Source organism: Chryseobacterium sp. PvR013 (assembly GCF_017833095.1).
In the GTDB taxonomy this organism is placed as follows: Bacteria; Bacteroidota; Bacteroidia; order Flavobacteriales; family Weeksellaceae; genus Chryseobacterium; species Chryseobacterium culicis_A.
The window spans coordinates 692,056-922,741 of record NZ_JAFIBT010000001.1 but is presented as its reverse complement, the minus strand read 5'-3'; the positions used below and the strand labels follow the sequence as shown (position 1 = coordinate 922,741).

The window sequence follows — 230,686 nt, the reverse complement described above, 5'->3', positions numbered from 1 at the left end:
ATTCTTTTCTGGTTCCGCTAACAAGGCAGCAAATGGCAAGCCTTACAGGTCTTTGTGTGGAAACTGCTATAAGGACTATCAAACATATGGAAAGAGATAAAATTGTAAGAATTGAAAATCGTAAAATTTTGTATTAACTTAGGCATATTATTTGTAATTTTTTTCATTGAAAAACCTAGTAAAATATGAAAACAATAAGCTGCATGAATATTGATGAAAGCCTTCTGTACTCTTTTGGTGCAGAAAACAGGGATTATAAAAAACGGGAGTCGGTTTTTAGAGAAGAGGATCATGCGCTTTATTATTTTCAGATCAGCGAAGGAAAAGTAAAACTGAATAATTATAATGAAAACGGAAAAGAATTCATTCATAATATTCTTGGCAAAAAACAAAGCTTTGGAGAAGCCATGCTTTTCCTTAATCAGAATTATCCAATCAATGCCATATGTCTTGAGGATTCGCGGATTATAAGACTTCCCAAAAATAATTTCTTTGAAATGATCACGCAGAATCCTGATCTTTCTCTCGAAATGAATGCCTGCCTCTCCCAGGAAATTTTTTATAAATTGAAAATGATGCAGAGTCTGGCATCGCAAAACCCTATGCAGAGGCTGAAAGGCTTACTTGATTATCTTAAAAGCTATCACGATGAAGACTGTCATCAGTGTTACCATATTGCATTTACGCGGCAGCAGATTGCCAATCTTACGGGTCTGCGTGTAGAAACAGTGATCAGAAACTTAAAAAAGATGGAAAAAGAAGGAATGCTTTCTTTAAAAGATCGAAAAATTTTATATTAATATTCATTTTGATGACTCAGATCATAAAATAGTGAGTTATTCTGTCGTACATTTGACATTCATTCTTTCCATATAATTCTTAAGACCTTAGTAAAAGGCACGCAAAAAGCACTTTGCTTTTGTTATCGTTTAAAATTACCGATACCTAACTGTTGCCGTCTAATACTAGCTACGGGCTGTAATACGTATCACTAATATTAATATAAAAAAATCAGTTATGAACACTAGAAATTCAGGAAACTACGGACAATAAAGTCTCATTATTTGGAGTGAGACGTAATTCATAATTCTTTTTCCAGGATTGTTTCTTTAATCAAGTAAAAAGAGGTAATCCTTTAATAACAAACACCATTCACACCATGCCCAATAAAATATTAGAAACTAATAGTGCAGTTCCTGCCACCAAAAAAGGAACGGCAGATAAAGAAACAGTCAACAAGGATGAAATGAAAAATTCACCGCTTCATAAGTTCTTTGTAAGTGCCCTAAAGGATATTTATTTTGCTGAAAATGCCATTCTGGACGCATTGGAAAAAATGCAGGAAGCTGCTACTGCAGAGGAATTGAAAGATGCTTTTGAAGACCATCATCTTCAGACCCTAAAACATGTTGAACGACTGGAAAAAGTATTCCAGCTCATTGATGAAAAGCCTGAAAAGAAAGAATGTAAGGCTATCAAAGGGATTATTGAAGAAGGGGAAGAAGTTATCAAAGCTACAGAAGACGGTACTGCAACAAGAGATGTAGCATTAATTATTGCCGCACAGAAAGTAGAACATTACGAAATTGCCACTTATGGCGGATTGGCTCAGCTAGCTATAACCATGGGACATGATAAAGCTGCGGATCTTCTTGAAAGAACCCTTCAGGAAGAAGAAGACACTGATTCTTATCTTACAGATATTGCAGAAACATCCATCAACTTTGATGCAGAACAAGAAGACTAAACTATACAATAAGCCATGTAGCTTTATGGCTTATTTAATCATGAAATCAAAATATATGGACTGTCAGAAAATTATAAAAACACTGAGACACAAAGATTTTGTAAAAGTGTCCCATACAGGAAAGTGCTTCGAGGACGGAGCCGCAATTTATGCAAAAGAGATCAGAGAAAATATCTTCCTGCTATTTATCATTCTGAAAGATATTGATATTGAAAATATACAGGCGTTAATTGCTCATTTCGACTGTTTCGGCAGTATCGGATTAAAAGAACCGGAACAGATCATGTTTTATTTATCCATAAAAGATAAAAATGACCTTCATTATTTTGAACAATATTTGAAAGTTTCCAATAACTAATACCATTTTTTGACTATGACATTTGAAAACGACACTTTGCAACATTCCGAATTGAATAACAAAAATAATGCAATAGAAAATGAGTCATTATTTCCGTCTATTATGAATTCTTACGGAGTAACAGCTTTTCTGATTAAGTCTTTAGAAAAGATTAAAAACAATGCTACCTGTGAAGTTCTGAAAGGAGTTATAGATACTTATCTCGAAGAATATATCCTCAATATCCAGGAGTTTCATTCTAACAACACAACGAAAACTACAGATATGGATGCTGAAATAAGATTTGAATCACCTGCATTTACCTTGTATGCTAAAACAGCTTATTATAAAGTCCTGAAGGAGGAAGAATATATCAACAGGCTTCTTGAAATTCTGGGAAATAAGACAGAGTAATTTCTGCGCCCCATTATTTAACTGCTTTTGAAAGAAAATACACCAACTACAAAAAGATTATGAATATGAACACCAACGAACACAACAAGAAAGCAGAACAACTGGATGTACACAGTACTTCTAACGAAAATGAAAAACTGACTACCAATCAGGGTTTAAAGATCAATAACAATCAGGATTCTTTAAAAGCCGGAGAGCGTGGCCCTTCATTGCTGGAAGATTTTATTCTGAGAGAAAAGATTACCCATTTTGATCATGAAAGAATTCCTGAAAGGGTAGTTCATGCACGGGGATCCGGTGCTCATGGCGTTTTCAAACTTAACAAAAGTCTTGCAGCATACACCAAAGCAAAATTTTTAACAGAACTGGGAAAAGAAACTCCGGTATTTGTAAGATTCTCAACCGTTGCAGGAAGTAAAGGAAGTACCGATCTTGCGAGAGATGCCCGTGGATTTGCTGTGAAATTTTATACAGAAGAAGGAAATTATGATCTTGTAGCCAATAATATTCCTGTATTTTTTATTCAGGATGCCATCAAATTTCCGGATCTGATACATGCTGTAAAGCCGGAACCGGATAATGAAATTCCGCAGGCCGCATCTGCTCATGATACATTTTGGGATTTTATTTCACTGATGCCCGAAAGTATGCATATGATTATGTGGGTAATGAGTGACAGAGCCATCCCGAGAAGTTTGAGAATGATGGAAGGATTTGGGGTACATTCTTTCAAATTTATCAATGAAGAAGGAAAAGTTCATTTTGTAAAATTCCATTTCAAACCCAGATTAGGAGTTCATTCCGTAGCCTGGAATGAAGCACAGATGATTTCCGGAGTAGATTCTGATTTTCATAAAAGAGACCTTTGGGAAGCTATTGAAAATGGGGATTATCCAGAATGGGATTTCGGAGTACAGTTGATTCCTGAAGAAGATGAACACAAATTTGATTTTGACCTTCTTGACCCTACAAAACTGGTTCCCGAAGAAGAAGTTCCGGTAGAGATTGTAGGAACTTTGACATTAAACAGAAATCCGGATAATTTCTTTGCAGAAACTGAGCAGGTTGCCTTTCACCCGGGACATATCATTCCAGGGATTGATTTCACCAATGATCCGTTGCTGCAGGGAAGATTATTTTCCTATACCGATACTCAACTCTCAAGACTGGGATCTCCCAATTTCCATGAAATACCAATCAACAGATCCATCAACACCGTTCATAACAACCAAAGAGATGGTCATATGAGACAGCAGATCGTTAAAGGAAAAAGCAGCTATGAGCCCAATTCCATAGGTGGCGGATGTCCTTTTCAGGCCATGATGTCTGAAGGCGGCTTTACCTCTCAGCAGGAAAGGGTTTCCGGAGAGAAAATAAGAGAAAGAAGTAAAAGTTTTGTAGATCATTATTCACAGGCTAAACTATTTTACAACAGTCAGTCAACACCGGAGAAGACGCACCTTCAAAATGCATTGATTTTTGAATTGTCAAAAGTCACCCGTCCTGAGATCAGAGAAAGACTGGTAGGTCAGCTTGCCTATATTGATACAGATCTTGCCGGAAAAGTAGCAGAAAAGTTAGGAGTGGAAGTTAAAAAACTGGAATGGCCCAATCAAAGTCTGCCAGCGGATAGTAATATCATAGACCTTCAAAGCGAAGAAAAAGAGCCTCGTACAAAAACTTCTGATGCTTTAAGCATGAAGAATACCATTAAAAATACCATTAAAACCCGGAAAATAGGTTTTATTCTGGCGAATGGCGCCGATGGCAAAATCGTCAATGATCTTAAAACAAAACTCGAAGCAGAAGGTGCCAGAGTAGAACTGATTGCAACAAGTGTAGCTCCTGTAAAATTGAATGACGGTTCAGAACTGACTCCCAAACATTCTCTTAACAGTACGGTAAGTGTCTGTTTTGATGCTCTTGTCATCTGTCCGGGAGAAGATTCCGTAAAAGAACTGATGATGGCTGAAAACAAACATCTGGTTCTGCATTTTATCAATGAAGCATATAAACACTGTAAAGCAATTTACTTTGGAAAGGATACAGAGGTACTTTATCATAATTCCAATGTATCAGCGAAACAGCATGAGGATCCTGCAATCATTACATGGGAGGACGGAGATCCAACAGATAAATTCATCAAGGCTATTGCTCAGCACAGAGTCTGGGATCTTGAAAAGGAGAGAAACGCATAATCATAAAACACCCTTCACACCCATCATTTTAAATATTTTAATATGAAAGCAAAGCTGCTGTCTATTCATTCAGCAGCTTTTTATAGCCTTTTTTTAACCTCACAAAAAATATTATTATGGATTTTCAAAAAAATCTTCTTGAATATATAAGCCAATCCCTGATGACCATCGATGAGAGCATTTCTATTGCAGAAAGTGTTACTTCAGGATGTTTGCAGCTGGCTTTCTCACAGATGCCTAATGCTTCTATGTTCTACAAAGGAGGAATGACAACCTATTCTTTGTCAGAAAAAGTAAAATTACTAAAAGTGGACAGACAGGAAGCCGAAGAATGTGATTGCGTATCCGAAAATATTGCCGAAACAATGGCATTAAATGTTGCAAAATTGTACGACTCCGACTGGTCTATCGCTACAACGGGCTATTGTACGCCAATCAGGAATTCCGGCTATAAAATTTTTGCCTATTTCTCATTCTCTTATAAAGGTGAGATTGTTCTGACTAAAAAACTGGAATTACATCCGAAAACACAAGCCCTGAATGCCCAGCTGTATTACACAGAATTTATTTTGGGATGTTTTAAAAGTGAACTTAACAGGCTTTTAATCTTAAAATAAATCTATGGAACGCAAGAATCAATATGCCCTTATTACAGGGGCTACCAGTGGTATAGGTTATGAACTGGCAAAACTGTTTGCAAAGAACGGTTATGACCTTGTGATTGTGGCCAGAGATCATGAAGAACTGAAAAGAAAAGCCGGTGAATTCAAAAATTACGGAGTGAATGTGATCAGCATCTCCAAAAATTTATTCTTACAGGAAGAGGTCTATTCTCTTTATTCCGAATTAAAAATGAATGGAATAAGCCCTGAAATATTGGTGAATGATGCCGGACAAGGAGTGTATGGGAAATTTCAGGATACGGATATTCACAAGGAAGTAGACATTGTCCAGTTAAATATCATTTCAGTCATCATATTGACCAAACTGTTTTTAAAGGACCGTCTGCCCAAGGGATCAGGGAAAATTTTAAATCTGGCCTCTGTTGCCAGTAAAGCTCCTGGTCCGTGGCATTCGGTATATCATGGTACTAAAGCATTTATATTATCATGGTCTGAAGCCATTCGTGAAGAGCTGAAAGATTCAGGAATTACAGTAACGGCTCTATTGCCAGGTCCTACAGACACGGATTTCTTCAATAAAGCAGATATGAACAGAAGTAAAATACTGGAAGACAGAGATAATCTGGCTTCACCAGAAGAGGTGGCTGCTGATGGTTATCATGCCCTGATGAGCGGTGATGATAAAATAATATCAGGGTTAAAAAACAAACTTTCCGTAGCAATGGCCAATATAGCCAGTGATAGCATGGCAGCTCATAGAATGTCTGAAATGCAGAAACCCTCAGCAGAAGAATAAAAAGATTGGTATGACAGGAAAATTAGAAAATAAATCTGTTTTAATTACCGGAGCAGACAGCGGTATAGGAAAGGCTGTAGCTCTTCTTTTTGCCCTGGAAGGTGCTGATATTGCTATTATATACCATTCAAGTGACAACGATGCCGGAAAAACAAAGGCGGAAATTGAAAAACTGAATAAAAAATGTATCATTTTCAAGGGAGATATCAATGATTATGAATTCTGTGAAGAAACGGTAAAAGAAGTTATTTCATCATTCGGAAAAATTGATATTCTCATTAATAATGCTGGTGTTCAGTTTCCGGCAGAAAGCATTGAACAACTTGAAGAAAAAAACATCAGACAGACTTTTGATTCCAATATCGTAGGAATGATTTTGTTAACGAAAGTAGTATTTCCATATCTGAAAGAAGGTGGAAGTATTATCAACACTACCTCGGTTTCAGCGTATCAGGGGCATGCTGAACTCCTTGATTATTCTGCAACCAAAGGAGCTATTGTTTCCTTCACGCGCTCGTTGGCACTTCAGGCTAAACCAAAAGGAATCCGTGTGAATGCCGTTGCTCCGGGACCTGTGGCTACACCGCTTACCGAAGAAACTTTTGATCAAGAGAAAGAAAATCCCCAAAAACCTCCTCTGGAGAGAAATGCCACACCGGAAGAAATTGCTTTTAGCTTTTTGTTTCTGGCCAGTAAAGATGCTTCACAGATTACAGGCCAGGTACTACATCCCAATGGAGGGCTGATTGTAAACGGTTAACATTAAATAGTTAAAATATGAAATCTACAGCACTTATTTTAGGCGTTATCAATCTATTTGCTTTTGCATAGTGCAGATGTAATATTGACGAAGATGAAAATAGAAAAAGAGACCAAAAAAAATCATTCCAATACCGATAAAACAGGGCTTCCTGAAAGTGATATATTGAGTGTCAGATAAGTTTAACATTAAAATATTTGGTTATGTACAGAGACGGAGCAAGAAAAAGCATATGGCAGGAAGAGGTCAGAAAATTTTCTACAGAAACTGATCTCAATTCATTATTTGATGTTGCCATAGTAGGCGGCGGAATTACCGGAGTTTCAACAGCAGTGAAGCTCCAGGAATCCGGAAAAAGATGTATTATCCTGGAAGCTGTGAATATTGGATTCGGAACAACCGGAGGTACAACTGCTCATTTAAATGATTTTTTTGATACAACTTTTAATCAGGTTATCCGTGATTTTGGACTGGATCATGCTAAACTGTATGCACAGTCCGGAACTGATGCCATCAGCATTATTGAAGATAATATTCAGAAATATCAGATCAGCTGTGATTTCACAAGGAAGTCAGCTTACCTTTTTGCTTTGGACGAAAAACAGGAAGAACGGTTAAAAGATATTGCAGAAGGAGCAGCTAAGGTAGGTCATGAAATGAATTATGTAAATGAGATTCCTTTTCCTATACCATTTAAAGAAGCGGTGCTTATTCCGGGGCAAGGGCATTTTCATCCTGTAAAATATATTAAAGGACTTTGCGAAGCCTTTATAAAACGGGGAGGTTCTATTCTGGAAAATTGTCTTGTTAAAGAACATGATGAGCAGAAAGACTATGTTATTTTAAAAACTTCTCAGGGAGAAATAAAAGCCAAGCATGTAGTGTATGCCACTCATATTCCGCCTGGAGTGAATCTGCTTCATTTTACGAATGCGCCTTACAGAAGCTATGCTATGGCATTTACTATGAAAAATGATAAATATCCGTGGGAACTTGGCTATGATCTCTGTGAACCTTATCATTATTATCGTATTCAGAATATTGATGGTGAAAATCTATTGATTGCTGGGGGCGAAGATCACAAAACTGGGCATGCAGACGATACCGGAGAATGTTTTTCAATTCTTGAAAATTATGTCAGAAAATACTTTGATGTGGAAACTGTATTTTACAGCTGGTCCAGCCAATATTATGAACCTATAGATGGACTTCCGTACATTGGAAAACTTCCCGGAAGTAAGGAACGAATTTTTACAGCTACCGGTTTCAGAGGAAATGGAATGATATTCGGGACCCTTTCTTCACAGATCCTGCATGATCTGATTAGTACCGGAAAAAGTAAATACGGAGAACTATTCAATCCTTCAAGAATAAAACCTATTGCAGGATTTTCAGATTTTGTGAAAGAAACTGCAACCATTGCATTTGATTTTATAAAAGATAAAATTTTAACTGAGAAAATTGATTCCTTCTCAGAAGTCGGAGAAGGAGAGGCAAAAGTCATTAAGTATGAATCCGAATCTTACGCCCTTTATAAAGAAAATGACGGCACACTGCACCTTCTCAGAAGTACCTGTCCGCATGCCGGATGTGAAGTCCGGTGGAACAGTGCAGAGCTGAGCTGGGACTGCCCATGCCATGGATCCAGGTTCAATGTCAATGGGAAAATCCTTACCGGACCCACCACAAAGAATCTGCAGAAAGTATTTCCTTATCAAAAACGTGATTCATAAACCTTAAACTTTAAACCTTGAACTTTAAACCTTGAACCTTAAACATTTAAATTAAAAGTTATGTCACGCACCAGTTTCCTGTATCGCAACAGCTTAAGTATTGTTCTGATTACTCTGATGATTATATTTCTTGCAGGGCAGTTTTTTATGGGTTGGAGAACTGAAAACAAAGAACTTATTGAAAACGGCAAATCTGCGTTAAAGATTACTGAATACATTCATAGCGGTCATTTTATCCAGGCTACCTTTGAAAACTGGGAGAGCGAATTTCTTCAGATGATGCTCTATGTTTTACTAACGATTTCTCTGCGGCAAAAAGGCTCCAGTGAATCAAAATCTATGACAGAAGAGGAAGATGTTGACAAAGAACCTGTTGCACATCCCAAAGCGCCATGGCCAGTTAAAAAAGGCGGCATATGGCTGAAACTCTACAAACACTCTTTATCACTTGCTTTTGCAATTCTCTTCCTGGCAAGCTTTATTTTGCATTTCTATGGAAGCTTAACGGATTTTAATGATGAACAGATGATGAAAAGTAAACCTTCCGTTACAGCAATGCAGTATATTTCAGAATCAAGGTTCTGGTTTGAATCTTTTCAGAACTGGCAGAGTGAATTTCTGGCGGTAGCTTCCTTGGTTCTTTTATCGATCTGGCTTCGTGAAAAAGGCTCTCCCGAATCAAAACCTGTTGATATGCCTCATGACGAAACCCCTTAATTCTTATTCACCTTTGGCTTGGTCTGCATGATGGCAAAATAGGATGACGTGAATGCTGATAGACTTTGGTAACCCACTTTATAAGCTACTTCACTCAAAGTGTATTGTCTGGTATCGATTAGTTCAATACTTTTTAAAATCCTTGTCAGCTGAAGATATTTCTGTAAGGTAATTCCTGTTTCGTTTTTAAAAATTCTCTGCAGGCTTCGCACAGACATTTGTGCTTTTTCAGCCAAGGCATCAATATCCAGATTATATTTAAAATGAGAATTGATCTCATTACACACCGGGATCAGTCTTACATCAGTAGGTACAGGAATTTCCAGACCGCTGCTTTCCTTACAGAAGTTGGGAAGGCTCTTTAAAATGGCTTTAAAAAAAATGTCCTGTTCTTCATTATCTTCCAATAATTGATTCCATTTTGAGGCATACAAAAGCATTTCCTTTAAAACAGGCAGAACAGCAAATACCTGAACATGCTGGTAAAATTCTTCTTCAAAAACCGATTTGAACAGGAATACCATCAGATTGACTGTTTGGGCTTCCGAGGTTATTTTGTGAGCTTTTTCTGAAGGAATCCAGATGACATGATGTTGTGGGACAAGATAAATTTTCCGGTCAATATGGAAATACTGATAGCCTTCCTCTACAAAAGTAAGCTGGGCACGGTTGTGCATATGCTCATAATCGTCATGCTTCCAGCCTTTTTCGCACCATACATAAGCTTCTTTGTTGATGGAATCTACAAACTGGTTTTCCGTTTTTTCAATCAGTCCACATTTCATGTTGTCGTTTTGTATGTGTATTTTGGCAAATTTAATAAAAACGACAGTAGTAATTTTGTACTATCAAATAATTAATCCAACATATAATCTATATCTTATTCAGAATGAAAAAACTATGTCTTTTTTTTATTTTAATTTTATTATCTAATACCACCAACATTATGGCACAAAATAAAGCTAAAATATTAGTTCTCATCCATTCAGATAACGGAGGAACTTACAACCTGGCTAAAGAAATAGCCAAAGGAATTGAAAGTGAAAACATTGCAGTTCCTTATATTAAATTGGTCAAAACTTCAGAAAATCCCAACCTGAAGAATATACCAGTGGCAACAGTAGATGAACTTACAAATTATGATGGAATTGCCTTTGGATCACCGGTTTATTTCGGGAACATCAGTACAGGAATGAGCGAATTCTTATCAAAAACTGTTCAGTTGTGGACCAGCCATGCTTTGGAAGGAATTCCGGCTACCGTCTTCATGTCTGCGGGAAGTGGAGCAGGAAAAGAACTGGCACTTCAGGCATTCTGGAACAGTCTTGCTGTGCACGGAATGGTATTGGTGTCTAATGGAATCCGCGGAACAGAAGAATTGAATAAAGCGATTCCACAGGGGAATACAGTACTGGGAGTTACGAGCATGGCTTCTTTAAAAGATGTGGAAAGGCCTACGAAAGGAGAACGAAATATTGCCGAACTTCAGGGAAGAAATTTTGCAAAAGTAGTATGGGCACTAAAGGATACGCATCCTAAAAAAACAGTAGCTGCTGTTGAAAATCACCAGAATTTCAGTGAAATACTGAAGAAAAAAAATATTACCCTTCCTCAGGTTCCTAAACCGGCAGGGAATTATCAGCCGTTTGTGCGTTCCGGAAATCTGGTATTTATCAATCAGGTTGCTTTGAAAGACGGCAAAATTTTCAATCCCGGAAAGTTAGGAGTGGAAGTTAATGAACAGCAGGTAAAAGAGGCAACAAAAGTAACGATGCTGAATGTTATTTCTGTATTGAATGAAGCGGTAGGAGGAGATTTAAGCAGAGTGAAGCAGTGTGTACAACTTACAGGAATTTTCAATACCAAAGATGATTATACAAAACATGCAGATCTGATGAACGTTGCTTCTGATCTGGCGGTTGAAGTTTTCGGAGAAAAAGGAAAACATGCCAGAGCTACTTTGGGAGCTTCATCTATTCCTGTGGGCTCTTCCGTAGAAATTCAGGCGGTTTTTGAAGTAGAGTAGTTTAAAGTTTATGATCTAAAACATATCCGATCCAACAGATTACGCAGAGTTTCTAATGCTCTGCGTAATCTGTTTAAAATTTAGAAATAACCTCAGCAATCAAAGGGATACTTTGTGCCAGCTGTTCCTCAGAAAGTGCTCCATAGCTTAATCTAAATCCATTTACATGATTTTGGCTGTATTGTTTCGGATGGATAATCTTAATATTTTTATCCAGTAATAATTGAGTTACCATATCCCAATCCAGTTGTTTTTTAGGAACAATCCAAAAGGCGAGACCACCTTCAGGCAAAGTAAAATCTGCAATATCGATCATACATTTTTTTAACAGCTCAAAAACAAAATCTCTTTTATTTTTATAATGAACGGTTGCTTTTCTGATATGCTTTTTCACAGCTCCTTCTTTGATCAGCTGAAGAACAGCCTGTTCCATGATGACATCTCCATGAACATCAATAATCTTTCTCAGATCACCAATTTTTTTCAGCAATTCCTGGTTTTTAGTGACCAGATAACCAATTCTCAAAGCTGGTGCCACCACTTTGCTCAATGTTCCGATATACACATAATTGTGAAGTTCCGGAAAACTCGAAATGGGCAGAATAGGGCGATATCCAAAATGAAATTCATTATCATAATCATCTTCAATAATCGTTACATTATATTGGTTTGATAATTCAATCAATCTCAATCTTCTTGACAGGCTCAGCGTAACCGTCGTAGGATATTGTCTGTGAGGAGTAATGTATATGGCTTTGACATTCTGATGCTCTGTCAAAAGTCTCTCAATAGCTTCTATATTGATTCCTTCTCTATCCACAGGCACACGCAAAAGCTGAGCTCCGGCATATTGAAAAGCTTGCCATGCAGGCTGATATCCGGGATCTTCTACAATAACCTGGTCTCCGGAAGTTAAAAGAGTCTGAGCGGTAAGAAACATTCCCATCTGGCTGCCACGGGTAATAGAAATTTCATTTTCATGAATATGCATTCCGCGCTGATGATTAAGCATCTGGGAGATCATTTTCCTGAACTCTATATCGCCATGTTCATCTCCATAACCCATCATTTGCCATTTGGCTTTGATACTGAAGATTTGCCTGTAAGCTCGTGCCAGTTCATTGACAGGCGCAATTTTACTATCAGGATGACCATCATCAAAATTGATCAGAACTCCGTTAGGCATTGTCCGTTGATTTTGAGAATCATGCATTGCATCTGCATTTTTTCCATGTAACAGAGGAAGCTTTTCTGATACAAAAATACCTTTCCTTTCTCTTGAAATTACCCATTCTTCATTAATCAGGACCTGGTAGGCTTCCACCACAGTATTTCGGTTAATTTTTAAGGTTTGGGCAAGATTTCTGCTTCCGGGCAGTGCATCTCCTGCTTTTAATCTTCCTGAGCGGATATCCGTGATAATAGTATCTGCAATCTGTAGATAAACGGCTTTATCAAGATTTTTATCAATTTCTAATTCTAATTTCCAAGGACGTAACATCTGGACTATCTATTTATGTGAAAACTGAATCATTTAAACAGTCCAAATATAGAATAATTTTGTCATGCAATAAAGCACAAAACCATAATAATTTTAAAATCATGGACAAGAAACAATTCAGTTCTAAAGATTTCCACGAAACTTTTGCAAGACCAAAGTATGTAAAACCAAGCCATTTAATTCATAAAAATGTAGAGAATGCGGGGGAACACAACCAGTTTTCAACTGAGAGAAAGCATCCGGTTTTCTTTGTTGATCTTCCGAGTAAAAATGTAAGCATGACCATTGGAGGATTAACTCCCGGACAGCAAACGAACAGACACCGTCATACTTATGAAACGGTATTATTTGTAATCGAAGGAAAAGGCTGGACAGAAGTAGAGGATGAAAGAGTACACTGGGAAGCTGGAGATGCCGTTTATATTCCTTCATGGGCCTGGCATAAACACCAAAATTTAAGTGATACGGAACCTGCCAAATATATTGCCTGCGAAAACGCTCCTCAACTGCAAAACTTAGGAGTGGCTTTGAGAGAAGAAGAAGGCAGAGACCTTTAGGATCTGAGAGGTAAACCATTGAGAAACTGTTTTCGTTACTTTTATTGATACTGGATATGATTTTCCTTTTCAAAGGAAAGCTCAATTGAATATTCTTAACAACTTACTATTTTCTTAATGGTTTAAAATAATCTTAAACATTTAAACCAAAAAACATGAAAAATGTGCCATTTAAAGGGATTATTGCCTATCCCATAACACCTTTTGATGAAAATGAAAAAGTAGATATTCCTCTTTTCAAACATTTGGTAGAAAGGCTGATCACTTCCGGAAGTCATGGTATTGCTCCATTGGGAAGTACAGGGGTAATGCCATACCTGTCTGATGAAGAAAAGGAAGAGGTTACAGAAGCTACCTTACAACAGGTAAAGGGAAGAATTCCAACACTGGTAGGGGTTTCCAATCTTACCACAGAGAAAACGATCCACCATGCTCAATTTGCAGAGAAAGCAGGGGCTGATGCCGTGATGATCATTCCGATGAGCTACTGGAAGCTTACGGATGATGAGATTGTTGCCCATTATGATGCCGTTGCCCGTAAAATTTCTATCCCGATTATGGCTTATAATAATCCGGCAACAAGCGGAGTAGATATGTCACCAATCCTGTTGAAAAGGCTGCTTGAAATTCCTAACGTAACCATGATCAAAGAAAGTACGGGAGATATTCAAAGAATGCATCATCTGAGAAGAGAACTGGGAGAAGAGGTTGCTTTCTATAATGGTTCCAATCCTTTGGCTCTGGCCGCATTTTCTGCAGGAGCAAGAGGCTGGTGTACGGCTGCACCCAATCTTATTCCTGAACTTAATATCAGCCTTTACAATGCTGTTGAAGAAGGAAATCTTGAAAAAGCAAAAACAATTTTCTATCAGCAGTTTGACCTTTTAAAATTTATTGTCAATAAAGGATTACCAAGAGCGGTGAAGTCAGGTCTGAATATTCTGGGTGAAGATGGCGGGAACTTGAGAAGTCCTTTAAAACCTTTACATGAAAAAGAAACAGAAGAATTAAAAAATATTATTAAAACCCTTATTAATTAATACAATCTTATGAAAAAATCCATTTTTTATCATGCAGGATGTCCTGTATGTATCAGCGCAGAACATGATATTATCAGCCTTATAGGGTTGGAAAATGTTGAAATTATCCATTTGGGTAATGACAAAAACAAAATTGAAGACGCAGAAAAAGCAGGCGTGATGTCTGTACCCGCTTTAGTAACACCAAACGGGAACGTCCTTCATATTAATTTTGGAGCATCTATAGAAGATGTGAAAAATTAGCATTATTAATCTTGTATAAACGGCTCAATTTCTTGAGCCGTTTTTTTTCTTATTAGAGAATTTACTGCTTATTCAGAATTTTCTAAATCGTTGCATTTCCTTCTACACCGTCAGAATTATTGGTTTTATGACCTGTGATTGCAGCCGCTACAAAACTAAACAGGCTTACCAGTTTTCCCGCTTTGGTATCCCAGTAATAGGTTTCTCTAGGTTCTACACGAATAATGGTTACATTGGGATCATCTTTTCCGTCAAACCATGCTTTAGCCAGAGGAGACCATTTATCTTCAATAGTGGCTTTGTCCTTATAAACAGACGCTTCTCCGTACACAGAAAGATATTGGGAATCACTGTTATTCATAAAAAACAGTTGAACTCTCCGGTCTTCTTTAATTTCAAAATTTTTATTGCTGGTACCACTGCTGATAAACCAAAGGTTTCCGCTGTCATCCGTTTCCTGTAAGCTCATGGGTCTTGAATTAACCGGAACGGTTTCCAGTTCTGTACAAAACATACATATTCTGGCTTTTTCCGAAAGTTCTTTGATTTTTTTGATCGCTTCGAGATGGGTAAGATTTTGTGTTGACATGATATAATATTTTAGTGATTGGTATTCATTAAAATATTCAAATACCTGACCAAAAAGGAATAAAGTGTGGTACCTTCCGTTGATTTCTTTTCAATAAATATGTTTTACGTACATTTGATGGATGCAGATTTCGCCTCCTAAACATTTAGCGCTTTATATCAGGCATTATATCTTTCTGGAAAATCCCGAAAGCGATATAAGGCACCTAAGGCTCTTTACTGATGGGAGTTCCGGACTTATTCTATCCGGGGATATGAATCTGTATTCCGGTATTTCAGAAGACCATATGCCACTTTCCTTTTTTTACGGAGCTTTAAACGGATACAAAGACTTTTCTTCAAAAGGGAGATTTTCTCTGATTGCTGTTGTATTCCAGCCTTATTTTCTGAATATTCTTTTAAAAACTTCTGCTAAGGAAATCAGTAATCAGATTGTTTCTGTGGAAGACGTATTGAAAAATAAGCTGGAAGTATTTCAGGAAAAACTGTTTAATAAGACAAACCCTTTAGCTGTTATTCATGATCTGAATACATTTTTTACTGATTTTTTATCAGAAAGCATGCATGCTGAACATCATATGATAGCTGCAACACAGCAATATATTCTTCAGAATAAAGGCTCTGTATCCTCCAAAAATTTACAAAGTTTCACTGGGTATTCTGAACGGCATCTGGAAAGAAAGTTTGAATATCATATGGGAATATCTCCAAAAAAATATGGAAATATTATCCGTCTTCATTACTTTTTAAGCCTTATGAATAAAGGATTTGATCATGAAAATATGACGATGCTTTCATATGAAGCGGGATATTCCGACCAGTCACATCTTATCAGAGAATTTAAAAATAATATCGGGCTTACTCCCAAGCAGTATCTGAATACAGAAAATAAGATGGCTGTTAATTTCATTGAGCTGTAAACCGGACATGTCGGTTTTATACAATTTTTCAGCGGCGGATCTATCTAGTTTTGCTTAAAAAAATCAATGAATATTAAAATTTCAACCGCACAATTTGAAAACAAAAGCGGGGATAAAGCTTATAACCTGTCCATTATCGAGAAATTAGCTGCTGAAGCGGCATCCAAAGGCTCTCATGTGATTGTTTTTCATGAATGTTCAATCACAGGTTATACTTTTGCAAGGAAACTTTCCAAAGAACAACTCCTCGACGTTGCTGAACGTATTCCGGAAGGGGAGAGCATCCAAAAATTACAGGAGATTGCCACAAAATATAATATTACTCTATTAGCAGGTTTGTTTGAAAAAGATCAATATAATAATCTTTTCAAAGCATATGTATGTGTTGATAAAACAGGGCTGAAGGCAAAATACAGAAAACTTCATCCTTTTATCAATCCGAATCTTATACCCGGAAATGAGTATTGTGTATTTGATATTATGGGCTGGAAGTGTGGAATTTTGATCTGCTATGATAACAACGTCATTGAAAATGTAAGAGCAACAAGACTTCTGGGAGCCGAGATTATTTTTATGCCACACGTTACCATGTGCACCCCTTCTACAAGGCCGGGAGCTGGGTTTGTTGATCCTCAGCTGTGGGAAAACAGGGTCGCTGATCCTACCTCTTTGCGGTTGGAATTTAAGGGAATGAAAGGCAGAGACTGGCTGATGAAATGGCTTCCGTCAAGAGCTTATGATAATGGTGCTTATATTGTTTTTTCAAACCCTGTAGGAATGGATGATGATCAGCTGAAAAATGGATGTTCCATGATTATTGATCCTTTCGGAGATATTATTGCAGAATGTCATTCGTGGGAAGATAGCTTTGAATCGGCTGTCATTACCCCAGAAAAGCTTACTCAGGCAGGAGGGTACAGGTATATTAAAGCCCGAAGACCTGAATTGTACCGAGACATCATAGGGCAGGAGCATTCACCGCAACAAAAAGTTGTATGGCTTGACGATAAAACCATTTAAAAAATAAATCTCTCCTGTAAATGATATGCAGGAGAGATTTATATTTATTGACTCATTGTTTTCTGAAGGTCTGTCCAGGCACCTCCGTTATGAATATGGCTGAAGCCTCTTTCTTTGAGAATATTTTCAGCTTTTACACTTCGAAGCCCATGAGAGCATACTGTAATGTATGTTTTTTCAGGATCCAATTCTACATACCGCTCTCTGATTGTTCCTAATGAAATATTTACAGAACCTTCTATATGTCCCGTTTCATATTCTTTTTCAGTTCTTACATCGAGAATTATCGCTCCTTTTTTGAGCAGCTGCGGTAATCCGTTATCTAAAGTCTGGAATCGGTATATTCTGTAGGCAACATAAAGAATAAGGGCAATTCCACAGAATATAAAAAGGCTTTTCATAGCTTGCTCAGTATTTTTTTGTCAATATAAAATGTTCCAAACGGAATAAAGCAGGCAAGAATTACTTTCCATGTTATTTCTTTGAATTTCCAGTTCTGTTCCACACCCACACTCAATGTATTGAATAGGAAAAGCAGGAATAATGTTCCGTGTACCGGGCCGATGAGTCTTACCAATAAAGGATTTCCCATCCAATACTTCATAGGAACGGCAATGCCTGTCAGGGTCAGTAATGAGATCCCTTCTAAAATAGCCAGAATTCTCAGCCGTCCGATTTTTGTTTTAAATAAATCTATCATAATTATCTGAAATAAGGTCTGTTTGCAAAAGGAGAAAAGGGCCATGGAATGGCAATGAAAATAATAATCAGCGCAATAGAAAACCAGATGCCCATAGTTTTGAATTTTTCTTTATCTGAAGATTTTCTTTTGGTTAAAGCAGAACCAACTGTAATGATAATAATGGCGGTAATCATCAATGAAATATGAATCAAACCAAAAAACAGATGTTCAAAAGATTCTTTGGCTGCATTCAGATTCTTCCAGAAGTATTGAATTACTGGGCTTTTCAAATAAAAAACCATTCCTATGATCAGTTGGATATGAGCGATAGTAGCGGTCCAATGCCTGACAGCATTATCAGTTCCTGTAAATTTTCTTTCCGACATAAATCCTTTGAAAGAACGGTAAATAGCATAGAGTAAGCTTATTAAGACCAACCATCGGGTTAATGAATGTAAAAAAGTAAGGGTTTGGTACATGGGTTATTTTTTAGAACAGGACAAAGGTATAATAAAAACATACTAATTAGTATGTTTTTGAGTAAAAAAATTATTGAAGAGTTTTGAAGTAAGACTTAAGTCCCTTTAAATAAATAAGATATACTTCTTTTGAATTTTCAACCTTCCCCAAATTTCTGACACCCCAATACCCGGAAATAACAAAAACACTGACTTCTCTTGCGCTGACTTCCTTTTTAATGATTCCTTCCTTTTTTCCTTTTTCAATACTTTCAGTAAAAGCTTCTTCCCATTCTTTCGAAAGCTCATGTAAAGCCTGGGTAAAGACAGTGTGCCAAGGTGCCATTTGCTGCACAAAATTCGAAGTAGGGCAGCCATACTCAACTTTTAGAAAATCATTTTCCATCAGGAGATTGTGGATGATCTCATAAATATTGTCCAGAGGATTTTTGTTGTTTTCAAGGGATTCAATAAAGTTGCGTCTGAAGTTGGGCTTCATCAGTTCGTTGATAATAGCCAGTCCCATCTCATCTTTAGTTTTAAAATGATAGTAAAAAGCACCTTTCGTCACCTGAGTCGTTGCGATAATTTCATCAATGCTTGTTGTCTGGAAACCTTTTACATAGATTAATTCGAACGCTTTCTGGAGAATAGTAAGTCGGGTTGCTTCTGATTTCTTCATTAAAACTGCTGATTATTGTACAAAGGAACAAATTTTAAACTTAAAATAAAACTATCATTATTCTGATACTTTTATACAATTTAAATAATTTTTATAATACAAATATTCGTCGGAAATTTGCCTTATCAATATCAACAAATTATAAGACAATGAATTTTCAAAAAGAAATAGAAATCAATACTGCAACACAGACGGTTAAAAAAGGTCTTCCTGCAGCTTTATGGGCATTAACGATTAGTGCCTTCGGAATAGGAACTACTGAATTTGTAATTGTGGGACTGCTGCCCACTGTAGCATCTGATCTCGGGATTACCATTCCGTCAGCAGGTTTACTGGTGAGTCTTTATGCGATTGGAGTAGCTATCGGAGCTCCTATATTAACGGCATTAACGGGGAAAATTCCACGTAAAATGCTGCTGGTTTCCATTATGCTCCTGTTTGTTATCGGAAATGGCCTGGCATCGATTGCTCCCGGATTTATAACTTTAGTGCTGGCAAGAATTTTAACGGGTTTTGCCCATGGAGTTTATTTTTCCATCGGTTCTACCATTGCCGCTTCATTGGTACCTGAAGAAAAAAGAGCTACAGCAATTTCTATTATGTTTGCCGGGCTTACACTGGCCATTGTAACAGGAGTTCCGCTGGGAACTTTTATAGGACAGCACTTCGGATGGAGAGCGACTTTCATTGGTGTTTCCATCCTTGGAATGATTGGGTTAGTGGCCAGTTTATTACTGGTTCCCAATACGCTGAAAAATGGGAAAACAGCTTCATTAAAAAGCCAGTTTAAGGTATTGGGAAATAAACGTCTGATCTTTGCTTTTTTAATGACTGCAATGGGATATGGAGGAACATTTGTTGTTTTTACTTATCTGTCACCTATTTTACAGAAGATCACAGGATTTCAGGAATCTACCGTTACTTTTATCCTTTTGATTTATGGAATTGCCATTGCACTAGGCAATCTGATTGGAGGAAAAGTAGCAAATAAAAACCCTTTGAAAGCTCTTCTATGGATGTTTGCCGCACAGGGACTGGTATTGCTTGCCTTTTATTTTACTGTAAGCAGTCCGGTGCTAAGTATAATTACCCTTTTCCTTTTAGGAGCATTATCATTTGCTTCTGTTCCGGGACTTCAGCTATTGGTGGTACAAATTGCTGAAAAAGAACTTCCGGGAACGGAAGACGTTGCCTCAGGGATCAATATTGCAGCCTTTAATATGGGTATTGCAATCGGATCTTATGCAGGAGGAATGATTGTGACATCTTCTTTAGGGCTGGAAAGTACACCCTGGATCGGGGCTTTGTTCCTGCTGGTTACCGTATTGATAACGATCTACAGTATCCGTTTAAGCAGGAAAAATTAAGATTTCACAAATAATTTTTATCAGACTTATCAATCCTTGTCAAGGTTCAGAACCTTGACAAGGATATAAAACCAAAGTATTAAATCTCATAAATTTCCGCGTCTGTAAACACAAAAAATGTACTTTTCTTAGGCAGATTTTTGGTATCCAATCCTGTGAATTCACTAAAAGCAGGAAGTAACAATTGATTGCTGCTGAGCGCAAAGCAGGGAAGCCTGATATTCTTTACCGCAGAACTCAGCACAATTCCGGGGTGAATATGTCCGGTAATCTGAAATCCGGATCTGGCCGGATCAAAATCATGAATAAAAGTAATGTCATCAGTTTCAAGCCATTCAGCTTTGTAATCAAAACATAATTTTTCCTCTAAAGCTTTGGAAATTCTGTCATGATTTCCTTCAATAAGATAAAACTGCAAGTCGGGATATTGCTTTTTCCATACACAGAATTCATCCACATCAGAATTGTCTCCGGCGTGAAGTAGATCACCAACCACAATGAATTTTTCAGGCTGAAAAAACTCAATCAGTGCGGATAATCTTTCCAGGTCGCTTTTCATAATATGATTGGCCAATGCAATACCATTTTTACGGAAATGAGCAGTTTTCCCGATATGAAGATCGGAAAGGATCAATGCTTTATCTTTTTCCCGGAATGCTGCCCGCTGATTGGTCAGAATTAAAGTTTCATTTTGGATGGAAATTTTTTTTGTTGCTATAAACACTTGATGGATTGAAAATTTAATGCTTAAAGGTAAACTATTTAAATCGGATTAACTGACTCTCCGGCTTACATGAAATTTTTCATCAAAAACATAAGTCAGAGGAATACCGGTAGCAATTTCCCGTTCTAAAATTTCTTCAGGAGAAAGATGCTCCAGATACATAATAAGTGCACGGAGACTGTTTCCATGGGCCACAATCAATACATTCTCACCCTGTTTTAATAAGGGTCTTATCTGACTTTCAAAATAAGGAATTACTCTGCTGTAAGTATCTTTAAGGCTTTCTCCGCCCGGAGGAACTACATCAAATGATCTGCGCCAGATATGAACCTGCTCATCACCATATTTCAGTGCGGTTTCTGCTTTGTTTAATCCTTCCAGATTTCCGTAAGAACGTTCGTTTAATGCTTTATCTTTGATGACCGGAATATTGGGATTTCCAATTTCGTTAAGGATGATAGAGAGAGTATGCTGTGCCCGTACCAAGGCAGAAGTAAATGCAATATCTATTCTTTCTCCTTTTAGCGCAAGACCTGCTTTTTTTGCTTCTTCAATTCCGGCTTCAGTTATATCAATATCTTTCCAGCCTGTAAATCTGTTTTCCAGATTCCAGAGTGACTGTCCGTGACGGACCAGGAATAATTTTTCCATTATTTACATTTTATTTTAAACTTCTAAGAAGGTATACTCTAAGTTACGATGATTATTTAAACTTATCAAGAAAATTAACTTAGAATATTAGGCTAAGAATAAGATTAAAATTGCAGAAGAATTTATCAGAAAAGCCTTATGAAATATCACTTATATTAGATAGTTTCAACATTCTTTTAATCCTTGCATCCAATCCTTCACTCGAAAGAGTTTGTCTCAGACTGTCTACTTTGATGGGGAAGCTGAGCGGGGTAAAAGAACGGGAATGTTTTAGAATAATTTCAGATTTTTCAATCCTTTTAAAAGCTTCTACAAGCCGTTGTTCCTGAAGCTGCATGTTAAAAACTTCTGTATAGGCCTGCTTTATTAAAAAATGATTGGGATCATGGTCTTCCAGAACTTTGAAAATAAGTCCGGCAGAGCTTTGTAATGATTTGTTGGAGCGCTGCTGTCCTGCATAATTTTGAATCACCATTCCTGAAATTACAGCAATATCACGAAATTTTCGTCTTGCCATTTCTGCAGAATTAATGCTTGCAATCACATCGTTCATCAGATTGTCCCGGGTAAGAATCTGTTTCAGGTTTTCTTCATTTAGCGGGATCTCTTTGTCACTGAACAATTCGAATCCGTAATCATTCATCGCCATAGAAAAGGAAATAGGTGCAAGCTTTGAAATCCTGTAGGCAATCAGGGCGGCCATTACTTCATGAACTAAACGTCCTTCAAAAGGATACATAAACAAGTGATATCCTTCACGGTTTTTAATCATTTCAACAAGAAATTCATTTTCTTTGGGAATATGAGAATTTGCTTCCTGATTGATCAGAAGTGGATGCAGAAATTTGAGTTCTTTTTCTGAAGCTTTTGGATTTAAAGCGTGTGAAAGTTTTTCTCTTAAAAAATGTCCTAAATTAGAGCTTAGTGGCAATCTTCCTCCCAGATAACTGGGTACTAAAGCCCTTCCTTTAGCTGCTCTTACATACACGGTCATATCTTTGATCATTGCAACTTCAAGGGTACGTCCGGCTAAAATGAATTTTTCCTCTTTCTTTAGTTTTGAAATAAAATATTCTTCAATCATTCCGATATAACCTCCGGAAATAAATTTCACCTTTAGCATCGCATCACTTACAATAACACCCATATTCATCCTGTGAAGCATCGCTATTTTTCTTGAAGTGACTTTATAAAGGCCGTCTTCCATAATGACTATTTTATGGAATTCTTCATAGTTTTTCAACACACTGCCGCCAATGGTAAGAAATTCCAGGATGCTTCGCCACTCTTCATCCAACATTTCCTGAAAAGCATATACTTTTTTGATTCTTTCATAGAGTTCATCAGGATAAAAGCCATCACCAACAGCCAATGTCATCAGAAACTGAACCAATACATCAAAACATAAAACCTGTGGTTCTCTGGGCTCCACTACTTTTTGTTTTACGGCTTCTTTTAAGGCTGAAACTTCAATCAGTTCCAAAGAATGGGTAGGGACACAATAAATTCTGGAAGTTTCAAAAGGGGAGTGACCGCTCCGTCCGGCTCTTTGGAGGAAACGTGCGACACCTTTTGCGGATCCTATCTGAATAACGGTGTCAACTGGTTTAAAGTCAATACCAAGATCGAGGGATGATGTGGATACCACAGCTTTTAATTTACCGGAACTTAGATTTTCCTCAATCCAGATTCTCAAATGGGCATCAATAGAACTATGATGGATTGCAATTTGTCCTGCAAAATCAGGATGAGCATCCAGCAGAAGCTGATACCACATTTCGCTCTGGCTTCTGGTATTCGTAAATACAATGGTAGATTTTGAATCCAAAATAATAGGGACTACTTTATCTGCAAGCTTATTTCCAAGATGTCCTGCCCAGGGTAATATTTCGATTTCATTAGGAAAAACAGGAAGAATATCTATCTTTTTATGCTCTTTAGCTGTGATTTTTGTCTTTTTAATATCATAAGGGATGAGTACTTCCATAGCTTCATCCAGATTTCCGATGGTGGCTGTAATTCCCCAGATTTTAACTTTCGGGACATATTTTCTAAGCTGTGAAATGCCGAGTTCTACCATCACACCTCGTTTTGAACCGAGTAATTCATGCCATTCGTCCACAGCAATACATTTCATATCCCTGAAAAAAGCTTCATTATTTTTCTGAGCCAGTAGCAAATGGAGACTTTCGGGAGTTACCACCAGAATTTCAGGCATTTTTTTAACCTGTTGCTGTCTTACTTTTGGATCAGTATCGCCGTTTCTTACTCCTACAGCCCAGTCGAGCCCTATTTCATCAATTGCTTCCTGCATGGCTTTAGCGATGTCTTTGGATAGAGAACGAAGCGGTGTTATCCAGATCATTTTCAGTCCTTTTTTATATTGATCGGGATGATTCAGGAAGTTAGAAATTAATGCTAAAAAAACAGAGAACGTTTTTCCAAAACCGGTAGGAGCAACTACCATTCCGCTGTATCCATTTTCAAATTTCTTCCAGGTTTCTATCTGAAATTTAAAAGGTTCAATACCTTTATCGGTCATCCATTGCTGAATGATCTTAAATCCGTCGGTATGTTCAAAAGCTGCCAAATTTATTTTGATTTAAATTTTTAACGCAAAAGGCGCTAAGATTTTATATGATATTTTTTAATCTTCGTTCGCAAGGGCGTTTTACTCAGCAAAGACAATTCTTACTATCGCTGAACGGAGTGTCTTTGCGAACGAAAAAATATTACTAATCAGTCAAAAATCCTTGCGTCATTGCGTTAAAATATTATTGTATTAATTTTTTTATTTCTTCAAGAGAATCAATTTCATCCACGGTTTTGTCTTTCCGCCATCTTACAATTCTGGGAAACCGGAGCGCAACACCACTTTTATGACGGTTGCTGAAACCTATACCTTCAAATGCGATTTCAAAGACCAGTTCTGCTTTTACGGTTCTCACAGGTCCGAATTTCTCAATGGCATTTTTAGTAACAAACCTGCTCACTTCCATAATTTCTTTATCCGTTAATCCTGAATATGCTTTGGCTATGGTGACCAAAGTATCTCCGTTTTTCACAGCAAAAGTATAATCCGTATAATAAGCGCTTCGTCTGCCACTGCCTTTTTGGGCGTAGATCAGGGCTGCATCAATCGTAAACGGATTGATTTTCCACTTCCACCAGTCGCCTTTTTTCCGGCCGGAATGGTAGGGTGAGTTTTTTTGTTTTAACATCAATCCTTCACTGTTTACTGTCCTTGAATTTTCACGAAGCGAATCCAGTTCTTCCCACTGTTCAAAGTCCAGACTTTTAGAGAGACTGATATTCTGAGGATTCTCATTCAATAATAATTCTTCAAGCAAAGCTCTTCTTGCAGAGATTGGTTTTTCCCTCAAATCATTATCTTCAAGTTCCAATAAGTCATAGGCAAAGACTTCTATCGGGATTTCCGACAGCATTTTTTTAGTTAAAGTTTTTCTGTTTAATCTTTTTTGTAATTCATTAAAATTTAAAACCTTACCATCCTTTACCGCAAGTATTTCTCCATCTATAACAAAGTTGCCTTTCATCGCTTTTACGACCTCTGTAATCTCAGGAAATTGCTCGGTAATGAGTTCTTCTCCTCTTGACCAGATGAAGACTTCATCGTTTCTACGAATGATTTGTCCGCGTATTCCGTCCCATTTATATTCTACCAGCCATTCGTCCGGATTTCCCAGTTCCTGAGTTTCTTTTTCCAAAGGATAAGCAAGACAGAAAGGATAAGGTTTTGAATTGTCAGGATTCACATTTTCAGCATCAATAAGTTCTTTGAAAGAAACTTCATCAGGCAGCCATTTTCCCATTAAACTGTGCATGAGAGCACTCGATTCCTGCCCGGAAAATTTTGTCAGCGCATTGATTAATGTTTTATCTGAAACCCCGATTCTGAAGCTTCCACCAATTAATTTGTTGAAAATCAAACGCTCTGTATAATCCAGACCGTTCCATGACTGTAATACAAATTCTTTCTTTTCTGTATCTGTTTTGCCTTTGAGATTGACAATGTCGTTCATCCATTCTGATAAGGGGCGCTCTATTTTTTCTTCCGGAGGTGGAAGAATTAATGATAATGTTTCCCCAAGATCTCCTACAGAAGAATACGATTCCTGAAATAGCCAGTAGGGAAGTTTCGTGATTTCCAGTGCCCATTCTTTCATGTAATTGGTATTAACATTTCTCTTAGGTCTTTTTCCGGTAAATAAGGCGATAAACCATACTTTATCTTCATCGGGAGCGCGTTCCAGATAATCAATGATAGCATCAATTTTAGCATTGGTTTTGTTGGTGGTTTCCAAAGCATTGATAAGGTCTGCGAAATGTCTCATGATTCAGGGTTTTCAGTGATTTCTTTTTCAGATTCCTCTTCATCTTCGCCAAATAATGTTTCTACAACATCAGCTTTTATGCCTATTTCATTCAAATATTTTGAAAATACTTCCGTCTGTCCGTGGGTAACATGCACAATTTCGGCTTCCGTAGCTTTTACAGTCTGCAATAAACCTTTCCAATCTGCATGATCACTCATCGCGAATCCTGCATCTGCACTCCGCCATCTTCTGGCACCACGAACCTGCATCCAGCCTGAGCATATTGCAGTAGCAGGATCAGGTATTTTTTTGATGATATTGCTGTCGAGTAAAGCAGGAGGAACAATAACAATTTCATGCTCCATTTCCTTTGGACGTTCTCTGAAGTCTGCAATGGTATAGTCCGGAAGGTCAATTCCTACAGTTTCAAAAGCTTCATTCAGTTTTCCGATGGAGTAGTGTACATATATTTTCCCCAATTCTTCCACTGCTTTCATAATACGCTGGGCTTTCCCTAAAGAATAGCCTATAAAAACAGAGGTTTTATGATTTTCTTTATTCTTCAGTACCCAGTTTTGGAGTTTATTATTTAAATCCGGAACTTCAAGCCAGTTATAAATAGGCAGGCCAAAGGTACTTTCTGTTACAAATTCATTGCATTTTACCAGCTCAAAAGGAGTGCTCAGTCCATCATTCTGAACTTTGTAATCTCCTGAAATTACGGTCACATATCCTTTATATTCGAGTTTTATCTGTGCAGAACCAATAATATGTCCGGCGGGGTGAAGGGAGAGTTTTACTCCATTGATGGTAATAACTTCTCCATATTCTACACTTTGGCATTCGATATCTGTTCCTATTCTTTGATGGAGAATGGGTTTTGTAAAATGATGACAAAGGTATTTTTTCATTCCCCAGCGGGCATGATCGGCATGGCCATGGGTGATAACCGCCATATCTACAGGTCGCCAGGGATCAATATAGAATTTTCCCTGTGGACAATAAATTCCTTTTTTTGTAAATGTGATTAATTTCAATGGTGTGACTGGTTTTATGAGATAAGCTTCAAAAACTTAACCAATTTACAATAAACTGTTTATTTTTTATTATCATTCAAATCTGAAATCTGACTTTCATGGTTCTTTGATAATAGTTTTTTTGAACTTTTCAGCAATATAAAAATGAACTTCCAGGCAATATTATCCTTCTGGAAATCTTTGAAATTTGTACCAACATTAAAAAAGAATACAATGAGTAAAACAATTTTAATTACAGGTGCAGCAAGTGGATTCGGAAAGATTGCTGCTTTTGAGCTTGCGAAAAAAGGACATAAGGTAATTGCCACTACACAGATTTATCCTCAGATGAGTGATGTAATCCGGGAAGCTAAAGAACAGGGAATTGATCTTATAGTGGATAAATTGGACGTTACCAGCCAAAGGGATATTGATTATATCTTAAAGAAATATGAAATAGATATTTTAATCAGCAATGCCGGAATTATGGAAGGCGGTCCAATTGCTGAACAGCCGGTGGACATTATCCGCTCTATGTTCGAAGTCAATGTATTTGGTGCATTGAATCTTGCCCAGGGTTTCATCAAAAAGTTTGTTGAAAAAAGAAGTGGTAAGATTGTTTTCACTTCATCAATGGGAGGTTTATGGACAGTTCCTTATGTGGCTGCCTACTGTTCCTCCAAGCATGCGTTGGAATCTATTGCTGAAGGGCTGAGGACTGAGCTTGCTCCATTTAATATCAAAATTGCAACTTGCAATCCAGGGGTATTTGGAACAGGATTTAATGACAGGGGAGTAGATTCTATTTTCCATTGGTATGATCCGAAAATCAACTTCACTCCGAAATCCGCTTTTGACGGAGCCGCAGAATCTTTAGCCCATCAGCTTGATCCACAGTCTATGGCTGAAGTGATTGTAAATGTGGCTTTAGATGAGGACAGTCATTTTAGAAATGTACATCCAAAGGAAACCGAAGATTTTGTGAAACAGCTTCAGGCAGAGGCGTGGACAGCAAAAAGTTAATAGTATGGAACTGAATTATAAAGCTGCGGAAAAGGTTTTAAATGCAGCAAAAGAAAAGGCATTATCCATGAATATTCCCGGGAGCATTGCCGTGGTGGATGCCGGAGGTCATCTTGTTGCACTTGCAAGATTAGATAGTGTGTATGGAGTGATTGATTTTGCTGTTAAAAAAGCAAAAACAGCTGCTATGTTCGGAGTAAATAGTGATGTGATGGGAAGTATTATTTCAGAAGCCGGCTTTCATGGCTATGGAATGCTGAATTCAAACGAAGGACTGCTGACTATTGCAGGCGGTGTTGTTCTTAAGGATGCAGAAGGAAAGACCATTGGCGCTATAGGCTCTTCAGGGGGAACACCCGAGCAGGATAAAGAAATTGCAGAAGCGGGAGCTCATGCTATTGCTTAAATTTCAGATATTTGTATGATGGAAAATACTTCTGAGATTATATTTGATAAACTGGTTTATTCATGTGCTTTTGAATCTTACAGAGGCCATGAGGAATTTATTCCGGACCATTTTCTGGGATTTCAGATATCCGGTGAAACGCATGCTTTTCATGAGCAGGGTAAAACGGTGATCAAAGAGAATACGGTGGTTCTGGTAAGGAAAAATCAACTGATCAGAACGATTAAATATCCTTCAGGCAATGAAAAATATCAGTTTGTTTCTATCACTCTTGACGATGAAACCCTGAGACAATATGCCACAGAAAACAAAATAACTGTACATGTTAATTTTCCGGAAAACCAGCGTTTGTTTTTTGAGCCTGATGATTTTTTTAAGAGTTATTTTGCTTCACTCATTCCTTATATTCATAAAACGAAAGAAGTGCCTCCAACATTGGCTGCTTTAAAGGTAAAAGAAGCCATCGAGCTTATTTTATTGAGTAATCCTGATCTTAAAAATCTTCTTTTTGATTTTTCTGAACCCCATAAAATTGACCTTAAGGAGTTTATGAACAAGAATTTTATGTTCAATGTATCGGTGGAGGCTTTTGCAAAGCTTACAGGCCGTAGTCTTTCAGGTTTTAAGCGTGATTTCAACAAAATATTTGAGATGACTCCAAAACAATGGCTGAAAGAAAAAAGACTAAAGGAAGCGTATTATTTAATTAAAAACAGGGATAAAAAACCTTCGGATATCTATCTTGATCTGGGTTTCGAGAATTTATCCCATTTTTATTCTTCTTTTAAAAAGAAATTTGGGGTTACCACTACAGAAGTTTAATGGAAGTCATTAAAAAAACACAAATTATACTATAAGCATTGCTTGTTTGTTGAAAGCACAAAGACACAGGAAATAAATCTTGTGTCTTTGTATTTCCTTTTCCATTAAGGAATCATATTTTCTGCTCTAAGTCTTTCAAAAACATTTATAAAAGAATCTTCTGTGCTTACATAAGCTGTGAAACCCAGTTTTCTGCTTTTTGACATATCACACATGACTTCCAGCGGTCTTCCAAGATCAAGATCTGTATGCCATGCTGAGGATAAACGGTTAAGATCTTTTTCTTTCAGATTATATTTTTCGGCAATAGCTGTCCAGGTCTGGTGGTCGTTTTCCAGTTCTTTTTCAAGAGGTTGTATGGTTCCTTCAAAACCTACAGCTTCTATACCGAACCAATCTGCCAGTCTTTTCCACAGCCATTTCCATCTGAAAACATCTCCATTCGTAATATTGAATGCCTGATTTTTTGCTGATTCTGTAGTAGATGCCCAAACGAGTTGCTGAGCTAATATTCTGGCGTCCGTTACATCCGAAACTCCATTCCATTGTGCTTCTGATCCCGGCCAGATAAATTTCCTTCCGGTTTCTTTACAGATGCTGGCGTATACAGCCAATGTTACTCCAATATTCATGAGGTTTCCAACTGCATATCCAACCACGGTGTGAGGCCTGTGAATACTCCATGTGAAGCCCTCTCTTTCTGAAGCTTTATACACTTCGTCTTCCTGTGCATAATAAAAATTGGGAAGTGGAAGTCTTGGATGTTCTTCTCTGACAGGGGTTTCAGGTAAAATTCCTTCTTTAGCATAGGCCTCAAATGGTCCCAGATAATGTTTAAGCCCTGTAACCAGAGCTACATGCTGAACCGATTTTTTAGGAGATAAAATGTTCAACAGGTTTCTTACCAGCATACTGTTGACCCGGATATTTTCTTCCTCAGTGTCATTACGCATCCAAGTGGTAAAGTAAATATGAGTAGGAGAGATCCCTTCTAAGGCTTCCGCAAGATTCTGTTCATTCGTAAGATCTGCTTTAATGGGAAGAAGACCTGGAATACCGGTATTTGGATTTCTTGATAATCCGTATGTTGTCCAGCCCTGCGTGATCAGTTCTTCAGCAAGATTGCTTCCTGTAATTCCGGTAGCACCTACTACCAATGCAATTTTTTCCATAAGTATTGTAAAATTTTTTGTACAAAATTATGGGTGGATAGAAGCTTTTATCCTTGATGTGGATCATGCGTTTGAGTTGATCTGGATCAAGTATTGTTCAAAGAATTCTTTTTACGGATTCTGCTCACGGTTTCAGGGGCAAGACCAAGATAGGAGGCAATAAGATTGTGAGGCACTCTTTTAATCATTTCCGGACTCTTTTGTGCCAGTTGAAGATACTTTTCTTCAGCAGTATAGCTATTGGAAACAATAAGTCTGTAATCTTTTGTAACAAGACTATTCTGATATAAAATCCTGAAATATCTGTCCATTACAGGAATTTCCAGCATCATTTTTTCATAATTTTCCAAGGTGATCATCAGAACTTCGGTTTCTTCAATAGCATCAATATTCAGAACTGATTTTTCCTGATTGATAAAACTGTTGAAGTCTGAGATCCACCAACCTTCAAAGGCAAACATATTGATGTGTTCATTTCCTTTTTCATCCAGAAAATAAGATTTTAACAACCCTTTACTTACAAAAGACAATGATTTACAGATATCTCCTTCCTGAAGCAGATATTGTTTTTTACGAAGCTTTTTTAAGGTAAAGAAAGATTTAACCTGATTTTTCTGTTCGTCGGTGATATCAACCTTATTCTCGATATGGGAAAGCAGAATCTCAAACATCCAATAAATATTTCATCAAAAATACTACTTTCAACAGCAATCAAGGTTTTATTTCTCAAAATCATAGAGATTGATTCCTATTTCTTCATTTTTAATTTTTACCACTCTGGTATTCAGTGGATAGAAAATAAATTCTGCAGCTCCCTGAATTTTTGCTTCCAAAAGATGCCCTGCCAGCGCAGTGTAATCTTCTCTTCCCAACGTAATGTGAAGATGAAGAGTCGGTTTTCCTTCTATTTCAGAGACATTTCCGGAAATATTGGTAACTTCCATCTGTTCTTTAAAGGTTTTATCCACATATTTTTTTGTTGCAGGATTAAAGAAACGAAGTGTTGCCTCACTCACGGCACCGATTCCTGTCACTTCTCCTGCCTGGATATTTTGGTTTTGAATAAAATCCGTTAAAGATTCCACAATATTAGACTGGTTGTCAAGGCTGACGATATAGATGTGATCTACCTTTTTTGCTGACCATTGTTTACCGTTATAATTGATGATTTCCATATTATTTTTGTTTTAAATAGTTGATAATTCCTATAACATCATCCTGACCAAAGCCTTCATCATGGGCATTTTGATAGGTTTGAATCAATGTTTCGGATAAAGGAAAATCAGCGCCTGCATTTTTAGCAAGAAGGATGTCTTTCAACATTAAATCAAGAGCAAATGCCGGAGCATACTGATCTGCAATCAACATCGGTGTTTTTACTTTGGTAGCACCGCTTCCACTGGCACTTTCATTAATTATCTCAAGCATATCAGATCTTTCAATTCCTAATTTTCCAGCCAATAAAACAGTTTCTGCCAATCCCTGATAAATTGTGGAAAGAAAATAGTTAATCGATAACTTTCCGGCAATACCTTTTCCGTTTTCACCCAGATGTTTTACGGATTTTCCCATTTTCAACAGATAAGGCATGGCACGCTGGATGTCATCATCTTCACCTCCAGCCATAATGATTAATGTACCTTCCTGAGCGGGTTGGGTACTGCCTGCTACAGGAGCATCAATAAATGAAGCTTCTTTTATTTTCAGAGCTGCTGCCGTTTCTTTGGAAACTTCCGGAGAAATAGTACTCATGTCCACAAAGAGTTTCCCTTGAATATCTAAAGGAAGAATTTCCTCATACACTGCTTTTACAGCACTGTCGTTGGTCAACATGGTGAATATGATATCGCTGTTTTGTATCAGGTCTTTAATGTGGGTACAGACAGCAGCTTTTTCTTCGAAATCTTTGGCTTTTTCTGAAGTTCTGTTGTAAACAGATAGCGGAAATCCTGCTTTTTCAAGATTTTTAGCCATAGGATGCCCCATATTTCCCAATCCGATAAATCCGATTCTTTCCATTATGATATTTTTTATGTTGTTGTTAATTAAATTTTTAACTCCTGAATGAAAAGGAGTTATCTGACGATCTACAAATAAGATTCTAAAATACGTGTATTTTGCAGCAAAATATCTACCAAATAGCTGCTTCACAAAATTAAGTTTTAATTATATTTTTAATCGTAACCTTTTAAAACCGGAGAAACTTTCAGAAATTTGCAGCAAATAAGAATCAATGAAGATTGTAGATATAGACAACTGGAACAGGAAAGAGCATTTCGAATTTTTCTCTAATATGGCAAGCCCTTATTTTGGATTTACCACAGAGGTAGACTGTACAAGAGCATATGACACAGCGAAAGAAAAAGGATATTCATTTTTTGCCTATTATTTTCACAAGTCTATGGTAGCCATCAATACAGTGGATGAATTAAAACTAAGAATAATTGATGGTCAGGTAATACAGTTTGATACGGTTCATGCCGGCAGTACAATTGGAAGACCTGATGGTACTTTTGGTTTTTCATTTACTCCTTATTCAGAGGATTTTGAAACTTTCAACACTGCCCTGCAGGAGGAAATAAAAGGTGTACATCAGACTTCAGGATTGAGATTGAGCAATGAGAGACTTGGAAAAGATCATATAAGACATACTGCTATTCCATGGAATTCATTCAGTGCTATATTGCATCCTACAGATTTTAATACCACAGAATCAGTTCCTAAGATTGCTTTTGGAAAATTTACTATCAGGGAAGGTAGAAAATATCTTCCGGTTTCGATTGAAGCGCATCATGGACTGGCAGACGGAATTCATCTTGCCCAATATCTGGAAGAGTTTCAGAAACAGCTGGATCAGTAACGAAGATCATATTTAAAAAAACAATTGTAACAAAAGCCGGCTTCAATCCTGCTTTTACTTTTAATAATAAATTTTCCCGCGTTCTATTTTCAGAACCTGATCCTTTTCCATATGTTTTATGGTTCTTATAACTGTTTCTACACACAATCCGGTAAGTGAAGCAAGCTGTTGGCGGGTAAGCGGAATCTGGAAAGAATAAGGGGTTTTATCGTCATGATAGCTTTTCAGATAATCCATCAGGAGTTTTAGTTTGGAAACGGGGTTTTGGAATGAAAGATTATAAAGCATGATATATTTATAATACATTCTTTCAGCAAGACATTGATAGACATTTAATGAAGTTTCAGGGTGATTCTGGAGCAGCTCCAGAAAGTTCTGTCCCGGCATTATAAAAATACTTGAATCTACCATTGCAACAGCATTCATAGGATAAGGTCTGTTGACAAAAAGTAAGGATTCTCCAAAGCTATGACCATCTGAGAATATATTTTGGATAAACTCTTTCCCGTTTTCTGTATAATTATTGAGTTTAATTTTACCTTTTTGAATCTGGTAATACTGTATTGGTAACTCTTCTTCACGAAAAATAATATCTTCCGCTTTATAGTCTTTAATTTCGGCTCCAAATGAGATAAGCAAATTTTCACTGATCATGGTTTTCATTTAAATTTCATATAAAATTTTAAATACCTCTTTTAAAGACTGCTAATGCTTCAAAATTTTATAATGATAAAGGAACATCCATTTTATTTGTTTTTCCTATGATGTGGTACCATTCATATACCACATATATTGAGTTTTTTCCGATAAATAGGTTGAAAACATTGATCGAGATCATAAAAAGTTAAGGGAATAACACACTACATTTACTTCCTATCAAAACAGGAACGCAAAGAATGGGAAACAAGCTGATAAAAGCAATTATGATATTTTGACTCAATATATAACGTGGTATCTATGTGGTACACATATTTAATAAAATTTTAATCATTTTTTCTTTCTTTGCCTGTGTAAAAATGGAAAGAAATTCATATGTGTAATTTTTTTAACATAATCATTCAATAAATGGGGGCCATACATCATTAATAGTTACATTATATTAATTAAAAGCTATAGAATTTTGAATACATAAAAATTATTTTGTTCCCAATGTTGATTTGGCAAAACACAAATTGAACAGTGAAAAAAAGACTTTGTACAGATTCCCAAGAGATGTGGTATCTGAAATAAGAGATGAAAAAGTATTATGAAAAATAGAAAACCTGAAACTAACTTAGAGGATTTAACCCAAAAGATTCTTGTACAAGACGAAATAATGGCATTGGCCAAAGCAAATTCCCCTCGTCTCTTAAATAAATTCAGATTGGTTTATCCCGATTTTTTTAAAAAGTTATCTGATATACAGCCTTCCCTTAAAAATTCTGAACTGATCTTTTGTATTTACCTTAAGCTCAATATGACTACCAAGGAAATTGCAACCTGTATTTTTGTTACCCCAAAAGCAATACAAAACAGGAAAAACAGAATCAGAAAAAAACTTAATATTCCTTCTGAATTTGATATCTATAAATGGTTTAATGAAATTTAAACCATTTTTTTTATTTAAATTTCTACTACAGATTTCTCCAGGTCATGGTACAAAAGAATTTTCCAGTTGTTCTCTCTTGCTTCCTTTTCCCATGTAAGTCTTAATTCCATGGCTTTTCTGCCATCGAAATCACTTTTATAGGCTAAATGATATTTTAAATAAGAAGCCTGTGGAAGATCATCAGCACCATAAAAAACAGTTTCCCCATTTTCTCTGATCCAGAACACCTGCATAAAAGGAGTGTGTCCACCAACCACTTCATAAGAAATCTCTTCTGTGATTTGTCCCTGATCATCATTCATCCAGGTAATATTCGGGAGCTGAATCAGTTTTTCCAGCATATCAAAATCAAAAGAAGGATTTCCTTTCTTTTCCATTGCAAAATCCAGTTCGCGTTTCTGAATATAAATCCGGGCATTTGGGAAAGCAGCTTCAAAACCATTCTCTGTAAGCTTTACAGCACCTTCAATATGATCTTTATGAAGGTGAGACAGTAATAACTTTGTAATTTGATCAGGCCGGATATTTTCCTTTTCCAGAATTTCTGAAACAACGGTGGATCCGGACTCATTTTTCCAGCCAATTCCTGCATCCAGAAGGATATAATCATTTTCAGTAATGATAAGAAACGGTTGTACAGACATTTTTATTCCTCCAACTTTATCAAAATTGTCTTCTGTTAAAAGCGTGAAGTCTTTGGTTTTGCTTGCCGAAAAATTACCTTCTTTAAGTGGAATGATTTTCATGCTGCAAATTTCTTTAATATTTCTAATATTCAAAAGGTTTTTCATCGATATAAATTATCAATAAAAACAATCATAGAAGCAGAACGCTGGAATCATTCTACTTATCACAGAATCATCCATCATTCATAAAAATGTAAAGAAGAGAGACTGATCATTTCTTTTTTTTATGATTACCTTTGATCTCTTAAAAATCTGACGGACTCTATCATGATCTGCCGTCGGACAGCTTTCAATCCAAATAAAATCTTATACGCAATGCAGGAGAGTTCTTCCCATGGTATTTCCCGGACTGTTATCTGGCTTATGGCCATTATTTCCGGACTTGTGGTCGCTAATAATTATTATAATCAGCCTTTATTGGCGCTTATTTCTGAAGAACTTCAGGTTTCTGAGAGTGCGGCGAGTAAAATATCTGTGCTTACCCAGATTGGTTATGCCTTAGGGCTGTTGCTAATTGTTCCGTTAGGAGATAAATTCTTTCGCAAGAAATTAATTCTAATCGATTTGTTTCTGGTTTTCGGGTCGCTCTTATGGATGACTTTTGCTACTCAATTGTGGATGTTGTATGCTGCCAGCTTACTGATTGGTGCTACATCCGTGATTCCGCAATTGTTTGTTCCTATTGCTGCAGAGCTTTCATCCGATAAAGAGAAATCAGCCAATATTGGATTGGTCATGTCCGGATTACTGCTGGGAATCCTTCTTTCCCGTTTTATAGGGGGAATAGTAGGGGAAGTATGGGGCTGGAGAGCCATGTTTGGTATTGCTGCCGGATTGATGATTCTGGTTTGGCTGGCAGTTTATAAAATGCTACCTGAGCTATCTCCTAATTTTAAAGGAACTTACAAAGAACTGATGCATTCTGTTGCTCAGCTTGCCAAAACACAGCCTGTACTTCAGCTTGCATCTTTCCGTGGAGCAATGGCATTTGGATCAATGTGTGCACTGTTTACAACATTGGTTTTTCACATGGAGAAACCGCCTTTTAACGCCGGATCATCTGTAGTAGGAAGTTTTGGATTGGCAGGAGCGGTAGGAGCTTTAGCGGCTGCAAAAGTAGGAAAGCTTCAAAAGTATCTGGATCTTAACCGAATTATATTGTATTCTTTATTGATCGTTATTGGAAGCTGGGGTTTTACCTATTTTGCGGGGGAAACTTATTGGGGATTGATTGTAGGAGTAATTCTTGTTGACCTGGGAGTACAGTCGAGCCATATCATGAATCAGACCAATTATTTCCTTATCAAATCTAATGCTGTCAACAGGCTCAATACTGTTTATATGGTATCTTATTTCATTGGAGGATCACTTGGAACATGGCTGGCTTCTATCGCCTGGCAAAAGGCTCAATGGACAGGAGTTTGTTTTGTAGGGACAACATTTGGAATATTGGCACTCATAGCACATGTTCTATTTTGTAAAAAAGTGAATAAAGCATAAATCAGAATTTATTTTACATTTCTGATCCTTTTAAGTTTCGGGGATTTTATCTACGATAAAATCCCCGAAACTTTTTTATTTATACTCTTCTGCATTCTCTTGTACCTGCATCAATTCTCTATGCTTTCCGCCCCATTCATCGAGCTGTTTCCAGATCGGAATCAACTCTCTGGCAATAGCTGTAAGTTCATAATCTACCCTTGGAGGAACTTCCGCATGTACGGTTCTCTTCACCAAACTTTCTTTCTCCAGTTCTCTTAACTGAAGCGTCAGCATTCTTTCTGTTATCCCTGAGATAGAGTTTCTAAGTTCACTGAAACGTAACTTCCCATCTTTTAATTTATTTAAAATAATCAGTTTCCATCGGCCCCCGATTTTACATACGGCGTAACTCAGATCACAACCCTGTATATACTGTCTGTTGATATTATTCGTTGAATTTTCTTTTATCTTACCCATTACTTACAAATTTGTTAGTACCATACATTTAGCTGTATACAATGCAAATGTAAGGGTTGAGATTTAATTTTGTTGCTCAAACCAGAAAATATACTGCAATAAAGAACAATAGCGCTCATGTTCGCAGCAGAAACAATAACTTAAATCAAAATAGAAATGCAATTAACTCCTAAAATAACACAGATTTTAAATCATTTAGAAATAATACAACCTTTCAATCCAAAAGATTCTTTAGACGGAGCCCGTAAATATCTTGAGACGATGTCGCTGCAGTTAAGTGGTAAAAAAGAATCAGTAGCGATGATTGAAGAACTGAGTATTCAGCAGGACAATCATCAGATTCCTGTTCGTATTTACCGTCCTCATGGAAAAGAAATACAACAGTCATCAGCTATTATTTATATTCATGGAGGATGGTTTATAGCAGGAGGATATGAAACCCATGATGCTGTAGTTCGAAAACTGGCTAATAAAACCGGATCTGTAGTTATTTTTATAGATTATCGCCTTGCTCCGGAACATCCTTTCCCGGCAGGCTTAAATGACTGTATTGATGGGATAAACTGGGTGTTCAAAAATGCAGAATCTTTAGGGATTGATCCTGATAAAATTGGCATCATAGGTGACAGTGCCGGAGGTGCTCTGGCAACGGCAGTTTCCACTCAGTTAGGAAAACAGTTGAAATTTCAGGTCCTGATTTATCCTGCCGCTGACAATCAATTGAACTCAAAATCATGGGAAACATATGAAAATGGTCCGGTTCTTAACAAACAGGGAGGAATTGATGCCTGGGCAGGCTATCTTCCCGAAGAAGAGAAAGGTAATCCGCTGGCGATTCCTGTTTTGATAAAAGATTTTAAAGAAACTCCGCCTACATTAATCATTCTGGCGGAACATGATCCTTTGCTGGATGATGGAAAACAGCTTTCTCTGAACATGGAAAATGCAGGAGTAACCCTTAAAACAAGCCTTTATAAAGATATGGTTCATGGGTTTATGCATATGGGAGACCTGTTGGAGGAAGTGCAACTGGCGGTGAATGAAATGGCAGATTTTGCCCATCAAAATTTAAAATCTGACGAATAAACAGGATTATGAAGAAGTATGCATACATTGGATGTCTGGGATTTATAGCTGTTATTACAACAGAATTTGGAGTTATCGGAATTCTTCCGCAAATTGCAGAACATTATCAGATGAGTATAGACAAAGCAGGGTATCTGTTAAGCGCTTTTGCATTAATTATTGCTCTTACAGGACCTTTTATGACCCTACTTACCTCAGGTTTTGACCGTAAAAAAATAATGCTCACGGCCATTTTTATGTTTCTGGTGACAGGATTTGTGTCTTCTTTTTCACCACCTTTCTGGCTGCTGATGTTGGTAAGAATTTTACCTGCCTTTCTTCAGCCTGTATATATTGCGACTGCATTATCTGTGGCCGTTTCTCAGGCGGATGATCGTAAAAAGAATGAACTCATGGGGATTGTTTTTAATGGAGTAGCCATTGCCATGGTCACTACAGTTCCTTTTGCAACATGGATTGCCGGCCTGTGGTCCTGGGAATATTCATTCATGATACAAACTATAGTCAGTTTGATTGCTCTGGTTGTCATTTATTTCCTTCTTCCTCCGATGCCTGTGACGGAGAAAAAATCTTATGGAAATCAGGTCCGGATATTGAAACAGCCTCCATTCGTTCTGAGTACGTTGACTAATTTTTTCATGATTACAGCCTGGTTTTCTACCTATAGTTATTTTGCGGATTACCTGAACAAAGCCAAAGGAATGGATACGTCAATGGTAAGCTATATGCTCCTGTTATTCGGAATTATAGGAGTGGCAGCCAATGGAGTAGCCGGAAAAATGCTCAATAAAAATGTGGCAGCTACAACGGCTATTTTTCTTTCCGGAACTATTTTAGTACCTGTTCTTTTATATTTTTCTGATGGGAATCTCTTAGCAACAATTGCGGTCATTGGAATCTGGGGATTTTTGTATTCACCAAGCTTTTTGAATGCATCCACCTATATGATTTCTTCCGCACCGGATTCACTGGAGTTTGCCAACAGTCTTGCCACATCATTCGGAAATTTAGGGGTGACGCTGGGAACCACCATTGGAGGATGGGTTATCGTGACAAAAGGAGTAGAGTATATTCCCTGGATAGGCGTGATCTTCGGGCTTCTAGCTTTTCTGATGATGGTCTTAAAAGGGATCGTTGAAAAGCGCAGCCAGGTAGTTTCCACGTGTCAGAATTAAACTGTAATAATATTTGTTACATTAAATAAAATACAGTATCTTTGTATTATTAATTTGAAACTTGTTTAAATTTTTATTTTTGAAACATTAAGATTATATTAAGATGTTGAGAATATTAAGATAGGCTTCGCTTTAAGCTTAAAAATCAGAATGATTCATCTTAACTATGCTTTATTTCTTACATTCTCCTTAATGGTTTTAATAAGTTTAAATAGTTTCTTGATTTAAAATTAAATACAATGAAAATAGAAATCTGGTCGGATGTAATGTGTCCGTTTTGCTATATTGGAAAGAATAATTTTGAGCAGGCTTTAAGTAAACTTCCTTTTAAAGATGAAGTAGAAGTAGAGTGGAAGAGTTTTCAGTTGGATCCTACTTTAGATCCGAAGGAAACGCAGGACACCATTCAGTATTTTAGAGAAAAAAAGGGGGTTGCAGAAGCTCAGGCTACGCAAATGCTTGGTCAGGTAAGGCAAATGGGTAAAGGTGCAGGAATTGATTTTAATTTTGGAAAAACATTGATCACCAATACTTTCAGCGCTCATAAATTGCTTCATTTAGCCAAAAAGCATAATAAAGCTAATGAAATGGAAGAGGCATTATTTATCGCTCATTTTATCGACGGTAAAAACGTAGGCGATAGAGATGTTTTAGTGGGTCTTGCTGAACACTTAGGAATTGATAAAGACGAGGCAATCCAGGCGGTTACAACAGATCAGCTGGATTATGAAGTGAATCAGGATATTCAGGAAGCAAGAAATAATGGGGTTTCCGGAGTTCCGTTCTTTGTTCTGAACGGTAAATATGCTGTTTCCGGAGCTCAGCCGGTAGAAGTATTTGAAAATGCACTTCAGCAGACTTATAAAGAAACTGTGAGTCCGTTTAAAGATCTCTCAGGAGGCAGCGGAGCTTCCTGTGATGCAGATGGATGCAGTATTTAAGATATCAGAACCCCAAAATAGTTTTATTTTGGGGTTTTTATTTTAAAAGATTAGAAGAAAACTCTCGTATCTTTGTAATACAGTCACAACAACTGCATAAATCTAATTCCTCAATGATAAAAATTAACAACGAAACCCATTATTCAATTGATGACACCCTTTTTGTTTTTGCCTTAGATTCCGAAGCAGGAACTGTTTTTGATGATAAAAACAAATTAATTACAGGTATTGGAAAGGTGAATGCAGCGATAGAATTAACCAAAGAAATTCATACAAGAAAACCTAAACTGATCGTGAATTTAGGTTCTGCAGGAAGTAAAGGATTTCACAAAGGAGAAGTGGTATGCTGTACAAAATTCATCCAAAGAGATATGGATGTAAGAGGATTAGGATTTAAATTATATGAAACCCCTCTATCCGGAGTTCCGCCCGTATTGGAATATGGCCTTAAAATGGAAACTTTGCAGGAAGGAATCTGCGGAAGTGGCGACAGTTTTGAAATGAACCATTCTGAAACGGATTATAATATTGTAGACATGGAAGCCTATCCACTGGCACTGATTGCCCAACAGGAAAATATCCCGTTTCTATGCCTGAAATATATTTCTGATGATGCAGGAAGTGATGCTGCAGACGATTGGAGTGTACAGGTACACCTGGCTTCTGAAGCATTTAAGAAAATTCTTTTCTCATAACAATTACTCTTACAATCATGAGTTCAATTATTATAAACAAAGCAACTGCTGAAGACTTAGACGTTCTACAAAGCCTAGGAATTCAGACATTTTCAGAAACATTTGCTGAAGATAACACAGAAGAGGCTATGAAAATATATCTTGATAAGAGCTTCAACACAGAAAAGATAAAATCAGAGCTGAATAATCCTGATTCTCTTTTCTATATTGCCTGGGAAGAAGACAATCCGGTAGGCTATCTGAAAGTGAATACAGGAAACGCACAGACAGAACTTCAGGATGAGACCAGCCTTGAAATTGAACGAATTTATGTCAAGAAAAGCCATCATGGGAGAAAAGTAGGACAACTCCTTTATGATCAGGCTTTAGATACCGCCAGACAGCTTGATAAATCATACTTATGGCTGGGTGTCTGGGAAGAAAACCTGAGGGCTTTACAATTTTACAGAAAAAACGGATTTGTTGAGTTTGATAAACACATTTTCAGACTTGGGGAAGAAGAGCAGACCGATCTGATGATGAAGAAAATGTTGGTTTAATTTTTTTTTGCCCACAGATAGCACAGATTTTCACAGATGATCATGGTTTTATCTAAGAAAAAAACTGGTTGCTCAATTTTTCTTGTTGAAAATTTTGTGATTCAAAAATCAAGGTGATTATATTTAGACTAAAAATTTTCAAATGAACCACTCAGAATTTGTAAAACATATCAATCAGTATTATCTTTTATCTGAAGAAACAATTCAAGATTTACTGGATATCTGTACGGAAGAGTACTATCACAAAAATGATCTTCTGCTGGAATCCGGCTCCATGGCAAGGTATTATTATTTTATCAAATCAGGATTGATAGGGTATTATACAGTAGATGAACAAGGAAATAATATTTATAAAATCTTCTTTGAAGAAAACAGTTTTGTAGCATCTACAGCCGCCATTATTAAAAATGTACCTAGCGATTTCAATATTATTGCACTGGAAGACTGTGCAGTTATCCAATATCCTGCAAAACAGTATAGAGAATTGTTGGAAAAGCATCATGATCTGGCTCTTTTCCATATGTATTATCTGGAAAAAAACTGGGTAGTGAAAAAAGAACCTCTGGAAGTATCTCTGAAATATGAAACTGCAAAAAAACGGTATTTACAGTTACTTGAAAATCAATCTTTGTACAACAGATTAAAGCAACATCATATCGCTTCTTTCCTTGGAATTACTCCTACACAGCTAAGCCGGATCAAAAAGGAAATAAACTGATATTCCTAATTCTGAGTGGAATAAATTACCCTGAGTTCGGTTTAAGAAAATTCAGTTTTCTGGACTGAAGCTGTCTGATCTTTATATTGATTTTTTAACCACAAAAGACACAAAAGTTTTAAATACTGAAGTTTTTTTTATGCTAAGCTTTATGTATAATCAGTACACCTAAGTTTTGTGAAAATCTTTGATTTTCATCTTATGTGAACTTTTATACTGTATCATTTTAAACTTACTTAAGTGAACTAAAATGTTTTAAAATAATAGCTTTGGTGACTTTTGTGGTTGGTAAAGTTTAGATAACTTTTTTATAAAGATTAATAATCCTCTTGGAATTTTATTCTTGAACTTCAATAACTTCGCTCTCCAGCTTTCTGACTTCATTAAAATGAAATTCGAAATCTGAGTAAAATAAACTAATAAAATCTTCAACATATGTTGAGGTTTTTTTTCTTTTTATGCTGCAATTTTGCTTCATCATACAGTCATTGGTACATTATATGTTTTATCATAAAAACCTGTGATTATTATTCATTAAACATTTTTAAACATGAAGAAACTTATCAAAATTGTAGTTGTGCTGGCTGCATTTGCCCCATTATCAGCACAAAAAATTATTCATCAGGAAATTTTCAGTCCGAAAATGAATAAAAAAATCAAAACAGTTATTATTACCCCAAACCTTCAGCCTAATACAACCTATCCGTCTGTGTATATTCTTCATGGTTTCAGTGGTAATCCGGACAGAATCATGAAACAGGATATTCCTGATCTTGTTAAAAAAGCACAGGAACTTAAAACAATCTATGTGCTTCCGGATGGAAATTACAGTTCATGGTATGTAGACAGTCCGATCGTTAAAGATTCACAATATCAAACCTTTATTGGAAAAGAACTGGTAGAATTTATCGATAAAAATTATCCTGTGAAAGCTGATAAAAAATTCCGTGGCATTATGGGATGGAGTATGGGTGGCTATGGAGCAACCAATATCGGGGTTACTTATAATAAAACGTTTGGTATTGTAGGAAGTTCATGTGGTGCGTTGGATTTCAACTCATTTGGAGAAGGATATCAAAAATATATGGTAAATAAAGTTCTGGGACCACTGGAATCCATTAATCCTAATTTTCTTACCGACAGTAAAGTGAAGCTGATGGCTGGAGCCGGACAGCAATATATCTTCGATTGTGGTACGGAAGATACTCAAATGATCACGATGAACAGGAATTTTCATAAAAAACTGACAGAAATGAAAATCCAGCATCTCTATACAGAATCGTTGGGTGGGCATGTTCCCGAATACTGGAGCAGATCACTGTCTGAACAATTGTCTTTATTTGATAGATTTTTTAAACAATAAACCTGTTTTTTAAGTTTTGGCTAAAGCCGTTGGAATTTATATTTAATTATTAAAACGGGCTAAAGCCCGTTCCCATTGAATTTCGATTAGTTTTTATATTAATAGAAGCGGGCTAAAGCCCGTTTGTTTTTATTGTTGATGCAATACTGGCTTTAGCTTTACCCCATTGATCCGTGTCAAGGTTTTGAACCTTGACACGGATTAATCAAATGAAAATCAAATAAAAAATCCTTTTTAAGCACTGCTTAAAAAGGATTTACGATTGATTGATGTTCAAAATGCTAACTAACCAGCATATTAAAATTGTTGAAAGTTTTTACCCAAATGCTCTTCTATTACAAAGAACGGATCTTCTGTAAGCGTGTGTGCTCTCATATCGATAAGACTTACTTTACTCATCATACGAAGCATAATTCTTCTCTCACAAGGCTGTTCAATACCGTCAATTTTTCTCACTCCTGCACGGAAAGCTGATCTTCCGTGAGCACATAAATGATTATTAACCAGAATGACATCTCCCGCCTGAGGTGTAAACCCTGAATAAATCAAATGTCTGGCTTCTTCCCAGAACTCATGCAGCGTACTTTGAGCTTCCTCAGATTGTCTTATACTCGAATTGAAAAGCTGCTCAGCAGCATCAAACCTCATAAAAGGAAGGCTTAAATTCCCATACAATACAGAATCTAATGTTTCTTCCTCAGTATCTCCTGTTTCCAGATTCGCATCTTTTGGGATTTTATAAATACGCTCAAAAAGAGGTCTGTAGTTTTCACCGATAGACTCATGAGAACGGATGGAGTAAAGAGTAGAAGGAACCTGTTCTTCATTTCTTACATACATAAAGCTTAAATAATCTGCCTGATGTTTCAGGAAGGCATCTTCGGTATGTACATACAAATCTGTTGAAGATCCTGATCCTGTCTGCGTTTCTTTCATTTTCTCATCCGGAATGATGGCATGAATCAATCCGCCTCCTTTACGCTGTGAATAATATTGTACAGGTTTTGATGGCAGCGCTCCATGAATAAGTGCACATGCAAAACCATATAAATTAAATTTTGAATAATCTGCAGCCTGCCAATTGGAAGGGGTTGAACCTATATTCTCCTGATCTATATCCATTAATCCGGTAAAGATCAGTGCACCATACTGATTTTTTGAAAAGTCACTTGCAAAATCAGCTGCTATATTTAAAATTCTCTCCGGTAAAAAATAAGACGCCAGCTGATGTACATGCTTAATAAAATCACGGTTTTCATAAGTGTCATACTTTTTCTGAAGATGTAGTGCAGCATCTTTTATCATTCTTCTCTCCTGTGAGGTGACCTCTATGACCGTAGGAAGCAGTTTTACCGCTGTAGAACAGTCTTTATCTAAAATTTCTGTAGAATTCATTAAAAAAAAATTTGGTGTTAACTAATAATTTTTATATTTGTTTTTAATTATTCTAAATAACAATAACCGAGTCAAATTTATGAATAATTACTCAACCACCAAACAAAATCTTAAAAAAATGTAAAAAATAAAAACCTGACTATCAGATATATATAATCGTATATCAAAAAAACCACAACAACTCACAGATTTAAAAAATCACATTACAAAACTTTTATGAACAACAATTTAATTTCCCTAGAAGAGCTCGCAAGCACAACTTCACCTCACATTTCGGGGAATTTCGGGAATATTTTCCATCCAGACAATTATGATCATTATCGTAATGCAGTCAATAGTACTTTAGACCTGGTTCAGGAATTTCTTTACAGAAACAACAAACCTTTCAGTGGTATAGAAGCCAAAACAATGAAAGGGATGGTACAACAGATCGATCTTAATCAAAAACTTTCCAATTACAATGAACTTCTTGCGGAAGTAGATGAAATTTATGTAAAACACGCTACAGCTTTTCACCTTCCACAATATGTTGCACACCTTAACTGCCCGGTAGTTATTCCGGCATTGGCAGGAGAAATCCTTGTTAGTGCTATCAATTCTTCACAGGATACTTATGATCAGAGTGCCGGTGGAACTTTTATGGAAAGAAAACTGATCGACTGGACAGCGGGTCAGATCGGATATAATACCAATGAAAGCGATGGCGTTTTCACAGCAGGCGGCTCACAGAGCAATTTAATGGGATTGGTTATGATGCGTGACTGTTTTTCCCAGAAAAGATACAACCACAATATTAAAATGGATGGCCTGCCGGCAGAGGCAAGCCGCTTCAGAATATTTGTTTCAGATAAATCTCACTTCAGCAATTTAAAAAATGCTTCCATTATGGGATTGGGTGAGAAAAGCATTGTTAAAGTTCCTACCGATGACAGATTCCGTATGGACATTTCTCTTTTGAAAAAATACATTAAAAGAGAAGAACAATTAGGAAATATTCCAATTGGAATCGTGGCTACCGCAGGAACAACAGACTTTGGAAATATCGATCCATTAGAAGATATCGCAAATATTGCAGAGCATTATAACATCTGGATGCACGTGGATGCAGCTTATGGTTGTGCTTTATTATTAAGTGATAAATACCGTAACCTGATTAATGGTATTGAAAGAGCAGACTCTGTAACGATTGATTACCACAAATCATTCTTCCAACCCATCAGTAGCAGTGCCTTTATTGTTAAAAATAAAAAAGAACTGCTGATTCTTAAACATCACGCCGATTATCTGAATCCGAAAGAAATGGATGAAGAAGAAATTCCAGCACAGATCAATAAATCTATTACGCAGAGTACCCGAAGATTTGATGCTTTAAAACTTTGGTTTACCATAAGAATGATGGGTAGAGAGCAGCTGGCAGAATATACAGATACCGTTATTGATCTTACCAAGGATGCAGCCGCAATGATTACTGAAGATGCAGATTTTGAACTTCTTTCAGATTCGGATTTAAGTGTTCTTGTTTTCAGATATGTAAATCCGGAAATCAGTGATCTGAACGCCCTGAATCAATACATCAAGATGAAACTTTTCTACAGCGGAGAAATCCTTGTAGCAAGTACAAAAGTGGATGGTAACTTCTATCTGAAGTTTACATTCCTGAATCCGATTACGACGACTGAAGACATTCATCAAATTCTCACCACAATCAAAAAACATGGAAAAGACTTTAATCCAGAAAAATAAAACGGGAGCCCGGGAAATTACCTTCAGAATTCTTCTTAACGGAATGCTGAGAGAACTGGGAAACGGAAAATTCTATCAGGGAGTTCCGAAATATGATCTTCTTACAGCAAAAGCTCTTCAGAACAGCAATTATCCGCTGTATATGATGTTTGAAATGAAGAAAAGCGGACTATTTTTATTTGCTCCGGTTTCTTATCGTTCTGAGACCCTTTTTCATGAATACGAACCTGTTTTATGGGCTGTAGACCACAAAAATCAAGAGGTTTTTGAAGTTAATGATGAAAAACTGACTGAACTGGTTTACAAAGAGTTTTCTGAGACGACTAACGAAAGTGGATTCAGGCAATTTGTGGAAAGAATTCAGAGCAGCTTAAGAAATCTTGAATTAACAACAGAAGCATGCCTTCAGGACGATCAGCTTTTAACATATTCTTTTCTTGAATCTGAACAAATGCTTCCTGCAGGACACAATCTGCATCCTTTCACCAAATCAAGAATGGGCTTCTCTGAAGAAGAACAGTTTTTATATGGCCCTGAATTCGGTAAAGGATTTCAGCTGGATTATTTTCTGATTCACAAAGACTGCATCACGGAAAAATCTCTTCCAGGGATTTCAGCAAAAGAAATCTTTGAAAAATGGACTTCCTTACCGGAAAGCTACGATTTTGAAAACACAAATGATTTTTATATCGTTCCATGCCATCCATGGGAAGCAAAGTATCTTCTATCAACCGAAGAATACCCTGAAATGCTTGGATCCGGGAAAATTATTCATATCGGACCACTGGGTGAAGATTTTTATGCAACATCTTCTATCAGAACGGTATACAATCCGGACTTTAGCTGGATGTTGAAATTCTCTCTGCATGTTTTAATGACCGGTTCTGTGAGAACAAACAGTTTAAAAGATCTCAACAGAGGGTATGCTTCTGCAATCTGGTGGCAGCATCAAAAAGCTTCATTTGAACAAGATTTCCCGAATTTTAAATTATTGCTGGAACCTTCCACAGTAAGTGTTCATTACGAAGGAAAGAATATGGACAGTCTGAATATACTGCTCCGTGAAAATCCTTTTTCAAATGAAGATAAAGTTATTTTACTGGCAAGGCTTTGTCAGGATGAATCTACAGATGGATTCAATTTTACGACTCATTTCTTTAAGAATGTGGCGAATCAGCTGGGTGTAGATGTTGAAAAAGCAGCTATTATCTGGTTTGAAAAGTATGTGAATCTTTTGCTTTCACCTTTAAACAGATTGTACAATCAATTAGGTATGGCTCCGGAAGTTCATCAGCAAAACCTTCTTGTTCAGCTTGACAATCAGCTTTTACCGCAGTCTATTTACGTAAGAGACGGACAGGGATATCTTATAAAAGACAGTTTCAAAGGAAAATATGAATCTCTGATCAAAGATTATCCTGAAGTGGAAGATCTTTTCATTAGAGATGAGCGTCTTCTGGATATTGTTTCCCACCATCTTTTGGTAAGTAACCTGAGCGCACTGATTGCTTCAATAGGCAAAACGGGACTGGTTAAAGAAAGAAGATTAATCAATATTCTGTATAGAGAATTTGAACAGCTTCATGAATCTGAACCATCATCTTTAACAGATTACGTACTGAATCAAAGATATTGGGCGGTAAAATCTAACTTACAATCGGCGGTAGCTGATGTAGACGGAAGCGTGAATGCAGCATCTATTGCTTATGCGAAAGTTCCGAATCTTCTTCACAAACATTTCTTCTCAGATCAACTGATTCACCCACAAGGAAAAGAAGTTTTCTTCAAAAGATACTTCCAGAAAGAGGATGTAACCATGAGTATGCGTCCTATAGATCTTGAAAATGACCTTGAAATGCTTCATGAATGGTTCAACCGCGAGCATGCTGTAAAAATCTGGCAGATGAACTGGCCGATTGACGAACTGGAAACGTATTACAGACTGATGCTTCCAAGTGATGAAGCCCACAGCTATATTATTGCAGGGAATGATGAACCTTCCTGTAATATAGAGGTGTATTGGGCGTGCAGAGATATCGTAGGAGATTACTATGATGTATTGCCTACAGATTACGGAACGCACCAGTTTATAGCACCTACAGATCCTAAAAAGAAATTTGTATCTCCATCTACACAATCTATGGTTGACTATGTTTTTGCACAGCCACAGGTAGGAAAAATGGTAGGAGAAGGATCTGTAGACTCTCTTGCTTCGATGATGAATAAAGCCCATGTAGGCTTCAAAGTAGACAAAGTAATTGAAATGCCTCATAAAAAAGCCAATCTGAACTTCTGTTACAGAGAATGGTACTGGGAAAAATTCCCGCAAAATAAAGAGGTACAAATCACCACAAACATCACAAAAAATGACTAACGAAGCCGTATACAATGTAATAGGCATAGGTATTGGCCCTTTTAATCTGGGACTTGCCGCATTATCTAATCCGATTTCGGAACTGAAGACCCTTTTCCTGGACCAGAGAGATGGTTTCGACTGGCATCCGGGATTGATGATTGACCATGTAACCCTGCAGACTCCATTTTTGTGTGACTGTGTATCCATGGCTGATCCAACCAATCCTTTGAGCCTTTTGAATTATTTAAAGGAAACCGGAAGACTGTATAAGTTTTTTATCAGAGAAGATTTTTTCATTCCGAGAAAAGAATACAACCGTTACTGCCAATGGGTGATTGAACAGCTTCCTCAGTGTCGCTTTTCAACACAGGTAGTTGATATTATTTATGAAGATGGATTATATCATGTAACGACAGTTCACACCAAAACCAAAGAAACTACAGTTTTCAAAACAGAAAGACTGATTTTAGGAACAGGAACACAGCCTCATATTCCTTCTTTCATTCCGAAAGATGATTCCCGTGTTATTCATACCAGTTCTTATCTATATAGAAAAGAGGAATTGCTGTCTCAAGGAAAGAAAATTGCCATTATCGGTTCGGGACAAAGTTCTGCAGAAGTATTTTATGACCTTCTTCAAAATAGAAATGAAGAAACACAACTGGGCTGGTATTCCCGTCCGGACAGATTTTTCCCTATGGAATATTCTAAACTGACACTGGAACTTACTTCTCCGGATTATGTTGAATATTTCTACAACAGAAGTGAATCTGCAAGGAAAACCATTTTAAGCAAGCAGCAAGCTCAGTTTAAAGGGATCAATTACGATCTGATCAATGATATCTATGATTTTATTTATGATCTGAATATCGACAATGCTGATCCTAATCTTAAAATTATTCCTAACAGTCAGCTGAATAGAGTAGACAACAGCAATCCGGATTTCATCAATCTCGAATTCACCCAGCTGGAACAGGAAGTACCCTATGATCAGGAAGCCGATTATCTGATTCTGGGAACTGGATATCGTTATCATGAGCCTGCATTCTTAAAGAATATTCAATCCAGAATCAAGAGAGATTCAAGCGGATTGTTTGATGTCAACAGGAATTATTCAATAGATCATAACGAAGGCGAGATCTATGTTCTCCACGCTGAAGTACATACCCACAGCTATATTTCTACCGATCTGGGAATGGCGGCTTACCGTAATTCCTACATTATCAATGATATTCTGGGAAGAGAGCATTATAAAATTGAAAAGAAAATTGCTTTCCAAGACTTTGATGTGGAAAAATACGCTGATTTACCAACTGCCAAAATTTAATTAAAAAATGAACACCAACTTAAAAAATACAGTAAGCCAGGAAAACTGGAATCAGGCTAACAGAAAATTAATGGCCAAAACCATCGCAGAACTGATGCACGAAGAGCTTCTAAAACCTGTGGTAACTTTTGAAGATAAAGACGGATATACAGTTTTTAAACTTGAAACCGGACTTGAAAATATTGCCTACAACTTCCGTGGGCAGGAGAGAATGATGGATTACTGGCATATTGATAAAGACAGCATTACTAAAACCGAAAATGGTGAAGATCTATCTGCTATAGACGTAGCGGCTTTCTTCCTGGAAATGCAGACTGTATTTGACCTGGATCCTTATACCATTGCAAGATATACAGAAGAATTACTGCATACACTGTATTGTGATGCTTTGATTTTATCTAAAGGAGTAATGTCTTCAAAAGATCTTGCTGATGCAGATTATCAAACGGTAGAGCACAATATGACCGGACATCCGTGGGTCATTGTGAACAAAAGCCGATTAGGTTTTTCTCCACGCGATCTGAAAACATTTGCGCCTGAAGCTGATGAAAATTTAAAAGTAATCTGGTTGGCTTCCCATAAAAGCAGATCATCATTCCAATCTTTGGAACATATTGACAGAGAGCAGTTTTATCGTTCTGAAATAGGAGATTTGCTGTATAATGATTTTCAGCAGCAGCTGATCAGTAAAGGAAAAATTGTTGAAGACTATCATTTTATCCCGGTACATCCATGGCAGTGGGAACATAAACTTCAGATTCATTTTGCAGGCGATCTTGCTTCAGGGCTTTTAATCCCAATGGGTGAGGGTAGTGATACTTACAGTCCACAGCAGAGTATCCGTACTTTATTCAATGTAGATCATCCGAAGAAAAGATATTTAAAAACAGCTGTTTCTATTCTGAGTACAGGAAATATCAGAGGACTATCTCCTAAACAGATGAAAATTGCTCCGGCTATTACCGATTGGGTAAAAGGATTAATAAAAGATGATGCATACCTGGAAAATAAAGAAACCATTTTCTTAGGAGAAGAAGCTGCTATCACTTATCTGCATCCACAATATGGAGCTATTGCCAGCGTACCTTATCAATATAATGAATTCCTTGGAGCATTATGGAGAGAAAGTGCCGAAAATTATCTGAAAGAGGATGAGCAAATGGTTACCATGGCTTCTTTACTTTATGTAGACGAAAGTGGGGTTCCATTGGTTCAGGCATTTGCAGAAAAAGCAGGCCTGAGTATTGAAAAGTGGATTGAAAGCTATCTTGATGCTTATCTTACGCCATTACTGCACATCTATTACACGCATTCATTATGTGTCACTCCTCATGGAGAAAACATTATGGTTGTTTTGAAAAACGGAGTTCCACAGAGAATTGTAATTAAAGATTTTGTGGATGATATCGTTTTAACAACCGAAGCCAGAGAAAAGCTTCCTGCACACCTTGCAGATGGCCTGATACAGTCTTCTAACAAAGAAAATATCCCGTTGTTTATTTTGCTGGGAGTTTTCGATGCTTTCTTCAGATATCTTTCAAATGCACTGCATACGTATTCAGACTTTAAAGAAGAAAAATTCTGGGAACTGGTTCACAACTGTGTAGAAAACTATAAAGCTGAGAACACGCATCTTCAGGAACGATACGAAAAGTATGACCTGTATGTTCCTGCATTCAAAAGATTCTATATCAACAGTCTGCGACTGAAAAACAATGGTTACAGTGAAAATAAAGCATTTGCCATTCCGAGAAAAGATGGAGCGTTGCCAAATCCTCTGTACCAGATTGCCAATAAAAATTCAGTAGCAGCAGTATGAGGAAATTCCTGCATATACTAAAAGAAGGAGCGGTTTTTACGTATGGAGCCATAGCCGGGAAAAAAGTTGAATTGACTTCCGGAAGTATCAACCGTTCCATTTTTAGCCTTGCCATTCCCATGGTAATGGAACTTGTCATGGAATCTGTTTTTGTGAGCGTCAATCTATTGATTATTGCAAAATTAGGAGACAAAGTTCTGGGCCTTGTGGGAATTACAGATAACTACATCAACTTTGCTTATGCCATCGCAGTAGGGTTAGGCATTGCTGCAGCTACTCTCACAGCCAGAAGAGCAGGTGAAAAAGATCAGGAAGGAATGGGCAGAACAGCTCAGTATATCATCCTTCTTGCTTTACTTTTTGCGGTGCTTATTGGTGGGGTTTCCAGCTATTTTGCAACAGAAATTGTGGATTTCCTGGGAGTTAATGCCAAGGCAGTAACTGAAGGCGTTTCTTTTTCAAGACTGGTATTTCTGAGTATCGGACTTGTCATTCTGCGACTTTCAATAAATGGACTTTTCAGAGGTGCGGGTGATGCAGATATTGCGATGAAATCACTTTGGATCTGTCATATTTCCAATATCATATTGGCGGTAATCCTTGTTTTCGGAGTAGGATTTATTCCTGCTTTTGGATTAATGGGATTGGCTTATGCTACCGTTTTATCAAGATTGTTAGGAGTCTTATACCAGGCTTTTATATTTCTGTCCGGTAAAACCAGTATCAGCATCAGAGTTCCTTTTCAGCTTGATGTACCATTACTGCAGAAGATTCTGAAAATAGCCTTTGGAGGACTGGTTCAATATATCATCCCCACATCCAGCTGGCTGATTATGGTGAAGATCATATCTACTTTCGGAACAACTGCTCTTGCAGGATATATTATAGCTCAGCGTATTGCTTCAGTAGCTACAATGCCTGCCTGGGGAATAGGAAATGCAGCAGGCGTTCTTACAGGACAGAATCTGGGTGCCGGAGAGCCTGAACGCGCAGAAAAAACAGTATGGAGAGCGGGAACCATCAACATGACCTATCTGGTTATTGTAGCCTTATTCTGGCAGATTGCAGCGGAATATGTGGTGAAATTTTTCACTACAGAACCTGAGGTCGCAAGATATGCAGTTCAGTATATTCATGTGGTATCTATGGCTTATCTGCTGTTAGGATTCACCATGGTAATCAGCCGTGCTTTGAATGCAGCCGGAAACATATTACAGGTAACGTTGTTGTATCTCGTCATGTTTTATGTGATTCAGCTTCCTATGGCTTATCTGTTAGGAGTAAGACTTCATTGGGAACTGAGAGGAATATTTACCGCCATCGTTTCTTCGGAAATTGTATTGGCCGTACTATTCCTGATGATTTTTAGAAATGGAAAATGGAAAACTATAAAAATTTAAAATGAACACTACAGAAGAATTTTATGAAATTATTGCCTCTGCCATTGCAATCAAGAAAGAATTGGTAGATGAAAAACTAACCTATCAGGAAATCCCGGAATGGGATTCTATGTCTCATCTTCTTATCGTAGAAGCGCTTGAACAGTTTTATCAGATCAAATTTGATTTTAACGATATTCTGGAGATGGGAACCGTCGGAAAGATTCGCGAAAAAATGAAAAAATACGAAGTATTCGTAGAAAACTAAGCATATGAAAATTTTAGAAAATGTAATTGCCAATAAGAACTTGGAGTTTACAGATGCTTCCACCGGTACAACAATACCGGTGGGAACACTGTACCGGTCTCTAGGCTTAAACCCCGTAGAAAAAGGGCTCCTCTTTTTGTACAATGACAATCAGCTGCCCAGTATTGAGGTTCTCCTCAATTTTTATGGAACAGCTCATACGATTGCGGTATTGGGACAGAAACTGCATGAGGAATTCAAAGCACGTATTGAGGCAGAATACCGTCCAAAATATATCTTTGATCCGCAAAGAGAAACCATTGAAGGATACAGCCTGAAAGAATTCTCGGACAACATCAGAATCTTTGCAAAGGATGATTATAAGAGTGAAATTACCATTCATTCCGAAATCAAGATCCTTTTGAGTACTTCCGGTACTACGGGTGTTCCGAAGTTGGTGAAATTATCCGATGAAAGCCTTTACCAGAATGCTTTGAGCATCCTTCAGTATATGCCCGTTAAGGAATCCGATGTGGTTCCTTTAAACGTTCCTATCAACTTCGTATACGGATTCTCTATTTTCACTACGAACTGTATACGCGCAGGAAGAATTGTATGTACAGATAAAGACATTATGCAGAAAGCATTCTGGGACGAAATGGAAGAGTACGGCTACAGTACTTTAGGTGGAGTTCCTTTTCTTTATGAGAACCTGAACAGAATAGGATTTTTCAGAAAAGATTCTCCAAGTCTGAGGTATTTTACCCATACCGGAGGCGTGATTAATGCTGAATTGAGAAAAACAATTTTCACGTATTGTCATGAATTTAAAAAAGATTTTTTTGCTCAATATGGTCAGACGGAAGCTGGAGGAAGAATGGCTTATCTTACGACGGAAGGACTCCTTGAAGAAGAAACCTCTATTGGAACTGTTGTAGAGAGAGGAAACTTCAAGATTGATCCTGACACGGATGAACTTCTTTTTTCACATGTCAGTATTTTTGGAGGTTATGCCAACAAACTGGAGGATCTTGCCACTTATGAGCAACCTTCCGTACTACATACCGGAGATACCGCCAGAAAAGGGGAGAACGGAATCTATTATATCACAGGAAGAATAAAGCGTATCATGAAGCTTTTCGGAATACGTCTGAATCTGGATGAGGTAGAATTTATTCTTAAAAATGAAATGCAGGGCAATACCTTCGTATGTCTGAATGCCAATGATAAAAAAATCGTTGTGCTGTATGACAATCCGGACATTGATCCTCAGATCATCACCGAGACCATCAAAAATAAACTGCGTATCAATCCACAATATGTACGTGTCGAACTTATAGAATCATTCCCATTATCACAAAACGGTAAAATAAACTATCCCCTGTTACAAAACTTACAGCATGAAAACATCTAAAACCCTTATATTACTTCTTGGTCTTGCTTTATCTTCAAACTCGCTTTCTGCACAGCAGGGCGACAGAGTTCATGGCAAGATCATGCTGTCTGAAAAGTCGCCGGTAAAAAATGCAATTTTAAGACTTGTCAACACGTCTTATCAGGCAAAAACAAATAATTTAGGAGAATATTACTTTGAAAATGTGCCACCTGGAGAATATACGCTTCAGGTGGTTTTAAATGACATTGAACTGATGAGAGAGCAAATCTACATTCAGAAAGATGTCCACGAAATTCCTGCGATCTACGCCCCGTTACACAATAATGTGATTGAGGGAATCACCGTATACGCAGTGAGCAGAAATAAATTTTTGGATAAAGACAGTACTTCAGTGGGCAAAATGCCTTTAAAAGCTCTTGAAAATCCACAGGCTTATACAAGCATCAACCAACAGATCATGAAAGAGCAGATTACTTATGATATTTCGGAAGTATTGAAAAATGTTCCGGGAATGGTAAAAATGCAGGGAAGTCCGGGAAGAGGTTCAGGAGATGGAAGTTTCTACTACAGCCTTAGAGGTTTTCCAACCAAAGTATCTATGGTAGATGGTGTTCCGGCAACTACCAATGGTGAGATAGATCCTGCCGATCTTGAGCGTCTGGAAGTAATCAAAGGACCTTCCGGAACATTGTACGGAGGTGCTGTAACTTCTTTTGGAGGTTTGATTAATGCGGTCACCAAAAAACCTAAAGATTATTTCGGAGGAGAAGCTTCTTATCTGATGGGAAGCTACAACCTGAACCGTGTAACCGCTGATGTTTATGGTCCCATTACAGAATCACGAAATATGCTGTTTCGTTTAAATGCTGCTTATCAGTACCAAAATGGATTCAGGGATTCCGAATTCAGAAAATCATTTTTTGTAGCTCCTACGATAAGTTATCAGGTGAATGACAGACTTAAGTTCAACCTGGGAGCTCAGATTTACAATTATGAAGGAACAAATACTCCGATTATTTTCCTGACCAGAACAAGGCCTTATGTTGCTCACAACCCTGATGAACTTGGCTTCGATTGGAAAAGGTCATACTCCAACAATGATATGACCCTAAAAGCTCCATCCATCAATGTAAAAGCTGAGGTTAACTACAAAATTTCAGACAAATGGACTTCGCAAACTTTACTTTCAAGAAACTTCAGAAAAACGGAAGGATTATATCAATATCAGTTTATCAGAGGGACAACCAGTGATGCTCTGTTGGAACGTAATGTACAGTGGCAGAACTCGGAAGCTTCTTCTACAAGTGTCCAGCAGAACTTTAACGGAGAATTTAACATCGGTAAAATTAAAAATAAAGTGCTGATTGGGTTAGATTATCTTAATCAGACCATCAACAATAACCATTCCCCGATTGTGGTATATGACTATATCGATGGGACAAATCCTTCAGGGCCAGTGGTAGCACCAGTGACTGGAATATATGGTAACATATCCAAAGATCTGGCGCTGCAAAAAATTCAGGCGGTTACCCAGGCTGCAATCCTGGCGGGTAAATCTCCATTGGTAAGAAATACCACAGCATCCAATCTTTATGGAGCTTATATCTCAAATGTAACCCATATTACCGACCGTTTAACTACCTTGATCAGTTTGCGTATGGACCATTATGAAAGTAAAGGACAACTTAATTTGAATGACAACAAACGCGCTGGAGAATTCAAACAAACAGCATGGTCTCCAAAAGTAGGCGTTGTATACCAAATCCTTAAAGATCAACTATCTGCTTATGGTAACTATATGAATGGTTTCAGCTATACAGCACCTATTACCCAGCAATTGGCAGATTATAGCGGAGATATGAAACCACAGATGGCCAATCAGTGGGAAGTAGGAATCAAAGGAAACCTTTGGAGAAACAAGGTTAACTTTACCGTTTCATATTATGATATCCTTGTTGACAATATCCAGAGAGGAACCGGAGTGATCCGAGACGGAAAAGAATACAATATTGTGATTCAGGATGGACAACAGAGAAGTAAAGGAATTGAAATAGAAACCATTATGAATCCTGTTCAGGGATTAAATATTATGGCCGGATATGCCTACAACCACAGCAGATATGAAAAAGCAGATCCCGCTGTAGATGGCCGTCGTCCGGAATCTGCAGGTCCTGCGAATGTATTCAATTCATGGATCAGTTATATTCTTCCTATCAGAGGACTTCAGGGACTTGGAGTTGGCTTTGGGGTAAACCGTGTAGGAAAACAGCTTACCGGAAACAAAGTACTTACCGGACAGTTTGCATTCCCAGCTTATACGTTGGTGAATGCTTCCATTTCCCTTGAAAAAGAAAGATACAGATTAGGATTTAAAATGAATAATCTGGGCAATGTGCAATATTTTGCAGGGCAGGGAGTGGTAGTAGCTCAGATGCCTCGTAACTTTGTTGCTGAGGTTAGCTTTAAATTTTAAGAATGAAGTTAAAGTTTAGAAAAATTGCATATCAGTTACATCTATGGCTCGGACTAACGTCCGGGCTTATAGTTGTTATCATGGCCGCTACAGGATGCATCCTGGCTTTTGAAGAAGAATTAAAACATATTGTTCATCCTAACAGATATTTCGTTGAAAATATCGGAAGAAAAAAACTTTCATTATCAGAACTTACGGAAAAAGCAGAAAAAGCACTTCCTGAAGGTTTGAAAGTCAAAAGAGTGGTAATGTCTTCCGATCCCTCACGAACCTATGTCTTCCGCACGCTCAAAATGGATGAGGAAGCATGGACGTATTGGGGAACTTATCTTTATTATTACCGGATTTATGTAGATCCTTACACGGGAAAAGTACAGGAAGTAGAAGATGCCAAAAAAGATTTCTTTGAAATTGTACTGGATCTTCACAGAAGACTTCTGCTGGGAGAAAAAATTGGAAAAACAATTACCGGTTATTCCACATTGATTTTTGCTGTAATCCTTTTATCGGGACTTGTGATATGGTATCCCCGAAAAATGAGTAAAGCCATGTTGAAAGGAATGTTTTTCATTAAAACATCTGCTAATTGGAAAAGGATTAACTATGACGCTCATAATGTGCTGGGGTTTTATGCTGTGATTCCTTTACTCTTAATCTCTTATTCCGCATTGATATGGAGCTTTGAAGATGTAGACAAATGGGTAAAGAATACACTGAACGGAAACATTACAGAAAAGAAAGCCAAAAGTACCATTCCTTCCGGAGAATCTTCAAACCGTGAAAATATTCTCAATCTCATCGGAAATACCATGGAAAAAGGATTGAAAGATAAGAAATCAGCGCTTGTCAATTTTCCAAGATCGGAAGAAGGAACATATTATGCTGAACTGACCTATGACGGAAGGCAATATAGAAATGAACATTTTAATTTGGATCAGTATTCAGGAGATATTGTAAAATCTCAATCTTATAAAAACAAAAATATCGGATATGGAACCGCATTAAGAGAAAGAAATTATGATCTTCACACCGGAAGTATCCTTGGGCTGACCACCAGAATTATTTATTTTCTGGCCGCTGTTATCGCACTATCACTCCCGATTACAGGTTTTGTCATCTATTTGAATAAGAAAAAGAAGAAACCAAAACATAAGAAAAACAAAGTAATTTTCCCTTCTCAACATTAATAAAAGCCTCTGTAAAGGGACTTTTGCTTTTTTTTAAACCACAAAAGTCACAAAAGATTTTATTTTGAACATTTAACCGTTAATAAGTTTAAAATGATACCGCACAATAAGTTTACATAAGAAGAAAATCAAAGATTTTCAAAACTTAGGTGTACTTTATTATGCATGAAATTTAACTTTAAAAAACTTAAGTGGTTAAAACTTTTGTGTCTTTTGTGATTAAAATAAATCTAAAAGTTAGATAACTTCTTATTTTTAAATATCCAGTATCAATTTTATCGCAGATAAAATCCTTGCGCCTTAAAAACAAGTTATTTTTGATTTCATTTGCGCCTTTGCGTTCAAAACTAAAATATTCTTTTGATAAAGTATTTTTTTTGAAATCGCAAAGGCGCAAAGTTTTTTAATCTTATAACTTTTTAAGGCGTAAGAAAATCAAAGATTTTCAGCAAGTGATACCTCATAATTTTCCTGCAGATCCATAAAACGGTACAATTATCTATTCTAATCACCCAATCAGTCCCTTCACATTTTTTGAAAAAACCTCAATTCCTTTGTTCATTTCTTCAAAATTAAGATCCCCAAATCCCAGTCGCATGGCGGTAAGCCCTTTGTTCTGATACAAAAGCGTTTTGGGAATGAAAAGGTTATCCTTAGCACAGTTCCGGCTTAGCTGCATCAGGTTCAAATGGATATTCCATTCCAGCCAAATCGCAAGACCTCCGGAAGGCTTTTGGAAGGAGATCAAATTACCCAGATTTTCTTCCAGTAACAAAGTAAAATGATCACGTCTTTCCTGATATACTTTTAAAGACTTCTTCAGATAACGGTTGATTTCTCCCTCTGCAATCATTTCTCCAAGTGCCCTTTCCATCAGGATATCACCCTGTCTGTCGATAATTCCCAGATATTTACGCATTTCGGTCATCAGATTTTCCGGAGCTACAATAAATCCAGTCCTGAATCCCGGAGCTAAAGACTTTCCGAATGAACCAATATAAATTACCATTCCGTTGGTATCGGCGCTGGCTAACGGAAGAATAGGGCTTTTATCATAATGAAATTCATAATCATAATCGTCTTCCAGAATAATAAATCCGTATTCATTCGCTAGCTCTAATAACTCAAATCTTCTCTGAGCACTCAAAGCAACGGTAGTAGGATAGTGGTGATGGGGTGTCAGGTAAAGCATCCGTATTTTCTGCTTTTTACAGGCTTCTCTTACACTTTCTACAATAATTCCTTCCTCATCAATGGGAATAGAGACAATATCAACACCCGCTTTCATAAAGATCATATTGACAGAAAAATAGCTTAAGGCTCCTACTAACACAGTATCACCAGCCGAAAGAAGAATTTCGGAAACAATATAAATACTCATTTCCGTACTTCGGGTTATGAGTAGGTTGTTCTTAGAAATAGGAAGTCCACGGGAGAGATTCAGATATTGAGATAAATGTTCTTTAAAAAACTCACTTCCGTCATGATTATAATGTCCCAAAGTCTTCTGGTTGGATTTACGCTTCAAAATAGAGCTGTAAAACCGGGAATGTTGTCCGATTTGCGTCAAACGGATATCCGGCACTCCATCATTAAAGACATATTCACAATCCGAATGTTCAAAAGGATTATCTAAAATATTGGATGTTTTAAATGAAAAACCGGTTGATATTGGGTAGTTTTGAAGGTTATTTTGCTCAAAATCGTTCACTTTTACAGGTTTCTCCTGATCCTTTCCAATCACAAAGGTTCCTTTATTCGGAAAACTCTCTGTCCAGCCCTGAGCCGATAATTCATCGTACACAGCAACAGCAGTATTTCTATGGATTTCCAGCATTTCACTGAACGTTCTTGTTCCGGGAAGCTTTGTTCCAAAAGGAAGAAAACCTCTTTGGATCGCATTGACTAATTGATTCGCAATCTGCAAATAGATAGAAGTCTCTGATTTTCTATCAATCTTTATAAAACTTTCATAAGGAATCTTAACCGGACTATCCATAACATCAAAACTGGCACAATACAACCATCCGGCAATATACTACTTTTGACATCAAAATAAAAATCTATGGAATTTCATCATCTGTTAAAAAAAATTGTACAGGAAGGAAGTACCCACGCCAAATGGCTGAATACACTTTCTTTTATGGAAAATGCCGGTGCAAGAAAAATATCAAAATGTGAACATCCTACATTGGTTTCTCAGATCCAGCTGAAACATGCTGCCGAAGAGCACCGCCATGCTTATTATCTAAAAAAACAGATCGGGAAAATAGATCCTGAGTTATGCAAAACCTACGAAAGTATGGAACTTCTGGCTCCGATAGCAACAAGCCAATATCTTCACTCATTGGATATTAAAGCCTGCCGTTATCTTCAGAAAGCTTTCAATCTTAATAAAACAGATATTAAATATGCCGCATACCTTTTTGTAACCTATGCTATTGAGGTTCGTGCTGATGAACTTTATCCTGTTTACCAGCAGGTTCTTACCGAAGCTTCTTCCAGAATTATGGTAAAATCTATTATTCTTGAGGAAGAAGGCCATCTTGAAGAAATGATCAACCAGCTTAATGAATTTTCACCAGATTGGAAAGAGCATGCGGACCATGTTTTAACAATAGAAAAAGCCCTGCACGAAGAATGGATTAATGCTGTTACAGAAGAAGTAGCTCAGTTGAATTATGCTTAGTAATAGCACTCATTTTCAGGAATCTCTTAACAAAAGAAAAGAGGAAGGAACATTAAGACGTTTGCGGCTTCAATCTGATGGAATTGATTTTTATTCTAATGATTACTTGGGGTTGGCAAAAAGTGAAGAACTTCAACATGTACTACTGCAAAAGATTACAGACAACCCTCAATTGCTTTCAGGAAGTACAGGCTCAAGGCTTATTAGTGGAAACAGTGATATTGCGGTCTCTGTAGAAAATGATATTGCTCAGAAACATCAGTTTGAATCTGCATTACTTTTTCCATCCGGATACAATGCAAATCTGGCCTTATTTTCTACGCTTCCCAGCCGTCATGATATAATAATTGTAGACGAACAGATTCATCGGTCGGTACATGATGCCTGCAGATTATCAAATGCAAAAAAGCTGAAATTCAAGCACAATGATATTGAAGATCTTGAAAATGTTTTAAAGAAACAAAATAGACACTGTTATATCGCAATAGAAAGTTTGTACTCTATGGAAGGAGATTTTGCTCCTATTCAGAAAATTGCTGAGCTTGCTGATCAGTATAATGCGTCTCTGATTGTTGATGAAGCCCATTCTTTTGGTATTTTCGGATATGGATTGGTTGAAAAATATCAATTACAGAACCAGGTTTCTGCAGCAGTTGTAACCTATGGAAAAGCTCTCGGAGCCCATGGAGCAGCAATCCTATGCAATGAAACAGTGAAATCTTACCTGATCAATTTTGCAAGCCCATTTATTTACACTACTTCCGCACAGGATTTCCAGTGGATGAGTATAAAAATCGGGTATGAATTTTTAGATCAGCATCAGGATCTCGCAAAAAAACTTCAGCACAATATCAGAGTTTTCCGAAGCAGAAATTCAGACTCTCCATCAGCGGAAACAAGCCCCATTCAGGCCATTGTAATTCCGGATAATCAAAAACTGAAACAATTACAGGACACTTTATCTGAGGAAGGATTTTTAACCTACGCAATCTACAGTCCCACCGTAAAAGAAGGAAGTGAACGACTGCGGATTTGCCTTCACAGCTTTAATACAGAAGAGGAAATTGTAAAACTGACAGAAATTATTAGAGAATTTATTTAAAACAAAAAATAAGCTTTCAAACCTCGCAACACGAATCTCGAATCCCGAAAACATGAAATTATTTATAACAGGAATAGGAACCGAAATCGGAAAAACAGTCTGCTCGGCTGTTTTGGTTCAGCATTTTAAAACAGAATACTGGAAACCCATACAGTCAGGCGATCTGGATTACACAGACAGCCATAAAATTGAAGCCTGGACAGATCATACAATATGCTACCCGGAAACCTATCGTTTACAGCGGGCTGCATCACCACATCAGTCCGCAAGAGAAGAAAATATCACCATAAACCTGAATGATTTTCAACTCCCAAAAACCGGAAATCCATTGATTGTAGAAGGAGCAGGAGGCCTTATGGTACCCTTATCTGACTCTACATTCATGATCGATCTGATAGAAGAATTAAACCTTCCGGCTGCATTGGTAGTAAGAAATTATTTGGGATGTATTAATCACAGTTTATTATCAATCATCGCATTACAACAGAGAGAGATCCCATTGGAATATTTAATTCTTAACGGAGATTTCCCGGAAGATACGGAAAGAGTGATCTGCAGTTTTATCGAAAAAGAAACAAAAATTATCAAGATTCCAGAAGTCAAAAGTACTGATAAGGAATCTATACAACATGCTGCAAAGCAATTAACAATAACAAAAATAGGATAATGGATACAAAAACAACATTGAGAAACACCTGGACTAAAGAAGAGATTGAGGAAATTTATCACCTTCCTCTGATGGAACTGATCTACAAGGCAGCCACCGTACACCGCGAATGGCATGACCCTTCTGAAGTACAGATCTCTACTTTATTATCCATCAAAACCGGCGGATGTCCTGAAGACTGTTCATACTGCGGACAGGCGGCCCGTTATCACACGAATATCAAAGTACAGGCTTTATTGCCTACGGAAACAGTAATTGCCCATGCTCAGAAAGCAAAAGATTCCGGATCTTCAAGATTCTGTATGGCAGCAGCATGGCGTGAAGTTCGTAATAACCGTGATTTTGACAGAGTTATTGACATGGTAAAAGGAGTGAATGAACTTGGATTAGAAGTTTGCTGCACTTTGGGAATGCTTACCGAAGAACAGGCTATCAGACTTCAGGAAGCAGGATTATATGCCTACAATCATAATCTTGATACCTCTGAGCAATATTATGAAGAGATCATTTCTACCAGAACATTTGACAACAGGATCAATACCATCAACAATGTAAGAAATGCAGGAATCACCGTGTGCTCCGGAGGAATTATCGGACTGGGTGAAACGCACAGAGACAGAATTTCAATGCTTCTCACGTTGGCAACAATGCCAAAACACCCGGAATCTGTTCCAATCAATGCTTTAGCAAGAGTAGCAGGAACTCCATTAGAAGATAATGAAAAAGTACATACCTGGGAAATGGTAAGAATGATCGCTACAGCAAGAATTGTAATGCCTTCTTCTATGGTGAGATTAAGTGCCGGCCGTATAGAAATGTCAGAAACAGAACAGGCATGGTGTTTTATGGCAGGTGCCAATTCCATTTTTACAGGAGAAAGAGAAACATTATTGGTAACCCCTAATCCTGGAGTTTCTGAAGATATGCAGATGCTTCAGACATTGGGACTGAAACCTATGATGAAAAAAGAAACATGCTGCTAGGTAATTATAAATTATGAATGATAAATTATGAGTGATGAGCTGGATTATGAGTATTATAGAGTTTATTGCAAAATTGGTTTTTGAATTTTTATAACCTGTGTTAATCTGATATAGGTTGGAAAACGCAAAGACGCAAATATTTTTAAGGTAAATAATGTTCTAAGGCGCAAGGATTTTATCTCCGATAAAATTGATTATGTACAAATGATATGCGTCAACGACTTAATAAACGTTGAACTTGCTGAAAATCTTTGATTTTCTTGCTTCTTAAAATAATCACTCTCTATGATAAATTTTGCGCCTTTGCGATCAAATCCAACTAAACTATTGTTAAATCCATCTCCATCACTCATTATCTTTTTTACATCAATATATGAATACAATAAAAAAAGAAATCAGCCTGCAGCAAAAAGATAAAGCCGTCAACTGGCATCCGTATACGCAGATGAAAACAGCTGATGATGCCATTCCCATTGTAAAAGGAAAAGGAATTTACCTTTATGATAACGAAGGAAAAAAATATCTGGATGTTGTTTCATCATGGTGGGTGACGCTGCACGGGCATTCTCATCCTTATATCGCACAGCGTGTTTTTGAACAGTTAAACACCCTTGAGCAAGTTATTTTTGCAGGATTTACCCATGAACCTGCCATACAACTTTCAGAAAATCTACTGAAAATTCTTCCGGCTGGCCAGGCGAAGGTTTTTTACTCTGATAATGGCTCTACTGCAGTGGAAGTGGCTTTAAAAATGTGTATTCAATATGCATACAATAAGGAAAAAAAGAAAACGAAGATTTTAGCTTTTAAAAATGCTTATCACGGAGATACCTTCGGTGCCATGTCTGTAAGTGAAAAAAGTTTCTGGACAAGGCCTTTTGAAAGCATGCTGTTTGAAGTTGTTTTTATCGATACACCCAATACAGAAAATCTGGAAAGCCTTCAGAAACAGATTAAAGAACTGGCTGATGAAGTGGCTTGCTTTATCTACGAACCATTAGTGCAGGGAGCGGCCGGAATGCTGATGTATAAAGCTGAGGACCTTAGCCAGCTGATGAAATGCTGCAGGGAAGAAGGTGTTCTTATGATTCAGGATGAAGTTTTTACAGGATTTGGTAGAACGGGTAAGCTTTTCGCAGCAGATTATCTTACACAGAAACCGGATATCATGTGTTTTTCAAAAGGGCTTACAGGAGGAACAATGCCAATGGGAATTACCACCTGTTCCAATGAAATCTATGATGCTTTCCTTTCTGATGATCGTTATAAAACCTTATTTCACGGGCACTCGTTTACAGCCAATCCTTTAGCCTGTACAGCGGCTTTGGCCAGTATGGAACTCTTGTTGACAAATGAAACTCAAATGAATATCAACCGCATCACTTATCAGCATTCAGAGTTTGTGAAAGCACTTGCTTTGCATCCTCATGTAGAAAAGGTTCGACAGATTGGAACTATTTTAGCTTTCGATTTCAAAACCGGGAATGGTACTTCTTATTTCAATGAAATAGGGAAGAAGCTTTACAATGAATTCTTACAGAGAGGGATTATCATGAGGCCGTTGGGAAATGTAATATATCTGGTTCCGCCATATTGCATTACATCCGAAGAATTGGATTTTGTATATCAGAATATTATGGAAGTTCTGGATCAGTTTAAAGATTAAATTGATCCTGCTCCGGTAATAATTATTTTTAATTTTTTTAAATGTACCTTATAGGTTTTGTACACCTATAAGGTTTTTATGTTTACCTATTGACAACGATTGCAGCTCAGGATTTTTTAAAGTTCCTGTTCAGCTTTCTTCAAAAGAGCAATCAATTCTTTCAGGTCATCTTTATTGAATTCCTGTAAGCTCTGATTAGAATAGTGAGAAGGAATTTTTATATAATTAACCCACGAAGAAAGTTTTTCCCGATAAACACTTCCAAACTCAATATTGCTCATTGTAACAAACTTATATTTGGTTTCCTGGTTTGTCTTTTCATTTTCTTTCTGTTCTACCATCTGAAGAGCCTGAATCAGTTTTCCCAATTCATTTTTATCAATAGTCAATGTCTTTTTTGATATCTCATCAAAGGTTTCATATTCATACATGATTCCCAGAAAACGATCTGATGAATTATCAGAAACATCTTTCGTTACAATCTTTTGAATATTAAGGTTTTTAAACGTACCCAGAGTGCTGATTTTCTTCTCAATTAATGTCCCTTTTCTTGAGTTGACGGTAAGTCCCCGGGATGTCGTTGATCTTTGGATAGTAGGTGGCGGTGCTATTTGAGCAGCAGCCCATATACATGATACACAGGAGATCAAAATAATGATTCTTTTCATTGGTAAAAATTGTTATTAGTTTTTATACCAAAATTACATGGTAACTTTCGCCAATATATAAAATATTAAATAAACACTGCTATTTGAGCTCATTTCCCCACAGATGTAATTGAGAAAGGATAGGCCCTAGCTTTTTTCCTTTTTCAGTAAGCTTGTAATACACTTCCGGTGGAAAATTATACACTTCAATCCGTTCAATAATAAGATCTTCTTCCAGCTGTTTCAATTGCTCGGCAAGTACTTTCTTGGAAACTCTGGGCATACTTCGCCAAAGTTCCACAAACCGTACCTGATCTTCTTCAAAAAGGTTATGTAGAATCAGCGGTTTCCATTTGCCCGAAAGAATATTCAGGCTTCGTCTTAATCCACAGTTTTTAAATTCTTCAAAATTCATACATCAATTGAATATTTATAGTTAACCTTTTGGTAACCTTCGATTGTTTTACCTTGATCAGGCAATAGCTTTGCTCTACAAACTTAGTCAAAATGAAATTACAATTATGGCGCAATGCAACATTGCTATTGAATATTGATGGAATTTCCATCCTGATAGATCCTATGTTGGGAGAAAAAGGATCTATGGGAAAAATGCCCATGACAGATAGTGAATTACTGAATCCTCTCGTAAATCTGCCTTTCAGTAAAGATGAATTATTAAAAAAATTACAAGGAATAGATGCCGTTGCCGTCACCCATCTTCATCCTGATCATTGGGATGCTGCAGCCATAGAACTTCTTGATAAAAATATTCCGATTATTTGTTCAGGGATTATTTCAGACCAAATTTCAAAACAGGGATTTACCAACGTGATCGCTGTGAATGATCAGCTTCAATGGAAAAATATTGAGATATCTACCACCAAAGGCCAGCATGGAACCGGAGAAATAGGAGAGAAAATGGGAATTGTAAATGGTTTTGTTTTTAAAACAGAGCATACATCAGTTTACATCGCAGGAGATACTATTTGGTATGATGAAATTGCCCAGGAAATTGATAAACATAATCCTCAACATATCATTGTGGCAGGAGGAGCCGCCACTTTTTCTGTAGGAGATCCTATTATTATGACCAGTGAAGACATTGTAAAAGTCTGTGAACATGCACCGGAGTCTACGGTTTGGATAACCCATCTGGAAGCAGTGAGCCATTGCAGAGAAGACCGAAAATTTATTCAGGGAAAAATAACAGAAAAAGGGCTCGAAAACCAATGTTTCATACTGAAAGATGGAGAAGAGGTAAGCCTGAAACAGAAATGAAATAAATAACAGAAGCTATGGCTTGTTTTTTGAATATTTCCTGATAAATAATTTGTATGCTGTCAGTTTTTCTCTTAAATCTTGATTGGAAAGAATTATTACTGGGACACGAAGAATGGTCTTTTCTTTTAGAGATCATTCTTCGTACCATGATTATGTTCCTTGCTATTATCATCGGACTTAGAATTTTAGGAAAAAGAGGAGTAAAACAACTCTCAATCTTTGAGTTGGTAGTGATTATTGGCCTGGGATCGGCCGCAGGAGATCCTATGTTTAACAAGGATGTCGGAATTATTTCATCCCTTATTGTTTTTATTGTTATTATTCTTCTATATTCTATTGTGACCTATTTTATCGGAAAAAGTAAAAAATTTGAAAATCTAGTCGAAGGAAAATCTATCTGCCTGGTAGAAAATGGTGAATTTTCAATTAAAAACTTTCAAAAAGAAAACCTTGGGAGTGACGAATTCTTTGCAGAGTTGAGGCTAAAAGGAGTTTCGCAACTTGGGCAGGTTGAAATGGCTATAGAAGAAATATCAGGAGAGATCAGTGTATTCTTTTTCGAAGATGAATCTGTAAGATACGGGCTTCCTATTATGCCAGACTCATTACATAATCCGTTACAATATATTCATGAGGAAAGATATTACTCTTGTATATTCTGTGGGTATACAGAGCATAAAAAAGCAGGTAATGCAGGAAGCTGCCCAAAATGCCAAAAAGAAGAATGGGTAGCATCCCACAATAAAAGACGTGTTACCTGACCTTGACTATCTTAATCTTCTACAAACTTATTTCTCGCCGCTTTCATTCCAAAATACAACATCAGCAGTACAGCACCACTTAATAAATAAAACGAGCTGTTCCAGGAAATATCCCAATCATGAAGCTTTCCAAACAACGGAGGTCCGAATGCCGCAATCAGATATCCTACAGACTGTGCCATTCCTGATATTTTAACAGCATTGATACTGCTTTTCGTTCTTGTAGAAAAAAACAGAATCGAAAGACTGAAAGATAATCCATTAGAAATCCCTATGATCACTGCATTCACATAGATCCATTGAGATTTTAGGAAGACAAACATCATGGTACTTCCAAACATCAAAGCACAGATAAAAAGTATCATGAGTCTCTGATCTTTCATTTTACTGGCAATAATCGGGCAACAGAATGTTACAGGAATCATGGTAATCTGAATCACAAAGAAAACCCAGCCGGAACTTTCTCCCTGCATATGAAAATCTGAAAGAAATGAAGGAAGCCACGCTACAAGGCAATAGTAAAACAATGACTGAAGCCCCATAAAAATGCTGATATTCCATGCCTGAGGAGATTTAAACATATTAAAATCTGAAGTACTGAGTGCGGTTTGAGATTGAACCGGATTTCTTTTATTAAATATGAACTCCAATGATAAAACAAGAAAACCCAATGCAGCAATCACCAGCCAGATCCCCAGAGAACCTTTCCATCCAAACCCTGTCAGTTCCCCGATTTTTACACTGAACCCTGAAGCTAAAGCAGCAGTAAGGTTCATAGATACCGCAAAAATTCCGGTCATGAGACCAATCTGTTTCGGGAAATTATTCTTAACATATCCTGGAGTAACCACATTTCCAATGCAGATACCCAACCCAATGAATATAGACCCTACAAACAAAAGCCATAGAGATCCGCTGATTCGTAAAAACAACCCGAAACTCAGAATAATCAGTGAGTACATCAGAAGTTTGCTGATACCGAACTTATTGGAAAATCTGCTAACCAGCACCGAACAGGCAGCAAACATAAACAGTGGAATAGAGGTTAAAAGGCTCACCTGAAAATTGTCCAGCTTCAAAACATCTCTTATCTCTCCCAATACAGGCGCAACCGCCACAATAGGTGAACGGAGGTTACTGGAAATGAGTATAACCACCAGAACATTAATAAGTAATAAAACATACGAAGCATTCTTTTTTACTTCATTCTTCATCATAATAAAAACTTTTGTACAAAATTAGTACAGTAATTTTGTTTAATTTTGCCAAAGTTTTAACCTAAAACGACATGGACATCAACGGCACCATAAAAATAGATGAACTGAAGAAACCTTATTTTGTATGGTTTGAAGAAAACTGGATTCATGATGATGTTCTTCATCACCATCAGAAAGGGCAGCTTGTTTATGTAGAAAGTGGGTTTCAATATATTACTATCGAAGAAAAAATCTATCTTCTTCCTCAGAATCATGCCGTATGGATTCCTCCAAATGCTGTTCACAAAACCAATTCTCATTCTGAAAAGATCAAGCTGATGATCATGTTTGCCGATATCAGTACCCAAGAATCTTTCTATCATGAAGTGAATGTATTTTCTGTTCCTCCTGTATTGAAAGAAATGATAAAATACGCAGAAAAGTGGTCTAAACAGATGACTGTGGATCATAATGAAAACCTATTCCTGAAGGCACTTTTCAACGAACTGCCACAATTTGTAGAGCATTCACTGACCTTTCACATCAGCCTTCCCAAAGATAAACGTCTTGCTAAAGTTATACAGCATCTGCACAATCATTACCGGAATGAAATCAAAATGGAAGATCTTAGTGATACGGCACATTTATCTTTCCGTACCCTGGAACGTATTTTCAAAAAAGAAACCGGGCTTACTTTAAGCAAATACCAGCAAATGCTTCGTATTATCAAGAGTCTGGAGTATTTGAGTTCGGGTAATCTTACGATTTCAGAAACTGCTTATGAAGTAGGGTATAAGAGTGTTCAGGCATATACCAGAAGCTTTCAGTCTGTAATGCAGTTCAGACCAACAGATTTTATGAAAACAATTCAATAGGCTTATAAACCTGTACAAAGGGGGTTGAAATTTATCAAAAAGGAGAGTTATTGACATCTTAAAACATCATACATTCCTTTATAGAAAAGAAATTGGAAAGATTTAAAAAGGTAATATTTCACATTTCACTCTTTTTTCCACTTCAATAGACAATATTCAATTATGATGCTATTGAAAACAAAAAGGTCTCCACGAATGAAGACCTTAAAAAAACACAAATGATGAAAAAAAATTATTTCGATTCACAAATATAAGCAAAAATCATGGTATGCAAAACATCATAAGCTCATTTTTTTTAAAAATTATTTATTTCAAGTGAAAATAATTATTTACTAAATGTGTTTCATTTTATTCAGGATTCCGAAATTAGGAGTAGAAAATCATATCCAATTAAATATAATTCGCCATCTGAAGAATTGTACGTATGATTTTCGCCAAAAATAGATAATTGACAAAAAGTGAATTATTATCAAAACAAGGTCTATATCAATCGATATTCAAACAATTGTTTAACTCTTTTGTGACCCCAGTCATAAAATTTTGTAATGTTTTTATCCTATTTTGCTTAAAACCGATCCTATGAGTCTAAAGAAATTCAAGGGAGTTCCTGCACAAAAATTCGGAGGTTCCCATGATACAGAAAGCCGAAAAGCATTTGAGCAGGATTTGATTCCGCTGAAGTATAAAACATTGAAAGAAAGATTTTTTTCAGTTAATAAATGGGAAAGTTATAGTGGTAAGGCATTTGCCGCATTTAAATTGTATGATTTTGATGGGAATCCCGTAGATCGCGAACCTCAAAAAGGAGATTTCATCCGAATTGATATTCCGGGTCCGGGAGAGCCTGAGGCAAAAGGGTACGACTGGGTAGAGATTACAGATATCTGTTTCTATCAGGACAGTTTTTCTGAAAGTATATCGATGACATGCAGGCCATCAAGAGATCCCCAAAACAAAGAAAGTCATCATATTGCTCATTTTTACAGTTCTGCAGCAAGTTCAACCTTTATGATTTCCAGAAATATAGCTCATGTAAAAGCAGCAGTATACGGACGAAATGAAAGGCCTAACTGGAATGCTCAATTCCTTGATGTGATTAGAAATCTTGCAACGGCTGCAGGTGGAATGATGGGAATTGCTAAAATACAATGGAAACAACTTACTGATAGCTTCCTCGATTTTGATTAATTTAATGTACCGTTTTTGATCTAGATCAAAGTTTTTTATTTGTTGTACAGGGACCTTTGCACCCGAATATTTTAAACAAAATTTATGAGTACAACATTAGAAAAAGGACAGACTATTAATTTCTATCAGGCGACTGCTCCGATTATCATTTCGGTATTCGGGGTTTATCTCACAATAGGAATTGCCCTGGGAGTACTTCCAAGGTTTGTCCAGGACAGTTTAGGTTTTGACAGTATTATTGTAGGACTTGTCATTGGTCTGCAGTCGTTGTCAACCCTTTTAACCCGTGCTTATTCCGGAAAAATCACTGATACAAAAGGAGCCAGGAAAAGCAAAATGTCCGGTGTGATACTGGCAGTGATTGCCGGAATAGTTTATGTATTGGCTGTCGTATTTCAGGCTCATCCATTGCTGGCACTGGTCTTTCTTTTAATCGCAAGAATTATCCATGGAGTTGGTGAAAGTTTCCTGGTTACCGGAGCTTTAACGTGGGGAATAGGTCTCGTAGGGCACTCCAATTCCGGAAAAGTAATGACATGGAATGGTATTGCCATGTATGCAGGCATTGCCATTGGAGCTCCCATCAGTATCTGGCTAAGTAAAGAATACCATATCCTGCCTGCTTTTATGCTGATTGCCTTACTTCCGCTGGTAAGCTGGCTTTCCACCGCAAAACTTCCTTCTATTCCGGTAGATAAAGATCATGTGCGAACTCCTTTCTACAAAGTAATTGGTGCAATATCCGGTCAGGGGTTGAGTCTTGCTTTTTCATCAATGGCTTTTGGATGTATCGCTTCTTTTATTGCCTTATTTTTCACACAAAAAAATTGGGGTGACGCCTCACTTGCTTTTATGATTTTTGGAGCCTGCTATGTCCTCACCAGAATTTTATTCGCTTCTTTTCCGGATAAATACGGAGGTTTTAAAATAGCATTGATCTCTTTGATTATCGAAGTAGCGGGACAGATGCTCATCTGGACATCTCCTTCCAAAACATTAGCCTTACTTGGATGTGGATTAACAGGTGTAGGATTCTCACTGGTTTTTCCGGCTTTGGGAGTTCTTGCCATTCAAAAAGTAAAACCTCAGATGAGAGGAACAGCATTGGGAGCTTATGTAGCTTTCGTTGACCTGTCATTAGGATTGGCAGGACCTATTGCCGGATTGATTGCAGGCTGGTTTGATTATCAGACAGTGTATCTGTTCGGAGGCATCAGCTGTGTTTTATCTATGATCATTTTACTATTCAATAAAAAATAAAAAATGGAAAATTCTATAATAGTTCAGGCAGAGAAAACAAAAAAAATACGTTCTGCATTTATTGTTAAAAACAAGCAATATCTTACTCCGCATCTTATCCGTGTGATATTTGAAATCGATGACAAACAGGCTGAGTTGTTGGCGAATGTCGGTTCCGGTTCTAACAATAAAATTTTTATCCCGACTGAAGAGGACGGCGTTTCTCTCGTCAGAACCTATACCAACAGGAAAATTGATCTTGAAAATCGGGAATTAACTATTGATTTTGTTGTTCATGGTGATAATGGTCCGGCTTCTGCCTGGGCACTAAAGGCCTGCACAGGCGATGTATTAGAAGTAGGAATGAAAGAAAGTACAAGACCATTAATTCCTGATGCTGATTTTTACCTGCTGGCAGGAGATGCAACAGCGCTTCCTGTTATCTTTGCCATTGCAGAACAGTTCCCGTCTTATGTATCCGCAAAGATCCTATTGGAGATATCCGGCAAAGAGGACGAGCTTATTCTGTGTTCTGCAGCCGATATTTCGGTTGAATGGCTGCACAATCCTCATCCTGAGAAGGGAAGTATGCTTGCTGAAATGGTGAAATCTGTTCAGTTTCCATCCGGAGTTTTAAAAGAATATGCTTACATCGCTGCGGAATACACTACTGTACATGAGCTTCGTACTTATTTCAAAACAACGCTGGACTGGGATCCACATGGGATGTACATCTGTTCATACTGGAAAGCCGGGCAGGCAGAAAATCCATAGACAGTACGGAATAAAAGAGGTAAGCAAAGCCATTTATCCTTATTTTTGCTTACATGCAGGAACTTTTAACGTCATATATTAAAAATAGAATAGCAGTAACGGATACAGAATTGGAAACGATTCTCTCTTATTTCAGACCGATCCGGTTAAAAAAGAATGAAATGCTGCTATCTAACGGGCAAAACAGTCAGAGAACCTTCTTTGTAGTGAATGGATGCCTACGTATATTTTTCATCAATGAAGAAGGACAGGATTCCACCCGATATTTTGCATTTGAAAACCAGTTTGCCACTGCACTTACCAGTTTCATTACTTCTGAACCCTCTGAGGAATTTATTGAGGCCGTAGAGGATTCAGAAGTATATTATATCAGCCATAAGAATTTTTACCACCTCCTGGAAATTATCCCGCAGTGGGAAAAGTTTTACAGAATCTATCTGGAAACAGCGTATGTGAATAATACTAAAAGACTGATGTCTTTCCTTGTTCAGGATGCTCTTGAAAAATACCGTCAGCTTCTGGATGAAAATCCGGTTGTTGTAAGAAGGCTTTCCAATAAAATGGTGGCTTCTTATCTTAACATTTCACAGGAAACACTAAGCCGGCTGAAATCCAGACTTTAATTTTTGTTTGGTGAATCTAACATTATTTTGAATCGCTATTATTTATTTAAACCATTTTTAAACTAGATAAAATTCTCAAAAAATTAATACTGGTGCGCTCTCAGGAAAAATTTAAGCCCTATATTTGCATCCATGTTAAAATGGTTCTCCATATTATGTTCAATGATGTATGTACTGGCTACCACCAATGCGGGGGAAGTATTGAAAGTACCTATGTTTGTTGAGCATTTCATGGAATATCACGGTAGCTTTTCAGAATTTGTAATGGAGCATTATGATAACCATAAACAGGATTCTGACTGGGACACTGATCAGAAACTGCCGTTTATCAATCCACCAATTGTACTAACTGTACATGCTCAGCTTCCGGAGTTGACATTCGAATTTAAAAAACCTAAAGAAATTACGGTTTCAAAGAAAACCACTATCTACAAAGAAAAAGATTTCTCCAATCAATATCTTTCTCAGATTTTTCAGCCTCCGCGGCTTTCTTAATTGATTTTATCCTGAAATTGCTTTATCCTTAAAGCAATCCATTAATTATTCCATATCAATTTAACCTGTTGTGCATTATAACTCTGTTTACGATGTCATTATAACTTTGTTGTTACCCTAAGCAATTTCTGCAATGGAAAAGTCCAACAGTTTTTATAACGCATTCCCGGGTTACTAATTAATCGTTTTTCCATGTTAAATAAAATTATTGAGTTTTCTGTAAAGAATAAACTCATCATTGCTCTGTTTACAGTGGGGCTTGTGCTTTTTGGAGTCTATGAAACCACCAAACTTCCTATTGATGCACAGCCGGATATCACTAATAATCAGGTTCAGATCATTACAACAGCTCCTTCTTATGGTGCAGCAGATATAGAACGTCTTGTTACATTTCCTATTGAACAGGCTACCAGCAATATCAGCGGAATTACAGAGCTGAGAAGCTTCTCCCGTTTCGGGCTTTCATTGGTGACTGTAGTTTTTGATGATAATACCGATGTGTATTGGGCTCGTCAACAGGTTCAGGAACGTTTACAGCTCGTTCAGGACAATATCCCTGACGGAATCGGGAAGCCGGAATTAGGGCCTATTTCAACCGGATTGGGAGAGATTTTCCAATATGTGGTAAGACCCAAAAAAGGATACGAAAATGTGTATGATGAAACTGAACTCAGAACTATTCAGGACTGGGTAGTCAGAAGACAGCTTCTGGGAACAAAAGGTGTGGCTGATGTCAGTAGTTTCGGGGGGAAATTGAAACAATATGAAATTGCCATTAATCCGAATAAACTTCAGGCATTTAATATCAATATCAACGATGTTTTTGCGGCTCTTGAAAAGAATAATCAGAATACAGGAGGTGCTTATATTGAAAAGAAAGAAACGGTCTTATTTATCCGAAGTGAAGGGCTTCTGGGAAGCACAGAAGATATCGGAAGCATCCAGGTAGCGGAAACCAAAGAAGGGATTCCTGTACATATTAAAGATGTGGCTTCTGTAAAGATCGGGTATGCCACAAGATATGGCGCCATGACTTATAATGATACCGGAGAAGTATCCGGAGCAATTGTCTTGATGCTGAAAGGAGAGAATGCCAATGTGGTGATCGGAAATATCAAAGAAAGACTGGAAAAAATCCAGGAATCATTACCTGAAGGAGTGGTCATCGAGCCTTTTCTTGACCGTGCTAAAATGGTGAACAATACCATCAGTACGGTAAAAACCAATCTTATGGAAGGCGCTTTGATTGTTGTTTTTATCCTTGTTTTATTCTTAGGAAATTTCAGAGCGGGATTATTGGTTGCTTCCGTTATTCCTTTAGCGATGCTTTTCGCGATTATCATGATGAATATTTTCGGGGTGGGAGGAAATCTGATGAGCCTTGGAGCCCTTGATTTTGGGCTTATTGTAGATGGTGCCGTTATCATCGTTGAAGCAGTACTGCATCAGCTCGCTCATAAAAAGCATTTTGGAAAAGACAATATGCTCAGCAAAAAGGAAATGGACGACCAGGTTTCCAGCTCTGCAACTAAAATGGTTAACAGTGCGGTTTTCGGACAGATTATTATTCTGATTGTATACCTTCCTATCTTTACCCTTCAGGGAATTGAAGGAAAAATGTTCAAACCTATGGCTCAGACGGTTGCCTTTGCCCTGATTGGTGCCTTTATTCTTTCTCTGACTTATATTCCTATGATGAGCTCTTTGGTATTAAGCAGAAAGAAAAAGGAAAAAGAAAACATTTCAGACCGTGTGATGGGTAAAGTGGAAACAGGACATCAGAAACTCCTGATGAAGGCTCTTAAATTCAGAAAAACCATTATTGTTGGCGTATTCATCCTGTTTGTTGGTGCTGTTTTTACCCTTTCCAGAATGGGAGGAGAATTTATTCCTTCTTTGGAGGAAGGTGACTTTGCCGTGGAGATGAGAATCCTGCAGGGAAGTAATATCAATGAAACAAAGAAAGCAACCACTCAGGCAGCACATATCCTTTTAACACAGTTTCCTGAAGTAGAAAAAGTAGTCATGAAAATTGGTAGTGCAGAAATTCCCACAGAACCTATGCCTATGGATTCCGGAGATATGATCGTCGTTTTAAAGCCTAAAAAGAAATGGACTTCCGCAACAACATTTCCTGAACTTTCTGATAAAATGAGCAAAGCATTAAGCATTATCCCAGGCCTCACCACCAGCTTCCAGTTCCCTGTACAAATGCGTTTCAATGAACTGATGACCGGAGCAAGGCAGGATGTGGTATGCAAAATTTATGGTGAAGATCTTGATAGCTTAGCTGCCTATGCGAAAAAGATGGGAAGTGTCATCAATACCGTAAAAGGAGCTCAGGATCTTTATATTGAACCTGTTGTAGGTGCTCCGCAGGTTGTGATTGATTATAACCGTTCCGAACTGTCCCGTTATCATATTTCGGTGGCAGATATCAACAGGGTGATCAACATGGCTTTTGCAGGTCAGACAGCAGGAGCATTATACGAAGGCGAGAAGAAGTTTGACATCGTTGTCCGAATGGATAATGAACAGAAAAAAGATATTACCAGCATCCAGAATCTTTTGATTCCTACGGCTTCCGGAGAGCAGATTCCATTGTCACAATTGGCTAAAGTAGAACTTAAAAACAGCCCGAACCAGATTCAGAGAGAAGATACCAAAAGAAGGATTATTGTAGGCTTTAACGTAAGAGGAAGAGATGTTCAGAGTATTGTGGAGGAACTTCAGCAAAAAGCTGGTAAAAACCTCAAGCTGTCACCAGGCTACACTGTTTCTTATGGAGGTGCTTTTGAAAACTTAAATGAAGCTAAAGCCAGGCTGGGAATTGCTGTTCCCATTTCGTTGGTGATGATTTTCCTTCTCTTATTCTTTGCTTTCGGTTCTGTAAAACACAGTCTGCTCATCTACACTGCCATTCCGTTGTCTGCAATAGGAGGCGTTTATTTTCTGGCGTTGAGAGGAATGCCTTTCAGTATTAGTGCAGGAGTAGGATTCATTGCTTTGTTTGGAGTAGCTGTACTTAATGGAATTGTTTTGATATCAGAATTTAACCGATTGAAAAACAGCGGAATATCAAACACTAGCAGAATTGTACTCATAGGCACAAAAATCAGGCTCCGTCCGGTTTTGATGACGGCTTTTGTAGCTTCTTTGGGATTCCTTCCCATGGCCATAAGCAACGGTGCAGGAGCTGAAGTACAGAGACCTTTGGCAACTGTCGTAATCGGAGGTCTGATGCTTGCAACCTTTTTAACCCTATTTGTACTTCCCATATTATACGTCCTGTTTGAACATATTAATAAAGATAAAATGAAATTCGCAAAAAAAACCAACTATAAAAAACTTTCTGTTTTCTTGTTGTTAATTTCCTTTGGAAGTTTCCAGGCTCAGGAAAATATTACCTATGACCAGGCTTTGGAAAAAGCATACCAACAAAATGGTATTCTTAAAAACTCAAAATTATTATCAGATTATCAGGAAAAGCTAAAAGCCAGTTATCTGGATATTCCCCAGATGGAAGTTACCGGAGGATTTGGGCAGATTCAGGGAGAAGAAACAGATAATTCATTCGGGATTTCCCAGAGATTCAGCTTTCCAACGGTCTATTCAAAAAGGAAGCAGATGCTGGATGCCGAATGGTCTGCAAGTGTCATTAATCAAAACCTTACAAAAACACAGCTTACCAGAGAAGTGACGGATGTTTTCTACAGAATACTCGTGCTTCAGGAGAAGAAAAAAGTCCTGGAATACATCAGTCAGTTGTATAATAACTTTGCAGATAAAGCCGCATTACGGTTAAGAAAGGGTGAAGCCAATATTTTAGAGGAATCCACCGCTGAAATTCAGAAAGAACAGGTAAAAGTACAGTTGAATATTCTTGAAAATGATCTGAACATGGCCAAACTTCAGCTTCAACTATTACTTCAGTCCGAAATTCCTTACCAGCCTATTGCTGAAAAGCCCACCATGAGTATAGGGATGCAGATTTCCGGGGAAATGGTAAAGCAACACCCCGAACTTCAGTATCTGCAGCAACAGGTCAAAATAGGAGAGGCCGAAGCACAACTTGAGAAAAGCAGACTGCTTCCGGATCTTCTTATCGGATATACTAACCAGAGTATGAAAAACATCAATAACAACCGCTTCAATTCAGTGCAGGTAGGAGTGGGAATTCCATTGTTTACAAAAGGTCAAAGAGCTTTGGCAAAAGCAGCACAGGCTAAAATTGCAATCTCCGAGAATCAATACCAAAGAAAAGAAATCGAGCTTCAAAACAGATTAAATCAGCAGCTGAACAATTATATGAACCAGCAGCGGATCATCGAAAATTACGAACAAAAACAGCTCCCAAAATCTGAAACCATTTTAAAAACCGCACAAAAACAGATGGAAGCGGGAGAAATTGATTATCTGGATTGGGTAATACTGGTGAACCAGGCCGTAAAAACCAAAGCAGATTATACTGATCAGCTGGAAAAACTTAATCAGATTGGGGCAGAACTTCAATTCTTAATTTCAAAATAATATCATCATGCATTTCAAGAATATATCTTTATACAGCCTTACTTTAATCCTTACTTTATCTTCATGTTCAGGAAAAAAAGAAGAAGAAAAAACAGTGTATGAAAACACGAAATTTACTGAAAACAATAAAAACTCAGTTCATCTTACAGACAAGCAGATTCAGTCTATAGGGTTAACAACAACCAGTATCCAGAACAGAAATATGGAAAAACTGGTAAGACTGAACGGGAAAGCAGAAATTGCACCATCACATATTAATTCCGTTTCCAGTATTATGGGAGGACATATAAAATCTATTAACGTGATTAATGGAAGCCACTTCAACAAAGGACAAGTGCTCGCTGTAGTAGAAGATCCGCAGTTTATACAGCTGCAACAGGATTATCTGGTGACAAAGGCTCAGCTTGAAGCCGCAAGACTGAATTTCAACCGCCAGAAAGACCTCAATACAAGCAAAGCCAGCAGTGATAAGACGATGCAGACCGCACAGGCTGATTACGCTACACTGAATGCTACGCTGAAAGGACTTGAAGAAAAACTGAGAATTATTGGAATCAATACCAAAGGTTTACATACCGGAAATATCAGAAGCAGGATCAGTATCCATGCTCCGTTTACAGGTTTTGTAAGCAAAATTCTTGTGAATAACGGACAATACATCAATCCGGCAGATACTTTATTTGAATTGATCAATCCTGCAGGATTACTTTTAGAATTAAAGGTTTTTGAAAATGATGTGAATGATATTCAAACAGGACAGGAAATTTTAGTGTATAACAATCAGAATCCGGAGCTGAAATCCAATGCCAAAATTGTCAGCGTAGTGCCAAGTATTGAAAACGGAGGATCTGCCACTGCAATTGCTAAACTGTCTTCGGTAAATGCTGAATTTGTAAAAGGAATGTATATCAATGCTGAAGTCAAAATCAGCAGCCGTTATACACATGGTCTTCCCAATGAAGCAGTGGTTTCTTATGAAAATAAAAATTACGTTTTTGAAGATCTTGGAAAATCCAATTATAAAATGATTCCCGTAGTAACCGGAATTTCTGATGACCAGTTTACAGAGATAATAAAATCAGACTTTTTAAAAGATAAGAAAATTGTCCAGAAAGGTGCTTATAGTCTTCTGATGATGCTTAAAAATAAAGCTGAATAACTTTAAAACATACTGGTAAAATAAAAAGATCAGCCACAAAAAAATGACATTTGACATATTTCTTACAAAACAAAATATTATTTACCGCATAATTCATTTTAAAATAATATTTTTAGGCAGTGAATAGTTGTAAAGGATTTTTAGATAAATAATAAAAGAACTTTTATCAAAACTTTATGACAAAAAAACCTTTGCACAATTTCCATATTCCGGTAATGGGTCTGGCTTATACTATAGACAGCCCGATTCGTGTTGCCCAATATGGAATTTCTTCTGTGATCTCCATCATTGATGATGAAATCCTGGAAAAAATGAAGAACTTTTACAATAAAAAGTTCAATCTTGACTATTTCGGAATTTCAGCAAAAACAGAAGACTACAGAGCCAGAAGAGTGACAGCCTATCTGGATATGGTGGATGATATTGTGAATGAAAAATTTGAATCTTTCAAACAGGAAATCAGCAAAAACAAAGAAGCTTTAAAGGACTTTATGGCCATGCTTCCGAATACTTCGGATCTTAAAAACAGCCTCCAAACCCTTATCAATCAAAAAGACAACTGGAGTTCCAATATCAAAAACTTCATAGAATCCAATTTAAAACCGGGAAGTATTGATGTCAATATCATGACGAAAGTAGATAAAGACAATTATCATAAAAATGAGCAGCTTCCTGTAATGTATAACGATGCCCATGCTTCACTGCGGGGTTTTGCCAAAAGTAAACTGTCATCATCAATGGTTCTTTCTGCAGGCATGAATCCCCGTTTGTACAGCTATATGGAAGAGTTTGAAGACTTTTTCCCGGATGAAAACGGAAAAATCAAAAAGAAAATCATTCTTAAAGTAAGTGATTTCCGCTCTGCGATGATCCAGGGGAATTTTCTGGCTAAAAAAGGGTTATGGGTTTCAGAATACAGAATAGAATCCGGATTGAATTGCGGAGGCCATGCATTTGCCACTGAAGGAATGCTTCTTGGACCTATCATGGAAGAGTTTAAGCAGAAAAAAAATGATCTGATACAATCGGCTCACACTTTAATGACTGCTGCTTTAGAACAAAAAGGAAAACCTGTAGTTTCAGAACCTTTAGAAATGAAAATTACGGTACAAGGTGGAGTAGGTACTTCTGAAGAACATGAGTTTTTATTGGCGAATTATAGTGTAGACAGCGTAGGATGGGGTTCTCCGTTTTTATTGGTGCCCGAAGCAACCTCTGTAGATACTGAAACCAGAAATTTACTTTTACAATCGAAAGAACAGGATTTTTATCTGAGTAATATCTCACCATTGGGAGTTCCTTTCAATACAGTGAAAGGAACATCCAACGAGACATTGAAGTATGAAAAAGAAGCGAAAGGAAAATACGGAAGTTCGTGCCCTAAAAAACTTCTGGCATTAAGCAAAGAATTTTCTCCGGAAGGAACCTGTACCGCATCTAAAAAATATCAGGATATCAAACTGAAAGCATTGTATGCAGAACAGGAAACATTAACAGAGCAGGAATTCAATAAAAGAAAGTCTGAAATTACCGATAAAGCCTGCCTGTGCGTAGGACTTGTAAATGCGGCATATATGGAACAAAACCTTGAAATAAAAGGTGAAAAACAAGTGGTAGTGATATGTCCCGGACCCAATATTGCTTTTTTTGATAAGGAAGTTTCTCTTTCGGAAATGGTAAAACATATCTACGGAAATACCAACATTCTTTCTAACAATCAACGTCCGAACATGTTCATCAATGAATTGAAAATGTATGTGGATTATCTGAGAAAGGAAATTGCAGAATCAACCGTACAGATTACCCATTCCCAGACAAAAAAATGGAATGCCTTCAGGAAAAATATTCTTGAAGGGATCGCATATTATCATGAGCTTTTTACAGCATCTTCATTCTTCAGCAACGGTTTATCGACCATCAACCAGCAATTGCAGGAATACAAACTACAGCTTATTGCTATTGAGATTCCTCAGGTTGAAAAATAGCCGTATTTTTAATTGATAGATAATAAAAACAGCTTTTCAAACGGGCTGTTTTTATTTTTTTTAGCTGTTTTTGCAAGAGACACTCAATTTTATCAGAGATAATATCTTTGCGCCTTGAAGCAGCTGGTGTTTAATTCATTTGCGCCTTTGCGATTTCGCAACAAAAATAATAATCAAAAAAACTGAGGAAAGATCAGCATTTTCATTTATAATAACTATAAAGAGAATGGTCATTTTGAATAGTTTCCGCCCTTAATATTCCTTACCTTAGAGCTCACGTAGTAAAATTATTTTTATGGAAAAAAGAAATATCAAAAACACCGATTTAATGATTGCCCCAATCAATTTCGGAGGAAATGTTTTTGGATGGACTCTGGACGAGAAACAGTCTTTCAATATACTGGACCGCTTTACGGAAGCCGGATTCAATTTTATAGATACTGCAGACACCTATTCATGGTGGGTGAACGGAAAAGGCGGACAGTCTGAGGAGATTATCGGAAAGTGGATGAAAAGCAGATCAAACCGCAACGACATCGTGTTAGCAACGAAAGTTGGCTCAGAGACAAAAGAACATGGCTATGACATCAGCAAAAAGCATATTCTAAAATCTGTAGACGAGTCTCTGCAAAGGCTGCAGACCGATCATATTGATCTTTATTATACTCATTTTGATGATAACATCACTCTGGTAGAAGAAACGCTTTCTGCTTATGATGAGATCATTAAGGCAGGAAAAGTACGTTATATTGCCGCTTCCAATTTATCACCAGAACGTTTGAAAGCTTCATTTGATGCCGCTGAGAAGAATAACCTTCCCAAATATGTAGCATTACAGCCTCATTACAATTTAATGGAAAGAGAAGGTTTTGAAACAAACTATGCTCCTCTGGCAGAACAGTTTGACTTAAGTGTATTTCCTTATTGGTCTCTGGCAGCTGGTTTTTTAACCGGTAAATATCGTGATGAAGCAGATCTTGCAAAAAGTGCGAGAGGTGAGGGCGTAAGAAAATATTTGAATCCTAAAGGGCTTGAAGTATTAAAAGCTTTGGATCAGGTAAGTGCAAAGCATAATACCACTCAGGGAACGGTTTCTCTGGCATGGCTGCTATCCAATCCTTTAATCACAGCACCTATCGTAAGTGCCACCAGTGCTTCACAGCTGGAGACTGTATTCAATGCTCCGAAACTTATTCTGGATCAGGAAGATATTGCTCTGTTGAATAGCGCAAGCAACTAATTTTTTCAACTTTCATTATAGACTAAAATTAAATCCGTTCATTGCTGAACGGATTTTTTGTATACCACCCCGTCAAATCTGTTGATTTGACACCCTCCAGAAGAGGGGAATGGAGTTCTTTAGCTGTTATATTCTACTATCAATATTAATCAGAATATTCTTTCAGAAGCTGTCTGTAGCTCATCAGTATTGAAGATTTTGAAATAAATCCTATAAAATCATTATTTTCAGTCACTACCGGAAGATTCCATACTCCGGTATCATCAAAGGTCTGGAGAATATCCAATGGTTTATTTTCTCGGTGAAGAACGGCTGGTGGAGTTTTCATGATCTGGGCAACACCCTGGGAGGTTTCAATTTCTTTATTAAAAAGATAAGGTCTTATATCATCCAAAGTAAGAACTCCTTTCAGTTTTCTGCTTTCATCCACAACGGCAAAAATATTTTTATCCCCATTCTTTACCATTTCAAACAGTTCTGTCACAGATGCATTTTCATTTATAGTTTGTGAATATTTATCAATAAAATCTTCGGTTCTTAAAGCAAAGAGGAGGTTTTTATCATGTTTATTCGTGAATATTTTTCCTTCATCTGCTAACGATTTCAGCTCCGGGGAAATCGGGGAGAACCATTTGGCAATGAGATAAGACATGATGGAAACAATCATCAGCGGGATAAACAAATCATATCCGAAACTTGATTCTGCAATCAGAAATATTGCGGTAAGCGGAGCGTACAATACGCCACTCATCGCTCCGGCCATTCCTACCAAAACAAGATTGGTCACCGGAACATCTGTAAAACCTAAATGCTGGCAAACCAAAGCGAATAAATACCCTAAAGTTCCTCCGGCAAAAAGAGAAGGTGCAAAATTACCTCCGTTTCCGCCACTGAATATGGTAAATGAGGTTGCAAATGCTTTTAAAAGTAATACCAGCACCAAAAATATAATAATCGTCCAGTCTCCGATCTCAAAGTATCTGAAAAAACTGTTTTCAATAATAGTGTAGGTGTTCCCGTTCGTAAAAGCCTTTACAGTTTCATAACCTTCTCCAAACAGAGGAGGAAAAAGAACACATAACAGGGAAAGTACTGCTCCTCCAAACATCGCTTTACGCATTCTGGAAAGCTGTAGTCCTTTTATAAAATGTTCCACTTTTTGAGAAATAATGACAAAATAACGGGCATATAATCCTGTAACCAATCCTAAAATCAAATAGTATGGAACGTTTTTATAATTGAATGCCTCCCTGGTATAAAATCTGAAAAGGACATCTTCCTGAAGCAAAATTCTTGACAAAAGACTTCCGCAAACTGCAGCAACGACCAAGGGAATGAAATCTGTAAAAACCACTCCGGTTAAAAGAATCTCAAAAGCAAACATAATCCCCGCAATAGGAGCGTTGAATGCTGATGCAATTCCGGCTGTAGCACCCGCGGCAAGCAATAAAGTACGTTCTTTGTAGCTCAGTCTGTAGGTCTGTGCATAATTGGAGCCAATGGCAGCTCCGGTAACCGCAATAGGACTTTCCAATCCTGCAGATCCTCCCAATCCTACGGTAACCGCACTTTGGATCACCTGAGAATACATTTTAACGGAAGCTACAATACTGGAATTCTGTGCAATTTCGTACAAAATAGCTCCGATCCCTTTACGGTCCTGACCTTTGAACAGCGTCAGAACAATCATGGTAGTCAAAACAATTCCTAAAAAAGGAAAAACGATATAGAATAATATCTGATATTCAAAATGAACTTTATTGGTAATGAAATAATGAATATTGTGTACCAGAGTTTTCAGGATAACTCCTGCCAGACCAGCGGTACAGCCTACCAAAATCCCGGAAAGAACAAGAAACTGATTTCTGCTCAGCCTGTTGTTCAGCCAATGCAGAATAAGCTCATAGCTGCGTGCTTTTTCTAATCCGTATTTTTGGAAATCTCTTTTAAATTTAAGGAAACTGAGGTATTTTTTTTTGTTGTGAATTTTCACCGCCGAAACATTTTATGCTGCCATCAGATTTGATACAGCTGCGTAAATTTATGAAATATATCACAAAAAAACATACAAAAGAACCTTTTTCAAAATATATTGATGACTGTTTATTTCTATCAATCTTATCTTATTTCTTTAGATTTTCCTGAAAAAATGAGTCCAAATGCCAATGCTCCAATGATTCCTGCACCTGCTAAGATTAAGGGTTTCTTTGGAATGGAAAATAATGTTTTCCCATCAATTCTCATATTCCCTGCGGAAGGATTTTGTACATTTCCCGCAGTATTTTCATCTTTACCGGCTTTTTTCATTAGCATTCTCACTCCTGCGGAAGATACATAGCGGACTATTCCGGGAAACATTTCATATAAATTTTTAAAAACTACTGCTGACCAATCCGGATAAGAAGCTTCCGTTGGATTTTTGGCTGTTTTTACAATAGAAGCTGCCAGTTTACGTGGATCAAACGCTGGAGGCGGTGTACTGAGTTTTATCCCTGAATAATTGGCGGCATGTTCAATCCCGGAAGATTTCTGAAACCCTGGGTAAAGCGCACAGATATGAATATCAGGAAAGTCTGAAACCTCACCCTGTAATGTTTCTACCATTCCGCGGACTCCAAATTTTGAGGCTGTATAGGCTGTTCCGTATGGTGCAGGCATCCAGCCTCCAATAGAGATATTATTAAGCAATACGCCCCTTTTCTGCTTTTTAAAGACAGGAAGTACGGCATGTGCCGAATGCATATATCCCAAAAGATTTGTTTTTACAATCTGATCACTGACATCCATCGGAATTTCTTCAAATTTACCAAATGCCAGTACTCCCGCATTATTTACCCAATAATCAATTTTCCCGGTGAATTCAAGGGTTTCCTTTACAAGGTTCTGAACATCTTCAGCTACAGAAGTATCTGTAGGAACAGCAATAACTGTAGCTCCCAGCTTTCTGCATAATTCTACGGTTTCCATAAGCGCTTCTTCACCTCTTGCTGCTAACACAAGGTCTGCTCCCTGTTCTGCAAAAGCTTCTGCCACTGCCTTACCAATTCCGCTTGAAACACCTGTGATGACAACTGTTTCCCCAAAAAAAGGAGGCCTTTTTTGATTTTTCATAATATGATAGATTTAAGTGTTCTTATTTTTTTATCATGATCCGTTTTCTGTATTTCTTTTTGGAAAGAGGATAAGCCTGATAGATGGATTATTGGTGATAAATAACCGAAACCAATCCATTGCAAGCTGAATTTTATTTTTAAATCCTACCAGCGGAATGATGTGGATGAAAAGCCAGGTAAGCCAGGCTATAAATCCGTTAAAAGATTGCTTTGGAAGATCCACTACTGCATTGTACTTGGATATAATGGCCATACTGCCTTTATCATTGTAGCGGAACTGCTCCAGGACTTTCCCGTCTTCTATCCGTTTAAAATTGGCAGCGAGATTCTTTCCCTGCTGAATGGCAACCTGAGCGAGCTGAGGATGTCCTTTAGGATATTTTTCTTCGGAAAGCATCAGGCATATATCTCCCAATGCATAAATATTGGTTGTACCCTCTACTTTATTATAATCATCTACAAGTATTCTTCTGCCTTTTCCAATAGTATCTTCCGGTAATCCGGGGATTTCTCTTCCAATGACCCCGGAAGTCCAGATGAGGGTTTCTGTTTCTATTGAACTCCCGTCACTTAAAATGACTTTATTGTCTGTATAATCCTTTACAGAAACATCCAGAATGATTTTCACTCCTAATTCTTTAAGCTTCTCATAAGCTGTTTTCTGAGCGAGTTGGCTCATGGGTGAAAGCAGAGTAGGGAGAGCATCAATGAGATAAAGATTAGAAAGCCCCAGTTTGATTTCGGGGTATTCTTTCTGGGCAATATATTTTCCCATTTCGGCAAGCATCCCCGCCAGTTCTACTCCTGTTGGCCCGCCTCCGGCAATAACGATGTTCTGAAGTTTTTCTGCTTCTTTAATATTTTTATTTCTGGCTGCTTCTTCCAGCGTCAGCAGAATATGATTTCTCAGATAAAGTGCTTCTTCAATATTTTTCATCGGAAGGGCACATTTTTTTACGTTTTCCATTCCGAAGAAATTAGATTCTGTTCCTAATGCAAGTACGAGATAATCATAGCTGAGATTTCCGGTATCAGTTTCTATAGTTTTGTTTTCAGGATTCACCTTAATCAGGCTTCCCATGTGAAATTTCACATTTTTATTTTCCGAAAACAGCTTTCTGAAAGGATAGCTGATATTAGAAGCTTCTATAAAGGAAGTAGCTACCTGATAAATAAGCGGTGGAAAAAAATGATAATTGTTTTTGTCAACAAGAGTTATTCTGAACCTTTTATCATTCTTGAGAGATTTGATAAGATTGATGCCCGCAAATCCTCCTCCTACGATTAGAATATGCTTTTTCATAGTATGTGATTATTTCAAATGGTGTACTATATTTCATTCAATAACAAGACCAAAGAAACTATAATACAAATATTTAACATAGTGTATAAAGTAAGCAAACAGCCTTAATATAAGTTCTCATTAAGAATTTCAGGTTTCAACACACATTCTCTTTTTAACGTTTTATCCGGTGCCAGCACGATGTTTGTACGTTACTGATCATCCAACACTTTAAATATTCATATATGAAATCACACATTTTAACAGAAAAGCACCAACTGGGAATAGGGGGTGTAGCTATAGGAACAGCTTTTGAAAATATTACAGATGAGCAGGCTCATGAAATTCTACAGACCGCCTGGGATAATGGAATCCGTTATTATGATACTTCCCCATGGTATGGATTAACCAAAAGTGAACGGAGATTTGGACATTTTCTTACAGATAAAGACAGGGATGATTTTATTTTCTCAACCAAAGTAGGAAGACTTTTTCATCAGGTTCCTAAATCTGACGTTCCTCCAACCATGTGGAAAAATCCGCTTAACTTTGATTTTTTCCATGATTACACTGCCGATGCTGTACAAAGATCTATAGAAGACAGCCTGGAAAGAACGGGCTTGAGTCACATCGATATTGTTTATATTCATGATTTATCTGAAGATCAGGTAGGAGACCGTTATCCCTATTTTTTGAAACAAGCTCAGAAAGGAGCTTTCAAAATTCTTTCTGAACTTCGTGATCAGGGAGTCATAAAAGCATGGGGAATGGGGGTTAATAAAATAGAACCTATTTTAGATTGTATTGAATCTGCTGATCCGGATATCTGTCTTTCGGCAACACAATATTCTATTCTGGAACATGAAGATGCTGTGGACCGTCTTCTTCCTGCGGTTAGAAAAGCAGGTGTAAAACTGGTTTCGGGAGCCGGATATAATTCAGGATATATAGCAGGAAGAGAGCGTTATAATTATAAAGATGTAATTCCAAAAGGAATGCATGAAAAACGGAAAAGAATGACTTCCATTGCAGAAAAATACAATATCAGTCTTATTGATGCTGCCCTTCATTTTGTATTGGCTTCTGATGAATTTGCCTCCATTATCCCCGGAGCCAGCCAGCCTGAACAGGTGAAAGACAATATACAGGCTCTCCATACTGAGATTCCTGCTGAATTCTGGAAGGAATTGAAAAATGAAGGACTGATCTATGAGAAGGCACAGATTCCGGGAAGGTAAATAAGTTTTTCTCTTTTTACTTTAAATTCAAAATTTCTTCTAAATTTAATAATGCTCTTGATGATAAGATTGAAGGCTTAAAATTGGGTGCCGATGATTACCTTACCAAACCTTTTTATCTTTCTGAGCTTATGACAAGAGTGTATTCTATTATCCGGAGGAAACAGTTCAGAAGCTCCAATGTGGCAAAACAAAATGAACTTCAGATCGATTTATTAAGGGAAAAAAATAAAAGTAAAAATGCACTGTCATCCACCATGGTAATGCCATTTTATCAAAATAAAACAGTAGGAATTGGATTGGTGAAGACCTTTTAATACAACCCCATTCGTTTATTTACTATAAAAGCACTGTTCAATAGGGAATGGTGCTTTTTTATACCACTTTTGCCTTACGGATTATTTTTGCCAGTAAATTCGGAAAGAATCTTTTCAGATAGACGGCCATTACTTCTTTACCTCCTATGGCTTTTTGTTTTTTCTGTTTTTCAATCGCATACAGCATTTTTTTTGCAAAAACATCTGCAGGCATTCCGTTTTTCGTGGCATCATCCATTGTTCCCTGTAATGAACCGTCTCCGGTAACGGCATTCACAGAAATATCGGTTTGTATAAAGCCCGGACAAATGATCGTAATCAGAATATTCTGATTGAATAATTCTGCCCTCAACGCGTCAAAAAAACCGTGTAAGGCATGTTTTGCCCCTGCGTATCCGCTTCGCATAGGAGCCCCGAATATTCCCATAAGGCTTGATACCACAGCAATTTGTCCGCCTTTATTCCTGATCATATAAGGCAGAACTGCTTTTGTAAGAGCTACTGTTCCGATATAATCAATATCTATCAGCTGTTTATCCACTTCAATATCTGTTTCCATGGCTAAAGAACGTTGTGAGAGTCCGGCATTATTGATCAGAATATCAATTTTTCCAAACTGTTCAGATGCTTTCGCTGCAATGGCTGGCATTTCTTTATAATTTTTAAGGTCTAAAGGAATTATTGAATACCGGTCAGTATTCAAACCTGCTTTTTCTGCAACTTTATGCAGCTGTTCTTCTTTTCTGGATGAAAGAATGACTTTCGCATTGCTGTTCTTTGCAATCTCTTTTACCAGCGCTTCACCAATTCCTGATGATGCTCCTGTAATCCAAATGACTTTATGATCGAAATAATGACTCATCCTACTATTTAATTTTAAAGTCTGGCAATATATTTTCCGGCTTTCATCCCTGAAAAAATACAGCCTCCCAGAAATGTTCCTTCCAGAGCTCTGTAGCCGTGCATTCCGCCACCGCCAAATCCAGCAGCTTCTCCGGCAGCATACAATCCTTCAATGATACTGTCATCATTTTTTAATACCTGTCCGTTCAGATTGGTTTTTATTCCGCCTAAAGTTTTACGGGTTAAAATATTAAGACGTACAGCAATCAAAGGACCATTTTCAGGGTCTAAAATCTTATGGGGAGCAGCAACACGTCCCAATTTATCACCCAAATAGTTCCGTGTATTCCGGATATAATTAACCTGAGTATCTTTTGAAAATTTATTGTCTAATTCCCTGTCTCTGGCTTCAATCTGCGAGTGTATGTCTTCATAATTCAACAGGTTATTTCCAGCCAGTTCATTCATCCTGTTAACCAGATCTTTCAGATTATCTGATACAATAAAATCTTTTCCATGTTCTTTAAAAGCTTCTACGGGTCCGGGAGCTTTTTTACCAAAAATTCTTTTCAGAAAAAGAGAATAGTCTTTATTGGTAATATCCGGATTCTGTTCTGAGCCTGAAAGAGCAAACTCCTTCTTAATAATTTTCTGGGTAAGAATAAACCAGGAATAGGAAAATCCTGTTTCCTGTATATATTGTAAAGTCCCTAACGTATCAAATCCCGGAAGGAAAGGAGCGGGGAGGCGTTTACCTTTGGCATCAAACCATAAAGATGATGGACCTGGAAGTATACGGATTCCGTGATTTGGCCAGATAGGATTCCAGTTTTGTAATCCTTCCGTATAATGCCACATTCTGTCCGGATTAATGATATGAGCACCTGTATTTTCTGCAATGCCAATCATTTTGCCATCCACATAGGCTGGCACACCACATACCATATTTTCAGGGGCTTTTCCCAATCTTTCCGGCCAGTTTTTCCTTACCAGCTCATGGTTGGCACCAATTCCTCCGGAAGCGATGATGATATTCGGAGCTGTATATTCAAATGTTGAGATAACGTTTCTGTTTGTAGCAGCACCTCTTTCCTGGGTATCATTTTCCAGAATATCTCCTTTAACACCTTTTATCTTTCCGTTTTCGGTGATAAGTTCTGTCACCCGATGTCTGAACTTCATCTGAAGCAGTCCTTTTTTCTGAGCTTGATAAGCTTTTTCCACAAACGGTTTTACGACACCTGTTCCCGTTCCCCAGCTGACATGGAAACGGGGCACAGAATTTCCATGACCTGTTGCCAAACCATCACCACGTTCTGCCCAGCCTACCATAAACATCAGCTTGATACCCAGCTTAGAAATGTATTCATATTTTTCCCCGGCAGCAAATTTCAGATAGGCTTCTGCCCATTGACGAGGCCAATAGTCTTCAGGACGGTCAAATCCGGCTGTTCCTTTCCAGTCCTGCAATGCCAGTTCATAAGAATCTTTAATTCCCATTCTCCTTTGCTGAGGAGAATTGATCAAAAATAATCCACCAAATGACCAGAATGCCTGCCCGCCAATATTCTGTTCTGTTTCCTGATCCAAAAGCAGAACTTTTTTCCCGGTATTGGTAATTTCCATGGCAGCAGTAAGCCCTGCCAGTCCGGCTCCTATGATGATTGCATCAGGCTGGAATCTTTCTTCCATCTTCATTTTTTTAGATTGAATGATACTTGATATAAATGTATTAAATATTTAAAATCAAACAGATATTAACCTTTAAAATATCAACATTTACATTAAAATATTTTACTATTTCTGGTCTAAAATATTCTTGATACTTTTATTACTGATAAAAAACAGAAGAATGAACGAAAATCATAAATACCAGGCATTTGCTGTCCTAAAAGACGGAACCCGTCAACCCATTGATGCAGAATCTATTATTATACAGCTTGAAGAAGAGGAAATTGAAATTCCGCTGTCGTCAATTCATCCCGTTTTTCAGGGGAAATTAACTCTGGTTACCGGATCCGCAATTCAGGGTCGGGAAAATGAAAGGGGAGGAGGAACTCAATTGGTCATAGAGCCCGGAGCATCCAATGTGATTCATATTACTCCCAAAAAACTCTGATTGAAGTAAAATGTACGAAAACAGCTAATTTTCCTGTCTTCTGAACAGATCCCTCAATAAAACATTTTTATCTTTGTGAAAAATAAAAGTATGAAGTATTTGTTAATCATTGCGTGCTTTGTCTGCTCCATTTTCAGCCAGGCACAGCAAAAACAGGATCCATGGAAAGACAGTCAGCTGATGGATCCCGCGTTACTGGCTTCCAGAATTGAAAAGCATAAGACAAAAGACCTTGTAATCATTTCAGTCGGACCGGAAGCCATCATTAAAGGTTCGGTAGACATTGGTCCTACCCATGAGCCTGAAAACCTTGAAAAGCTGAAAAATTATCTCAAAGATATTCCTAAGAACAGAGAAATTGTGATTTACTGCGGATGCTGCCCTTTTGTGAAGTGTCCTAATATTCGCCCTGCTTTTGCATTACTGATGGAAATGGGTTTCAAAAATGCGAAACTTTTAAATCTTCCCAAAAACATTAAAACAGACTGGTTAGATAAAGATTATCCTACAAATGATTAATATGAAGACCGGTTTTACCATAATATTTTTAATAGTTTTCTCAGGATTTATTGCTGCTCAAAACAAAATAGAAATTGGAAAGAAAGCTCCTGAGATAATAATGACCAAAGCAGACGGAACTTCATTTTCTCTTTCAACACTGAAGGGAAAACTTGTTCTGATTGATTTCTGGGCAACATGGTGTGCTCCATGTGTAGAAGAACAGCCTCAACTTAAAGCGATGTATGAAACCTACTCAGAACAGGTAAAGAACAATCAGTTTGAAATACTTGGAGTTTCTTTGGACAAGAATAAGGAAAGCTGGCAGAAAGCAATTGACAGGTTTACTATCAACTGGATACAAATCAGCGATTTAAAATTCTGGAAAAGCCCCGTAGCAAAGCTTTACGAAGTTGATGAACTGCCTTTTAATGTGATTATTGACGGAGAGGGAACTATTCTAGCTAAAAACCTTCATGGCAAAGAACTGGAAGAGTTTATTAAGAAAAGTCTGACACAGAATTAAAACTGACAATTTTTTTGAATTTAATATAAAAAGAGTGGTATTTAACCACTCTTTTTTTGATTGAAAAAGAAGCATTTGTGTTTTAGAATCTTACCCTAATAATTTAAAGAACAAAAACAGATTCATGATCATGAGGGAATTAATCATGGTGTCTGCTCTGTAAGACCTTCCGGATGTTTCCTAAGTTCTCATCCTGATATCCTGCATTTTTTTGTATCATTATTTTATTTTGGTATTCGCGCCTGATTTGAATGTAAATATAATAATTTATTTTATTTAAATCACTATATAATGATATATGTGAAAGAAAATTATTATTGCCACTATCTTATTAAAATACAGTTCACATACTTTTAAAAAGTAAAATTTTTATACCTATTTCCAAGTTGTTGATATACAAAATAAAAGAGGCCTGTTCTTCATGTATTACTTTTGGTTACATGAAAAAGAGTTTCTTTCTTCGCTTAGCCTTGTCAACAATATTGCTGATGCATAGTGTAATTTCCATTTTCAGTGGAGATGTGAATGATTTCGGACATGTTTATCTGGATAGTATAGGTTTCAGTCCAATAGGAATTTATGTTGCGTGGATGATCAAACTTATCCATTTGTTTTCTGTAGTATTGATCTGGATCGACAGGTGCATTAAACCGGTAGCTGTTTGTAATATTCTCATTTTCATTTTCGGAATTTATTATGTACACTGGCAAAATGGCTGGTTTGTAGTAGGAGGCGGAAATAACGGGATTGAATTTAATATTCTGCTGATCTTCAGCTTTTTCAATCTTATGTATCCTGAAGTTTCTTTAAAATTCACCAATAAAAAAAGGGCTTAGAACTTCCCAAACCTTCTGTTTTCTCAAATCCTGATGATCCGGCATCGTTCAAAATCAATAGTTTGTAGATCGTTATCTTCATTTGATAGACTTATATTTTTATATTTGAGTTAACAAATGGTACTTTGTACTTTTAAATCATCACAAATTTGAAATCAGATCGTTCCTCTAAATGGCGGATTCATTTGCTTTTTTGGATATTGTATTATATTCTGGAAGTTTACCTTGACTTTTACTGGTCCAGATATCAATTCCCGGATTTCAAATGGTCCATAAGACTTCAGAATACACTTATTCTGGAGCTTGGCTATCTTTTTATCAAAATTCCACTAGCCTATGCCTTGCTATATGTCTATGAGAAGGTTCATTTTAAAGGTTTTTATAAATACTTTATCTCTATTTTCATTGTAATTGCTGCTGTTTTCGGGCATCGGTTTGTGACTCATTTTATCATTTACCCTCACCTCTACGGAGTTACAGAAACACTGGATGGGGAAGAGGTTTCTGGTTTTATGAATGGCTATGTAGCATTCAATTCTTTTATGGATCTTATTTTTATGGTGGGCCTTATTTTCGGGGTTGAAATTACCAGGCAGAAGAATCTTCTGAAAGAGCAAATAGCTCAATTAAAATCAGAAAAGCTGGATCAGGAACTGACCATGTTGAAGGCACAGATCAATCCTCATTTTCTTTTCAATACGCTCAATAACATCTACGGCATGGCTCTGAAAAAAGCAGATGAAACCCCGGATGTAATCCTGCAGCTTTCCAAGATAATGCGGTATAATATCTATGAATCCTCCGAAAAAAGTATTTCTATAGCCAAGGATATTGAAAATATTAAAGACTTCATACAGATCCAGAAAATCCGTCATCACCAGCTTACCATTAATTTTACGCAGGAAATTGATAATCCTTCACAGGAAATTTCACCTCTGATCTTGATACAGTTTGTGGAAAATGCGTTTAAACATGGTGTTTCTGAAAGTCTGGGAAAAGCATTTATTACCGTTGATATCAAGTTAAAGAACGGAATTCTTACTTACTGCATAGAAAATTCCAAACAGGAAAAACCTCATGAACATTCCACAAAAATAGGACTAAAAAATATCCACAGGCAGCTTGAACTGCTTTATCCTCAACATACGCTTTCCGTAGAAGACAAGAATAACCATTATACTATAACTTTAACCATCAATTTCCATGATACCATCAGCCTATAAAAAATACAACTGCATTATTGTAGAAGATGAACCCATTGCCGCCGAAATTCTGGAAAATTTCATCTCCAGAGACCCGGAACTGAATCTTATAGGAAAATGTACAGATGCAGTATATGCCAGCAGTCTTTTAAGTATCCATGATGTGGATCTGATGTTTCTTGATCTTCATCTTCCGGTGGTAAAAGGTTTTGATTTTCTCAGAAAGGTAAAAAATCCTCCCTTTGTAATTGTTACCACAGCGTTTCATCAGTATGCTGTAGAAGGTTATGAACTTGATATTGCAGACTATCTGATGAAACCTATTCCGTATGAGCGTTTTCAGACTGCTGTTGGCAAATTCAAACATTTGATGGAAGCAGAAGATGCTTTACTTGAAGTCTCTGAGCGCGATTTTATATTCATCAGCAGTGGTAAAAAGCAGGTGAAAATTATTCTCCACGATATTTTTTACATCGAAAGTTTAAGAGAATACATTCATATTCATACCAAAACAGGGTGCTTCACTTTTAAAATGCCCATCAGCAAAATAGAAGAGACTTTACATCCTGCAATGTTTACCCGCATTCATAAATCATATATTATATCACGATCAAAAATAGAAGTCAAGTCAGCCAATATGATCCAGATTAATGGGAAAAAACTTCCGGTAGGGAGAACGTATAAGGCGTTGTTGGAGCTATAATAGCGGGAATAAAATTGTTTAAAACTACCTCATAATTATAAGTTTTGTAGATCCTGAATCTCTGTTGATAGATATTTTTTCCGCATTTCTATTGGTTTGTTCACATTTGCTTTATAAAAAATATAATACATAAAAGAATATTAAAACCAGGAAAAATGAATGTGGTTAGTTTATTATTCGAATGTTGAATAATGTTTTGGCTTAAGACTTCTGATAGTCTTAAGCCAATTTTTACTTTAAAATAATTTGAGACCAACGATACCGACAACAATCAGTAAAGCAGACAATAGTCTTAAAATACTTGCAGAATCCTGAAAAAAGAGAATTCCAACCAATAGAGTTCCTACCGCTCCGATTCCTGTCCAGACCGCATAAGCCGTTCCAATAGGGATGCTTTTCTGGGCATACCAGAGAAATCCTCCACTAACCGTCATACATAAGACCGAAAAGATGATCCAGCTCCATTTACTATTTTCCGGTTGTTGAGATAGTTTAAGCCCCAAAGGCCATCCGATTTCAAAAATTCCTGCGATAATTAATGCAATCCAATTCATACCATTCGTTTTTAAGATGTTTTGCTGTTGATTGAAAGAGTACCATTAAAATGAGGTCTTTACCGTAAACAATTTCATCTAATTTACCTGGCAAAATTACCGCTATCAATTCGTATTCAGTATTATAATCTGAGTGACACCGCAAAAGAGCTAGATAAAACGTATTTTAAAGAAGATGAAACGTTCTGTATCTTGAGATAAAATTTATCTTTGAACAATTCAAATATCAATACCTTTAAAGTCTTTTATTATCCATATGCTGACAGATATTATTTCAACCGATCTCAATGTTATTTTTTGCGGAATCAATCCCGGTTTAAAATCATCAAACGAGGGTCATCATTTTTCAGGAAAGAGCAATCGATTTTGGAAAGTGCTCCATCAGTCGGGGTTTACACCATATGAAATAGAAGCCGTACATGATACTTCACTACTGGATTTCGGATATGGGCTGACCACTGCTGTGGCTAGAGCAACGTCCCGTGCGGATGAGCTTTCAAAGGAAGAATTTGATGAATCTCTTGAAAGTTTTACATCAAAAATAATAAAATACCGACCGAAATATATTGCTTTTCTGGGTAAAGCAGCCTACAAATCGTTTTCTAAAAAGAAAGAAATTCTTTGGGGAGAACAGTCTGAAGATTTCTGTGAAGCAAAAGTCTGGGTTTTACCCAATACGAGCGGCTTAAACCGTGGCTTTTCTCTTGACAGTCTGGTTATACACTATAAAGAATTTTATGATTCAATCAGTACATCCTGATCTTTATACTTTATTGGGTTTACTCACATATTTGTTTCCCTTGACAAAAAACCGCCAGGGCAGAAGCGCATCTTCCTGAGCGTAAGCTACACCTATACGAGGTCCCGTGACAATTTCATCAGAAGTATACGAAATACCGTGATCTTCAATCCAAATCTCCTGACCGTTCAGATCTTTTTTATTAAAAGAACGGTCAATTCCCAATGCTTTGGAGGCTGATCCCGGACCTGCGGAAATGGCTGGTTTAGAAGCCGGCATATTTCTTCTCAACTCCATGATTTCTTTACCAATCAAAGGTTCAACAGCTCTCACCAACACTGCGTGAGGATCATCTTCCACAGAAGTGACGATATTGAAAAGATGATGAATTCCATAGCATAAATACACATAAGAAATTCCGCCATGATGATACAGGGTTTCCGTACGGTCTGTACGCCTGCCTCCATAGGCATGGGAAGCTTTATCTTTAACTCCAAAATAGGCTTCCGTTTCTACAATGATTCCGGCTGTAGTTTCACCATTGAGTTCCGTAAAAAGTATTTTTCCCAAAAGATCCTGAGCCAGAAAAAGAACATCCTGATTGGAATAATAGGAGCGTGGTAGTTTCATGAATAATGTTAGAAATGATTCACTCAAATTTAGTGATAATCATGTAAAATAGAAACACTAAGCAAGAAAGAAAACAAAAGGTACCACAAAAAATCACATTTCATAAAATAGTGAGTAATTTGGCACATCCATTGTTGCGTTTAATGTAACATCATTCCACACCACTATAAAAAATTATAGGTTTTGACACTTATTTTTCCCTGGAGCAATCCGGGGAATTTTTGTTTAATGCTGTAATGGTTTTACATAATAAAAGCCCCACATTACTGTGAGGCTTCATTAGTTATCTTGCTCCCGGAGGACAGTGTTCTTTCAGGTATTTTGTAAACATAGTGGCAAGATGCAGTGATGTTCCTTCCCCTTCATTAATAGAATGAGTACGGTTAGGATAAGACATTAGCTGAAACTGTTTGTTATATTTTACTAATTCGTTGATGTATACTTCTGTATTCTGGTAATGTACATTGTCATCACCTGTTCCGTGAACCAGCAGAAGATTTCCTTTTAGGTTTTTAGCATAAGCCAGTGGAGAACCATTGACAAAATCTTCCCTGTTCTCCTGTGGAAGCCCCATATAGCGTTCCTGATAAATATTGTCATAGAACAACTGATTGGCAACCGGAGCAATGGCAATTCCTGTCTGGTAAATATCAGGATATTGTCCCAAAAGGTTCAGGGTAGAAGAACCGCCACCGCTCCATCCCCAAACAGCAACTCTTGAAGTATCTGCATAAGGCCATTTTGCGAATAAAGCTTTGGCTCCCATTGCCTGATCGCGGATATTAAGCTGTCCTATTTTGCGATAAATGGATTTTCTCCATTCGCGTCCTCTTGGGGATGGAGTTCCACGGTTTTCAAGGGAAACGTATAAATAACCGTCCTCAGCCATATTCCCTGTATATAGATAATTCCAGCCGGTATAGAAATTATCGGTTACGGTTTGTGATCCCGGTTCTCCATAAACGGTAAAAACAATAGGATACTTTTTATTAGGATCAAAATTTTTAGGCTTTACCACCCATCCGTCCAGTGTAACACCATCTTGTGTGGTAATCTGGAAAAACTCTGCTTTAGATTTTGCAGGATCAGCTTTTGCAGATCTTTTGGCTGCAACCAGTTCTTTATGTTCCGGAAGAGAGATTACAGAGCCTATGGAAATTGAATTGATGCTGTTATTGGTAAACATCGCAATCTTTCCGTTAGGGGATATGGTATAGTTATTAGATCCTGTATAAGATGCCGGAGTTACTTTTTGCGCTTTTCCTCCTTTCATACTTACTTTATACAGGTATTTCTGAGTGGCATTATCAGGAGAAGCCAAAAAGTAAATCAGTTGATTAGGAACATCAAAAAACTCAGGTTTTATAACATCAAAATTATCTTTCGTAAGTAATGTTTCTTTACCGTTCATATCTATTTTATAAATATGTCTCCAGCCGTCTTTTTCAGAAAGCCATAAGAATTCTTTACCATTTTCAATCCAATCCCAGCCGCTCGGATCATTATCGTTCCAACGGGATTTGATATCAATCCATGCAGCATCTGTTTCCGTATGAATGGTTTTACTGCTTCCGGAATTGGCATCTGCTATGATGATTTTACTTTGATTCTGTTTTCTGTTCAGCTGCTGCAGGATTACGGATTTAGAATCCAGCACCCATTCCATTCTCGGAATATAGTTTTGTACTTCATCACCTGCAATATTGGCTTTCTTTGATGCTTTGGAGGCAAGATCATAAAACCAGATACTGCATCCTGAAGGATTTTCTCCTACTTTTGGATATTCTACAGGAACGGTAAAAGAATACAGGCTATCCGTATTATTGATCATCAGAAAATTCTTAGTTCCCCGTGCATCCATTTTCCAATACGCTATTTTACTTCCATCCGGAGACCATCTGAAACCATCCTGAGTTCCAAACTCTTCTTCATATGCCCAGTCAAAAGTACCATTGATCATTCTGTCTGTACCATCATTCGTAATTTTGCTGAGCTGATTATTTGAAAGGTCTTCAATATAGATATTATGCTTAGAAACAAAGGCTACTTTTTTTCCATCCGGTGAATATTTTGCAAACATTAGCGATGAAGCAGGCAAATCTTTTCCAAGCTGGGTAAGCTTTTTGGTGTTTTTGTCGAAGATCCAGTAATCTCCGCGGGTATTGTCCCTCCATACTTTTTTGGTGTCGGCAAAAAGCAATAAACTTTTACCATCAGGGGATACCTGAAAACTCTGAACCTGCAGAGCATCAGAACTTCCGGCTGGAACCAGCTCACTACTGTTTAAAAGCGTCTGATCTTTCCCCGGATGCAGTACATCAACAATTTCAACCCCTTTTTTAGTAAATGAATAATACGCATTACCATCAGGAGTCCATTGAGTTTTCTGTGCTGCCAATGGGGACAAACACAGGAAATACAATGCAATAGCTGTTAGTTTTTTTATGTTCTTCATAAATATGATTTAAATTAAGCTAAATGTTCAGCTCTGTAATTTTCAATTTCTTCAACCGTTTTGATCAGTCCGTTGCCTAAAAGTCTGTAACCGTTATCTGTTATCAGGAAATCATCTTCCACACGGATTCCTCCGAAATCACGGTATTCATTTACTTTATCATAATTAATAAAGTCTACGTTTTTGTTTTCAGACTGCCACATATCAATCAGATCCGGAATCATGTAAATACCAGGTTCCACCGTAACGACAAAACCAGATTCCAGGGCTTTTCCCAAACGTAAAGATTTTAACCCGAATGTTTGGGTATCTTTTGGTTCTTCCTCCGTATAGCCAATATACTGTTCTCCAAGGTCTTCCATATCATGAACATCAAGTCCCATCATATGTCCCAGTCCACACTGGAAAAACAGAGTATGAGCATGGTTTTTAACAGCCTCTTCAGGATTTCCTTTCATCAGTCCGAGATCGGTAAGCCCTTCTACCAGATATTGTGCTGCTTTCAGGTGAATATCTTTAAATCGTACTCCCGGTTTCAGAAGATTTTGAGCCTGATTAAAAGCATTCAGAACAACTTCATACATTTCCTTTTGTTGGGTTGTAAAAGTTTTGCCTGCAGGAAAGGTTCTCGTAAGATCCCCTGCATATCCCATCGCTGTTTCTGCTCCGGAATCATTGAGGAAAAGATCTCCTTCTTTTAAGGTATTGAGACGGTAATGATTATGCAGAATCCCTCCATTTATCGTCACAATCGGGGGATAAGACATCTGGCATTCTTTGTTGGCCGCAAGATATTGAATTGCATTTGCAATTTCATATTCTTTAATTCCGGGTTTTGCTATTCGCATGGCCAATAAATGCATATCATTAGATACATTCACGGCCTGTTCTATCTGTACAATTTCCTGAGGTTCTTTGATAGAACGCTGTTTTACAATCGCTTTAATCATTTCTGCAGAAGGCAGTAATTCTGCAATTGGAGTCCCAAGAAGATCTCCCAGTAAAATTTTATTCGAAGATTGATAGGGAGGAAGATAATGAACCTTTCTTCCGGAAGCCTGTGCTTTTGCAATGTATTGAGAAAGCTCAGCATAAGGCAGCGTTTCCTGTACACCGGACTTCTGACATTTTTCTTTCAGGGTTTCCTGTCTGCCCATCCATACGATATCATCTATACTGAGTTCATCTCCGAAAACAATGGTTTTATTTTCATCGATATCCATGATGGCTGCAATACGGGGTTCCTGAATTCCGAAATAATATAAATAAGTACTGTCCTGACGGAAATAATAAGGATTGTGCTCAAAATTCACGGGATTCTCTATATTTCCTAGAAATAACAGGATTCCCCCAGATACACCTCTTTGTAATACTGCTCTTCTGTCTTGATAAGTTTGTGCTGAAAACATATATTATGAATACTTTTTATTTTAAAAGGTTAAAGTTACGATTTTGTACTATTGATAGCCCTTTATTCGTTAAAATTAAGAATATGTAAAATTTGGATTTTAATATGATAATCAATGTTCATATTTTGCTTACCTTCAGCAATATTTTAACCTTTAAGAAAATGTTATTCTAATAAAGCCATGATATTATGAAGAGTCTGCAATTTTCTGTTCCTGCTGATACCAACAAGAGTCTTCGCATCCAGGAAGATATAATGCCTAATTTCTATCCTTATTTCCACCGTCATACAGAAACACAGATCATGTGGATTCTTAAAGGACATGGAACACTGGCTATAGAACAGAATCTCTTTAATTTTGAAGCGGGAGATATTTTCTATCTGGGAGCCAATCAATCCCACGTCTTCAGGGGTAATTTTGAGAAAAATGAAAAACAGAAGGTTCATTCTATTTCTATTTTTTTTGACCCTCATAAAAAGATCGCTGCATTTTTCGGCTTACCTGAATTTGAGGAACTTAAAAATTTTATCAATCATTCAGAAGTAGGTTTCCAGGTATCTTCTAAACTTAAAAAAAATATCGGGGAAAACATTGCGGCATTACAAAAGACAAAAGGAGTAGATCAGATCATTGATTTTATCAGGATTTTAAACCATCTTATGCAAAACAGGCATTTGCATATTCCATTATCTTCAGAAAAGAATCTGCCTGATCTTATTTCTGATACCGACCAAAGAATTATAGATGCCCAGACTTTTATTAAGAAAAATTTCGCCCAGAATAAACTTACGCTAGACCTTATTGCCAAAGAAGCCTGTATGACTCCTCAGGCTTTTTGCCGATCTTTTAAAAAACGTACCCGCATTACGTATATTGAATATCTGAATGAACTTCGTGTACAGCGAGCATGCAGACTATTGACAGCCAGCAGTATGTACAATATTTCTTCTGTTGCTTTTAATAGCGGATTCAGCAGCCTTACCAATTTTAACCGTGTTTTCAAGTCCATTATGAAATATTCACCTAAAGAATACCTTAAGCACTACAAAGAGGTCACCATAGACCAGTAAAAGCAACCTGTTAAAATATGGTTAGTATCTATTAAAATATTAACATTTACCGTTTTAAAATTCACCTAGTTTTGAATAAATATTATTTGATATGAGTACAAAACTAAACTGGGAAGGAATTTATCCTGCTGTATTAACTCCTTTTACGAAAGAAGGTGAGATAGACTTTGAAATGTTCACTCTCAATACAGAAGCCCAGATTAAGGCAGGAGTTCACGGAATTATCCTTGCAGGAACATTAGGGGAGGCCAGTGCTTTGGAAACGGAAGAAAAATTTGAGTTGCTGAAATACGCAAAAAAAATAACACAGGGAAGAATTCCTGTCATTCTTAATCTTTCTGAAAATACAACCAAAAATGCGGTGAACTTTGCACAGAAAGCAAAAGAATTCGGAGCAGACGGCCTTATGCTTCTTCCGCCCATGCGTTATAAAGCTGATAACCGTGAAGTTGTTGAGTATTTCAAAGCAGTGGCTTCTGCTACAGATCTTCCTATTCTTATTTACAACAATCCTGTAGACTATGGAATATATGTTACCCTTGAAATGTTTGAGGAGCTTATTGAATATCCAACCATTCAGGCTGTTAAAGAATCAACGAGAGATCTGGCGAATGTAACCCGAATGATTAACCGTTTTGGAAAAAGGATCAAAATTCTTGGAGGTGTAGATACAATTTGCCTGGAAACCCTGATGCTTGGAGCTGATGGTCTTGTGGCAGGTCTTGTAGATGCCTTTCCTAATGAAACCATGGCGATGTATAACTACGCAAAAGCCCATGAATATGACAAAGCTGTAGCCATCTACAGATGGTTTATGCCTTTGCTGGAGCTGGATATTCATCCTAAACTTATCCAGTATATCAAACTGGCGGCGGCATCAGAAGGAATAAGCAATCCTTATGTGAGAGCTCCACGTCTTGAACTCCATGGAGAGGAAGCTGAAAAAGTTCAAAAAATCATTGATGAAGGCAGGGCTAATCGTCCGGTACTCAATTAACACCTGAAAAACAATTATGATTGAAGAAACATCAAAAGAAAATATTGATAAAAGAATTCAGAGGGCAGCTGAAGCCTTCCAGTTCCTGAAGAATACCACCATCAATGAACGGGCAGAATTTATGAATGCTGTTGCTGATCAGATTGAAGCTTTGGGAGAAGAACTGTTGGCAGTTACTCACGCTGAAACGTCATTGCCTTTAGCAAGACTTACAGGTGAAAAGGCCAGAACAGTAGGACAATGGAGAAGTTATGCAAAAGCTGTTGCTACCGGGATATATGCAGAACCCAGAATTGATCTTGCCCAGCCAGAAAAACAAAAAGGAGATCTCCGAAAATACCATGTAGGCATTGGGCCTGTCGTTGTTTTTGGAGCCAGTAATTTTCCGTTTGCATTTTCTACGGCAGGAGGAGATACAGCAAGTGCTATCGGGGCCGGCTGTCCTGTGATTGTAAAGGCACATCCGGCACACCCACAGACTTCACAAATAATGGCTGATACCATAAATGCCGTTGTTACAGCTTTTGGATGGCCTGAAGGGATCTTTAGCCATATTACCGGAACATCTTATGAAACAGGAGCTTACCTGACTCAGCATTCGGATATACAGGCAGTTGCATTTACCGGTTCTTTCCAAGGGGGAAAGGCTTTGTTTGATATTGCTAACCGTCGTGAAAATCCTATTCCGGTATTTGCAGAAATGGGAAGTATTAATCCTGTATTTGCTTTTCAAAACTTACTTGAAACTAAAGCTGAAACATTAGCAAAAGAATATATTGCTTCTTTAACGTTAGGAGTAGGTCAGTTTTGTACAAATCCGGGAGTATTTATTGCATTGAAAGGGAATTCTCTTGACCGTTTTATCAACACATTAAAAGATGAAATTCTGAATGTTGCTCCTGCGAATATGCTTCACAAAGGAATATCGGAAAGCTTCGAAAAACATAAAAATATTGCGATAGAACAACCGGATGTTGAAATAATTGCTTCGGCAAACCCCACAACAGAAGATGGTCTAGGACATGCTTCCGTTATAAAGACAAATGCTCAGACCTTCCTGAATAATCCTGTATTGAGTGAAGAAGTTTTTGGCCCATTTGGTATTGTTGTGGTATGTGAAACACTTGATGAAATCAGAGAAATCGCCCATCAGCTAAAAGGACAATTGACGATTACGATAGCCGCTACTGATGAAGACCTACGTGATAATCTTACGTTAGTCAGCCTTCTGAAAGATAAATGCGGAAGACTTTTATTCAACGGAATGCCTACCGGAGTTGAAGTAGTTTATGCCATGCAGCATGGTGGTCCGTTTCCTTCTACCACAGATTCTCGTTTTACTTCTGTAGGACCAGATGCTGTAAAACGATTTGTTCGTCCTATTTCTTTTCAAAACTGGCCGGATGAATTTTTACCCGAAGAGTTAAAGAATGACAATCCATTGCAGATCAGCAGAATGGTGGATGGAGAAATGAATTCAGGATCATTAAAATCACAGGCCACATGAACAGAACATTTTTTTGTATAGATTCACATACCTGTGGCTGTCCTGTACGCCTTGTTGCAGGAGGAGCACCTATTTTAAAAGGAAATTCCATGATGGAGCGCAGGCTTCACTTCATGAAAGAATATGACTGGATAAGAAAGGGATTAATGTTTGAACCCCGAGGTCACGATATGATGAGCGGAAGTATTCTGTATCCTCCTGCTGATGAAAATAATGATATCGGGGTTTTATATATTGAGACCAGCGGATGTCTTCCCATGTGCGGACACGGAACGATAGGAACAGTAACCATTGCCATAGAAGAAGGTCTTGTTGTACCTAAAATTCCCGGGAAATTACGTCTTGAAACACCTGCCGGACTTATCCTCATAGATTATGTACAGGAAGGAAAAAAAGTAAAATCGGTAAAACTAACGAATGTAAAGTCTTTTCTGTATGCTGAAAATCTGGAAGTTGAATGCCCGGATCTTGGATTAATCAGTGCCGATGTAGCCTATGGCGGAAACTTTTATGCTATTATAGACCCTCAGGAAAATTATAGAGATATTTCTGATTTTACAGCCAGCCAGCTTATTCATTATGGCAAACTTATCAGAAAATTACTTAATGAAAAGTATGAATTTATTCATCCTGAAATTGAACACATTACCGGATTAAGCCATATTCAATGGACAGGTATACCTACAGATCCTAAAGCAAGTGGGAGAAATGCGGTATTGGTAGGTGAAAATGCCTTGGACCGCTCACCATGTGGTACAGGAACTTCTGCAAGAATGGCGCAGTGGCATGCTAAAGGAAAACTCAAAAAAGGAGAAGAATTTATCCATGAAAGCTATATTGGTTCTCAGTTTATTGGCAGAATTGAAGAAACTGCTGCTGTAGATGGAAGATCAGCCATTATCCCATCAGTAGAAGGCTGGGCAAGAATTACCGGATATAATCATATTATTATTGATGATGAAGATCCTTATTGGCAGGGTTTTCAGGTAATGTAACACGCATATGACACAGAATAAAGGAAAAGCACTCATCATTGGTGCAGGAATAGCCGGATTAAGCTCAGCCTATTACCTTTTACAGAAAGGATGGCAGGTGGAAATTCTGGAGCAGAATGATCTTACCAACAACTGTTCTTATGGCAATGCAGGAATGATTGTACCCAGTCATTTTACCCCATTGGCTGCACCGGGAGTTGTTGCCCAGGGAATACGCTGGATGTTTGACAGTAAAAGTCCGTTTTATGTGAAACCTTCACTCAGCGCTAAACTGATATCATGGGGATTACAGTTTTTGAAACATTCCAACCAGAAACATGTTGATCATTCAGCAGCAGCCATCCGTGATCTTAATCTCGCAAGCAGCAAACTTTATAATGAAATTGCAGAAACAGATGGTTTTGATTTTGAACTTAATCAAAATGGTATTCTGATGCTTTATAAAACAGAGAAAGTAGCAGAAGAGGAGATAGAGCTTGCCCACAAAGCAATTAATATGGGATTATCAGTTGATATTCTTGATAAAAAAGAAATTCAGGAGCTGGAACCCCATACACAACTGGATGTCATTGGAGGAATCAATTATAAATGTGACGGCCATATGAATCCTATGAAGCTGATGAAGCAAATGCTCTCTTATCTTAAAAATAATGGTGTCATTTTTCATACCCATCACAAAGTAACCGGCTTTGAAAGCTCAGAAAGAATGATTAAAGCTGTCATTGCCAATGATAAAAAGTTTACAGCAGACCAATTTATTATGACCGGAGGTTCATTTCTTCCTGAACTGGCTCAGAAGGTAGGAATCAAAATTCAGTTAATGCCCGGAAAAGGATATTCGTTTATGCATACCCCTGATAATCCGGTCAATACCCTGAATCATGCTGCTTTATTACTGGAAGCAAGAGTGGCTGTCACCCCTATGAACGGGCAGATCCGTTTTGGGGGAACTATGGAACTGGCTTCCCATCATGATAAAATTAATATGAAAAGGGTAGAAGGTATCGTCCGGTCTATTCCTAAGTATTTACCCGATTTCCAGATGGAAATACCCAAAGAATCAGAAATCTGGTTGGGTTACAGACCCTGCGCTCCGGATGGCCTTCCGTATCTAGGTCAATCTTCGAAATTAAAAAATCTAATTATTGCCGGAGGCGGTGGAATGATGGGACTAAGTCTTGGACCCATTTTCGGAAAAACAGTTTCAGAACTTGCTAATAACCAAAAGCCAACGGTTGAGATAAAGATATTCAACCCTGAAAGATTTAATTAAAAAACATAACATAAAACACACAAAATTATGCCTAAAACCATTTAACTATTCAAATAATTTATTAACAACCAAATCCAAAAAATCATGAAAAAATTTAAATTACTACTACTTGCTTCCCTATTTCCAATAATAGGTTTTGCTCAAGAAAACAGACCTCATGAGTGTAAAGCAGATGAAATGATGAAAAAACATTTTGAACTGCATCCTGAATCTAAGGCTGAATATGAAAATTTTGAAAAATTCACCAAAGATTTTGTAAAAAAAATGGAATCAAACAAAACTCCATTGAATAAAAAGGTCAATGCTCCCACCTACATCATTCCTGTGGTTTTTCATGTGTATGGAGAATCTCAGAGTAATGTAAAAGTGAATTACCAAAAAGTAGTTGACTTGCTGCAACAAATCAACTTAAATTTCAATGGAATCAACACTGATTCAAACACTATAGATTCTTACTTCCAGCCTATTAGGGGCACATTAAGTATTGAATTCCGCTTAGCTAAAATTGACCCAACCGGAAAAGCAACAAGCGGAGTGGTATTTCATCCTTTCAAAGGTGGATATGGCAATGGTGGCGGATATGATGCACAAATTGGCACAGATGCCTGGGATAATACAAAGTATATGAATGTGTATATACAAAATGATCTATATGCTAGTAAAGATTTATATCAATCAGGAGTTGCCTGGTATCCGGATTCATACATGACTTCAGTAAATACAGCCAGAGTTGTTTATAATGGCCGTTATATATATGATGCTGCAGGAACTGTTGCTTCAAACGAGTTTTCTGACACATTCACTCACGAATTCGGGCATTGGCTAAATCTTCAACATACATTCAATGTTCTTTGTTCAACTGCAAATCCCAGTAATGATGGTGATGGAGTTGCTGACACCCCTGTAGAAAATAATTCTAATGGATTAGGATGTGCAGCTGGAAACAATTGTCTTGGACAAAAAGTGAACGTTGAAAACTATATGGGATACAACGGCTCTGCAGGTTGTTATAAAATGTTTACCACTGGACAGGTTAACAGAATGTTAGCCGCATTAAATCACCCTTCAAGAATAAATTTATGGCAGCCCGCAAACTTAGCAGCAACTGGTGTTGCCAATACTCCGCCTAGATTAAGTCTTAGCAACAGTACATTTACTGAAAACATAAACAATAATGGTAAAGTATCATTAGATGGAACAGTAGCATCTACTCCAATCTCAGCCATTACCCTAAACGGAGCAACATTTGGTGTACCAAATGGAACAACTCTTATTTCAGGAACACATTTCACTTCTTCATTACCAGCAGGATTAACAGCAGCTATAGCAGTTACAAGTCCTACTACTGCTACACTTACTCTAAATGGAACAACAACCAGCCATCCTAAAAGCCAGATTCTCAATTCATCAATTACATTCCTTAATCCAGCTATAACAGGAGGTGTAACTTCATTAGGATCCACAACCGCTTTGGCATTAACTTTTTCATATAAAGATCCTTATAAAATAGTTACCGGAACTCCTCTGGAAAGTTATGCCAATCCAACACCAACAACAGTAACAACCAACTCCGGAGCAACTTGGAAATACTTTATCATTAACCCAGAGCTTAGTGATGATGCCGGGTATGGCGCCTGGTACTATGGGGCAAATCAATTAAAATTGGAAACCTATTGGAAAGGATTAGTATGTGAAGCAGGAACAAGAAATATTAGCCTAATTCCAGCCTGCACCACCATAACGAATGCAAGTAATATAGGTTATCCTACTTATACTCCCGGACAACTTGATGTTTACACTCCTACATACACTACCTGGTCTGGCAAAACAGCTTATGTTGGTTTTAGAAACCAATTTGAAGGCTACAATATTAACGGCTATTTCAAACTGATTGCCGGGGCTAATGGTTCAGGGTATTCTGTAACTGAGTTTGCCTACAACACACAACCCTATGGCAGTATTACAACGCCTTGTGCATTACCATTATCCATTGCAGACAGTGATACAACGAACTCAGAAACATCCATCTATCCAAATCCAGTTTCTGATGTATTGAATATTAAAACAAAAGGGGAAATTAAATCAATTGCTGTTTACGATATGTTTGGAAGAAAAATGAATGCTAAAGTTATTGGTGATAAGGTGGATGTTAAACACTTCCTAAGCGGAACTTATTTAATTGATATTGAAACCTCTTTAGGAAAATCTTCCCAAAAATTCATTAAAAAATAGAATCAAACTCAAAGCAGTTACAGACTGGCTTAAAGCTTTTTAAACAACAAAACACTTTTCTCAGAAATATGAATCATAGTTTAGTATTCATATGCAGTTAATTGGGCTTCATGGTAAGCCCAATTTTTTATTGTATTTATGAGCAGTTCTTCATTTATTTATGTAATTTTATTCTTTGATAACAATATTCAGTGCATTATAAAAACGACACCATCACCATTCGCGAATTTACTTCCGAAGAATTCCCTTTATTTTCTACTCTTTTTGAAAATGAAAATGTTACCCGGTACCTGCCTTACAAAACTCCCGAAGAATATAAAGAGATGTTTGACAAAGCACTGGCAGATTATGAAACAGAACCATTCAGCAGATGGGGAATATTTAACACAAAGAATAATGATTTTGTGGGAATGTGTCTGGCCAGAGTTTTTCTTGACCATCCGGAACAACTAGAAATCGGTTATACCTTAGGAGAAGATTATTGGGGTAAGGGACTTGGAACTGAAGTGTGTAAAGCTCTTGTTGATTATTGTTCTTCACTGAATCATCAGAAAGATATTGTGGCTGTTACCGATCTTGATAATATAGGATCTCAAAAAGTACTTTTAAAAAGCGGCTTCAGCAGAATTGAAAACCTGGTACGAGAGGATAGAGAACTGGCTTACTTTATATTGCAGAAAGGGTAAACTTATTGAGTGTCTTTTTCCCACAGATTTCACAGATTTCCACAGATGTTTGTGCATATTTTAGACTAAAATAATCTCAGGCAATAAAAAATGTTTGATTTTTTTAAGCTTAATTGAACTCCTCGACAGTTTATTTCTTACTTAAAAGCAACTTAAGTGTTTTTAAAATCTTTTGTGACTTTTGTGGTTAAATGCAAAGTCTTCAACCATAAAAACATTTCATTTATACAATAATTTATCATAACTTGCAGGAATTATGATGTCGAAACGTTGCAAATATGCGCTTAAAGCAATGGTCAGATTAGCAAGGAATTATAACCAGGGCTTTCTGCCAACCTCCGTTATTGCACAAGACGAAAACATCCCCAAGAAATTTCTGGAACAAATTCTTCTCGAACTTAAAAGAGCCAAACTGGTGAACAGTAAACAAGGCAAAGTAGGAGGATATTACTTGCTGAAATCACCCAACGAGGTCTCATTAGCAGATATTTACCGTATTTTCGATGGGCCTATTGCTCTTACGCCATGTGTATCTCTAAATTTTTATGAAGCATGCGATGATTGCGTAGATGAAGCGGTCTGTTACTTAAGAAAAGAATTAATGATCGTTCGTGAAAAGACCAGAACAAGCATGATGGAGGCCACTCTGACTAAGTTTATCAATAACAATTAATTTTTTTATTTAAATTCTACTATTTTGATAGGAGTTATAGAATTTTGTATATATTTGCAAGACTTAAATCTCAATTCAAAATGAACAACAGTCTGGAAAATGAATACGAAAATCTTGTAAAAGAGGCTAGTGAAGCTTCTTTTCAAACAAATGGGCTGCAAATACTGACCGAAAGATTCCCGGGAGAAGTTATCTTTTCAACCAGTTTCAGTTACGAAGATCAGGTTATCACTCATCTGATAAAAGATTTAACTATTGAAATATTCACGCTTGATACCGGAAGACTTTTTGAACAAACCTATGAAACCTGGACCTCCACAAAGGCTTTTTACAAAAAGAATATCAAAGCCTACTATCCGGATACCGAAGAACTCAGAGAGTTTGTAACCGAAAATGGACCGGATTCATTCTATCAGTCCGTAGAAAAAAGAAAAGCGTGCTGTACCATCCGAAAGGTTCATCCTCTGAGAAAAGCACTGGAAGGCTATAAAGTATGGGTTACAGGTCTGAGGTCAGAACATTCTCCCAACAGGCAAAATATGCCCCAGCTGGAATGGGATCCGGATAATAAAATCATAAAATTTCATCCTATCCTTCACTGGACTACAGAACAGGTGACAGCATATGTAAAAGATCATCATCTGCCCTACAATCATCTTCATAAAAAAGGATTTGTAAGCATAGGATGCGAGCCCTGTACCAGAGCCATCAAAGAAGGAGAAGATTTCAGAGCAGGCCGTTGGTGGTGGGAAGATGCCAACAAAAAAGAATGCGGTCTGCATATTCATCAATAAAAAAAGAAAAAAATGTCAATACATCAGTTCAATTATTTAGATCAGTTAGAAGCTGAATCTATTTATATATTAAGAGAAGTAGCGGGTCAGTTTGAACGTCCTGCCTTATTATTCAGCGGAGGAAAAGACAGTATTGTGCTGGCTCATCTGGCAAGAAAAGCATTCTTCCATGGCAAAATACCGTTTACCTTTGTTCATGTAGATACCGGACACAACTTTCCGGAAGTTCTGGATTTTCGTGATCAGCTGGTAAAGCAGTTAGAGGTCAATCTGGCTGTAAGGAAAGTGGAAGACACGATAAAAAGTAAAAAATTAACGGAGGCCAAAGGTAAGTTTCCAAGCAGAAACTGGCTGCAAACTTATACACTTCTTGATACAATTGAAGAATTTGAATTTGATGCCTGTATCGGAGGAGCCAGAAGAGATGAGGAAAAAGCCCGCGCCAAGGAAAGAATATTTTCCGTCCGTGATGAATTCGGGCAGTGGGATCCTAAACTTCAGCGTCCTGAGCTATGGAATATCTTCAATGGAAAAATTCACAAAGGAGAAAATGTAAGAGTTTTCCCTATCAGCAACTGGACAGAGCTTGACATCTGGAACTATATCCGAAGAGAAAAAATTGCACTTCCTTCCATTTATTTCTCGCATGAAAGGGAAGTGGTAGATTTTAACGGTCAGTGGCTTGCCAATTCCTCACACGTCTTTTTAGAGCCGGAGGATATTATCACTACCAAAAAAATACGCTACCGTACCGTTGGAGACATGACCTGTACCGCTGCAGTAGAATCCAATGCGGTAACAATAGATGCCGTAATCGAAGAAATTGTAGCGACCAGAATTTCAGAACGTGGCGAAACAAGAATTGACGACAGAGTGACAGAAGCCGCCATGGAAGACAGAAAAAAAGGAGGCTATTTTTAATCAATGATAAAAGATAATTGATCAACGATCACACTGAATATTTTTATCAATTATTATTTATCACTTATCATTTATAACAAAAATCGGATGGATATATTAAGATTTATAACAGCAGGAAGTGTAGATGACGGTAAAAGTACCCTTATCGGCAGACTGCTTTACGATAGCAAAAGTATTTTACAGGATCAATTGGAAGTCCTTGAAAAACATTCTAAAAATAAAAATGAAGACGGGGTAGACCTTGCTCTTCTAACAGACGGATTGCGTGCAGAAAGAGAACAGGGAATCACTATTGATGTTGCTTACCGTTATTTTTCAACGGCAAAAAGAAAATTTATCATTGCTGATGCTCCCGGGCATGTGCAATATACCCGTAATATGATCACCGGAGCATCCAATTCTGACCTGATGGTCATTCTGATCGATGCCCGAAAAGGTGTGATAGAACAGACCAGAAGACATTCCATCATCGCCTCTTTATTACAGTTGAAGAAAGTTGCGGTAGCCATCAACAAAATGGATATGGTGGATTATGCAGAAGATGTTTTTGAAAATATAAAATCAGAATATACAAAAATTGCAGAAAATCTGGGATTAAATGACGTAAGCTATTTTCCGATCTCTGCATTAAAGGGCGACAATATTGTTTCAAAATCATCAAAGACAGATTGGTATGAAGGAAGCTCTCTTCTTGAGTATCTTGAAGAAGTAACTTTAAATGAAGAAAAAAACAATGGAAGCCGTTTTCAGGTTCAGTATGTGATTCGTCCTCAAACGGAGGAACTGCATGATTACCGAGGCTATGCCGGGCAGATACTTAGTGGAAAATTCACCAAAGGAGACAAAATTCATATTCTTCCTGCAGATCTTACGACTGAAATTACGAAGATAGAGATCAATGGCGTTGAAAAAGAAGAGGCATTTGAAGGTCAGCCTGCAGTGATTCACCTTGCTCATGATGTAGATGTCAGCAGAGGAGATATTTTTGCAACGGAAGAACATGTTACTACCGTTGAAAAAGACCTTGAAATTCTGTTATGCTGGCTTGATCAGAAGCCTTTGCAGCCAGGGAATAAATATCTGTTGCAACAGAATAGCAGACTTGTCAAAGCCGTTGTGAAAGAAGTAGATTACAAGATCAATGTTAATACTCTTATCAGAGAACAGGCAGATGGGGAAATTAAACTCAATGAAATTGTGAAAGTTACCCTACGAACGGCACAGCCTTTGGTCTATGACAGCTTTACCAATAATAAAACAACGGGCTCTGCCATTTTGGTAGATGAAACGTCCAATTCAACGGTAGCAGCCTGTATAATTCAATAGAAAAAATGGCAATTTCCGATCAATTAATTGAAAGAATTCATCAGACAAAGCAAAACAGCATTCATGGATTCTTTGATAAAATAAAGACCAAAAAATGGGTTAAGGATTTGTATGAAACACTTTTCCTGCCTCAGACTGACAATACTGAAGAACAGCTGAAAAGAAATTTCGATGCTCTGCAGGAAACACTATCTGACTTAATTAATACCGTTGCAGGAGATAAAAATATTACAGAAAAACAAGTCAATCAATTTTTTGAAGCCTTGCCGACATTGTATGATCAGTTGGTTCTGGATGCAAAATCTATTCTGGAATTTGATCCGGCAGCAGATTCTCTGGAAGAGGTATATCTGGCATATCCGGGCTTTTTTGCCACCTATGTCTACCGTATTTCGCACCAGCTTTGGAGTCAGGAAGTGAAGATTCTACCGCGGGTCATCTCAGAATATGCCCACAGTAAAACCGGAATTGATATTCATCCCGGAGCTACCATCGGCAAATCTTTTTTTATTGATCACGGAACAGGAATAGTGATTGGAGAAACAACCATTATTGGAAACAATGTCAAAATCTATCAGGGAGTAACCCTCGGAGCCTTGAATGTTTCCAAAGAAAAAGCCCATCAGAAAAGGCATCCCAATATTGAAGATGATGTGATTATCTATTCGGGAGCCACCATTCTGGGAGGCGAAACAACCATAGGCAGAGAAAGTATCATAGGAGGAAATGTCTGGGTAACCCAAGATGTTCCTGCCAACTCTCTGGTCTACCACAAAAGTGAAATAAAAATAAAGGATAATACTTCATTACCGGAATCATTAACCTTTGTGATTTAAAAAAACAAAAAAGTACATTGATATGAAATTTCAGAACGCATTAGAAACGATTGGAAACACACCCGTCGTAAAAATTAATAAACTCTTCAATTCAGATCATGAAATCTGGATCAAACTTGAAAAAAGCAACCCTGGCGGAAGCATTAAAGACAGAATTGGTCTGGCCATGATAGAAGATGCAGAAGCGAAAGGATTATTAAATAAAGACAGTGTCATTATAGAACCCACGAGTGGAAATACAGGGATAGGACTCGCTTTGGTAGCTGCTGTAAAAGGATACAAACTGATCCTTGTCATGCCGGAAAGTATGAGCATTGAACGCCGTAAAATTATGGAAGCGTATGGAGCAGAATTCGTACTTACCCCAAGAGAAAAAGGGATGAAAGGAGCCATTGAAAAAGCCAATGAGCTTGCTGAAGAAACCCCCAATTCATGGATTCCAAGACAGTTTGACAATCCTGCCAATGTAAAAGTACACGTAGAAACCACCGCACAGGAAATTTTAAAAGATTTCCCGGATGGCCTGGATTACATCATTACAGGAGTAGGAACCGGAGGACACATCACCGGAATTGCAAAAGCAGTAAAGGAAAAGTATCCTAATGTAAAAGTAATTGCTGTAGAACCGGAATTATCTCCCGTACTCAGCGGAGGAAGCCCCGCACCGCACCCATTACAAGGACTGGGAGCAGGGTTTGTTCCTTCCATTCTGGATGTTACTCTTTTAGACGGAGTCATTACAGTCGGCAAAGAAGAAGCTTATGAATACGCCCTCAATGCCGCTAAACAAGAAGGTCTTTTTGTGGGAGTTTCCACAGGAGCCGCTCTAGCAGCCATTGCAAAACATTTACCGGAAATACAACCTAACGCTAAAATTCTCACCATCAATTACGATACCGGAGAAAGGTATCTGTCCGTAGAAGGACTCTTCTAAATCCTTAAATAACACCTACTTCAATGAAAACAAACATAAAATCACCAAAGGTCTTCCTTATCGGTGCAGGGCCCGGCAACCCTGAACTGATCACTGTAAAAGCAGTAAAAGCAATCGCAGAAGCAGACGTCATCTTATGTGACCGACTTGTAAGTCCGGAGATTCTGGAAACCTACGTCAATGACAATACCGAAATCATCTACGTAGGGAAAGAATGCAGTAAAAATGCTTCCACACCGCAGTCTCATATCAATACTTTGATGGTGGAATATGCCCTTCAGAACAAAACTATTGTCAGGCTTAAAGGAGGAGACGTTTCTATATTCTCCAATATTCTGGATGAATTGCAGGCTTTAAAACAGAATCATATCCCTTACGAAATTATTCCGGGAATTACAGCCGCATTAGGAGCAGCTGCATTTGCAGGGATGCCTTTAACAGCAAGAGGATATTCTACATCAGTGCGTTTTCTGACGTATTATAAATCAGAAATTGTGAGTGAAGAATACTGGAAAGAGCTTGCTTTAACCAATGATACCCTTGTTTTCTATATGTCTAAAGGAAATCTTACCCCTCTTGTGGAAAAACTAAAACAGCTGGAGATTTCAGGTGATAAAAAAATTGCAGTCATTGAACAGGCGACAACGCCTTTCCAAAAGGTGTACACCTCATCATTTGATGATTTTAATGAAAAATTCGGAGACAAAAACTTTGCTTCACCTTCATTGGTTGTTGTTGGTAAAATTGTCAACCTTCACGAAGAATTTTCATGGCTGGAAAATGCCGAACAGGAAGGTCTTTACTTTAAATCAGTGGAAAACGGAAGTCTAATCCCATCAACTCAAAATTTCTTTGAATATGCTGTCTGAAACTAAATTAAATGTATTAAAACAAATATCCGGAGATCTTTCCAGAGATGAAGCCATTTGGGCAAGCGGATACCTTGCCGGTATTGCCGGAGGATCATCACTGACCGCCGTACTGCCGCCTCAGGAAACCAATAGCACTTCACAGAATGTTGTAAAGAAAATAACCCTGGCTTACGGAACAGAAACCGGAAACAGTAAAAAATTGGCTACAGCTTTGGCAGGTATTGTCAAGAAAAAAGGACTTCAGGTAAAACTGACTGACCTTTCTCAGTACAAACCTAAAGACCTTGCAAAAGAAGAGTTTTTCTTCGTAGTGATCAGCACTCAGGGAGAAGGTGAACCACCAGCGCTGGCCAAAAAGTTCTATGATTATATCTATGAAAATGAAATTAATCTTAGCGGACTTAAATTCGGAGTACTGGCGTTGGGAGACAGCAGTTACCCTCTGTTCTGCAAAACAGGAGAAGATGTAGATTCACGCTTTGAAATATTGGGAGCTCAGCGTGTTATCCCACTAAAGAAATGTGATATTGATTATGAACAGGAAGCTTCACACTGGATAGAACATGTATTCGAGACAGTCAGTAAAAATGCTGGTCAGAGTACAAAAAGTATTTCAGCTCCAAAGGTTTCTGCCGGAAGAAAGAAATACCAGGGAAAAGTTTCGGCCATCATTAATCTGAACGATATTACTTCTGAAAAAGAAACGTATCACATCGAAATTGAAACAGAAGAATCGCTGGCCTATCAGCCGGGTGCAGCGTTAGGATTAATTCCTTTCAATTCAAAATCTATAGTAGATGAAATCATTTCCCTTACAGGAATTGATCCTCAAAAAAAGATAGAAACAGCAAAAATTACAGATACCGCTGAAGAACTGTTACACAAACATCTTAACATCAGCTATCTGCTTAAATCTGTTGTTGCTCAATATGCCAAAATAACAGGACATTCCATTCCCGAGGTCAGGCTAAGTCTTCTTGACCTGCTTAGGATTTATCCGGTAAAAAATGCTGATGAATTTGAAGAGATTATTCAGATATTAACAGCTCAGGCTCCTCGTCTGTATTCAATTTCTTCCTCTGTAGAAGCGCATGGGGACACGGAAATTCATATTACGGTCGCCAAATCAGAATTCTTTATAGACCATCAGAAACATAATGGATTATGCAGTGGTTTTCTGAGTGAATTCAAAGAAGGAGAAGATATTGAGTTTTATATTCAGGATGCAGGACACTTCAAATTGCCTCAAGCTGATAAAGATATCATTATGATTGGTCCCGGTACAGGAATAGCCCCTTTCAGATCATTCCTCTGGGAGCGTGATGCAACAGGTGCGGAAGGAAGAAACTGGTTGTTTTTCGGGGACAGAAGCTTCGTATCAGACTTCCTTTATCAGGCAGAACTTCAGGATTTTATTAAAACAGGCAGCCTTACTCATTTAGACCTTGCTTTTTCAAGAGATACCGCTGAAAAAATATATGTTCAGCACAGGCTGGAACAAAAAGCACAGGAAGTTTTTTACTGGCTGGAAGGCGGAGCATCTGTATACGTATGCGGAGCCAAAGAACCAATGGCTCGTGACGTAGAACAGACACTTCTCACCATCATTCAGAATGAAGGAAAAAGAAGCAAAGAAGATGCAGCCCTTTATCTGGAAGAAATGGAGCTTAGCGGCAGATATGCCAAAGATGTTTATTAATTGGAATAAAGAATTACTCGTAAAAAATTAAAGGAAACAATTATGAACAATGATAAAGAAAACCTTTCACCGGTAGAAAGGATTAAAACCAGCAGTAACGGGCTTAGGGGATCTTTAAAAGAAAGCCTTGCTGATTCTATTACCGGAGCCATAAGGGAAGATGATCAGACGCTGATCAAATTTCATGGAATGTACCAACAGGACGACAGAGACCGAAGGGAAGAGCGTGTTTCTAAAAAACTGGAATGGCTATATTCCTACATGATCAGATTAAGACTTCCCGGCGGCTTTTTAACTCCGGAACAATGGATAGGATTGAATGAAACAGCAGAAGATCATTCCACCGGAACCATTAAAGTAACCACAAGACAAACGATTCAGCTGCATGGCATTTTAAAATCTCATTTAAGACCTACCATCCAAAGCTTCAATCTTCAGCATCTGGATTCTATCGCCGCTTGTGGGGATGTCAACAGAAATGTAACCTGTACAGCCAATCCCTCAGAATCACCTTTGCACAAGGAAGCTTATGAACTCGCTGGAAAAATCAGTGAGATGTGTCTTCCAAAAACCAAATCTTATTATGATATCTGGATTGATGATGAACTTCTGGTTGATCGTAAAGCAGAAGAAGATCCTCTGTATCAGGACAGGTATCTTCCGAGAAAGCTGAAAATAGGAATAGCTGTTCCTCCTAATAACGATGTGGATGTATTCATCAATGATATTGCCTTAATTGCTATTATCGAAAATGATAAAATCGTTGGTTACAACATTGCTGCCGGAGGAGGACTTGGTGCCACTCATGGAAACGAAGCAACCTATGCACGTCTTGCCTCCATTCTTGGATTTGTAGATACCGAAGAAAAAGTATTGAAGGCTGTCTACGAAATCATCACGGTTCAAAGAGACTTCGGGAACAGAAGCGACCGGAAATTATCAAGATTAAAATATACAATTGATAAATTGGGTATCGACCAGTACAGAGCCGAAGTAGAAAAAAGAACAGGATTCAGCTTTGAAACTGCCAGAGAATTTAAATTTGAACAGAGAAAAGACCGCTATGGATGGATTCAAAATCATGAAGGAAAATGGTTTTATACTGTATTTGTAGAGCATGGAAGAATCCTTAATACGGCAGAATATCCTTTAAAATCAGGATTATTAAAAGTAGCGCAGACTGGCAATGCCAATTTCCGTTTTACCTGTAACCAGAACCTTATTCTGGCTGATATTGATGAAAAAGATAAAGCTGGTATTGAACAGATTTTAAAAGAACATGGAATTTCAGAATATACAAACGGAGCCAGTGCTCTGCGCAAAAACTCTGTTGCCTGTGTTGCTTTGAATACCTGTTCACTGGCTTTGGCGGAAGCACAACGTTATTTACCTTCTTTGGTTACAAAAATAGAACCTATCCTTGAAAAATATGGCCTGCGGGACGAAGATATTACCATTCGTATGACCGGATGTCCTAATGGATGTGGAAGATCTCCAAATGCTGAAATCGGATTTGTGGGTACAGCTTATGGAAAATATAACCTTCACATCGGAGGAGACCGTCTGGGAATGCGATTGAATACAAAATTTAAAGAAAATATTGGCGAAGAAGAAATTCTTACAATCCTTGATGAGCTTTTCGGAATTTACGTACAGAAAAGACTTGCAGAAGAAACATTTGGTGATTTTTCATACCGTTACTTACATACCTTAAATTAATTATATGGCTGATTTTCATTATGATATGAAAAAAAACAAAAAAACTAAACCTCTTCATTTAAGCGGACGAATGTGTATGTGTTGTTGATTCTCCAATAACAATACAATCAAAGCTGTTTGAAGTTTTCAATCCAACCACAAAAGTCACAAAAGTTTTTAAACACTTAAGCTTTTTAAGAGCCCAACTTTGTGCATAATAAGAATACCTAAGTTTTGTGAAAATCTTTGATTTTCATCTTTCATCTAATGTGAGCTTTCTACGGCATCATTTTAAACTTACTTAGGTGAACTAAAGTGTTTTAAAATGAGAACTTTTGTGTCTTTTGCGGTTAAAAATAATCAATGAAAAAGTTCAGACAGCTTCATTCTCAAACCTAAAAAATGAAGCAAAAATGAAAAACAAAAAACAGGGAAATTTTCTGCCTAAAGCAGGTATTATCGCATTTACATTTCTATTTTTTAACCTGGCAGAAGCCCAGCAGCAGCTCATAGAACTTAGTGGAAGCATCAAAAATACAGGGACAAGCAAAGGCCTCGATTCGGTAAAAGTGCACATCGAAAATACACAGGATAATGCTATCACAGACCAACTGGGAAATTTTAAGATCAGAACAAGAGTTACCATTCCATTTCGGGTGGTTATTCAGAAAGACGGCTTCACCAGCCAGACTGTTGAAATTCTTTCTCCTTCCAACAAAATAACGATAGGTCTTAACCCTCAGAATACGATTATTGATGATGTCGTAATTTCAGCCTCCAGAGTTCCCGAAAAAATATTAAGATCACCGATTGCTATAGAAAAAATTGATATTAAAACCATCAGGGAAAGTCCGGCAGCTTCGTTCTATGAAACATTGGAAAATGTAAAAGGGCTGCAGCTTTTAACCTCAAGTCTTACTTTAAAAATCCCTAATTCAAGAGGTTTTAACTCACCCAATAATTTCCGTTTTATGCAGTTGGTAGATGGAGTAGATGTACAGTCAGCAACATTGGGAGTACCATTGGGAAATGCAATAGGGCCTACAGAGCTGGATATTCAGTCTATGGAAGTAACGCCAGGAGCAGCTTCGGCTTTGTACGGAATGAATGCCATCAACGGGCTGGCCAGTTTACAGACCAAAGATCCGTTTACGTCTGAAGGAATAAGCCTTTATTTCCGTGGCGGAGTCAATCATGTAGACCATGTTAATCATAAAATAAGTTCTTTGGGCGAAAGCGCCATTCGCTTTGCAAAGGTGATCAATAAAAATTTCGCCGTTAAAGTCAATGCCTCTTATTTCAGTGGAACCGACTGGATTTCAAATAATCTGACAGATCAGAATCCCGGATCTATGGTAACAGCCAATCCTAATTTTGCTTTGGCCAATAATCCGGCTGAAGATCTTTGGAATAAATACGGAGATGAAAGAAACAACCGTGTTGCTGTAAAAGTAGATTATAACGGAAAGCCTACCACATTTAATGTTTCGAGGACAGGATATCTTGAAAAAGATCTTGTAAGCCCGGATGTAAAAAATATTAAATTCGATGCAGGACTATACTACCGCTTCGGGGATCAGTGGAGAACTTCTTATGTATACCGTTATGGCTTGCTGGACGGAACTTTCCAGAGAGGAAATAAAATCCGGTTACAAAATGCCACGGTTCAAAACCATAAAGTAGAACTGACAGGAAAAGAACTGACTTTCAGAGCTTATGTATCCATAGAAAACACCGGAGATTCTTATAATCTGAAACCTTTGGCAGACAATCTGGATTTAACGAATCTTTCCAACACCAACTGGAAGAATATATTTCAAACGGCTCTTCAGAATAACCTGAATGCGGGAGCCAATCTTAATGATGCATTCATCTTAGCCCGTCAGGAAGCAGATAAAAACAGAGCTGTCCCCGGAACTGCTGCTTTTGAACAGTTAAAAAATACCATTATCGGAATCAATAATTGGGATTCAGCCAATGCAGGAATAGCTGGCGCGCCGGCAACCGGTGGAGCCAAACTGGAACAGAAATCCCGTTTCTATCAAGGAGAACTTACCTACGATTTTAGCAGATTTGTAAAGATATTCAATCTTCTTGCAGGAGTAGATTACCGTTTGTACAGCATTACTCCGGATGGAAATAATTTTGTGGATTTTGCCCGTCCAGTAAGCGAAAGAAATATTCCTTTGGCTAATGGTACGTTCGGGAAAGATGTTATTTATCAGAAATATGGAGCTTTTGCTCAGATTACCAAGCTTTTCTTTAATGATAAATTAAAAATTAATGCTGCTTTACGTATTGACAGGAATCCCGAATTTGAAGCCAAACTTAACCCTAGAATAAGTGTTGTTTATTCTCCTGTTAAAGAACATAATTTCAGAGCTTCATTCCAAAACGGATACCGTTTCCCTTCGTTATTTGAAGCACTTTCGTTCGTAAATAACGGAAATGTAAGAAGAGTGGGAGGTCTTTCAAAAGTGAATGACGGACTGGGATATCTGGAAAATTCCTATACCCTGGCTTCTATTGACAAATTTACCTCAGCGGTGAATGCAGCTATAGATGCAGGAAAAACCCAGGCTCAGGCCGCTCAGGATAATAAACAGCTTTTAACAGTAGCCAATCTGCAAAAATTACAGCCGGAAAAAATCAATTCATTTGAAGTAGGGTACAAGTCTACTTTCTTCAATAACAAGCTGGTGCTGGATTGGGATTTCTATTACAATATTTACGAAGGATTCCTTGGTCAGGTAGAAGTAGCTGTCCCAAAAAACAGTCAGATAGGAAGCAATACCGCTGTACTCGCTATGCTGGACCGAAGCAAACAGGACAGATACAGAGTCTATACCAACAGCAACAATACCTATAAAAGCTATGGAACCTCTTTAGGCATCCGTTATAATATCACAGGAAATTATAATGTCAACACCAATGTTTCTTATAATGATCTTGCGTCCAACAATACCTCAGATCTGTTTATTACGGCTTTCAACACCCCGAAATGGATGGTGAATGTAAGTATCGGAAACAGAGAAATTGTCAAAAACATAGGATTTACCCTTGTCGCAAGATGGCAGAGTGGTTTTATGTGGGAAAGTCCTTTAGCATCAGGAGCAATTCCGGCTTATTATACCATTGATGCACAGGCTACATGGAAGCTTCCTGAAATCCGTGCGAATGTAAAAATTGGGGCTACCAATTTACTGAACAGACGTTATTTTCAGTATGCAGCAGGTCCTGAAATCGGGGGACTGTACTATCTCGCTTTTACTTATGATTTAAAACTGTAATCAGCATGAGCAATTCTTTATATCCCATATTTTTAAAACTTGAAAACCTTTCACTGCTGATCATCGGTGGCGGGAAGGTTGCTCTTGAAAAACTGGAATCCGTACTGGGGAATTCACCTGAAACATCCATCAAACTGGTAGCAAAAGAGATTATCCCTGAAGTCAGAACCTTACAAAATCAGTTCTCCAATATCACTCTTCACGAAAGGTCATACCATGATCATGATTTTAATGATATGGATCTTGCCATCATTGCAGTGAATAATATTGTACTGGCAGGGGAAATCAGAGAAAAAGCCCAGAAAAAAAATGTACTGGTCAATATTGCGGACAAACCGGATTTGTGTGATTTTTATTTAGGTTCTATTGTCAAAAAAGGAAGCCTTAAAATTGCCATTTCCACCAATGGAAAATCTCCGACCATCGCTAAAAGATTAAGAGAAACTTTTACTGAAATCATCCCTGACGAAATGGATCATGTATTGGATAATATGCAGAATATCCGAAATCAACTGACGGGAGATTTCAATTACAAAGTGAAAGAACTCAATAAGATCACTACAGAATATCTATCTGACGGAAAAGTTGCTGCAAAACCGGATATGGAAATTGAGAAACTGATCAATATTACCAAAACAGCTCAGAGAAAAGCCAATATTTATCTTGCCATTATAGGTGTTTTATTACTTTTTGGATTATTTGGTCTTGTGGTGTATCAGTTCAATCTTTCCGGGGATATCCAATACTTTCTGAATAAAGACGGTCATATTTTTTACTGGATGCTGTTTGCTGGTTTTATGGCAGAAATTGTGGCCGGATCCATGGGAATGGGGTATGGAGTAATATGTACCACCATACTTCTGCTGTTGAATGTTCCGCCGCCCGTTGTAAGTGCAAGCATTCATTCTGCAGAATCATTTACCACGGCAGCAGGAAGTTTCAGTCATTATAAACTGGGAAATGTCAATAAGAAAATGGTGTGGGTATTATTCCCGCTGGCTATTGTAGGTTCTGTTATCGGAGCATTAACGCTTTCTCATTATGGCGAGCATTATGCTCATATTGTAAAACCTATTATCGCCTGCTATACCTTGTATCTTGGAGTAAACATCTTAAGAAATGCATTCAAAGATAAAAAATCAGGACAAGGTAAAACCAAACGCAGAACCAATCTCAGAGTATTAGGACTGATAGGTGGCTTTATTGATTCCTTTGCAGGAGGCGGATGGGGACCATTGGTAACCGGAACCCTTATAAAAGAAGGACGAATTCCGCGATATGTAGTGGGAAGCTCAACTGTTGCCAAGTTTTTACTTACCATAACCAGTGCCGTTACCTTCATCTTTACCATTGGTATTCATCACTGGAATATTGTTTTGGGACTTTTGCTGGGTGGTGTTTTTACCGCTCCTTTTTCTGCCATGCTTACCTCAAAACTGCCAACAAAGAAAATGTTTGTCGTGGTAGGAATGGTAGTTATTGCCATGAGCCTTATTACGATAACCAAATCAGTTTTATCATAAAAACAGGTATGAAATTGAGAGGGAAATAATTTATTTAACGCAAAGGATTTAAATTATTCATTACAAATTTAAGAAGGCAAAGAAAGAAATCAATGCTTTAATTCTTTTCAAGCGAGCGCATAGTCTCGTAGCTTCATCAGCGACTTTGCCGAACCTTTGCTCGCTCTAATAAAAAGGTCTGGGTCTTTAAACTTTGTGTTTTTTATCAGGACTTGTTATAAATATTTTTTAACGCAAAGATTTTAATGTTTTACTTTATCTTGAGGAATCAAAGAGGAAAAATCAATGATACAGTCTGTTGACATGATATCATTACTCATTTTTAGTAAAAATCTGAAACCATTAAATCTTTGCGTTTTTTTATTTTTTTGAATGCTTTTATTTGGGAAACGCAAAGGCGCAAAATGATATTAAAAAAGCTTCTGTAAGGCGCAAGGATTTTATCTTCGATAAAATTAAACACTGTATATTTTAAAACTTTCACAGATGATTTAAGTCAACAGATGTTGATGCAAAAATATGCTAATCACTTTACTCTATTATAAAAACACAATCATCACTTGCTGAAAATCTTCGATTTTCTTGCGTCTTAAAATCATACATAAAATTTAGAAAAACCTTGCGATTTTGTGATTTCCAACAAAAAACAGCTCCAAAGAGAGCTGTTTATAATTATTAGCTGTTTCCAGATTTTGTTTTTCGGAAACGATCAATTCCAAATCCTGTACACCCCTGAAATAAAAACAGAAGCAAGAACAGGAGATATAACATTTGAGGCAGATATAGAAAATAGCCCAACCATGTAAAAGGATCCATTTTATAAACTCCGGTTTCGGGTTTGATAGGAATAAGTTCCTTAGGAATTGAGCCCAGATCATGGGTAAATAAAGCAACAAGTATAATAACGATTAAAAATACGGAGCTTATTCTCGTCCAAAAACCCAGCATTAAAAATAAACCAAAGATACATTCACAAAAGGCGGTGAAATTGGCCGTAAACTGAGGGAAAGGAAATCCTATAGTACTGATGGTATTGAACATATATCCCTGGAAAACAGGATGGAAAAGTTTGTTAAAGCCTGCTACAAAAAAGAATAATCCAATTAATATTCTGCATATTATATAAATGGTATTCGTATTTTTTTCAAGGTTTGATACTATTGTTTTCATTATTTTTTTAATTCATTGTTTGATTACATCACCGTGACAAAGCCATGAACAGCAGCTGGTCATGTAATTCTGGTTAAGATAATAGGATAGGGTATGGAAAAAAATATTCCATAGCTGAAAAATGTTATTTTACCAATAACTGAAAATTACATTTTTATTTTGGGCGGAATCCAAATAGAATTAAAAAAGGAAGAATAGGGCGGATCATCGTATAAAAAGAAGCCTTTGTTTACTTCCGGATCCATAAATTTTTCAAATCCAAAGGAAGGAAAAGAGGTGGTAAAAAAGAGAGAAGAATTAGAGCAATAGTTATTATTGCATTGTATAGGAGTCTTGTTATTTTCTTCAAGAAAAGTCTTATTACATTTTTTCTGAGGGCTTTCTTCGGAATTGGAATTACTAGTGATTTCTATGGGAGAAAAGGTCGTGTTTTCTGTTTTGGGGATCAGAAAATGGACTAGTATTAAAAATATACTAACGATCTGTATACCATGTAATATTCCATTTTTTCCTGTCATAAATCCCATTCAATTCAGACAAATATAATAAAATATTCATAGATGTCTTTTAAATGACGGGTATTTTTCAAGTTCCCGAATAACTGTTCCAGCCATTTCTTTGGAGCTGAAGGGATTTTGTCCTGTGATCAGATTATCATCAACCACCACGTTGGAAGTCATAGGAATAAAGGCTTTTCTGTAATGTACACCCCGTTCTTTAAGCGCCGCTTCAAGATTAAAAGGAACTTCATTTTTTCTTCTGGCCAATGATTCTTCAAACCAGTCGAATCCGGTTACAGATTTTCCTTTGATCATATATTCTCCATCTGATAATCTTACGTTCAGCAATCCTCCGACTCCATGACAAATCGCGGCAACCATTTTATGGCTTTCATACTGTTTCCTAAGAATAGCCTGTAATGTGGGATTATCCGGAAAATCATACATCGTAGCATGTCCGCCCGTCAGATAAACACAATCGAAAGCGTTGTTTTCTATTTCACTCAGACTTTTTGTATGAGCCAGTATATCCATAAATGCGGGGTTTTCATAATAACTTTTTGAAATACCATCAAGCACAAGCGGCTTCAGACTTTCCGGATCAATAGGAGTGTGTCCGCCTTTTGGAGAAGCAATGGTAATCTGCCATCCTTTTTCTTTTGCAGCATGATAAATATGGGTCAGTTCACTCAGCCACAAGCCTGTTTTAAGCTGACTGTTCGCGTATTGGTCTACATTGGTCACGATTAATAAAATATTTTTCATCATAGCAGTATTAATTAAAAGATTTTCTGAATTCTAAAGGAGAAACAGCAGTTTGATTTTTAAACAAACGATGAAAAGACTGTGGATGCTCAAATCCCAGATTGTAAGCAATCTCAGATACAGACATTGTAGTGGTAGACAACAGCTCTTTTGCCTTTTCAATCACTCTGTTCTGAATATGCTGCTGTGTGGTCTGTCCTGTATGCACCCTCAGCATATCACTTAGATAATTGGGACTTATATTCATCTGTCCTGCCACAAACTGTACGGTGGGAATCCCATTGATCAGCAGTTTTTCATTTTTGAAATAATCATCCAGTAAATTTTCAAGCTGAGTCAAAAGATCATGATTTACTTTTTTTCGGGTTAAAAACTGACGGTTGTAGAATCTGTCACAGTATTTCAACAGCAAATCAATATTGGAAACCAATAAATCCTGGGTAAAACCATCCATATTGGCTTCTATCTCTCTGCTGATATTATCCATAATGTCCGTTACAGATTTTTCTTCTTTTTCGGAAAGGTACAGCGCTTCATTGGCCGTATAAGAGAAGTAGCCATAATCTTTTATGACAGAGGCTAACGGATATCCCTGCAGAAAATCAGGATGTATGACCAATACATTTCCTCGAACTTCAGAAAGCAGAATATCTTCAAACTGCAATACCTGATGGGGAGCAATAAAATACATGATTCCATCCTCAAAATCATAATAATGCTGTCCATATTTACATCTTCCTGCACAATCCTTTTTAATGGAAACTACATAAAAATCTGTAGTCACGGCACTTAGTATCGTTTCCGGATCTATATTCACTTCATTAAAATCAAATACGCTGATCAGAGGGTTGGAAGGCCTTTTCAGTTTCAGATAGTTGTGTAATGCTGTGATAGAAGTTACTTTTTCAGGAGCTTTCATTTTTTCGTTTATTTTTTACCACCCCGTCAAAAATTTTTTGAATTTTCGCCACCCCTCCGAAGAAGGGGAATATGCAGCCCTTCGGTTGTGGTATTGGTGTTTCTAAGTTACTTATTTTAACCGTATTATTTTGCTGATAGCTGTTCTTTTTTGATCTGTTCAATTCCCTGTCTGTAGGGAGTTACCTTAAATTTCGGGAACCTTTTTCTGAATTTTGAATTGTCAAAGAGATTATCATATTGATATCTTGGAAGCAGTTCCTTCAATTCTTTTGCATTTTTATTGAAGAAAGATCCTATGGTAAAAGCCAGATTGGGGATTACGGCATACCTGAATTCTTTCCCATAGATCTGAGAAGTCAATGCAATGAATTCTTCGTAGGTTAACTTATTATCGTCTACCGGCAAATGCCAGGTTTGTCCATAAGCATCGGGAGTATTTCCGATTAAAGCGGTAGCACGGCTTGCATCAGGTGTCCAGATCAGACTTCGTAATTTATCATCTCTTAAAGGAACTTTCAGCTTTTTATCTTCTTTGATGGCATTGAAAATAAGACTATTGGTAATACTTTGAGTTTTCCCGGGACCATAAAATTCAGGAGCTCTGCAGATGACGGCTTCTATGGTTCCGGCTTTCATCTCTTTCAAAAGCATTTCCGCCATTTCTCTTCTTACATTTCCTTTCCTGCCTACAGGAGCAAATTGAGTCTGCTCCGTTAAAACCTCATTATTTTGAGGGTACATATAGGTATTATCAAAAAATACCAGCTTCGTTTCATTGATTTTACAGGCTTCAATAACATTTTTTAATATTACTGAGAATTGTTTTTCCCAAAGAACGGTATCCATGGGAAGTCCAAGGGTAAAATAAGCAATTTCACTTCCTTTCACGGCTTCTATTGCTTTTTCTCTGTCTGATAAATCTGCTGAGAAAACACGATCTGTAGCATTTACTTTTTTAGCATTTCTGCTGACAATACGGATATCTGAAGTATAATTTCTTGCCAGTTCTCTTGCCAGTTCTTCGCCAATCTGTCCATTGGCACCTAATATCGTTTGCATCATTTTTTATTTTGAGGGTTAGATATTGCATTGAAAATAAACAGAATATTTTCAGCTGCTTTTATTTCTGATACAAAATTCGGGCATAATGATAAAAATAGAGTAGCTGAATTCATGAAAGTTGTAACATAATCTCTGAAGTCGCAAAAAAAACCGGAAAAGTAAAGATCGCAACGATGAATAATTTATTCTTTGTTTCCTTTTCTTTTCCAGCCTTCACTGCTTCGTTAACTTGGTTTAATTTTTTCTATCCATTGCCAGATAATTATCTTCAATTCTGCTGATCAGTATGTAAAATAAACCTGCATAAATCATCTGAATTCCCATGGCTTCCCAATTTTCAACGGTACTGCTTCCAAAAAGCAGCAGGATGATGAGGGAAGCTCCAGCTATGGTGGCAATGCGGGTTTTAAAACCAATCATCAGCAATAATCCAATGAGAAATTCCAAAAAGGGGAGCGTTATCCCAAAGAGCTGTACCAATGGCTGTGGAAGCCAGCTTGTTTCAAAACCTTTCATCATTCCTGAGGCAAAGTCCTGTAATTTTACCAATCGGACCAATCCGTGTCCTAAAAGGTTTATTCCCATCGAAACACGAAGGAAAAAATAGGCTGTTTTTGTATTCATAGAATATTTTTTTGGTTGGAAGCTGGAAGTTTTATACGGTAGTTTCATTCTACTGTCTTAAGGAACTGTAATTTGTTTTTGAAGACCTTAATAACTTCCTTCCTCCAGCTTCCCGCTTCCTTACTTATTAAACTTTTCTTCACTATTATCAACCGGAGTATCGGGATCATTCATTACCATTTTGGCGATATCATCTTTTCTCATAAAGACTACGCCTTGTTTTTCTTTGGTGTATTTAATGAATTCTTCCATGGCGTGCACCATTGCCGGAGTTCCACCGATTCTGTCATGAAAACTGATACTCATCATTCTTCTTTTAGAAGCACCTTCTTCATAGAGACGATCAAACTCAAACTTCAATTGAGCCAGAAACTGATCCGGACTCCAGTGCTTTCCTTCGATATTGACAATATCATTGTTACGCAATGTATAAGGAATCACTACAAAATTTTTACCTTTTACTTTGGTAATGAAGGGCTCATCATGGCTTACATCATCTATGTGATACAAAAAGCCGAGCTCCTGTAATACTTTAAGGGTATTCGGGCTTCTTCTGAGCCAATTAGCGTTATAACCAACAGCTTTCTTCCCTGTGATCTTTTCAACCACATTGACGCCTTCTTTAACAAAATTCAATTCATCAGAATAGCTCTTATTCCATTGATTGTCCCAGGAAATACCATGAGCGGCAATTTCATGCCCTCCGTTTGCAATGGCTTTAGCAACTTCGGGATATTTTTCCGCTGCCGTTCCCACTACATGAGACGTTACTTTAATATTGTATTTTTTCCATAAATCCAGCATCCGGTAAGTGCCTTCATTCCCACCATAACGGTACCAGCTTTCCGCCGGAAGATCCGGTTGTCCCTTAGGAAGAGGTGTTCCACTGAACGGACTTTCTGCTCCTTCCGGTTGGCCACCTGTTTCAAACTGCATAGAAACAGAAATGACCAGCTGAGCCCCATTAGGCCAGTGCTTTTTGGTGGAAACCTTTGTTTCATGCGGTTCCTTTTTCTCTCTTTTATCTTTGTCCTGACGATCAGAAAAAGACATCAAAACGATTGTTGAGGCAAGCAACAATACCGATTGTTTTATGTATTTCATGTTGAATGTATTGATAGGACAAAATTGAGGAATAGCCCATCAGTTTGTATTGTAAAAATTAATGGTAAATTTGTAAAAATCCATTCTTAGATGAAACGAATCGTTAATTTCAATTCTTTTAATGTTTTCAGTATTGAAAAAGAAATTTGGGATGTTGAATATCACAATCATAATTTCTATGAACTGATTATTATAGAAAACGGGAAAGGACTTCATCATCTCAACAATATTACTTTTCCGTACAAAAAAGGAGATGTTTTTCTCTTAAGACCCAGTGATGGCCATGAGTTTTCTATTAAAAGCAAAACAAGGTTTATTTATATAAAATTTACGGAACAGTATATCTGGGAAAATCTTTTATCTAATAAAAAGAATGAACTTAAAAAGGTTGTTCAACTTCTGATGGAAGATCATTCTTTCGTTTACGAATCAGTAATTAAAAGTAAAACAGATAGAGTACACCTGTTACAGCTTGCCGGAATTCTCCTGTACGAGTTCAGTCATAAAAACACCTATAATAAAGAGATTACCAGCGATCTTTTTTCAGGGATCATTACCATTCTCATCCGAAATACGATGAATACTGCCACCACCAAAAACTGGATTACCCAAAATCTAAGCAGAATTGAAAGGATATTGTATTATATCAATGTCAATGCCCTGGATGCCAATAAAATGAAAATTGAGAATCTTGCCAAAGAGTTTATGCTTTCCCCCAATTATATCAGCATCTATATTAAAAAGCAGACTGGTTTCTCCATACAACAGCATATTATGCAGCATAAAATAAAAACAGCGGAAAAACTTTTACTCCAAAGCCACTACAACATCAGTGAGATAGCAGATAAGCTAAGTTTTAATGATGCCAGTCATTTCAATAAAATATTCAAAGCATATAAAGAAATGTCTCCTTCTGAGTTCAAAAAGAGATCAATAGAAAAGTGATTGATTAGCAAACAAATACAGTTTTATCTTTTTATTCCGATTGCTTTTAATGCACTGGATGTTAAAAAGATGTCATCAAAAACAGTAAGGGATTCTACATCGTTAAATCCTGAAGGAATAAGATCATTTTTATTAAAAGATAATTCAATAGAAGGATCATATGAAGCTATAATCCGCACTTTTGAATAGCCGTTATAATCTACTTTAAAACCTTCAAACATGCAGTTCTGCTCAGCCTTCTGATATTCCGCGTATTCTTCAAATCCGGCAACATCTGTTCTTTTCCCGTCATTATGATCCAGAGATTTCCATTCAAAATAGTTTTTAGGCTCTTTCAGAATATCTCCTTTACGGTCTACGGGAACAAACATTCCAAGAGTCAAACGCTTCTTTAAGAAATTGGCATAATTATTCATCAGATTCAAAATCTGAAGATCGGCATATCCTTCGTGAGAATAATATTCAAGCACGAAAGTGGTCATCGGAATCAGCTTATGAGAAGCATCAGTCGGCATAATGAGTCTTTACTTTTTTTGGCCGATAAAAATAGTATTTTTATTGGCGCTACCCAATGGAAACAGGTGAATAGCATGGAATTTATACCCATTCTGAATAACAATAAGAGTAGGAATGTCCTTCATTATTCAGTATTTTTGAAGGAAATAACCTTTTAACAATAGCAAACTCTTTTCCAAAAAAGGGAAATATTAGGTTTGTCCAAATTACAATATGTTGAAAAAGATACTATTAGGAGCCGGCATTATTCATTGCTGTTTTTATTCTATCATGGCTCAAAAACCTGGTGAGCATCCTGTTTATACCTCCGAATGGGGACATCTCTATCGTGAAAATGGGAATAATAAAGACCTTCTGGGAATATTTTCTACCGAAGCTCCTGTTTACCTTCTGGATTCTACCCAAACCCAATATAAAGTACAGGTAAGTAATGGTGATATTGGGTTTATAGATCGTCAGCCTTTATTAAAATCCATGCGTGGCAAGAAATCTTCGGGTGAACCTGTTCAGTATTTTTATAGAGGAACACAGGGATATCAGTGTCCACACTATTATGTACAGGTGTCTGAATTACGGGTAAGAAAAGCTCCTGCCATAGAAAGTGCCGCCATCCGAAGAGCTGCTTTAAATGAGCTGGTGTGTATTGATTATGTCCCTTTATATCAGGATGGCTGGGTATATATTGGAGATCATTTCCATGAAAACCCTGAATATATTCAAATGAAATATCTCGGTGCTGAACTTACTTATGAAAAAGTTCTGAAAGAATATCTTGCAGTGAAAGGAAAAAATAAGGAAAAGGAACTTACACAGGTGGGAAGATTACGTGAAATGGCATGGCTGGAGGACAAAAACCTGAAGCAGGCCTTGAATTACTGGAAAGAATCTTATACCAATGCCGGTGTAGAAAATCCTAAAATAGATATCGACTTTGAACGCTTTCTGGCTGATCAATTGGCAAAAAAACCGGGAACGGAAGCTTATGAAAAAAAACTTAAAGCACTGAACCTGCATTTTACATGGAAGGACACTCAACTTTTTGACGGAAAAATTACAGAAGCCCAAGTAAAACAGCTGGACATGCAGAAAGTGAAAGATATTCCCAATACTCCTGAATGTGGCTGGGAACCTCAATATTTTTACAAAACCCCAAACACCATTGTTGCCTTTGAAGAATATAAAGAAAAAGTTTCCGGTAGTATCTATAAAATGTCTTTTAGCAATGGTGAAGCTGTAATTCTCGGAAATGAACGTATTGATTCCAATTATAATGAAAAGGATTTTGTTAACCGTTTTGGAGATTTGCTATCTACTCAGTGGATCTCTTCACCCCATGAATATCACATTCAGAATAATGATGCAGGCCTTTTCATTTTCACCTTTAAAGATGGCAAACTTTTCAGCTATGAATGCATGTTCTATTGCTAAATTATTTTTAAATCTAAAATTAGGAGGTTTTCTCAAAACGATATTTACATTAAACTTTGGATCATCGCAAACCATAAAATAAGCGGGCTAAAGCCCACTTCCATTGATGTACAAATTACAAATATTCAATAGGAACGGGCTTTAGCCCGTTTTAATAAAAAAATATAAAGTCCAATGGCTTTAGCCCAAACCTAAAATATTATCTATTCGTATTTTCTAAAACTCTATCTATATTTTCCTACAAGGGTGATTAAATTTAAAGCTGTATCTTTACCCTACCAAAACAAAATAGTATAATATGTCATTTATCACACCGGAAGGAGCCAGGAAGGCTCAGCTATCCCTAACCGAAAGAGCACCCGTTGCCCACGCTATTCTCTCTGGGGAAGAGAATATTTCGAAATACAACAGTGGAGTATGTCATGATGTGGTAGCCTATGCATTATATATGCGTGGTGCCAGAATAAGCCCTACTCAGCTGGCAGAATCAGCAGGACAAAAATGGTTAACTCTGTTTAATTATCCTGCAGGAGAAAAATGGGATGGATATTCACCCATTCCCGGAGGAAAAGCCATTGGTTTTTACAGACTTATTGATAAAACCTTCTTTCATTCAGCAATTACTACAGGAAACGGAAATGAAATAAGATCTGTAAACGGTTTTTCGTTAGGATCTGCATGGACTGTGCCTGTAGATATGAAATGGGTATTAGGTAAAAAGAATTCTGATGGAACCTTCAATTATGACGGGACCAAAATAGAAGTCTATATCTCTTCCTTATAAGAGCAAACAAAGGTAAAAAGGCAGATGAGCGAATACGTTTTTCTGCCTTTTTGCTTTTTTAAGCGTCAGCACATTTCGGACAAATCCCGCTGATAATAAAATTGTATTCCTGTGCGATAAAATGCTCCGGTAAACTGATTTCCGGAATAGCATTTTCAATGCATGTTACAGAATGGCATTCTTTACAGTTAAAATGAACATGATTGTGAAAATGCTGCTCATGACTGCATTTGCCGCTGCACTTTGCAAAATTTACCACTCCGTCAATATTGACAATCTTGTGGATAGCACCTTCGTTTTCAAGCCTTTCCAATACCCTGTAAATGGTTACTCTATTGCACAAATCACCCAGTTTTTTCTGAATATCAGAGTGGGTAAGGGCTACATCTGAACCATTAATAAGGTTTAAAATTTCAGTTTTAGCATGAGTATTTCTGACCTGTTTCATATTTTAATGCAACAAAGTTGCGTTATTTAATTTTTTATTTCTACTTTTGCAACAAAGTTACGATAAGAAAATTAATCCATACTATTATGAAATCAAAAATTCTTGATGCTGTAGGAATCTCCGCTGCTGTTTTATGCCTGATTCATTGTATTGTCTTTCCATTATTACTGATTGTTCCATTGGGAATATCACACAATCCCTATATTGATCTGGGTTTCCTTTCTATTGGTGTAGTTGTCGTATTCAGGGTAACCCACAAAATGGAGAAGCGCTGGCTGAAATTTTTATTCTGGATATCTATTGCTCTTATCTTTATTTCTGTACTCACAGATCTCCTGTTTGAAGTACATATTCCTCTGATCTACGTAGGAGCAGCAGGTTTAATTACAGGTCATATCATCAATTTTAAAAATCATAAACATTAAAAACATGACTAAAAAACTTCCTGTAACTGTACTCAGTGGCTTCCTGGGAGCGGGAAAAACGACATTATTAAACCATATTCTGCACAACAAACAGGGCTTAAAAGTAGCGGTTATTGTGAACGATATGAGTGAAGTTAATATTGATGCCCGCCTTGTTGAAAATCAAAATACCCTTTCAAGAACAGAAGAAAAACTGGTGGAAATGAGTAACGGATGCATTTGCTGCACACTCCGGGAAGATCTTATGGTAGAAGTAGAACGCCTTGCTCATGAAAACCGTTTCGACTATCTCCTTATTGAAAGTACAGGAATCAGTGAGCCTATTCCGGTTGCCCAGACCTTTACGTATGTGGATGAAGAGAGCGGAATCGATCTTTCCAAGTTCAGTTATGTAGATACAATGGTAACGGTGGTAGATTGTTTCAACTTTATGCATGATTTCGGTTCTAATGAAATGCTGACGGATCGTGACCTTACAGATATGGAAGGGGATTACAGAACTATTGTTAATCTTCTTACCGACCAGATTGAATTTGCCAATGTGATTATTTTAAACAAAACAGATCTTATCAATGCTGAAACCCTTGGCTTTTTAACAGCTGCCATAAAGAAACTGAATCCGGATGCAGTTCTTCTCCATTCTGAATTCGGGAAAATTGACCCTCAAAAGATTTTGAATACACAGCTTTTTGATTTTGATAAAGCACAATCTTCAGCAGGCTGGCAAAAGGAATTACAGTCTGAACATCATATTCCTGAAACTGAAGAATACGGAATAAGTTCAATGGTTTTCAGGGATAAGAGACCTTTTCATCCCGTAAGATTATGGGAATACCTGAACCAGCAATACCCGGAAGGAGCAATCAGAGCTAAAGGATTGTTCTGGCTGGCTTCAAGACCCAATGATGCTTTGAATTTTTCCCAGGCAGGAGGATCTTTTCGTCTTGAAAAGGCGGGTGTATGGTGGTGCAGCATGCCTTTGAATCAAAGGGTACAATATTCTTCATTTGCAGAAAATCAAAAATTTATAGAAAGCAGATGGGATAAAAACTGGGGAGACCGAATCAATGAACTGGTGTTTATCGGGCAGAATCTGGCTAAAGATCAAATGTTATTACATCTGCAACACTGCCTCATTAATGATAAGGAAAAAGAAATGTTTGATCAGGATATGATGTTTGAAGATCCGTTTCCCAAGAACATTTAAAATTAACCTTTATTTAATGCAACAAAGTTTCAGTAAAACACTAAATACAATAACTTACAGCATTATTTCAAAACAATATGGACAGAAGAAAATTTCTAAAAGGATCTGCAATACTTTCAGGATTATTGACCTTATCACCGTCTGATCTCTGGAGCTTCGGGAAAAATAACGAAAAATCCGGGACAGGTAAAGCAAAGAATATCATTTTTATGATTAGTGACGGAATGAGCCTCGGAACGCTTTCAATGGCAGACCTTTATTCACGGAATATTTTAGGAAAGGGAAGTAACTGGTTCAATTTGTATCATGAGAAGAAAGTAACACGCGCTTTGATGGATACCGCTTCAGCAAGTTCTATTGTTACAGATTCTGCGGCCGCAAGCTCAGCATTCGGTGGAGGAATCAGAGTAAAAAACGGAACACTGAACATGGGAGCTAACGGAGAGAAACATCTTCCCATATGGCAGCAATATAAAAAAGCAGGAAAGAAAGCAGGTTGTGTAACCTCTGTAACCATTACTCATGCTACTCCTGCCGGATTCTGTGTGAATTCTTCCAGAAGAAATGCTGAACCTCAAATTGCTGAAATGTATGCTGATCTGGAACTTGATGTACTGTTGGGAGGAGGAGATGAGTTTTTCAACCCTGCCAAAAGAGAAGACAAAAAAGATCTCTATTCTGTTTATCGCCAAAAAGGATACCGGATTCTAAAAACACAAAATGATCTGAAAGAAATCAGAAAAGGAGAGAAACTGCTGGGTATTTTCAATACAGGTGCATTACCTTATAGTATTGACAGAGCTCATCTCCAGGAATTCAAAAATACACCAACGCTGGCTGAAATGGCTCATGCAGCCATCCATCAGATGAAAGATCATCCCGAAGGTTTTGTCCTTCAGATAGAAGCAGGAAAAGTAGACTGGGCAGCCCATGCCAATGATGTAGCAGCGTTGATACACGATCAGCTGGCGTTTGATGAAGCTGTAAAAACAGTCATAGATTTTGCTGAAAAAGATGGAAATACCCTCGTGATTATTACCACAGACCATGGAAATGCCAACCCCGGAACGATTTATGGAACAGAGGCCACCAAGAATTTTAACAGTATTTCAGACTATCAATATACCAATGAATATATTCTGAACAAGATTCAGAAAGAGCATTCGGTAAAAGATATTAAAGACTGGATTTATGAGGGCAACAAAATTGTTCTGAATGATGAGGAGGCCAGGCATATGCTGAGTTTTTACAACAGGCTTGAGAAAGAGGAAGAAGGACTTTATAATTATAAAAAACTGCCCTTTAAACTGTATTCAGAAATTCAGAAAAGCAGAAATTCTGTAGGATGGATCAGTATGGACCATTCCGGAGATTATGTGGAAGTGGCAGCCTATGGCCCTGGAAACGAACTTTTACAGCCTTTCATTAAAAATACAGACCTGCATGATCTGATGCTGAAAGCCTGTTTAATATAGACATTCATATTTTTTTTCATATTCAATTATTTGGGAGATACGAGGCGGATTGATTGTGTCCGCCTTGTTTTTTTGTGCGTAAGAGATTTTAGATTTCTCCCATTACAAACATATTTTCCATGGTAGGAATCGCACTTCCACCTTCTTTTTCAAGAGTAATGGCAAAAGCCTGCGCTTGAGGAATACTGGCCAAAGCAATTCTGCTGTCTTTATCTTCCGTGTACATTCCTGCATTTACCGGTTTTCCGTCTTCTATTGCCCAAAGCTGATACTGCATTCCTTCAGGAGCTTTAGGAAGTTTTTCGGCATTCAGATAGACTTCTTTTGTTTTTTTATCCCAGAAAACCATTGCTTTGGCTTCTGTATGCTTTTCAACTCCTTTCAGCATCACCATCTGCATATCAGGATTAGAGAACATATCAATCTTCAGATTCATTCTTTCCATAGCCTGAGCCTGAGCCTTTTTATCAGCAGCCAGTAAAGCCATTTCCTTTTTATCAGAAGATTGTGTATTCATCATGAACACATTTCCGCCAACACTGATCAGAAACAATAAAGAAGCCGCTATTGCATAGGGTTTCCAATTGGTATTCTTTTGAATATTCACTCTTTCAGTGGTTTCTCTATGATCTTTAATTTCAGGAATATTTGTTGAAAGTGTAGGACTTACTTCTTCAACATTCTGTTCCTGTTGAATCTTATTCCAGATCTTAGATCTCAACTCGCTTGGAGGTGTTACAGCTTGTGCTGTAGCAAGATGTTCCAAAGTCTTTTGTGCTCCTTCAAAAGCCTCCTTTACTTCAGCATTATTCTTCATCACACACTCCAAAATCCCTGCTTCCTCAGGAGAAGCATGGCCAAGAATATAAGATTCTATAATTCCGGATGATATGTATTCTTTAGTGTTCAATTTATTGATAATCTTTTAGCAAATCTTTTAATTTCATCAATGCATTCCGCATTTTCGTTTTTACCGTTCCCAGCGGTATCTTCAGTTTTTCTGATATTTCATGTTGGGTATATCCCTGATAATACGCAAGATCAATAAGCTCCTGCTTGTCTGTTTCCAAACCTTCAAGTACGTTATTAAATCCAATATAATCGGAAGAATTATTCGTTGTTGAAAGCTCTGCAGTATTATATACGAAATCCGGAAGTGATTGGTTTTTAAGTTCGTTCTGGAATGCTTTTGATTTTAAATAATCGATAGCAGTATTCCTGGCAATATTGATCATCCAGGTATAAAACCTTCCTTTTGAAGCATCATATTGATGAATAGAGTTCCAAATTTTAACAAAAACATCCTGTATAATTTCTTCAGTATATTCTTTAGACTGAACAATTCGAAGAATAATTCCGTACAGCGCACCAGAATAGTGGTCATACAGATAATGAAAACCATTTTCGTTTTTTTCTTTTAGTAAAACGATAAGTTCCTCTTCAGAATAGGTTGTTTTAATAGTATTTATTTTTCTATCCAAATGTAATAAAATAAAACATATTCCCAAAAAAATCTATCTCAACTTTTATATCGTACATGATTTTAAGAAAATAATTAAAAAATAGTAAATATGAAAACGTTAGCTTCAAAAACAATATTCACTTTTTGCATGGCACTATTTTTCGGAACCTGTAATGCACAAAGTACACTTTTTAAAAATAAAAATCCTTATTACTCCCACACTGCAGAAAATGTACTGAAAGTAAGCAATAGTGAATGGAAAAAGATTTTAAAACCTGAACTCTATCAGGTTGCAAGGGAAGGAGATACAGAAACTGCTTTTACCGGTAAATATTATGAATTTGATGAAAAGGGAACCTATTATTGTGCTGTCTGTGGAAACCCTCTTTTCATTTCAACTTCCAAATTTGCCACTACTTGCGGCTGGCCTTCCTTTTATCAACCTATCCGTAAAAACAGTGTTAAATACAGAAAAGATACTTCTTATCATATGGAACGTACAGAAGTATTATGTGGAAGATGTGATTCTCATTTGGGACATGTCTTCGATGATGGTCCAAAACCTACAGGAAAACGGTTTTGTATGAATTCTATCTGTCTTGAATTTGTTCCAGGTAAAAATAATTAACTGAAAATCAATCAATTGTAATTTATTTTATTTTTTTTCAATCTAAAATAAAACCAACCTCGTAAATGACATTAAAGACACATATTAAATATAATTAATAAAAAAATCAACACAATGAACACACAGTCAAAAATCACAGTTTTAGCAATGGTAGCTTTATCATTTGCTTTCAGCGGAAAGGTAACTGCACAAACGATGAAAGAAAAAACAGTAATGGTGGGAGGAGCTCCAATGTATCCATCCAAAAATATTATTGAAAATGCTATTAACTCTAAAGATCACAAAACCCTTGTTGCAGCAGTAAAAGCTGCAGGCTTGGTAGAAACATTACAGGGAGCAGGTCCTTTTACTGTATTGGCACCTACAGATGCTGCCTTTGCAAAACTTCCGAAAGGAACAGTAGAAAGTCTTGTAAAACCTGAGAACAAAGCAACACTTACGAGCATCCTTACTTATCACGTTCTACCAGGAAGATACAGTGCAAAAGAAATCTGGGCTGCTGTAAAAGCAGGAAATGGAAAAAGCATGATGAAAACTGTACAGGGAGAGGATCTTACATTCTGGACCAAAGGAAAAGACCTTTACATTAAAGATGCAAAAGGAAACAGTGCCAAAGTGACTATTGCTGATGTGAACCAATCTAACGGAGTAATTCATGTAATAGATACGGTTTTAATGCCATAACAATTTCTAAGATTTCAAACAGCATATTGGAATATGCTGTTTTTATTTCTTTTATATCTAACACTAAAAAATTAATAGTATGAAAAAGACAATTCAGGTTTCTAATCAGGGTGCTACCCTTGATACCAGCAGAAGAAACTTTTTAAAATTAAGTGGAGTGGGATTGGCTGTTGCAGGCCTTACCTTAATAGGTTGTGATGACAGTGATGACTTTATGATTATAGAAGAATCCAAGTATGATCTTGGAACAGGAGATGTAGGCGTATTGAACTATGCCTATGCACTGGAACAGCTTGAAGCAGATTTTTATACAAAAGTGGTCAACAATTTTTATACCGGAATTTCCAGTATTGAAAAACAGGTCTTTACTGATCTCTACCATCATGAGGTCATCCATCGGGATTTTTTCAAAGCAGCCATTAGCGGAGCTACAGATCATGTGCTTCCAAAACTTGAATTCCAGTATCCAAATGTGAATTTTAATGACAGAAATTCGGTACTGGCTACTGCAAAAGCATTAGAAGATACCGGTGTGGCAGCGTATAATGGTGCCGGAAAATATATTTCCAATCCTGCTTATCTTGTCATTGCCGGAAAAATAGTTTCGGTGGAAGCCAGACATGCTTCTGCCATCAGAAATTTAATCAATCCGGGATCTGCAGATTTTTCAGGAGATGATGTGATAGATGCCAACGGTCTTGACCTTGCCAAAGAACCCAAAGACATAGTAATGGCCGCAGGAGCATTTATCAAAACACCTTTTACCTGGAAAGAAAGAGGTATCAACTAATCATTCATCTTAAAAAACTTACATTATGAATATTCTTAGATTACTGGATAAGCTTTCACATGATAAATTTTTTACCACAGAAGCTTCAAGATTAGAAACCCTTACGAATATATCCTTATTCGGAAAAAAAGCCGCTACAGCAGCCGTTCCTCTTGGATTAGGCACATTGATGGCTACTTCTGCCAAAGCAGAAACTACAAAACCCGTTTTAACGGGTACTGCTTTAAAAAGCACATTGACAGATGCTTTACAACTGGCATTGGTACTGGAATACCTGGAAAATGAGTATTACAGCATAGGACTGTCAACACCAGGACTAATCCCCAATGCAGACAGAACTGTTTTCATGCAGATTTCAAAACATGAATCCGCCCATGTAAGCTTTCTGAAAAGCACGCTGACTTCTTTAGGGACAACCCCGGGGAATAAACCTACTTTTGATTTTACGGCCGGCGGAAACTTTATGCCTTTTACAGATTATAACCAGTTTCTTATCCTTGCGCAAGCCTTTGAAGATACCGGAGTAAGAGCGTATAAAGGGCAGGCAGGAAACGTAATGTCCAATAAAGTAGTGCTTCAGGCAGCCTTACAGATTCATTCCGTGGAAGCCAGACATGCTTCACAGGTAAGAAGAATGAGAGCCAATAAAGGATGGATTGAGCTTGCTGATGGAGGAAGTATGCCTTCAGCTACTAATCCTGTTTATGCCGGAGAAGACAATACCAATCAGGCAGGCTACAACACAGCAACTCTGTTTGGCGCTGCAGCAGGTTCTGCAGCTTATGATGAAATTTTAAGTGGCAGCGATGCACAGGCTATTGCTTCACTCTTTATAGTTTAGTTGTGATTTGGATGATGATAAGTGGTGAGTCCATTTCCTGAAAATACGGAAATGGACTTTTATAAACATCAATCGTCAGGCCTTAAGAAAACACATTATGAACTACTTATATCATCCCGGTTCATTCATTAAGTACCCTATTTTACAGAGGGTACTTTTTATTTTCATAATGCTCATTAATTCCATATAAGCACAGGATTCTTATAAACTATTTTAAAATAAATATACATATAGCTTTATTAACAAATTTACCACAATAGAATACAAAATTATTTCGTACTTTGGTTTACTTATTAAAATAATAATTTAAAGTGCTGAAAAATATTTAAAATATAAACTTTAAGGCCTTGATTATCATTTTTTAATAATCAAAAAAGAATAGTCTCTAATTGTTGATATAATATATGAAGAAGTATCCAATTCCTGCGAATGAAGAAGGTCGAATAAAAAAACTGGAGTATTTTAATCTTTTAAACCTTGAAAAAGATCCCCAGTTAGACATTTTTGCAGAAACAGCATGCCTTGTGACAGACTGCCCTGCAGCCCTTATTGCTATGATGGAAAGCGAAACCCAAACCATCCAGAGCTGTGTGGGGCTTGCCCTGGATTTTGTAGACAGGAAAAATACTGTATGTCAATATTCTATCGCTAGTGGTGACGTTGTAATTATTAATGATACATTATTGGATGAAAGATCTTCCGATAATCCTCTTATTCTGGCAGGGGGAATCCGGTTTTATGCAGGAGTTCCTTTGATTGATGATGAAGGATTTGTATTAGGAACATTATGTGTTATTGATTATAAACCTAAAACAATCACAGACGATCAGATTTCGACCCTGAAAAAAATAGGAGAGGCCATTACAAAAGTCCTGATGGGAAAAAGGAAAAACATCCAGGCTGAATATTTTCAACAAACTTTTACCATTTCGAATAACCTGATCTGTGTTCTGGATAAAAACTTTCTTCTGAAAGAGAGCAATCCGGCTTTTGAAAAAACCTTTCAAATGGATAAAAGTCAGATTCTCGATCAGAATTTCCTGGACCTGATAGGGAATCATAATTCTCAACTCCAATTACTTTCCAAAAACCTTCCCAATACGGATGAAGAAGTAACATTTACTACTTCAACAAAAATAGATGATACTCAAACCATCATTATTGAATGGTCTTTAAAACTCAATCACAACCATTCAGAGATTTTTTGTTTCGGAATCAATATTACCCAACGTATCGAAGAAAAACTCAAACTGGAAAGCTCCGAGCGCCGTTTCAGAAGCTTCTTCGAAAACGCCATAGGTTTGATGAGTATGCATGATATGGAAGGAAATATCATTGCTGTCAACGAAAAAGGAAGAGAATCCTTGCAATATTCTGCTGAAGAGGTAGAAAGGCTGAATTTAAAAGACCTTGTTCCTAAAAAAAACTGGCCTCTTCTAGAGCAATATCTCGAGCGGATTAACAAAAACCAGGAAGATTTCGGAACCATGATTCTGAAAGCAAAAGGAGGTGAAGAAATGATCTGGATGTATCACAATCTTGTGGAGATCAATAAAGAAGGAAACCCTTATGTGGTCAGCACCGCACTGAATGTTACTGAAAGAGTGACTTTGGAAAAAGATCTGGTGCATACGAAAAAGATGCTGGAACAGACCAGTGCTGTTGCCCAGGTGGGAGGATGGGAAGTAAATCTGAAAAACAATACCGTCACTTGGTCACAATCTACCAGAGAAATACATAAAATAGATAAGGATTTTCAGCCTAATTTTGACAATGCTCTGGGTTTCTATACTGAAAAAAGCAGGGAAAGACTGCAATTCTTATTCGAAAAGACTGTAAAAGAAGGCATTCCCTACGATGAAGAATTACAGCTTGTACAAAATGACGGGGTAATGATCTGGGTAAGGGTAAAAGGTATACCTGAAATTGAAGATGGAGTATGCACCAGAGTCTACGGAATCATTCAGAATATTGATACCTTCAAAAAAGTTTATCTTGAACTGGCCAAGAAAGAGGCTATGCTACAGTCTTTTGTAAAATATGTACCTTCTACAGTAGCCATGTTCGACAAAGATCTTAATTATGTTTCTGTAAGCAGAAGCTGGAAAGATGAATTTCAGATGAACGACATCAGGCTTATTGGTGAAAATATGTTTAAAATTTCTCCCAATGTACCTGATGAAAGACTAAAAATATATCAGGAAGCACTGGCAGGAAAGGCCTACAAGAATGAAGACATGGCAATAGAAGTTCCGGGTAAAGGAATTATTCAGCATTACAGCGTAGAGGTTACGCCATGGTATCTTTCCAATAATGTTATCGGGGGAATTATTGTTTCTGCCCAAAATATTACAGCATCTGTAAAGATCAACAGAGAACTGAAAAATGCTAAGAAAATGGCAGATATTGCCAGCAAAGCAAAATCTGAATTCTTAGCTAACATGAGCCATGAAATCCGAACTCCACTGAATGGGGTTATTGGTTTTTCCGACCTTCTTTTAAAAACGCCTTTGAATGATATACAGACCCAATATCTCAATTATATCAATGAATCAGGAGAGAATTTATTGAATATCATCAACGATATACTTGATTTTTCCAAGGTAGAATCCGGAAAAATGGACCTTATTATTGATAAGTCTAATATTTATGACATGGTAAGCCAGGTAATCAATGTTATCCTTTACCAGTCGCAGAAAAAGAATATAGAATTACTGTTAAATATAGAACAGGGACTTCCTGAAACAATCTGGCTTGATGAATCAAGACTGAAGCAAATTTTGATCAACCTCCTTGGAAATGCAGTAAAATTTACAACACAGGGAGAAATAGAACTTAAAGTAGAAAAACTGAATCTGGACAGCCAAAATATCAAACTCAGGTTTTCCGTAAGAGATACCGGAATTGGGATTCCTAAGGAAAAACAACAGCATATTTTCAATGCCTTTACCCAGGAAAACAGCTCTATCAGCAAACAGTATGGAGGAACAGGTCTTGGATTAACAATTTCCAATAATATCCTGAACTACATGGGAAGCAAGCTGTCATTGGTAAGCGAACTTCAGAAAGGTTCCGTTTTCTATTTTGACATCGAAGTTCCTTATGAAATGTCTGATCACCGTGAGGATGATGACCTGAAAATAAGCAAGGTACTTATTGTAGATGATAATGAAGCCAACAGGATTATTATCCAGCATATGCTTGCCTATAAAAATGTGGATTCAAAACTTGCGGCCAATGGAATGGAAGCGCTTCAGATACTGCTTGCCGGAGAGCGTTTTGATGTCATTCTGATGGATTATCACATGCCGATTATTTCCGGGCTGGAAACCATAGAAAAAATCAAGGAACTGTTTAATACACAAAATGAATCTTCTCCTCTGATTATCCTTCACACGTCTTCTGAAGAACATGATGTCATTAATTCTTTCCGTCAGGAAAGCAATTCATACTTCCTGCTGAAACCTATCAAATCCGAAGAACTTTACAAAACCTTGAGAAGGGCGGTAAAAAATACTGAAAAAGAGATCACCAGCAGTTCACAGCCGGAAATAGAAACCTCAATACTGATGCAATCGCCGGAGGTTTTATTGGTGGATGACAACCCGGTGAATATGGTGCTGAATAATAAAATGATGCGTTCATTAATCCCTGATGCACAGCTTACAGAAGCTACAGACGGCCTTCAGGCATTTCAGCTTTGTAAAGAAAAAACATTCAATATTATTTTAATGGATGTTCAGATGCCGGTAATGGATGGGATTGAAGCGACAAAACAAATCCGATTATTGCCGGAGTATCACAACATTCCGATTATTGGAGTAACCGCAGGAAATGTACTGGGCGAGAAAGAAAAATGTCTGGATTCCGGAATGAATGACTTCCTTCCTAAACCTTTAAGACAGGCAGATTTGCTGGAAATGCTAAAAAAGTACATCCTTAATGAAAACCCTATCAATATCCCATCTGAAGATTCGGCCAATACACCAAATTATCTTGATATCAATGTCCTGAACGAACAAATAGGTGATGACGACGAGGATTTCAGAAAAATTTTCCTGAACCTTGTAGTAGATCAACTTACCCAGGCTGAAGAAAATATCAAAAAAAGCACAGCAGAAAAAGACAGTGCCAATATGAAATTGATTCTTCACAAGCTGAAAGGAACAGCAGGAACAGCAGGATTGGTAAGACTTACAGAACGTAGCGCCCACTGGGAAAGCCAAACAGAAGCCAACATGGATTTTGCTTCCATGGAAAAAGAAATGATCCGGGAAATAACAACAGGATTACAATTAATAAAAAATCTAATACAATAAAAAACTAAAATTATGCTGATTCTAATCGCCGAAGACGACGAACTGATTCTAAAAACGATTGAACATAAATTATTAAAAGAAGGGCATGAAGTGATCCTAACCCGCAACGGAAAAGACGCTATTGAAACTTTGAAAACCAAGGATATAGACCTGGCTATCACAGATATCATGATGCCGTTTGCCTCCGGAATTGAAATACTTTCAGCCATTAAAACCATGGGTAAGCAGATCCCGGTGATTATGCTTTCCAGTATGGGGCAGGAAGAAGTGGTACTGAATGCTTTTGACCTGGGAGCAGCCGATTTCATCATAAAGCCATTCAGTCCCAATGAATTGATATTAAGAATAAAAAGATTTTCTTCAAAATAAACTACAGCCATGTTTCTCACCACTTCTGTGCATTTTCTCTTTCTTGTTTTTCTGGGAATGCTATCATTAGTACTCTTACTGATCATAGCGGTACTGATCTACAGCTTTTATCAGTACAGAGAATCTCTTCAGGCTTTCAGATGGTCTGAAGTGATCAATAAAAAAATCTCAGAAGTGATTGTATATAGTGAAGAGGAAATACCAGCAAACAGTAACTTTTCAGCAGCTTCCGGCAATGCCTCATTCAGAAATTTATTCCTTCAGAGACTGGCAGAATCCGAGAAGAAATTTTCCGGAGCAGCCCAGAATAAACTCAAAGACTTATTTCAGGAATACAGCCTTCAGGAAGAAGCATTGAAAAAACTGAATCAAAAGAAAGAACATATCATTGCAGGAGGAATACAGGAGCTTACGGCTATGCAAGTAGAAGAAGCCTTACCTAAAATTTCTACATTTTTAACCCATCCTTCAGCTCAGGTATATCAGGAAGCTCAATATGCGATGGTGAATTTTAAGGGATTTGAAGGTCTTCATTTCCTGAACAGCATTTCATCAAAAATTTCGGAATGGCAACAGCTTCGTTTGCTGATTTCAATTACCAATATTCCTGAAAACTCCGGAGAAAGTATTAAAATCTGGATGGAAAGTTCTAATGACTCCGTAGTTATTTTCACCCTTAAACTATTAAGAAAATTTCAGGTATTATCTCTCTATTCTACCGTAACTGATGTATTGGATCATCCTTCTGTTGATGTACGGGTACAGGCAGTTCAGACTTTATTATCACTGGAAAATTCATCTACCATTGGTGATCTTATGGAAGTGTATCCGCAACAGCCAATTGAAGTACAGAAAGAAATCCTTAAAGTCATGAAAAAGTCAAAAGACCAGTGCTGTACAGATTTTCTGAAGGATCAATTATTGAACACTCCTGATTCGGGAATAAAAGTGTATGCTGCAGAAGCTTTATGTGCTTTGGAAAAACAGGAATACCTGACAAAACTATCCCAAAAGGAAAACTCTTCTGAAGAATTAATTCAAATCATTAAATACGCATTGCAGGAAAAAGTATGTTAGAATTCTCACACATCATCTATGAAGTTGTTATTTGGGTGTTTCTGATTTATGGAACAGCAGTAACCCTTATCTATGGCTGGATAGGAATTTATGCGCTGGGTGCCGTATTGCGTTATAAAAAAGAAAATACATTTACAGATTACAGCATTATTGCGGCAAATCCAAACGCTCCTGTATTCAGTGTTATTGCTCCGGCCTATAATGAAGGAATGACCATTGTGGAAAATGTACGTTCCCTGTTATCCCTTTACTATCATAATCTGGAAATCATTATTGTTAATGACGGAAGTAAGGACGATTCCATTCAAAAGCTAATTGAAGCTTACGAACTTGAGTCTGTAGCTTATTTCATTCAGGGAAAAATAGAAACCAATGCGGTAAGAGGCGTTTATAAAAGTAAAAATCCGGCCTTTAAAAAACTGATTGTGGTTGATAAAGAAAACGGAGGAAAAGCAGATGCTTTAAATGTTGGAGTGAATATTTCTTCCGGCGAATATCTGGTCTGCATTGATGTTGACTGTATTCTGGAGCAGGATTCTATTTTAAAACTTGCAAAGCCCATGCTGGAGCAGACTGATAAAAAGTTCATTGCATGCGGCGGAGTGATTCGTCTGGCCAACAATTGTGTCATTGAAAACGGAAAAGTAGTCAGTGTCAACATGCCGAAAACTCTTCTGGGAAGAACTCAGGCATTGGAATATATACGGGCTTTTGTTCTCGGACGTATGGCATGGTCCCGCGCATCAGGGTTAATCCTGATCTCTGGTGCTTTTGGAGTATTTGACAGAAAAATTGTACTGGCATGCGGTGGTTATGATAAAAACACCGTAGGAGAGGATATGGAGCTGGTGGTAAGAATGAGAAAATACATGGAGGAAAAGAATGAGCCTTACGAAGTGCTTACCATTCCGGATCCTTTATGCTGGACGGAAGTTCCCGAATCCAAAGATATTCTTAAAAAACAGAGAAACAGATGGATGCGAGGAACCATGGAAACCTTGTGGAAACACAGAAAACTCATGTTCAATCCGAAGTATAAAAAACTGGGAATGATCAGTCTTCCTTACTGGTTCTTCTTTGAATTTCTGGGACCACTCATCGAATTTTCGGGCTATATTATCTTCATTATCTTTTTATTGTTGGGAATTATCAACTGGCCTTTCTTTATCGTTCTGTTTGCTCTCGTCATATCAATGGGATTTCTCTATTCCATCTATGCGATATTAGTGGATCTCGTAAGCCATCAGGTCTATACCAAAAGAAAAGATTTCCTTAGATTGATTTTCACCGCTTTTTCCGAACCTTTTTATTTCCATCCTATTGTAGTAAAAGCAGGAGTAAACGGATTTATAGATTATTTCAAAAAATCCCATGGCTGGGGCGAAATGACGAGACAAGGTTTCAATCAGAGTACACAGCACTTACCTCTAAAAGAAAGAATATATGCTATCCTTCAGGCAGGGCTGAAAAAATGGGGAATGCTGGCGCTGGTTTTCTTTGTTTTATTTTTAATAGGAGTTGCCGCAGAATCATTGTGGTACAAATATACTTTTCCAAAATTTGAAACATCTGCCATTATTGGTAATCTTTTCGTAGAAAATATTTTATTTGCGTTTAAACTGACATTCTGTATTGGAGTCGTATATCTGATCATTAATTTTATCAAAGAAGGCTGGGCAAGGACTTTGGGAATGATAACGTTGCTTATTGTAGCGGTTACCCAATATATCTTGTTCCTGTATTTTTCTGAAAGCCGTAATGTATTGGGGGCAGATCTCTTATACTACAGCAAAGAAGAGATGAAGCAGATTTTGCAGGCAAGCGGAATGCTCAACTTCAAAAACTTTGCATTACTGGGAATTTTAATTACCGGCTCTCTCATTCCTTTATGGATTGCAGGCAAAACAGCTTTAAAATCAATCTATCCCGGATTGGTATTATTAATTTTCGGGCTGGCGGCATTTTTCATTCCATCCAATATAGCAGGATCTAAGATTTTAGGTTCTGAGAGTGAGTTTAATCAAAATGCAGCAAAAAGCAAATGGGCATATTTCTTTAAATCCAATGAAGACAATTTTATCAGCGACCACCCGGAACTGACTGAATTACTGAGCGAAAATGAAGATTTTGCAGCCAACGCAGAAATGATTGATAAAAACTTTCCGTTCTGGAGAAAAGAAAATACACAGGATTTCTTAGGATCTTATCTTAACAAGTCTGAGAAGGTTCCTAATCTTGTTTTCCTTATTATGGAAGGTTTTGGACATGCCTATACCTCTCCAAAAGGGTATATCGGGAATTTTACCCCTTATCTTGATTCTTTATCAGGTAAAGGATTATTCTGGGAAAACAGCTTAAGCTCAGCAGGAAGAACATTCGGAGCATTGCCATCACTGACAGGATCACTTCCTTTCGGAAAGAACGGCTTCCTTGAAATAGAGAAAACACCGGAGAATTTCAATCTTTATAATATCCTTAAAGCAAATGGTTTTGAAACTGGATTTTATTACGGAGGTCACGCATCCTTTGACCGTTACCGTGAATTTCTGGAATACAGCGGAGTAGATCATATCGTAGACGAAGCTTCATTCAGCAGCCCTTACCGTAAACTTCCCGCCAACAACGGAGAAAGCTGGGGATATGAGGATCAGGCTGTCTTAGATAAAGTGCAGCAGCAACAGAAACCACAGAATAAGCCGTATTTCAATATGATACTCACGCTTTCAACCCATAATCCTTTTTTAATCAACAATAAAAATTATTATGAAAAGCTGTACAACCAAAGGCTTAATTCAGGGATTTTAACTGCTGAACAGAAAAAATGGGCAGCCGCTCATAAAGATCAGCTCATTTCAGTATTGAATGCAGATGATGCTATAAAAGGCTTCTTTGAAAACTACAGCAAACGACCGGATTTTAAAAACACAATTTTTGTGATCACGGGAGATCACAGTATGCCTGAAATTACATTACAATCTAAAATCGACAGGTTCCATGTACCCTTATTAATCTATTCTCCATTATTAAAAGAATCAAAACGTTTTCACAAAACAGTCAGTCATTTTGATATTGCACCTTCTATTTTAGCGTACTACAGAAATAATTATAAAATCAGTACTCCTTCTACAGTAACATGGGTAGGAAGAGGTTTTTCTGAAGATTCTGAGATAAGCAAAACCGGAATTCCTATGATGCAGAGTAAAAACCAACTGATCGACTTTGTATCTGAAAAGTATTACATCCATGACGGACAACTTTTCACACTGAAAAATATGGAAGAGGGCGCAGACAATGATGCGGCAGCCATGAATAAGATCAATGGCAGATTCAATCAATACAAAAGTATGAATGCCAAGTTTTATTCTACGAAAAAGCTGATGCCGGATTCGGTAATGGTCAATTTTAAGAAAAAAACGAAATCAGGATTTTAAAACTTTCGGGTGTAGCCTAAAGTAAGATCAAACTGATTTCCTTTCTCACCCGGACGGAATTCCTGATTATAATACATCGTTCCCAAAGAAAAAAGATTGACAGAGCGGTAAGAAAAATTATATTCAGCTCCTACTTTAAAGGTTTTAAGCTTAAAAGTCTCGTTTTCCAGAAGGTTATTACGGTACTCTTCAGGGCTTATACCTGTTCCGATCTGAAAAGCAAAATAGTCCTGAGCTCCTTTTGTATAATATCGTACCGTACCTGTATAAGAATGTGAAATATTCTTGCTGTCAGGTGTAATGTAAGTACGCAGGTTGAACCAGAAATTCTTATAATATTTACCCACAGCAGCAGTAAACATCCAGATACTGTTGCTGAAATAAAGCTGACGATAGCCCAGCTCTGCCTCAAAACTATGAGGAAGATTGGCATTTAAAGAAACTCCGGTGCGGTATTTCGGAAAGAGACCAACATCATCAGAATATCCTCCGCCAACGTACAAATAAAACATTTTGGAAAGTCTCGGATAGGCTTCCAGCTCAATCTGTGTGCCGCCCTGTGCAAACTTATTGGCATAATTACCCCGAAGGATCACAGAACCAATCGGCGTAATTCTCTTATAGCTTACCCCCACGATGTGCCAGTCATCATCAAACTGTTTGTCAAAATGGGAATAATTATAAACAATTCCTACCGCATTTTTAGAAGAAAGATCATTTATCCTTACCGCAAGAGCTCTTGCCTCAGTATTTTTAGGATTGATGGATAAAAGAGTTTTTACAGCTTTTTCGGCTTCCTCATAATTATCCATGCCAAAATATACTTTTGCCTTCAGCAGCAGTAATGCTTCAGATTTTGAATGGTAAGAAAGTCCTTTATCTATAATTTCAATAGCCTTTGTATTCTGATCATTCCAGTATTCCAATGACGCATAGGCAAGAAAATAATCTTCATCCTGAACCTCTCTTTTTCCAAGATCTTCAAACACAGCTCTTGCTGCAGCCAGGTCTTTGTTCCAGGTATATAGCCTTCCCAGAAAAACTGAAATATCTGTATAATTGGGTGCTTTTTCCAATGCTTCTTTGGCGAGTGCTATAGATGTAGTATAATCTTTCTGTTCAAAAGCAGTGGTACGGGCTTTAACAAACAATTCATCAGCAGACAAATTTTGCTGGCCATACATTGTGATTGGAAAAAGTAATGCTAATAAAAAGGTCGGGTATCTTTTCATCGAAGTTTATTATTAATGAGCTACATCTGGTATCACAAATATATTGAACTTTTATTTCTCAAACCAGAGATTATTCATTAAAACTTATTTTTTTGAGATTATTATTCCATAAAATACCAAATAATAGATATTTATGATGGAATAATTATTGTCGTAATTAAAAAGAATTGATTTTCTAAAAAACCTTCATCATGAAAATAGCAACCTATAATGTGAACGGAATCAATGGCCGTCTTCCTGTTTTACTGAAATGGCTGAAAGAAACGTCTCCGGATATTGTCTGCCTTCAGGAATTAAAAGCCCCACAGGAACGCTTTCCATTACAGGATATCAATAACGCAGGATATCAGGCCATATGGAACGGACAAAAAAGCTGGAACGGAGTAGCCATACTGGCAAAAAACAGAGAAATAACTGAAGTACAAAGATCTTTACCCGGTGATCCAGACGATGTTCAGAGCCGTTATATAGAAGCTATTATTGATCAAATGGTAATCTGCTGCCTGTATCTTCCCAATGGAAATCCTTATCCGGGGCCCAAATTTGATTATAAATTATCTTGGATTAAGCGTTTTAAAAGACGAACCAACCAGCTCATTAAAATGGAACTTCCCGCCATACTGATCGGTGATTTCAATATTATACCGGAACCTATGGATGTTTATAAACCTGAACGTTGGGAAAATGATGCGCTATACAGGACAGAAGTAAGAAAAGCATTTAAGGACCTTCAGAAAAAAGGCTGGCTTGATTCTATACGAAGTCTTTATCCTGATGAGAAAATTTATACCTTCTGGGATTATTTGTATAAAGCTTACGACCGTAATGCGGGAATGAGACTTGATCATATTTTATTAAGTCCTTATCTACAACCCAGACTGGCATCCGGTGGAGTAGACAGCCATGTAAGAGGTTGGGAAAAAAGCAGTGATCATGCTCCTGTTTGGATTGAACTATCGGATCATCTGTAATGACAGAAGTTCATATACAATATACTCCCGCGAAAAATCAGGAGTATATTATATAATAAGTATTTTATAGATTAAGATTGCTTACGGCGACGGCCAGAAACCTTTTTATCAAGATCCCTGATATCCTGTCTCAGCTCACGGAACATCTCTTTAAAATTATAGCTTTCATAATCACCCGGCTCAAAATCTTCCGGGAAAATCCCCGAAGCGTACTGCCAGATTTCCACTACTTCTTCAAAAGGAATATCGTAAGGTTCATAAAATGAATTATCAGCACTTACACTGATTGCCGTTTCTTTTCTTTCTTTAAACCTTTTGTAGGTAATCCCGTCATTTAAGGTAACAAAAACATAGGTTTTACCTTCCTTAAGCTCATTAATTCCTTCTACATATTTTCCTACAATATAAGATCCGTTTCTGAACGGAGGCATAGAATCACCATCCGCAGGAAAAGCTCTGTATTTTCCATTGGTAAGAAAAGGAAGAGCAATACGCTGAAGACTTTCAATGTATTCTATATCGCTATAGCCTTCCAGATATCCCATTGAGGCTTTCTGCGGGATAATTTCTATCGTATCATTTCCATGCGTATCTACTGCAACCGGAAGAACAATTCTGTTATCAGGAAGTTTCAGCATCTCATCCATAGGATGCTTCTCAATATCTACAGAAAGCATAAGGTCAATACTTACATGAAAATATTTGGAAATTTTTACCAGCAGCTCGATAGGAGGTTCGGATATTCCATTTTCATATTTTGAATACCGAACTCTTGAAATCAACAATTCGTCGGCTACATTTTGTTGAGAGAGCTTTCTTCTGGCTCTTAAAAAGCGTATATTATTTGAAAAAACTGACATTGATAAAAGTATGTCAGCAAAAATACAAAATTTGACCTCTTTTATCAACGAATGAAACAGGTTTTCCCCTACATTCTACAGAATTTTATTCAACCTGTATCCATTTTTCCTGAAATAGGGCAGCCTGAACCGTAAAATACTCAATATTCATCACTGTAATAAGCCTTTTTTAAGCCAATACAAAAGCTCTTATCAGTATTGAATAATAATCATAAATAATCAGTATTTAATACAAAACCAATAACTCTACATTTCATAAATTGAGTTATTAGTTTTAACATTTAGTAAATCAATCACATATAAGTGAAAATATTATTTTCATTAAAACACACTTATATTAATGAAATATTAAATAATAAAAACATATAATTAATTTATTGAAAATAATTTGCAATAGCATTATTATTATTCATATATTCGTGATGTAATAATCATATAAAATTATAGTTATGAAAAACTTAAAAAAATTGGACAGAAACGAATTAAAAGCTATTTCAGGTAACGGATTACTAGATCCAATCGGCGGACTTCTAGGTGGACTAGGAGGTGTAGTTGGTGGAGTAGTAGGCGGTGTAGGTACTATCGTTGGTGGCGTAGTTACTGGCGTAGGATCTACAGTAGGTGGAGTAGTTGGCGGTGTAAGCACTGTTGTAACTAACGCGTTATGCCAAACACAATGTGTAGTAAACGGTGTTATCCACATCAAATTACTTGAGTGTGGTTCAACTTGCTAGTCAAAAAGCATTGAATTAAAAAGATTATACCGCTCTGAAAAGAGCGGTTTTTTTAGGTCTCTGAAAAAATAATTCAGGGATTTAACCCTTTAGCTTTATAAGGAAAAATTTAATAATTTCAATAAAGCAACATTGTTGCATTAAATAATTTAATTTTCTAGCTTTGCCGGATCATTAAAGTATATGCACATGAAAAGGACCGTCTATTTTTTGGTGGGAAGCTCACTTATGTATTCACCATCTATTCTGAAATCTCAGAAAATTACTCCTGAGAAAAAAATGGTAAAGGATATAGAATCTGTCAGGGTACAGGGAAAAACAAATTATAACTATGCAAATATTTCAAGAAAAAAACTGGATTTTATTCAGTCTAATACACTGGGTGAAACATTGAGTAAAATTCCCGGAATTCAAAATTCAGGATATGGGCCCAACTCCGGAGCTCCCGTTATCAGAAGCCTTAGCGGAAATCGTGTAAAAATATTGGAAAACGGAACTGCAGTTAATGATCTTTCCGGAATAAGTCCTGATTTTAATACGGATATAGAAATGAACAATGTTCAGAATATCACGATTTACAAAAACTCTGCATCGGTTTTATATGGAGGAAAAGCTATTGGAGGCGCCATAGATATTGAAACAGATTATATTGCCAGACAGCTGCCGGATAAAAAGATAAACTTTCGCGGGCTTTTGGAAGGAGGAAGCAATAGTGGGCAGAAACAGGCCTTTTCAGCTAAAGGTACTATTGCCAAAAACTGGGTTTGGACGGTAGGAGCATCCAATCAGAAGCAGGAAATGGTCAGTATTCCGGGAAAATCAAAAGACAGCAGATGTTATGACCCAAATCTGGTAGGTTTCAACAGTATTTTACAATCACTTTGCCAGATAGATGTGGATTCAAGACGCGTACTTAACAAAAGTCTTTTCCCTTACATCAGCCAGTTTGCCAAAGATCATATGATAGAATATGAACTGTCGGAAGATGATCTTTACACCTTCAGTTCCACGTATTATAATCCTGCTGACGGTAAACATTATCCCAACCCAAAGAATGATCTTTATGTTCCTGGTCAGGATGCTGTGAAAGACCGTTACAGAAGTGAAGTAAACGGAATCAGGGATTATGTGGAAACAAAAGACGGAATCATTCCCAATAGTCATTCAGAAAGTAATTCATTCTATGTAGGAACCAGTTATATAGGAAAATCTTTTTATGCAGGAGGAGCCTATCAGAATTCTTACTCTTATTTTGGAGTTCCGGGATATGCAATCCCTAAAATCCCCAAACATACTCATGGAAAACCATCGCAAAAAATAGAATATCTTCCGATCAACATCAGAAGTTTATCCCATAAAGCCATGTTTGAATCAGGTTACCGATTTACAAATTCTCCGATTTCAAGCATAAAACTGAATTATATGAGTGTATTCTCAAAAAATGCAGAACTTCTTGATCGTTACCGCGCCAATCAGTTTGCTGTAAATCAACACAATGGACGCATGGAAATTGCACAGCAGAAATTAAAATTTCTTACGGGAACCACTGGCGTTGACATTCAATACAGAGAAATGGAAGGAAATGGTGGTCAGAGATATTTACCTAATAATATAAGCCGTGAAATTGGACTCTTTACCATGCAGCATCTTGATTTTAATAGTATTCAGATAGATCTTGGATACAGAAATGATCATGTACAACGCAGGGCGGAAGCAGATCAAAAATATGTCAGAAGCCGCGGACTTTCCGGTGGAAAACTCAGCGACAGAGACTTTACCCTTCATCAATTCCATAGTTCCGCTCAATGGAATATCTTTAAAAAAGGATATCTGAAAGTACAATACAATCACTCAGAAAGAGCACCGGAAGTGAATGAGCTTTATTCAGGAAATAATCATTTTGCTATTCTGACAGAGGAAAATGGTGATGACAGACTGGATAAGGAAACGGCAAACACCATTGAAATCGGGACTGGAGTTAACCTGAAGAACCTTCGGATATCTGCCAGTTGGTATAATACTTCTTATAAGAATTATATTTACCTTGCCCACACCGGAATTTCGAGAGAAGTTTTTCTGGTAAAAGAATGGCGCTCCGATGATACAGAAATCAACGGAATTGAAGCTGAAGCCGCTTATAAAGCCGATCTCGGAAAATTAGGAAAGTGGGAGATAGGCGGATATTATGACTTGGTAAGGAATATAAGCGTTGCCGACAGTTCCATAAGAAAATGGAGTGATGGCGATTATATGCCCAATATGCCTACCAGCCGTTTTGGATTCAATCTGGAAGGAACTCTGAAGAACTTCAGCCTGAATCTAAGCTTAGATCATTATTTACAACAAAAATATTTAGGAAAGAATATTAATCCGGAGCTTCCTATGCCTGCATTTTCATTATTGAATGCCCGTTTAGCCTATAAAGACAACAGTTTAGGCTTTGGGGAACTGGAATATTATATTATTGGAAATAATCTTCTGAACACTGAGGCCCGACTTCAGAATTCTCAGTTAAAATTTCTAAGTCCGCTGCCCGGAATTAATATTTCAGCCGGTGTGAAGATCACAATATAAATCACTTTTATTTCTGCAGTTATTATTCATTAATAGCTGCAGATTTTTTTATGTTATCTATTCAAAATCAGCTCTAAAGCCATTGTACGTTCAAGCTTTATGGTTTTCCTCATTTTTATATATAAATAACTGTGTTATATTTGTGTAAACTAAGAATAAACCGCTACGAACAAGAATTAAATGCCAGAGAAATTTCCGACAATAAACAGCACACTTTCACCTCATAGACTTGGTCAACTTATTCAAGAAAAATATGGACTAACCGACAAAACAAAATGCAATATATTTCGGCTTGCTATGAACCATTTATACATCATTCATGATGGTGAAAACAAATACGTTTTTAGAGTGTACACTCATCATTGGCGAACTCCATTAGAAATTGAAGAAGAATTAAGGCTTCTCAATCATCTGAAAGAAGCAAACCGACAAATTGCTTTTCCTATAGCTGATCAATCAAACCAATTTATCCAGGAAATTGAAGCTCCGGAAGGGACAAGATTTGGTGTTCTATTTTCATATGCTAAAGGTATAAAGACAGCAAAATTTTCCTCCGAAACAAGTTTTCTGATTGGACAAGCATTAGCTAAAATTCATCAATCAACAGAAAATGTCGAACTGATGAGAATGTCTTACAATACTCAAAACCTACTCAAAAATCCTGTTCTAAGAACAAAAGAATTCTATAGTAAAAATACCAGCGAAATTGAATTTTTGGAAAATCTATCTGATTTTTTAACGCTGAAAATGGAAAATGCAGACAAACAGCACATGAGATATGGAGCAGTTCATCTTGACGTTTGGTTTGACAATTTGCACATTGATGATGAAAAAGAAGTAACCTTTTTTGACTTTGATTTTTGTGGCAACGGTTATTTATGCTTTGATATTTCTTATTTTTTATTTCAGTTATTTACAACCCATCTGAACGAAGAGGAGTATCATACAAAATCAGACAGTTTCCTGAGAGGTTATGAGACTGTAACTAAAATTACTCCTGAAGAAAAAAAGTTTTTGTCTTTCGCATGCCTGGCCATCATGAACTATTATATAAGTGTTCAGTGTGACAGATTTGAATATTGGACCAATATTTTCCTCAATGAAGATCATTTAAAAAGAATGGTGGGCAATTTAAAACGATGGATTGCTTATCATAAAATTGAGATCAAATAATCACAGGAAGCGGTATCTATTTTATTTTAATTTTATAAAATCATACAACATGATAAGATGTTTGACAATTATTATATTATCCTTTTTTTCATTAACAACTTATGGACAAACAAAAATGCACTCTATTGAGGAATTAATAAACGATAAAGATCCGGGTTGGACTCTTGTAAAAGAATGGATAGACTCCGCAAAAAATAAAGTAGAAATATTGCCCGTGGATACAAACAGAGCAAAGGATGCCTTATATAAAAGTCAAGTTACAACCAGATCTCCAATGGGTTCCATTGTATATATGACAGGAGGACTTCTGGTTGATAGTGGATGGATAAGGATTCTTGGCTCAGGCAGTGATAAATTAAACAGATCTTTGCCAGAATGGAATAAAGGAAAAACATTTCAGGATTATGGGCAGCCAATACCATATCTTTTAATTGCTGATGATGCAATAGGAGGCATTTTTGTTCTTAATGGTGGCGGACTGGGCAGCGATTTAGGAAAAGTTTATTATTTGGCACCCGATAATTTGGAATATGAACCTCTTGAAATTACCTACACTGAATTTTTGAATTTTTGCTTTAATAAAAATCTTGATGAATTTTACAAAGAATACAGATGGTCCAATTGGAAAAAAGATGTAGTGAAACTTAAAGGAGATCAGGTATTTAGTTTTTTTCCTTACCTATGGATGGAACAAGGTAAGGATATCAATAAAGTATCAAAAAAGGAAATTCCAATTGAAGAAAATTACAAGTTAATTCTTGAATTTAGAAATCAGCTTGGATTTGATACAGAGAAATAAATGATAGAATGCTTAGCATGAAAAATTATTTGTGATTTCTTAACAAACTCATCATCAAAATAAATTTTATCTTAGCAGCATAATAACCATCTAAAATTCAACAGTTAAATACAGAAAAAAATGAGGAACACTATTTATACTTTCTTACTATTATTTTTATTCACAAGCATTAATGCTCAGGAATATTCAAAATTAATAAGTGAAGCTAATAAATTATATGAAACAAAAGATTATAAAATGTCTGCAGATTTATATGATAAAGCGTTTAAAATTGAAAGCGAAAATCCAAGTCACTTATATAATGGCGCATGTTCATCTTCTTTAGCAGGAGATACCAAAAAAGCATTTAAATGGCTGAACTTATCCATAGAAAAAGGTTGGACCAATCTAAAGCACTTAAACTCTGATACTGATTTAGAAAATTTACATTCAAAAAAAGAGTGGGGGAAAACAATTGAAAAGTTAGAAAAAAAATTAGCGTTAATAGAAGCAAATTATGACAAACCATTGCAGGCTGAATTATTGGCAATTCATGAAGAAGACCAAAAATATAGAGTGCAAATGAATGAAACTCAGAAAAAATTCGGCCCCAATTCTAAAGAAATGAATGATCTTTGGAGAATAACCAATCAGAAAGACTCAATTAATCTATTAAAAGTAAAAAAAATACTGGATGAAAAAGGTTGGGTTGGCAAAGACAAAGTAGGCGCACAAGCCAATAGTGCATTATTCCTGGTTATTCAGCATTCAGATTTGGAAACGCAAAAAAAATATTTACCCATGATGAAAGAAGCGGTAACAAAAGGAAATGCAAGTCCAGGTTCTTTAGCATTGTTAATTGACAGAATAGAAATTCGAGAAGGTAGAAAACAAATATATGGAAGCCAGATAGGAATCATTCAGAGTAATAATACTTTCTATGTTTCGCCTTTAATTGATCCTGACAATGTAGATAAAAGAAGAACAGAAGTTGGCTTAGGTCCAATCTCTGACTATCTTAAAAATTGGAATTTGGTTTGGGACGTTGAAAAGTATAAAAGAGAATTACCCGAATTAGAAAAATTAAATAAATAGAAAACGTCTGCTCACAGCAGTTTACAAGAATAACGGATTAAGGTTTAATTGAAGACTCCTTAATCCGTCATTTATTTTATAGGTTGTAAAGCGTAAGAGATTAATTGAGATACTAACAACTTTTCCGGATCTAAGAAATGATTTTGAGCAATAATGATAGTCATAGATAATCTGAAAGCCGTTGAGCACAACATGGGATAAATAATGAAATCTGACATATTCTGTGAATTTTGAGAAACTCAAATAATATACAATTTAACATAATATAAATTATAGGATTTTTATTATCCAACTGAAATAGAGTAATAACCTCCTCAGAATCCCTTATTTTGAATATTTCCCATCCAAATATTCTGTAACGATTTCTAAAAACTCTTCTTGGGTCATAAAACGATCCAGAAACTCTTCCAGGTTTCCTTCATTCTCAATTTCCTGAAAATACATTTCATGATCTGTACTGTACACCGTTGGATTATTTTGGTTAGGATCTGTTGTGCAGACAAAAAAATGATCAGGATATCCGTAAGAATAAAATATACAGATAAAATCCATCTCTTTGCCTTGTACGATTTTTTTTACTTCGTATTCCTCTACAAGTCCGTCCAACTCTTCATAATCCTCGGAGTTTTCTTTAAATGGCGTGAAAATCCAATCTTTGAAAAAATATTGACCGTACGGCAATTCATGATCAGAAAAATAATGTTCCAGCAAGTTCTTATAAAAACTTTTCTGATCTTCTATATACAAATCTTTGTACTGTTCATAATACTGATCTATCCCATAAACATCCCAATCTTTATCATATAGATAATGGCTGAAGCTGAGACTTTGCCAGTTTTCAGTAAAACTTTTATCTGCATGTAAGCCCTCTGTATTTCCTCCTAACTGTTTAATTTTATTTGCAATAGTTTTATTCATGAGTTATAATTCATAATATATTATGTTAAATTGAAACGATTCCAAAGTCTCTATAGTTCTTAAAAATACAAAATCTTGCCTCATGACAGTTTTTATTCCATAAAAACAAAATATCTTTATGCTAACCAAAATATCACGCATATGAAACCTAAAATGATCTGGGCCAATCTGGCAGTAGCCAACCTTGAACGCACCCAAAAATTCTATACTGAGCTGGGATTCAAACCCAACAATCCACACACCTCCAATGAACTGGTAAGCTTTTTTATGGCTGGAAATGAATTCATTATTCACTTTTTCTTAAAAAATGTTATAGAAAACAACCTGAAAAGTATGAAATTCGGAGATCCCCAAAGCTCCAATGAAATTATATTCACCCTTTCTGCAGACAATAAAAACCAGGTGGATGAATGGGCTGAAGAAGTAAGAAATGCTGGTGGAACCATTGTTTCAGAACCTGAAAGTTTTGGAGAAAACTATTATGGTTTTGTATTTGCAGATCCGGATGGACATAAGTTCAATGTATTTTTCATGTAGAATTTCAAAATATTTTTCCCTATATTTGGCATTCAACAGATCATTATGAACCGCTCGAACTGTCTGCCTCCTCCGGCACCTTAATATTTTCAATTTAATTTGAAGCCTACTCATGTCGTTAACTTATTAACGACCGGGTTTTTCGTGCTTCACATTCTAACAAAAATATTAATTCCAATTTTACAGTTCATTCTCTAATGAAAAAATCATATTTATTATTACATTTGGCCGTAATTCTGGCCGGATTTACAGGTGTATTCGGAAAATTAATCACACTTAATGAAGGATTGCTGGTCTGGTACAGACTCCTCTTCTCCTCTATTATTTTATTCTTTATTTTAAAACTTTTTAGAATTCCAGCAAATATTCCTCTCCGGGGGAAAATTCAGATTTCAAAAGCCGGATTGCTCATTACGCTGCACTGGCTTCTGTTCTATGCAAGTATAAAATACGCGAATATATCTATTGGTGTTGTATGCTACTGCCTGACCAGCTTTTTTACAGCGGTATTTAAACCTATTATTGATAAAGAGAAATTCAAACTTTCAGAATTGCTTCTTAGTACACTGACGATTCTGGGAATAAGCTTAATTTTTCATTTTGATACCTCCTATCAGCTTGGAATTATTTTAGGTATCTTTTCATCTGCATTTGGAGCCCTTTATACCATTTACAATAAACGTCTGGTACACCATTTTGACACCAAAGTTATCAACTATTATCAGATGATTGCCGGTACTTTATGCTGGGGAGCGTTTTTGCCCGTATATCTCCTCTATTTCCCGTCAGATAGCATAGTTCCTGACTTAAAAAACACGGCTTATTTGGGCGTTTTATCTCTTTTTTGTACCGTTGGCTTATATGTGATGTTTGCAGAGGTTTTAAAGAAAATTCCTGCCTTTACCGTTAATCTCACCTACAATTTGGAACCCGTGTACGCTATTATTATGGCATTTTTATTTTTTGGAGAAAGCAAAGAAGTCAATCTGTCTTTTTATATAGGATTGGTTTTTATTATTGCTTCCGTGGTTTTACAGACATTAATTTCTATTAAGAAAAAATATTAGAAATCATTGTATATAAAATAAAATATTTCTAAAATAAGCTATTCTCGATTATTTTTTTTAATTAATATTATAAATTTGCAATTAAATAAAAATAACCGTGAGTAAACCTATTATATTTGGTGAAATAGAAGGTATTGAAGAAGGATATCATTTTAATAATAGAAGAGAAATGATGCCAACAAGTTTTCACAGAAATTGGGCTGCAGGAATAGATGGAAACTCAAACGAAGGCACTTCTGCTATTGTTCTTTCTGGAGGATATGAAGATGATTTAGATTTTGGAGAAGAAATTATCTATACAGGCGCAGGTGGTAATGATAGTAATACCGGAAAACAAATAAAAGATCAAGTATGGGAAAAAGGAAATGCCGGGCTTATTATAAGTATGGACCAAGGGTTACCCATAAGAGTTATTCGTGGAGCAACCCATAAGTCCGAATTTTCACCTAAAAAAGGATATTTATATGCAGGATTATATAGTGTTGTAGATGCTTGGGAAGAAATTGGCAAAAGTGGTTTCAAAATTTGTAGATTCCGTTTAGAATATTCTGGCAATAATCAAGCTAAGAAAACAGTACAGCAAATTGAATTAGATTATTCTGAAAGAGTCAAAAGAACAGTAGAAAGTACAGTTCTAAGAATTGTACGAGATACAAAAGTAGCATGGCAAGTAAAAAAATTATATGATTTTAAATGCCAGGTTTGCCAGATTAGTATTCCAACCAAATTAGGTTATTATGCTGAAGGTGCCCACATTAAACCACTAGGTAAGCCACATAGTGGCGATGATAATCCTGATAATCTTATTTGCCTTTGTCCCAATCATCATGTTATGTTTGATAAAGGAGTATTTTCAATTGCTGATAATTTTCAATTAATAGGCTGTTTATCAGGAAACTTAAAAATTGATACTCATCACCAATTGAATCTTTCAAATCTAAAATATCATCGTCAAACACACGGTTTTGAATAAAAAAGGCCTCTCAAAAAAATATTGAGAGGCTTTTTTATTTAGGTATTTAAGATTAAAATACAGAGAACTCTACCCATTCAATCCCAAACTATTATACAGCTGCACCTGCCATATTCCCAGCACCTCTTTAAGCATGACGAAGGTAAAGGCAGCATTATAGCTGTTAGGAAACAAAGTGATTTCTGTATCTATAAAGTCGGATGCCTGTGGAAAAGGATCTAATCCAAAGGTATGAAACAAAGCAACAGACCTTTTCATATGAAACCCGGAAGTAACCAGATATACATCCGAAGGAGCCATCTGTTTTAATATCTTGCTGGAATATTTTGCATTTTCATAGGTGTTCATACTTTTATCTTCTTTAATGAGATCTGTCTCTGATACCCCCATTTTTTTAAAATTTTCGCTGAATAATGCTGCTTCACTTTTTTGTCCCCTTCCCCTTCCGGAAATGACTATTTTACAAGGCAGATTATTCTTCTTGTATTCATGATACAGCTGATAAGCAGTTACGAGTCTGGAATAAGACATTGTATGCAGCCTCTCCGTATTGTCAAAGTCTACAACCCCGCCGCCCAATACAACGATAACAGGATTCTGAGAAGTCTTATTTTTATTCACAATCGTATTAACATAACTTTTCTGCAGATATCCCGAGGTGAGTTTCCCCAGAAAACCATTTCCTATAAAAATGATCATTATAACGGCAAAAAGGCCAACTCCTATCCTTAGATTTTTACGCTTATTTTTTCTTTTTAGTAATGCGATGATTACTATTGCAAGAAATACTAAGAAATAAGGTTCTGTAAAAAGCTGAATAACACGAAATAAAAGGTCTAGTAAAAATTTCATCTTCAAATAATATTGATTAATGTATAGAAAACATTGGATTTGCAAAGGTAGACATTTCCTGAATATCGCTTTCCAGACTACATTTCAACGGCTTAAGGCCATTTCATTTTTTATGGGCAAAAATTTCAGGTATCATGAACGGAAAAATGGCCAGACAATCATTTTCTATGAATAACAGGTTTTTATATTTCTCTAAAATGTATTTACTGTAATAAATTATTAGTCAGTAGAACAATTTCGCCTTATTTTTCTTTTGGTTTATCCAATTATTTTATACATTTGCAAACAACACACTAAAAAGTGTGTTAAAAAATACCTACCCCAGTGAAAAAGCAGAACAGTATAGCCGTTTTTATGACCGTACTCCATATATTTTTGGAAAGGCATTTTTGTAAAGGAAGAAATAAAAGTATTTCCTCAAATACAAAGAAATGATTTCTACCTTAAGTCATTGAAAAACAATTTTATATCCTTGTTATAGAAATCAAGGAATACAATCTTTTGTGATGCGGATCTATGCTGCAGATTATCCTATAAAAATCTGTGAAAAGCTCTTCACAGCCACTCACTTACCTATCTCTAACTTATTGAAATAATTTATTTTATCATTTCATTGCTTTATTTACATTAAAAAATCTTAAACAGATTTACTCTTAAAGTTAATATTGTTTCAATGCAATATGGTTTTAAAAAAAATACATTTGTCTTTTAATTTTAATACCATCAATGAAATGTCAACAGTTCTCAAAACATTTGTAGCGTATCTTAAAAGACCTGCTCTTTATCCTGAACTGGGCAGAAAAATCATTAAAAATACGATAAAGAGAAGAAGCCCTTTTAAAGGAAAAGCAAAAACAAATCACTGGGCCGCATCCATAGCCGTTTCACAAAAAGAAGTGATCTCCAGGCTTTTCTCAATGGATACTGACAATTTTAAATCTGCCTATGCTGACATCCTGGAAAAAGCCAATGCCAAAGAAAAAGAATGCCCTGTTAAAATGGGTGGCGCTGGTGCAATGGAGCTTATTTATTACGCCTGCGAATTCACCAAAGCACAAAACGTTCTTGAAACAGGCGTGGCTTATGGATGGTCTTCTTTAGCGATATTGCTTTCTCTTCAAAAAAGAAATGGTACACTCTATAGCTCAGATATGCCTTATCTTGCTCAGGATGGTGATCAGTATGTAGGCTGTGTTGTTCCCGAAAACCTTAAAAAGTACTGGCAGCTATTCCGTTTTGCAGACAGAGAATCTTTACCTAAAATTTTAAAAAAAGTTTCCTCTTTTGATGTTTTCCACTATGATTCTGACAAAAGTTACCACGGAAGAATGTGGGCTTATCATCAGATCTATAAAAGACTGAGACCTGGTGCCGTGTTTATCAGTGATGATATTGGCGATAATTCAGCATATCAGGATTTTTGCAACAGAATGAATATCAGCACTTTTGTTGTAGAATACCATGGAAAATACATTGGTATTTTTGTAAAAGAATATGTTCCGCTCATCAGAGCTAAATAATGCAATTGATGAGATAAAACTATACTTAATTTTAAAAACCATTAAGAATAGATAAGTAATTAAGAATATTAAGAGAATATCTAAAGACATTCTAAAGCACAACGCTTCATTCAAATTTATTTGAATCTTAACTTTACTTAAAGCCTTAAATCCTACTTAATGGTTCAAAAAAATAATCTCCCGCAGATCAAACAGATATCGCAAATTATAATGCTAAAAAGAGCTGCTCAATCTCCTAAATCTGTGAGAGACCATCAAAAAATTATACTGATCCTTCATAATCCACTTCCCTTTCCAAAATAATCTGGTTTTTACTTACCGAAACCAATATCTTATCTCCTGCCTGAAAACCACATTGCTGTACCCACTTCCCTGCAATTCTTATTTCGGGGAAGTACACTATTTTGCCATACGCTCTTGAAAACGATTTGAGGAAAACCGTAAGGTTACGATTATGCAGTTCATTATATTTGCTGCTGTTCATTCTTCTTTTTCTTTTCATCTTTGTTATTTTTTTACAAATCAAGGCATAATCAGAAGGATAAACCAGTTGAGAATAGAATATTTTATTCAGAAAGAGGGATATTTTAGAATAGTATTTATTTTAAAACAGAGCTTCATTTTTTTGTTCTAAAGCTTTATATTTGTTATTATGAGTTACACAGATATGCAAAATAAAAAAATACACCAAGGGAGAAATATAAAGCGTGTCCGCGAAATGCTTGGCATCAAACAGGAAGCATTGGCTTTTGAACTGGGTGATGACTGGAACCAGAAAAAAGTTTCTCTTTTAGAACAAAAAGAAACCGTAGAATCTGATATTCTGGCGCAGGTAGCGCAAATTCTTAAAGTTCCTGCAGAAGCGATTGAGAATTTTGATGAGGAACAGGCAGTGAATATTATTTCTAATACATTTACAAGTAATGATACATCAACTTTAAATGCTATAAATGTACAACCTACTTTCAATCCTCTTGATAAGATGGTGGAGCTTTATGAACGTATGCTTGAACAACAGAAGGAGATGATTGAAAAATTGGAGAGGTTGATTGAGAAAAAATAATTAGCACATATTTTCTTAAATATTCATCTATAACTAATAACTATACAATGGCACAAATTGATTCTTATCGAAGTTCATTAATAAGTAGACAGAACGAATTATCTAGACTCACATCAGATAAGGCAAAAGAGCAAATAAAAATTGCAGATCTAAATAAAAAAATAAATTCTGCTTCTGATGCTATTCGAAGAACTAAAACTATAAGTATTATTAATTCGAAATCCAAAGAAATTGAGCGTTATAATAAAGATATAGCGAATGTCACTAAGAAAATTGCTGATTTGGAATCTAAGATTGTAAAGAAAAATAAAGAGATAGTTGATTATCAAAAAAAGATTCAAAACGAACAAAATTCTATTGATAAAAAACGAAAAATAGAAAATGATAAACTTCAAAAAGATCAAGAAAGAAGCTTAAGAACTATAAATGACACCTTAAATCATCACAATACATTACATAGAACGACCTTTAATGAGATTCAAGAGTTAAAAAAAATTCCTGAAAAAATAACAGTATTATTCTTAGCTTCAAACCCCATTGATCAAGCGCCATTAAGGCTTGATGAAGAAGCAAGAAGTATTACCGAAATGATTAGAAAAGCTAAACATCGCGATTCTGTCAAATTTGAATCATGTTGGGCTCTTCAAACAATAGATCTATTGCAAGCTCTTAATGAATATAATCCAACTATTGTGCATTTTAGTGGACACGGTTCAGATAATGACGAAATAGTATTCCAAAGCCAAGATGGGGTTACCAAACTCGTAAAAAAAGAAGCACTTATACAAACAATGATGGCATCTTCTGACAATATCAGACTTGTATTCTTTAATACATGTTTTTCAAAGAACCAAGCAGAGGCTATTTCTCAATTTGTAGATGCAACAATAGGGATGAATACCTCAATTGGAGATGAAGCAGCTAGAGTATTTTCTTCGCAGTTTTATTCAGCAATTAGTTTTGGTCTTTCAGTTGAAAAAGCATTCCAACAAGCAAAAGGATTATTAATGATGGAAGATATTCCTGAAGAAAATACACCAGAATTATTTATTAAGCCAGGCCTTAAAGCAGAAGAAATAATATTAGTACAACCGAACTAAAGTTCAAATTAAATTTTAAAGAGATTTATTCTTTTAAAATATATACTAACAAACTAATAACTATGAATCGTATAATATTAATTGGGAATGGTTTTGACCTTGCTCATAGAATGCCAACAAGCTATGGTAACTTTATGAATAATTATTGGGGGAATAAAAGGAAAGAAATTTGGAATGGCAAATACGATGATAAAAGATTTGAAGATGACAACATCATTCTTGATGGTGTACCTCCAATTGTATATTCAGAAGCGGACACAGATGAATTTGAGTATAGCAAACTATTATCAATTCTAAGCCCCCATAGCGGCAAAGTAAAATACAAAAATAAGTTTCTTGAAATACTTACAGAAAGGAATCATTCTCTTAATTGGGTGGATATTGAAAAGGAATATTATTCTCTGTTAAAAAAAAGTTACAAAGATTTTTCATTACCTAAATATTATATATCTGAGTTGAATAGAGATTTTCAAATTATTGAATCTTTATTAGAAGAATATCTTACAACAATTCAAACAGAATTTAATAAAAGTTTTGCAAGTACTGATGATGAGATGCTCTTAAAAAGAGCAATATATGAAGTAATATATTCCGACTTTAATTTTAGAGATTTTTCAGAGTTATCCATTAATCATTTAACAGAAGAAATTTTTCAGAATGTTTACCCAAATATTAAAGATTTGGATTTAAATAAAATTCACATTCAAGAACTTGATTTATCAGATCGAGAAATGAGATTGTATAAAGCATTAAGCAGTTTAGATGATAAAGAGACTAAAACAAAAATTAAAAAACTACTAAAATCAGAGGCATCAGCAAATTACTTTCGGTATAGACCGGATGAAGTTTTATTCTTAAACTTTAATTATACATCAACTGAGATTCACTATCATACTCCTCCAATCGATAAAGAATTTGATAATGATATATCAATTGATGTAATACATATCCATGGGATTTTGAAAAATAAAACAGATAATAAAATTATCTGTGGTTTTGGAGATGAGATAGATAAAGATTACTTAGAAATTGAAGATCTTGATGACAATGAATATTTACAAAACATTAAGTCTATGAAATATCTTGAAAGTGATTCCTATAAAAGACTACTGGATTTTATAAATTCAAATAATTATCAAGTTTTCATATTTGGCCATTCTTGTGGAATCTCAGATAGAACTTTACTAAATACTCTCTTTGAGCACAAAAACTGTAGTTCTGTAAAACCTTATTATCGTAAAAAGGATGATGGAACTGATAATTACAGTGAAATGATAAGAAATATTTCTAGAAACTTCACAGATAAAGCTTCAATGAGAGACAAAGTAGTAAATAAAAAATATACTCAAGCTTTATTTAGCTAATAAAATGGAGGGCAATTAGTTCTCCATTTTTCTTTTAATAGGCAGTATTTTAATTATTTAATCAAAATTTTCTTCAAAAAACTTGCGTAGCTAAATAACTACGCATATATTTGTAGTCAAATAACTACACAATGAATTTAAGAAGAGATGTATTTCAGGCGATAGCAGATCCTACAAGACGGTCTATATTGATGTTGGTGGCGGCACAGTCGATGACAGCGGGAGCCATTGCTTCTAATTTTGATACGGCGAGACCTACCGTTTCAAAGCATCTCCAGATCCTTACAGAATGTGAACTGCTGAGATCTGAACAAAACGGCCGAGAAATAATCTATCACCTAAATCCCAATAAAATGAAAGAAATAGCCGATTTTATAGAACCTTTCCGTAAAATGTGGGACGAAAAATTCAACAAGCTGGAAAGTGTAATGAAAGCGTATCAGAACAATAATGATAAGAGATAAGAGACAATGGACGTCTAAGTTTAAATTGGGAACATCATTGTCAATAGTGAATTTTGCTTTGCAAGTGAATGGTGAATTTTTTAATAGAGTTAGAACGTCTATCTTTAATTTTAAGCATCAACGAAATAAACTTGCAACAAAAGCAACCAGCAACCAGTAACTTAACTAAAAACTTTAAACCTTGAACGCTTGTACTCTCCCACTCTAATACTCTCAAATCCAAGAAACCCTCAAACACCAACATCATGGAACTTAAAACAAAAATCCACGCTGAAGACGGCAAACAGGAGATTTTCATTATCAGAGAATTTGACCTTCCTGTAGAATTGCTTTTCAAAGCGTATACAGAAGCAGAACTTTTCGAGCAATGGATGGGAACTAAGGTGACCAAATTCGAAAACAAACAACACGGCAGTTACCGTTTCGAAACGCTAAACCCTCAGGGCGATGTGGTTTTCAGTGCCAACGGAACTATTCATGACATTGTTCAGAATGAGAAAATTATAAGAACTTTCCAGATGGAAAATACTCCTTTTCCGGTTCAGATTGAGTTTTTAGCATTTGAAAAGTTAACGGATACCACCAGCAAGATTACCATCCAAACCATTTATAAATCTGTAGACTTCAGAGATCAGCATCTGAAAATGCCATTCGCCCAGGGCATCAATATGGCGCATAACCGTTTACAGGAATTATTAGGTGGCAGGTAGCAGATAAAAGATAATAGAGGAAAAGATGAAGGACATGGATACCATAGTTTAAACTGTGAAAATCAATGTCAATAGTGAATTTTGCTTTGCAAGTGAATCGTCAATGATCAGGGAAAGAGCAACAACTTTAAATGTTAAACCTTGAACCCTTATACTCTCCAACCCTCTTACACAAGAAACCCTCAAACCCAAAACATATGAATCCAAAAGTTAATTTTTTCTTCGAAAATGCCGGACAATGGCAGGAAGAATTTGAAAAATTAAGAGCAATTGCTCTAAGCACCGAACTTGCAGAAGATGTAAAATGGGGATGTCCATGTTATACGTATGAAGGGAAAAATATTTTCCTGATCCACGGTTTTAAAGAATATTGTGCTCTTCTTTTCTTTAAAGGGGCGCTGATGAAAGATCCGGACAACATTTTGATTCAGCAGTCCAAAAACGTACAGGCTGCAAGACAGATCCGTTTTACGGATGCAGCACAAATCAATGACCTGGAGGAAGTTCTTCGTTCTTATATGTTTGAAGCCGTTGAAATTGAAGAATCAGGTGCTAAAGTGGAAATGAAGAAAACAAAAGAGTTCGAAATGGCTGAAGAGTTTCAAGAGAAACTGGATCAAAACCCAGCATTACAGGAAGCTTTCAAAGCATTAACTCCGGGAAGACAAAGAGCTTACCTACTCCACTTTTCTTCTGCCAAACAGTCCAAAACCCGTGAAGCCCGCATTGAAAAATGTATTCCACAAATCATGGACGGAATAGGATTAAACGATTAATGATAAACACAACAAATCATGAACACACCACAACCCTCACAAAAAAGAACAAAAATCATCTATTGGATATTCACCCTCTGGATGGCACTGGGAATGGTTTCAACAGCCATTGTCCAACTTATGAAAAACAAAGATGAACTGGCCAATTTTACCAACCTCGGCTACCCTTCTTATCTGATGACCATCATTGGAGTATGGAAAATTCTGGGCGTTATTGCCCTACTGATTCCTAAGCGTCTGATCCTGAAAGAATGGGCCTATGCAGGATTTTTCTTTGTCATGTCAGGAGCTGTAATATCTCATCTTATTGTGGGTGATACCGTTGGCAGAACATTTCCGGCCGTATTATTATTGGTGCTGGTCCTTATTTCATGGTATTTCAGACCTGCAGACAGAAAAATCACCATTACTGATTAATCATTATTAAAAGTCAGAAATTTTATCGCAGATAAAATCCTTGCGCCTTTAAACAAGCCATTGTTAATAAAATTTGCGTCTTTGCGATTTCCAACAACACCCATCAACATAACAAAAAAAATTTGACATGAAAAAGAAACTCACCCAGGAACAAATCAACGAACTTTTAAAAACACTAAAAGCCCGTTTTGAAAAAAATATGAACCGTCATATGGATCTGAAATGGGAAAAAATCCAGCAAAAACTGGAAGCCAGCCCTGAAAAAATCTGGTGTTTATACGAAATGGAAACTACAGAAGGAGAACCAGATGTAGTAGATCATAATAAAAAAACGGATGAATATTCCTTTGTGGACTGCTCTCCGGAAAGCCCAAAACGGAGAAGTTTATGCTATGATTATCAGGCCTGGGATTCCCGAAAAGCCAATAAACCTGAAAACAATGTCATTGATACCGCTTCCGAAATGGGTATTGAACTTTTGACAGAAGAACAATACCGCCATCTTCAGGAATTAGGAAAGTTTGATCAAAAGACTTCAAGCTGGATCCAGACACCACCTCAAATACGAGAACTTGGAGGCGCTCTTTTCTGTGACAGACGATACAACACTGTATTCACCTATCACAATGGTGCAGATTCTTATTATGCAGCGAGAGGATTTAGGGGATTATTAAAAATATAAGGGAAAATTATTTACTGGGATCTCTCAACCAGGGAGATTCCACACTCCAGAAAATAATATTAACACCAAGATAATTTTCAGCATATTCTGTAAATTCTTCTTTGGTAAAAGGTTTTTTGGTTTTCGGATTTTTATAAGTAAGAGTCGGTTCCTGAACGGCCATGGCAACAAGAGAAAGCTTTCCTTTGTATTGATTAAAAAAGGGATAAGAGTTTTTCATCTGGCCTTTTTTATTGGGAACAATATCAGGTCCTCCCAGCCCTATATTATTTTTATAAGCAAAATCAAACAATCTGGACATGTATTGATGATCATTATCCCACTCACAGGGAAAAAAATTGACATACTGCAATACATTGGATTGGCGGAAAACATTTTTTGCGAACTTCAGATTTTCTAATTCAGCCTGAAAATAGCGGTCACAGCTAAAGCCTGTTTTATCTGCTTTCATTTCTATATCTATGGATGTTTCAGGAAGATTAATCCCTTGAATTTTGCCGTCAAACTTCTCTGCCAGCGCTCCTATAAGCTTCTGGAATCTCATTCGGACAGCAGGATTCCATTGTTGGGTAACCCATCCGCTTCCTACAGGTTTATTCTCACCAGGGTTATCATATTGAGGAACCAGTCCTCCCGTATACTCTTTATCATTCAAAAGATAATCAGGAATATATCTTGCCTGTGGCTCAAAAAACCTGTCCTGAAGCTGAATAAATAATTTTCTGTTGATGGAAGTTAAATACTCCAGATCTTTTTCAATAACAGAAAAATCATACACATCTTTTGAAGTTTCCAAAGCTTTCCAGTTATAAACAATCTGTACTCCTCCAATATCCTGGCGAGTAATCATTTTTTCTATGTTCTTAAGGTCTCCCGAAGATGTATAAATATAATTCTGAGGAGCTTGCCCTGACATCCAATGTAAACCAAGCATAAATAATCCCAATCCCAGCGCTTTGGTCATCTTTTTCATTACAATCAATTTTGCATAGTCAATCATTTTCCGTGCCTAAATCTGTTTTTCATTTGTAAAGACTTTAAAAATAAGCCTTATTGATCAACATTTTTTTTAATATTTAAATAGTATTGTTATTTTTGGAATTCAAAAAATTAATTGTAACAATTCTGGGTATGAAAAAACCATTTATTTTTATATCTATACTCCTATCTACAGTGTTCTACACACAAAAATGCACGGACTTACAGCAAAGTATAAATTCTAATGGTCATTTCAATATCTCTTTTACAGAAAAACTCTTTGATAGTTTCTCTGAAACCATTCCCGAAATAATCAATATAGAAGAAAATAGTCAGGATAATCTTAAGTTATTTCAAAATAAATTCCCGGACATATTTGATGGCAAGTGTTTAAAAATAAATATGAAAGGAGGATCAACAGAATTTTTTTTCTGCGACAAAGATCAAAGAGACCAAATTCCCAAAGACCGCCATAGCACTTTAGGAAAATTTAAACTTGTTTCTATAATAGACGACTTTTATTTTTTTAAGTACTCTGGCTTTGAAATCAGTGGTTACCTAATGTATAATGCAAAGGATCATTTATTTTATACTTTTGTGAGTAAGCCTATAATTTCGCAAGACAAAAAAATCCTTTATTCCTATAATAATGATCATTATGGTTTTGAATTAAATATCTTAACCTTAGATAACTATAATGAATTAACCTATCACTTAAATGGTGATTTTGACATCAAAGATCTTAAGCTCACACAATTAAAAAATACTGACCGTTATTCTATAATAATGAATCTAATACAAAAATTCATAACCAGAGATCAGGATAATAACATTACAGAAACACAGTACTGTGATAGAAAAATAAAAATCAATTAAATATACCAAACTCTATTTTAATTATTTTTTTTCTTAAAATTCCTTTTTGGAGACATTAATTTTCATCATAAAATGATTATCTCTTTATATCCTATTTTTAATATACAAATACTATTGTTATTTTAGCAGAATAGAAATTTGATTTAACAATTAAGGATATGAAAAAATTAATCTTATTGGGCGCTGTATCAGCTTTTTTAATCAATTGCAATAAAAAAACTGAAGCACCGGCTCCCAAAGTGGAAGCAGATACCATTGCTGTAGAAGAACCCGTAATAGATACCCTTGGACCAAAATCTTTCTGTTATATCGGGGTAACAGGAAAAGACAGTGTTTTTGCTTCTATTGATGATAATCTGGGAACCATCACCGGAAAATTATCTTATAAAAACAGTGAAAAAGACAGCTCAAAAGGTGATGTAACCGGCTTTAAATCAGGAGACACATTGAAACTGACTTACGAATTTACTGCTGAAGGCAAAAAAAGCAAAAGAGATATCTATTTCCTTCAAAAAGATAATGCTTTAACAGAAGGAATTGGTGATCATAAAGAAGAAGACGGACAGTCTAAATATTCTAACGAGAATAAAATAAGCTATAAAGACGGGCAGAAGTTGAATACTGCAGATTGCAAAGTAGTGAACAAAGCTGTAAAATAACACTCCATTATAAACAAAAAGTTGTCTCAAAAATCAAACTATTTGACTTTTGAGACAATTTTTTTGTTACTATAATTCTCTTTCTATAATTTCAATAAATTGGTTTACCGCTTCATCTCCTGTACTCCATGAAGTAATAAGACGAATGGCAGAAAGATTCTCATCTACTTTTTTCCAGACATAGAACTCAAAATTCTCGGATAACACTTCAATAAGATGATTATTCAGAATAGGGAAAATCTGATTGGTATAGGTATCGGAAAGAAAAGTAATCCCTTTATTCTGCAAAGCATTTTTAATTTTCATGGCCTGCTGATTGGCGTGTCGGGCCAGATCAAAATACAGGTTGTCTTTCATCAGTTCCATAAATTGAATTCCCAGCAGTCTTCCTTTTGCTAATAATGCTCCTTTTTGTTTGATATTAAAAGCGAAATCTTCCTGAAGAACAGGATTATTAATCACAATCGCTTCACCAATCAATGCACCGTTTTTAGTTCCTCCAAGATAGAAAACATCGGTAAGAGCAGCCACTTTCTCCAGGGTAAGATCACTGATTTCCGCTGTGAGGCCATGTCCCAGCCTGGCTCCATCCATAAACAGATATAATTTATTCTCCTTACAAAATGCAGAAAGCTCTTCCAGTTCTTTTACCTGATAGATGGTTCCCAACTCTGTAGAATTGGAAATATAAACCAACTTGGGCATTACCTGATGGGGAACATTACGATGTCCTTCTAAAATCGGGATAATATCTGATGGTTTTATTTTACCATCTTCGGTTTCAATGCTCAATATTTTATGACCTGTAGCTTCGATGGCACCGGTTTCATTATTCAGGATATGTCCGGGAGCGGCAGAAATTACACATTGATAAGGTTTCAAGATGGCAGAAATAACAATTAAGTTAGCCTGCGTTCCTCCTGAAACTAAAAAGACTTCCGAATGTGGGTTGTTGATTTTTTCTTTGATTAATGTCTTCGCTTTTAATGAATACTCATCTTCTCCATATCCGGCCTGCTGATCAAGATTATACTGTAAAAGAGCCTGTAAAATATTAGGATGGCATCCTTCAGAATAATCGTTTTTGAATGAAAATTTCATAGAGTAAAAGTAAAAAAAGTTAAAATAACAAGAGCTAACTTTTCATTTTATTTTGTTAGATTTGTATTGAAAATCATCTAACATTTTGAAAACAACCCTAACAGAAGAGAATTACCTGAAAGCTTTGTTTCATTTAGTTGACAATGAAGGAAAGGTTACGATTAATGAGCTCAGTAAATTTTTAAATGTAAAAATGCCGAGTGTTAATAACATGATGAAGAAATTTGCCGAGAAAAAGTGGGTCATTTATGAGACTTACAAACCACTAATCGTTACAGAAAACGGAAGACGTGAAGCTGCTTTGGTGGTTCGTAAACACAGACTTACGGAAATGTTCCTGGTTAAAAAAATGAATTTCGGCTGGGAAAACGTTCATGAGATTGCAGAACAGCTTGAGCATGTACATTCTCAAATCTTTTTTGATAAAATGGATGAAATTCTGGATCATCCTAAATTCGATCCCCACGGGGAACCTATTCCTGATAAAGACGGTAATATTATCGCTCAGGATCTGCAAAAGCTGAGCCATTGTGAACCTGGTGAAGATGTTACTTTCGCTTCGGTGACGCTTTCTGATGACGCCTTCCTTACTTACCTGAATGACAGAAAACTGCTGCTTAATACCAAAGTAAAAATCATTAAAATTGAAAGTTTTGATAAATCAATGACCATAGAAATTGAGGGTAAAACAGAAATTTTAAGCAAAAAAGCGACTGAAAAAATATTGGTTAAAAAATAAATCCTTACCACTGAAAAAATAAACCTTACAGACTTTAAAAGCCTGTAAGGTATGATATTCATACAGATCTGCATTTAGTCCATTCCTCAAACTGTTAAAAAACGGTTAAACTCTCCTCCCCTGAATACCCAAAAATTAATTTTTAGTTAGGTTTGCAAAACAATCTACAGAATTTGTCTTTTCCGACAAATAAAAATCTTTAATTATTACTTAAAAAATTATGAAAAAAAGCCTTTCTTTTTTTATTATTTCGATGCTATTAAGTCCATTGGCAAATGCTCAAACCACTCAGGTAAGAGATTTTGTGATTGAGCCACAGATTAAGCCTAATTTTTATATTTATAAAACTTTCGGAGTATTCGGAGGAAAAGAATATTCTACGAATGCCGTTTATCTGGTGACCAAAAAAGGAGTTGTTTTGTTTGATGTCCCATGGCAGAAAACACAATATCAAAGCCTGCTGGATACCATCCAAAAACGCCATAATCTGCCTGTTATTGCGGTGTTTGCTACCCATTCACATGAAGACAGAGCCGGAGATTTGAGCTTTTATAATAACAAAGGAATCAAAACATACGCAACTGCCAAAACCAACGAATTATTGAAGAAAGAAGGAAAAGCTACTTCTACTGAACTTATAGAAACAGGAAAAACGTACCGCTTTGGCGGTGAGAAATTTGTAGTGGATTTTCTTGGTGAAGGACACACTGTTGACAATGTAGTGGTATGGTTTCCACAATACAAAATACTGGACGGAGGGTGTCTGGTAAAAAGTAAAGCAGCTGTTGACCTTGGCTACACCGGAGAAGCCAATGTTGCCCAATGGCCAAAAACCATGGAAAAACTGAAATCCAAATACGCTCAGGCCACTCTGATTATTCCGGGACATGATGAATGGAAAGGAGGCGGACATGTAGAGCACACTCTTGATCTTCTGAATAAAAAATAAAATAGTAGAGCCCTGGCGAATGCCAGGGCTCTACCATTTTAAACCACATTTTAAAGGTTTATATTTTCTAAAAGCTGTGACACTTTTTCAATTTCTTCGATCGTATTGAAGTAATGAGGAGATAAACGGATTGCATGGTCTACGTTTTTAGAGGTAAAATCAATTAAGGCGTGCTCTCTGCGGTTTTCCTTAAAAAATACCTTATGATCACTCAGAATCTTATGGATCTTTTCAACCTTTCCATCGGCCTGACAAAAAGTAACAATACTGCTTAATCTATTTCCTTTATCCAAAATTCTGAAACCATTATTCTGCAGGGTGATTCTTAAAGTATCTGCCAACGTACGGTTGTAATGCTCAATTTGATCCATTCCAATCGTATTGGCATAGCGTAAAGCTTCTGCAAATCCCAGTAAAGCAGCATAGGGTCTTTCAAAAAGTTCAAATCTTTTGGCTGTATCATTGAGCTGATAATCATCAAATGCCGTCCATCTAGCTCCAATACTATCTAAAAACAGAGGATACATTTTCTGGTGTAAGGCTTTATCAGAAACATACAAAAATCCTGTTCCTCTCGGTCCCCGCATAAATTTCCTTCCGGTTGCCGTCAGAAAATCACAATGGATTTTTTCAACATCCACCACAATCTGCCCCACAGACTGGCAGGCATCCACAAGATAAAGGACATCATATTGTTTACACAACCTTCCTACTCCTTCTATATTCTGAATCAAACCGGAATTGGTAGGAATATGAGTGACCGCTATTAATTTGGGATGATGTTTTTTGATTAAATTTTCAAAATCCTCAAGATCGAGCTCATGGTCAGGCAGATTGGCAACCCTGATGATTTCAACATGATATCTTTTCTGCAAAGAAATAAAAGCAATCTGATTGGAGATATAATCATCATTGGTGGTAATAATACAATCTCCTTCTTTAAAAGAAATGCTGGATAAAGCTTTTGCATATCCATCTGTAGAGCTGCCTACAAATGCGATATTGGAAGGTTTGGTATTAATAAGTTTGGCGGCTTCTTCATAAAACTGACTGATAAGACCGGTATTTTGCACTGCAGCAGCATAACCTCCAAGCTCCTGTTCTTCATATAAAAACTTAATAGTGGCCTCTACAACAGGCTTCGGCATTAATGATGACCCTGCACTGTTTAAAAATATCTTATCCGAACATCCCGGAGTATCCTGTCTTATAACCTCTAAATTCATTTTATCAATCCTTACAACAAATTTACTTTTTATTTTTTTTCTATATACGCCTATAAAAAATCCCGAATTTTCATTCGGGACTCTATTTTTACTCAATGATTTTAATCTAAAACACTCCAACCTCTTTTAGGATTCGTGTTGGTAGAAACTTCCTGCTCATTAACGATGATATTTTCTTTTCTCTGACCGATGTAATCAAGCTCACTCAGTTTAGAGAAAATGATTTCAAGGCTTCTCAACATCTGTTGAATGTAAAGCAATGGCTCACCACAGTTATGGTGATCGTAATTGGTTTCTGCAACAATAGAAAGCTGGTTCAGTAAAGTATGAGGGGCAATTTCGCTCCACTCAAGGCTGTAGTTCAGCATTTCTTCCAGCTCAGCAGGAACAAGAAGCTGTGTTGAATTGTATAAATGAAGTGCCAGTCTTGCAAAAGATTCAATCAAAAATACAGGCGGTTGCCAAGGGGTAATATTTCTAAACTGGAAATACATATCTCCAAAAGTATTCACCATGGTAGTACACAAAAACTTAACGTTTTGGGCTAAAGCTGTATTTTGGTTTTTATGGGATGCTTTCTGAATAATTTTAAAAGCATACTGCTGAAGGTTTCCGATAGACTTCGCATAGCTGCTGTAGTAATCTACCAAAGCCGGATGGCTCTGTACAGAAGTACAAGGCGGAATAAAATTCGAATCAACCTGAGCAATATTTCCTTTTAAATCTACCTTACCAATAATAAGATAATTTCCTCCTGAATAGCTGCTGTTCAAAGACGTTACAGGAAGCAGTTCAATATGGTGATTAGGCTGTGCACTTGGGTGGCGCGGCGGAATTTCCTCAGGATCAATATCTCCAAAAGGAACTTTATCAAAAGGATTTACAGAGATTAAGATATAATAGTCTCCATCTGCCTGCTCTTCATTCATTGATTTCGCCAATGATTTTACGCTGATTCTCCTGTCTGTCAGCTCAATACGGTATCCTGCCATCGTAACAGCGCTGCAACGCTTAATGACAAGCTGTACATCGTTGGTTGCCGTGTTATGAACATCAAAAATGGTACGGTCTGTAAATTCATTGGAAATGGGCAAAAGTCCGTAGTTATATGTAGTAATTCCAAGGGAATTGGAATCTCTGATGGTATCAATTAAGAAATTATCCTGATCATTAAGGTGCCTCTGGGAAACCTTCATCCCATCCACCCAATTGATTGCAAAATGTTTAATAGGCTGTATCATGTTTAATACTTTTTAATTTTTGTGTTTATGATTTTCTTGTGACTCCCTCCTCTTCATGCTGAATAACTCTCTTACAAATCACCACTTCATTTTCAGAAATGCTGTTTGTCGTAATGTCGTGGTCGAAATCTATATATTTTCTAAAGCTGAAAAACGATTTTTTAGTATAAAAGATCCAGTAATAAGGCTCATTTCCTTCGTCTGAAAGATGAATAATTGAACCTGGATTTTTATGGTTGTAATCATCCACTACTCTGTAGAACCAATCTCCGAAAGTGACTCCTGTCGGAAGTGTCTTCGCTTTAATTCTGAAACGGTTGGTATCTTCTAATTTTTTGCTCAGTTCAACATTCAGTACCATTAATCTGTCAAAATCTGCTCCTTCAAAATCAGGCAGTTTCTGTTCCGGTGAATATCTCCAAGTTTTATAAATATCAAAAGGAATGCTGATAAACTGGATATAGCAGTAGTAAAACACCATGGGAACCACAAAGATGACCATACTTGTTGCTGCCATTACCGCATATCCTGTTCCTTTGCTCATCCAGTTAAAAATCAGGGTAAAAAGATATCCTCCCAAAGCTATGCACGTTAATGAAAGTATAGATTCAAACAGAATACTCATAGCCAGAGAATCGATATGCTTTTTGAAATATTTATGCAGCAGATTCACATGAATAATCCCAAAAATAAGGTAGATGATCTGTGCAATGAGATACCAGTATGGGTTAAAAAGATTTCCGGCAAATCCAAAAACGCCCGGGATAGCCAGGCATAAACTGCACAGCAATACGTATATAATAATGACTTTAATTTTTATCGCAGGTTTATTTCTCCTGATTACACCGAGTATAACCATCATAATAATTGCGATTAAAGGCATTAAGATATACCTTAAAAAAATACCTTTTACTGAAGAAATTTCCATTTGTTTCTTTTCGAATTTATACTTTGTTGGTAGTTGTAAATATAATAAAATAATTTAGAGGAATGTAGAGTATCCAAGGCGGCTGGCATTTCTTTCCTCATCCTCAAGGCTGAAAGAATAATCCTCCTTTTCTGTGACAAAATTTTCCTCCACATCCACTGTTACGGGAAGAAAATAGTCATACAATGCCTGGAGTACATTTCTGAAAGGACTTCCCGGAATATACTTCTTCATATCTCCGTAAGGAATTGGGCCAATGTTGACCACCCAGTTTCGTTGCCCGTCCATATGAGGTCCACTTGGAATATAGGTTACCCCCAATCGTGAATTTCCTAATAACATGGAATCATCGTTTTTCTCAATCCCGTCAATAATATTAGGTGAAAAAGTGACTTGTACCGGTACCTGTAGAAATGCAGTCATACATCTTTCAAACCATCTCTTATCTCCTCTGATCTGATGGAAAAACGGTAAAATATGCATAAAGATATAAGCACTCTGCTTGTCCAGCATTTTTATCATAGGCCACAGCTCACTTACCGTGTCCAGTAAAGCATCTGTATTGCTTGTAATGTCAAATTCCGATTCTTTAAGCAAAGCACTGATTTCCGTAAAAAATACTTCCAGTTCAAAAGGACGGAAAAATTTACGGGCATCATCTTCTACCCTTTTCTGCTTTCGGATTTCCCTTACCACAGTATCTACATTCTTTCTTGAAGCCCCAAGAGAAGGTGGATGGAACAGTCCTTCCGGAAGGTAATCGTAAATACCCTCTCTGTAACTCTCTATGGTAAAGACTTCTTCGTCAAATCCTAAATAACTGCTTGAAATACTTTTAATGTCTTTCAGGTAAGCACGGTCGTTTACACCCACCCTTTCTATGAATATATTGCTTACCGCACGGTGGTATTTCAAAAGGTTAACAGCTACAGCTTCAGCCTTAAAGTCTGTCTGCAGCTTATTGTAATGCATATCTACAATATTACTCTCATACATAGTGTTTCCTCTGATTATGACTTGTAAAGATAATATATCTCATAAGTTTGAAAAAGTATTTTAACAACAATTTTATCCTAAAAATAATAATTTATTGACATTAATAGGAATTATTTTCTACAAATTCCGTGAAAATACGGTAAATAGCAAGTTTATTTGCTTTTTCGAATTTAAAATTAACTATTCAGAATCAAGTGTTTAGAATTTGAGATTTAAGGTTCAAGGTTCAAGGTTTAAAGTTCAAGGTTTAAAGTTCAAGGTTTAAAGTTCAAGGTTTAAAGTTTAAAGTTTAAGGTTGTGATAAGGTTTTACTTTTGCTTTTATGTATTATATGAAGAGTTTTATGTCTTTACGCTCCTTACTTTCTATTTTTTCCAAACCTAACATTATTATGTATTTATTTAAATTAAATTTTATTAACATCATCTTATAGAATAAATTCAGGATAATGTATGCTCATTCCGAAAGCGGGCCGTATCTTTGCAGACTGAAAATTGTTATTTAAAATGAAAAGTATTTATTCTAAAATTCTGATTTTAGCATTCATGGCCTCTTCACTTTATTCTTATGCGTGGGGATTAACGGGACACCGAGTGATTGCAGACATTGCACAAAACCACCTTTCCCGCAAAGCAAGAAGAGAGATTAAAAAAATCATGGGAAAAGAGCGTCTGGCGTATTGGGCTAACTGGCCGGATTTTATCAAATCTGATACCACAGGGGCTTGGAAGCAGGCTTCATCATGGCACTATGTAAACATTGATCCGATGGCTGACTTTAAAGCTTTTGAACAAAACCTGAAAGCACAGGCCGGCCCAAGTCTTTATACTCAGGTCAATACCTTGTCCAGCCAGATCAAAGACAAAAACACCTCTGAAAAAGACAGAAAAATTGCTTTAATCTTCCTTATCCACATTATGGGAGATCTTGCTCAGCCCCTACACGTAGGAAGAGCAGAAGATTTAGGCGGAAACAAAATCAATGTTACTTATTTCGGAGAAAAAACCAATTTACACTCTGTTTGGGATGGGAAACTAGTAGATTCTCAAAAATACAGCTACACCGAATATTCTAAGCTTTTAGATATCAAATCTAAAGACGAAGTAGCACAGATTCAATCCGGATCACTGGAAGACTGGTTGTATGATTCTCATAAAATTGCCAACAAAATTTACGCACAGACTCCTAACGATTCCAAGTTATCTTATGACTATCAGTATAAGTTCAATGAAACAATGGAAAGACAGCTTCTATATGGAGGATTAAGACTGGCGAAAGTATTAAATGAGCTTTTTTAGTTACGAATTGCGAGTTTATGGGGTTGATAAACCCAAAATAGCTTAAAATAGTACTCTTAGATATAAAAACGGAACTTCGGTTTCGTTTTTTTTTGTTTAGGGTTTAGGGTTTAGGGTTTAGGGTTTAGGGTTTAGGGTTTAGGGTTTAGGGTTTAGGGTTTAGGGTTTAGGGTTTAGGGTTTAGGGTTTAGGGTTTAGGGTTTAGGGTTTAGGGTTTAGGGTTTAGGGTTTAGGGTTTAGGGTTTAGGGAAATTACAAAATTCTCAAATAAGGTGTGGTCTTTTTGTTATTACTATATATTTTATTTTCAGGCCGGAGCAAACCACAATCAACTGAATACCAGTAATATATATTGTTTTAAAGAAAATTATCATTATTTTAACAGGTTTCTTTTCACAAAAAAATAAAAGTTGTGTAACCTTTTTACCTTTTCATACGTATATATTATAGTAACTCTTTTTTGAGGAAAAAATAAATGAGACAATTAAAAATCACTAAGCAGGTTACCAACAGGGAAACTGCTTCATTAGACAAGTATTTGCAGGAAATTGGTAAAGTGGAACTGATTACTGCGGACGAGGAAGTAGAATTGGCACAAAGAATACGTGCAGGCGACAGAGCCGCACTTGAGAAATTAATCAAAGCCAACCTTCGTTTCGTAGTTTCTGTATCTAAACAATACCAAAATCAAGGTCTTTCTTTACCCGATTTGATCAATGAAGGTAACTTAGGATTAATGAAAGCGGCAAAAAGGTACGATGAAACTAGAGGTTTCAAATTTATCTCTTATGCAGTATGGTGGATCCGTCAATCAATTTTACAGGCATTGGCTGAGCAGTCAAGAATTGTAAGATTACCGTTGAACAAAATTGGTTCTATCAACAAAATCAATAAAGCATACGCTCACCTTGAGCAGGAAAATGAAAGACCACCTTCTCCGGAAGAATTGGCTGAAGTTCTTGACATGAGCGAGGAAGATATCAAAGAATCTATGAAAAACTCCGGAAGACACCTGTCTATGGATGCGCCTTTAGTAGAAGGTGAAGATTCTAATCTTTATGATGTATTACGTTCAGGAGAATCACCAAGTCCTGATAAAGATCTAATGCTTGAATCTCTACAAATTGAGATTGAAAGAGCATTGAATACTTTAACTCCGAGAGAGGCTGATCTGGTAAGATTATACTTCGGACTGAACGGAAAGCACCCAATGACTTTAGAGGAAATTGGTGAAACTTTCGATCTTACAAGAGAGAGAGTTCGTCAGATCAAAGAAAAAGCAATTAAGAGACTAAAACACAATACCAGAAGCAAGATTCTTAAATCTTATCTGGGTAAATAATTTTAGCGTTAAAAATTTTATAGGCGGAGTCTGTTTTCAGGCTCCGTTTTTTTATTGTCATTCATCAGTAAACAAATTATTTGTACGCTATAGTATTATGGATGTAACATTTTTCAAAGTTTGTTCAACTAATTAAAATCATGCTCACTATTCACCTGTGATAAAATTGAAATGATTAATTTTAGTTGCCGTGATATAATGCTGATTATCAAATCAAACAAAACATACTATGAAAAAAATACTGTTCGCCTCTATTCTGGCTTTATCTCTACTTTCCTGCAGTGAAAACAAATCACGGCAAGCTCCTACCGTAGAAAATGCAGTTGATAATGCAGAATCTTCAGTTTCAGGAGCTATTAAAAAAAATACAAGATACTCTTCACGTGAAGGAAACCTTGTTCATGAAATCTATCAGGAGCTGATAAAAAATGATAAAGCTTTACAGGATCTTGATAAAAGAATAGCAGTTATTAATCAGGAAACAGAGGATGCAATGACTGAATATGATGACGTTATTCAAAAATCTGAAACCTATTATAATGATGCAACGACGCTATCAAATTCGGTAAGTGATTCTGTTACCAAGAAACAAATTGAAAAAGAGATAAAAGCAAGCTCTGAAAAATATGATATAAAAACACAAACTATCAGAGACCTCATCACCAAAATAAAAGCTAACAGAAAAACACTTCATGATCAATACGTTGTATTCAAAATCAGAAAAACACTTCCTGAAATTGAAAAGTATCAAAACGCCCATCCTCTGAAAACAGATAGTCTCAATCAATTCATCAATAAGCAGAATGCCTTGCTGGAAGAATTGAAAAAATTAAAATAAACACCATTACCACTCATGAAATATACTACCCAATGGCTTACTGATAAAGCCCGTATCAAGGAACTCGTAGACTTTTTTATTACCCATAAGACAGATTCTTATATTTCCCATGGCGAAATGATGTCCGGCAGAGCTATTGATTCTCATCATTGGAATCCTGATCTTGAAGTAATTCTGACGGAACAGCTCATTACTGATTTTAATTCCGATGGCAGTTCCAAACTGAATATTCTGATTGCTGAAAATGAGAATGGAGAAATTGTGGGAATGATGGTTTTCAATGTAATCAACAGTCCGTTTAAAAAGTATGCGATTCTGGAGGATATGCTTCTGGATCAGTCTGTAAGAGGCCAGTCTCTTGGAAGTAGACTTTTGGAGAAAGCCATTCACGAGTCTAAAAGCTGGAATATCAGTTTTATTTTACTGGAAAGCGGAGTCAACAATCACGGTGCTCACAATTTTTTCAGCAGATATGGTTTCAAAAAAGTATCAGAGAGTTATATTTTAACAATTTAAATCAGATGATGTAAAGAGATATCTGTTTCAATAGACAATTAACTGAGATTCTTCACTACATTCCATTTCTTTCAGAATGACATATCTAAGGTAAATGTCTCAAACAATAGCCATCTTTCACAATGTATGTTTTCAAAAAAATAAACCTTATGAACACCATTTCAATCATCGGAGCAGGAATCGGCGGACTTACCCTCGGAAATGTACTGAAACAGCATCAGTATGATTTTACCATCTACGAATCTGCCCCGGAAATAAAACCTGTAGGCGCCGGAATTATGATGGCCGTCAATGCAATGCAGGTTTTTGACCGTTTGGGTTTAAAAGAAAAAATTGAAAATGCGGGTAATAAAATTCACAGAATTGTTATCGCTGATGAATCTCTGAGAACGATTTCAAAAACAGAAATTTTAGACCTGGAAACTCAGTACAACTCTTGCAATGTTGCTATTCACCGGGCTGAACTTCAGAAAATTCTGGCGGAAAATTTAAATCCCGGTTCTATACATCTGAACCATTCATTACAAAAAATAAGAAAAGAGGAAAACTATATTTTAGATTTTGAAAATGGAAACCAGATTGAAAGTAAAATTGTTTTTGGGGCAGACGGCATAAAATCTCCTATCCGAAACATGATCTTAAAAACCGGAACAATCCGAAACTCAGGCCAAAAATGCTGGCGTGGTCTGGTGGATTTCCACTTACCTGAGAAACACCATCAGGAAGCTTTTGAGGTGTGGGGAAAAGGAAAACGGTTCGGTTTCGTAAAAATTTCTGATAAAAAAGTCTACTGGTACGCCTGTGTCAATGAAAAAAGTTTTGGCAGATATCAGAGAATTGCGGAAATTTTTCATGATTTTGATCCTTTGGTTTTACAACTTATTGAGGCTACGGCCAATGAAAATATTATTTGTAATATCATATCAGACCTCGCTCCTATTCCACAATGGCATACTGAAAACCTCTGCCTGATTGGAGATGCAGCCCACGCAACGACACCTAATATGGGACAGGGTGCCTGCCAGGCGATTGAAGATGCTTATATCATTGGAAAGCTGCTGGAAAAGAATACTGACTTCAATACAATTTTCGGAAAGTTTCAAAATATCAGACGAAAGAAAGTAGATTATATTGTCAATACAAGCCGCAGCATCGGAAAGGTTTCTCAATGGGAAAGAGGAAATTCAATACGAAATTTTCTGATAGGACTGATTCCTGAAAGCATGAATCAAAAAATGGCAAAAAAAATTATAGAACTGGAAATGTAGAGTTTATAATCATAAGAAAAGATAAAATTGTAAAAATTATATTCGATGTATTAATAACAACTAAAAATTAAAAACATGAAAAAAATCTTTTATGTATTGCTCTTACTGATAGGAGTTCATGCTGCACAAGCACAGGAGGTTCCGTTACTGGACAGGGGTTTATTTTTTGGTAACCCTGAAATTGCCGGAGGACAGCTGAGCCCGGATGGAAAATGGATTTCATTTATGAAAGAATATGGCGGTATCATGAATATATGGGTAAAAAAAATTGATGAGCCCTTTGAAAAAGCCCGCCCATTAACAGACAGCAAACGCCCAATGAGTGGCTACTTCTGGACAGAAGACGGAAAATATATTCTATATGTAAAAGATAGTAATGGTGATGAAAACATGAATATTTTTGCAGTAGATCCCATGGCTAAAGCAAAGAATGGAGTTCCGGAATCAAGGAATTTAACTCCGCTTAAGGAAGTAACTGCAAATATTTATCTGGCAAGCAGAAAAGATCCTGACTTGCTGATGATTGGGCTGAATAATCGGGATAAAGCATGGCATGATTTATATTCATTGAAAATTTCTACAGGAGAACTGAAAAAGATTTACGAGAATACAGACCGTATCACAAGCTATAATTTTGACTGGGATGAAAAACTGAGAGTACTGTCGAAAACTGATGATAAAGGAACCACACAGTTCTTTTACAAAGAAGGAGATAAACTTACTCCTATTTACGAAACACTGGTAACGGAAAATGCTTATATCTCAAACTGGAATGAAGATAATTCTAAGTTTTATCTGGTGACCAATAAAGGAGATCTTGACAAGTCTGCATTATTCCTGATGGATCCCAAAACCAAGCAAATCACCAAAGTAGAAAGCGATCCTAAAGATAAAGTAGATTTTGGAGGACTGTTTCTGGACAGAAATACCAGAAAGATGATCTACACCTCTTACACCGGAGATAAAACAGAGTACTACTGGAAAGACAAAACGTGGGAAGAAAATTATAAATTTTTGCAAAGTAAGTTTCCTGGAAGAGAAGTTAATTTTTCAAGCTCTACCAATGATTATTCTAAATCCTTAGTTGCCGTTGGAGGAGCTCAATATGCTTCTGAAGCCTATTTCTTTGATGCAAAGACAAAACAGCTGATTTTCCAGTATACCCCAAGAACAGAATTGAAAAAAGTTGAAAAATACCTGGCTGCCATGACTCCTGTTTCTTATAAAAGCAGTGACGGACTTGAAATTCCGGCATACCTGACCTTACCTGTAGGTTCATCCGGTAAAAATGTACCTGTAGTTGTTCTCGTTCATGGAGGTCCGAAAGGTCCAAGAGATTATTGGGGATACAATTCAACCGTACAGTTTCTAGCCAACAGAGGATATGCTGTACTGCAACCCAACTTCAGAGCGAGTGGCGGATATGGTAAAAAGTTCCAGAATGGCGGAGATCTTCAGTGGGGAAAACTGATGCAGGATGATATCACGTGGGGCGTTAAATACCTTATTGATCAGGGAATTGCAGACAAAAATAAAGTAGTAATTATGGGAGGAAGCTACGGTGGATATGCAACACTGGCCGGTTTAGCATTCACTCCGGATGTATATGCTGCAGGAGTAGATATTGTAGGGCCAAGCAACCTCTTTACTTTATTGGATTCTGTCCCTGCTTACTGGGAAGCCGCCCGTGCCTTCCTTTACGGGATGGTAGGTGATCCTAAAACTGAAGAAGGAAAAAAACGTATGCATGATGCCAGCCCGTTATTCAGTGTAGATAAGATCAACAAGCCATTATTGATTGTTCAGGGAGCTAATGATCCAAGAGTAAAGCAGGCTGAAGCGGATCAGATTGTCATTGCACTACGCGATAAAGGTAAAAAGGTAAATTACATTCTTGCTGATGATGAAGGCCACGGATTCCGTAAGCCGGTTAACAGCATGGCGATGTATGCTGAAACCGAGAAATTCCTTGCTGAAGTAATCGGTGGAAGATATCAGAAAGAGATGCCCGATAATGTGGCAAAACGTCTGAAGGAAATGACGGTGGATATTTCAAAAGTGACCTATACACCAAAAAGCGAAAAAACTGTAGGAACTACTAAATAAAAGTATTTATATTAATTATAGAAAGCCACTTCATTTTATGAGGTGGTTTTGTTTTTAAACAAATAGATTAATCAACACATAATCTTACAACTTATAAGAATAATATTATCTTTCTCAAGATTTTTAATTAATTTAATCACAAAATAAACAACAAAAATACTATTAATTTGAAATAATTTAAATTTAAACAAACAATAATTGTTAATAATATAAAATACCCATAACATTGTTTCCAGATTGCAATCTAAAACATTTTATTATTTATTAAAAATTAAAATTTTAACGATGAAAAAAATTATCTTTATTGTTGCCTTTGGTGCAGCTGGACTTATGAGTGCTAAAAATACTACTGCTAAAAAAGTAATTAAAAAAGCTGAAACTATTGAGAAAAAAGCTGTAAACCATAGTAAAGTTTCTCAAAAGACAAAAGCTATTTTTTATAACTGGATTCAAGTAATATCTCCGTGTGGAGCTGTTTATTATTTAGAAGCTAGTGATTATGATAGCGTGGGTGATTTTACTGATGATGTAATTTACTTTAATGCGCAAAAGTGCGGAACATCTTATCCTCTAGCATAACGAATTATAAATAAGGCGGATAGAAGTAATCCGTCTTAAATTTTAACAAAAAACAAATAGAATGAAATTTATAGTTGTATTATCAGTTACATTTATCAGCTTTATTAAAGGGCAGGATACTAAATTTCCTGATAATTTTACACTTCAAGCTCCTAAGTACCAAGTGAAAATCTATGAAAAAAGTAATCTAAATATTTATTATCAGGTCAAGTTTTCTGATAACATCAATGTTCCTGAAAGCAAGAAGGAAGCACTTTGTATCTTACAATTAGGAAATAGCCATTCTAAATTTAGTGACAATAAGGGTGTCCAACAAGATTCAATATCTGAAAAATTTAGTCATCAGGAAAGAATTGGAGGAAAAGAAATTAACCAACTACTTAAAGTTCGAGAAATATGGTCAAATATTATCTTTAAAAATAAATTAACAGATAGCTTAATTATACAGGATAAAGCCAAAAATAAGTATCAATATAATGAAAAAATACCTTTTTTTACTTGGACTATGAGTGAAGAGAGAAAAAAAATCCTTAATTATGAGTGTAAAAAGGCAACAACACGATATAGAGGTAGAGATTATACGGCTTGGTATACAGATAAAATACCTATTAGTAATGGGCCTTATGTTTTTGGTGGATTGCCTGGTTTAATACTTGAAATTGAAGATAATAAAAAATATTTCCATTTTGAAGCAATTGCAGTTGATCAAAAACCTACTGATATTTATTTACGTAATGATAAAAGCATATTCAAAGTAAGCAGAGATAAATTTAGAATGATTCAGCAATCATATTATGATAATCCTGGATTTTTTCATGGTAAAGTTTATAATGGTGATGGTAGCCAAATGCCAATAAAATCTAATCCTCTCCCTTATAACCCTATTGAATTAGAGTAAATAAAGAATCAATCTGTAAGATCAAAATATTAATGTACTTAAATTTAAAAAGCAACTCTGAATAAACAAACCATCTCACTTTCACGAGATGGCTTTTGTTTTTAAGTTCTTATTTTTCCTTTTCAGCCTGCGTCAGCTCTATCCAATGAACTATTTCTTCTATCTGTTTTTCGGAAAGTTTCGCTTCCGGATGAAGATAAGTATAAGAAGTAAGCGGCATTTTCTTCTGCTGTATTTGATTCACAATAGATTCTAATTTATTCGTCTGTTTACGACGGCTGTAACTCCCCCATTCATTAAAATTCAATTCTTCTTTTCCTTTTTTAATATGTTTTTCAAGATAATAACTTAAAGGCTGTATATAAGAATAAAATGGATAATGAGTAGAATTGCTGTGACAGTCATAGCAGGAATTTCTAAGAACAGACTGCACATTCGCAGGAAGTTTGTAAACCTTTGAGATATCTGTAGAAGGAACCTGCCCGTAATCAATATTACGGGCAGGCTGAATAATCTGAATAAGTAAAAAAATTAGAACAAACCCTAGCAATATGTTTTTCATGTGTCGGTTCATCACTTTTTACTATTTTAAAATACTTTTTTTATAGATCCGCAGTTAATCATTTTCTGTCCTTCATATGGATTGATAATCTCTTTCGATTCACTGATCCAGGTTCCGCCTTTTCCATTATTGTACATTGGACAGAAGTCCTGGTATAATTTTAGTCCGCCAGTTCCCTTCTCTTTTATTAAATCGGTAATATCATTACTCAGGGATAGCAAATGTTCTCTCTGATGAGCTATATCATCAGATTTTTCTCCGATATGCTCTGCATTTTCTGCTGCACTTTCTACAATATCATGCAACTCAGAATTGCTTTTTGCATCGGTTTTACTGATATCTATTTTCTTTAATATAGAAAACAGACTTTTAGCCGCATCGGAAGCTTTTTTAGAATCATCCTGAGCCAGGGCATTTTTTAGAGGAAGGTAACCTTTGATAATTTGCTGAATCGGAAAAGCGGAAAGCTCGCCGGTTTCTTTTTTACTTTCTTCCGGGCTTTCTTTTACCTCCTGATTTGAGATTTCTGCAGGTTCAGTTTTGCCCGTCGTTTTAATTTCCGGTTCCGCTTTCTTCTCAGATATTTTACTGTCGGGTTTATTACAAGAGTATAGTGTAGCTCCCACAAAAAGTACGGTTATTATATTTTTCATTGTTTCTTAAATAATATGGTTAAAAAAATTAATACGTTAAAGTAACACCTGCACCCCAGCCCATTTCATTATCATAGTTTCCGGAAACGGATAACCATTTTTGAAGAATATACCTCATTCCTGTTGAGAATTCACCGTCAGAATTGACGCTGAAGTTTCCTCTCAGTCTTCTTGAAAGTGGAATATCCTCACGGCTCAGTTCTAACAGTACTTTTCCGTTTTGATCCACACTTGCATCAGCTGTAATCAACATCGGAAGTACATATTGCATACCTACCATGAATGCAAATTTGTTTTTAGAAGCTTTCTGCTGTCCAAACCATGTTTTTTTACCATGAAAATCCATACCCATATCTTCTGCCATCTGCCTTTCCATGATCTCGTGATTTTTTTGAACCCTGACTCCTGCATAAGGAAGCGCCCATTGGAATTTTCCTAAGAAGCGTCCTACTTTTGCACTTCCTTCAAAATGATCAAAATTCCAGTTGGAGTGAAACTCATTCAGGTTAGCCCATCTCGGCCCGAACATCGTCATCGTTTCTGCATGGATCTTATTGCTTGCTACATCCAGCATCGCCATAGAACTGGTCATTTTATTATCCTGTATAAAGTTCTTCCAGGCTAATTTTCTGTTCGGAAGCTGTGGATTGGGTTTAGAGTTTTCATAACTGAAGATTCTTCCCATTCCTGCCATCATATGGTATAAGATATGGCAGTGGAAAAACCAGTCACCATCCTGATTGGCAGCGAATTCTATCGTTACGGTTTCCATTGGCATGATATCTACCACATTTTTCAATGGAGAATATTCCCCTTTTGAATTGATCAATCTGAAATCATGACCGTGAAGGTGCATCGGGTGGCGCATCATAGAATTATTATATAGTTTAATTCTGACAATCTCTCCTTTTTTGATCAGGATTTTATCTGTTTCCGTTACGGTTTTATTATCCAGCGTCCACAGATAATGGTTCATATTCCCCTCAAGCGTAAATTTCATTTCACGGATGCTGTCTGTAGGAAGAATGGTTTTTTCAGGAGATTTTAAAATATTGTAAGACAATCTTTTAATGGTTTTCTCTACTCCCATATCCATTCCTGAATGTTGAGAATGATCCTCTTTCTTATCTTTTTTCGTCTTCACTCCCATCATCTCATTGATATGCTTTGCTGTAGTTTTTCTTTGATTTTCAGATAATTCCGGGTACATTACTTCGTTCATATCCATCATCTGGTTTCCCATCGTCATGGTCATAGGCTTCATATTTCCGCTCATTTCCATCATACCGTTCATCATTTTCATTCCTTCAAAAAGCATCAGCCTTGGAAGATTGGGAGCTTCTACCTTCTCACCTGAACCCAGCCAAAGGGAAGCATGTCCTATTCTGTCTTCTGAAGTCGCTCTGAATTCAAAACTTTTATTCTCCGGAATCGTGACTTCAATATCATAGGTTTCTGAAACCCCAACAATCAAACGGTCAACTTCTGTCGGAACTACATCATTTCCATCATTTCCGACTACTTTTATCTTTCCGCCTCCGTAATTCAGCCAGAAATAGGTAGATGAACCTCCGTTGGCCACTCTTAATCTTACTTTGTCTCCAGGCTTTAGATTGGAATAATCTGAACTTGGAGTTCCATTGATCAGGAATTTATCATAATAGACATCACTCACATCCATCGCCTCCATTCTTTTCCATTCATTCAATGCTTTTGTCCCTAAATTTCCGGACTTAATGGCTTCCCAGTAACTCTGTACTGCATTTTTCTTTACAGCATACCAATCTGTATTGGCCATGTGAAGCCTTCTTGCAATCTGCATCGGATCATCATCACTCCAATCTCCCAGCAATACCGGAATCTCTGCATTATATTCTGTTTTGGGTTCACCTTCTCTTTTTTTGAAAACCAAAATTCCATTCATTCCTATCTGCTCCTGAAGTGCTTCGTGGGAATGATACCAATATGTCCCATTTTGGGAAACTCTGAATTTATATAAGTGGGTTTCTCCAGGCGTTACAGGTTTTGTCGTAAGGTATGGAACTCCGTCATGTTCATTCGGAAGAATTACTCCATGCCAGTGCAATCCGGTATTTTCCTTAAGCATATTGTGCAGGTAAATTTCGGCAGTATCTCCTTCAGTGAAATATAAAGTAGGAGCCTGAAGTTTCCCGTTGATCGCAATTGCTCTCCTGTTTTTTCCGGTGAAATTGACAATGGTGTCTTTTACATACAGATCATAACGAACCGTTTTCCCACCGAAAGTAATTCTTCCGTTTTCGGAGTTACGTTTTAAAACAGATTTTTCTTCTTTGGGACTTTCAGTCTGCGAATGGGAATGATCTTCTTTCTCTATCAGATCCATCCCGCATTTAGGACATTTTCCCGGTTTATCCGAAACTACTTCAGGATGCATCGGGCATGTATAAGTAGTTTCAGCTTTAGCTGATGATACAACTTTTTTTTCTGGCTGAACAGAAGGCTTTATTACTTTTGTTTGCTCAACCTTAGTTGTTTCTTTTGCTTTATTTGCCTTATTTATTTTTATTTCTGCAGGTTTTGCCTTGGTTTCTGTTTTAGCTGCAGGTCTCGCTTCCGGCTTTACAACGGCTGCCTTTTTAACCAGAGTCATTCCGCATTTCGGGCAGTCCCCAGGTTTTGAGGACACCACTTCAGCGTGCATCGGACAGGTATAATACGTTTTTGTATTTTGTGCGAAAGTAAAAACAGAGAATAACAGCACCAGAAACATTATCAGTTTTTTCATAATATTTCAAAGTTTTTAGAAGTTGTAAAACTTAAAGTCAATTATAACTTAAGCTATACAACTTATTATTTTAAAGAATAATAGACTAATTATTTAATCTCTGACTTTACGCTTCCGCATGAAAGCATAGACTTTCCGTAGTATGGGTTAGCAATCTGTTTTTCATCGCTCAACCAGCTGCCATCTGCCATTGGGCAATATTGTACATAAACTGGATTTTCAGAAAGTTTGAACTCCTTGGTTAAAGCGATCATATTGTCTGAAAGGTTGAGGAAAGTTTCTCTTTGGGCAGTAACATTTCTTGCTTCGGAAATAACAGAAGCATCTTTTCTAAGAACATTAAGATTCCCTTCCGAAACCATTTTATAGTCAATGGTGGAAGCTGTTTTAATGAATTCTGTTGCAGCTTTTGAAGTTTTGTCAGCATCATCTGAAGCGAGTGCTGATTTGATTGCGATATAGTTCTGATACAGCTTAGAAACCTGAGCATCCTTTTTAGATTGTGCTGATAGTGAGATAACTGAGAATATAGATAAGGCTGCTGTGATGATATATTTTTTCATTGTTTTAAATTTTAGAATTAATTTTTAATAAAGAATAATGGTAACGCATCAGGAATATGCGTCAGGACATGTCGCCTGTAACTGTACATGGTAATGATACAGAAAACGACAGACGGATTCTAAATTCTAAAATTACAATGATTGATGTAGATTGGGACCGGCTGGTATTCAGGCGGTGCATTGATCTGGATTTGAGTGAATTTGGTTGCTGAAAAAGACTTATCAATAACAGCAAACTGATGTTCCACAGGAATTTCTGAAATATGGCCTAAAAAATCAATTTTAAGCAAATCTGATTTCTGGGAATCATCTACTTTTACTACTTTGATCTCTGTTTTGCAGCATCCTTTTTTGTCTTTAACACCGCATTTAGCACAGATACCATCTGTTTTCTGGCTTACAGAAACAAATTCCTTCATGCAATAATGAATGCTAAAAGCTGCTCCGGAAGAAAACCCGAAGTAGAAAATAGAAAACAATATGGCAAGAATCTTTTTCATTGATAGGACAAAGATAAAAATATCTCTGATACCTTTGTTATAAAATTTGGTAATGTTGTTATAAAATTCGGGTAAATAAAAAAGCTTCCGAAAATTTCCGAAAGCTTTTATTGTATTTTTTGATTTCAATTCTATAGCTTGAATTCCAGTTTCACATTAAAGAAACGTCCTGTAAGACGTACCGGAACAGGATACATATAATTACTGTTATAATCAGTGATCCATTGGTTCGCTACCGTGTTGTTGATGTTGAATGCGTTGAAAACCTGAACTCCTAATGTCAGCTCCTCAAAATTACCCCAGAATCCTGATCTCTTATTTTTTTCTTTCGGATCAATGAATACTTTTGTCAGTCCCAAATCTACTCTTTTATAAGAAGGAAGCGTCTGCTGATAATTATAAGCTGCATTAAAATCCGGCTGCCCGTTACTGTTGAATAGCACAGGAGCGCCTGTCGGCAATCCCATAGCATAGACCAAAGTAAGATTCACGCGCATAGACGGAAAGCTTGGCATATAATCCTGGTAGAACATAGCAAATCTCAATCTCTGATCTGTAGGTCTCGGAATATCTCCCCTTCCATCGATATTCTCATACACTCTTGCATAACTCGCAGATAACCATGAATCTACACCTGGCACAAATTCTCCGAATAATCTTGTATCAATACCGTAGGCATATCCTTTGGAATTATTCTGCCCTGAATAACGAATCCTTACATTATCCATATAATATGGAATCAGGTTATCCATTTTCTTATAATAAAGTTCCGTAGTCAGCTTAAAGGGTCTGTCATACATCTGGAACTCATAATCGTTGGCAAGAATCACCTGGATAGAACGCTGCGATTTTATATTAGAGTTAAAATTACCGTCTAAATCTTTAATCTCTTTATAGAAAGGAGACTGATAATAGATTCCCCCTGAAATTTTGAATAACATATCGCTGTCCCAATCCGGTTTAATGGCGAACTGAGCTCTTGGAGAGAATATTGTTTCTTTATTAAAACTCCAGTTGGCTACACGCACTCCCGCATTCACGAATACTTTACTGGCTCCCCAGTAGAACTTTTGTGAATACTGTGCATAGGCAGAAAGCCTTGTAGGTTCAATATTATTTTGTCCGGCAATATAGTAAGCAAGTTTAAGATCTCCAGTAGTTCCGGTTCTCGGATCAATCACTTCCGGCCTCGGGATGCTGTATCCTGCAGAATCTACCAATTTCCATTCATTGGTAAGATCTTTCAGATTTTCTTTTTCATATTTAAATCCAAACTCAAAATCAGTATTTACATTAGGAGAAAATTTCGCTCTGAACTGTGTTCCGTATGTTCTTACAAATAAATCATTTCTTGCATGCTCAATCTGACCTCCAACATCAAAAGATGTCACAGGCTGCTGTGTCACAGGATCAAAGGTCTGAAGCTCATACGCAGACTGTATTGTATAATATTCTCTTTCTCTGTTCTGATAGGCAAAGGCATCCAATGTAAGCTTCCATTTATCTGTTGGCTTATAGTTCATGGAAAATGTACCCATCATATTTTTATACTGGTCATTTTCTTTACCTCCATAGCCTATATTCACCGTAATAGGCTGCTGAAGACTTCCGAACGTAACACTTTTTGCTCTTGGAATCATCTCATAATCATTCTTGGAATAATATCCGATGAATGACATCGTGAATTTATCACTCACGTGATAATTCAGATAAGACTGGAAATCCCAATACGTTGGATTAAAATCCGTATCTTCTTTTAAGGTGTTAAGAACAAGATTGGTATTTCTGTATCTACCGGAAAATAGGGCTGTAAATTTTTTATTTTTGGAAGCCAGACCTGTTGTTAATCTACCTCCAATTAAACTGGCCTCTCCCGAAAGTTCAAATTTTTCAGGTTCACGGTAATAAATATTTAAAGCAGAAGACATTTTATCACCATACTTGGCTTCAAATCCACCTGCAGAAAAATTCACTGCAGAAACCATATCCGGATTGATAATACTCATTCCCTCCTGTTGAGAATTTCTGATCAGGAAAGGTCTGTAGATCTCAATATCATTAATGTAGATAAGGTTTTCGTCATAGTTTCCACCACGAACCATATATTGTGAAGACAGCTCGGTATTGGAGTTTACGGAAGGTAGTGTTTTAAGCAATCCTTCAATTCCTCCATTAATAGAAGCTACTGATTTCGCTTCTTTCGCTGAAATTCTTACGTTGGTAAGGTCATTGGTTCTTCCTGTTGCTTTTTTCTGGAAGACAACTTCCTCTATATCGGTTACTCTAGTGGTCGCTGTATCCTTTTTTCTTTGTTGGGAGAAAATCAGAAACGGGACCATAAGGCTTAGCGGTAAAACTAGTTTTTTCAAAAGAAATGTTTTAGAATTTCTAAAATTAATGTTTTTTTAACAATTACAAAATCGATTCTCTAATTCTTGTCAATTTTTGTAACAAATCTTCTAATAAATCTAATCTTAACATGTTGGCACCATCAGATAAAGCCGTTTCCGGTGTAGGGTGTGTTTCTATGAAAATTCCGTCTGCACCTACTGCAATTCCTGCTTTGGCAACGGTTTCAATAAGATCCGGTCTTCCACCTGTAACCCCTGAGTTCTGATTAGGCTGCTGCAGAGAGTGGGTAACATCTAAAATTACAGGAGCATATTCTCTCATCGTAGGAATTCCTCTGTAATCCACGATAAGGTCTGTATATCCGAAAGAATTCCCTCTTTCAATAATGGCTACCTTCTGGTTATCAGAATCAGTCACTTTCTGAACAGCAAACTTCATGGCTTCCGGTGAAAGGAACTGTCCTTTTTTCAGGGTAACACATTTTCCTGTTTTTGCTGCTGCGATTAATAAATCAGTTTGACGTACAAGGAATGCTGGAATCTGCAGAACATCTACATATTGTGCTGCCAGCGCTGCATGTTCATTTTCATGAATGTCTGTTGTTGTAGGAATATTGAACGTCTCTCCTACTTTTTTAAGGATTTCAAGAGATTTCTCTTCACCAATAGTTGTGAAAGAATCTACACGGCTTCTGTTTGCTTTTTTGAAACTTCCTTTGAAAATATAAGGAATATTATATTTATCTGTGATATTGATTACTTTTTCAGCAATTCTTAATGCCATATCTTCCCCTTCAATAATACAAGGTCCGGCAATAAGGAAAAAGTTCTTTGAATCTTTGTGCGAAATATTATCTAAATACTGAATCATTTTGTTGTAATTAAAAAGTTCAGTAAAAATACTGAGAAAGTTTCACAAATGGAAATTATTTGTAGGGTTTAGGGTTTAGGGTTTAGGGTTTAGGGTTTAGGGTTTAGGGTTTAGGGTTTAGGGTTTAGGGTTTAGGGTTTAGGGTTTAGGGTTTAGGGTTTAGGGTTTAGGGTTTAGGGTTTAGGGTTTAGGGTTTAGGGTTTAGGGTTTAGGGTTTAGGGTTTAGGGTTTAGGGTTTAGGGTTTAGGGTTTAGGGTTTAGGGTTTAGGGTTTAGGGAAAGTTAAGATGGAAAACTTGAATACAATGTTTTCTTTAATGAATTGTTCATTAAATTTTTACTATAGAATAGATTCCTACGGAATCACAACCATGCATTTTATTCATTCCTTATAAAAAAGTCTGTGCAAATCTGTGCAATCTGTGGGCTAACCTATTACATTTAATCCATAAGAATTCAATAGGAACGGGCTTTAGCCCGTTTAATAAAAATAAAATACTCAATTGGCTTTAGCCAAAACCTAAAATAAGCAGAAAATATTTTAATTCATCTTTTTCAAAACCTTCTCAAACGTATTCACATTCCTGCTGGTAAACTGATCTTTAAGACTTTTTTTACCCAGTACTTTTCCAAAGGTAGAATCTAAGGTATTGCCCTTCGGCACCTGCCAGTAAAATATATCATTGATAATCTCTGCCTTTTCATTTTCTGCCTGTGCAGCTTTCTGAAACTCCTCCATCAGAACTTTTTCCACCCCTGGAATTCCTACAAAACCATAAATATGAAGTTCATCATTCTTTTCAAAAGGAATACTGTTCCAGAACACCTCAGTTTCTTCCTGAGATTTTACAAACAAAAAGGCTTCATAAGAAAAATGTTCTGACATTGCCTTTTCCAGAATCACTTTTAAATCCTGAGTCTTTTTATCGGAAGAAAATACAATATTTCCGGAAGCCAGTATTGAACTCACGTCTTTCATTCCGGCATCTTTAAAAACCTGGCAGACATCAGCCATTTTCATATTGGTTCCTTTTACGTTGACGCCGCGGAGAAAAGCACAGTATTTCATTTTTTTCAGGGATTAGGTTTTAGGTAATAGGTTGTCAGTTTGAGAGTTTGAGAGTTTGAGAGTTTGAGAGTTTGAGAGTGAAAAAGTTATAAGAACTTCTTATTTTTTTATCTTTAAATGCTTAAATTTTTCAATCTTTTAATCAATTCTAATGTACAAATTATAGTCTGTTCCTGAAGGTTTCAGGTGGTAAATTTTTTCTAAAATCTTATTGTCACTTTTCAGATGATCTTTCACTCTGAATTCTTTCAAAAGCCTATAATGGGTTTTATAATATTCTGAATTTGCCGTATTTCCTTCGTACAGATTCTGGTAAGAAAGAAGATATTTAGGCTTTCTTGTCTTTACGGTATTGATCCAGTAATTTACTTTGTCCTTTTTAATCTCTTCCTGAATTTGCTTATCTACCAATCCAACCTCATCAATCGTTTTTAATCCTGAAAAATAAGGAACATAACCAGCTGGTTCAAGCAAGATCCATTGATTTTTATCTTTTTCATATTGATGTAAAAATGTACCAATTGTTCTGCGGTAGTTCCATTCCCCGTTTCCTGTTGCAATACAGTGAACAGTCTGGAAAACAAGCATTGGGAAAATATAAAATATAATCAGTAATGACAGCCATAGATTTCTCTTTTCTTTCTGTTCCAATACAAAAATAAGAATAGGAACAAAAAGCAAAAGCTGTGGCACCCAGTAATACCAGTCGAACAAGCTTTTCTGAGAAATAAAGATCATTTGTTTTGCCCATCCGAAAAGAAAAATAATCCACAAAAAGTAGTTTCGCTTCTCTCGTTGTCTGATGAGATAAATAAAGCAAAGCAGTTCAAAAATCAAGACTACAATGGTGAGAGGATTAAAATCTCCCGGAACTTTCAGCATTCCCCAGAAGTTTCCGAAGCTTTTGAAAAAATATCCGATATGCTGCTGGATCGTAAAGTTCTCGCTATAAAGAAGTTTTTTTGCTGTAATGGTATTATTAACCAGTTCGCCAAAGTAAAACCAGTTGAAAGCAACCGTAGCTAAGACTCCAAGAGCTCCCCCAAAAATATAATTCCAACTGATCTTTTTATTCCAGAACAGATCTACAAGAAAGACAATTCCCAGGAATATTACCGTATCAATTCTTGTAAACATGATTAAAACGGGAAGAAGTGTCAGTACCCATTTTTTTCCTTTATGGAAACCATAATACAACAATGCCATCTCGAGGAAAAACAGAATTCCGTACTCCATTCCGAGAATTGAAATCTTAATAGATGGCGGCAAAATACCGATCAGAAATATAAAGATAGCTTTATGCCAGGGATTTTTAAGAACCAGATGAGAAAGCAATAAAGTTCCTATCGTAAACAGGATGGAATTGAAAATCAAAAGAGGTTCAATAAAGTTTTCTTTTCCAAAAACAAGGTTGAAAATATAAGATACAAAGACATACAGATGGGTTGTAGAAGCAGAAATCTTAGTATCTCCGTTGAAGCCGATTACTCCATAGTCCAACAGGTTCTGGGCAACCCTCCAGGTAATAAATGCATCTTCCTGAATATAGTGCGTTAATAAAAAAAGAAGTTTAAAAAGAACCGTAGCTATTACGGCATAGATTGGGAATTTGCTATTTTGTGTTTCGGACATTATGTATTTTTACTTTCACAAATATAACCTTAAAATTCAGGATTCCCAATAATAAAAAAACGGAACCGAAGTTCCGTTTTAAAGTATTTTATTTTGTTGCTTTGATAATCGCAGTGGTAATTTGATTTTCCTTTTCTTTTGAATAAGTGGAATCATAAGGCTCCATGACATCAAATAAGTACTGGTAGAATGGCGTGATCTGCTGAACATTTTCAGACTCTTTCATCGCCTTATCTCTGCCCATTTCCTGAAGATCTTTGATAAATACATTGAACTTCTTATCAATCGGCTCTATGGATTTTACCAGATAAGCATACGCTTTTTCTTTCTGTCCGATCTTAGTATAAGCATCTGTTACTGCTGAAACAACAAGAGAATATTCCATAGGTTTTGTTCTCATTTGTCTTCTCAGGTAGCTTTGGTCTGCTTTGGAAAGGCTTAAATAATAATCATACTCTTCAAAGATTCCTTTTTTAAGTACTTCAGCAATCTGAAGACCTTTCTGCTCCTGGCCTGCAATAATGTATCCCGATACAATTGAACTTAACGAACGAGGATCATTATATTTCTCTGCAGGAATTTCTTTTGCCGCAAGATCCAGAATTTCTATTGCTTTAGCTTTCTGTCCGCTTAATGCAAGTGCGGAAGCCGCTCTGCTTGCTGACATTCTGTAGCTGATGATATTGGAAGTAGCCGTTTCATCAAAATGGGCATTTAAGTTTTTGAAGTTCCCCCATCTGAAGCTTTTCACTACATTATAAAGAGAATTAGCATCTACTCTTCCCATATCACCATCTGCCGTTGGAGGCGTTTGGATAGGGATTAACCTGTAACTGAATCCGTCAAACTGAAGGTAATCGTTCAGATAGAAAATATTTTCGCTGTCATAAATACCTCCTGATGAGAAGTTGATTGGACGCTTCCAGTCGAAGTTCGCCAAAAGATCCATCAGGATAAGGTTGTTCTTATAAAGCGTGTTTCCTTTGTAAGTAATCATAATCTGATTGGCTACGTTTGGAAGATCTTCTTTATTGATGATGCCTGCTTTTAGAGCATTTTCTTTATTGACAGGAAGAATAAATTTGTTTACCGGAAGGATATTATATTTTTCAAATTTCTCTTCCCCGAAGTACATTTTTAATAATTCGTCTTTTTCAGGAGATTTGAATTTAATGAATTCAATCGCTTGTTTCAATGTTAAAGAATCCTGAGTAAGATATTTTCTGAAAGACTGGAATTCTGTTTCCGGAGCTCCCTGTTCTTTCAACATAGAGAAAACACCTTCCCAATCTTCCTTCTTCATCATATAGATCTGGTCATTTACTCCATCTCTGTAATCATCGTGTGTCAACTCGCTAGGAATACCCATAGCGTTGTAAGTTCTTCTTTTTACCTGATCCAGATTCCATGGTGTTGAAGCAAGGGTAAAGTTTACCACCTTCACATCGTCTCTGAACTGCTCTGTTTCCTGAATAGCCCAAACCGGATAAGTATCATTATCGCCGTACACGAAAAGGATATCGTTTTTCGGTAATGATTTTAAAACGGAATATGCATAATCATAAGCCGTATATCTGTTGCTTCTGTCATGAACATTGTAGTTCTGGAAGCCCATCATGAAAGGAACACCTAATAAAACCACTCCTAAAGCGATGTTCGCCCCGTTTGATTTTATTTTAGACTGTAAGAACCATAAGATTGCTCCGGCTCCCAAACCAATCCAGATGGCAAATGCATAGAATGAACCTACCATTGCATAATCTCTTTCTCTCGGTTCAAAAGGTTTTACCCCTGTATAGAAAACAATTCCTACACTTGTTAAAATAAATAAAGATAATAGGGCATAGAATCTTCCGAAGTCTCTGTTTAACTGGAAAAAGAATCCAATCAAACCTAGGATTAACGGAAGGAAGAAGAATTTCACTGTACTTTCATTCTTGAATTTAGCAGGCATTTTATCCTGATTTCCAACTACAGCATTATCGATGAAAGGAATTCCGGAAATCCAGTTTCCTTTTGTGCTCTCCATATTTCCTTCAAGATCATTCTGTCTTCCTACGAAGTTCCACATCAGATATCTTACAAAGTAGTATCCGTTCTGGAAAGTAATAAAGTAATCCATATTCTGAAGTAATGAAGGCTTCTGAACATTGATTAAGTTATAAGGTTTTACTTTCAGATAATCTGAAGCAGTGATGGATTTATCTTCATATTTTGCTCTCAGCTCATCAAAGATCTGCTTAGCCTGTGGATTGTCTGCCACATCTTCGTTAGCATAATTGAAGGTAAAATCAGGAGCCCCATACATAGAAATATAGTTCGCCATTACATCCTTATCCTCATTAAACATTCTTGGCATTAAGCTTACCTGAGACTTGTTGAATACATAGTTGAAGCGGTCTCCGGTTTTTCTGTACGTTCCGGTTTTTTCATCTTTTTCGTAGATCTCTCCGGTTTTTTGTGTTTTAAAACTTCCGTCTTCATTCTTCTCAATTCCGTTAGCATCAAGGAATGCCGTGTAGTTTTGCCCGTAGATTGTAGGCCAGTCACCATACTGCTCTCTGTTATAATAATCCAGCATACCAATAGCCGTATCCGGATCATTAAGGTTCATTGGTGGATTTGCATTGGCTCTGATAGGAATAACCATCCAGCAAGAGAATCCGATCATCATGAAAACGACAGATAATGCAGCGGTCTGATAAATGTTTCTTTTGGCTTTTCTTGCATACTTAATTAAGAAATAGCAGATGGCTACCATCAGCACAAAAGCTACAATCGTTCCGGAGTGGAAAGGAAGTCCAAGACCATTCACGAAGAAAATTTCAAGTCTTCCGAACATGGTCATAATTAAAGGGAAGATAATTTTGAAAACAATAATCAAAATCCCCAGTGTAATAAGGTTTGCCCAGATAAAGTTTTTCCAGGTAAATTTGTAATTTCTTGCATAGTAAACCAAACACACTGCAGGAATCGCCAGCATACACATCATATGCACTCCCACAGAAAGTCCTAAAACAAAGAAAATAAGAATAATCCATCTTTCACTGTCTCCCGCTTTATACTCATTCTCCCATTTGGTAATCAACCAGACCAAAAGCGCGATAAACATTGAAGCCATAGAGTAAACCTCTCCTTCTACTGCCGAAAACCAGAATGTATCTGAGAACGTAAAGCAAAGTGCTCCTATTGCTCCGGCAAATAAAATAGAGATTTCCTGATGTTTTGTAATTTCTTCAAAATCTTTGTTTAGAAGTCTTCTCACAAAGTGTGTGATCGTCCAGAACAAAAATAAAATAGTCAGCGCACTGAACAATGCAGACATCGCGTTGATCACGATAGAATAGTTTTCGCCTTTCCCTAATGCAAAAATGGCTGCCACGGCACCCACTATCTGGAATAAAGCAGCTCCGGGAGCATGCGTTACTTCAAGTTTTACTGCAGAAGAAATGTACTCGCCACAATCCCAAAAACTGAAATTGGGTTCTATGGTGGACAAGTACGTGAAAAAAGCAATAACGAAAACCACCCATCCTGAAACGGTGTTCCATTGCCTAAAAGTCCAATTTTTCATAGTATTAAATCAATTATGCGAAAATAAGGCTTTTATCTTATTTTATGCGGGTTTTAACAAAATTTAAAAAATTTGGCGTAGTATTTGCGATTATACTGCTGTCAAAACTGAAAATACTAAAATTTTTTTTTACAAACTATGCCCTAGAAATCAAACAAAAGTTTAGTAATTATTTATTTTTTTGTATTTTTGCAGTCAGATTTTTATTGAAAATAACAAATAATGAGTAATGTTTACGATAATATTCTTGGCCTGATAGGACACACTCCGATGGTGAAGCTAAATACTGTTACAAAAGATATTCCAGCAACCGTTTACGCCAAGTTAGAATCATATAATCCTGGACATTCCACTAAAGACCGAATTGCACTTCATATTATAGAGAACGCAGAAAAGAAAGGCCTTTTAAAAGAAGATTCTGTAGTTGTAGAAACTACTTCCGGTAATACGGGGTTTTCTATTGCGATGGTATGTATCATTAAGGGATATAAATGTATTCTTGCAGTAAGTGATAAAACAAAACCGGAAAAAATTGCTTATCTGAAAGCGTTGGGTGCTGTGGTGTATATATGCCCGGCCAATGTACCGGCTGATGATCCGAGATCATACTATGAAGTAGCTAAAAGAATCGCTCAGGAAACTCCTAATTCTATTTACATCAATCAATATTTTAACGAGCTTAATATTGATGCACACTATCAGACTACAGGTCCTGAGATCTGGGAACAGACGAAAGGTAAGATCACTCACCTTTTTGCCTGCACCGGAACAGGGGGTACGCTGTCTGGTTCTGCCAAGTTTTTAAAAGAAAAGAACCCCGATATCAAAATCATCGGTGTAGATGCAGATGGTTCTATCCTTAAAAGCTATCACGAAACAGGAGAAATACACAAAGAAGATGTACATCCTTATCAGATTGAAGGAATGGGTAAAAACCTGATCCCTTCTGCCCTGCTTTTTGACAAGGTGGATGAGTTTGTAAGGGTAAATGATGAAATGTCCGCGTACAGAACCCGCGAAATTGCTTTGAAAGAAGCTATTATGGGCGGCTATACTACCGGAGCTGTAACACAGGGATTAATGCAGTATGCCCAGTCTCATGAGCTTACAGAAAATGACGTGGTTGTTTTAATATATCCTGACCATGGCTCCCGATACATCACTAAAGTATACAGTGATAAATGGATGGCCGAACAGGGATTTGTCAACAACTGTGTTCACAACTATGACGAAGTTTTCAAAACTGAGTTTATCAAATAAGAACGAATAAAATCACGATACAAATAAAGCCTTTTGCGTATTCTGACAAAAAAGGCTTTTTTACTTAAAAATTACGATACAATGTTGGATATTTTTGAAAGAATAAAAGAAAATCCAGGACCACTTGGACAATTTGCAGATTATGGTGAAGGCTATTTTATTTTCCCAAGATTAGAGGGACCCATCGGCCCTAGAATGCAGTTTCAGGGTAGAGAAGTAATTTTCTGGAGTGCTAATGACTATTTAGGGCTGTGTAATCATCCTGAAGTTATTGAAGCAGATGCAAAAGCGGCTGCAGAATACGGAATGTTCTATCCAATGGGAGCAAGAGCAATGTCTGGAGAAACAGATCAGCACCTTCAGCTGGAAAGAGAATTGGCAGACTTCGTACAAAAAGAATCAGCATACTTATTGAATTTCGGTTACCAGGGAATGGTTTCTACCATTGATGCTTTGGTAAGCAGAAATGATGTTATTGTTTATGATATGGATTCTCATGCCTGCATCGTGGATGGAGTAAGACTTCATGCCGGTAAAAGATTTACCTACAAGCATAACGATATGGAAAGTCTTGAGAAAAACCTTCAGAGAGCAACTAAGGTAGCTGAAGAAACTGGAGGAGGTATTCTTGTGATTACGGAAGGAGTTTTCGGAATGAGAGGTCAGCAGGGGAAAATTAAAGAAATTTGTGATCTTAAATCAAAATACCAGTTCAGATTATTGGTAGATGATGCTCATGGTTTCGGGACACTTGGTAAAACAGGTGCCGGTGTAGGTGAAGAGCAGGATTGTAACGATCAGATTGATGTATATTTCTCTACTTTTGCTAAATCAATGGCAGGTTTCGGAGCATTCCTTGCGGGTGACAAAGAAATCATCAGATATCTGAAATTCAACCTGAGATCACAAATCTTCGCAAAATCTCTTACAATGCCAATGGTAATCGGAGGATTGAAAAGACTGGAGCTATTGAGAACAAGACCTGAGATCAAAGCTAAACTTTGGGAGAATGTTTACAAACTTCAAAACGGACTTAAAGAAAGAGGATTCAACATTGGAGATACAAATACTTGTGTAACTCCGGTAATGATGCAGGGAACTCCGGTAGAGGCTACTCTATTGGTAAAAGATTTAAGAGAGAATTACGGTATTTTCACTTCTGTAGTGGTATATCCGGTCATTCCGAAGGGGATGATTCTTTTAAGACTGATTCCTACCGCTTCCCATACGGATTCAGAGATCAACGAAACTCTGGCAGCGTTTGAAGCAATTCATGACAAATTAGTAGGTGGCTACTACAAAGAGCAGGAACAAAAATTACTGCAGGAACAAGGATTAAGTTTTAAACCAATTTAATCTTAAAAATAAAAAAAGCCACTGATTGATTCAGTGGCTTTTTTGTTTAATAACTATAAAGCAAATGAAACTTAGAGGTTACACGTTGGGAATTCTGTCGGCTGTTTCTTATGGTCTGATTCCGATTTTTATTCTGCCTGTCAAACAGGCGCACTTTTCTATGGATATAACCTTGTTTTACAGGTTTTTCTTTTCAGCTTTAATGGTGGGTGGTTATCTGATTTATTCCCGGCAAAATTTCAGGCTCAATAAAAAAGAAACCCTTATATTGGCTATTCTGGGAATATGCTATGCGCTTTCTTCAGAGTTTCTGTTTCTGGGTTATGATTTTCTGACTCCAGGGATAGCATCTACCGTACTGTTTATATATCCAGTCATTGTAGCCTTGATTATGTTTTTCTTTTATAAGGAAAGGCTTACCCGGCTCTCAGTATTTTCATTACTTCTTGCCTTTGCAGGAGTTATTGTTTTATGCTTAAAAGGAAACGGATTAGAAATTAATTTTGCAGGTTTAGGAATTGTAATGCTAAGTTCTCTTTTTTATGCACTTTATATGGTTATTGTGAACAAGTCAAATCTGAAAGTATCAGGATTTAAGCTTACTTTTTTTTCCATGTTTTTCACTTCCATGTTTTTCATGACAAAAGCAATGATCGGACACGAATCATTTGCTATTCCTTCAATGTCTGTCTTTTTAAGTTTCCTTATTTTTGCATTTCTCACTACAGTTATCTCCAGTCTTTGTCTGGTGTATGCCATTAAATATATAGGTTCTACGCCTGTTGCAATCCTGGGTGCTTTGGAACCGGTAGTAGCAGTATTAATCAGTGTCTTGATATTTCATGAAAAATTCACCAATAACTTATTGATCGGGATAACACTAATCCTATTGGGAGTGACTTTAAATGTAATTACGGATCGTAAAAACCTGAACCACGCATAAATTATACTTTGGAATTCTTTAGTACCAGCATTTTTTTACTCGGCAGGAAATTTCAAAAATGATATAAATAAGATCATACAATCTGATTAAAAAGTAACCATTCATATCTATTGGTGTGATTGAAAAAAATATTCAATAATCCCTTCCGGCCTCTGGTATAACAAAATTTATCTGACTATATTGCAGCTGTCTATTGATAGGTGTTCCCCTTCTATAACAGATATATACATTTATTATAAAAGCCTATGAAAGAATTACAGAAACTTACTAAAGATCAATTATATAATAGAATTAAAGAGAAATCAGAAAACTTATACAACATCACCCATGAAGCTCTGGAAAATAATTTTTTCAATGAAAGCGCTTTAGATGAAGAAAGTCTTGCCGAATTTCTCGAAATGCTGGATGATGAAACCGCTGAAAAGTTAAAGGACGCTTCCCTTCACATCAATAATGAAGATGATGCTCCTGAAATTATTCTTATAGAGAATGAGAACAACCCATCTCTTGAACTGGTTACCCGTGAAGATGAAGGTTATAAAATCATTCTTATAGAAGGTAACCTTCACTTATCCAAAAAATTGTTTGTTGAAGATTACATTGTCCTTATTGTTACAGGGAATATACAGGCAGAAAATATTATTGTGAACGGTTCACTGTACTGTTCCGGAAATGTTACCTCCAAAGTAGTATTCGGAGCATCGGGCAATGATAATGAAACCTATATTGGAGGAAGTATTATGACCTCACTCATTGCAGAAAACGGGCATTATACAGTGGCTGAAGGAAATATATATTCCAGATACTTAATCAGTTTTCATAATGAGATAATCGGAAAGACCGGAAAATTTATCGAAAATATAAGTCTTGAGAAACCCAGCGAAATTGGATTATTAAAAGACGAAATCCTTGATGAAGACGGATATTTTGATGAAGATTCTTTTTTAAATTTTATTGACGGAAATTCTCCGGATGCTTTGTTTAATAAACCGACTCATTTGTTTTAGCAGAAACTCTTTGTCATTGAGAGGGTCATAAAGCAGAATCCTAAAGACTTTTTCTTCACTGTTTATAATCAGGAGAAAAAATTTTTTTCTAAAAAAACTTTAGAATAACTTTGCAAAAAATTTCTGTTGAAAGACCTGCTTCTTATTACTCCGCCTTTTACCCAACTTAATACTCCTTATCCTGCAACGGCTTATATTAAAGGATTTTTAAATACCAAAAATATTTCCAGCTATCAGGTAGATTTGGGGATCGATGTTATTTTGGATTTATTTTCAAAAGAAGGAATTCAGAAGGTTTTTAATAAAGAAATTGATCTTCAGAACACCTCTGAAAATTCTCAGAGAATCTATGCCCTAAGGGAAGAATATTTAAAGACTATTGATCAGGTCATCCCTTTTTTACAAGGAAAAACACCTACACTGGCAAGGCAGATCTGCAGCATGAACTTCCTTCCCGAAGCTTCCCGCTTCAACCAACTGGATGATATGGAGTTTGCTTTTGGAAATATGGGTCTTCAGGATAAAGCCAAACATCTGGCGACTTTGTATTTAGAAGATATTTCCGATTATATTGTAGAAAATATTGATGCTGATTTTGGTTTCAGCAGATATGCAGAACGCCTTGGAAAAAGTGCCAATTCTTTTGATGAATTATATTCAAAATTATCTGGTGAACCTACATTTATCGATGCATTTACCTTAAAAATTCTTCAGGAAAAAATAGAAACGGTTCAGCCAAAGCTGGTGTGTTTTTCAATACCATTTCCTGGTAATCTGTATGCCGGTTTCAAATGTGCCCAATGGATCAAAAAACATTATCCCCATATTAAAACGGCTATGGGAGGCGGATTTCCCAATACGGAATTAAGAGAAGTTAAAGATCAGAGAGTATTTGAGTTTTTTGACTTTATTACCTTAGACGATGGTGAACTTCCATTGGAACTTCTTTATCAAAATTTAGAAATTTCCGCTGAGAAAGGAGAATTTAAAAGAACTTTTCTTATCGAAAATAATGAAGTTGTTTATAAGAATAATTCCAAAAGGCACGATTTCAAACAATCTGAAATAGGAACGCCTGATTATACAAATTTAAAACTGGATCAATATATTTCTGTTATCGAAATCGCCAATCCCATGCATAGTTTATGGAGTGATGGCAGATGGAATAAACTGACAATGGCGCATGGATGCTATTGGGGAAAATGTACATTCTGTGATATTTCTTTAGACTATATCAAGATCTACGAACCTATTTCTGCTAAAATTCTGGTAGACAGAATTGAAGAATTGATCCGTACAACAGGGGAAACAGGATTCCATTTTGTGGATGAAGCAGCACCACCAGCTTTAATGAGAGAAGTAGCGCTGGAAATTCTCAGAAGAAATCTTGTTGTTACCTGGTGGACTAATATTCGTTTTGAAAAAAGTTTCACCCGTGATTTATGTTATCTTCTGAAGCTTTCGGGGTGCGTTGCTGTTTCCGGAGGACTTGAAGTGGCCAGTGACCGATTGCTGAAATTAATTGACAAAGGAGTTTCTGTGGAACAGGTTGCCAACGTAACAAGAAATTTTACAGAAGCCGGTGTTATGGTTCACGCTTATCTGATGTATGGCTACCCTACCCAAACGGTTCAGGAAACTATTGATTCTCTGGAAATGGTTCGGCAGATGTTTGAGATGGGAATTCTTCAAAGTGGTTTCTGGCATCAGTTTGCCATGACAGCCCATTCACCTGTTGGAATAAACCCGGAAGATTTTGGAGTGGTTCCGGTGAAGCAGGAAATTTTGTTTGCCAATAACGACATCGACTTTAAAGATAAAACAGGAATTGATCATAACAAATTTAGTTTCGGATTAAAAAAATCTCTGTTCAATTATATGCATGGAGTAAATTTTGAACTCCCTCTTCAGGAATGGTTTGATTTTAAAATTCCAAGAACATCTATCCATCCGGATTACATTCATGACTGTCTTTTGGAAGATGGGCAGTTTAGTCTGAAAGGAAATTCAAAAGTGGTCTTTTTAACCAAAAATGTAATCGCTGAGAATCGCGTAAAAAATAAAAAGAAATACTCTGGTACATATACGTTACTTACATTCCACTTAAAAACCAATATTGTGAAGGTTGAGCTGGAACAGGAAAAGGCAGAATGGCTCATGAATGTGCTGGAAGAAAACGCTATTGAAAATTCAAAAAAACCTACTATTCAACAACTTAAGAATCAATTTGAGGAAAGTTTTGAAGATTTTGAGTTATTCTGGTTTTCAAAACCGATGCAGCAATTGAAGGAAAATGGAGTCATTTTAAGTTTATAAAAATTTTCATTTTTTTCTCAGGGATTTTTAAAATTGGTGAATTTTCCATGAATTCTTATTTTTCTGAATAAATAAGACGTGTTTTGATTACCCTATAATCTCTCACAGAGTTCACGGATTACACAGATCTTTGTTTTGATTTAAGAAAATAAAATCTTCTATTTTTCATACTGAAAGAATCAAATCCATATTTCTAACTACTATATATAAACCGACAAAATATTCCCCTCCTCCGGAGGGGTGGCGAAAATTCAAAGAATTTTTGACGGGGTGGTTTGTAAAGACTAAAGTGATATCTATAAGTTTTGGCTAAAACCCGTTTCTATTGATAATAAGCTATTCCTTTTTATCAGATAAACTAATTAGGCGTTTCTTTTGTTACAATACCTACAGATACTTTTTCCTGTATCTTAATAAAGTTTGGATCCATAATCGCCATACGTTCTGCCAATGCTTTATAGGTTGGAAATTTTAGAATAGAAGCTCTTCCTGACATTTCCTTGTAGAGGGTAAAAGATTTTCCTCCAGCTGTTTTCAGCTGTTTTGTAGTCGTGATATATCTTCCGATAAGCTTGCTTTTGGCATCATAGATCTCAATATCTATTGGAGTTTTATCCATGATCGTCTCTTCTGAACCGAAACTTACAGGTAAATTGGTAAAATATCCTACCGGAACACCATTACTAAGGATCTCTCCCACTTTATTAACCTCAATATTCATCTTATCGATCTTCTTTCGGATAGTATAAGCATCTTTCGTTTTAGAATCCAGCTTTCTCTTGGGTACATTCGAAAAAAGCTCATCAAGGTTTTTGACATTGATTCCTTTATTATCAATGATCTTAAGATCCTTCACTGACGTAAATACCGCAGATCTCTCTTCCCCGGAAAATGCAGAAGGTGATGAATAATCAATTTCGATGGTTTTGTCCCTGTTATATACCCTGTTGACACTGATATAGCTGTCGCGAACAGAATCAACGATACTTTTATCAATGAATTTTATAGTATACATCGGAGTTTCCTTCAGATCCATAAAAGTATATTCACTGGATTTGTTGGAAAGCTTAGCTACCGGAATACCGTCAAGATTAATAATTCCTCTCTTGGTTTTGATATTCTGGGCATGGAGGAAAACACCCAGAACTGTAAATAATATGATTATGCCTTTCTTCATACAATCAGACTTTTACAAATAAAAAAAAAGTGTAACACAAAGTTACACTTTCTTGAAAATATATTTAGCTTTTCATTTAATTATTCACAAAGGATAATGCCTTTATTATGATTAAATTCTACAACACCGCTTTTGATAGCATAAGCAAAAACAGAGTCTTTTCCAGCTTCTTTAGTGAAATTTTTAGCAAAAGCCTCATCAATAGAATTAGCAAAAAGCTTTACATCACCTCCGATTAAAGAAGAAACAATTCCTGCGTGGTTTTTCATGATGTGAAATTCACCATTTTTTCCAGGCAATAATACTGAGTCTACTTCTCCTTCAAAAACTACGTATTCTGGTGTTAAAATTTTTATATTCATTTTAATTTAGATTTGAAGATTTCAGATTTCAGATTTCAGACAACCTTAAAGTCTCATGTCTGGTATCTTTTATCTTTATGTCTAATTATTAAGCGTTTTCAGCTAACATTTTTTGTCCTGCTTCGATAGCTTCCTCGATGGTTCCTTTCAAGTTGAAAGCTGCTTCTGGTAAGTGATCTAATTCACCATCCATAATCATGTTGAATCCTTTGATAGTATCTTTGATGTCTACCAATGATCCTGGGATACCTGTAAACTGTTCTGCTACGTGGAAAGGCTGAGATAAGAATCTCTGAACTTTTCTTGCACGGTAAACCACTGATTTATCTTCCTCAGAAAGTTCTTCCATACCAAGGATTGCGATGATATCCTGAAGTGCTTTATATCTTTGAAGGATTTCTTTTACTCTTTGAGCACAGTTGTAGTGATCGTGACCGATAACTTCCGGAGCAAGGATTCTTGAAGTAGAAGCTAATGGATCTACCGCTGGATAGATACCTAATGAAGCAATCTTTCTGTCAAGTACCGTAGTTGCATCCAAGTGAGCAAACGTAGTTGCAGGAGCCGGGTCAGTTAAGTCATCTGCAGGTACGTATACCGCTTGTACTGAAGTAATTGAACCATTTTTAGTTGAAGTAATTCTTTCCTGCATCGCACCCATTTCAGAAGCAAGAGTTGGTTGGTAACCTACCGCTGATGGCATACGACCAAGAAGTGCAGATACCTCAGAACCAGCCTGTGTAAAACGGAAGATGTTGTCTACGAAGAAAAGTACATCTCTACCTTGTCCGCTTTCTCCACCATCTCTGTAGTACTCAGCTAATGTAAGACCAGAAAGTGCTACTCTAGCTCTTGCACCTGGCGGCTCGTTCATCTGTCCGAAAACGAATGCAGCTTTTGAATCTTTCATAGCTTCTAAGTCTACTTTAGAAAGATCCCAACCTCCGTTTTCCATAGAGTGCATGAAATCATCACCATACTTGATAATACCTGATTCCAACATCTCTCTCAAAAGGTCATTTCCTTCTCTCGTTCTTTCACCTACTCCGGCGAATACAGAAAGACCTCCGTGTCCTTTTGCAATATTGTTAATCAACTCCTGGATCAATACTGTTTTACCTACTCCAGCACCACCGAACAATCCAATTTTACCTCCTTTTGCATAAGGCTCAACTAGATCGATTACTTTAATACCTGTAAATAAAACTTCTGCAGAAGTTGAAAGTTGATCAAATTTTGGAGCTGGTCTGTGAATTGGAAGACCACCATCCTTAGAAATATTTTGAAGTCCGTCGATAGCATCACCAACAACGTTGAATAGTCTTCCGTTTACAGCCTCTCCGATTGGCATCATAATAGGATTTCCATATCCAATTACGTCTTGACCTCTCTTAAGACCATCAGTAGCGTCCATTGCAATACATCTTACTGTATCTTCGCCAATATGTTGTTCTACCTCTAAAACTACTTTTTCACCGTTTTCTTTTGTAATTTCTAACGCGTCATAGATTGCTGGAACAGCTTCCACATCTGTGAAGACAACGTCGATTACCGGACCAATAATTTGAGAAATTTTACCTTTAATTTGGTTTGCCATTGCTAAATTTTTTCTTGGTGCAAATATAGTGATTCTTCATAAACCCGCAATTGGTAAAAAAAAGATTTTTATCATGCTTTTTAAGAGATGAATGAGTTTACGCTATACGATGTAAAATTCAATATTTATCATTATATTTAACAGCAAATTTGTAATTCAGCCGTTTGTCATTATTATAGTATAATATAATGTAGGATATTTTTCAAAATTTTTCATTTTCAAATTTTCAGATTCCCTCGGTTACATTAAAAATAAAGGTTTTATATTTGCAATCAAAATTTTTCCGTTTTGAAAGTTTTCAAGAATTTTACAGATTACTCCTCACAGAAGCCTCTAGCATTGTCTTTAGGTATGTTTGACGGGGTGCATCTAGGGCACAAGAGTATTATCGATGAACTGACTAAAATAGGTACAGAAAACAATCTGGAAACTGCTATCCTTACTTTTTGGCCGCATCCAAGATTTGTTTTTAATCCAAATGAAGATTTAAAGCTTCTGAATACGCTGGAAGAAAAAAAACAGCTGGTTGAGAAATATGGCATTGATAATTTGTTCCTGAAAGAATTTGATGAAGAATTCAGAAATCTTACCGGAGAAGAATTTGTACGTCAGATTTTAATTGATAAACTCAATGTAAAATACCTTATTATAGGATATGACCATTCTTTTGGAAAAAACAAAAGTGGAAATTTTGAGCTTCTTCAAAAACTGTCGAAAGAACTTGGTTTTGAGGTAGAACAAATGGAGGCAATCAATATTCATGAAAATAATATCAGTTCTACGAAAGTGCGTAATGCGCTTTTAACAGGAAATATTAAAGAGGCCAACGAAATGCTGGGGTACACCTACTCTGTTTCCGGAACTGTGGTTCACGGGAAGAAAATCGGAAGAACCATCGGATATCCAACCGCTAATATTGAAACAGAATCCATCAAGCTTTTACCTAAGAAAGGAGCTTATATTGTAGAAGTATTCGTAAAAGGCAACCAATATAAAGGAATGCTGAGTGTAGGAACCAATCCAACCGTAAACGGAGAAAAACTCACTGTGGAAGTTTATATCCTTGATTTTGATGATGATATCTATGATGAAAAGATTACAGTAAGCTTCAGAGATTTTCTTCATGATGAAATCAAATTCGAAGGTCTTGACAAGTTGATTGAAAGGCTGGATGAGGATAAAAGAATAACAGAGAAATTTAATTTTTAAGATATAAAAAAGGCTATTCAGTGATGAATAGCCTTTTTGCTTATTTTAATACTTTTAAGTAGATTTTCTGAGTCTCATTATTCAGTTTTACATTCGGGAACTGTTTGTCGTAATCAATAAAGATATCTCCTTTTTCATCTGCTTTTCCGTTTCCGTCAGAGTCCCAGCTTATAGTTACATAATATTTTGCAGGACCGGCAGGTTTTGGATTGATCTTGCTTTCAGCATCTTTTGGTACCGGAAGATCAATGGTAAATGGCACTGATTTCTGCTCAAATTCTTTTTCCGTAATTAAGCTGGCAGGTGCGTCAGCCAGTTTTTCATCCATTCCGTATAAACTTACTTTAAGTTTTGGATTTTTAATGGTAAAATTCTCTGTACCGGAAAATTCCAGTTTAATATTTTCGGAAGAAGTTTCAGAAGCTGAGACAGCCGAAGTTGGGTTGTCAGTAGTGCTTTTACTTTGTGGCTTGGTGCAGCTTGACAAGATTAATGTTCCTGCTGCGGCGAATAATAAAAGGTGATTTCTCATTTGTTCTTTATTTTATTACTATTAAATGTATATTTCACTGATAACAGATAACAAATTTCGTACCTCAATCTTTTTTATTTTTTATAAAGAATTCACTTCATTCTGAGCTTTCTTGGTCAGGGATTTAAAAACCAGATCATACGAGTGGTCAATCAGTTTAAAGATCAAATCTCTTTTTAATCCATCAACAGTTACAGAATTCCAGTGGGTCTTATTCATGTGATAAGCGCCTGTAATCTGAGGATATTGCTCACGAAGCTCTGCGCTCCACTCCGGATCTGTTTTTACATTAACACCTAACGGCTGTCTTTCAAGCCCCATCAGTAAAAACATTTTGGTGTCTACTTTCATCACAAGAGTTTCATTATCAAACGGAAAACTTTCCGTAACTCCTTTTTTGGCAAGACAGTAATCTAAAATTTCGTTGGCATCCATATTCAATATGAGTAATGAGTGGTAAATAATTAGTAATGATTAAATGATATAATTCTTTAATCTTTAATTCAAATTTAGTAAATTTAAGAAAGAAATAATCTCACAAAATCACAATTATTATGAAAGCTCTGGTAATAGGTGCTACAGGCGCTACAGGAAAAGATCTGGTGAATCAACTATTGAATGACAAAGAGTTTGATGAAGTGGATATTTTTGTCAGAAAACCTATCGATATTCAGAATGATAAGCTTAAAGTTCATGTTGTGAATTTTGAAAAACCCGAAGAATGGAAAGATATGGTGAAGGGAGATGTTGCATTTTCGTGTCTGGGAACTACTTTAAAGGATGCCGGAAGTAAGGAAGCTCAGAAGAAAGTAGATTTTGACTATCAGTATGAATTTGCGAAAGCAGCGAAAGAGAATGAAGTAGAAGATTATATTCTGGTATCAGCTTATGGAGCCAATCCACAATCCAAAATTTTCTATTCCAAGATGAAAGGTGAGCTGGAAGAAGCTGTAAAACAACTGCATTTCAATAAGATTACTATTTTTAAGCCAGGAATGCTTGAACGAAAAGACTCTGAAAGAACCGGAGAAGTATTGGGAAGCCGCATTATTAAATTTGCGAATAAATTGGGATTACTGGAAAGTCAGAAGCCTCTGCCGACTGATATTCTGGCAAAGGCCATGATTAATTCTTCGAAAATAAAAAGTAATGGTTATTCCAGTATCAAACTGGGAAATATTTTCTGTTTTGCGGAAAAGAGTAATGAATAATTCGGGATGCAGTATTCGAGGTAATATGTTTCGTGTTAAAAGGGGAAACTTCATTATTAATTCCCTTAAAACCCAAGCCCTAATTCCTGCTACCTATCACCTACAATCTATTACCTATTTTGTTGTTTTACTGCCCATTTTCTGCCCTAATTTTTCATATTCAATATCATTAGGCTCCCAAAGCTCTATTTTATTCCCTTCAATATCCATGATATGGACAAACTTTCCGTATTCATAAGTCTCGATCTTATCCACCACGGTTATATTTTCTTTTTTTAACTGTTCAACCAGTTTTTCAAGATTTTCCACCCGATAATTGATCATAAAATCTTTCTCAGAAGGTTGGAAATATTTTGTTTTTTCACTGAATGGGCTCCATTGGCTGAATCCTTTTTTAGAATTATCAGCACCCTGAAACCATTCGAATACTGCTCCGTATTCATTAGTATTTAGCCCAAGATGGCTTTCATACCATTCTCTCATTTTCTTAGGATCTTTACATTTAAAAAAGATGCCTCCAATACCCGTAACTTTTTTCGTATCTTCGAACTTATTTTCTGTAACAGCTTTAAAAGCAAATCCCAACATAAAAGAAGCTAAAACACAAAGGATAAAAATTATTTTTTTCATAAGTTGAATTCATTGGATATAAAAATAAAAAAAGTGGATGTAAAATACACCCACTTGTAAAAATATGCTTTTTTATCTTTATTTCAGATACTTTGTAATCGCCACATCAGTAGGCTTTGTAGTACTTACAAAAGAATCAATCAGTTTTCCGTTTTCATCCACCAGAAATTTAGTGAAGTTCCAAAGGATACTTGTATTCTTTACACCGTTTAATTCCTGTTCTGTTAAATATTTAAAGATAGGCGCAGTATCATCTCCTTTTACAGAAACTTTAGCAGCCATTGGGAATGTTACTCCATAGTTTTTCTGGCAGAAAGTTCCGATTTCGGTGTTGGTTCCAGGCTCCTGCCCTCCGAAGTTATTAGCAGGGAATCCTACCACTACCAGTTTATCTTTATATTCTTCATACACCTTTTCAAGATCTGCATACTGTGGTGTAAATCCACATTCTGAAGCGGTATTGACGATCAGGATTTTCTTTCCTTTAAAATCTGCAAAATTGATCTCTTTACCGTCAAGACTTTCTACTTTGAAGTCGTAAATTGTTTTTCCCATAAGTTCGTTGGTTTTGGCTTTTGAAATTTCACTTTTTTGATTGGTGCAGCTTTGCAGACATACCATGAAAGAAAGCAGCATTAAAAAAATATTTTTCATTTTTTATTATTTTGTACCGCGAACTGCAGTTGTATTAAAACTTGAAAATATTAGCCGGAAATACTTTGTTGATGTCTATTCTGTTTAATAACATCACATAATCTCCGTCTTTTTTAGTACTGGAAGATTCTATTCTGAAAGGCATTGTAAGGCTTCCTACTTTTTTAAAATCAGAATAGACAAGCGTTTCGTCTTTTTTCACTTCTTTTATCAGCATATAAGTCTTTGTATCAAAGTAATACATATTCTTATTAACATTCTTGGTAAGTTCCACTTTATGGCAGTAGATCTCTCCTACTTTTTCTTTTCCAAGGTATTTGGCATCAAATCCTTTATTTTCCCAGTCTATGAAGTCATTATCAAAACTTTCCGGCACATATTCAGGATATTCCTGAAGTTTGTTAGCAGCATAGTTCATGGCATATCCTTTGGAACCGTCAAAACCTTCAATAGCAGTTTCTTTTCCTCCGGTAGTAATCAATGTTTTAGTAAGATTTGGACGCTGTTGAAAAATTCTTATCGGATATTCATCTTTGATTCCCAATACTACTTTTCCCTGAAGCAATACTGAATTCAATAGTTTCCAATTGGTTAACCCTCCGGATAATTCAATGTTTTTATCTATAATTTCCTTTGCGGTCTGTCCGAATATCACATGTGAAAATATCAGTCCAAATACTAATAGTAACTTCTTCATTAATTTTATTTATAAATTCAAATATAGGGGGATTTATGTAAAATTGCAAAAAAGGCTGATGGGCAAATTTGCTCAGCTTCCTCCGATGGTTTAAATTAACTTTCGGGCTTTTTCCAGATCTTCAGGGGTATCAATCCCTACCCCTACGAAATTGGTTTCTATCATTTTGATTTTCATTCCATATTCAAGATAGCGGATACATTCAATCTTTTCGGATATTTCCAAGGGTTTCATAGCCAGTTTTGAAAACTGCAGCAATGCTTCTTTTCTGAAAGCATATACTCCAATATGTTTAAAATAACTTACATCATAAGAAACCTCTCTGTGAAAAGGAATTACGGAGCGGCTGAAATACAAAGCGAAACCATTATTATCTGTAATAACTTTTACATTATTAGGGTTTTCAATTTCTTCTTTTTCATGCAGCTGTATTTTTAAAGAAGCTAAAGATATTTCCTGCTGAACATCATGTTTAAAAACTTCAATCAGCTGATGTAAAGGTTCCAGTTTAAGGAAAGGTTCATCTCCCTGAACATTGATCACGATATCACAGTCAATATGCTGTACTGCTTCAGCAATACGGTCACTTCCTGTTTCGTGCTGCCCTGTCATTACGGCTTTTCCTCCGTTTTTTACAATTTCATCAAAAATAATTTCGGAGTCTGTGGCCACAAATACCTCATCAAACAGCCCGGTTTCCACTACATTCTGATAGGTTGTGGTGATAACGGTTTTTTCTCCTAAAATCTGCATTAATTTACCCGGAAAACGGCTTGCTTCGTAACGGGCAGGGATAACAGCGATTATTTTCATTCAATACAATATTAAGTAATTCTTTTTAAATCAGCAGGTTTCATTCCGGCATGTACAAAAAGCCTGAATAATCCTTTTATCTTGAGATCAAATGTAGTGAAAAGTATCTTATTTAGTATACAAAACAGAGAGTTCAGCAGTTTAAAAAGAGAGTTTTACCCCTACCATATTGTATTCCCATTGCCGGGATGCGATAAAATTGAGATTATACTTGGTCTTACCTATAGTTCCTTCTGACGAAGTATATCTGCTTTTTGAGATTGTTTTACCAATAAAATATCCCATTAATAAGGCTAACGGATAGTCTGATGCCCAGTGAACCTTACTTTGCATCATTTGAAAGCATAATGCTCCGGCTAATGTATATCCTACCGGTTTGATCCATTTGGCATCCGGATAATTATCTGCTATCACAGTGATACCAGCCATAAAGGTTGTCAGGTGACCGGATGGCATTGCATCGTAATTCGAGGTATTTTTGCTGAATGCTGAAAAGCTTGGAAACGGATTCCATGCTCCTCCTTTATGTCCGTATTCTTCGGCAATAAATGGGCTTTCTCTTCCGGTGATTCTTTTAAGGGTCTGGGTGAACACTCCGGAAAGAATTAAACTTTCCATCAAACCGCTGGCGGTAGCCTGTGCTCTGTAATCATTTTTAATCAATCCATAGGTTCCGAAACCAATGCCTAACAATACTAATGTGGAACCGTTTCCGATCAGGTAGAGGGTAGATCCCACATCTTTTGGAATTTTAAATACTCCACCCACCTTGTTGTAGTTATTATCTTTATCCATTCCCCATTTTTCTGCCAGCTCCCTTGAATTATCAATCAGTTTCTGGTCAAACGGCAGGAGAATCACGGTAGCTGCTACTGCTCCTCCCAGATAATAAGCATGATCTTTGGCAACAAAATCTTTATTGGTATCGATAAAGTTTCTGGGTAATTTGGTTACAAAATCTAATAATTTAGGTTTGGGATAGGTTCTGACAGATCCGTCTTTTAGGGTGTAAGTTTGTACTTTTGGCAATCCGAGTTCCTCTGGGAGTCCTTTTACCTTCAATGTATCAATCTCTTGTGAGCATACCAATATTGAAACTGGTAAGAGTAGAAATCTCAGTTTTTTCATCGTGTAATTTTCGACTTTATTATATTTAGGTGTGTAAAAGCCCCAAAGGTAATTCCTAGTTGAGTGTAGACAAAGTTATTATTTAACTTTTAATATTTATTTAATTTTTTATCGTTGTATTTTTATCAGTTTAAATATTTGATCAAAAAAATAATTCCGTACATCCAGGAAATATACAGAAAAGAATAAAAAAGTCCGAATCCAAGACTTTTTAATAAAGTCTCTTTACACTTTCCGGAATTTTTAAATATTAGGTAAAATCTTGTTTGATTGGTGAAATATAACTGATAAAAAATAAAGCTGTCTTTTTGGGGACAGCTTAACTTTTAATTTTCGATTGAATTATTATCTTTTTTAAAAGCTTCAATCATTTGATCTCTTCTTTCCTTTGTAAGCGTTTTACTTTGTGGATACGGATTATTTTTAAATTCTTCTCTTTTTTTAATATACTGTTCCTTTGTTACCGGAATTCCTTTCTGTAAAGGTTCAATTTCAACCGCTTTTTTTACAATTCCAACTGCTGTAAACGAATGAAATTTATTTTTATCACTAACTTCTAAAACCAAGCCTGTCAAACCTTTAAATCTATAGGGTCCCTCAGAAATTGGAATATCTTTTGTGTACCAAGCTGTGAAAACTCTATTACCGAATTTTGTGATAGCTTTATTACACTTATATCCAAGAATGGTTTTTACGTCTTTATAGTTAGTGTTCCAAGTCAAATAAGTATTTTCAAATGTAAAGAAATCGCGATTTATATTAGAAGTAAAATAAATTTTCGAATCTTCCCTATATACAGAATATCCAACTTTATATTTTGGTAATTCAGCAGCTTTAATTTCAACGTTACTTGATGTTTGGGCAGCAGCAGTTGCTTTTTTTACCGCCTCTCTCGCAGCTGCATATTGTTGGCTATAAAAAATAGAAGACTTGGAATTAAAATCTAAAAGCATGAGCTCTTTAAACCGATGATTTGGGTCTGTGTCTGTTGTGTCCCTTACAAAAGAATATTCATACTGAACTTCGAGTTCTGAAACAGACTTATTACTTTTTTCCTGGGAAAACAAACAAGTAAAAGAAAGTAGTACTATTATTAAAAAGTATTTACGCATCCTAAAGTTTAAATTATTCTATTACCACATTCCTGCCATAATAGGGTTAGTAAAAGGAGCAGAACATTCATCTTCCATTTGTTGCAAATCGGTCAAGTAACAATCTGGTGCGTCGTTTGCACCGACTTCAACAGTTTGTGTATATCCACAAGATGATGTAAGGGTAATTGGATGATAGAAAAACATTGCAGCAGAAGAAGCATTTACTTCTTTAGTTTCTGTTCTAACTTCGGTGCTCTTTGCACTTACTAATCCTGCAACACAAATTGTTGCTAATAAAATCATTTTTTTCATAATTGTTTTTTTAATGATTAGTTATTAATTAAAAAATCGACTTAAAAGTAAAAAAATAAATCAAACGACAAAGGATTTATTTTTTATGTTAAATCGCTAAACATCAATTACTTTCAACAATTATAAATAGTGATTTATTTTCGTTTACGTTAACCCTAAGGTTATAATAAAAGATTTTTTTAAAGTGTTTTCATCTGGGATTAAAACGTCATTACACTAAAAGAAACAGCCTAAGTGGATGCTTTATATGATTGTTTTAAAACTCATTTTTACAACTTTCGATTTTCGTGATCATCATTTAATAAAAAACGCTTCGACTCCGCTCAGCGTGACACCGTTAATACTATTGTTTATTTTAACGATGCCATGCCGGACAGAGTCGAAGCCTATATTTTTATTTAAAGATTACTTTAAATTATTCAAAGCACTTTCCAGTTTTGGAAGCATTACTTTGATCTCATCTACTGCTAATCCTCCTACAGAAGCACGGAACCAAGGTTCTGATTTTTCTTCTCCGAAGGCTGAGAATGGTACTAAAGCCACTCCTGCATCATTGATCAGGTAGAATACAAGGTCTGAAGAGTTTTCAATAACAGATCCGTCTGGTTTTGTTTTTCCGATATAGTCTAATTTAATGGTAAGATAAAGAGCTCCCATTGGTTCAATGCTGTCAACAGCAAGCCCTTTTGCTTTTAAATCCTGAACTCCGTTGTGAAGAACTTTTAAGCTCTCTTCAAGTTTAGCTTTAAAATCATCAACGAAAACATCTACATTCTCTGGATTTTCATAGAATTTAGCGGTTGCTTCCTGCTCCGGTTTTGGTGCCCATGCTCCAACGTGGGTAAGAAGCGCCTTCATTTTATCAAGGATATGAGCCGGACCAAATCCCCATCCAACACGTACTCCTGTTGCAGCAAGGCATTTTGAAATACCATCGATGTAGATCGTATAGTCTTTCAATTCAGGGAAAAGAGAAACCGGATCTACGTGCTCAGCACCGAAAGTAAGGTTAGAATAGATCTGATCATACATCAGGTACAATGGTTTTTCGTCTGCTCCTCTTTTTTTATTTTCAGCGATTACCAATTCACAGATTTCTGAAAGCTGCTCTTTTGTAAACATTGTTCCTGTAGGATTCAATGGTGAACAAAGTGCCAATAATACTGCTCCATCCAAATGAGGTCTTAAATCATCTGCCGTGGGAAGGAAATTGGTTTCTGGTTTTGTTTTTACTTCTACAGCGTTGGCTGAAGTAAGGTAAGCATAATGGTTATTATTCCATGATGGTGTAGGGTAAACTACTTTATCTCCTTCGTCTACGATGGTTTTGTATACGGCATAGATCAAAGGTCTTGATCCTGCTGTGATCAAAATATCCTCTGGAGAATAATCAAGATTCCATCTTTTTTTAAGGTCTTTGGAAACTTCTTTTCTTAAAGATAAAAGTCCGTTTGCAGGCGGATAGTTCGTCAGATTATTCTGATATGCTTTCTGAATCTCTTCCTTCAGCAATGCCGGAATAGGATAGATATTAGAATTCAGATCACCAATAGTAAGATTGGCAATTTCCGCTCCTTTTGCTTTTAGATCATTTACTTCGTTACCAATTTTTACAATTTCAGAACCGATCAGGTTCGCTGCTAATTTTGAAACTTTCACTTTTTCTTATTTTAAATTTATATTATCGTTCTCCATTGATCTTCTCATCTATCTGATCTACGGGCGTTTGCGTATCAAAAAGAAGGATTATTTCTTTTGCTTTTTTTGCCGTACCGGAATTTGGATATTTTTTGATAATCCTGTTGAATTCCGCTCTGTTTTCATCGTTTAGTTTTCCTGTTCCTTTGTCGTGATCTCTTTCATAAGTAGGAGTATTATCCATTCCTAAAAGATAATCAGACAGATAGTATTGATAATCCTGTTTTACCGTCTTTATAAGCTTGCTATCAGGATATTTGTTCATAAAATTTTCCCAGAATATCAGTCTGTCGCCCAATTGTTCCCAGGTAATTATCAATCCTGCATCTGCGGCATAATTGGTTTCACTTTCTTTGTCAGTTTGTAAAATATAGGCCTCGTAATCCGGAGTCACTTTATTCTTGAAAAGAGAGGAATAGTATCCGGGAACCGTCCATATTTCGGTCATCCCTTCTCCTACTTCCCTGAATTCAAGATTTGCTTTCTTAAGTTCTGAGGCTATTTTTTTAACGTTATCCGGCAGATTATACTGATCCTTATCATAGTTATAATAATTCACGTATTTATCTAAAACATCAGTATGCAGGCTCATCAGACATTCTGTATACTTTCCTCTTATTTTTAAATAATCTTCGTATACTTTGTCGTTCTGTTCCGGACTGTTTCCAGCCATTTCTTTTTCGATTTTTGTCCGGTACCATTGAAGGGATGTGATGTAATCCTCAGTTTTATAAGAGGGAGAACATGCTGTATCTATCGGTTTGTACTGATCTTCTTTGGTTCCTGTTACCGCAATCGAGTCATTTTCCGGCTTTGTATCCGAAACTGCAGTTTCCTTTTTACAGGAAACTACGGCTGCAGACAGTAAGCAAACTGCTATTATTTTTTTAATCATCAGCTGTTTCAGAGAATTAATCCAGTTTCAAATCTGTTTTAACGGCTCCAATTTTAGCTTCCAATGATTTTAATTTGTCTCTGAAATCCGCTTCTGAAGTAATGGAATCTTTCACTGAAACATAGAACTTGATTTTTGGCTCTGTTCCTGAAGGTCTCACGCATACTTTTGTTCCATCCTGTGTGTAATAGATCAATACATTAGACTTTGGAATATCATTCATTACTTTTTTCTCATTGGTAGAAATGGTAAGGCTTGTCTGCTCTTTAAAGTCCTTAACTTCTTCCACCAGTGAACCTGCCAGTTCTTTTGGAGGGTTTTCACGGAAGTTTTTCATCATATCCTGAATCTCTTCAGCGCCTTCTTTCCCTTTTCTTACAATGTTGATCAATCCTTCATAATACATTCCAAGATCTTCATAAATCTCGATCATGTACTGATACATTGTTTTTCCGTTCGCTTTACACCATGCAGCAATTTCGCAGGCTACAAGAATACTTCCACAAGAGTCTTTATCACGAACGAAGTCTCCGGTCATAAATCCGAAACTTTCTTCACCACCACATACAAATTTCTGTGTTCCTTCTGCTTCACGGATCATTTTTCCGATCCATTTGAATCCGGTAAGACCTACTTTACATTCTACTCCAAACTTCTGTGCAATATCAAAGAAGATATCTGAAGTTACGATCGTAGAACCAATAAATTCTTTTCCGGTAATTCTTCCCTGCTTTCTCCATTCATTCAGGATGTAGTAAGTAAGGATGGTATTGGTTTGGTTACCGTTCAGTAATTGCATTTCACCCTCAAGGTTTCTTACTGCAATACCTAATCTATCCCCATCCGGATCTGTTCCGATAACGATATCAGCATTGGTAATTCTTGCCAGATCCAGTGCCATTTCCAGTGCAGCCGGCTCTTCAGGGTTTGGAGAATCTACGGTAGGGAAATTTCCGCTTGGGATCATCTGTTCTCTTACGAGATCTATTTTTTTGAATCCTGCTTTTTCTAACGCTTTAGGAATCGTAGTATAGGTAGTTCCGTGGATAGAGGTGAAAACAATATTTAAATTTTCTTTTCCAACATTCTGATACGTAGAGTTTTCAATACATGCATCGATATATACATCATCCTGCTCCTCTCCGATCCACTCGATCAGATCATCATTTCCATTGAATTTAATTTCTTCGAATTTTACTGAATAAACTTCGTTGATAATTGCTTCATCATTCGGTGGAACAATCTGTGCTCCGTCATTCCAGTATACTTTATAACCGTTATATTCCGGCGGGTTGTGAGAAGCTGTCAGTACTATTCCTCCGTTACATTTTTTATCACGAACGGTGAAAGACAATTCCGGAGTGGGTCTGTGATCTTTGAAAAGCAATACTTTAATTCCGTTGGCTGTCAGAACATCTGCTACCAGTTTTCCGAATTCTTTTGAGTTATTACGAACATCATAAGCAATGGCCACTTTAATTTCTTCTCCTTTGAACTGC

Annotated in this window: 214 protein-coding genes (2 of these 214 running past the window's edge); 135 read left to right on the top strand and 79 right to left on the bottom strand. The window is 36.6% G+C overall.

All coding sequences use genetic code 11. The annotated features are described in order from the left end of the window. From JOE44_RS04270 to JOE44_RS04220, 11 genes are all read left to right on the top strand, one after another. Positions 1–137 carry the final stretch of a Crp/Fnr family transcriptional regulator gene (locus JOE44_RS04270; RefSeq protein WP_209784481.1) on the top strand. The gene continues 460 nt to the left of window position 1, outside the view, so the window shows 137 of its 597 coding nt (coding positions 461–597); its start codon lies off the left edge, out of view; its stop codon occupies positions 135–137. A 48-nt stretch (positions 138–185) separates the two neighbouring features. After that, the gene (locus tag JOE44_RS04265; protein WP_245169705.1) at positions 186–800 is read left to right on the top strand and encodes a Crp/Fnr family transcriptional regulator; all 615 of its coding nucleotides are present in this window, start codon (positions 186–188) and stop codon (positions 798–800) included. Between the two features lie 359 nt (positions 801–1,159). Further along, the gene (locus tag JOE44_RS04260; protein WP_209784480.1) at positions 1,160–1,747 is read left to right on the top strand and encodes a ferritin-like domain-containing protein; all 588 of its coding nucleotides are present in this window, start codon (positions 1,160–1,162) and stop codon (positions 1,745–1,747) included. Positions 1,748–1,802: 55 nt separating this feature from the next. Continuing rightward, entirely contained in the window at positions 1,803–2,105 is a 303-nt protein-coding gene (locus JOE44_RS04255; RefSeq protein ID WP_209784479.1) for a hypothetical protein, read from the top strand. Between the two features lie 15 nt (positions 2,106–2,120). After that, positions 2,121–2,498 (top strand): hypothetical protein, encoded by a 378-nt coding sequence (locus tag JOE44_RS04250; RefSeq protein WP_209784478.1) that lies wholly within the window; start codon positions 2,121–2,123, stop codon positions 2,496–2,498. 59 nt (positions 2,499–2,557) lie between these two features. Next, entirely contained in the window at positions 2,558–4,696 is a 2,139-nt protein-coding gene (locus JOE44_RS04245) for a catalase (RefSeq protein WP_209784477.1), read from the top strand. A gap of 116 nt (positions 4,697–4,812) precedes the next feature. After that, positions 4,813–5,313 carry a nicotinamide-nucleotide amidohydrolase family protein gene (locus JOE44_RS04240; protein WP_209784476.1) on the top strand — a complete coding sequence of 167 codons (501 nt, stop codon included), beginning with the start codon at positions 4,813–4,815 and terminating at the stop codon, positions 5,311–5,313. 4 nt (positions 5,314–5,317) lie between these two features. Next, on the top strand, positions 5,318–6,115 hold the full coding sequence (locus JOE44_RS04235) for an SDR family oxidoreductase (RefSeq protein ID WP_209784475.1): 798 nt from the start codon (positions 5,318–5,320) through the stop codon (positions 6,113–6,115). A 10-nt stretch (positions 6,116–6,125) separates the two neighbouring features. Continuing rightward, positions 6,126–6,875, top strand: coding sequence for an SDR family oxidoreductase (locus tag JOE44_RS04230; protein WP_209784474.1), 750 nt, complete (start codon positions 6,126–6,128; stop codon positions 6,873–6,875). Between the two features lie 203 nt (positions 6,876–7,078). After that, positions 7,079–8,608, top strand: coding sequence for an FAD-dependent oxidoreductase (locus tag JOE44_RS04225; protein WP_209784473.1), 1,530 nt, complete (start codon positions 7,079–7,081; stop codon positions 8,606–8,608). Between the two features lie 60 nt (positions 8,609–8,668). Beyond that, on the top strand, positions 8,669–9,325 hold the full coding sequence (locus JOE44_RS04220; protein WP_209784472.1) for a DUF6766 family protein: 657 nt from the start codon (positions 8,669–8,671) through the stop codon (positions 9,323–9,325). Here the strand turns inward: JOE44_RS04220 and JOE44_RS04215 are convergent. Beyond that, positions 9,322–10,110 (bottom strand): AraC family transcriptional regulator, encoded by a 789-nt coding sequence (locus JOE44_RS04215; RefSeq protein WP_209784471.1) that lies wholly within the window; start codon positions 10,108–10,110, stop codon positions 9,322–9,324. The two genes, JOE44_RS04220 and JOE44_RS04215, sit on opposite strands and share 4 nt — an antisense overlap. Before the next feature lie 161 nt (positions 10,111–10,271). Between JOE44_RS04215 and JOE44_RS04210 the strand changes: the two genes are divergently transcribed. After that, complete coding sequence (locus JOE44_RS04210; RefSeq protein WP_245169704.1) at positions 10,272–11,351, top strand: Atu1372/SO_1960 family protein; 1,080 nt, start codon at positions 10,272–10,274, stop codon at positions 11,349–11,351. A gap of 73 nt (positions 11,352–11,424) precedes the next feature. On the opposite strand, the gene JOE44_RS04205 is transcribed toward JOE44_RS04210, so the two are convergent. Beyond that, positions 11,425–12,852, bottom strand: coding sequence for a PLP-dependent aminotransferase family protein (locus tag JOE44_RS04205; protein ID WP_209784469.1), 1,428 nt, complete (start codon positions 12,850–12,852; stop codon positions 11,425–11,427). A 101-nt stretch (positions 12,853–12,953) separates the two neighbouring features. Between JOE44_RS04205 and JOE44_RS04200 the strand changes: the two genes are divergently transcribed. The 3 genes from JOE44_RS04200 to JOE44_RS04190 all read left to right on the top strand — a co-directional run bounded on the left by JOE44_RS04200 (position 12,954) and on the right by JOE44_RS04190 (position 14,692). Continuing rightward, positions 12,954–13,409: a cupin domain-containing protein gene (locus JOE44_RS04200; RefSeq protein WP_034698222.1), complete on the top strand. Its 456-nt coding sequence runs from the start codon at positions 12,954–12,956 to the stop codon at positions 13,407–13,409. A gap of 155 nt (positions 13,410–13,564) precedes the next feature. Then, complete coding sequence (locus JOE44_RS04195) at positions 13,565–14,449, top strand: dihydrodipicolinate synthase family protein (RefSeq protein WP_209784468.1); 885 nt, start codon at positions 13,565–13,567, stop codon at positions 14,447–14,449. Between the two features lie 9 nt (positions 14,450–14,458). Further along, positions 14,459–14,692 (top strand): thioredoxin family protein, encoded by a 234-nt coding sequence (locus tag JOE44_RS04190; RefSeq protein WP_105682372.1) that lies wholly within the window; start codon positions 14,459–14,461, stop codon positions 14,690–14,692. An 82-nt stretch (positions 14,693–14,774) separates the two neighbouring features. On the opposite strand, the gene JOE44_RS04185 is transcribed toward JOE44_RS04190, so the two are convergent. Continuing rightward, positions 14,775–15,281: a pyridoxamine 5'-phosphate oxidase family protein gene (locus JOE44_RS04185; RefSeq protein WP_209784467.1), complete on the bottom strand. Its 507-nt coding sequence runs from the start codon at positions 15,279–15,281 to the stop codon at positions 14,775–14,777. 121 nt (positions 15,282–15,402) lie between these two features. Here JOE44_RS04185 and JOE44_RS04180 point away from each other — a divergent pair, with 121 nt between their 5' ends. After that, positions 15,403–16,200 (top strand): AraC family transcriptional regulator, encoded by a 798-nt coding sequence (locus JOE44_RS04180; protein WP_209784466.1) that lies wholly within the window; start codon positions 15,403–15,405, stop codon positions 16,198–16,200. Between the two features lie 66 nt (positions 16,201–16,266). Further along, positions 16,267–17,220: a nitrilase family protein gene (locus JOE44_RS04175; RefSeq protein WP_209784465.1), complete on the top strand. Its 954-nt coding sequence runs from the start codon at positions 16,267–16,269 to the stop codon at positions 17,218–17,220. Between the two features lie 44 nt (positions 17,221–17,264). Here the strand turns inward: JOE44_RS04175 and JOE44_RS04170 are convergent, their stop codons facing one another. From JOE44_RS04170 to JOE44_RS04155, 4 genes are all read right to left on the bottom strand, one after another. Further along, positions 17,265–17,621 carry a rhodanese-like domain-containing protein gene (locus JOE44_RS04170; protein WP_209784464.1) on the bottom strand — a complete coding sequence of 119 codons (357 nt, stop codon included), beginning with the start codon at positions 17,619–17,621 and terminating at the stop codon, positions 17,265–17,267. Beyond that, positions 17,618–17,920, bottom strand: coding sequence for a DUF3817 domain-containing protein (locus JOE44_RS04165; RefSeq protein WP_209784463.1), 303 nt, complete (start codon positions 17,918–17,920; stop codon positions 17,618–17,620). Before JOE44_RS04165 ends, JOE44_RS04170 begins: the two co-directional genes overlap by 4 nt. Positions 17,921–17,922: 2 nt before the next feature. After that, positions 17,923–18,381, bottom strand: coding sequence for a hypothetical protein (locus JOE44_RS04160; RefSeq protein WP_209784462.1), 459 nt, complete (start codon positions 18,379–18,381; stop codon positions 17,923–17,925). Between the two features lie 70 nt (positions 18,382–18,451). Further along, positions 18,452–19,042: a TetR/AcrR family transcriptional regulator gene (locus tag JOE44_RS04155; RefSeq protein ID WP_209784461.1), complete on the bottom strand. Its 591-nt coding sequence runs from the start codon at positions 19,040–19,042 to the stop codon at positions 18,452–18,454. Positions 19,043–19,191: 149 nt separating this feature from the next. On the opposite strand from JOE44_RS04155, the gene JOE44_RS04150 reads away from it, so the two are divergent. After that, positions 19,192–20,409 (top strand): MFS transporter, encoded by a 1,218-nt coding sequence (locus JOE44_RS04150; protein WP_245169703.1) that lies wholly within the window; start codon positions 19,192–19,194, stop codon positions 20,407–20,409. A gap of 79 nt (positions 20,410–20,488) precedes the next feature. Here JOE44_RS04150 and pdeM read toward each other — a convergent pair whose 3' ends face one another. The 5 genes from pdeM to JOE44_RS04125 form a co-directional block, all read right to left on the bottom strand. After that, positions 20,489–21,133, bottom strand: coding sequence for a ligase-associated DNA damage response endonuclease PdeM (gene pdeM / locus JOE44_RS04145; RefSeq protein ID WP_209784460.1), 645 nt, complete (start codon positions 21,131–21,133; stop codon positions 20,489–20,491). Positions 21,134–21,181: 48 nt separating this feature from the next. Next, complete coding sequence (locus JOE44_RS04140; RefSeq protein WP_209784459.1) at positions 21,182–21,784, bottom strand: 2,3-bisphosphoglycerate-dependent phosphoglycerate mutase; 603 nt, start codon at positions 21,782–21,784, stop codon at positions 21,182–21,184. Positions 21,785–21,920: 136 nt separating this feature from the next. Beyond that, positions 21,921–24,374, bottom strand: a complete 2,454-nt coding sequence (locus JOE44_RS04135) for a ligase-associated DNA damage response DEXH box helicase (protein ID WP_280893486.1) — start codon at positions 24,372–24,374, stop codon at positions 21,921–21,923. Between the two features lie 184 nt (positions 24,375–24,558). After that, positions 24,559–26,139, bottom strand: coding sequence for an ATP-dependent DNA ligase (locus JOE44_RS04130; RefSeq protein WP_209784458.1), 1,581 nt, complete (start codon positions 26,137–26,139; stop codon positions 24,559–24,561). Continuing rightward, positions 26,136–27,158, bottom strand: coding sequence for a ligase-associated DNA damage response exonuclease (locus tag JOE44_RS04125; protein WP_209784457.1), 1,023 nt, complete (start codon positions 27,156–27,158; stop codon positions 26,136–26,138). Before JOE44_RS04125 ends, JOE44_RS04130 begins: the two co-directional genes overlap by 4 nt. 213 nt (positions 27,159–27,371) lie before the next feature. On the opposite strand from JOE44_RS04125, the gene JOE44_RS04120 reads away from it, so the two are divergent. From JOE44_RS04120 to JOE44_RS04110, 3 genes are read left to right on the top strand one after another with little or no spacing between them, the layout of a single operon-like run. Then, positions 27,372–28,160 (top strand): SDR family oxidoreductase, encoded by a 789-nt coding sequence (locus JOE44_RS04120; RefSeq protein ID WP_209784456.1) that lies wholly within the window; start codon positions 27,372–27,374, stop codon positions 28,158–28,160. A gap of 4 nt (positions 28,161–28,164) precedes the next feature. Then, complete coding sequence (locus JOE44_RS04115) at positions 28,165–28,566, top strand: heme-binding protein (RefSeq protein ID WP_209784455.1); 402 nt, start codon at positions 28,165–28,167, stop codon at positions 28,564–28,566. Positions 28,567–28,581: 15 nt separating this feature from the next. Further along, positions 28,582–29,388: an AraC family transcriptional regulator gene (locus tag JOE44_RS04110; RefSeq protein ID WP_245169702.1), complete on the top strand. Its 807-nt coding sequence runs from the start codon at positions 28,582–28,584 to the stop codon at positions 29,386–29,388. A 104-nt stretch (positions 29,389–29,492) separates the two neighbouring features. On the opposite strand, the gene JOE44_RS04105 is transcribed toward JOE44_RS04110, so the two are convergent. From JOE44_RS04105 to JOE44_RS25345, 4 genes are all read right to left on the bottom strand, one after another. After that, on the bottom strand, positions 29,493–30,560 hold the full coding sequence (locus tag JOE44_RS04105; RefSeq protein ID WP_209784454.1) for an SDR family oxidoreductase: 1,068 nt from the start codon (positions 30,558–30,560) through the stop codon (positions 29,493–29,495). An 86-nt stretch (positions 30,561–30,646) separates the two neighbouring features. Beyond that, the gene (locus tag JOE44_RS04100) at positions 30,647–31,231 is read right to left on the bottom strand and encodes a Crp/Fnr family transcriptional regulator (RefSeq protein ID WP_209784453.1); all 585 of its coding nucleotides are present in this window, start codon (positions 31,229–31,231) and stop codon (positions 30,647–30,649) included. Between the two features lie 48 nt (positions 31,232–31,279). Then, positions 31,280–31,735 (bottom strand): PPC domain-containing DNA-binding protein, encoded by a 456-nt coding sequence (locus JOE44_RS04095; RefSeq protein WP_165791649.1) that lies wholly within the window; start codon positions 31,733–31,735, stop codon positions 31,280–31,282. A gap of 1 nt (position 31,736) precedes the next feature. Further along, entirely contained in the window at positions 31,737–32,711 is a 975-nt protein-coding gene (locus JOE44_RS25345) for an NAD(P)-dependent oxidoreductase (protein WP_348635046.1), read from the bottom strand. A gap of 82 nt (positions 32,712–32,793) precedes the next feature. Between JOE44_RS25345 and JOE44_RS04085 the strand changes: the two genes are divergently transcribed. Beyond that, on the top strand, positions 32,794–33,420 hold the full coding sequence (locus tag JOE44_RS04085) for a chloramphenicol acetyltransferase (RefSeq protein ID WP_209784452.1): 627 nt from the start codon (positions 32,794–32,796) through the stop codon (positions 33,418–33,420). Positions 33,421–33,480: 60 nt separating this feature from the next. Here the strand turns inward: JOE44_RS04085 and JOE44_RS04080 are convergent, their stop codons facing one another. Continuing rightward, positions 33,481–34,074, bottom strand: coding sequence for a Crp/Fnr family transcriptional regulator (locus tag JOE44_RS04080; RefSeq protein ID WP_209784451.1), 594 nt, complete (start codon positions 34,072–34,074; stop codon positions 33,481–33,483). A gap of 592 nt (positions 34,075–34,666) precedes the next feature. Between JOE44_RS04080 and JOE44_RS04075 the strand changes: the two genes are divergently transcribed. Beyond that, on the top strand, positions 34,667–35,008 hold the full coding sequence (locus JOE44_RS04075; RefSeq protein WP_062669594.1) for a hypothetical protein: 342 nt from the start codon (positions 34,667–34,669) through the stop codon (positions 35,006–35,008). A gap of 14 nt (positions 35,009–35,022) precedes the next feature. Here the strand turns inward: JOE44_RS04075 and JOE44_RS04070 are convergent, their stop codons facing one another. Further along, positions 35,023–35,754, bottom strand: a complete 732-nt coding sequence (locus tag JOE44_RS04070) for an MBL fold metallo-hydrolase (RefSeq protein ID WP_209784450.1) — start codon at positions 35,752–35,754, stop codon at positions 35,023–35,025. 255 nt (positions 35,755–36,009) lie between these two features. Between JOE44_RS04070 and JOE44_RS04065 the strand changes: the two genes are divergently transcribed. After that, positions 36,010–37,194, top strand: a complete 1,185-nt coding sequence (locus tag JOE44_RS04065) for an MFS transporter (RefSeq protein WP_209784449.1) — start codon at positions 36,010–36,012, stop codon at positions 37,192–37,194. A gap of 75 nt (positions 37,195–37,269) precedes the next feature. Here JOE44_RS04065 and JOE44_RS04060 read toward each other — a convergent pair whose 3' ends face one another. After that, entirely contained in the window at positions 37,270–37,653 is a 384-nt protein-coding gene (locus JOE44_RS04060; RefSeq protein ID WP_105682349.1) for a helix-turn-helix domain-containing protein, read from the bottom strand. Positions 37,654–37,809: 156 nt separating this feature from the next. On the opposite strand from JOE44_RS04060, the gene JOE44_RS04055 reads away from it, so the two are divergent. From JOE44_RS04055 to JOE44_RS04025, 7 genes are all read left to right on the top strand, one after another. Next, the gene (locus tag JOE44_RS04055) at positions 37,810–38,739 is read left to right on the top strand and encodes an alpha/beta hydrolase (RefSeq protein ID WP_209784448.1); all 930 of its coding nucleotides are present in this window, start codon (positions 37,810–37,812) and stop codon (positions 38,737–38,739) included. An 8-nt stretch (positions 38,740–38,747) separates the two neighbouring features. Further along, complete coding sequence (locus JOE44_RS04050; protein WP_209784447.1) at positions 38,748–39,914, top strand: MFS transporter; 1,167 nt, start codon at positions 38,748–38,750, stop codon at positions 39,912–39,914. A 239-nt stretch (positions 39,915–40,153) separates the two neighbouring features. Next, positions 40,154–40,855 (top strand): DsbA family oxidoreductase, encoded by a 702-nt coding sequence (locus JOE44_RS04045; RefSeq protein WP_209784446.1) that lies wholly within the window; start codon positions 40,154–40,156, stop codon positions 40,853–40,855. A gap of 113 nt (positions 40,856–40,968) precedes the next feature. Beyond that, the gene (locus tag JOE44_RS04040) at positions 40,969–41,550 is read left to right on the top strand and encodes a nucleosidase (RefSeq protein WP_105682345.1); all 582 of its coding nucleotides are present in this window, start codon (positions 40,969–40,971) and stop codon (positions 41,548–41,550) included. Between the two features lie 17 nt (positions 41,551–41,567). Beyond that, positions 41,568–42,089, top strand: a complete 522-nt coding sequence (locus JOE44_RS04035; RefSeq protein WP_209784445.1) for a GNAT family N-acetyltransferase — start codon at positions 41,568–41,570, stop codon at positions 42,087–42,089. Between the two features lie 142 nt (positions 42,090–42,231). Further along, positions 42,232–42,807, top strand: coding sequence for a Crp/Fnr family transcriptional regulator (locus JOE44_RS04030; RefSeq protein WP_209784444.1), 576 nt, complete (start codon positions 42,232–42,234; stop codon positions 42,805–42,807). Positions 42,808–43,357: 550 nt separating this feature from the next. Beyond that, complete coding sequence (locus JOE44_RS04025) at positions 43,358–44,170, top strand: alpha/beta hydrolase-fold protein (RefSeq protein ID WP_209784443.1); 813 nt, start codon at positions 43,358–43,360, stop codon at positions 44,168–44,170. A 297-nt stretch (positions 44,171–44,467) separates the two neighbouring features. Here the strand turns inward: JOE44_RS04025 and JOE44_RS04020 are convergent, their stop codons facing one another. Then, positions 44,468–45,565, bottom strand: coding sequence for a TauD/TfdA family dioxygenase (locus JOE44_RS04020; RefSeq protein ID WP_209784442.1), 1,098 nt, complete (start codon positions 45,563–45,565; stop codon positions 44,468–44,470). 216 nt (positions 45,566–45,781) lie between these two features. On the opposite strand from JOE44_RS04020, the gene JOE44_RS04015 reads away from it, so the two are divergent. The 9 genes from JOE44_RS04015 to JOE44_RS03975 are packed head-to-tail and all read left to right on the top strand — an operon-like array spanning position 45,782 to position 59,492. Beyond that, entirely contained in the window at positions 45,782–47,308 is a 1,527-nt protein-coding gene (locus JOE44_RS04015) for an aspartate aminotransferase family protein (protein ID WP_209784441.1), read from the top strand. Further along, positions 47,280–49,682, top strand: coding sequence for a GNAT family N-acetyltransferase (locus tag JOE44_RS04010; protein WP_209784440.1), 2,403 nt, complete (start codon positions 47,280–47,282; stop codon positions 49,680–49,682). The genes JOE44_RS04015 and JOE44_RS04010 overlap by 29 nt, the downstream gene beginning before the upstream one ends. After that, entirely contained in the window at positions 49,675–50,991 is a 1,317-nt protein-coding gene (locus JOE44_RS04005; protein ID WP_209784439.1) for a SidA/IucD/PvdA family monooxygenase, read from the top strand. Before JOE44_RS04010 ends, JOE44_RS04005 begins: the two co-directional genes overlap by 8 nt. 7 nt (positions 50,992–50,998) lie before the next feature. Beyond that, positions 50,999–52,810, top strand: coding sequence for an IucA/IucC family siderophore biosynthesis protein (locus tag JOE44_RS04000; RefSeq protein WP_209784438.1), 1,812 nt, complete (start codon positions 50,999–51,001; stop codon positions 52,808–52,810). Next, positions 52,807–54,210 (top strand): MATE family efflux transporter, encoded by a 1,404-nt coding sequence (locus JOE44_RS03995; protein WP_209784437.1) that lies wholly within the window; start codon positions 52,807–52,809, stop codon positions 54,208–54,210. The genes JOE44_RS04000 and JOE44_RS03995 overlap by 4 nt, the downstream gene beginning before the upstream one ends. A 1-nt stretch (position 54,211) precedes the next feature. Further along, complete coding sequence (locus tag JOE44_RS03990) at positions 54,212–54,457, top strand: acyl carrier protein (protein ID WP_047374822.1); 246 nt, start codon at positions 54,212–54,214, stop codon at positions 54,455–54,457. A 4-nt stretch (positions 54,458–54,461) separates the two neighbouring features. Then, entirely contained in the window at positions 54,462–55,850 is a 1,389-nt protein-coding gene (locus JOE44_RS03985) for an AMP-binding protein (protein ID WP_209784436.1), read from the top strand. After that, positions 55,837–58,305, top strand: coding sequence for a TonB-dependent receptor (locus JOE44_RS03980; protein ID WP_209784435.1), 2,469 nt, complete (start codon positions 55,837–55,839; stop codon positions 58,303–58,305). Before JOE44_RS03985 ends, JOE44_RS03980 begins: the two co-directional genes overlap by 14 nt. Before the next feature lie 2 nt (positions 58,306–58,307). Beyond that, on the top strand, positions 58,308–59,492 hold the full coding sequence (locus tag JOE44_RS03975; protein ID WP_209784434.1) for a PepSY-associated TM helix domain-containing protein: 1,185 nt from the start codon (positions 58,308–58,310) through the stop codon (positions 59,490–59,492). A 508-nt stretch (positions 59,493–60,000) separates the two neighbouring features. Here the strand turns inward: JOE44_RS03975 and JOE44_RS03970 are convergent. Further along, positions 60,001–61,491 (bottom strand): PLP-dependent aminotransferase family protein, encoded by a 1,491-nt coding sequence (locus JOE44_RS03970; protein ID WP_209784433.1) that lies wholly within the window; start codon positions 61,489–61,491, stop codon positions 60,001–60,003. A 66-nt stretch (positions 61,492–61,557) separates the two neighbouring features. Between JOE44_RS03970 and JOE44_RS03965 the strand changes: the two genes are divergently transcribed. The 5 genes from JOE44_RS03965 (at position 61,558) to bioA (ending at position 66,599) form a co-directional block, all read left to right on the top strand. After that, positions 61,558–62,181 (top strand): hypothetical protein, encoded by a 624-nt coding sequence (locus JOE44_RS03965; protein ID WP_209784432.1) that lies wholly within the window; start codon positions 61,558–61,560, stop codon positions 62,179–62,181. Beyond that, positions 62,174–63,283, top strand: a complete 1,110-nt coding sequence (locus JOE44_RS03960) for an aminotransferase class I/II-fold pyridoxal phosphate-dependent enzyme (RefSeq protein WP_209784431.1) — start codon at positions 62,174–62,176, stop codon at positions 63,281–63,283. Before JOE44_RS03965 ends, JOE44_RS03960 begins: the two co-directional genes overlap by 8 nt. Positions 63,284–63,335: 52 nt before the next feature. Continuing rightward, positions 63,336–63,950 carry a dethiobiotin synthase gene (bioD, locus tag JOE44_RS03955; RefSeq protein ID WP_209784430.1) on the top strand — a complete coding sequence of 205 codons (615 nt, stop codon included), beginning with the start codon at positions 63,336–63,338 and terminating at the stop codon, positions 63,948–63,950. Beyond that, positions 63,950–64,933: a biotin synthase BioB gene (gene bioB / locus JOE44_RS03950; RefSeq protein WP_209784429.1), complete on the top strand. Its 984-nt coding sequence runs from the start codon at positions 63,950–63,952 to the stop codon at positions 64,931–64,933. The genes bioD and bioB overlap by 1 nt, the downstream gene beginning before the upstream one ends. 373 nt (positions 64,934–65,306) lie before the next feature. After that, positions 65,307–66,599, top strand: coding sequence for an adenosylmethionine--8-amino-7-oxononanoate transaminase (bioA, locus tag JOE44_RS03945; RefSeq protein ID WP_209784428.1), 1,293 nt, complete (start codon positions 65,307–65,309; stop codon positions 66,597–66,599). 116 nt (positions 66,600–66,715) lie between these two features. On the opposite strand, the gene JOE44_RS03940 is transcribed toward bioA, so the two are convergent. Continuing rightward, the gene (locus tag JOE44_RS03940; protein ID WP_209784427.1) at positions 66,716–67,267 is read right to left on the bottom strand and encodes a hypothetical protein; all 552 of its coding nucleotides are present in this window, start codon (positions 67,265–67,267) and stop codon (positions 66,716–66,718) included. Positions 67,268–67,346: 79 nt separating this feature from the next. Continuing rightward, positions 67,347–67,661, bottom strand: coding sequence for a helix-turn-helix domain-containing protein (locus tag JOE44_RS03935; RefSeq protein ID WP_209784426.1), 315 nt, complete (start codon positions 67,659–67,661; stop codon positions 67,347–67,349). 92 nt (positions 67,662–67,753) lie between these two features. Here JOE44_RS03935 and JOE44_RS03930 point away from each other — a divergent pair, with 92 nt between their 5' ends. Beyond that, positions 67,754–68,524 (top strand): MBL fold metallo-hydrolase, encoded by a 771-nt coding sequence (locus JOE44_RS03930; protein WP_209784425.1) that lies wholly within the window; start codon positions 67,754–67,756, stop codon positions 68,522–68,524. Between the two features lie 56 nt (positions 68,525–68,580). Beyond that, on the top strand, positions 68,581–69,288 hold the full coding sequence (locus tag JOE44_RS03925; protein WP_209784424.1) for a DUF421 domain-containing protein: 708 nt from the start codon (positions 68,581–68,583) through the stop codon (positions 69,286–69,288). Between the two features lie 11 nt (positions 69,289–69,299). Here JOE44_RS03925 and JOE44_RS03920 read toward each other — a convergent pair whose 3' ends face one another. Then, positions 69,300–70,505 (bottom strand): MFS transporter, encoded by a 1,206-nt coding sequence (locus JOE44_RS03920; RefSeq protein ID WP_245169700.1) that lies wholly within the window; start codon positions 70,503–70,505, stop codon positions 69,300–69,302. Positions 70,506–70,576: 71 nt separating this feature from the next. Here JOE44_RS03920 and JOE44_RS03915 point away from each other — a divergent pair, with 71 nt between their 5' ends. From JOE44_RS03915 to JOE44_RS03870, 10 genes are all read left to right on the top strand, one after another. Continuing rightward, positions 70,577–71,359 (top strand): AraC family transcriptional regulator, encoded by a 783-nt coding sequence (locus tag JOE44_RS03915; RefSeq protein WP_209784423.1) that lies wholly within the window; start codon positions 70,577–70,579, stop codon positions 71,357–71,359. Positions 71,360–71,938: 579 nt separating this feature from the next. After that, a complete protein-coding gene (locus tag JOE44_RS03910) occupies positions 71,939–72,547 on the top strand; it encodes a hypothetical protein (RefSeq protein ID WP_209784422.1) in 609 nt (202 codons plus the stop codon). An 84-nt stretch (positions 72,548–72,631) separates the two neighbouring features. After that, positions 72,632–73,807 (top strand): MFS transporter, encoded by a 1,176-nt coding sequence (locus JOE44_RS03905; protein WP_209784421.1) that lies wholly within the window; start codon positions 72,632–72,634, stop codon positions 73,805–73,807. 3 nt (positions 73,808–73,810) lie between these two features. Continuing rightward, complete coding sequence (locus JOE44_RS03900; RefSeq protein ID WP_209784420.1) at positions 73,811–74,560, top strand: siderophore-interacting protein; 750 nt, start codon at positions 73,811–73,813, stop codon at positions 74,558–74,560. Positions 74,561–74,613: 53 nt separating this feature from the next. Further along, on the top strand, positions 74,614–75,183 hold the full coding sequence (locus tag JOE44_RS03895) for a Crp/Fnr family transcriptional regulator (protein ID WP_209784419.1): 570 nt from the start codon (positions 74,614–74,616) through the stop codon (positions 75,181–75,183). 162 nt (positions 75,184–75,345) lie between these two features. After that, positions 75,346–75,678 carry a hypothetical protein gene (locus tag JOE44_RS03890; RefSeq protein ID WP_209784418.1) on the top strand — a complete coding sequence of 111 codons (333 nt, stop codon included), beginning with the start codon at positions 75,346–75,348 and terminating at the stop codon, positions 75,676–75,678. Between the two features lie 192 nt (positions 75,679–75,870). Next, a complete protein-coding gene (locus tag JOE44_RS03885) occupies positions 75,871–80,208 on the top strand; it encodes a CusA/CzcA family heavy metal efflux RND transporter (protein ID WP_209784417.1) in 4,338 nt (1,445 codons plus the stop codon). Positions 80,209–80,215: 7 nt separating this feature from the next. After that, complete coding sequence (locus tag JOE44_RS03880) at positions 80,216–81,367, top strand: efflux RND transporter periplasmic adaptor subunit (RefSeq protein ID WP_209784416.1); 1,152 nt, start codon at positions 80,216–80,218, stop codon at positions 81,365–81,367. Between the two features lie 176 nt (positions 81,368–81,543). Beyond that, entirely contained in the window at positions 81,544–83,352 is a 1,809-nt protein-coding gene (locus JOE44_RS03875) for a hypothetical protein (protein WP_209784415.1), read from the top strand. 295 nt (positions 83,353–83,647) lie between these two features. Continuing rightward, positions 83,648–84,592, top strand: a complete 945-nt coding sequence (locus JOE44_RS03870; protein WP_209784414.1) for an aldo/keto reductase — start codon at positions 83,648–83,650, stop codon at positions 84,590–84,592. A gap of 145 nt (positions 84,593–84,737) precedes the next feature. Here the strand turns inward: JOE44_RS03870 and JOE44_RS03865 are convergent, their stop codons facing one another. The 3 genes from JOE44_RS03865 to JOE44_RS03855 all read right to left on the bottom strand — a co-directional run bounded on the left by JOE44_RS03865 (position 84,738) and on the right by JOE44_RS03855 (position 89,008). After that, positions 84,738–86,585: a chloride channel protein gene (locus JOE44_RS03865; RefSeq protein WP_209784413.1), complete on the bottom strand. Its 1,848-nt coding sequence runs from the start codon at positions 86,583–86,585 to the stop codon at positions 84,738–84,740. A gap of 125 nt (positions 86,586–86,710) precedes the next feature. Continuing rightward, on the bottom strand, positions 86,711–87,703 hold the full coding sequence (locus JOE44_RS03860) for an SDR family oxidoreductase (protein ID WP_209784412.1): 993 nt from the start codon (positions 87,701–87,703) through the stop codon (positions 86,711–86,713). Positions 87,704–87,736: 33 nt separating this feature from the next. After that, positions 87,737–89,008, bottom strand: a complete 1,272-nt coding sequence (locus JOE44_RS03855) for an NAD(P)/FAD-dependent oxidoreductase (protein WP_209784411.1) — start codon at positions 89,006–89,008, stop codon at positions 87,737–87,739. A 224-nt stretch (positions 89,009–89,232) separates the two neighbouring features. Between JOE44_RS03855 and JOE44_RS03850 the strand changes: the two genes are divergently transcribed. Both JOE44_RS03850 and JOE44_RS25235 read left to right on the top strand, forming a co-directional pair. After that, on the top strand, positions 89,233–90,225 hold the full coding sequence (locus JOE44_RS03850; RefSeq protein WP_209784410.1) for an aldo/keto reductase: 993 nt from the start codon (positions 89,233–89,235) through the stop codon (positions 90,223–90,225). A gap of 83 nt (positions 90,226–90,308) precedes the next feature. Continuing rightward, positions 90,309–90,542, top strand: a complete 234-nt coding sequence (locus JOE44_RS25235; RefSeq protein ID WP_209784409.1) for a hypothetical protein — start codon at positions 90,309–90,311, stop codon at positions 90,540–90,542. Between the two features lie 58 nt (positions 90,543–90,600). Here JOE44_RS25235 and JOE44_RS03840 read toward each other — a convergent pair whose 3' ends face one another. Both JOE44_RS03840 and JOE44_RS03835 read right to left on the bottom strand, forming a co-directional pair. Further along, positions 90,601–91,404: an SDR family oxidoreductase gene (locus JOE44_RS03840; RefSeq protein WP_209784408.1), complete on the bottom strand. Its 804-nt coding sequence runs from the start codon at positions 91,402–91,404 to the stop codon at positions 90,601–90,603. Between the two features lie 14 nt (positions 91,405–91,418). Further along, positions 91,419–93,077, bottom strand: coding sequence for an FAD-binding dehydrogenase (locus JOE44_RS03835; protein WP_209784407.1), 1,659 nt, complete (start codon positions 93,075–93,077; stop codon positions 91,419–91,421). 160 nt (positions 93,078–93,237) lie between these two features. Here JOE44_RS03835 and JOE44_RS03830 point away from each other — a divergent pair, with 160 nt between their 5' ends. From JOE44_RS03830 to JOE44_RS03805, 6 genes are all read left to right on the top strand, one after another. Continuing rightward, positions 93,238–93,504, top strand: a complete 267-nt coding sequence (locus tag JOE44_RS03830; RefSeq protein WP_209784406.1) for a hypothetical protein — start codon at positions 93,238–93,240, stop codon at positions 93,502–93,504. 90 nt (positions 93,505–93,594) lie between these two features. Then, positions 93,595–94,023: a rhodanese-like domain-containing protein gene (locus JOE44_RS03825; RefSeq protein ID WP_209784405.1), complete on the top strand. Its 429-nt coding sequence runs from the start codon at positions 93,595–93,597 to the stop codon at positions 94,021–94,023. 1 nt (position 94,024) lies between these two features. After that, entirely contained in the window at positions 94,025–94,528 is a 504-nt protein-coding gene (locus tag JOE44_RS03820) for a TlpA disulfide reductase family protein (protein WP_245169699.1), read from the top strand. A 488-nt stretch (positions 94,529–95,016) separates the two neighbouring features. Further along, positions 95,017–95,364: a DoxX family protein gene (locus JOE44_RS03815; protein ID WP_245169698.1), complete on the top strand. Its 348-nt coding sequence runs from the start codon at positions 95,017–95,019 to the stop codon at positions 95,362–95,364. A gap of 185 nt (positions 95,365–95,549) precedes the next feature. Beyond that, the gene (locus JOE44_RS03810) at positions 95,550–96,587 is read left to right on the top strand and encodes a histidine kinase (RefSeq protein WP_245169697.1); all 1,038 of its coding nucleotides are present in this window, start codon (positions 95,550–95,552) and stop codon (positions 96,585–96,587) included. Continuing rightward, positions 96,568–97,269, top strand: a complete 702-nt coding sequence (locus JOE44_RS03805) for a LytTR family DNA-binding domain-containing protein (RefSeq protein ID WP_209784401.1) — start codon at positions 96,568–96,570, stop codon at positions 97,267–97,269. The genes JOE44_RS03810 and JOE44_RS03805 overlap by 20 nt, the downstream gene beginning before the upstream one ends. Positions 97,270–97,505: 236 nt before the next feature. On the opposite strand, the gene JOE44_RS03800 is transcribed toward JOE44_RS03805, so the two are convergent. Then, a complete protein-coding gene (locus JOE44_RS03800; protein WP_209784400.1) occupies positions 97,506–97,823 on the bottom strand; it encodes a multidrug efflux SMR transporter in 318 nt (105 codons plus the stop codon). A 256-nt stretch (positions 97,824–98,079) separates the two neighbouring features. Between JOE44_RS03800 and mug the strand changes: the two genes are divergently transcribed. Then, the gene (gene mug, locus JOE44_RS03795) at positions 98,080–98,583 is read left to right on the top strand and encodes a G/U mismatch-specific DNA glycosylase (RefSeq protein WP_209784399.1); all 504 of its coding nucleotides are present in this window, start codon (positions 98,080–98,082) and stop codon (positions 98,581–98,583) included. Positions 98,584–98,586: 3 nt separating this feature from the next. On the opposite strand, the gene JOE44_RS03790 is transcribed toward mug, so the two are convergent. The 3 genes from JOE44_RS03790 to JOE44_RS03780 all read right to left on the bottom strand — a co-directional run bounded on the left by JOE44_RS03790 (position 98,587) and on the right by JOE44_RS03780 (position 103,056). Next, entirely contained in the window at positions 98,587–99,192 is a 606-nt protein-coding gene (locus JOE44_RS03790) for a DNA-3-methyladenine glycosylase (RefSeq protein ID WP_209784398.1), read from the bottom strand. Between the two features lie 283 nt (positions 99,193–99,475). Further along, the gene (locus tag JOE44_RS03785; RefSeq protein WP_209784397.1) at positions 99,476–101,647 is read right to left on the bottom strand and encodes a S9 family peptidase; all 2,172 of its coding nucleotides are present in this window, start codon (positions 101,645–101,647) and stop codon (positions 99,476–99,478) included. Between the two features lie 14 nt (positions 101,648–101,661). Then, complete coding sequence (locus JOE44_RS03780) at positions 101,662–103,056, bottom strand: aminopeptidase P family protein (RefSeq protein ID WP_209784396.1); 1,395 nt, start codon at positions 103,054–103,056, stop codon at positions 101,662–101,664. A 188-nt stretch (positions 103,057–103,244) separates the two neighbouring features. On the opposite strand from JOE44_RS03780, the gene JOE44_RS03775 reads away from it, so the two are divergent. From JOE44_RS03775 to JOE44_RS03690, 18 genes are all read left to right on the top strand, one after another. Further along, positions 103,245–104,126, top strand: a complete 882-nt coding sequence (locus JOE44_RS03775) for an AraC family transcriptional regulator (protein WP_209784395.1) — start codon at positions 103,245–103,247, stop codon at positions 104,124–104,126. A 91-nt stretch (positions 104,127–104,217) separates the two neighbouring features. Beyond that, positions 104,218–105,123, top strand: a complete 906-nt coding sequence (locus JOE44_RS03770; protein ID WP_209784394.1) for a dihydrodipicolinate synthase family protein — start codon at positions 104,218–104,220, stop codon at positions 105,121–105,123. A 16-nt stretch (positions 105,124–105,139) separates the two neighbouring features. Beyond that, a complete protein-coding gene (locus JOE44_RS03765) occupies positions 105,140–106,630 on the top strand; it encodes an aldehyde dehydrogenase (NADP(+)) (RefSeq protein ID WP_209784393.1) in 1,491 nt (496 codons plus the stop codon). Beyond that, a complete protein-coding gene (locus JOE44_RS03760; RefSeq protein ID WP_209784392.1) occupies positions 106,627–107,625 on the top strand; it encodes a 4-hydroxyproline epimerase in 999 nt (332 codons plus the stop codon). The genes JOE44_RS03765 and JOE44_RS03760 overlap by 4 nt, the downstream gene beginning before the upstream one ends. 7 nt (positions 107,626–107,632) lie before the next feature. Further along, a complete protein-coding gene (locus tag JOE44_RS03755) occupies positions 107,633–108,898 on the top strand; it encodes an FAD-dependent oxidoreductase (RefSeq protein WP_209784391.1) in 1,266 nt (421 codons plus the stop codon). A gap of 84 nt (positions 108,899–108,982) precedes the next feature. Then, positions 108,983–111,130 (top strand): zinc-dependent metalloprotease, encoded by a 2,148-nt coding sequence (locus tag JOE44_RS03750; RefSeq protein ID WP_209784390.1) that lies wholly within the window; start codon positions 108,983–108,985, stop codon positions 111,128–111,130. Positions 111,131–111,321: 191 nt separating this feature from the next. Further along, entirely contained in the window at positions 111,322–111,816 is a 495-nt protein-coding gene (locus tag JOE44_RS03745; protein WP_209784389.1) for a GNAT family N-acetyltransferase, read from the top strand. A 256-nt stretch (positions 111,817–112,072) separates the two neighbouring features. Next, a complete protein-coding gene (locus tag JOE44_RS03740; RefSeq protein WP_209784388.1) occupies positions 112,073–112,489 on the top strand; it encodes an Rrf2 family transcriptional regulator in 417 nt (138 codons plus the stop codon). A gap of 80 nt (positions 112,490–112,569) precedes the next feature. Next, positions 112,570–113,283: a phosphoadenylyl-sulfate reductase gene (locus JOE44_RS03735; protein ID WP_209784387.1), complete on the top strand. Its 714-nt coding sequence runs from the start codon at positions 112,570–112,572 to the stop codon at positions 113,281–113,283. 12 nt (positions 113,284–113,295) lie between these two features. Next, positions 113,296–114,204 (top strand): sulfate adenylyltransferase subunit CysD, encoded by a 909-nt coding sequence (gene cysD / locus JOE44_RS03730; RefSeq protein WP_209784386.1) that lies wholly within the window; start codon positions 113,296–113,298, stop codon positions 114,202–114,204. Between the two features lie 87 nt (positions 114,205–114,291). Next, positions 114,292–115,530, top strand: a complete 1,239-nt coding sequence (locus JOE44_RS03725; RefSeq protein ID WP_209784385.1) for a GTP-binding protein — start codon at positions 114,292–114,294, stop codon at positions 115,528–115,530. Between the two features lie 5 nt (positions 115,531–115,535). After that, a complete protein-coding gene (epsC, locus tag JOE44_RS03720) occupies positions 115,536–116,366 on the top strand; it encodes a serine O-acetyltransferase EpsC (protein ID WP_209784384.1) in 831 nt (276 codons plus the stop codon). Positions 116,367–116,388: 22 nt separating this feature from the next. Then, the gene (cysK, locus tag JOE44_RS03715; RefSeq protein ID WP_209784383.1) at positions 116,389–117,300 is read left to right on the top strand and encodes a cysteine synthase A; all 912 of its coding nucleotides are present in this window, start codon (positions 116,389–116,391) and stop codon (positions 117,298–117,300) included. A gap of 23 nt (positions 117,301–117,323) precedes the next feature. Beyond that, the gene (gene cobA / locus JOE44_RS03710) at positions 117,324–118,169 is read left to right on the top strand and encodes a uroporphyrinogen-III C-methyltransferase (RefSeq protein ID WP_209784382.1); all 846 of its coding nucleotides are present in this window, start codon (positions 117,324–117,326) and stop codon (positions 118,167–118,169) included. Next, entirely contained in the window at positions 118,159–119,871 is a 1,713-nt protein-coding gene (locus JOE44_RS03705) for a flavodoxin domain-containing protein (RefSeq protein ID WP_209784381.1), read from the top strand. The genes cobA and JOE44_RS03705 overlap by 11 nt, the downstream gene beginning before the upstream one ends. Positions 119,872–119,913: 42 nt before the next feature. After that, positions 119,914–121,590: an NADPH-dependent assimilatory sulfite reductase hemoprotein subunit gene (locus tag JOE44_RS03700; RefSeq protein WP_209784380.1), complete on the top strand. Its 1,677-nt coding sequence runs from the start codon at positions 119,914–119,916 to the stop codon at positions 121,588–121,590. Positions 121,591–121,982: 392 nt separating this feature from the next. Then, positions 121,983–124,859 (top strand): TonB-dependent receptor, encoded by a 2,877-nt coding sequence (locus JOE44_RS03695; RefSeq protein ID WP_209784379.1) that lies wholly within the window; start codon positions 121,983–121,985, stop codon positions 124,857–124,859. A 5-nt stretch (positions 124,860–124,864) separates the two neighbouring features. After that, complete coding sequence (locus JOE44_RS03690) at positions 124,865–126,382, top strand: TSUP family transporter (protein ID WP_209784378.1); 1,518 nt, start codon at positions 124,865–124,867, stop codon at positions 126,380–126,382. 675 nt (positions 126,383–127,057) lie between these two features. Here the strand turns inward: JOE44_RS03690 and JOE44_RS03685 are convergent. The 6 genes from JOE44_RS03685 to JOE44_RS03660 form a co-directional block, all read right to left on the bottom strand. Continuing rightward, positions 127,058–127,552 carry a DoxX family protein gene (locus JOE44_RS03685; protein ID WP_209784377.1) on the bottom strand — a complete coding sequence of 165 codons (495 nt, stop codon included), beginning with the start codon at positions 127,550–127,552 and terminating at the stop codon, positions 127,058–127,060. Positions 127,553–128,106: 554 nt separating this feature from the next. Beyond that, entirely contained in the window at positions 128,107–128,820 is a 714-nt protein-coding gene (locus tag JOE44_RS03680; protein ID WP_245169696.1) for a type 1 glutamine amidotransferase domain-containing protein, read from the bottom strand. A 7-nt stretch (positions 128,821–128,827) separates the two neighbouring features. Further along, positions 128,828–129,736, bottom strand: coding sequence for a response regulator transcription factor (locus JOE44_RS03675; RefSeq protein WP_209784376.1), 909 nt, complete (start codon positions 129,734–129,736; stop codon positions 128,828–128,830). A gap of 125 nt (positions 129,737–129,861) precedes the next feature. Next, the gene (locus JOE44_RS03670) at positions 129,862–130,797 is read right to left on the bottom strand and encodes an NAD-dependent epimerase/dehydratase family protein (protein WP_209789079.1); all 936 of its coding nucleotides are present in this window, start codon (positions 130,795–130,797) and stop codon (positions 129,862–129,864) included. Positions 130,798–131,034: 237 nt separating this feature from the next. Further along, positions 131,035–131,424 (bottom strand): DoxX family protein, encoded by a 390-nt coding sequence (locus tag JOE44_RS03665; protein ID WP_209784375.1) that lies wholly within the window; start codon positions 131,422–131,424, stop codon positions 131,035–131,037. 120 nt (positions 131,425–131,544) lie between these two features. Continuing rightward, positions 131,545–132,528: a polysaccharide deacetylase family protein gene (locus tag JOE44_RS03660; protein ID WP_209784374.1), complete on the bottom strand. Its 984-nt coding sequence runs from the start codon at positions 132,526–132,528 to the stop codon at positions 131,545–131,547. A gap of 90 nt (positions 132,529–132,618) precedes the next feature. Here JOE44_RS03660 and JOE44_RS03655 point away from each other — a divergent pair, with 90 nt between their 5' ends. Further along, a complete protein-coding gene (locus JOE44_RS03655) occupies positions 132,619–133,473 on the top strand; it encodes an AraC family transcriptional regulator (RefSeq protein ID WP_209784373.1) in 855 nt (284 codons plus the stop codon). Positions 133,474–133,496: 23 nt separating this feature from the next. Here the strand turns inward: JOE44_RS03655 and JOE44_RS03650 are convergent, their stop codons facing one another. Further along, on the bottom strand, positions 133,497–133,988 hold the full coding sequence (locus JOE44_RS03650; protein WP_209784372.1) for a hypothetical protein: 492 nt from the start codon (positions 133,986–133,988) through the stop codon (positions 133,497–133,499). 217 nt (positions 133,989–134,205) lie between these two features. Between JOE44_RS03650 and JOE44_RS03645 the strand changes: the two genes are divergently transcribed. Together JOE44_RS03645 and JOE44_RS03640 are read left to right on the top strand one after the other, a co-directional pair. Next, the gene (locus JOE44_RS03645) at positions 134,206–135,417 is read left to right on the top strand and encodes a hypothetical protein (protein ID WP_209784371.1); all 1,212 of its coding nucleotides are present in this window, start codon (positions 134,206–134,208) and stop codon (positions 135,415–135,417) included. A gap of 298 nt (positions 135,418–135,715) precedes the next feature. After that, positions 135,716–136,201 (top strand): hypothetical protein, encoded by a 486-nt coding sequence (locus tag JOE44_RS03640; protein WP_209784370.1) that lies wholly within the window; start codon positions 135,716–135,718, stop codon positions 136,199–136,201. Positions 136,202–136,259: 58 nt separating this feature from the next. On the opposite strand, the gene JOE44_RS03635 is transcribed toward JOE44_RS03640, so the two are convergent. Next, positions 136,260–136,649 carry a transcriptional repressor gene (locus tag JOE44_RS03635; RefSeq protein ID WP_114820230.1) on the bottom strand — a complete coding sequence of 130 codons (390 nt, stop codon included), beginning with the start codon at positions 136,647–136,649 and terminating at the stop codon, positions 136,260–136,262. 86 nt (positions 136,650–136,735) lie between these two features. Between JOE44_RS03635 and JOE44_RS03630 the strand changes: the two genes are divergently transcribed. The 3 genes from JOE44_RS03630 (at position 136,736) to JOE44_RS03620 (ending at position 139,756) form a co-directional block, all read left to right on the top strand. Continuing rightward, the gene (locus JOE44_RS03630) at positions 136,736–137,074 is read left to right on the top strand and encodes a MerC domain-containing protein (RefSeq protein WP_209784369.1); all 339 of its coding nucleotides are present in this window, start codon (positions 136,736–136,738) and stop codon (positions 137,072–137,074) included. A gap of 4 nt (positions 137,075–137,078) precedes the next feature. Next, complete coding sequence (locus JOE44_RS03625) at positions 137,079–138,281, top strand: GTP-binding protein (protein WP_209784368.1); 1,203 nt, start codon at positions 137,079–137,081, stop codon at positions 138,279–138,281. Between the two features lie 77 nt (positions 138,282–138,358). Further along, on the top strand, positions 138,359–139,756 hold the full coding sequence (locus tag JOE44_RS03620; protein ID WP_209784367.1) for an alkaline phosphatase: 1,398 nt from the start codon (positions 138,359–138,361) through the stop codon (positions 139,754–139,756). 88 nt (positions 139,757–139,844) lie between these two features. On the opposite strand, the gene JOE44_RS03615 is transcribed toward JOE44_RS03620, so the two are convergent. Beyond that, positions 139,845–140,666: an anti-sigma factor gene (locus tag JOE44_RS03615; protein WP_209784366.1), complete on the bottom strand. Its 822-nt coding sequence runs from the start codon at positions 140,664–140,666 to the stop codon at positions 139,845–139,847. A 1-nt stretch (position 140,667) separates the two neighbouring features. Continuing rightward, entirely contained in the window at positions 140,668–141,237 is a 570-nt protein-coding gene (locus JOE44_RS03610; RefSeq protein ID WP_228421627.1) for a sigma-70 family RNA polymerase sigma factor, read from the bottom strand. A 129-nt stretch (positions 141,238–141,366) separates the two neighbouring features. On the opposite strand from JOE44_RS03610, the gene msrB reads away from it, so the two are divergent. The 8 genes from msrB to JOE44_RS25340 all read left to right on the top strand — a co-directional run bounded on the left by msrB (position 141,367) and on the right by JOE44_RS25340 (position 153,357). After that, positions 141,367–141,846 (top strand): peptide-methionine (R)-S-oxide reductase MsrB, encoded by a 480-nt coding sequence (msrB, locus tag JOE44_RS03605; protein WP_245169872.1) that lies wholly within the window; start codon positions 141,367–141,369, stop codon positions 141,844–141,846. Between the two features lie 114 nt (positions 141,847–141,960). After that, the gene (locus JOE44_RS03600) at positions 141,961–142,530 is read left to right on the top strand and encodes a fasciclin domain-containing protein (protein WP_209784364.1); all 570 of its coding nucleotides are present in this window, start codon (positions 141,961–141,963) and stop codon (positions 142,528–142,530) included. Between the two features lie 79 nt (positions 142,531–142,609). Then, positions 142,610–143,320 (top strand): ferritin-like domain-containing protein, encoded by a 711-nt coding sequence (locus JOE44_RS03595; RefSeq protein ID WP_209784363.1) that lies wholly within the window; start codon positions 142,610–142,612, stop codon positions 143,318–143,320. Between the two features lie 25 nt (positions 143,321–143,345). After that, entirely contained in the window at positions 143,346–144,161 is an 816-nt protein-coding gene (locus tag JOE44_RS03590; protein ID WP_209784362.1) for a ferritin-like domain-containing protein, read from the top strand. Positions 144,162–144,565: 404 nt separating this feature from the next. Then, complete coding sequence (locus JOE44_RS03585) at positions 144,566–148,480, top strand: response regulator (RefSeq protein ID WP_209784361.1); 3,915 nt, start codon at positions 144,566–144,568, stop codon at positions 148,478–148,480. 12 nt (positions 148,481–148,492) lie between these two features. Then, positions 148,493–148,849 carry a response regulator gene (locus JOE44_RS03580; RefSeq protein WP_209784360.1) on the top strand — a complete coding sequence of 119 codons (357 nt, stop codon included), beginning with the start codon at positions 148,493–148,495 and terminating at the stop codon, positions 148,847–148,849. Between the two features lie 9 nt (positions 148,850–148,858). Beyond that, positions 148,859–149,926: a HEAT repeat domain-containing protein gene (locus tag JOE44_RS03575; RefSeq protein ID WP_209784359.1), complete on the top strand. Its 1,068-nt coding sequence runs from the start codon at positions 148,859–148,861 to the stop codon at positions 149,924–149,926. Then, positions 149,920–153,357, top strand: coding sequence for a sulfatase-like hydrolase/transferase (locus tag JOE44_RS25340; RefSeq protein ID WP_209784358.1), 3,438 nt, complete (start codon positions 149,920–149,922; stop codon positions 153,355–153,357). Before JOE44_RS03575 ends, JOE44_RS25340 begins: the two co-directional genes overlap by 7 nt. Here the strand turns inward: JOE44_RS25340 and JOE44_RS03565 are convergent. Then, positions 153,354–154,589, bottom strand: coding sequence for a YaiO family outer membrane beta-barrel protein (locus JOE44_RS03565; RefSeq protein WP_209784357.1), 1,236 nt, complete (start codon positions 154,587–154,589; stop codon positions 153,354–153,356). The two genes, JOE44_RS25340 and JOE44_RS03565, sit on opposite strands and share 4 nt — an antisense overlap. Positions 154,590–154,780: 191 nt before the next feature. Between JOE44_RS03565 and xth the strand changes: the two genes are divergently transcribed. Beyond that, the gene (gene xth, locus JOE44_RS03560) at positions 154,781–155,560 is read left to right on the top strand and encodes an exodeoxyribonuclease III (RefSeq protein WP_209784356.1); all 780 of its coding nucleotides are present in this window, start codon (positions 154,781–154,783) and stop codon (positions 155,558–155,560) included. A gap of 71 nt (positions 155,561–155,631) precedes the next feature. On the opposite strand, the gene JOE44_RS03555 is transcribed toward xth, so the two are convergent. Then, a complete protein-coding gene (locus tag JOE44_RS03555) occupies positions 155,632–156,420 on the bottom strand; it encodes a LexA family transcriptional regulator (RefSeq protein WP_105682249.1) in 789 nt (262 codons plus the stop codon). Positions 156,421–156,869: 449 nt separating this feature from the next. Between JOE44_RS03555 and JOE44_RS03550 the strand changes: the two genes are divergently transcribed. The 5 genes from JOE44_RS03550 to JOE44_RS03530 all read left to right on the top strand — a co-directional run bounded on the left by JOE44_RS03550 (position 156,870) and on the right by JOE44_RS03530 (position 162,774). Then, positions 156,870–157,154: a hypothetical protein gene (locus tag JOE44_RS03550; protein ID WP_002979306.1), complete on the top strand. Its 285-nt coding sequence runs from the start codon at positions 156,870–156,872 to the stop codon at positions 157,152–157,154. Positions 157,155–157,343: 189 nt separating this feature from the next. Further along, positions 157,344–159,728: a TonB-dependent receptor gene (locus JOE44_RS03545; RefSeq protein WP_209784355.1), complete on the top strand. Its 2,385-nt coding sequence runs from the start codon at positions 157,344–157,346 to the stop codon at positions 159,726–159,728. A gap of 297 nt (positions 159,729–160,025) precedes the next feature. Next, entirely contained in the window at positions 160,026–160,901 is an 876-nt protein-coding gene (locus JOE44_RS03540; protein WP_245169695.1) for a phosphotransferase, read from the top strand. 115 nt (positions 160,902–161,016) lie between these two features. Next, positions 161,017–161,700 carry a DUF2625 domain-containing protein gene (locus tag JOE44_RS03535; protein WP_209784353.1) on the top strand — a complete coding sequence of 228 codons (684 nt, stop codon included), beginning with the start codon at positions 161,017–161,019 and terminating at the stop codon, positions 161,698–161,700. Between the two features lie 120 nt (positions 161,701–161,820). Continuing rightward, positions 161,821–162,774 (top strand): DUF6624 domain-containing protein, encoded by a 954-nt coding sequence (locus JOE44_RS03530; protein ID WP_209784352.1) that lies wholly within the window; start codon positions 161,821–161,823, stop codon positions 162,772–162,774. Positions 162,775–163,098: 324 nt separating this feature from the next. On the opposite strand, the gene JOE44_RS03525 is transcribed toward JOE44_RS03530, so the two are convergent. Next, the gene (locus JOE44_RS03525; protein ID WP_209784351.1) at positions 163,099–163,692 is read right to left on the bottom strand and encodes a hypothetical protein; all 594 of its coding nucleotides are present in this window, start codon (positions 163,690–163,692) and stop codon (positions 163,099–163,101) included. A 141-nt stretch (positions 163,693–163,833) separates the two neighbouring features. On the opposite strand from JOE44_RS03525, the gene JOE44_RS03520 reads away from it, so the two are divergent. From JOE44_RS03520 to JOE44_RS03510, 3 genes are all read left to right on the top strand, one after another. Then, positions 163,834–164,229, top strand: a complete 396-nt coding sequence (locus tag JOE44_RS03520) for a VOC family protein (RefSeq protein WP_209784350.1) — start codon at positions 163,834–163,836, stop codon at positions 164,227–164,229. Positions 164,230–164,426: 197 nt separating this feature from the next. Then, complete coding sequence (locus JOE44_RS03515) at positions 164,427–165,296, top strand: DMT family transporter (protein ID WP_209784349.1); 870 nt, start codon at positions 164,427–164,429, stop codon at positions 165,294–165,296. Positions 165,297–165,393: 97 nt separating this feature from the next. Next, complete coding sequence (locus JOE44_RS03510; RefSeq protein WP_209784348.1) at positions 165,394–166,269, top strand: YDG/SRA domain-containing protein; 876 nt, start codon at positions 165,394–165,396, stop codon at positions 166,267–166,269. Between the two features lie 69 nt (positions 166,270–166,338). Here JOE44_RS03510 and JOE44_RS03505 read toward each other — a convergent pair whose 3' ends face one another. Continuing rightward, the gene (locus JOE44_RS03505) at positions 166,339–167,121 is read right to left on the bottom strand and encodes a YdcF family protein (RefSeq protein ID WP_209784347.1); all 783 of its coding nucleotides are present in this window, start codon (positions 167,119–167,121) and stop codon (positions 166,339–166,341) included. Between the two features lie 701 nt (positions 167,122–167,822). Here JOE44_RS03505 and JOE44_RS03500 point away from each other — a divergent pair. After that, positions 167,823–168,641, top strand: a complete 819-nt coding sequence (locus JOE44_RS03500) for a class I SAM-dependent methyltransferase (RefSeq protein ID WP_245169694.1) — start codon at positions 167,823–167,825, stop codon at positions 168,639–168,641. Between the two features lie 262 nt (positions 168,642–168,903). Here JOE44_RS03500 and JOE44_RS03495 read toward each other — a convergent pair whose 3' ends face one another. Then, positions 168,904–169,143, bottom strand: coding sequence for a SymE family type I addiction module toxin (locus JOE44_RS03495; RefSeq protein ID WP_209784346.1), 240 nt, complete (start codon positions 169,141–169,143; stop codon positions 168,904–168,906). A 150-nt stretch (positions 169,144–169,293) separates the two neighbouring features. Here JOE44_RS03495 and JOE44_RS03490 point away from each other — a divergent pair, with 150 nt between their 5' ends. From JOE44_RS03490 to JOE44_RS03455, 8 genes are all read left to right on the top strand, one after another. Beyond that, positions 169,294–169,704, top strand: a complete 411-nt coding sequence (locus JOE44_RS03490; RefSeq protein WP_209784345.1) for a helix-turn-helix transcriptional regulator — start codon at positions 169,294–169,296, stop codon at positions 169,702–169,704. A gap of 47 nt (positions 169,705–169,751) precedes the next feature. Further along, positions 169,752–170,804, top strand: coding sequence for a CHAT domain-containing protein (locus JOE44_RS03485; protein ID WP_209784344.1), 1,053 nt, complete (start codon positions 169,752–169,754; stop codon positions 170,802–170,804). A 62-nt stretch (positions 170,805–170,866) separates the two neighbouring features. Then, positions 170,867–172,168 carry an AbiH family protein gene (locus JOE44_RS03480; protein ID WP_209784343.1) on the top strand — a complete coding sequence of 434 codons (1,302 nt, stop codon included), beginning with the start codon at positions 170,867–170,869 and terminating at the stop codon, positions 172,166–172,168. A 131-nt stretch (positions 172,169–172,299) separates the two neighbouring features. Continuing rightward, positions 172,300–172,632: a metalloregulator ArsR/SmtB family transcription factor gene (locus JOE44_RS03475; protein ID WP_077417168.1), complete on the top strand. Its 333-nt coding sequence runs from the start codon at positions 172,300–172,302 to the stop codon at positions 172,630–172,632. 245 nt (positions 172,633–172,877) lie between these two features. Continuing rightward, positions 172,878–173,342: an SRPBCC domain-containing protein gene (locus tag JOE44_RS03470; protein ID WP_209784342.1), complete on the top strand. Its 465-nt coding sequence runs from the start codon at positions 172,878–172,880 to the stop codon at positions 173,340–173,342. A gap of 197 nt (positions 173,343–173,539) precedes the next feature. Next, entirely contained in the window at positions 173,540–174,118 is a 579-nt protein-coding gene (locus JOE44_RS03465; RefSeq protein WP_209784341.1) for a YdeI/OmpD-associated family protein, read from the top strand. 18 nt (positions 174,119–174,136) lie between these two features. Further along, positions 174,137–174,535, top strand: coding sequence for a DoxX family protein (locus JOE44_RS03460; protein WP_105682229.1), 399 nt, complete (start codon positions 174,137–174,139; stop codon positions 174,533–174,535). Between the two features lie 127 nt (positions 174,536–174,662). Continuing rightward, the gene (locus tag JOE44_RS03455) at positions 174,663–175,217 is read left to right on the top strand and encodes a DUF4256 domain-containing protein (RefSeq protein WP_209784340.1); all 555 of its coding nucleotides are present in this window, start codon (positions 174,663–174,665) and stop codon (positions 175,215–175,217) included. 7 nt (positions 175,218–175,224) lie between these two features. Here JOE44_RS03455 and JOE44_RS03450 read toward each other — a convergent pair whose 3' ends face one another. Then, positions 175,225–176,190, bottom strand: coding sequence for a hypothetical protein (locus JOE44_RS03450; RefSeq protein WP_209784339.1), 966 nt, complete (start codon positions 176,188–176,190; stop codon positions 175,225–175,227). A 158-nt stretch (positions 176,191–176,348) separates the two neighbouring features. On the opposite strand from JOE44_RS03450, the gene JOE44_RS03445 reads away from it, so the two are divergent. Then, a complete protein-coding gene (locus JOE44_RS03445) occupies positions 176,349–177,071 on the top strand; it encodes a hypothetical protein (RefSeq protein WP_209784338.1) in 723 nt (240 codons plus the stop codon). A gap of 158 nt (positions 177,072–177,229) precedes the next feature. Continuing rightward, the gene (locus JOE44_RS03440) at positions 177,230–177,730 is read left to right on the top strand and encodes a hypothetical protein (RefSeq protein WP_209784337.1); all 501 of its coding nucleotides are present in this window, start codon (positions 177,230–177,232) and stop codon (positions 177,728–177,730) included. 69 nt (positions 177,731–177,799) lie between these two features. On the opposite strand, the gene JOE44_RS03435 is transcribed toward JOE44_RS03440, so the two are convergent. Then, positions 177,800–178,831, bottom strand: coding sequence for an aminotransferase class I/II-fold pyridoxal phosphate-dependent enzyme (locus JOE44_RS03435; RefSeq protein ID WP_209784336.1), 1,032 nt, complete (start codon positions 178,829–178,831; stop codon positions 177,800–177,802). Between the two features lie 85 nt (positions 178,832–178,916). On the opposite strand from JOE44_RS03435, the gene JOE44_RS03430 reads away from it, so the two are divergent. Next, on the top strand, positions 178,917–179,570 hold the full coding sequence (locus JOE44_RS03430) for a metal-dependent transcriptional regulator (RefSeq protein ID WP_209784335.1): 654 nt from the start codon (positions 178,917–178,919) through the stop codon (positions 179,568–179,570). A gap of 220 nt (positions 179,571–179,790) precedes the next feature. Then, positions 179,791–180,519 carry an IND family subclass B1 metallo-beta-lactamase gene (blaIND, locus tag JOE44_RS03425; protein ID WP_105682224.1) on the top strand — a complete coding sequence of 243 codons (729 nt, stop codon included), beginning with the start codon at positions 179,791–179,793 and terminating at the stop codon, positions 180,517–180,519. Positions 180,520–180,569: 50 nt separating this feature from the next. On the opposite strand, the gene JOE44_RS03420 is transcribed toward blaIND, so the two are convergent. The 4 genes from JOE44_RS03420 to JOE44_RS03405 form a co-directional block, all read right to left on the bottom strand. Continuing rightward, entirely contained in the window at positions 180,570–181,745 is a 1,176-nt protein-coding gene (locus JOE44_RS03420; RefSeq protein ID WP_245169693.1) for an aminotransferase class V-fold PLP-dependent enzyme, read from the bottom strand. A 101-nt stretch (positions 181,746–181,846) separates the two neighbouring features. Further along, a complete protein-coding gene (locus JOE44_RS03415; protein ID WP_105682222.1) occupies positions 181,847–182,986 on the bottom strand; it encodes a hypothetical protein in 1,140 nt (379 codons plus the stop codon). A gap of 25 nt (positions 182,987–183,011) precedes the next feature. After that, the gene (locus JOE44_RS03410; protein WP_105682221.1) at positions 183,012–183,914 is read right to left on the bottom strand and encodes a TssN family type VI secretion system protein; all 903 of its coding nucleotides are present in this window, start codon (positions 183,912–183,914) and stop codon (positions 183,012–183,014) included. Positions 183,915–183,968: 54 nt separating this feature from the next. Then, positions 183,969–184,886, bottom strand: a complete 918-nt coding sequence (locus tag JOE44_RS03405; RefSeq protein WP_245169691.1) for a type VI secretion system baseplate subunit TssG — start codon at positions 184,884–184,886, stop codon at positions 183,969–183,971. A gap of 530 nt (positions 184,887–185,416) precedes the next feature. Here JOE44_RS03405 and JOE44_RS03400 point away from each other — a divergent pair. From JOE44_RS03400 to JOE44_RS03365, 8 genes are all read left to right on the top strand, one after another. Further along, positions 185,417–186,208: a S1/P1 nuclease gene (locus JOE44_RS03400; protein ID WP_209784333.1), complete on the top strand. Its 792-nt coding sequence runs from the start codon at positions 185,417–185,419 to the stop codon at positions 186,206–186,208. Between the two features lie 475 nt (positions 186,209–186,683). After that, complete coding sequence (locus tag JOE44_RS03395; RefSeq protein ID WP_002979276.1) at positions 186,684–187,550, top strand: RNA polymerase sigma factor RpoD/SigA; 867 nt, start codon at positions 186,684–186,686, stop codon at positions 187,548–187,550. 229 nt (positions 187,551–187,779) lie between these two features. Continuing rightward, entirely contained in the window at positions 187,780–188,388 is a 609-nt protein-coding gene (locus JOE44_RS03390; RefSeq protein ID WP_209784332.1) for a hypothetical protein, read from the top strand. Positions 188,389–188,403: 15 nt separating this feature from the next. Continuing rightward, entirely contained in the window at positions 188,404–188,904 is a 501-nt protein-coding gene (locus JOE44_RS03385; RefSeq protein ID WP_209784331.1) for a GNAT family N-acetyltransferase, read from the top strand. 149 nt (positions 188,905–189,053) lie between these two features. Beyond that, entirely contained in the window at positions 189,054–190,172 is a 1,119-nt protein-coding gene (locus tag JOE44_RS03380; RefSeq protein WP_209784330.1) for an FAD-dependent monooxygenase, read from the top strand. Positions 190,173–190,247: 75 nt separating this feature from the next. Next, the gene (locus JOE44_RS03375; RefSeq protein WP_209784329.1) at positions 190,248–192,278 is read left to right on the top strand and encodes a S9 family peptidase; all 2,031 of its coding nucleotides are present in this window, start codon (positions 190,248–190,250) and stop codon (positions 192,276–192,278) included. Between the two features lie 285 nt (positions 192,279–192,563). After that, entirely contained in the window at positions 192,564–192,857 is a 294-nt protein-coding gene (locus JOE44_RS03370) for a hypothetical protein (protein WP_209784328.1), read from the top strand. Positions 192,858–192,918: 61 nt separating this feature from the next. Then, positions 192,919–193,755 (top strand): GLPGLI family protein, encoded by an 837-nt coding sequence (locus JOE44_RS03365; protein WP_209784327.1) that lies wholly within the window; start codon positions 192,919–192,921, stop codon positions 193,753–193,755. A 109-nt stretch (positions 193,756–193,864) separates the two neighbouring features. On the opposite strand, the gene JOE44_RS03360 is transcribed toward JOE44_RS03365, so the two are convergent. The 10 genes from JOE44_RS03360 to JOE44_RS03315 all read right to left on the bottom strand — a co-directional run bounded on the left by JOE44_RS03360 (position 193,865) and on the right by JOE44_RS03315 (position 208,296). Further along, entirely contained in the window at positions 193,865–194,317 is a 453-nt protein-coding gene (locus tag JOE44_RS03360) for a heme-binding domain-containing protein (RefSeq protein ID WP_309511930.1), read from the bottom strand. A 26-nt stretch (positions 194,318–194,343) separates the two neighbouring features. Then, the gene (locus JOE44_RS03355) at positions 194,344–194,970 is read right to left on the bottom strand and encodes a DUF3347 domain-containing protein (protein ID WP_209784326.1); all 627 of its coding nucleotides are present in this window, start codon (positions 194,968–194,970) and stop codon (positions 194,344–194,346) included. A gap of 28 nt (positions 194,971–194,998) precedes the next feature. Further along, the gene (locus JOE44_RS03350; RefSeq protein ID WP_245169690.1) at positions 194,999–197,737 is read right to left on the bottom strand and encodes a multicopper oxidase domain-containing protein; all 2,739 of its coding nucleotides are present in this window, start codon (positions 197,735–197,737) and stop codon (positions 194,999–195,001) included. 89 nt (positions 197,738–197,826) lie between these two features. Beyond that, on the bottom strand, positions 197,827–198,300 hold the full coding sequence (locus JOE44_RS03345) for a DUF3347 domain-containing protein (RefSeq protein WP_047423157.1): 474 nt from the start codon (positions 198,298–198,300) through the stop codon (positions 197,827–197,829). Positions 198,301–198,419: 119 nt separating this feature from the next. After that, positions 198,420–198,800, bottom strand: coding sequence for a hypothetical protein (locus JOE44_RS03340; protein ID WP_245169689.1), 381 nt, complete (start codon positions 198,798–198,800; stop codon positions 198,420–198,422). Positions 198,801–198,931: 131 nt separating this feature from the next. Beyond that, on the bottom strand, positions 198,932–201,169 hold the full coding sequence (locus JOE44_RS03335; RefSeq protein WP_209784325.1) for a TonB-dependent receptor plug domain-containing protein: 2,238 nt from the start codon (positions 201,167–201,169) through the stop codon (positions 198,932–198,934). 43 nt (positions 201,170–201,212) lie between these two features. After that, the gene (gene kdsA / locus JOE44_RS03330) at positions 201,213–202,022 is read right to left on the bottom strand and encodes a 3-deoxy-8-phosphooctulonate synthase (protein ID WP_047385197.1); all 810 of its coding nucleotides are present in this window, start codon (positions 202,020–202,022) and stop codon (positions 201,213–201,215) included. Positions 202,023–202,562: 540 nt separating this feature from the next. Further along, complete coding sequence (locus JOE44_RS03325; RefSeq protein ID WP_209784324.1) at positions 202,563–203,090, bottom strand: DUF1697 domain-containing protein; 528 nt, start codon at positions 203,088–203,090, stop codon at positions 202,563–202,565. Between the two features lie 138 nt (positions 203,091–203,228). Next, on the bottom strand, positions 203,229–204,722 hold the full coding sequence (locus JOE44_RS03320) for a hypothetical protein (RefSeq protein ID WP_209784323.1): 1,494 nt from the start codon (positions 204,720–204,722) through the stop codon (positions 203,229–203,231). 88 nt (positions 204,723–204,810) lie between these two features. Beyond that, positions 204,811–208,296, bottom strand: coding sequence for a DUF2723 domain-containing protein (locus JOE44_RS03315; protein ID WP_209784322.1), 3,486 nt, complete (start codon positions 208,294–208,296; stop codon positions 204,811–204,813). Between the two features lie 222 nt (positions 208,297–208,518). Between JOE44_RS03315 and JOE44_RS03310 the strand changes: the two genes are divergently transcribed. The 5 genes from JOE44_RS03310 (at position 208,519) to JOE44_RS03290 (ending at position 215,178) form a co-directional block, all read left to right on the top strand. Further along, on the top strand, positions 208,519–209,556 hold the full coding sequence (locus tag JOE44_RS03310) for a cysteine synthase family protein (protein WP_209784321.1): 1,038 nt from the start codon (positions 208,519–208,521) through the stop codon (positions 209,554–209,556). A gap of 84 nt (positions 209,557–209,640) precedes the next feature. Beyond that, the gene (locus tag JOE44_RS03305; protein WP_209789067.1) at positions 209,641–210,912 is read left to right on the top strand and encodes an aminotransferase class I/II-fold pyridoxal phosphate-dependent enzyme; all 1,272 of its coding nucleotides are present in this window, start codon (positions 209,641–209,643) and stop codon (positions 210,910–210,912) included. Between the two features lie 64 nt (positions 210,913–210,976). Next, positions 210,977–211,855 carry a DMT family transporter gene (locus JOE44_RS03300; RefSeq protein WP_209784320.1) on the top strand — a complete coding sequence of 293 codons (879 nt, stop codon included), beginning with the start codon at positions 210,977–210,979 and terminating at the stop codon, positions 211,853–211,855. 245 nt (positions 211,856–212,100) lie between these two features. After that, positions 212,101–212,862 carry a polymer-forming cytoskeletal protein gene (locus JOE44_RS03295; protein ID WP_209784319.1) on the top strand — a complete coding sequence of 254 codons (762 nt, stop codon included), beginning with the start codon at positions 212,101–212,103 and terminating at the stop codon, positions 212,860–212,862. 126 nt (positions 212,863–212,988) lie between these two features. After that, the gene (locus JOE44_RS03290) at positions 212,989–215,178 is read left to right on the top strand and encodes a radical SAM protein (RefSeq protein ID WP_209784318.1); all 2,190 of its coding nucleotides are present in this window, start codon (positions 212,989–212,991) and stop codon (positions 215,176–215,178) included. Positions 215,179–215,536: 358 nt separating this feature from the next. Here JOE44_RS03290 and JOE44_RS03285 read toward each other — a convergent pair whose 3' ends face one another. The 3 genes from JOE44_RS03285 to atpD form a co-directional block, all read right to left on the bottom strand. Next, positions 215,537–216,355, bottom strand: coding sequence for a hypothetical protein (locus tag JOE44_RS03285; RefSeq protein ID WP_209784317.1), 819 nt, complete (start codon positions 216,353–216,355; stop codon positions 215,537–215,539). An 80-nt stretch (positions 216,356–216,435) separates the two neighbouring features. Then, complete coding sequence (locus tag JOE44_RS03280) at positions 216,436–216,717, bottom strand: F0F1 ATP synthase subunit epsilon (protein WP_103292663.1); 282 nt, start codon at positions 216,715–216,717, stop codon at positions 216,436–216,438. Between the two features lie 88 nt (positions 216,718–216,805). Then, entirely contained in the window at positions 216,806–218,314 is a 1,509-nt protein-coding gene (gene atpD / locus JOE44_RS03275) for a F0F1 ATP synthase subunit beta (RefSeq protein WP_105682200.1), read from the bottom strand. A 288-nt stretch (positions 218,315–218,602) separates the two neighbouring features. On the opposite strand from atpD, the gene JOE44_RS03270 reads away from it, so the two are divergent. Then, positions 218,603–219,523 (top strand): bifunctional riboflavin kinase/FAD synthetase, encoded by a 921-nt coding sequence (locus tag JOE44_RS03270; protein ID WP_209784316.1) that lies wholly within the window; start codon positions 218,603–218,605, stop codon positions 219,521–219,523. Between the two features lie 40 nt (positions 219,524–219,563). Here JOE44_RS03270 and JOE44_RS03265 read toward each other — a convergent pair whose 3' ends face one another. Continuing rightward, complete coding sequence (locus JOE44_RS03265; protein WP_245169688.1) at positions 219,564–220,055, bottom strand: hypothetical protein; 492 nt, start codon at positions 220,053–220,055, stop codon at positions 219,564–219,566. Positions 220,056–220,136: 81 nt separating this feature from the next. After that, positions 220,137–220,490 (bottom strand): MmcQ/YjbR family DNA-binding protein, encoded by a 354-nt coding sequence (locus JOE44_RS03260; protein WP_209784315.1) that lies wholly within the window; start codon positions 220,488–220,490, stop codon positions 220,137–220,139. Positions 220,491–220,609: 119 nt separating this feature from the next. Between JOE44_RS03260 and JOE44_RS03255 the strand changes: the two genes are divergently transcribed. After that, positions 220,610–221,266, top strand: coding sequence for an NAD(P)H-binding protein (locus JOE44_RS03255; protein ID WP_209784314.1), 657 nt, complete (start codon positions 220,610–220,612; stop codon positions 221,264–221,266). A gap of 114 nt (positions 221,267–221,380) precedes the next feature. Here JOE44_RS03255 and JOE44_RS03250 read toward each other — a convergent pair whose 3' ends face one another. The 10 genes from JOE44_RS03250 to JOE44_RS03205 form a co-directional block, all read right to left on the bottom strand. Then, positions 221,381–221,896: a VOC family protein gene (locus tag JOE44_RS03250; RefSeq protein ID WP_348635045.1), complete on the bottom strand. Its 516-nt coding sequence runs from the start codon at positions 221,894–221,896 to the stop codon at positions 221,381–221,383. A 78-nt stretch (positions 221,897–221,974) separates the two neighbouring features. Next, entirely contained in the window at positions 221,975–222,550 is a 576-nt protein-coding gene (locus JOE44_RS03245; RefSeq protein WP_209784313.1) for a glutathione peroxidase, read from the bottom strand. 34 nt (positions 222,551–222,584) lie between these two features. Further along, positions 222,585–223,247, bottom strand: a complete 663-nt coding sequence (locus JOE44_RS03240; protein ID WP_209784312.1) for a histidine kinase — start codon at positions 223,245–223,247, stop codon at positions 222,585–222,587. A gap of 90 nt (positions 223,248–223,337) precedes the next feature. Continuing rightward, positions 223,338–224,060: a 3-deoxy-manno-octulosonate cytidylyltransferase gene (gene kdsB, locus JOE44_RS03235; RefSeq protein ID WP_209784311.1), complete on the bottom strand. Its 723-nt coding sequence runs from the start codon at positions 224,058–224,060 to the stop codon at positions 223,338–223,340. 141 nt (positions 224,061–224,201) lie between these two features. Continuing rightward, complete coding sequence (locus JOE44_RS03230; RefSeq protein WP_209784310.1) at positions 224,202–225,188, bottom strand: phosphatase PAP2 family protein; 987 nt, start codon at positions 225,186–225,188, stop codon at positions 224,202–224,204. A 326-nt stretch (positions 225,189–225,514) separates the two neighbouring features. Then, positions 225,515–226,300: a GLPGLI family protein gene (locus tag JOE44_RS03225; RefSeq protein WP_209784309.1), complete on the bottom strand. Its 786-nt coding sequence runs from the start codon at positions 226,298–226,300 to the stop codon at positions 225,515–225,517. A gap of 21 nt (positions 226,301–226,321) precedes the next feature. Beyond that, positions 226,322–226,594, bottom strand: coding sequence for a hypothetical protein (locus JOE44_RS03220; protein ID WP_209784308.1), 273 nt, complete (start codon positions 226,592–226,594; stop codon positions 226,322–226,324). Positions 226,595–226,999: 405 nt separating this feature from the next. Continuing rightward, the gene (locus tag JOE44_RS03215; RefSeq protein ID WP_209784307.1) at positions 227,000–228,253 is read right to left on the bottom strand and encodes an aminotransferase class I/II-fold pyridoxal phosphate-dependent enzyme; all 1,254 of its coding nucleotides are present in this window, start codon (positions 228,251–228,253) and stop codon (positions 227,000–227,002) included. 22 nt (positions 228,254–228,275) lie between these two features. Further along, on the bottom strand, positions 228,276–229,187 hold the full coding sequence (locus JOE44_RS03210; RefSeq protein WP_209784306.1) for a hypothetical protein: 912 nt from the start codon (positions 229,185–229,187) through the stop codon (positions 228,276–228,278). Between the two features lie 16 nt (positions 229,188–229,203). Next, on the bottom strand, positions 229,204–230,686 hold the 3' portion of the coding sequence (locus JOE44_RS03205) for a phospho-sugar mutase (protein ID WP_209784305.1). Its footprint extends 233 nt past the window's final position; the window shows 1,483 of its 1,716 coding nt (coding positions 234–1,716); its start codon lies beyond the right edge, outside the window; its stop codon occupies positions 229,204–229,206.

What these genes read in the sequence shown, in the direction of transcription:
- JOE44_RS03445 (WP_209784338.1), top strand. Translation starts at nt 176,349, where the DNA reads ATGAAAAAACCATTTATTTTTATATCTATACTCCTATCTACAGTGTTC.
- JOE44_RS03545 (WP_209784355.1), top strand. Translation starts at nt 157,344, where the DNA reads ATGAAAAGGACCGTCTATTTTTTGGTGGGAAGCTCACTTATGTATTCA.
- JOE44_RS03905 (WP_209784421.1), top strand. Translation starts at nt 72,632, where the DNA reads ATGAGTACAACATTAGAAAAAGGACAGACTATTAATTTCTATCAGGCG.
- JOE44_RS03435 (WP_209784336.1), bottom strand. Translation starts at nt 178,831, where the DNA reads ATGAAATTTTCATTCAAAAACGATTATTCTGAAGGATGCCATCCTAAT.
- JOE44_RS03390 (WP_209784332.1), top strand. Translation starts at nt 187,780, where the DNA reads ATGAAAAAAATACTGTTCGCCTCTATTCTGGCTTTATCTCTACTTTCC.
- bioA (WP_209784428.1), top strand. Translation starts at nt 65,307, where the DNA reads ATGAATACAATAAAAAAAGAAATCAGCCTGCAGCAAAAAGATAAAGCC.
- JOE44_RS03505 (WP_209784347.1), bottom strand. Translation starts at nt 167,121, where the DNA reads ATGAAATTTTTACTAGACCTTTTATTTCGTGTTATTCAGCTTTTTACA.
- JOE44_RS03690 (WP_209784378.1), top strand. Translation starts at nt 124,865, where the DNA reads ATGAGCAATTCTTTATATCCCATATTTTTAAAACTTGAAAACCTTTCA.
- JOE44_RS03250 (WP_348635045.1), bottom strand. Translation starts at nt 221,896, where the DNA reads ATGAAAAAAATAATTTTTATCCTTTGTGTTTTAGCTTCTTTTATGTTG.
- JOE44_RS03455 (WP_209784340.1), top strand. Translation starts at nt 174,663, where the DNA reads ATGAAAAAGAAACTCACCCAGGAACAAATCAACGAACTTTTAAAAACA.
- JOE44_RS04085 (WP_209784452.1), top strand. Translation starts at nt 32,794, where the DNA reads ATGAAGATTGTAGATATAGACAACTGGAACAGGAAAGAGCATTTCGAA.
- JOE44_RS04110 (WP_245169702.1), top strand. Translation starts at nt 28,582, where the DNA reads ATGATGGAAAATACTTCTGAGATTATATTTGATAAACTGGTTTATTCA.
- JOE44_RS03875 (WP_209784415.1), top strand. Translation starts at nt 81,544, where the DNA reads ATGACAAAAAAACCTTTGCACAATTTCCATATTCCGGTAATGGGTCTG.
- JOE44_RS04035 (WP_209784445.1), top strand. Translation starts at nt 41,568, where the DNA reads ATGAGTTCAATTATTATAAACAAAGCAACTGCTGAAGACTTAGACGTT.
- JOE44_RS03360 (WP_309511930.1), bottom strand. Translation starts at nt 194,317, where the DNA reads ATGAAAAACATATTGCTAGGGTTTGTTCTAATTTTTTTACTTATTCAG.
- JOE44_RS03890 (WP_209784418.1), top strand. Translation starts at nt 75,346, where the DNA reads ATGATGTATGTACTGGCTACCACCAATGCGGGGGAAGTATTGAAAGTA.
- JOE44_RS04010 (WP_209784440.1), top strand. Translation starts at nt 47,280, where the DNA reads ATGGAAAAGACTTTAATCCAGAAAAATAAAACGGGAGCCCGGGAAATT.
- JOE44_RS04140 (WP_209784459.1), bottom strand. Translation starts at nt 21,784, where the DNA reads ATGGAAAAATTATTCCTGGTCCGTCACGGACAGTCACTCTGGAATCTG.
- JOE44_RS03355 (WP_209784326.1), bottom strand. Translation starts at nt 194,970, where the DNA reads ATGAAAAATATAATAACCGTACTTTTTGTGGGAGCTACACTATACTCT.
- JOE44_RS03685 (WP_209784377.1), bottom strand. Translation starts at nt 127,552, where the DNA reads ATGAAAACAATAGTATCAAACCTTGAAAAAAATACGAATACCATTTAT.
- JOE44_RS03485 (WP_209784344.1), top strand. Translation starts at nt 169,752, where the DNA reads ATGGCACAAATTGATTCTTATCGAAGTTCATTAATAAGTAGACAGAAC.
- JOE44_RS04210 (WP_245169704.1), top strand. Translation starts at nt 10,272, where the DNA reads ATGGCACAAAATAAAGCTAAAATATTAGTTCTCATCCATTCAGATAAC.
- JOE44_RS03245 (WP_209784313.1), bottom strand. Translation starts at nt 222,550, where the DNA reads ATGAAAAATATTTTTTTAATGCTGCTTTCTTTCATGGTATGTCTGCAA.
- JOE44_RS03775 (WP_209784395.1), top strand. Translation starts at nt 103,245, where the DNA reads ATGAAGAGTCTGCAATTTTCTGTTCCTGCTGATACCAACAAGAGTCTT.
- JOE44_RS03840 (WP_209784408.1), bottom strand. Translation starts at nt 91,404, where the DNA reads ATGAGTCATTATTTCGATCATAAAGTCATTTGGATTACAGGAGCATCA.
- JOE44_RS03490 (WP_209784345.1), top strand. Translation starts at nt 169,294, where the DNA reads ATGAGTTACACAGATATGCAAAATAAAAAAATACACCAAGGGAGAAAT.
- JOE44_RS03830 (WP_209784406.1), top strand. Translation starts at nt 93,238, where the DNA reads ATGAACGAAAATCATAAATACCAGGCATTTGCTGTCCTAAAAGACGGA.
- JOE44_RS03300 (WP_209784320.1), top strand. Translation starts at nt 210,977, where the DNA reads ATGAAACTTAGAGGTTACACGTTGGGAATTCTGTCGGCTGTTTCTTAT.
- JOE44_RS03750 (WP_209784390.1), top strand. Translation starts at nt 108,983, where the DNA reads ATGAAAAAATTTAAATTACTACTACTTGCTTCCCTATTTCCAATAATA.
- JOE44_RS04030 (WP_209784444.1), top strand. Translation starts at nt 42,232, where the DNA reads ATGAACCACTCAGAATTTGTAAAACATATCAATCAGTATTATCTTTTA.
- JOE44_RS04250 (WP_209784478.1), top strand. Translation starts at nt 2,121, where the DNA reads ATGACATTTGAAAACGACACTTTGCAACATTCCGAATTGAATAACAAA.
- JOE44_RS03580 (WP_209784360.1), top strand. Translation starts at nt 148,493, where the DNA reads ATGCTGATTCTAATCGCCGAAGACGACGAACTGATTCTAAAAACGATT.
- JOE44_RS03220 (WP_209784308.1), bottom strand. Translation starts at nt 226,594, where the DNA reads ATGAAAAAAATGATTTTATTAGCAACAATTTGTGTTGCAGGATTAGTA.
- JOE44_RS03420 (WP_245169693.1), bottom strand. Translation starts at nt 181,745, where the DNA reads ATGAATTTAGAGGTTATAAGACAGGATACTCCGGGATGTTCGGATAAG.
- JOE44_RS03635 (WP_114820230.1), bottom strand. Translation starts at nt 136,649, where the DNA reads ATGAAACAGGTCAGAAATACTCATGCTAAAACTGAAATTTTAAACCTT.
- JOE44_RS03790 (WP_209784398.1), bottom strand. Translation starts at nt 99,192, where the DNA reads ATGAAACTACCACGCTCCTATTATTCCAATCAGGATGTTCTTTTTCTG.
- JOE44_RS03585 (WP_209784361.1), top strand. Translation starts at nt 144,566, where the DNA reads ATGAAGAAGTATCCAATTCCTGCGAATGAAGAAGGTCGAATAAAAAAA.
- JOE44_RS03980 (WP_209784435.1), top strand. Translation starts at nt 55,837, where the DNA reads ATGAAAACATCTAAAACCCTTATATTACTTCTTGGTCTTGCTTTATCT.
- JOE44_RS03670 (WP_209789079.1), bottom strand. Translation starts at nt 130,797, where the DNA reads ATGCAAACGATATTAGGTGCCAATGGACAGATTGGCGAAGAACTGGCA.
- JOE44_RS03280 (WP_103292663.1), bottom strand. Translation starts at nt 216,717, where the DNA reads ATGAATATAAAAATTTTAACACCAGAATACGTAGTTTTTGAAGGAGAA.
- JOE44_RS04160 (WP_209784462.1), bottom strand. Translation starts at nt 18,381, where the DNA reads ATGTACCAAACCCTTACTTTTTTACATTCATTAACCCGATGGTTGGTC.
- JOE44_RS03470 (WP_209784342.1), top strand. Translation starts at nt 172,878, where the DNA reads ATGGAACTTAAAACAAAAATCCACGCTGAAGACGGCAAACAGGAGATT.
- JOE44_RS04015 (WP_209784441.1), top strand. Translation starts at nt 45,782, where the DNA reads ATGAACAACAATTTAATTTCCCTAGAAGAGCTCGCAAGCACAACTTCA.
- JOE44_RS04025 (WP_209784443.1), top strand. Translation starts at nt 43,358, where the DNA reads ATGAAGAAACTTATCAAAATTGTAGTTGTGCTGGCTGCATTTGCCCCA.
- JOE44_RS03970 (WP_209784433.1), bottom strand. Translation starts at nt 61,491, where the DNA reads ATGGATAGTCCGGTTAAGATTCCTTATGAAAGTTTTATAAAGATTGAT.
- JOE44_RS03780 (WP_209784396.1), bottom strand. Translation starts at nt 103,056, where the DNA reads ATGTTTTCAGCACAAACTTATCAAGACAGAAGAGCAGTATTACAAAGA.
- JOE44_RS04205 (WP_209784469.1), bottom strand. Translation starts at nt 12,852, where the DNA reads ATGTTACGTCCTTGGAAATTAGAATTAGAAATTGATAAAAATCTTGAT.
- JOE44_RS03400 (WP_209784333.1), top strand. Translation starts at nt 185,417, where the DNA reads ATGAAAAGTATTTATTCTAAAATTCTGATTTTAGCATTCATGGCCTCT.
- JOE44_RS03940 (WP_209784427.1), bottom strand. Translation starts at nt 67,267, where the DNA reads ATGAAAAGAATCATTATTTTGATCTCCTGTGTATCATGTATATGGGCT.
- JOE44_RS03395 (WP_002979276.1), top strand. Translation starts at nt 186,684, where the DNA reads ATGAGACAATTAAAAATCACTAAGCAGGTTACCAACAGGGAAACTGCT.
- JOE44_RS03370 (WP_209784328.1), top strand. Translation starts at nt 192,564, where the DNA reads ATGAAAAAAATTATCTTTATTGTTGCCTTTGGTGCAGCTGGACTTATG.
- JOE44_RS03995 (WP_209784437.1), top strand. Translation starts at nt 52,807, where the DNA reads ATGAGGAAATTCCTGCATATACTAAAAGAAGGAGCGGTTTTTACGTAT.
- JOE44_RS03410 (WP_105682221.1), bottom strand. Translation starts at nt 183,914, where the DNA reads ATGGAAATTTCTTCAGTAAAAGGTATTTTTTTAAGGTATATCTTAATG.
- JOE44_RS03675 (WP_209784376.1), bottom strand. Translation starts at nt 129,736, where the DNA reads ATGAAAGCTCCTGAAAAAGTAACTTCTATCACAGCATTACACAACTAT.
- JOE44_RS03620 (WP_209784367.1), top strand. Translation starts at nt 138,359, where the DNA reads ATGGACAGAAGAAAATTTCTAAAAGGATCTGCAATACTTTCAGGATTA.
- JOE44_RS03495 (WP_209784346.1), bottom strand. Translation starts at nt 169,143, where the DNA reads ATGAAAAGAAAAAGAAGAATGAACAGCAGCAAATATAATGAACTGCAT.
- JOE44_RS04170 (WP_209784464.1), bottom strand. Translation starts at nt 17,621, where the DNA reads ATGAAAAGCCTTTTTATATTCTGTGGAATTGCCCTTATTCTTTATGTT.
- JOE44_RS03965 (WP_209784432.1), top strand. Translation starts at nt 61,558, where the DNA reads ATGGAATTTCATCATCTGTTAAAAAAAATTGTACAGGAAGGAAGTACC.
- JOE44_RS03315 (WP_209784322.1), bottom strand. Translation starts at nt 208,296, where the DNA reads ATGAAAAATTGGACTTTTAGGCAATGGAACACCGTTTCAGGATGGGTG.
- JOE44_RS03895 (WP_209784419.1), top strand. Translation starts at nt 74,614, where the DNA reads ATGCAGGAACTTTTAACGTCATATATTAAAAATAGAATAGCAGTAACG.
- JOE44_RS04195 (WP_209784468.1), top strand. Translation starts at nt 13,565, where the DNA reads ATGAAAAATGTGCCATTTAAAGGGATTATTGCCTATCCCATAACACCT.
- JOE44_RS03740 (WP_209784388.1), top strand. Translation starts at nt 112,073, where the DNA reads ATGATGTCGAAACGTTGCAAATATGCGCTTAAAGCAATGGTCAGATTA.
- JOE44_RS03515 (WP_209784349.1), top strand. Translation starts at nt 164,427, where the DNA reads ATGAAAAAATCATATTTATTATTACATTTGGCCGTAATTCTGGCCGGA.
- JOE44_RS03860 (WP_209784412.1), bottom strand. Translation starts at nt 87,703, where the DNA reads ATGAAAAATCAAAAAAGGCCTCCTTTTTTTGGGGAAACAGTTGTCATC.
- JOE44_RS04265 (WP_245169705.1), top strand. Translation starts at nt 186, where the DNA reads ATGAAAACAATAAGCTGCATGAATATTGATGAAAGCCTTCTGTACTCT.
- JOE44_RS03885 (WP_209784417.1), top strand. Translation starts at nt 75,871, where the DNA reads ATGTTAAATAAAATTATTGAGTTTTCTGTAAAGAATAAACTCATCATT.
- JOE44_RS03285 (WP_209784317.1), bottom strand. Translation starts at nt 216,355, where the DNA reads ATGAAGAAAGGCATAATCATATTATTTACAGTTCTGGGTGTTTTCCTC.
- JOE44_RS04045 (WP_209784446.1), top strand. Translation starts at nt 40,154, where the DNA reads ATGAAAATAGAAATCTGGTCGGATGTAATGTGTCCGTTTTGCTATATT.
- JOE44_RS03460 (WP_105682229.1), top strand. Translation starts at nt 174,137, where the DNA reads ATGAACACACCACAACCCTCACAAAAAAGAACAAAAATCATCTATTGG.
- JOE44_RS04115 (WP_209784455.1), top strand. Translation starts at nt 28,165, where the DNA reads ATGGAACTGAATTATAAAGCTGCGGAAAAGGTTTTAAATGCAGCAAAA.
- JOE44_RS03480 (WP_209784343.1), top strand. Translation starts at nt 170,867, where the DNA reads ATGAATCGTATAATATTAATTGGGAATGGTTTTGACCTTGCTCATAGA.
- JOE44_RS03530 (WP_209784352.1), top strand. Translation starts at nt 161,821, where the DNA reads ATGAGGAACACTATTTATACTTTCTTACTATTATTTTTATTCACAAGC.
- JOE44_RS03600 (WP_209784364.1), top strand. Translation starts at nt 141,961, where the DNA reads ATGAACACACAGTCAAAAATCACAGTTTTAGCAATGGTAGCTTTATCA.
- JOE44_RS03240 (WP_209784312.1), bottom strand. Translation starts at nt 223,247, where the DNA reads ATGAAGAAGTTACTATTAGTATTTGGACTGATATTTTCACATGTGATA.
- JOE44_RS04230 (WP_209784474.1), top strand. Translation starts at nt 6,126, where the DNA reads ATGACAGGAAAATTAGAAAATAAATCTGTTTTAATTACCGGAGCAGAC.
- JOE44_RS03525 (WP_209784351.1), bottom strand. Translation starts at nt 163,692, where the DNA reads ATGAATAAAACTATTGCAAATAAAATTAAACAGTTAGGAGGAAATACA.
- JOE44_RS03815 (WP_245169698.1), top strand. Translation starts at nt 95,017, where the DNA reads ATGCATAGTGTAATTTCCATTTTCAGTGGAGATGTGAATGATTTCGGA.
- cobA (WP_209784382.1), top strand. Translation starts at nt 117,324, where the DNA reads ATGAAAACAAACATAAAATCACCAAAGGTCTTCCTTATCGGTGCAGGG.
- cysK (WP_209784383.1), top strand. Translation starts at nt 116,389, where the DNA reads ATGAAATTTCAGAACGCATTAGAAACGATTGGAAACACACCCGTCGTA.
- JOE44_RS03755 (WP_209784391.1), top strand. Translation starts at nt 107,633, where the DNA reads ATGACACAGAATAAAGGAAAAGCACTCATCATTGGTGCAGGAATAGCC.
- JOE44_RS04220 (WP_209784472.1), top strand. Translation starts at nt 8,669, where the DNA reads ATGTCACGCACCAGTTTCCTGTATCGCAACAGCTTAAGTATTGTTCTG.
- JOE44_RS03870 (WP_209784414.1), top strand. Translation starts at nt 83,648, where the DNA reads ATGGAAAAAAGAAATATCAAAAACACCGATTTAATGATTGCCCCAATC.
- JOE44_RS04070 (WP_209784450.1), bottom strand. Translation starts at nt 35,754, where the DNA reads ATGAAAATCATTCCACTTAAAGAAGGTAATTTTTCGGCAAGCAAAACC.
- JOE44_RS03825 (WP_209784405.1), top strand. Translation starts at nt 93,595, where the DNA reads ATGAAGTATTTGTTAATCATTGCGTGCTTTGTCTGCTCCATTTTCAGC.
- JOE44_RS03910 (WP_209784422.1), top strand. Translation starts at nt 71,939, where the DNA reads ATGAGTCTAAAGAAATTCAAGGGAGTTCCTGCACAAAAATTCGGAGGT.
- JOE44_RS03660 (WP_209784374.1), bottom strand. Translation starts at nt 132,528, where the DNA reads ATGAAATACATAAAACAATCGGTATTGTTGCTTGCCTCAACAATCGTT.
- JOE44_RS03260 (WP_209784315.1), bottom strand. Translation starts at nt 220,490, where the DNA reads ATGGATGCCAACGAAATTTTAGATTACTGTCTTGCCAAAAAAGGAGTT.
- JOE44_RS03345 (WP_047423157.1), bottom strand. Translation starts at nt 198,300, where the DNA reads ATGAAAAAATATATCATCACAGCAGCCTTATCTATATTCTCAGTTATC.
- mug (WP_209784399.1), top strand. Translation starts at nt 98,080, where the DNA reads ATGCTGACAGATATTATTTCAACCGATCTCAATGTTATTTTTTGCGGA.
- JOE44_RS03735 (WP_209784387.1), top strand. Translation starts at nt 112,570, where the DNA reads ATGAACAACAGTCTGGAAAATGAATACGAAAATCTTGTAAAAGAGGCT.
- JOE44_RS03450 (WP_209784339.1), bottom strand. Translation starts at nt 176,190, where the DNA reads ATGAAAAAGATGACCAAAGCGCTGGGATTGGGATTATTTATGCTTGGT.
- JOE44_RS03465 (WP_209784341.1), top strand. Translation starts at nt 173,540, where the DNA reads ATGAATCCAAAAGTTAATTTTTTCTTCGAAAATGCCGGACAATGGCAG.
- JOE44_RS04130 (WP_209784458.1), bottom strand. Translation starts at nt 26,139, where the DNA reads ATGAGACATTTCGCAGACCTTATCAATGCTTTGGAAACCACCAACAAA.
- JOE44_RS03625 (WP_209784368.1), top strand. Translation starts at nt 137,079, where the DNA reads ATGACTAAAAAACTTCCTGTAACTGTACTCAGTGGCTTCCTGGGAGCG.
- JOE44_RS03630 (WP_209784369.1), top strand. Translation starts at nt 136,736, where the DNA reads ATGAAATCAAAAATTCTTGATGCTGTAGGAATCTCCGCTGCTGTTTTA.
- JOE44_RS03405 (WP_245169691.1), bottom strand. Translation starts at nt 184,886, where the DNA reads ATGCATTACAATAAGCTGCAGACAGACTTTAAGGCTGAAGCTGTAGCT.
- JOE44_RS03975 (WP_209784434.1), top strand. Translation starts at nt 58,308, where the DNA reads ATGAAGTTAAAGTTTAGAAAAATTGCATATCAGTTACATCTATGGCTC.
- JOE44_RS04225 (WP_209784473.1), top strand. Translation starts at nt 7,079, where the DNA reads ATGTACAGAGACGGAGCAAGAAAAAGCATATGGCAGGAAGAGGTCAGA.
- JOE44_RS04105 (WP_209784454.1), bottom strand. Translation starts at nt 30,560, where the DNA reads ATGGAAAAAATTGCATTGGTAGTAGGTGCTACCGGAATTACAGGAAGC.
- JOE44_RS04095 (WP_165791649.1), bottom strand. Translation starts at nt 31,735, where the DNA reads ATGGAAATCATCAATTATAACGGTAAACAATGGTCAGCAAAAAAGGTA.
- JOE44_RS03565 (WP_209784357.1), bottom strand. Translation starts at nt 154,589, where the DNA reads ATGAAAAGATACCCGACCTTTTTATTAGCATTACTTTTTCCAATCACA.
- JOE44_RS04190 (WP_105682372.1), top strand. Translation starts at nt 14,459, where the DNA reads ATGAAAAAATCCATTTTTTATCATGCAGGATGTCCTGTATGTATCAGC.
- JOE44_RS03325 (WP_209784324.1), bottom strand. Translation starts at nt 203,090, where the DNA reads ATGAAATACTGTGCTTTTCTCCGCGGCGTCAACGTAAAAGGAACCAAT.
- JOE44_RS03265 (WP_245169688.1), bottom strand. Translation starts at nt 220,055, where the DNA reads ATGAGAAATCACCTTTTATTATTCGCCGCAGCAGGAACATTAATCTTG.
- JOE44_RS04260 (WP_209784480.1), top strand. Translation starts at nt 1,160, where the DNA reads ATGCCCAATAAAATATTAGAAACTAATAGTGCAGTTCCTGCCACCAAA.
- JOE44_RS03760 (WP_209784392.1), top strand. Translation starts at nt 106,627, where the DNA reads ATGAACAGAACATTTTTTTGTATAGATTCACATACCTGTGGCTGTCCT.
- JOE44_RS04060 (WP_105682349.1), bottom strand. Translation starts at nt 37,653, where the DNA reads ATGGGTAAGATAAAAGAAAATTCAACGAATAATATCAACAGACAGTAT.
- JOE44_RS04075 (WP_062669594.1), top strand. Translation starts at nt 34,667, where the DNA reads ATGAAAAATAGAAAACCTGAAACTAACTTAGAGGATTTAACCCAAAAG.
- msrB (WP_245169872.1), top strand. Translation starts at nt 141,367, where the DNA reads ATGGCACTATTTTTCGGAACCTGTAATGCACAAAGTACACTTTTTAAA.
- JOE44_RS03210 (WP_209784306.1), bottom strand. Translation starts at nt 229,187, where the DNA reads ATGATTAAAAAAATAATAGCAGTTTGCTTACTGTCTGCAGCCGTAGTT.
- JOE44_RS03350 (WP_245169690.1), bottom strand. Translation starts at nt 197,737, where the DNA reads ATGAAAAAACTGATAATGTTTCTGGTGCTGTTATTCTCTGTTTTTACT.
- JOE44_RS03535 (WP_209784353.1), top strand. Translation starts at nt 161,017, where the DNA reads ATGCACTCTATTGAGGAATTAATAAACGATAAAGATCCGGGTTGGACT.
- JOE44_RS03665 (WP_209784375.1), bottom strand. Translation starts at nt 131,424, where the DNA reads ATGAATACAAAAACAGCCTATTTTTTCCTTCGTGTTTCGATGGGAATA.
- JOE44_RS04215 (WP_209784471.1), bottom strand. Translation starts at nt 10,110, where the DNA reads ATGAAATGTGGACTGATTGAAAAAACGGAAAACCAGTTTGTAGATTCC.
- bioD (WP_209784430.1), top strand. Translation starts at nt 63,336, where the DNA reads ATGAAATTATTTATAACAGGAATAGGAACCGAAATCGGAAAAACAGTC.
- JOE44_RS04180 (WP_209784466.1), top strand. Translation starts at nt 15,403, where the DNA reads ATGCAGATTTCGCCTCCTAAACATTTAGCGCTTTATATCAGGCATTAT.
- JOE44_RS03475 (WP_077417168.1), top strand. Translation starts at nt 172,300, where the DNA reads ATGAATTTAAGAAGAGATGTATTTCAGGCGATAGCAGATCCTACAAGA.
- JOE44_RS04235 (WP_209784475.1), top strand. Translation starts at nt 5,318, where the DNA reads ATGGAACGCAAGAATCAATATGCCCTTATTACAGGGGCTACCAGTGGT.
- JOE44_RS03320 (WP_209784323.1), bottom strand. Translation starts at nt 204,722, where the DNA reads ATGTCCGAAACACAAAATAGCAAATTCCCAATCTATGCCGTAATAGCT.
- JOE44_RS03540 (WP_245169695.1), top strand. Translation starts at nt 160,026, where the DNA reads ATGAACCATTTATACATCATTCATGATGGTGAAAACAAATACGTTTTT.
- JOE44_RS03380 (WP_209784330.1), top strand. Translation starts at nt 189,054, where the DNA reads ATGAACACCATTTCAATCATCGGAGCAGGAATCGGCGGACTTACCCTC.
- JOE44_RS04185 (WP_209784467.1), bottom strand. Translation starts at nt 15,281, where the DNA reads ATGTCAACACAAAATCTTACCCATCTCGAAGCGATCAAAAAAATCAAA.
- JOE44_RS03935 (WP_209784426.1), bottom strand. Translation starts at nt 67,661, where the DNA reads ATGAATTTTGAAGAATTTAAAAACTGTGGATTAAGACGAAGCCTGAAT.
- epsC (WP_209784384.1), top strand. Translation starts at nt 115,536, where the DNA reads ATGGCAATTTCCGATCAATTAATTGAAAGAATTCATCAGACAAAGCAA.
- xth (WP_209784356.1), top strand. Translation starts at nt 154,781, where the DNA reads ATGAAAATAGCAACCTATAATGTGAACGGAATCAATGGCCGTCTTCCT.
- JOE44_RS04080 (WP_209784451.1), bottom strand. Translation starts at nt 34,074, where the DNA reads ATGATCAGTGAAAATTTGCTTATCTCATTTGGAGCCGAAATTAAAGAC.
- JOE44_RS03990 (WP_047374822.1), top strand. Translation starts at nt 54,212, where the DNA reads ATGAACACTACAGAAGAATTTTATGAAATTATTGCCTCTGCCATTGCA.
- JOE44_RS03785 (WP_209784397.1), bottom strand. Translation starts at nt 101,647, where the DNA reads ATGAAGAACATAAAAAAACTAACAGCTATTGCATTGTATTTCCTGTGT.
- JOE44_RS03985 (WP_209784436.1), top strand. Translation starts at nt 54,462, where the DNA reads ATGAAAATTTTAGAAAATGTAATTGCCAATAAGAACTTGGAGTTTACA.
- JOE44_RS03650 (WP_209784372.1), bottom strand. Translation starts at nt 133,988, where the DNA reads ATGCCGACTGATGCTTCTCATAAGCTGATTCCGATGACCACTTTCGTG.
- JOE44_RS03880 (WP_209784416.1), top strand. Translation starts at nt 80,216, where the DNA reads ATGCATTTCAAGAATATATCTTTATACAGCCTTACTTTAATCCTTACT.
- JOE44_RS03765 (WP_209784393.1), top strand. Translation starts at nt 105,140, where the DNA reads ATGATTGAAGAAACATCAAAAGAAAATATTGATAAAAGAATTCAGAGG.
- JOE44_RS03590 (WP_209784362.1), top strand. Translation starts at nt 143,346, where the DNA reads ATGAATATTCTTAGATTACTGGATAAGCTTTCACATGATAAATTTTTT.
- JOE44_RS04005 (WP_209784439.1), top strand. Translation starts at nt 49,675, where the DNA reads ATGACTAACGAAGCCGTATACAATGTAATAGGCATAGGTATTGGCCCT.
- JOE44_RS03295 (WP_209784319.1), top strand. Translation starts at nt 212,101, where the DNA reads ATGAAAGAATTACAGAAACTTACTAAAGATCAATTATATAATAGAATT.
- JOE44_RS03440 (WP_209784337.1), top strand. Translation starts at nt 177,230, where the DNA reads ATGAAAAAATTAATCTTATTGGGCGCTGTATCAGCTTTTTTAATCAAT.
- JOE44_RS03960 (WP_209784431.1), top strand. Translation starts at nt 62,174, where the DNA reads ATGCTTAGTAATAGCACTCATTTTCAGGAATCTCTTAACAAAAGAAAA.
- JOE44_RS03850 (WP_209784410.1), top strand. Translation starts at nt 89,233, where the DNA reads ATGAAATCACACATTTTAACAGAAAAGCACCAACTGGGAATAGGGGGT.
- JOE44_RS03900 (WP_209784420.1), top strand. Translation starts at nt 73,811, where the DNA reads ATGGAAAATTCTATAATAGTTCAGGCAGAGAAAACAAAAAAAATACGT.
- JOE44_RS03835 (WP_209784407.1), bottom strand. Translation starts at nt 93,077, where the DNA reads ATGGAAGAAAGATTCCAGCCTGATGCAATCATCATAGGAGCCGGACTG.
- JOE44_RS04240 (WP_209784476.1), top strand. Translation starts at nt 4,813, where the DNA reads ATGGATTTTCAAAAAAATCTTCTTGAATATATAAGCCAATCCCTGATG.
- JOE44_RS04245 (WP_209784477.1), top strand. Translation starts at nt 2,558, where the DNA reads ATGAATATGAACACCAACGAACACAACAAGAAAGCAGAACAACTGGAT.
- JOE44_RS03855 (WP_209784411.1), bottom strand. Translation starts at nt 89,008, where the DNA reads ATGAAAAAGCATATTCTAATCGTAGGAGGAGGATTTGCGGGCATCAAT.
- atpD (WP_105682200.1), bottom strand. Translation starts at nt 218,314, where the DNA reads ATGGCAAACCAAATTAAAGGTAAAATTTCTCAAATTATTGGTCCGGTA.
- JOE44_RS04165 (WP_209784463.1), bottom strand. Translation starts at nt 17,920, where the DNA reads ATGATAGATTTATTTAAAACAAAAATCGGACGGCTGAGAATTCTGGCT.
- JOE44_RS04200 (WP_034698222.1), top strand. Translation starts at nt 12,954, where the DNA reads ATGGACAAGAAACAATTCAGTTCTAAAGATTTCCACGAAACTTTTGCA.
- JOE44_RS04155 (WP_209784461.1), bottom strand. Translation starts at nt 19,042, where the DNA reads ATGAAGAAATCAGAAGCAACCCGACTTACTATTCTCCAGAAAGCGTTC.
- kdsB (WP_209784311.1), bottom strand. Translation starts at nt 224,060, where the DNA reads ATGAAAATAATCGCTGTTATCCCTGCCCGTTACGAAGCAAGCCGTTTT.
- JOE44_RS03820 (WP_245169699.1), top strand. Translation starts at nt 94,025, where the DNA reads ATGAAGACCGGTTTTACCATAATATTTTTAATAGTTTTCTCAGGATTT.
- bioB (WP_209784429.1), top strand. Translation starts at nt 63,950, where the DNA reads ATGGATACAAAAACAACATTGAGAAACACCTGGACTAAAGAAGAGATT.
- JOE44_RS04175 (WP_209784465.1), top strand. Translation starts at nt 16,267, where the DNA reads ATGAATATTAAAATTTCAACCGCACAATTTGAAAACAAAAGCGGGGAT.
- JOE44_RS03520 (WP_209784350.1), top strand. Translation starts at nt 163,834, where the DNA reads ATGAAACCTAAAATGATCTGGGCCAATCTGGCAGTAGCCAACCTTGAA.
- JOE44_RS03555 (WP_105682249.1), bottom strand. Translation starts at nt 156,420, where the DNA reads ATGTCAGTTTTTTCAAATAATATACGCTTTTTAAGAGCCAGAAGAAAG.
- JOE44_RS03230 (WP_209784310.1), bottom strand. Translation starts at nt 225,188, where the DNA reads ATGAAAAAACTGAGATTTCTACTCTTACCAGTTTCAATATTGGTATGC.
- JOE44_RS03375 (WP_209784329.1), top strand. Translation starts at nt 190,248, where the DNA reads ATGAAAAAAATCTTTTATGTATTGCTCTTACTGATAGGAGTTCATGCT.
- JOE44_RS03915 (WP_209784423.1), top strand. Translation starts at nt 70,577, where the DNA reads ATGGACATCAACGGCACCATAAAAATAGATGAACTGAAGAAACCTTAT.
- JOE44_RS03365 (WP_209784327.1), top strand. Translation starts at nt 192,919, where the DNA reads ATGAAATTTATAGTTGTATTATCAGTTACATTTATCAGCTTTATTAAA.
- JOE44_RS03255 (WP_209784314.1), top strand. Translation starts at nt 220,610, where the DNA reads ATGAAAGCTCTGGTAATAGGTGCTACAGGCGCTACAGGAAAAGATCTG.
- JOE44_RS04065 (WP_209784449.1), top strand. Translation starts at nt 36,010, where the DNA reads ATGCAGGAGAGTTCTTCCCATGGTATTTCCCGGACTGTTATCTGGCTT.
- JOE44_RS04120 (WP_209784456.1), top strand. Translation starts at nt 27,372, where the DNA reads ATGAGTAAAACAATTTTAATTACAGGTGCAGCAAGTGGATTCGGAAAG.
- JOE44_RS03705 (WP_209784381.1), top strand. Translation starts at nt 118,159, where the DNA reads ATGCTGTCTGAAACTAAATTAAATGTATTAAAACAAATATCCGGAGAT.
- JOE44_RS03385 (WP_209784331.1), top strand. Translation starts at nt 188,404, where the DNA reads ATGAAATATACTACCCAATGGCTTACTGATAAAGCCCGTATCAAGGAA.
- JOE44_RS03725 (WP_209784385.1), top strand. Translation starts at nt 114,292, where the DNA reads ATGGATATATTAAGATTTATAACAGCAGGAAGTGTAGATGACGGTAAA.
- blaIND (WP_105682224.1), top strand. Translation starts at nt 179,791, where the DNA reads ATGAAAAAAAGCCTTTCTTTTTTTATTATTTCGATGCTATTAAGTCCA.
- JOE44_RS03575 (WP_209784359.1), top strand. Translation starts at nt 148,859, where the DNA reads ATGTTTCTCACCACTTCTGTGCATTTTCTCTTTCTTGTTTTTCTGGGA.
- JOE44_RS03695 (WP_209784379.1), top strand. Translation starts at nt 121,983, where the DNA reads ATGAAAAACAAAAAACAGGGAAATTTTCTGCCTAAAGCAGGTATTATC.
- kdsA (WP_047385197.1), bottom strand. Translation starts at nt 202,022, where the DNA reads ATGATTCAGTATTTAGATAATATTTCGCACAAAGATTCAAAGAACTTT.
- JOE44_RS04000 (WP_209784438.1), top strand. Translation starts at nt 50,999, where the DNA reads ATGAACACCAACTTAAAAAATACAGTAAGCCAGGAAAACTGGAATCAG.
- JOE44_RS03310 (WP_209784321.1), top strand. Translation starts at nt 208,519, where the DNA reads ATGAGTAATGTTTACGATAATATTCTTGGCCTGATAGGACACACTCCG.
- JOE44_RS03800 (WP_209784400.1), bottom strand. Translation starts at nt 97,823, where the DNA reads ATGAATTGGATTGCATTAATTATCGCAGGAATTTTTGAAATCGGATGG.
- JOE44_RS03805 (WP_209784401.1), top strand. Translation starts at nt 96,568, where the DNA reads ATGATACCATCAGCCTATAAAAAATACAACTGCATTATTGTAGAAGAT.
- JOE44_RS03640 (WP_209784370.1), top strand. Translation starts at nt 135,716, where the DNA reads ATGTCATTTATCACACCGGAAGGAGCCAGGAAGGCTCAGCTATCCCTA.
- JOE44_RS03550 (WP_002979306.1), top strand. Translation starts at nt 156,870, where the DNA reads ATGAAAAACTTAAAAAAATTGGACAGAAACGAATTAAAAGCTATTTCA.
- JOE44_RS03925 (WP_209784424.1), top strand. Translation starts at nt 68,581, where the DNA reads ATGCTGTCAGTTTTTCTCTTAAATCTTGATTGGAAAGAATTATTACTG.
- JOE44_RS03225 (WP_209784309.1), bottom strand. Translation starts at nt 226,300, where the DNA reads ATGCGTAAATACTTTTTAATAATAGTACTACTTTCTTTTACTTGTTTG.
- JOE44_RS25340 (WP_209784358.1), top strand. Translation starts at nt 149,920, where the DNA reads ATGTTAGAATTCTCACACATCATCTATGAAGTTGTTATTTGGGTGTTT.
- JOE44_RS03680 (WP_245169696.1), bottom strand. Translation starts at nt 128,820, where the DNA reads ATGATGAAAAATATTTTATTAATCGTGACCAATGTAGACCAATACGCG.
- JOE44_RS03340 (WP_245169689.1), bottom strand. Translation starts at nt 198,800, where the DNA reads ATGAAAAAGATTCTTGCCATATTGTTTTCTATTTTCTACTTCGGGTTT.
- JOE44_RS04020 (WP_209784442.1), bottom strand. Translation starts at nt 45,565, where the DNA reads ATGAATTCTACAGAAATTTTAGATAAAGACTGTTCTACAGCGGTAAAA.
- JOE44_RS04055 (WP_209784448.1), top strand. Translation starts at nt 37,810, where the DNA reads ATGCAATTAACTCCTAAAATAACACAGATTTTAAATCATTTAGAAATA.
- JOE44_RS04255 (WP_209784479.1), top strand. Translation starts at nt 1,803, where the DNA reads ATGGACTGTCAGAAAATTATAAAAACACTGAGACACAAAGATTTTGTA.
- JOE44_RS03415 (WP_105682222.1), bottom strand. Translation starts at nt 182,986, where the DNA reads ATGATACAGCCTATTAAACATTTTGCAATCAATTGGGTGGATGGGATG.
- JOE44_RS04150 (WP_245169703.1), top strand. Translation starts at nt 19,192, where the DNA reads ATGAATTTTCAAAAAGAAATAGAAATCAATACTGCAACACAGACGGTT.
- JOE44_RS03655 (WP_209784373.1), top strand. Translation starts at nt 132,619, where the DNA reads ATGAAACGAATCGTTAATTTCAATTCTTTTAATGTTTTCAGTATTGAA.
- cysD (WP_209784386.1), top strand. Translation starts at nt 113,296, where the DNA reads ATGTCAATACATCAGTTCAATTATTTAGATCAGTTAGAAGCTGAATCT.
- JOE44_RS04050 (WP_209784447.1), top strand. Translation starts at nt 38,748, where the DNA reads ATGAAGAAGTATGCATACATTGGATGTCTGGGATTTATAGCTGTTATT.
- JOE44_RS03700 (WP_209784380.1), top strand. Translation starts at nt 119,914, where the DNA reads ATGAACAATGATAAAGAAAACCTTTCACCGGTAGAAAGGATTAAAACC.
- JOE44_RS03920 (WP_245169700.1), bottom strand. Translation starts at nt 70,505, where the DNA reads ATGATGAAGAATGAAGTAAAAAAGAATGCTTCGTATGTTTTATTACTT.
- JOE44_RS03770 (WP_209784394.1), top strand. Translation starts at nt 104,218, where the DNA reads ATGAGTACAAAACTAAACTGGGAAGGAATTTATCCTGCTGTATTAACT.
- JOE44_RS03595 (WP_209784363.1), top strand. Translation starts at nt 142,610, where the DNA reads ATGAAAAAGACAATTCAGGTTTCTAATCAGGGTGCTACCCTTGATACC.
- JOE44_RS03930 (WP_209784425.1), top strand. Translation starts at nt 67,754, where the DNA reads ATGAAATTACAATTATGGCGCAATGCAACATTGCTATTGAATATTGAT.
- JOE44_RS04100 (WP_209784453.1), bottom strand. Translation starts at nt 31,231, where the DNA reads ATGTTTGAGATTCTGCTTTCCCATATCGAGAATAAGGTTGATATCACC.
- JOE44_RS04040 (WP_105682345.1), top strand. Translation starts at nt 40,969, where the DNA reads ATGATAAAAATTAACAACGAAACCCATTATTCAATTGATGACACCCTT.